Raw genomic sequence first — 227,517 nt, forward strand, 5'->3', positions numbered from 1 at the left:
CTCCCACATGAGGTCGACGATGAGCTTGAGCTCGTGCAGCACCTCGAAGTAGGCGATCTGCGGCTGGTAGCCCGCCTCGACGAGGGTCTCGAAACCGGCCTGCACGAGGTGACTCATGCCACCGCACAGCACGGCCTGCTCGCCGAAGAGGTCGGTCTCGGTCTCCTCGGTGAAGGTCGTCTTGATGACGCCGGCACGGGTGCCGCCGATGGCCTTCGCGTACGAGAGGGCGGTCGCCCAGGCGGTGCCCGACGCGTCGCGCTCGACCGCGATGATGTCGGGGATGCCTCGTCCGGCGACGAACTCGCGGCGCACCGTGTGGCCGGGAGCCTTCGGTGCGACGAGGATCACGTCGACGCCCTCGGGAGCGTCGATGTAGCCGAAGCGGATGTTGAAGCCGTGCGCGAAGGCGAGGGTCTTACCCGCAGCGAGGTTCGGAGCGATCGACTCGCTGTAGATGGTGCGCTGGTGCTGGTCCGGCGCGAGGATCATGATGAGGTCGGCCCACTCGGTCGCCTCGGCCACGGTCTTGACCGCGAAGCCGGCCTCCTCCGCCTTCGGCGCGGACTTCGAGCCCTCCTTGAGGGCGATCGCGACCTCGACGCCTGAGTCGCGCAGGTTCTGCGCGTGGGCGTGGCCCTGCGAGCCGTAGCCGACGATCGCGACCTTCTTGCCCTGGATGATGGACAGGTCGGCATCAGCGTCGTAGAAGATCTCGGTGCTCACTGGTTCTTTCTCCTTGATTGGGGTTCGTGTACGTGTGTGGTGTCTCAGCCGCGCAGGACGCGCTCGGTGATGCTCTTGCCGCCGCGGCCGATGGCGAGAAGACCGGACTGCGCGATCTCCTTGATGCCGAAGGGCTCGAGGGCCCGCAGCAGAGCCTCGACCTTGCCGCGGTCGCCGGTGACCTCGACGACGAGGGCGTCGGAGGCGTAATCGACCACGGAGGCGCGGAAGAGGTTCACGACCTCGATCACGTTCGATCGGGTGGTGTTGTCGGTGCGCACCTTGATGAGCATGTGCTCGCGCTGCACGGATGTGGAGAAGTCGAGCTCCACGATCTTGATCACGTTGATCAGCTTGTTCAGCTGCTTCGTCACCTGCTCGAGAGGCAGGTCGTCGAGGTCGACCACCACCGTGATGCGCGAGATGTTCGGCACCTCGGTGACGCCCACCGCGAGCGAGTGGATGTTGAAGCCCCGTCGGGCGAAGAGCCCGGCGACTCGCGTCAGCAGACCGGGGGTGTCCTCCACGAGAAGGCTCAGTACGTGCGTCGTCATGGTCAGTCCTCCTCGTCGAATGCGGGCGCGTGGTCACGCGCGTACTGGACGTAGCTGTTGCTGACGCCCTGCGGCACCATCGGCCACACCATGGAATCCGCGCTCACGACGAAGTCGATCACGACGGGACGGTCGTTCGTCTCGAGCGCGAGCTTGATGGCGGCGTCGACCTCCTCCTCCTTCTCCACGCGGATCGCGAGGCAGCCGTATGCTTCGGCGAGCTTCACGAAGTCGGGGATGCGGATGGTGCCGTGGCCCGTGTTCAGGTCGGTGTTCGAGTGACGCCCGTCGTAGAAGAGGGTCTGCCACTGGCGCACCATGCCCAGAGAGGAGTTGTTGATGACCGCGACCTTGATCGGGATGTTGTTGATCGCGCAGGTGGCGAGCTCCTGATTGGTCATCTGGAAGCAGCCGTCGCCGTCGATCGCCCACACGTGACGATCGGGCTCGGCCACCTTCGCTCCCATGGCGGCAGGGACCGAGTAGCCCATGGTGCCCGCTCCCCCCGAGTTCAGCCAGGCGTTCGGACGCTCGTACTTGATGAACTGCGCGGCCCACATCTGGTGCTGACCGACACCTGCGGCGTAGATGCCCTCGGGTCCGGTGAGCTCGCCGATGCGCTGGATCACGTACTGCGGCGCGAGCAGGCCGTCGGTGGTCGGCGCGTACCCGAGCGGGAATTCGGTGCGCAGGCCGTCGAGGTACGACCACCACTCCTCGGTGTCGGGAGCGGTGCCACCCGCAGCGCTGCGGAACGCGCTCTCGAGATCGACGAGCACGTCGCGCACGTCGCCGACGATCGGGACGTCGGCCGTGCGGATCTTGGAGATCTCGGCGGGATCGATGTCGACGTGCACGACCTTGGCGTTCGGCGCGAACAGCGACGCCTTGCCGGTCACGCGGTCGTCGAAGCGCGCGCCGAGCGAGACCAGCAGATCGGCCTCCTGCAGCGCGAGCACGGCCGGGACCGTGCCGTGCATGCCGGGCATGCCGAGATGCTGCGGGTGCGAGTCGGGGAACGCGCCGCGTGCCATGAGGGTCGTCACGACCGGCGCGCCTGTCGTCTCGGCGAGGGCCAGCAGCTCGGCCGAGGCGCGACCGCGGATCACTCCGCCGCCGACGTACAGCACGGGCTTCTTGGCCTCCGCGAGCAGGGCCGCGGCGGCCTGGATCTGCTTGCCGTGCGCCTTCGTCACGGGACGGTAGCCGGGAAGGTCGATCTTCGGCGGCCACACGAACGGCGCGACGGCCTGCTGTGCGTCCTTCGTGATGTCCACCAGCACGGGGCCGGGACGACCGGTCGAGGCGATCTCGTATGCGGCGGCGATCGCGCCGGGGATGTCCGCGGCGTCCTTCACCAGGAACGAGTGCTTCGTGATCGGCATCGTGATGCCCACGATGTCGGCTTCCTGGAACGCGTCCGTGCCCATGAGCGTGGAGAACACCTGACCGGTGATCGCGAGCAGCGGCACCGAGTCCATGTAGGCGTCGGCGATCGCGGTGACGAGGTTCGTCGCTCCCGGTCCGGAGGTCGCGATGCACACGCCCACCTTGCCCGACGACGAGGCGTAACCCTCGGCAGCGTGACCGGCGCCCTGCTCGTGGCGGACCAGGATGTGGCGCAGCTGCGCGGCATCCATCAGCGGGTCGTAGACGGGCAGGATCGCGCCGCCGGGGAGGCCGAACACGTCGGTGATGCCGAGGAGTTCGAGCGAGCGGACGACGGCTTCCGCACCCGTGATCTCGGGAGCGGACGACTTGGGTGCGGGTGGCCTCGGCACGGCCGAGACGGAGTCAGCAGTCATGACTTTCCTTCTGGTGGTCTGTGGGCGACGTCGGATGCCGGCGGGGCGGTCGACGCGGATCAGCCGGTCGTCGCGCCTTCGGCAGCGGACCGCACGAGACGCGAGTACTTGGCAAGGACGCCACGGGTATAGCGCGGGGGAAGCGGCTCCCAGCCGGAACGGCGGGAGGCGAGCTCTGCCTCGTCGACGAGTAGGTCGAGAGAGCGAGCTGCGATATCGACCCGTATCAGATCACCATCGCGCACGAAGGCGATGGGACCTGCGTCCACCGCTTCGGGTGCTATGTGGCCGATGCACAGGCCGGTTGTGCCGCCTGAGAATCGTCCGTCAGTCAAGAGTAGTACATCTTTTCCGAGCCCCGCGCCCTTGATGGCCGCGGTGATCGCGAGCATCTCGCGCATGCCCGGTCCGCCCTTGGGGCCCTCGTAGCGGATGACGATGACCGTGCCCGGCTCGATGGAACCCTCCGCGACGGCATCCATCGCCGCGCGCTCGCGCTCGAACACGCGCGCCGGCCCCTCGAAGACGGCGGCGTCGAAGCCGGCGGTCTTGACGACCGCACCCTCGGGCGCGAGCGACCCGTGCAGGATCGTGAGTCCGCCGGTCGCGTGGATCGGGTTGTCGAAGGTGTGGATGACCTCGCCGTCGATCGGCTGCGGGTCGAGCTCGGCCAGGTTCTCGGCGAGCGTCTTGCCGGTCACGGTGAGCGCGTCGCCGTGCAACAGGCCCTCGTCGAGCATCGCCTTCATGATGACGGGGATGCCACCGTGCCGGTCCACATCGTTCATGACGTACTTGCCGAACGGCTTCATGTCGGCCACATGCGGCACCCTGTCGCCGATGCGGTTGAAGTCGTGCAGGCTCAGTTCGACGTCCGCCTCGCGGGCGATCGCGAGCAGGTGAAGGACCACGTTGGTCGACCCGCCGAGGGCCATCGCGAGCGCGATCGCGTTCTCGAACGCCTCCCTGGTCAGGATGTCGCGGGTCGTGATGCCCTGGCGGAGCAGATTCACGACGGCCTCGCCCGACCGGTGCGCGAAGTAGTCGCGACGGCGGTCGGCGGCGGGCGGAGCCGCGGAGCCCGGCAGGCTCAGGCCGAGGGCCTCGGCGACGGACGCCATGGTGTTCGCGGTGTACATACCGCCGCAGGCGCCCTCGCCCGGAGCGATGGCGCACTCGATGCGCTTGAGGTCCTCCTCGCTCATGAGACCGGCTCGGCAGGCGCCGACGGCCTCGAACGAGTCGATGATCGTGACGTCCTTCTCCGTGCCGTCCGAGAGCTTCACCCAGCCGGGCGCGATCGAGCCTGCGTACAGGAAGACGCTCGACAGGTCGAGGCGGGCGCTCGCCATGAGCATTCCGGGGATGGACTTGTCGCAGCCCGCCAGCAGCACCGAGCCGTCGAGGCGCTCGGCCATCATGACGGTCTCGACGGAGTCGGCGATGACCTCGCGCGACACGAGCGAGAAGTGCATGCCCTCGTGGCCCATCGAGATGCCGTCGGAGACGGAGATGGTGCCGAACTGCAGCGGATAGCCGCCTCCGGAGTGCACGCCCTCCTTCGCGCCCTGCGCGAGCCGGTCGAGGCTCAGGTTGCAGGGGGTGATCTCGTTCCAGCTCGAGGCGATGCCGATCTGGGGCTTGTCCCAGTCCGCGTCACCCATGCCGACGGCGCGGAGCATTCCACGGGAGGTCGTCGCCTCGATGCCGTCGGTGACGACGCGACTGCGGGGCTTGATGTCGATGGACTCGTGAGGGGCGGTGTCAGGCGAGGACATGACGGAAGTCTATTCCCGACGGGCGCCCCGCTCGTCCGCCAGCGCCGCCAGAAGAAGCGCGATCTCCTGTGGGCTCTCCACACGCAGCGCCGCCGCGGTCTCCCCCGGCCCGACCCGCACGCCGAGGTCGTCGCCCTCGAGCACGCGCATCGCGTCCTCGTCGGTCACGTCGTCGCCGGCGAAGAGGATCGCGGTCGCCGCGAAGTGGGCGCGGAGCGCCGCCATCGCGGCATCCTTCCCCTCCGTCCGCGATGAGAACTCCAGCACGCGGTGACCGGAGCGACGACGCCAGTGCGGGAAGCGCGCGGCGACCAGCTCGTCGATCTCGGCGAATACCGCCTGCTCGACCTCGCGCGTGGCCGTGCGCGTGTGCACGCCCATCCCGAACGTCTTCGGCTCGAGCTCCGCCCCCTCGTATCGGTCGATGATCGGGCGGGCGGCGGCCCAGAGCTCCTCACGGTCGCCGTCGCCCGTCGCGGGGCCGTCAGCGTCCGCGTCGCCGAGGCCCGGATACCAGTACTGCGCACCATGGGAACCGGCCAGTGCGATGAGCGAGTCATCGGTGTGCTCGGTGATGACCCGCAGGTCGTGCATGCTGCGCCCGGAGACGTAGGCGACCACCGTGTCGGGGAGCTCGGCCAGACGCGCGACCTGCGCCGCGACCTCGGGCAGCGCTCGCGCGGCCATCGGGTCGGGAACCAGCGGAGACGCCGTCCCGTCGAAGTCGAGGGCCACCACGAGCCGCGGTGTCGCCGCGATGGCGCTCAGGGCGGGGTCTGACGATCCGGGGGTCCAGCTGCGGGTCACGGGAGAGTCTCCAATCGACGGGTTCCCTCCAGTATGGCCGTCCGGGTCAGCGCGACCTGACCTCGGAGAGAGCCCGGAGGAACGCGTCCGACCACGCGGTGACGTCGTTCTCGAGCACCCGGCGGCGCAGCGAGCGCATCCGCCTGGACTGCTCGGCGGGCGACATCTCGACGGCCTCCATGATCGCGTCCTTGAGCCCGGCGATGTCGTGGGGATTCACTCGCACGGCCTGGCGCAGCTCGTCAGCGGCTCCGGTGAACTCGCTGAGCACCAGCACTCCCCTGTTGTCGGCACGGGTAGCCACGTACTCCTTAGCGACGAGGTTCATCCCATCCCTGAGAGCCGTCACGAGCATCACGTCGGCGGCGAGATACAGCGCGACCATCTCCTCGCGCGGATATCCCTGGTGCAGGTAGCGGATCGCCGTGTGGCCCATCGTGTCGTTGTCGCCGTTGATGCGACCGACGGCGAGCTCGATCTCGTCGCGCAGATGCACGTACGCGTCGACGCGCTCGCGGCTCGGGCTCGCGACCTGCACGAGGGTGACGTCCTCTACGTTCAGGCGTCCGTCCTCCAGCAGCTCCCCGTATGCCTTGATGCGGTGACGGATGCCCTTGGTGTAGTCGAGGCGATCGACCCCGAGCAGGATCTTCGACGGGTTGCCGAGGCTCTCCCTGATCTCCTGCGCTCGCGCCCTGATGTCGGGGCGCGCGGCGAGCTCGGTGTACGGCGCGGTGTCGATGGAGATCGGGAACGCCCGAGCGACCGCGGACCTGGTGCCGCCGTCGACCGTCGGCACCGCGACGTTCGAGCCCTTGACCTCGTACTTGAGACGGCGGCGCACCGCGGTGAGGAAGTAGGTCGCGTCCTGAGCGCGCTGGAACCCGATGACGTCGGCCCCGAGCAGACCGGTGAGCACCTGGTCGCGCCACGGCAGCTGGGCGTAGAGGCCGTGCGCGGGGAACGGGATGTGGTGGAAGTACCCGATCGTCACGTCAGGCCGCAGATCGCGCACCATCTGCGGCACGAGCTGCAGCTGATAGTCGTGCACCCACACGGTCCCGTCCTGGGCGGCGATGGATGCGGCCGCCTCCGCGAAGCGGCGGTTCACCCGCACGTACGCATCCCACCATTCCCGGTGGTACTGCGGCGGCGCGATCACGTCGTGGTAGAGCGGCCAGATGGTGTCGTTCGCGAAGCCCTCGTAGTAATCGGCGACCTCGTCCGCGCTCAGCGACACGGGCACGAGATCGATGCCGTTGATCTCGAACGGCTCGAGCTCGGTGTCGGGCTGACCGGGCCAGCCGACCCAGGCTCCGCGGGCGCTGCGCATCATCGGCTCGAGGGCTGCGACCAGACCGCCGGGCGACGTCCGCCATTCCTCCGCGCCGTCCGGACCGACGATGCGGTCGACGGGGAGGCGATTAGCGACGACGACGAAATCTGCGGGCATGGGGAAGGCTCCTGACGATCCGGTGCGGTGCTCCTCAGGCTACAGAGGCTCAGACCGAGGCTACGCGAGGTCCCGTGCGACTCAGGCGCCAGTTGACAAGCGCCGCGGCGAACGCTACCCCGGCCGCGGCGATCGGGAGCGCGAGCGCGGCTCCCGTCCCGACGTTCTCGGCGAGCTCCCCCGCGACGGCTGCGCCGATCGACTGCCCGACGACGACCGCGGATCCGAGCATCGTCATGACGGTCGCCGAGCGACCCAGCGGGCTGCGGGCGGCTCCGAGGCTGTACTGCGTCACGAGCGTCGGCCCGATGCCGACTCCCATGATGCCCAGGGCCACCATCATCGTGGCCGGCGTGTCGACGAGGAGCAGCAGCAGGGTTCCGCCGAGCAGGATCCCCGAGAAGACGAACCAGCGCCCGCGCAGCGCGAACCGCGCGGGGAGCCAGGCGACGCCGAGCGCGAGGAGCGCCGAGCCGACGCCCATCACGCCGTAGAGCAGACCTGCCTCCTCCGACGCGCCCCGGTCGGCCATGAACGAGGTGAGCGACGTCAGCATGGTGCCGAAGAACATCCCGACGCCCAGGATGCCGAGCACCACCACGAGCAACCGTGGGTGGAAGAGCTCGGATGCCGAGGACGGCGCCCTCCCGTCGTCGCCGCGGTGGATCGACACGGACCTGGCGCTCGGATGCAGCGCGAATCCTCCGACGAACACCACGGTGAGCAGGGCCGCTCCGACAAGCGGCGCCCAGGGCGCGATCACGGACGCGAGGATGCCGACGAGGAACGGCCCGAACACGAACACGGTCTCATCCGCCGCGGATTCATACGCCATGGTTCCCGACAGCGTGCGCGGACGCACCGACTCCGGCATCCGCTCGGTGATCATCGTCACCAGGCGGGAGCGCGACATCGGAGCCACCTGCGGGGCGGTCGCGCCGATGCCGAAGGCGGCGACCAGAACGAGGGTGTCGGCTGCCTCGCCGTAGACGACCAGGGTGAACACGACGAGCATCGCGCCGTTGGCGATCGCGAGAGCGAACAGCACGAAGCGCTGGCCGAAGCGATCGGCGGCCGCGCCGAGCAACGGCCCGAAGCAGGCGGTGCCGAGTCCGACCGCTGCGGAGGTGAGACCACCCAGCGAAAGAGACCCGCGCGCCGAGACGACGACCGTGAGCACCCCGACGACCATCATCGCGAACGGCAGACGCGCGATGAACGCGATGAGGAAGTAGGAGATGCCCGCCGTGCGGATGAGGCTGGGGGCGGGAGGCGTTGCCGTGGCGACGGAGGATGTCGAGGGGGAGGCGTGTGTCATGGCTCTCGCGCGTCCGCGGACGCGGGGTCGGGTGCCGCCGCTGTCCGCCGGGGAGCCGGCGGCCGGTAGATACACGGGTTGCGGCCGCGGACCAGCCGCGACCCCGTCATTCTACCGCGTGGCGGCTCACACTCGCTGGGAACGACGACTGACAGCATCCCGCCGGGTTGTCAAGACTGGGCGGACGGGCCACCCTGCCGGGTAGCGTGAGGGACATGAACTACCTCACCAGCACCGGACTCCTCGGCGCGATCATGTCGGGCGCCTCCCTGCTCCGCGGTTCCCGCGAGACGCCGATCACCTGGCGCGCCGCGCTCGCGTGGGTGAGCTGGGGCATCACGTTCGCCCTCGCGATCGGCGCCGTCATCGACACCCGGCGCGCCAAGCAGGGCAAGCCCGTCTCCAAGGACTCTCCCGTCTACGCCAAGCAGCAGAAAGAGCGGGAGAAGAAGGAGAAGAACCTCTCCAAGGAGCTCAAGCGCTCGCGCTGAGTCCCCCTCCCGCGGCGGCCTCGCGTCACCGGGTGAGGATGAGCGCCTCGCCCTGGCCGCCGCCTCCGCAGAGCCCGACGGCAGCGATGCCCCTGCCGCGCCTGGTCAGCTCATGCACGACGTGGACGACCAGACGGTTGCCCGATGCTCCGATCGGGTGCCCGATCGCGATGCCCCCTCCGTGGACGTTCACTATCGCGCTGTCGAGGCCGAGCTCGGACTGCGACCGCGCGACGACGGCTCCGAACGCCTCGTTGATCTCCACGAGGTCCAGGTCGGCGGGAGCGATGCCCTGCTTCTCGCAGGCCTGTTCGATGGCGCGAGCCGGCTGCGCGTGCAATGAGTTGTCCTGCCCGGCCGTCTGTCCGCTCGCGCCGACAGCGGCGAGCACTTCCCAGCCTTTCGCAACCGCCGTGCCGCGCGTGGTCACCACGACGGCGGAGGCGCCGTCGGAGATCTGCGACGAGTTCCCGGCCGTCAGCGAACCGTCTTCGGCGAACGCCGCACGGAGTCCCGCGAGCGACTCGACCGTGGTGTCCGGGCGCACACCCTCGTCCCTCGACACCACGACGGGCGCGCCTTTGCGCTGCGGCACCTCGACGGGCACGATCTCCGCGTCGAAGACGCCGTCCTGCTGGCCGGCCGCCGCACGCTGATGCGAGAGCGCGGCGACGGTGTCCTGCGCCTCCCGCGTAACCTCGTAGCGCTCGTTATGACGCTCGGTCGACGCCCCCATGCTCTCGCGGTCGAAGGCGTCGGTGAGGCCGTCGTAGGCCATGTGGTCGAGCACCTCGACCGACCCGTACGCCCACCCGTCGCGCGACCCCATCAGCAGGTGCGGGGCGCGCGTCATCGACTCCATGCCCGCGGCGACGACCACCTCGGCGTCGCCGGTGCGGATCATCCGGGCCGCATCGATGACCGCGGTGAGCCCCGACAGGCACACCTTGTTCACGGAGTGCGCGGGGACGTCCCAGCCGATGCCAGCGCCGATCGCGGCCTGGCGCGCAGCGTTCTGCCCTGACCCGGCGGCGAGCACCTGCCCGACGATCACGGCGTCGACGTCCGCCGCATCCACCCCTCCTCGTTCCAGGGCGCCGCGGATCGCGAACGCGCCGAGCTCCGGGGCGGTGAAACGGGCGAGTTGCCCTTTGAGGCGGCCCTGCGGGGTGCGCGCTGCGGCGACGATCACGACGTCGTGATCGCTCCCGGTCCTGGGTGCGTCGGGTGCGGTGTGGTGTGTCATGTCGGCATCCTTCCGATGTCTGCGGTCGCCTCGCGGTCAGTGTGCGAGTGCGGGGGCGATGATGAGCGGTGGCTCGGTGGCGTCGATCACCTGCTGGACGGTGACTCCCGGCGCTGTCTCGACGAGCACGAGACCCTCTTCGGTCACGTCGATCACGGCGATGTCGGTGATGATCCGGTCGACCACCGCGCGACCGGTGAGTGGGAGGCTGCAGGCGTTCACGATCTTCGCGGCCCCGTCCTTCGCGAGGTGCTCCATGAGCACGATCACCCGGGCGGCCCCGTGCACGAGGTCCATGGCGCCGCCCGGTCCCTTGACCATCTTGCCCGGGATCATCCAGTTCGCGAGGTCGCCGCTCGCCGACACCTGCATCGCTCCGAGGATCGCGGCGTCGATCTTCCCGCCGCGGATCATCCCGAAGCTCGTCGCCGAATCGAAGAACGCGGCGCCTGCGAGCACGGTCACGGTCTCCTTGCCGGCGTTGATGAGGTCGGGGTCGACGGCATCCTCGGTCGGATAGGGGCCGACCCCGAGGATGCCGTTCTCGGACTGCAGCACGACCGTGACGTCGCGCGGCACATGGTTCGGCACGAGAGTCGGCAGCCCGATGCCGAGGTTCACGTAGGAGCCGTCCTCGAGCTCGGCCGCAGCGCGCGCGGCCATCTCGTCACGCGTGAGCGCCATGTCAGGCTCCTTCCGTGGCGACGGTGCGCCGTTCGATGCGCTTGGGGATGTCGGTGCCGACCTCGACGACCCGGTGCACGAAGACACCGGGGAGGTGGATGCTGTCCGGGTCGAGTTCGCCCGGCTCGACGAGGCGCTCGACCTGCGCGATGCAGACGCGCCCGGCCATGGCGGCCAGCGGATTGAAGTTGCGGGCGGCCTTGTTGAAGATCAGATTGCCGTGGCGGTCGCCCGCGAGAGCATGCACGAGGGAGAAGTCGGTCGCGATCGCCTCCTCGAGGACGTACTCGCGGGGCGTGCCGGCCACGTCGAACGTCCGCACGTCCTTCGCCGGCGACGCCACATCGACGGTTCCGTCGGGGTGGTATCGGCGCGGGAGTCCTCCCTCGGCGACCTGCGTGCCGACTCCGGTCTGCGTGTAGAAGGCGGCGATGCCGGAGCCGCCTGCGCGCAGCTTCTCGGCGAGGGTGCCCTGCGGGGTGAGCTCGAGTTCGAGTTCGCCGGAGAGGAACTGCCGCTCGAACTCCTTGTTCTCCCCCACGTACGACGAGGTCATCTTTCGGATGCGCTGGGCGCGCAGGAGGATGCCGAGCCCCCAGTCGTCGACGCCGCAGTTGTTGCTGACGATGCTGAGCCCCGTCGTGCCCTGCGCGAGCAGCGCCTCGATGAGGGCGATCGGATTGCCGGAAAGTCCGAACCCGCCGACAGCGAGCGAAGCTCCGTCGGGGATGTCGGCGACGGCGTCCGCGGCGGACGTCCACTGCTTGTCGATCACGTGTGCTCCTTCGAAGACGTGCTTTCATCCAGCGTGCGCTCTCCGTGAGCCTCGGAGAAAGCGCGCTCTTGCGATGTGGCCGCTCTCTCACCTAGCGTCCACATTATGGAACGACAGATCCGCACCGTCCCCGGAGCGCAGGCGATCGCCCGCGCCGCCTCGCTGCTGCGGCTGGTGACCGCCGGCGGCACGGACGGAGCGACCCTGCAGTCGCTCGCGCAGGCGGCCGACCTCTCTCGGTCCACCGCGCACCGCTTGCTGACCGCGCTGCGCGCCGAGGGCCTGGTGGACCGCTCCGACGACACCGGACGCTGGATGCCGGGCCCTGAGCTCTTTCTGATGGGCACCGTCGCGGCGACCCGCTACGACGTCACGGCTTTGGCTCGCGACATCGTGCGCTCGCTCGCCGTCAAGACCGAGGAGAGCGCGTTCCTGTCGGTGCGACGGGCGGATGAGACTGTCTGCCTGCTGCGCGAGGAGGGCTCGTTCCCCATCCGGTCGTTCGTGCTCAGCGAAGGCGTGCGATTCCCGTTGGGCGTCGCCAGCGCCGGACTGGCCATCCTCGCCTTCCTCCCCGACCACGATGTGGATGCCTACCTCGACCGCCACCCCGAACTCGCGGAAGGGTGGGGTCGCACGCACGGTGAGGCTGCGCTGCGCACCCGCCTCGTCGAGACCAAGGAGCGCGGCTACTCCGTGAACCCCGGGCTCATCGTCGAGGGCAGCTGGGGCCTGGGGGCCGCGGTCTTCGATCGCCAGGGTCGCCCGGAATGGGCCCTCAGCCTCACCGGCGTGGAGTTCCGGTTCGGCCCCGATCGCACGCCCGAGCTCGGTCGGATACTGCTCGCGCACGCCCATCAGCTGTCAGCGCGGATCGCCGGCGCTCGTCGCTGACCCCTTTTACATACCATTGGGTATATACTTGATGGTATGAATCGTCAGGACGTCATCCCCTCGCTCGTCCTCTCCTCCTACGCACTCGCGCGGATCGCCGCGCAGGACGCCGGGAACGAGGCGCCGGCCGCGCAATGGCGCGTCCTGAGTCTGCTCGAGCAGAACGGAGCGAAGCGGGTCGGCGAGCTCGCTGAGGCGGCGCGGACCACGCAGCCCGGTATGACGCGGCTGCTCGGCACTCTGGAGCGGGAGGGCCTCGTGCTGCGCTCCCCCGTTCCCGAGGACTCCCGGGCGACCGCGGTCGCGATCACTCCGGAGGGGTCCCACTCCCTGCACGCGTGGCGGAAGGAGTTCCGCGACACCCTGGCACCGCGATTCACCGATCTCGACGATGACGACTGGCGCGCTCTGACCCGGGCCGCCGAGATCCTCGCCGCGCACACCACAAATGACTCGACAGGAGCAAAGCAGTGAGCAGCAGTACCACCACCTCCGTGTGGAAGCAGCCGGCACAGGTCTGGGCGGTCGCCTTCGCCTGCGTCGTCGCCTTCATGGGCATCGGGCTCGTCGATCCGATCCTCCCGGCGATCGCGGAGTCGCTGCAGGCGAGCCCGTTCGAGACCGAGCTGCTCTTTACGAGCTACCTCGCTGTGACGGGCGTCGCGATGCTCGTCACCAGCTGGATCTCGAGCCGCATCGGCGCCAAGCGCACGCTGCTCATCGGCCTCGCCCTGATCGTGGTGTTCGCGCTGCTCTGCGCACTGAGCGGCAGCGTCGACGCCGTGATCGGCTTCCGCGCGGGATGGGGACTCGGCAACGCGCTCTTCATCTCCACCGCATTGGCGACGATCGTGGGCGCCGCGTCCGGAGGCAGTGCCGCGGCGATCGTGCTCTACGAGGCCGCGCTCGGTCTGGGCATCGCCATCGGTCCGCTGCTCGGCGGCATCCTCGGCGAGCAGAGCTGGCGCGCCCCGTTCTTCGGTGTCGTGGTGCTCATGGCCATCGCGTTCGTGGCGGTCCTCGTGCTGCTGCGCGGACCGCAGGAAAAGCGCACACCCGTTCCCTTCTCCGCCCCGTTCACCGCACTGCGGCGTCCGGCCCTCGCGATCCTCGCCGTCGCCGCCCTGTTCTACAACATCGGCTTCTTCATCCTGCTCGCCTTCTCGCCGTTCCCCCTCGGCTTCGGTGCGATGGGCATCGGGTTCACGTTCTTCGGCTGGGGCGTCGCTCTGGCTGTGACGAGCGTCTGGGTCGCGCCCTTCCTCATGCGCCGGATGCCGCGCACCCGCGTCATCCTCCTGGTGCTCCCGCTCCTCGCGGTCGACCTCGTCGTGGCCGGACTGCTGGTCTCGTCCGCCGCCGCGCTCGTGACATGCATCGTCATCGGCGGTCTGCTGCTCGGGATCATGAACACCGTGCTGACCGAGGCGGTCATGGAGGCCACCGATCTGCCCCGCTCCGTCGCCTCCTCTGCGTACTCGGCCGTGCGGTTCCTCGGCGGCGCCATGGCGCCGCCGCTCGCCGCAGCCCTGTGGCACGCACTCAACGCCACCGTGCCGTATCTCGTGGCCGCCGCCGCGGTCCTGATCGCGGCCCTGACCGTGTTCCTGGGGCGCAAGGCGCTCGCCCATATCGACGACGAGCCGGCGGACGCCGAGACCGAGAACGCTGCGGCGATCCTCATCGGCGACGCGGCGTGACCGGAGGGCCCCACCGTCTCGATACGGTGGGGCCATGACCGATCTCCCCGAGCGCAGCATCCTCGTCCAGCAGCACCTTGCCCGCGCGGGCGTCGAGGCGGAGATCCGGGTGCTGCCGGACTCCGCTCGGACGGCCAGGGCGGCAGCCGACGCCATCGGCTGCGAGGTCGCGGCGATCGCGAACAGCCTGGTGCTGGAGGCCGACGGCGCGCCGATCCTCGTGATGACGAGCGGCGGCCATCCCGTCGACCTCGACGTGCTCGCCCGGTCGATCGGGGCGGTCGACGTGTCGATGGCTCCGCCCGCCGTCGTGCGCGGGGCCACCGGACAGGCGATCGGCGGCGTCGCGCCCGTCGGGCACCCGTCTCCCCTGCGCACGTTCATCGACGAGGCGCTGCGCGATCACGACGTCATCTGGGCGGCGGCCGGTCACCCGCACACCGTGATGCCGTTGACGTTCGATACCCTGACGCACCTGACAGGCGGCACCGTCATCGCCGTGGTGTGAGCGACTGAGGGCTCGGAGCGCCGTGGACGCGAAAAAGCCCCGGAATCTGGCGAGAGATTCCGGGGCTGATCCGTGCACCCCCAGGGACTTGAACCCTGAACCCACTGATTAAGAGTCAGTTGCTCTGCCGATTGAGCTAGAGGTGCGTGGCCCGGTTTCCCCGGCCGAGGAATTACATTACCAGCCGAGCAGCGCTGGGCGAAATCGGGACGTGGGCATCTCGAACCCGCGCGTGTCGTCGCATGTCGTCGTTGCCGCTCTCCCCGAAACGTCGCCGGTTATCCTTGAGGCGTGACCGCCTCCCCCGCTGCCGCCGACCTGTCCCGCGACCTCCAGCTCGCACTCCGGCTGGCCGACGCCGCCGACGCGCAGTCCCTGCCCCGCTTCGACTCCGCCGACCTGCAGGTGTCGCGGAAGGCGGACAGCTCGCACGTGACCGATGCCGACCTCGCCACCGAGCGGGCGATCCGCGCCGTCCTGTCGACCGAGCGCCCGGAAGACGGCGTCTTCGGCGAGGAGTTCGGCGCCGAGGGCGACACTCACCGTCAGTGGATCATCGACCCGATCGACGGCACCGCGAACTTCCTCCGGGGCGTGCCGCTCTGGGGCACCATGATCGCGCTCGCGATCGACGGCGTGCCGCAGGTCGGCGTGGTGAGCATGCCGGCACTCGGACGACGGTGGTGGGGTGCTGCGGGCCTCGGCGCGTGGACCGCGACAGATCACGACCCCCGGCGCCTCGAGGTGTCGGCGGTCGATTCGCTCGATGACGCGAGCGTGAGCTTTCAGAGCATCGCCCAGTGGACGCGTGCCGGCCATCGCGACCAGCTTCTCCGCCTCGCAGACCGCGTGTGGCGCGACCGCGCCTACGGCGACATCTACGCCTACATGCTCCTCGCCGAAGGCCGCATCGACATGGTCGCCGAGTTCGACGTGAAGGAGTACGACATCGCGGCGGCCGTGCCGATCGTCCGCGAAGCCGGCGGACGCATGACCGGCTTCGACGGTGCGGAGACGATCTCAGACCTGTCGACACTCGCCACCAACGGCGTCCTCCACGACGCGTTCCTCGAACTCCTGCACGACTGACCCGGAAGCCAGCGATGAAGCCCCGCACCTCCGCCGCCGCGTTCGGCGCCCTCGCTCTCGCGCTCGCCCTCACGGCGTGCGGAGCAACGCCCGACGCGGAGGCCTCGCCCACGCCCGAGGCTGCGAAGCCGACGCCGATCGCGACGCCCGAGCCCGCCTCGTCGCCGACCCCGACCGCTGACGCTGCGGAACCGGCCTGCGACACGATCATCTCGCCGGGCACCGTCGACGCCCTCTCCTCGCAGGGCTGGACGTTCGAGGAGAAGGAGTTCGTGATCGGCGACGTGCCGCTCCCCGACGGTCTGCTGTGCTTCTGGGCGGACTACAGCGTCGCATCCGACCACGGCCAGCTGTACGGGTGGTCGCAGATCACCCCGGACGACGCCTCGCGCGCGCAGACCGCGCTGCTCGGAGAGGGCTGGACGCGCGAAGACGGCGCCGACGGCATCTACCTGACCGAGGACCCGCAGTTCTCGATGGGCACCGACGAAGACGGCTACGGCATGACGTACCTGTTCGGTGACGGCTGGGTGAAGTTCGCCGATACCCGGCAGGGATTGATCCTCATCGACTGGGCCGGCTGAAGAGCACATTCCGCGCACCGGTGATTACACCGGGCGAAGAGGAAGCGTGCCGTCCTGCGCCGCCGGTATACCAGCGGCTCCTCGGCGTGTGAGAGTGAGAGCATCTCCACTCAGCGATCACCCGATCGCGCCTAGTGACACGGGCTCCCGTGGTGACCGAGCAGAAGGAGCGGCGATGGGCAAGTTCGTCTACGAAGGCGGACCGAAGGTCGAGATCGAGGACCGCGCCCTCACGCACATCCAGCTGGTCATGACCGCGAAGCTCCGCCGAGGCGAGCCTTTCCCCTTCTCGTGGCGCGAGGACTCCAGCGTCGGCGGGGGCCGGACGACGGTCTGGATCCACTCCGGGAGCTCGATCGTCTTCAAGTACTTCGGCAGCCGCTCCCCTTCTGTCAACCGTGCCTGGATCGAAGCGCTCGCCTACACGGCGAACACTCCGACAGGGATGTATCTCGTGCCCGAGCCCGCGGAGACCGCGGCGATCGACAAGGTCGGTGAGTCCGCGGCGGGCGTCGCGGTGTAACCTCGCTCGCATGAGCGCGGCACCCTCCCTCTCCGAGATCGCGGCCGAGCTCTACACTCAGCCACTCGGCGAGTTCATCGCAGCCCGCAACGCGCGAGCCGCCGATGCGTCCGACAAGGCGATGGCCGCCGGCATCCGCGCCCTGTGCAAGCCGTCGGTCGCTGCGTGGGTGGTCAACGTCTTCGCCCGCGAGCGCGCCTCTCAGCTCGGTGAAGCGCTTCAGCTCGCGGCGGAGTTGCGCGAGGCACAGGAGGATCTCGACGCGAAAGCGCTCGCGCAGCTGGGACGCGACCGTCGAGCACTGACCGCGCGGCTCGCGGCAGCCGCTGCGGACCTCGCGGAGTCAAGGGGAGAGCGGATCACGGCGTCGACGCGGGATGCCGTGCAGCAGACGATCTCCGCGGCGTTCTTCGACCCGGATGCTGCCGCCGCCGTGGCCTCGGGCCGGCTGGTGCGGGAGCTCGAGCCCACCGGAACCTTCGCCGACGCGATGGACTCGATCGTCGGTGGGGGCACTCCCTCCGCACCGACCGAACCGCCGGCGCCGCCCGATGAGCTGAAAGCCCGCCGCGCTCGGCGTGACGCGGAGCGCGCCCTGCGCGAGGCCGAACAGACACGCGATCGCGCTGCGCGAGATGCCGCCAAGGCCGAACGCGTCGCGAAGGACGCCGCGAGCCGTGCCGGGGAACTCACTTCGCGAGTGGCCGAGCTTGAGAAGGAACTCGACAGCGCCCGCAGGGAAGCGAAGCGCGCTGAGACCGATGCAGCGGACGCGCGCGAACGCCGCGCAGAGGCGTCGCGGGCTGCCGACGAGACCGAGGATGCCGTGACAGCGGCGCGCAGCGCTCTCGAGAAGCTCGAACGCGCCCGCTGACCCCTCCTCCACCGTTGCGCACCGCCCCGACACGACGAAGCCCCGCCTCCGCGACTGCGGTGACGGGGCTTCGTCTGTGACAGCGACCTGGTGGAGCTGGGGGGAATCGAACCCCCGTCCAACGCTGAGTCTCCACGCCTTCTCCGGGCGCAGTCTGTGGAAGCGTTCTGCTCGGCTCCGACCTTTGTCACAGACACCCAAGTCGACGAGCCCAGCCTGGGAAGAGTCCCACGTGACGTCCAGACGCCGTCACGCAGCAAGATTCCTAGATGACGCCAGAATCCATGCCGGAATCACACATGGTCTGACGGACTATCGGGCTCGCTTAGGCAGCGAGGGCGAAGTCGTTGCGCTTGGTTTCGGCAACTATTGTTTTGCAGAGAGCGTTTCCGAGATAACTCTGCATCCTCGGCCCGCTTCTCGTGGATTCACAGGCGCTGTCGAAACCGATCAGCCCCGTGGTCCTTCTCTCGAAGGAGCCGCTGTCACTCTGTGGATTTTTCATCTCGGGAAGCGAAGTCCCCGAGCATCACAGACTACAACGTCGGAGCGGTCTCTGCCATTCCGCCCCCTCCGACCGCTGGCGTAGAGTCGCCGTCATGAGCGAAGTCACCATCACCGTCCGCGGAGAACACGAGACGCGCATCGCACCTGAACGAGCGACCATCCAGGTCAGCGTGCGCGCGGACGGCCCGGATCGCGTAGTCGTCGTCGACCGCGTGATGCGCCTGACCGAGCCGGTGCGCGACTCGATCACGAGCAGGGCGGATGCCGGAGCGGTGGTCGACTGGACGAGCAAGCGACTCTCCGTGCGGGCCGAGCGCCCCTGGAACACAGAGGGCAAGCGCCTCGCGCCCGTGTACTACGCGAGCATCGACCTCACCGCCACGTTCACAGACGCGTCGGACCTGTCGGAATGGGTCTCCGAGGTCTCGCTCTCAGACGGTGTCGAGCTCGGCTGGGTGGACTGGCATCTCACTCCCGCGACTCGCACGGAGAGCGAGCGCATCGTGGCCGCCGAGGCCGTGAGCGTCGCGGTGATGCGGGCCGAGGCGTACGCCGGAGCGCTGGGCCTGGCCGAGGTCACGCCGCGCGAGATCGCCGACGTCGGCCTGATGTCGAGTGGGCAGCCGTCGCCGGGCGCACCGATGATGATGAAGGCGGCCCGAGGGGCCGCCTTCGCCGCGGAGGCGCCCGCAATGGAGTACGAGCCCGAAGACATCGTCATCTCGGCGACGGTCGAGGCGCGCTTCCTGGCACGCTGAACCTCCGCCCGGTGGGACCGTCGCGTCACGCGTCCGTCGCGAACGGCTCCAGATCGGCGGCGAGGCGCTCCGACACCCGCGCGTGCACGAGGGTTCCGTCCTCCCGATGGTCGACCGAGAACAGCATTCCCGTCTCGTGGATCGCCGCGACGAGATCGCCACGGTCGTACGGGACGACCGCGTGCACCTCGACCGCGGGCTTCGGCAGAGCCTCCTCGATCGCCGCGCGCAGCTCATCGATCCCTTCGCCCGACCGCGACGACACGAAGTGCGCCTTCGGCTCGAGTCCCCGCAGCACCAGGCGCTCGTCGGGCGCGATGAGGTCGGCCTTGTTGAAGACGACCAGCTCAGGCAGGTCTCTGACTCCGACGTCGCCCATCACGTCGCGCACGGTCTGCAGCTGGCCGGCCGGATCGGGGTGCGAACCGTCGACCACGTGCAGCACGACGTCGGCGTCACCCACCTCCTCCAGCGTCGACCGGAAGGCCTCGACCAGCTGATGCGGCAGGTTTCGCACGAACCCCACGGTGTCGGTCAGCGTGTACACGCGGCCGTCGGAGGTCTCGGACCGGCGCACGGTCGCGTCGAGGGTCGCGAACAAGGCGTTCTCGACGAGCACGCCCGCGCTCGTGAGCGCGTTCAGGAGGCTCGACTTGCCGGCGTTCGTGTATCCGGCGATCGCCACGGACGGGATCGTGTTGCGCTTGCGCTCGGCGCGCTTCGCCTCGCGAGCAGGGCCGAAATCGCGGATCTGCCGGCGCAGCAGAGCCATCTTCGTGCGGATGCGGCGACGATCGAGCTCGATCTTCGTCTCACCCGGACCGCGGGATCCCATACCGGCACCTCCGGCGCCGACCTGGCCACCCGCCTGACGGCTCATGGACTCACCCCACCCACGAAGACGCGGCAGCAGGTACTCGAGCTGGGCGAGCTCGACCTGAGCCTTGCCCTCGCGGCTCTTCGCGTGCTGGCTGAAGATGTCGAGGATGACGGTCGTGCGGTCGATCACCTTGACCTTCACCACGTCCTCGAGCGCGCGACGCTGGCTCGGCGCGAGTTCCGTGTCGGCGATGACGGTGTCGGCCCCGACGGCCGCGACGATGTCTTTGAGCTCCTGTGCCTTGCCACGCCCGAGGTAGGTGGCGGCGTCGGGATGCGGGCGACGCTGCAGCACACCGTCGAGCACGACGGCACCGGCCGTCTCTGCGAGCGCCGCGAGTTCGCGCAGCGAGTTCTCGGCATCCTCCTGCGCACCCTGCGGATACACGCCGGCGAGCACGACGTTCTCGAGTCGGAGCTGCCGGTACTCGACCTCGGTGACGTCCTCGAGTTCCGTGGAGAGCCCCGCGACGCGGCGAAGCGCGTGGCGATCCTCGAGATCCCACTGATCGCCGTCCGACGTCGCGTGTGCGGCCGTCTCCCGGTCCTGCAGCGCCTGTGCTGCTCCGAAGACTCGCGGCTCAGTGCGCCGCTCGGCGTTCGCGAGCACGCGGTCGAGCGCGTCGTCGCCGGTCGAGTGTGTCGTGGTATCCGTCATCCGTCCCTGTTCTCTGGGTTTGGTTGCGAGCCTTAACCTTAGCCCGCGCTGTCCGCTACGCTCACGGTATGGGGTCCGACCATTACTTCACTGCGGCCCCGGCGAGTCCCGAGAACCTGCGCACGATCCGTGTATCGCTCGCAGGCCGCGAGCTGGACGTCACCACAGCGGGTGGCGTCTTCAGCCCGGATCGGCTGGACGCCGGAACTGCGGTCCTGCTCGCCAACATGCCTCCGGTGCCGCCGGGAGGTCACCTTCTCGACCTCGGCAGCGGTTGGGGTCCGATCTCCCTGTCGATGGCGCTCGCTTCGCCTCACGCGACCGTCTGGGCGGTCGACGTCAATGAGCGTGGCCTCGACCTGGTCCGCCGCAATGCGGCGGCGTTAGGCCTCACCAATGTCAACGCCCGTCGCCCCGAAGATGTTCCCGGCGACGTGATGTTCCGCTCGATCCGGTCGAACCCGCCGATCCGCGTGGGGAAGAACGAGCTGCACGGGCTGCTGGAGAAGTGGATCCCGCGCCTCGACGAGCGCAGCGATGCCTGGCTCGTCGTGCAGCGCAACCTGGGCGCGGATTCGCTGCAGCGCTGGATCGGGGCCACCTTCCACCCGGGGTTCAGTGTGTACCGCACCGCCACGGCCAAGGGTTACCGAGTGCTCAAGGTGCGTAAGCACGGGACTCCGCCCACAGAGCCCATCGCCCTACCCCTCGCCGAGGACTGATCCGCCCACGACGCATGCAGCGGGTCAAACCAGCTCGACCTCTCCGCTGAACACGAGCTGCGCTGGTCCGGACAGACCGACGTGTTCGCCGTCTTCGGCGGGGAACATCCGCACGCCAAGGACGCCTCCGGGGACCTCGACGCGCCAATGATCCGGGGCCTGCGGGCCCGCCCAGTGCCGGACCGCCAGCGCGGTCGCCGCGACCCCCGTGCCGCAGCTCAGCGTCTCGCCGACACCGCGCTCCGACACGCGCATGCGCACGTGCCCCACCCCGTCGCGCACGAGCGGCTCGGCGGGGACGACGAACTCGACGTTCGCACCGTGCGGCGGCGCGGGGTCGAGTTCGGGGGCGCGGTGGAGTTCGAGGGAGGCAAGCTCGGCGTCTTCCGCCAGAGCGACGACGACGTGAGGGTTGCCGACGTCGATGCCGAGTCCCGGACGCGTGACGGCGAGGCCGTCGGACTTCACGAGGGGGTCATCACCGGAGAGCCGCCACGCGCCCAGGTCGACCTGGTATCCGGTGTCGCTGCGGGTGATGTCTCGGACTCCCGCGCGGGTGCCGATCGGAAGGGTCGATCCGGGCTCGAGCGCCGCGAGGCCGGAGCGCAGGAGATAGTGGGCGAAGACGCGGATGCCGTTCCCGCACATCTCCGCGAGGGAGCCGTCTGCGTTACGGTAGTCCATGAACCACTCGGCGGCTGGCTCCTCGTCGAGAGACGCGCGCCCCTCCGGGATCGATGCGGAGCGCACGACTCGAAGGATGCCGTCCGCGCCGATGCCGAAGTGACGGTCGCAGAGCGCGGCGACCTGCTCAGCACTCAGGTCGAGCGTGCCGTCGGGGTCGGCGATGATGACGAAGTCGTTGCCCGTGCCGTGCCCCTTGGTGAATGCGACCATGCCACCAGTCTAGGGAGCGCGCCTATGCGTCGACGATCAGTCGTTTGCCGGTGTTGCTCACCGAGAACCGTTCGTATCCGAGGCTGTCGTAGAAGGCCAGCACCGGCTCGTTGCCCTCGCGGACCATGAGCTGGATCTTCGGGCACCCCATGGCGAGGAGCAGCCGCTCGGCCTCCGCGACGATGGCGCGGGCGACCCCGCGTTTGCGGTGGCTCAGCGCCGTCGCGAGGTAGTACAGCCATCCGCGGTGCCCGTCGTATCCCGCCATCACGGTTCCGACGATGCGCGGATCGGTGCCATCGGTGTCATCGAGGGCCACGAGGAAGAGCTCGGGCTGCACCTGGAGCTTCCGTTGGATGTCTCGGCGGGGGTCGTTCCATGGCCGGGTGAGGCCGGCCTCCTCCCAGAGAGCGACCACCGCTTCGGTGTCTCGTGGGTCGAACGCGCGGATTCTCCAGGCCATGCCTCGAGTCTAGGATCGTGCGATCTCAGTCCTTGACGACGCGATAGCGTCCGCAGAGGAACGCGCGGTTGCGGGCGACCTCCCGCAGCTCGAGGGTGAGCGCGCGGGGCAGCAGTGGAGCGCCGGAGCCGAGAGTCACCGGTGCGTACTGCACCCACACCTCGTCGAGAAGTCCGGCGTCGGCGAACTGCCCCGCGAGGTCTCCCCCGCCGACCACCCAGACGTCCTTCCCGCCGGCGGCCTCGACCATCTCCGCGTGCGCGACCGCGACGTCGCCCTGAGTGAAGCGGATGTCGCCCTGCTCGGGGCGGTCGAGGTCGCGGTGCGTGAACACCCACGTCGGCTGTGCATACCCCCACGTACCCTGCTCATGACGCATCACCCATTCGTACGTCGACGCACCCATCGCGATGGCGCCCATCCCCCGCTCGAACTCCTGGTACGCCATCGGGCCGTCCTGGTCGATGTCCTGCGAGAGCAGCCAGTCGAGGGAGTGGTCGTCGGTCGCGATGAAGCCGTCGACGCTCGACGCGGTGTAGAAGTGGGTGGTCATAGCGACAGGGTCGCATGGGCGTCGGACATTCGTCTTCCAAGACCCGGCACGGTCAGTCCGACACGATCGATCGCGCCTTGATGGGCGCATCGTGCCATTCGAGATCGGCGTACCGCTTGAACCACGAGACCTGTCGACGCGCATATCGACGCGTGAGCGCCTGTGTCTGCTCGATCGCCTCGCGTTCGGAGAGCTGGCCGTCGAGTTGCGCGAGGGCTTGGGCATACCCGATCGCTCGGCGAGCGGTGACACCGCGCTCCAGCCCGCGCGAGCGGAGGCCGGCGACCTCCTCGACGAGACCCGCTCGCCACATCCGCTCCACGCGCTCGTCGAGACGCTCGACCAGGTGCGACCTGTCGACGTGCAAGCCGACGATTCGGGTGTCGGGGTGCCAGAGCACAGGCTCGGACGGGAGTGCGGCCCCATGGGTCTCACTCCCCTGCTCGAGCACCTCGAGCGCTCGCATCACTCGTCGCGCGTTCCTGGCGTCGATGCGACCCGCCGTGGCAGGGTCGAGTCGCCGCAGCCGGGCGAGCAGCGCGTCGAGACCGCTGTCATCGAGTTCTCGTTGGAGTCGCTCGCGGACAGCGGTGTCGCGGGGCGGGAACGCGAAGTCGAAGACCACGCTCGAGACGTACAGACCGGATCCGCCGACGAGGATCGCGTCGCCTCCACGGGAGTGGATGTCAACCGCCGCGGCGCGGGCGAGCGGCTGGTACCAGGCCACGGCCGCTTCCTCGTCGACATCGCGCACGTCGAGCAGGTGGTGCGGGATGCCGCGACGCTCGTCGACCGTCAGCTTCGCCGTGCCGATGTCCATGCCTCGATAGAGCTGCATGGCATCGGCGTTGATGATCTCCGCGTGATTGCCGCGCGCACGCAGAGTTTCGGCGAGGTCGAGGGCGAGATCGCTCTTACCCGTGCCGGTGGCGCCGACGATCACCCACAGCTTCGGCGCGCCTGACGCCGAGGCGAGACTGTCTGCGGTCACACGCCGACGCGAAGCGTGGGGAGGCCGAGCGACACCGCTCGCGTCCCGCCGGTCGAGGCCGGAGCGGGCACCGCGCAGGATTCCGCCTGGGCTCGATCCCACGCGTCGCCACCGCGGGTGCGACGGATGCGCAGGGGCGCGCCGGTCGGATCGTCGGCGAGCAGGTGGAACGGCGCGGCATGGCTGATGGTCACGGTCACGACGTCGCCGGGACGCGGCAGATCGGAGCCGGGCGCGACCTCGAAGTGAACGAGGCGGTTGTCCTGCCCTCGTCCGGTGAGGCGGTGCGTCTCGGCATCCTTCTTGCCCTCGCCCGTCGAGACCAGCACCTCGACCTCGCGCCCGACCTGCTTCTGATTCTCCTCGAGGGAGATGCGCTCCTGCAGGGCGATCAGGCGGTTGTAGCGCTCCTGCACGACGGCCTTCGGCACCTGATCCGCCATCGTGGCCGCCGGAGTGCCCTCCCGTATGGAGTACTGGAAGGTGAAGGCGCTGGCGAAACGCGACTGCTCGACGACCCGCATGGTGTCTTCGAAGTCCTCGTCGGTTTCGCCGGGGAATCCGACGATGATGTCGGTCGTGATCGCGGCGTGCGGGATCCGGTCGCGAACGCGCTCGAGGATGCCGAGGAACTTCTCGCTCCGGTAGGAACGGCGCATGGCCTTGAGGATGCGGTCGCTCCCGGACTGCAGCGGCATGTGCAGCTGAGGCATCACGTTCGGAGTCTCGGCCATGGCATCGATCACGTCGTCGGTGAAGGCCGCGGGGTGGGGGCTCGTGAAGCGCACGCGCTCGAGTCCCTCGATCTCCCCGGTCGCACGGAGGAGCTTGCCGAAGGCCTGTCGATCACCGAATTCGACACCGTAGGAGTTCACGTTCTGTCCGAGCAGCGTGACCTCGATCGCGCCGTCCTCGACGAGTAGCCGGATCTCGTTCAGAATGTCGCCGGGTCGGCGATCCTTCTCCTTGCCCCGCAGGCTCGGCACGATGCAGAACGTGCAGGTGTTGTTGCAGCCGACGGAGATCGAGACCCATCCGCTGTGTGCGGAGTCGCGCTTGGTCGGGAGCGTCGACGGGAAGATCTCGAGCGACTCGAGGATCTCCAGCTCCGCCTCTCCGTTGTGACGCGCGCGCTCCAGCAGTCCGGGGAGCGAGCCCATGTTGTGGGTGCCGAAGACGACGTCGACCCAAGGGGCTTTATCGAGCACTGCCTGCTTGTCCATCTGGGCGAGGCACCCGCCGACGGCGATCTGCATGCCGTCCTTGCGCCGCTTGACGGCGGCGAGCTGTCCGAGTGTGCCGTACAGCTTGCCCGCGGCATTGACGCGCACCGCGCACGTGTTGATGATCACGACGTCGGCTTCGTCGCCGGCCTCTGCCCGGACATAACCGGCGCTCTCGAGCGACCCGGAGAGACGCTCCGAGTCGTGCACGTTCATCTGACAGCCGAAGGTGCGCACCTCGTAGGAGCGCTGTCTGCCGTCGTGGTCGATCGCCGCCGACGACGAGGAGATGATCGTCGGCTCGCTGCGCGGGATAGTCATGATGAACCCATTCTACGAGCGTGTTGAGAGGACGCCCGCGGCCCTCGATGGAACAGAGGTGGAGGGCGACAAGCCGATCGTCGTCGACACAACCCGCTCGTCGTCGACATAACCGCCCGTGGTCGAGTCAGTCCGATCGTCGAGTCAGTCCGAGTCGACGAACCGCACTCCGCTCGACCCGCGACCGGACGCTTCCGCCAGTGCTGTCTTCGCCGCGTTCATCGCAACCCCGCCGTTGTAGCCACGCCGCGCGAGCTGCCCGACGAGACGGCGGAGCGCCGTGTCGGGATCGAGCCTGGCGAGAGACCTCGCCTTGGTCCGCGCGAACTCTAGGGCGCGCTCCGCGTCGTCATCTGGCAGCTCTTCAAGAGCGGCGTCGATGATCTCGAGAGGAATGCCGCGCTGAGCGAGCGCGCGGGTGAGTGCCACGCGACCCTGTCCCTTCCGCTCAACTCCCCCTGCGACGAGTTGCTCGGCGAGAAGCGCATCGTCCAGGTAGCCCCGTCGCTCGAACTCCGAGATGACATCGTCGATCTCATGCGCGCCAAGACGTCGTCCGTTGCTCTCATAGCCGCGCAGCACAAGACGTGCCTCGGACACCGACAGCGATCGTGAGCGGAGCTTGCGCACGAGGAGCTCCTCCGCAGCTGCACGCGTCTCCTCATCACTCTGCGGAGACCTCGCACCCGCTCGGTCATCGTCGAGTGCGTCGCTCGACGAGCCTGGCACGGTATTGAGCGGACGTAGGCGAGGATTTCGCCGTGCCGCACCGCGAGCAGGATGGCGGTCGCTCGGAGAGCCGCTTGACTCCTCATCGCCGGTATGCGGGAGGTCGTCGCCGGCCCAGGTCGACCGCCAAAGTCCCGTGTCTCCTGTGCGCCGGGGCACGACGGCTTCCGCCGCGCGCCGATCATCATCGGACCCGTCGGCGTCCGTGGCGCCTCGATGCGGCGCGTTCTCAGCCACGCGGGGGCTCGGGTCGGCCGATGGAGCCGAACTGGAAGTGCCCCGCCGTCCGCCGAAAAGCGGGGTCACGGGAGCGAGCCGCTCGGGCTCGCCCCCGCGATCACTCATCGCACGCTCCGGTCACCGGAACACTCGTCCCTCGACCGTCGGTCTGCCTGCGCATGGCTCTTACGCGGGGCGGCGCTCGGCGAGCTCGTCACCGGGAGCCGCAGCAGCCGGTCCGCCGATCCCGAGCTTCTGCTTGATCTGTGTCTCGATCGTGAGAGCGATGTCGGGGTTCTTGATCAGGAACGTGCGGGCGTTCTCCTTGCCCTGTCCGAGCTGATCTCCGTCGTAGGTGTACCACGAGCCCGACTTCTTCACGATGCCGTGGTCGACGCCGAAATCAATGAGGCTGCCCTCGCGGGAGATGCCGACGCCGTAGAGGATGTCGAACTCCGCCTGCTTGAACGGAGGAGCCATCTTGTTCTTGACGACCTTGACCCTGGTGCGGTTTCCGACAGCGTCGGTGCCGTCCTTGAGGGTCTCGATGCGACGGATGTCCATGCGCACCGACGCGTAGAACTTGAGCGCCTTTCCACCGGCCGTGGTCTCCGGCGATCCGAAGAACACACCGATCTTCTCGCGCAGCTGGTTGATGAAGATCATCGTCGTGTTGGTCTGGTTGAGACCACCGGTCAGCTTGCGGAGCGCCTGCGACATCAGGCGAGCCTGGAGGCCGACGTGCGAGTCTCCCATCTCACCCTCGATCTCGGCACGGGGCACGAGGGCTGCGACGGAGTCGATCACGATCAGGTCGATCGCGCCGGAGCGCACGAGCATGTCGGCGATCTCGAGCGCCTGCTCACCCGTGTCGGGCTGCGAGACGAGAAGCGCATCGATGTCGACGCCGAGCTTGGCGGCGTAGTCGGGGTCGAGCGCGTGCTCCGCGTCGATGAACGCCGCGATGCCGCCGGAGCGCTGGGCGTTGGCGATCGCGTGCAGGGTGAGCGTGGTCTTACCCGAGGACTCGGGTCCGTAGATCTCCACGATGCGGCCACGCGGGAGTCCGCCGACGCCGAGAGCGACGTCGAGAGCGATCGATCCGGTCGGGATCACGGCGACGGGTGCGCGCTCGTCGCTGCCCAGCCGCATGACCGAGCCCTTTCCGAACTGGCGGTCGATCTGGGCGAGTGCGGTCTCGAGGGACTTCTCGCGGTCTGCGGGTGATGGCATGACGTGCTCCTTATGCTCGCGTGGTGCCGCCTGTAGGCTGTCGCGGTCGTCCCGGGATCGGGACGAACTCTCCGACAAGGCGTATGGCTCTTCGGCCTGTTCTCACCGTACGAGGGGCCACCGACATTGCGTCGCGTGAGCCAGCGAACGGGGAGAACGCGTTCTCCGAACCACTTGTGCAGAACGTTACGCCGGTTTCGAACACATCTTCGACGACACGCCGAGGCCAGCCGGGCGAATCTCGAAGCGAGCCGCCACCGCCGCTGATCTCAGCGCTTGCGCGGCTCCAGCCGCCCCGCGCCGTGGCGGCGCTCCAGAGGCACATCCGTCTCGGCGCACAGCGCGAGCCAGATCTCGCGCGGAGGAACACCCGCGTCCAACGCGGCCTCGGCCGTGCGCCCGGACAGCTGCGTCAGCACGAGATCACTCACCAGCGACGACGAGCGTCCGCCGAATTCAGCCTCCACGGCGCGAAGGAACTCGCTGCGACGCATGAAGAGTCAAAAGACCCGGCGTCAGTGGAGCGAAAGCTCGGGCTCGACGGCTGCCACCAGGTCATCCGGAACGACGTCTGGGAACACCTGGATGCCCTCGAGAACCGAGATGCGGTCGCCGACCTCGCGCATGATCGTCGAGATCGGGACATCGAGCGCGTCCGCGACCGACGCGAGGATCTCACTCGATGCTTCCTTCTGACCGCGCTCGACCTCACTGAGATACCCGAGGGCGACGGATGCCTTGCTTGCGACCTGGCGGAGCGTCCGCCCCTTCTGAAGACGGAAGTCCCTCAGAACATCGCCGATTTCCTGCCGTACGAGAATCATCGGAACCTCCTCCCAGATCGCCTACTCGAGGTCTCCCCCGATGGAATCGTCAGTCTAGTCGTATCGACTGTCACAGAATCTACCCTTGCACGCTGTGCTTTCGGTGTGAGCACATTCATGACAACGGGCACGTCGGCCTCGCTATTCCCACGTCAGTCGATGGAGGAGCGACAGTACGGCGTTCGCCGAGCTGGCGCGGATCCTCGCGCGATCGCCGTCGAACCGGAACGACTCGCTCACCGAGCACTCCGGGGTGACGACCGCGACGTGCACAGTGCCGACGGGCTGTCCGTCGGGCGAGTTCGGCCCCGCGATGCCCGTCGTCGCGATCCCGACGTCGGCTGGTTGCCCGACGGCGACGGTGCGCCGCACCCCGTCGGCCATCTGCAGTGCCACGCGGGGGTGCACCGGTCCGTGCGCCGCCAGCAGCGCCTCGTCGACGCCCAGCAGCGAATGCTTGACCGGAGTCGCATAGGCCACGACGGCGCCCCAGAGCACTGCCGAGGCGCCGGGGACGCTCACGAGTTCCGCAGCGACGGCGCCGCCCGTCAAGGACTCAGCCACGCCCAGCGTCCATCCGCGTCGGGTGAGGGCATCGACGGCGTCGGAAGCTCTCGTCACACCGGCCGCCTGGACCCTCTGACCTGCGCCACGATGTAGTCGATCCCGCTCGCCACCGTGAGGATCAGGACGATGATCATCAGTACTGCCGTGACGACCACCCACGGCCAGAGACCGATCACCACGTGCAACGGGAGCAGTGCCCAGCCGAGCGCGACACCCTGCACAGCCGTCTTGAGCTTGCCCATCCACGCCGCTGCGACCACGTGCTCCTTCGCGACCATCAACCGGTGGATGGTGATTCCCCACTCGCGCACGAGGATCACGACGACGACCCACCAGTTGAGCTCGGCGAGGATCGCGAGACCGATGAACCCTGCTCCGGTCAGCAGCTTGTCGGCGATCGGATCCCACAGCTTGCCGAAGTCGCTGACGATGTCATAGCGCCGGGCGAGGTAGCCGTCGACCCAGTCGGTGGAGATGGCGAAGACGAAGAGCACCCCGGCGATCCAGCGCACGGTCAGATCGGCCAGGCCGTATGTGCCGCCCAGCAGAAGCAGCACGAAGAACACGATCGCGAGCGGGATGCGGGCGACCGTTATCGCGTTGGGCAGCTGCCGAGGAATCGTCATCAGTCGCGTCCTGTCAGGCCCCAGGCGTCTTCGTCACCCTCAGCCTCGACGACGGGCAGACCTTCGAACTGCGCCTCCACCGGGTCCCGCGGAGCAGAGGGGCCCGGTGCGGCGGCCGCTGCCGCGGGCGCCGCACCGGCGGGAGCCGGAACGTCTTCGCCGCGGAGCTTCGCCATGACCTGCGGAAGCTGCTCGGGCGTCGCGAGCACGTCACGTGCCTTGGATCCCTCGGACGGGCCGACGATCTCCCTTGACTCCAGCAGATCCATCAGGCGGCCCGCCTTCGCGAAGCCGACGCGCAGCTTGCGCTGCAGCATGGACGTCGAGCCGAACTGCGACGACACGATGAGCTCGGCCGCAGCGAGGAGGAGTTCGAGGTCGTCTCCGATGTCCTCGTCGACCTCCTTCTTCTTGCTCGGCTCCATGGCCTCCTGCACGTCCGGCCGATACTCGGGACGAGCCTGCCGCGTGACGTGCTTGACGACCGCGTCGATCTCCTTCTCGTCGACCCACGCGCCCTGCAGACGGAAGGGCTTGGACGACCCCATGGGCGAGAACAGAGCGTCACCCTGACCGATGAGCTTGTCGGCACCGGGGCTGTCGAGGATCACGCGGCTGTCTGTGACGCTGGTGACGGCGAAGGCGAGACGCGATGGGACGTTGGCCTTGATCAGACCCGTCACGACGTCGACGCTCGGGCGTTGCGTGGCGAGGACGAGGTGGATGCCGGACGCACGGGCGAGCTGCGTGATGCGGACGATCGAGTCCTCGACATCGCGCGGAGCGACCATCATGAGGTCGGCGAGCTCGTCGACGACCACCAGCAGATACGGGTACGGCTTGAGCACGCGCTCGCTGCCGACGGGCACCTCGACCTCGCCGGCCCGGACGGCCCTGTTGAAGTCGTCGATGTGGCGGAACCCGAACGACGCGAGGTCGTCGTACCGCATGTCCATCTCCTTCACGACCCACTGCAGCGCCTCGGCGGCCTTCTTCGGGTTCGTGATGATCGGCGTGATGAGGTGCGGAACGCCTGCGTAGCTGGTGAGTTCGACGCGCTTGGGGTCGATCAGCACCATCCGCACGTCCGAGGGACGCGCGCGCATGAGGAGGCTGGTGATCATCGAGTTCACGAAGCTCGACTTACCGGAGCCGGTCGAACCGGCGACGAGGAGGTGGGGCATCTTCGCGAGGTTGGCGACCACGAAGTTGCCGCCCACGTCCTTGCCGACACCGATCGTCAGCGGGTGCGTGCTCTTGTGCGCCGCCTGCGAACGGAGCACGTCCCCCAGCGCCACCGTCTCGCGGTCGGTGTTCGGGATCTCGATGCCGATCGCGCTCTTACCCGGAATCGGCGAGAGGATGCGCACGTCGTTGGATGCCACGGCGTACGCGAAGTTGTTGCTGAGCTGCAGGATCTTCTCGACCTTGACGCCGTGTCCGACCTCGACCTCGTACTGGGTGACCGTCGGACCGCGCGAGAAGCCCGTGACCTTCGCGTCCACGTTGAACTGCGAGAGCACGCTCGTGATCTGCTCGACGATACGATCGTTCGCCTCCGAGCGGGCGACCGAGGGCGGACCCTCCGCGAGGACTCCTGGGGACGGGAGGATGTACGGCGCGACCGGAGCCTGCGGGCCGCCGTCGCCCGGGCCGTCGGTGCCGAACCCGTCGAGCCCCGGGAGCTCGGGCATCTCGCCCGTATCCGACTCGTCGTCGAGGAGCGCCGTGGTCTGCTGCTCCGCGAGTGCGTCGGTCACCGGGCGCACATCGGACAAGACCTCGGTCGCCGCGTCGTACGGGTTGGCGACCGTGACGGCCTGGTCGTAGGCGGGAGTCGCCTCCTGGGTCCCGAGGAGCGCCGTGATGTCGTCGGAGCCGAGCGTCCCCTCGTCGGGATCCTCCTCGCGACCGGTCTTGTTGCGACGCCACCAGGGCAGCACGTCGGGGTCGTCGACCTTGTCCGCGTCGTCGATCGCCGCGGCATCCTTCGCCGGCTTCTCGGCGCGCTCGGCGTCGAACATCCAGGCGTAGAGGTCGCCGAGGCGCTGGCCGATGCGGTTCGGCGGCGTCTTCGTGAGGATCAGGATGCTGAGCGCCACGAGCAGCGACAGCACGAGGTACGCGGGGATGTCGGTCAGATAGGTGAGCGGCTGTCCGATCAGCCACCCGAGGAGTCCACCGGATTCGCTGAGCGCCGGCATCCCTTGGTTCGGATGCGGTCGCGGACCGGCCACGTGGAGAATGCCCGACAGCGCGAGCACGAACATCCCGAAGCCGATTCCGATGCGCCCGTTGTCGTGGACGGACGAGGGGTGACGGAAGAGCCAACCGGCCAGCAGCAGGAGCAGGACCGGCATGATGAACGCGACCCGCCCCACGAAGAGGCCGACGGAGTACGCGCTGATGTTCGCGGCGACCTCGCTGCCGATGAAGAACCACTCGTTCACCGCGCCGGCGATCGCCAGCAGCACCAGGAGGAACGGGAAGCCGTCGCGACGGTCGTCCTTCTCGAGCGTCTCCGGCCCGAAGGCACGGAAGAGGCCACCTACGCCGTGTGCGAGACCGCCCCACGCGCGCACCATCACGGGAGGCTTGTCGAGGTCGTCGATGTACTTCTTCGGCGCAGCCTGAGCCTTCGGAGCGGCCTGGCGCTTCGGGCGCGACGACGCGCCGCTCGAAGCGCGCTCAGTCTTGGTGGTACTCCTGGCCATGCTTCCACGGTACGGCCAACCTCCGACGATGCCGCGTAATGACGCGGCACTCACGGCATCCGCCACTGACCGATCAGACCGTCGCCCTGACCATCGTCTCGCGGGATCCGGTCGACTCCACGACCGAGAACCCCTCCGCGCGGTAGAGGTTGCGGGCGAAGTTCTCGCGTTCGACGCTCAGGCTGATCCGCGCATGACCCTGTGCGCCGGCTAGCTCCACGAGCCCGCGCAGCAGGGACCGGCCCACCCCGCGGGCCCGCCAGAGCGGGTGCACCCCGATGATGAGCTCGGGCACCGCGACGCCGACGAACCCGAGGCCTGGCTCGTTCTGCGGGAGCATGCGGTACCAGGCGGCTCCGATGGGCACGTCGTCGGGATCGATCGCCACGAGGCCCTCGTCGGCCGTGCGCTTCCATCCGACCAGGTAGCGGCGATGCTCAGCGGAGGCGAGCACCTCGTGTCGAGGTCGCAGCCCGCCCGCGCGCCAGTTCGCCGCCTCGACGAGCATGTCGCCGAGGAACTTCGCATCGGTCTGAACGGCCCTGCGGGACGTGAAGGCCCTGTACATGTCCGGAGCATAGGGCGCGCGTGTTACGCCGGGATGTCGGCCACCCGTGAGTGCGAGCGGACCGCCGTCACGCCTCGATGACGAGCGGCACGATCATCGGACGACGACGGAGCTTCTGGTTGACCCACCGGCCGATCGTGCGGCGCACGACCTGCGACAGCGCGTGCGTGTCGCGGACGCCGTTGCCCGATGCCTCCTTGAGAGCGGCGACGATCTTCGGGGAGACGTCGTCGAAGACGGAGTCGTCCTCGGCGATACCGCGGGCATGGATCTCGGGTCCCGAGATGATGCGCCCGGTAGCTGCATCCACGACGACGATGACCGACACGAAACCCTCCTCGCCGAGTATGCGGCGGTCCTTGAGGTCTGCATCGGTGATCTCGCCGACCGTCGAGCCGTCGACGTACACGAAGCCGAGGTCGAGCTGACCCGCGACGCGCGCGTCGCCGTCCTTCAGGTCGATCACGGTGCCGTTCGACGCGATGATCGTCCGCTCCGCGGCGATCCCGGTGTCCTGGGCGAGCTTCGCGTTCGCCATGAGGTGGCGGTACTCGCCGTGCACGGGCAGGACGTTTTTCGGCTTCAGGATGTTGTAGCAGTAGAGCAGCTCGCCGGCGGCCGCGTGGCCGGATACGTGCACGCGGGCGTTGGCCTTGTGCACGACGTTCGCGCCGAGCTTCGTGAGTCCGTCGATCACGCGGTACACGGCGTTCTCGTTGCCGGGGATCAGGCTCGAGGCGAGGATGACCGTGTCGCCCTCGCTGATCTCGATCGCGTGGTCGAGATTCGCCATGCGGCTGAGCACGGCCATCGGCTCGCCCTGCGACCCGGTCGACATGTAGACGATGCGGTCGTCGGGAAGGTCCCGCGCCTTCTTGAAGTCGATGAGCACGCCGTCCGGCACCTTGAGGTATCCGAGCTGTTCGGCGATCGTCATGTTGCGCACCATGCTGCGGCCGAGGAAGGCGACGCGGCGGCCGTGCGCGTGAGCCGCGTCGATGACCTGCTGCACACGGTGCACGTGGCTGGAGAAGCTCGCGACGATCACGCGACGAGGGGCCTTCGCGATCACCTGGTCGAGCACCGGGCCGATCGACCGCTCGGTCGGGGTGAAGCCGGGCACGTCGGCGTTCGTGGAGTCGACGAGGAACAGGTCGACGCCCTCCTCCCCCAGACGCGAGAACGCACGGAGGTCCGTGATGCGACCGTCGAGCGGCAGCTGGTCCATCTTGAAGTCGCCGGTGGCGAGCACCATGCCGGCCGGTGTGCGGATCGCGACGGCGAGAGCATCCGGAATCGAGTGATTCACGGCGACGAACTCGAGGTCGAACGGACCGACCTGCTCGCGCTGCCCCTCAGTGACCGTCAGCGTGAAGGCTTTGATGCGGTGCTCCTTGAGCTTCGCCTCGACCAGCGCGAGGGTCAGGCCCGAGCCGATCAGCGGGATGTCGCTCTTGAGGCGCAACAGGTACGGCACAGCGCCGATGTGGTCTTCGTGACCGTGCGTGAGCACGACGCCGACGATGTCGTCGAGCCTGTCCTTGATCGGCTCGAAGTCGGGCAGGATCAGGTCGACGCCCGGCTGGTGCTCCTCCGGGAACAGCACTCCGCAGTCGACGATCAGGATCTTGCCGTCGAACTCGAAGATGGTCATGTTGCGGCCGACCTCGCCGAGTCCGCCGAGCGGGGTGACGCGCAGCGTGCCCCGTTCGAGGTCGGTGGGATCTGCGATCGGGATGGACATGCGCTCTCCTCAGTCGGACGCTTCCCGCGTCCGGTCGTTCATGATGTCGCGGCGCACCGCGACCGGTGTCAGCGTGTCGTGCCGTGCACCTTCGGCAGGGCGCCGCCCGCAGCCGCGTTGCGGTCGGGGCGGAAGTTCGAGAAGTCGGCACCGGGAACGTCCTTGACGAGGTCGAGCTCGTCCTCGATCAGAGCGGCCTCCCACTCCTCCGGTCCGACGAGGGGCAGACGCACGCGCGGGCTCGAGATGCGGCCGAGCCCGTGCAGGATGTACTTCGCCGCGACCGTGCCCGGCACGTGCGTCATGACCGCGCGGACGAGCGGCTCGAGGCGCTTGTGCTCGGCGGTCGCGGCCGCGAGGTCGCCGCGGTTGACGGCGTCCACGATGGTGCGGTACGGCGTCGCGGCGATGTTCGCCGTCACGCCGATCATGCCCGTCGCGCCGATCGCCAGGTGCGGCAGCACGTTCGCGTCGTCTCCGGAGAAGTACATGAGGTCGGTCTGGTTGAGCACGCGGCTCACCTCTGAGAAGTCGCCCTTGGCGTCCTTCACCGCGAGGATGTTGGGGTGCTTCGCGAGACGGAGGATCGTCTCGTACTTGATCGGCACGCCGGTGCGGCCGGGGATGTCGTAGAGGATCACCGGCAGATCGGTGGCGTCTGCGACGAGGCGGAAGTGCGTGAGGATGCCGGCCTGAGTCGGCTTGTTGTAGTACGGCGTGACGATCATGATGCCGTCGGCGCCGGCCTTCTCGCTGGCCTTGTAGAGCTCGATCGCGTGGGCGGTCTCGTTCGAGCCACCACCCGTGATGATCTTCGCGCGACCGGCCGAGACGGACTTGCCGACCTCGACGAGCTTGAGCTTCTCGGGGTCCGTCAGGGTCGAGGTCTCGCCGGTCGTTCCCGTCACGACGATGCCGTCCGCGCCGGCGGTGATCACGTCATCGATGTGCTTCTCGACGGCGGGCCAGTCGACTTCGCCGTCGGCGGTCATGGGCGTGACCAGCGCGACGAGAACCTGTCCGAAGGGGTTGCCCGAGTGCGTCATGATCCCAGCGTATCGGTCGGCCGGCGTTCACGCCGACGCTGCGGGCCGGATGACGTCACCTCGACGCACGTCGAGCGGATCGCTCAGCAGGATGCCGGCGAGTTCGCCTACCGTGGCCTCGCTCGCGCGCTTCCGGAACATCTCGATGCCCTTGATGCTCGTCTTTCCCACGGCCGCTCCCTCTCGCGCGACGTCGATGACGTCGTCGACCCGGAGGATGCCGCTGCGCACGGTCCCCGTGGCGATCCGACCGCGCCCCGTGATGGTGAACACGTCCTCCACCACGAACTCCGTCGCGGTCACGGCCGTCGAGAGGTCGCCGGCGGGGCGCACGGCGGCTCCGTCGGCCGTCATCGCTGCGAGACGCGTAGCCTCCGCCTCGTTGTAGCGCCGCAGCATCTCGTTCGCGTCCTGCGTCTCGCGTTTCCTGCCGAACAGCCAACCCATGACTCCGATCCTACGGAGACGCCTAGGCTCTGACGCATGAGCTGGATCACGCACGAGTCCTCGACGGTCTACGAGAACCCCTGGATCTCGGTACGAGAGGATCGGGTGACCGGCCCCGGCGGCGACGGGATCTACGGAGTGGTGACGATGCGCAATCCGGCGGTGTTCGTCGTCGCGGTCGACGAGCAGGACCGCGTGTGCCTCGTCACGCTCGAGCGCTACACCACCGGCATCTCCATCGAGGTGCCGGCCGGCGGCAGCGACGGCGAGGACCCGCTCGTCGCCGCACAGCGCGAGTTGGCGGAGGAGACCGGGTTCGAGGCGGCCGATTGGATTCCGATCGGCACGATGAACGCGCTCAACGGCATCGCCGCGGCACCCGAGCACGTCTTCCTCGCGCGCGACCTTCGCCCGATGCCAGTCGCCGACACCCGCACGCAGACGGAGGAGGGCATCGACGCGGTCGCCTGGGTCCCGTTCGCGGAGGTGCTGGACATGATCGCCGACGGTCGCATCACCGATGGCGAGACCGTCGCTGCGATCGCCATGGCCGGCATTCGCCTCGGGCGGTTCCGCTGAGGCGGGCGGGCGTCAGACGCGGCCTCGGCGAGCGATGCGCGCCGTCAGGGAGTTCGGAAGCACGCGCGTCAACAGCACAAGGGCCTTGTAGCGGAACGACGGGATCGACACCGGCCTGCCCGATGCCGCGTCACGCAGACCCTCGCGCACGACGGTTCGTGCATCAAGCCACATGAACGCCGGCACGCCTTCCTGCCCCGGGGGCAGCCCCATGCGCTCGTGGAAAGAGGTGTGCGTGAACCCAGGGCACACCGCGGTCACACTCACGCCGTCGGCGGCGTACTCGGTGTTCGCCCAGCGGCTGAAGCCGATGAGCCAGCTCTTGCATGCGGAGTACGTCGAGCGGGAGATGAACCCGGCGACCGAGGCCACGTTGACGATGCGTCCGCCGCGGCCCCGCATCGTCTGCAGCGCAGCGTGCATGAGGCGCATCGACGCCTCGACGTGCACGCGCAGGTGCCGCACCTCGTCGTCGATGTCGTTGTCGGCGAACTGCAGAGGCAAGCCGAATCCGGCGTTGTTCACCAGCAGGTCGACCGGGTCGTCGACATCGCGCAGTCGCGCCGCGACGCGGCCGACCCCTGCCTCGTCGGCGAGATCGGCGACCAGCACCTCGACTGCGACGCCGTGCTCGCTGCGCAGATCGGCTGCGAGCACTTCGAGCGCTTCGGCCGAGCGCGCCACGAGCACGAGGTCGGCGCGGCGACGCGCGAGCTGACGGGCGAACTCCTCACCCAGGCCGGCACTCGCACCGGTGATCAGCGCGGTGGGCATCAGCGCTCGTAACCCAGGAAGCGGTAGCGGATGCCGGTGCGGGAGGTCTGCCACTCCCCTTCGTCGACGACGCGCCACCCCGCGGTCGACGGCGCGAAAGCATCTCCGTCGACCTCGAGATCGAGCTCCGTCACCTCGAGACGGTCGGCGTCACCGATCACCTGGCGGAAGATCTCGGCACCGCCGATGATCCAGACGCGGTCGTGACCGCGGACGGCGTCCGTCATCGTCGCCGCGCGATGCGCACCCTCCGCCGACCAGTCCTGCTGGCGGGTGATGACCACGTTCTCGCGGCCGGGCAGCGGTCGGAAGCGCTCCGGGAGCGAATCCCACGTCTTGCGCCCCATGATCACGGGGGCACCCATCGTCACGCTCTTGAAGTGTGCGAGATCTTCGGGCACGTTCCACGGCATTCCGCCCTCGGCTCCGATGACACCGCCCGCTGCCTGCGCCCAGACCAGCCCGACCCAGGTCATACCGCCACCGCCGCGCGGATCGGGGCGTGGTGCTGGTAGTCCTCGACGACGAAGTCGTCGTACTCGTAGTCGAACACCGATTCCGGACTGCGCGCGAACCGCAGAGTCGGATACGGGAAGGGTTCCCGAGTCAGCTGCTCGCGCACCTGCTCGAGGTGGTTGTCGTAGATGTGGCAGTCGCCGCCGGTCCAGACGAAGTCCCCCGGCTCGAGACCCACCTGCTGCGCGATCATCATCGTCAGCAGCGCGTACGAGGCGATGTTGAACGGCACCCCGAGGAACAGATCGGCGCTGCGCTGATACAGCTGGCAGGACAAGCGTCCGTCCGCCACGTAGAACTGGAAGAGCGCATGGCACGGGGCCAGCGCCATGTCGGGGATGTCGGCCGGATTCCAGGCCGACACGATCAGACGGCGGGAGTCCGGCGTCTGACGGATCTGCTCGATCACCTGGGACAGCTGATCGATGCTCTCACCGTCGGGAGTCGGCCAGGAGCGCCACTGCACGCCGTAGACCGGACCGAGGTCGCCCTCGGCATCCGCCCACTCGTCCCAGATGGTCACGCCGTGATCCTGCAGCCAGCGCACGTTGGAATCGCCGCGGAGGAACCACAGCAGCTCGTACGCGATGGACTTGAAGTGCACGCGCTTCGTGGTGATGAGCGGGAAGCCCTGCGAGAGGTCGAATCGGATCTGTCGACCGAACACGCTCGTGGTGCCCGTCCCCGTGCGATCGGACTTGTGCGTGCCGTGCTCCAGCACGTCGCGGAGCAGGTCTTCATACGGCGTCGGGACGGCTGCGCTCATGTCAGCCAGACTACCCGCCGCCGGCGACATCGGAGCGGTCCGTCACGGTCGGAAACATCGCGTCCACCCCGCCCGCAGCAGGTTTACGCTCGACCCATGTCACCCGGCCTCGCGCTCGCCATCGCGGGAGCACTCGTCGTCCTCGCGATCGTCGCGGGGCTGGCGATCCGTGCGCGAGACGGCCGCCGCAGCGCAGCCGGCGGCCTCCGTTTCGACCCCGCCGACGGAGGGACCCCGCTCGCAGAGCGTGCCACCCTGGTGCAGTTCAGCACCGAGTTCTGCACCCGCTGCCCGCAGGTGCGGCGTCTGCTGACGTCCTACGCGGATCGGGACGACTCCGTCGCCCACGTCGAGGTCGACCTGACGCATCGCCCCGACCTGTCGTCCCGATACCGGGTGCTGCAAACCCCCACGACCTTCGTCGTCGACCGATCGGGCGCCGTCCGCGCACGATTCCACGGCGTGCCGCGCCCGGCCGCCCTCACCGAGGCATTGGCTGCCCTCTGACGCGGCAGAATTGGAGCAGAGATGAGCACCTCCGTCGGCATCGACCCCCGCGGACCGCGCTTCGCCGCCACGATCACGACGGCACTGCTGCTCGTGGCGACGTTCCTCGGGCTCGTCGGCACCTCGCCCGACGCCGCATCCGCGACGCTGGCGCAGCGCGCGCTCGACCCCGGCTTCCTGCTCGCGGCCGTCCTCGCTGCGCTGTTCCTCTGGAGCGTCGTCTCGCCCTCGACCGCACCCTGGGGCGTGCTCTTCCGCCGATTCGTGAAGCCGCGACTGAGCCCGCCGTCGGAGCTCGAGGACCCTCGACCTCCGCGCTTCGCCCAGGGCGTCGGCCTGTTCGTGGTCTCGGTGGGCCTCGCCCTCCACCTGCTCGGGATCCCGTGGGCCCTGCCCATCGCCACCGCGGCGGCGTTCATCGCTGCCTTCCTCAACGCGGTGTTCTCCCTGTGCCTCGGAGGCCAGCTCTACCTGCTTCTCCGGCGCGCCGGTCTTCTCGGCCGCACGGCCGCCACCACCTGAGCCGGTTCCCTCCCGCCTACCTGCTCGATAGGCTGACCGGACACGCGACCCGCACACCGAGCATCGCGAGAACCGGAGGAATCATGCCCGTCACCAGCGAAGCCACCACCACCTGGACCGGATCCCTCGCGGAGGGCTCGGGCACCGTCGCGTTCTCGTCGTCGAACCTCGGCACCTTCCCGATCGACTGGAAGGCCCGCAGCGAGGGCAGCGACACGACGACGACGCCCGAAGAGCTCATCGCCGCGGCCCATGCCTCGTGCTTCAGCATGGCCCTCTCCCACGCCCTGTCGGAGAACGGCACCCCGCCGGAGCGTGTGAACACCAGCGCATCCGTGACCTTCAAGCCCGGCGTGGGCATCACCGGCAGCCACATCAACGTCAATGCCGTCGTGCCCGGTCTCACGCCCGAAGCGTTCCAGGAGATCGCGGAGGGCGCGAAGACTGGCTGCCCGGTCTCGCAGGCCCTCGCGGGCATCGACATCACTCTCGAGGCGACACTCGCCTGATGGCCGACCTCAGCGGCGGGCGAGCCTGATCGCCGATCGGATGCTCGCCCGCGCATCCTTGCGATGTCCCGACGCATCCTGCACGACGCCGAGCCGGTATCGCGCCCGCCAGTCGTCCGGAGCCGCATCCGCCTCCGCCTCGTAGCGGGCGATCAGCGGCGCCGCGTCCTCGGCGCGGAGCCGTCCGCTCGGGGTCAGCTCGGTCTCCGCCTCCGGCATCCCGCCCTCGGCGTCCAACGCGCGGCCGAGACGGTCCGCCGCGAAGCCGAACTGCATCTCGCGCACCAGCGCCCAGGCGCCGAGCGGCGCGAGCACGAGGAGCGCGATGCCCATGCCGATCGACACGCCGGTGCCGACGGCGAAGAACATGACCGCGAGCCACACGGACACCGCGAGATACACCAACAGCGACGCGGCCATGAGTCCGACCCCGATGCGCGACATCACGAGCGGATGCCGATGTCGATCATGCTCTCGAGTCCGACCACGACACCGGTGGCCTGCGCCGCGTAGGGCACAGCGAGCCGGATGCCCGGCGCGTACGCCAGCGCGGGCTCGACGGTGTCGTGCACGAACGAGAGCGACTCCCCCGGACCCGACAGGATGACCTCCTGCTTGGCGATGACCCCGGGTCGACGCAGCGAATGGACGGGGACCGTCCCGACCTGCTGACCCCGCGCTCGCTGGTCGGCGTGCGGGGCGCTGACGGGCCCCCTGTCGGCGCGCGCCGCCGCGATGAGCTCGGCCGTGCGCACGGCGGTACCGCTGGGCGAGTCCACCTTGCGCTCGTGATGCGCCTCGACGATCTCGGCCGAGGGGAAGAACGGCGCCGCCGCGGCGGCGAGAGCCGAGCCGAGGACCGAGCCGAGCGAGAAGTTCGGGATGAACACGACGCCGTTCTCCGCGGCGTCCACGAGTGGGCGCACCAGCGCGATCCGCTCGGCCGACCAGCCCGACGTCGCGACGAGCACGTTGATGCCGCGCTCGACCGCCGCGCGCACGACGTCGATGCTCACCTGCGGGGTCGTGGCATCGACGACGAGGTCGGCACCATCGATCTCGGCCAGGTCGCTCGACGACGTCAGCACACGGCTCACCTCGAACCCGTCCAGCTCGTCGATCACCGCGTGGATGATGGAGCCGAGCTTCCCGGTGCCGCCGACGAGAGCTACCTGCGTGGTCATGATCCGAGTCTATTTCGCGGACGGACGCCTGCCCGGCGGCTGGCCGTGCAACGTCGTATCAGACCGGCATCGTGTCGGGTATACCCGTACGGAGTTCGACGGGAAGATGCCCCGTGTCGTTATGGGTGAGCAGCGTCCAGGGGCGTCCCTGCTTCTGCGCGATCACGGTCAGGCCGCAATGTGCCTGATTCAGGGTCATCCACCGCCACTCGGGAGCCCCGAGCACCTCCCTGACGAACCAGGAGATCACGAAGTTGTGGGTGATGAGCACCTCGTGCACGTCACCGGGTTTGCGCACGAGGAACTCGTTCACGGCATCCGCCATCTGTGCGCGCCCGGCCTCGATCTCGGCATCCGTGATCGAGCCGAAGAAGGGCTCGAAGACCGCGGGGGTCTCGTCGGTCATCCCGGTCGGCACGCAGTCGAACAGCAGCGCGGTCGGCTCCGGATCGACCGATGGAAGGCGGGCGGCGATGGCACGAGCCGTCTCGTTGGCTCGCAGCAGCGGGGAATGCCACACGGCGTCGAGCGGAAGACCCGAGAGGCGGTCGGCGATGAGCTCGGCCTGACGGGCTCCGCGCGGAGAGAGCGGGCCGTCGGCGAGACCGTGCTCGGCATCCTGATGTTCGCCGTGCCTGACCAGGTATATGTAGTGCGTCACAAACTCGCTCGCTTCATCGACAGCATCCGTCGGGATCTCCCCCAGCCTATGTCAGGTCTGTGAGAGTGACGGGAGGACGCTCAGTTGCCCGCGCGAGTCAGGTCAGCGACCTGCACGCGAGACAGACTCACGCCGGCACCCTGCATCAGCTCGTCGACGTGCTCGGTCGCGAACGTGTTGACGATCGGAGCGGCGACAGTCCGCTGCGCTAGCAGCCAGGCGACGGACACGGCGGCGACCGGCACGTCGAGTTCGGCGGCGACCTGGTCGAGAGCCTTGAGGATCTTCGTGCCGCGCCGGTTCAGGTGTCCGCGCAGCTGCTCGCCGCGCACGCCTCTCGAGGTCAGCGCCTTGCTCCGGTGTCGGCCGGAGAGGAAGCCGTGCTCGAGCGCGTGCGACGGGGTGACGGCGAGGTTCTGGGCTCCGGCCACGAGTCGCAGGTCGCCCTCGAACGGCTGACGTCGCACGAGGTTGTACGGCGAGTCGATCACCTGGATGCGCGGGTAACCCGCCGAGGCGAGGATGCGCGCCTCGACGAGACGCTCCGGCGCGAGCCCGAAGGCGCCGAGCGCACCGATCTTGCCCGCCTCGGTGAGCCATTCCACCGTGGCGAGCGTGTCTTCCAGGTTGGTCGTGCGATCCAGGGTCGCGTCGAGGTAGAGCACGTCGATGCGCTCCACACCCAGGCGGGTGAGCGAGCCTTCGACGGCGCGGACGAGATTGACCGACCCGAGCCCCGGGTTGTCGGCGTGAGCGCCGATCCGCACACTGAGCAGAGTGCGGTCGCGACGTCCGCGAGAGCGCAGCCACTGTCCGATGATGTGCTCGCTGCGGCCGCCTGAGAACCCGTCAGCGGTGTGGATGGCATTGCCGCCGAACTCCACGTACCGGTCCAGGATGCCGTGGCTGGTCTCGAGGTCGACGTTCCAGCCGAACTCCGCCGCGCCGAGCATGAGCGGGAAGGTGTCGAAACCGGTCTCACCGAGCGGCACCCTGATCGACTCGCCGATGCCGGGGCCGACGATCGGGATGGGAGCGGAGGGGTGTTCCGCGTCGTGCGGGGCGCGCTCTGCGGAGGCGCCTGCGCCTACGCTGAACAACCGCATCTTCCTCACCCCCGCGTCGATCGAACGTTCCGATCTCCGTCACTGCCTGGTCTGCACCCCCCGGTGCGTACTTCGAGGGTATGCGATGACCGCGAACCCGCCGGCCAATACGGCGAACGGCGAGGGAACTTCCCATAACGGTTTGGTCACGCCACGGAACGACGGAACCCGGGCCCGTCGCGAAGACGGACCCGGGTTCGATGTCGCAGCGGCGATGCTTACTCGGCCACGGCCTCCTCGGCGGGAGCAGCGCCCTCGGAAGGCGCGTCGTCGAGCACGGGCTCGAGCGAGAGCTTGCCGCGATCGTCGATCTTCGTGATCTTCACGAGGATCTTCTGGCCGACGGAGAGCACGTCCTCGACGTTCTCGACGCGCTTGCCACCGGCGAGCTTACGCACCTCGGTGACGTGGAGCAGGCCGTCCTTGCCGGGAAGCAGCGAGACGAAGGCGCCGAACGTGGCGATCTTCACGACGGTTCCGAGGAACTGCTCGCCGACCTCGGGGTTCGTCGGGTTGGCGATCGCGTTGACCTGGGCACGGGCTGCCTCGGCCGACGGGCCGTCGGTCGCGCCGATGTAGACGGTGCCGTCCTCCTCGATGGAGATCTGCGCACCGGTCTCGTCCTGGATCGCATTGATCGTCTTGCCCTTCGGGCCGATCAGCTCGCCGATCTTGTCGACCGGGATCTGCACGCTGATGACGCGAGGCGCGGTGGGCGCCATCTCATCGGGAGCGTCGATCGCGGCGTTCAGGACGTTGAGGATGGTCAGACGCGCGTCACGGGCCTGGGTCAGCGCGCCGGCGAGCACCGACGACGGGATGCCGTCGAGCTTCGTGTCGAGCTGGATGGCCGTGACGAACTCGCTGGTACCGGCGACCTTGAAGTCCATGTCGCCGAGCGCGTCCTCCGCGCCCAGGATGTCGGTGAGCGCCGCGTAGCGGGTCTCACCGTCGACCTCGTCGGACACCAGACCCATCGCGATACCGGCGACGGGTGCGCGCAGCGGCACACCCGCGTTCAGCAGCGACAGGGTCGACGCGCAGACCGAGCCCATCGACGTCGAGCCGTTCGAGCTCAGCGCCTCGGAGACCTGACGGATCGCGTAGGGGAACTCCTCGCGGCTCGGCAGCACCGGCACGAGCGCGCGCTCGGCCAGGAAGCCGTGCCCGATCTCGCGACGCTTCGGCGAACCCACACGGCCGGTCTCGCCGGTCGAGTAGGGCGGGAAGTTGTAGTGGTGCATGTAGCGCTTGCTCGTCGTGGGCGACAGCGAGTCGATCTGCTGCTCCATCTTGAGCATGTTCAGCGTGGTGATGCCCAGGATCTGGGTCTCGCCGCGCTGGAAGATCGCCGATCCGTGGACGCGCGGGATGACCTGCACCTCGGCGTCGAGCGGACGGATGTCGGCGAGGCCGCGGCCGTCGATGCGCGATCCCTCGGTGAGGATGCGACCGCGGACGATCTTCTTCGTGACGGACTTGTACGCCGCGGAGAACTCGAGCGGAGCCGCGGCGGGCAGGTCGCCGGCCTCGGTCGCCTCGATGAGCTCGGCCTTGACCCGATCCTTGATCGCGTCGTCGGCGGTCTGGCGCTCGGCCTTGTCGGCGATCTGGTACACGCCGACCAGTTCGTCGTACGAGCGGCCGGCGACGAAGTCGTAGACCTCCTGGCTGTAGGCCGGGAAGACCGGGTAGACGCCCGGCTCCTTCGACGCCGTGGCGGCGAGCTCGGCCTGAGCCTTGACGAGCTGGGCGATGAACGGCTTCGCGGCCTCGAGGCCCTCGGCGACGACGTCCTCGCTCGGCTTGGTGGCACCGGCCTTGATGAGGTTCCAGCTGTTCTCGGTGGCCTCGGCCTCGACCATCATGATCGCGACGTCTTCGGTGCCGTCGGCCTTGGTGACGACGCGACCCGCGACGACGAGGTCGAACACGGCCTCGTCGACCTGCGCGGCGGTCGGGAACGCGACCCACTGGTCGGCGTGCTCGCCGTGACCGGGGATGAACGCGAGGCGTACACCAGCGACCGGGCCGGAGAACGGCAGACCGGAGATCTGCGTCGACGCGGAGGCCGCGTTGATCGCCAGGGCGTCGTAGAACTCGCCCGGTGCGATCGAGAGCACGGTGATGACGATCTGGACCTCGTTGCGCAGACCGTCGACGAACGACGGACGCAGCGGACGGTCGATCAGACGGCAGACGAGGATCGCCTCGGTGGAGGGACGGCCCTCGCGGCGGAAGAACGAGCCGGGGATCTTGCCTGCGGCGTAGGAGCGCTCCTCGACGTCGACGGTCAGCGGGAAGAAGTCGAAGCCTTCACGCGGGTGCTTGCCGGCGCTGGTGGCCGAGAGGAGCATGGTCTCGCCGTCGAGGTACGCGGCGACGGCGCCCTGAGCCTGCTGCGCGAGGCGGCCGGTCTCGAAGCGGACGGTGCGGGTGCCGAAGCGGCCGTTGTCGAGAACGGCCTCGGTGGCGGTGATTTCAGGACCTTCCAAGAGGTCTCTCCTTCTTTGTTTAGACTCGCGGATCCGTGTGATCCGCGAGCGTGTTCGTGAAGGAGCGGAATCGTCGGGGTTCGGGCGCGCGGGCACTCCCGCGAACATCGCCTGCGCTGGCCACCAGTAGAAAGCCACCCGACGACACCCGCCGAGGAACCCACCACAGGGGACCAGCTTCTCCGCCGATCGCTCCATGAGTCGATGTGAAATTGTTGTGGCGACAGACGTCGACCGCTCACAGCCTATCAGCGCACCCCCAGATCGCCCGCGGAACACGATCCGCCCGTCGCCTGCCGCAGACCGGCCACCCGCCGGTCATCGGCCGTTCACATGCCGGACGCCGGGCGGTGGGGCGCGTGAGCTGTGGTGTGGGGATGCGCATGTCAGTGATCGGCTGCGGGTACCTCGGTGCCGTGCACGCCGCAGCCATGGCCTCGATCGGACACGACGTGATCGGCATCGACGTCGATGCGGGAAGGATCGACGCTCTGCGCCGCGGATCGGCGCCGTTCTTCGAGCCGCGCCTCGACGAGCTGCTGCAGGAGGGAACCGCGTCCGGCCGGCTCCGCTTCAGCACGGACATCTCGGATGTCGAGGGAGCGGCCGTGCACTTCGTCGCCGTCGGAACCCCGCAGGTGCCCGACGGGCATGCCGCGGATCTCCGCTTCGTCGACGCGGCCGTGGCGTCGCTCGTCCCCCACCTGCGCCCCGGTGACGTCGTGGCAGGCAAGTCGACCGTGCCCGTCGGAACGGCTGCGCGCCTGTCGGGTCCGATCGACGCCCGCGGAGCCACGCTCGTCTGGAACCCGGAATTCCTCCGGGAGGGATGGGCCGTGCACGACACGGTCACGCCGGATCGCCTGGTCGTCGGGATCCCGGCCGGCGAGGCGGGCGCGAGTGCCGCCGAACTGCTGCGCGAGGTGTACGCGCCGGCGATCGAGGCGGGCTCACCCCTCCTCATCACCGACCTCGCCACCGCCGAACTCGTGAAGGGCGCCGCGAACGCGTTCCTCGCGACGAAGATCTCGTTCATCAACGCGATGGCCGAGATCGCCGAGGCCGCCGGGGCGGATGTCGCTCTGCTCGCCGACGCCCTCGGCCACGACTCCCGCATCGGGCGCCGATACCTCGGCTCGGGCATCGGCTTCGGCGGCGGGTGTCTGCCGAAGGACATCCGTGCCTTCGCCGCGCGGGCTGAGGAGCTCGGTCGCGGCGAGGCGGTGGGGTTCCTCCGCGAAGTGGACGGCATCAACATGCGCCGGAGGGACCGTGCCGTGCGGATGGTGATCGACGCCCTCGGCGGTCTCGTGTTCGGACGCCGCATCGCAGTGCTCGGCGCGGCCTTCAAGCCGTTCAGCGACGACATCCGCGACTCCCCCGCACTCGATGTCGCGGTGCGGCTGCGCGGACTCGGTGCCGACATCGTCGTGACCGACCCCGCCGCGCTCGAGAACGCCGCCGCAGCACACCCCCAGCTCGGCTATGCCGCCGACCGCGACGACGCGCTCCGCGACGCCGACGCGGTCGTCGTCGTCACGGAATGGGATCTGTACCGACGTGAGCTCACGCCGGAGCACGCGGGCTCGCTCGTCGCCGGCCGCGTCATCGTCGACGGCCGCAACTGCCTGGATGCCGCGGCCTGGCGCGCGGCCGGCTGGGCGTACCACGGCATGGGCCGACGCTGACCCGGCCGCTTCCGACGGGCGGTCAGACGATCGGGACGCCGCGCTGCGCGGCGGAACGGCCGAGGTACACGTAGTCGTCGTGCTTCGCGACCCGGCCATCCCCTGCCGCACGCCCGTGCAGGCGGCGCCAGACCCAGGGCAGCGCGTGCCTGCGCCACCACAGACCGGCGCCGATCGACTCGTTCTCGTGGAGCGAGGCGTCGAGAGCGCCGAGCGCGTCCGCGTGCGGGACGCCGAGCACCTCGCCCGCCCGGTATGCGAGGAAGCGGTGCCCTCGGCTGCTCAGGTGCACGAGATCCTCGCCCCAGTTCGGCCGGTCGGGCAGCGTCGGGTGCATGTCTGTGTCGATGAGGATCGCCCCGGTGCGTGCGGCGATCCCCGCGAGCGCCGTGGCGAAGGCCGCGAAGCGTCTCGCGTAGATCTGAGCGGCGCGTCGACGCGGGAGGAACGGCGTGACGAGGAGCACATCCGCCCCGCTGGTGCGCAATGCCACGACAGCCTGTTCGAGCTGGGCGGCGATCAGCCGCACGTCGACGGTACGACCGACCAGATCGTTCGCCCCCACGAGGATCGACACCAGGTCGGGGCGCAGCGCGAGCGCTCGGTCGAGTTGGGGGCCGCAGACGTCGCGCACGCGCTTCGACCGGATGGCCAGGTTCGCGTAGTGGAGGCCTCCCCGAGCAGCAAGCAGGAGGGCGAGTCGGTCGGCCCAGCCCCGAAGCGAACCGTCGGGCGCGGGATCGCACAGCCCTTCGGTGAGTGAGTCGCCCAGGGCCACGTAGCGGTTCCAGCGCGGGCTCGGCACGACGACGGACGGCTCGGGCCGGGACGCGCGACGAGCGCGCAGAGCGGTGTCGACTGCCCGCAGGCCGATCGCATCGTCGAAGTGACCGAGGAGCTGATCGCAGACGCTTCCCCAGCTGCGCCTCTGCACCGCTTCCCATCCCGCCTCTCCGAGGGCGCGGCGTTTGCGCTGATCGCCCACGAGATCCTGCACGCGCATGGTCAGGTCGGCGAGATCACCGGGGCGGTAGAGCCATCCGTCGATCCCCATGCGCACGAGGTCGAGCGGGCCTCCGCGTCCTGTGGCGACGACGGGCACCCCGCTCGCGTGCGCCTCCTGGAGCGTCTGCCCGAACGTCTCGCTCTCGCCCGGGTGGACGAACACGTCGAACGAGGCCATCGCTGCGGCGAGCGCGTCACCGCTCAGGTGCCCGAGGAAGAGAGCTCGCGGCATCAGGGTCTCGAGCTTCGCACGACTCGGACCATCGCCGACGATCACGACCCTGGTGCCGGGGATGCCGTCGAGCACCGCCAGGTCCTCGACCTGTTTCTCCGGCGCGAGCCGGCCGACGTAGCCGATCACGACCTCTGCTCCCCAGGTGGCGCGTAGCTCCTCCGAACGCCGCGACGGGTGGAACCGCTCTGCGTCGACCCCTCGGCCCCAGCGTCGCACCCTGTCGATGCCGAGCGCAGCCAGCTGGTGGACGGACTCCGCCGAGGGGGCGAGCGTGAGAGTGGCCCTGCGGTGCAGTCGAGCGATGTGGGCCTGTGCGATCCCGGTGGTCGCCGGGATGCCGTAGCGCTCGGTGTACGCGGCTACGTCGGTCTGGTACGCGGCGACCGCTGCGACATCGAGACGCTCTGCGGCGAGCGCGCCCCGCCATCCGAGCGCGAACGGCGAGGCGAGGTGCACCACATCGGGTTCGAAACGACGAAGGGATGCCGCCACCCGGTGCGCCGGTGAGGTGCCCACCCGCACGTTGCGGTAGCCGGGGAGCGGGAGGCTCGGGATGGCATGCACGGGAGCGCCGGAGATCTCGGTGGGGATGCCCGCGGCATCCGGAGCGAGAACGTGGGCCTCGTGCCCCGTGCGCTCGAGGTGCTTCAGGATCTGCAGCACGGATCCGGTGACACCGTTCATGTGCGGAAGGAAGGACTCTGTCACGATCGCGACTCTCACCCCCTCAGAATGCCGCTGCGAGAACCCCCACGATCGCGGATACGGCGGCGCGCACCAGAAGTTCACCGGATGCTGGATCGCTGGTCACCGGCTATCCGCGCTTTGGTTCCCGTTCACCTCCGCCGCGCAGGGTGAAGCCGTGCCGATCGACCTGCTCACCGGGCCCTGGGCTCTCGCGACCATGAGCCTGCTCGTGCTCGGCGACTCCTTCTTCGTGGTGATACCGGGCGAGATCGCGGTGACCGCGCTCGGTGCGATCGCGTCGACGGCCGGGTCGCCGCCGCTCTGGTCCGTGATCGTCTGCGCGGGAGTAGCGGCGTTCCTCGGCGATACGGCCTGCTACCTGATCGGCCGGACGGTGGGGACGGAGCGATGGCGGTGGATGCGGGCATCCCGTGTGCAGCGGGCGCTCGCCTGGGCCCGGCGTCGACTCGACACCGGGACGGCGAGCGTGCTGTTCACCGCCCGGTTCGTCCCCTTCGCGCGACTCGCCGTGAATCTGGTCGCCGGGGCGTCGCGCATCCACCCCGCGCGGTATCTGAGCCTCGCGGCCGTCGCAGCGCTCGGCTGGGGGGCCTACCAGGCGTCGGTCGGAGCGGTCGTGGCGCTCATCCTCCCCGGCGGTCCCATCATCGCCGTGATCGCTTCGGTCGCCGTCGCCCTGGCCCTGGGCGCCGTGATCGATGTCGTCACGACGCGGGTCCGCAGGTGACCGACAGGTCGAACGAGCGGTGCCCTAGGCTGGCGGTCATGAGCACCGAAGAAGGCGCGTCCTCGACCGAGGACATGAAGCGCAAGTTCAAGGAAGCGCTCGAGAAGAAGAACGCGCACCACCGCCAGGGTGAGGCTCACCTGGACGGCGACTCGGCCGTCCACGGCACGCACGCCCCGCAGACCCGGCGCGAGTTCCGACGCAAGAGCGGCTGATCGCACGGATGCGGGAGCCGACGCACGTCGACTCCCGCATCCCCTTCGGGCCTCTGTCAGTTCTGCGCGGCCCTGGCGCGTGCGCGCTCCTGCTTCGCCGACATCTCGTCGAGTGCGGAGTCCTTTAGGCCCTGCGCGTCGACGGCCGTGCGCTCGTCGGCCATACCGTGGTCATCGACGCCGTCGAGGACCGACTCATCGAACGGCAGCTCACCGCTGAGGACTCGGCGAGCGCGCTCCCGATCGATCTCGCGGGTCCACGTGCCGATGAGCAGCGTCGCGACGGCGTTGCCGGTGAAGTTGGTCAGGGCGCGTCCCTCCGACATGAACCGGTCGATGCCGACGATCACTCCGACGCCGTCGACGAGGTCGGGGCGGTACGCCTGCAGACCGCCCGCGAGCGTCGCGAGCCCGGCACCGGTGACGCCCGCTGCTCCCTTGCTCGCGATGATCATGAACACGAGCAGACCGATCTGCTCGCCGATCGACATCGGCTGCCCCATGCCCGTGGCGATGAAGAGCGACGCCATGGTCAGGTAGATCGCGGTGCCGTCGAGGTTGAAGGAGTACCCGGTCGGGACCGTGATGCCGACGACCGGCTTGGAGACGCCGACGTGCTCCATCTTCGCGATGAGTCGAGGCAGGGCGGACTCCGACGACGAGGTGCCGACGATCAGGAGGTACTCACGAGCCAGGTACTTGATGAGACTGAAGATGTTGACCCGCGTCACCGCGAACAGCAGCACGCCCAGCACCACGACGATGAACACGATGCAGGTGATGTAGAAGGCGATCATCAGCACGCCGAGGCTCCAGATGGCCGCGATGCCGGTCTTGCCCACGACGGCCGCGATGGCTCCGAACGCACCGAGCGGCGCGAGCCACAGGATCATGCCGAGGATGCGGAAGACGAGCTTCTGCAGGTTCTTGACGGCGTCCATGATCGGGGCGCCCTTCTCCCCCAGTCCCTGCAGGGCGAACCCGACGAGCAGCGCGATGAACAGCACCTGCAGCACGCTCTCCCCGGTGAACGCGGAGAAGAAGGTGGCCGGGATGATGCCGAGCACGAACTCCGTGGTCGTCTTCGCCTCGGTCTCGGTCGCGTCGTAGGTCGCCGATGCCATGTCGAGACCGGCGCCCGGGTGGATGATGTTGCCGACGACCAGGCCGATCGCGAGGGCGAAGGTCGACATCACCATGAAGTACAGCAGCGCGAGTCCGCCGATCTTGCCGACGGTCGCCGCCTTGGCGATGGATCCGACGCCGACCACGATCGTGCAGAAGATGATCGGCGCGATCATCATCTTGATGAGCGACACGAAACCCTTGCCGATCGGCTCGAGGCTCTGACCGACCTCGGGCCAGATGAGGCCGACCGCGGCTCCGAGCACGACCGCGCTGATCACCGACACGTACAGCCAGGTGTGCCGGTCCCACGACTGCTTGCCTCGCCGCCAATGGAATCCGGGAAGGGTGAACCCCGTCGTGATGGCCATGGCATCCTCCTTGATCATGAACGTCGTCGTCCGTCTGCGCCGGCGTCGTCGCCCGCGGTGTGTTCACACTCCCCGACTTCCGGCGCCACGGATATTTGTGGTCGTATTGGTCACTACCGAGATCCCGTCACCGCGATCACCGACGATCGGAAGGACCCGATGCGACACGCACACGGCACCCGCAGCACCGCCTCGGCGGTGTTCCTCGTCGTCCTCGCGGCGGCCGTGCTGATCGGCGCCCTCGTCGCCGTGTTCCTCGTGGTCGAGGCGCAGCGCGCGACGCACGCCGAGGCCGATCGGGTGACGGCGGCGACCGCGGTGACGCTTGCGACGTCACCCGTCGTCGCCGAAGCATTGGCAACGGGCGACACGGATGCCGCGACGCGTGCTCTCGAGCCGTACGCACTCGACGTGATCGCCGCGGCGGACCTCGATTTCGTGACGATCATGACACCGGACGGTGTACGGGTGACCCACCCCGATATCGACCAGCTCGGCGAGCGCTACCTCGGTACCATCCCCGCCGCACCCTCGCAGCTGACGGAGGTGTTCACGGGTACGCTCGGCCCGTCGGTCCGCACCATCGTGCCCGTCCTCACCGCCGACGACGAGCTGATCGGCTGGGTGTCGGCCGGCGTGACGATCGAGTCGATCTCCGACACCCTCCTTCGGCGGCTGCCGCTCTCCCTCGTCATCACCATCGGACTCGTCGCGCTGGGGGCGCTGGGGGCCTGGATCGCTCGGAGGACGACACGACGCATCGCCGGCGACCTACCCCCGGGGCAGCTGCGCGACGCGGTCTCGTCGTACGAGTCGCTGCGGACGCTCGGAGACGCGCTCCGCGCACAGACCCACGAGCACGGGAACCGCATGCACACCGCGGTCGCACTGCTCGAACTCGGGCGCAGCGAGGAGGCGATCGAGATCCTCACCGAGACCTCCCGCCAGAGTCAGTCGCTCGTCGACCAGGTCACCGCACGCCGCGCCGGCGACCCCACCGTCGGCGCCCTGCTGCTCGGAAAGGCGTCGCAGGCGAAGGAGCGGGGAATCGACTGGCGGATCCGCATCGAACCGGACACTCCGGCGTCGCCGCTCTCGGCCGTCGACAGCGTCGCCGTGCTCGGCAATCTCGTCGACAACGCGATGGATGCCGTGGCCGACGCCGCCGAGCGCTGGGTCGAGGTGGTGCTGCGGCCCTCCGAGGACGGCGGGATCGTGCTGGAGGTGTCGGACAGCGGCCCCGGGATCCCCGATGACCTCCGCGACCGTGTCTTCGAACAGGGGTTCTCGACCAAGCCGGCCGGCGCCGAGGGGCGCGGGGTCGGACTCGCGCTGGTGAGAGCCGTGGTCGTCGACGCCGGCGGCACCGTCGAGCTGCGGTCCGACCCGACCACCTTCTGCGTTACGCTGCCGCCGAAGAGACGGAGGATCCGATGATCCGCACCCTGGTCGTCGACGACGACGCCCTGACGCTCGAGCTGCACCGCACCTACCTCGAACGCATCGACGGCTTCGTGGTGGGCGCGGAGTGCTCGGGGGCACGGGCGGCCCTCACTGCCGTTCTGGGGGCGGAGGACTCCGACCGCTTCGATCTCGTGCTGCTCGACGTGACGATGCCCGACGGATCGGGCATCGACGTGCTCCGCACGCTGCGCGCCCGGGCCGCGGCGATCGACGTCATCGCGATCACCGGTGTGCGCGACGCCGAGACCGTGCGGCAGATGGCCGCCCTCGGCGTGTACCAGTACCTCGTCAAACCGTTCCCGTTCGCGGTTTTCCGCGAACGCCTCACGGCCTACCGCGAGCATCGGGCGCGAGCGGCCGAGACCGACGGGGAGACCACCCAGGCCGAGATCGACGCGCTGCTCGGACGAGCGACCGGAACCATCGCCCTGCCGAAGGGGCTGTCGGCCGCAACCCTGGAGGCCGTCACGCATGAGGTGCGCGCGGCAGGACCGCTCTCGGCCAGCGAGGCAGCCGACCGGTTGGGCATGTCACGCGTGTCTGTGCGCCGCTACCTCGAACACCTGGTGGTGGAGGGGGCCGTCACCAGAGCGGCCCGCTACGGCGCGCGGGGCAGGCCCGAGACCGAGTATTCCTGGCAGCGCCCGGGCCCTGGTCGCTGAGCCCGGTCTCCTCGGCACAGCGCTCCTGTCAGCGCGGCAGACGCCCCTCGTGCAGCACGCCATCGGGATCGAGGCGCGTCCGAACGGCCCGGAGCCGATCGATCGCCGCGGAAGGTCCGCAGAGGTCGAGCGTCTGGCCGGGTCCGAGGAACGTCGGGACCGTCTGCGGAGCGAGCGCCGGCGCGAGCACCTGCTCGATCCCCGCGATGCTCGCATCTCCCGGTTCGCGCGGCGCGCCCGGGAACACCGGGATCAGCGCGTGCAGCAGCCACTCGGCTCCCTGCAGCGAGGCGAATCCATCCCGACGTGGCGCATCGAGGGCTCCGCCGAGCATGCGCACCCCTACGCCGACGACCGGCCAGCTCTCCGGCAGCTCCCGGAAGCGGAGGAGCTCGTCGATCAGGGCGTCGTCGAGCGAGCGCAGAGCTGCCGAGGCGCCGCGCCCCGGCGTCGGATCGGTCGGTTCGCCCGACGAGGCCGCGAGGGTGGCCGGGGATGTCGGGCCGGTGATGTCCTGACGCACGGTCCCGGCTCGACGCACCCCGTCGAGCAGGTCATCCGCCGCCCCGTCCGCCGAGAGCGCCTGCACCGTCACGAAGCTGCGCCCGCGGATCGCCTCCGGCAGCTCCGGGGCGTCGGGCATTCGCATCGAATCGACGAAGACGTTGAGCGACGCCGGTGCGGCGCCTGAGAGATCGCGCACCGCGCGCAGAACCGCTGGGGCGTCGGAGGAATCGAACGTGAGCCCCGCTCCCCAGATCGCCGGCGTGCGCACGAGGTCGATCTCGATCTCGGTCACGATCCCGGCGACGCCGCCGGCGCCCCGGAGCGCCCACATCGTCTCGGCGTCCGATTCATCGTCGACGCGTTCGTGGGCGCCGTCGGTCCGCAGGATCCACGCGGCGCGGAGATTGTCGGACCCGAGCCCGGCGGTGCGGCTGAACCATGAGTGACCTCCGCCCAGCGTGTAGCCCGCGACGCTGACCACCGGGCTCGTGCCGGCGGGAGCCGCCCACCCCGTGCCCTCGAGGGCAGCGACGACCGCTCCCCAGCGCACACCGCTGCCGACCCGCACGATCCCCGCGTCGAGGTCGACGGCGAGCGAGTCGAATGCGGACATCCGCACGATGACGGCGCCGGCGAGATCGCCCGACGCGCCGTGACCGCTGGGCTGCACGGCGAGGGGCGACCCGCTGTCGCGCGCGAGCGCGAGGAGCCGCCGGAGGTCGTCGACGTCATCAGGGATCGCCACCGCGGCGGGACGCTGCTCGACCGCGAGGTTCCACGGCAGTCGCGCCGATGCGTACGCACGGTCGTCGGGGAGGATCAGCTGCCCGCTCAGTGATGCGCGCGCGGACTCCCATGCAGAGGAGAGGGCCATGTGGTCACCGTACGACGCCCGTCGGACATTGTCGATGGCCTCATGGCCCTCTGCTCGGCGCCTCCGAGACGCCGACTGGTCACTCCCCCGCGAGACCGCCCAGCATATGGCCGAACGAGCGCCCCTCGCCGAGGTAGGTCGCCGGGTCGAAGGGGTCGGAGACGGTGGCCGCGTCGCGCTGCGCCATCGCATCGGCGAGCTCCTTCGCCCCCTTCTCCACGCGGCGCGCGAGCGGTGCGACGTCGTCCCCGGCGCCTCCCCAGTCGCTCGATGCCGCGAAGACGCCCGTCGATACGGCATCCGCGTGCAGGTAGGCGAAGAGCGGGCGGATCGCGTAGTCGATCGCGAGCGAATGACGAGCCGTCCCGGCGTTCGCACCGATCAGCACCGGCTTCCCGGTGAGCGAATCAGGATCGAGCACGTCGATGAACGACTTGAACAGCCCCGAGTAGCTCGTCGAGAAGATCGGCGTGACCGCGATGAGCGCGTCGGCGGAGACCACCGTGTTGATCGCCGTCTCGAGCGCGGGCGGGGCGAAGCCCGTCAGCAGGTTGTTCGTGATGTCGTGCGCGTAGTCGCGCAGTTCGATCACGTCGACCGTGGCGGCGATGTCGCGCGCGGCGAGCGCCTTGACCGTCTCCGCGGCCAGCCTGTCGGCGAGCATCCGCGTCGACGACGGGTTCGACAGCCCCGCCGAGACCACGGCGATGCGGCGGGTGGTCATCTCAGGCTCCCTTCCGGGCCAGGCCGAACGCGGATCCGGCGGGTGCCGGCGTGTCCTCGTAGGGCGAGTCGCCGGTGAGGTTGTCGCCGCGGTTGGCACCTGGACGCGCCTGGCGTGTGGGTCCGTCGCCGTAGACGGCCTTCACACGGGCCGCGTGGGTCGGGGCGTCCGGAACCGTCTCCGGGCGATCCTTCGCGAGCTCCTTGCGGAGCACCGGCACGACCTCCGAGCCGAGGATGTCGAGCTGCTCGAGAACCGTCTTCAGCGGCAGACCCGCGTGGTCGATGAGGAACAGCTGGCGCTGGTAATCGCCGAAGTGCTCGCGCATGCCGGCGTAGCGGTCGATCACCTGCTGCGGCGACCCCACGGTGAGCGGAGTCATCTCGGTGAAGTCCTCCATGCTGGGGCCGTGACCGTACACCGGGGCGTTGTCGAAGTACGGGCGGAACTGCGACACCGCATCCTGGGACTTCGCGGCCATGAACACCTGACCGCCGAGACCGACGATCGCCTGCTCCGGCGTGCCGTGCCCGTAGTGCGCATAGCGCTGGCGGTAGAGCTCGATCAGCCGCTGATAGTGCTCCTTCGGCCAGAAGATGTTGTTCGCGAAGAAGCCGTCACCGTAGTAGGCGGCCTGCTCGGCGATTTCGGGTGTGCGGATCGAGCCGTGCCAGACGAAGGGAGCGATGCCGTCGAGCGGGCGCGGCGTCGAGGTGAAGCCCTGCAGCGGGGTGCGGAACTTGCCCTCCCAGTCCACCACGTCCTCACGCCACAGCTTGTGCAGCAGCGCGTAGTTCTCGATCGCGAGCGGGAGTCCCTGACGGATGTCCTTGCCGAACCAGGGATAGACGGGTCCGGTGTTGCCGCGCCCGAGCATGAGATCCATGCGACCGTCGGAGACGTGCTGCAGCATCCCGTACTCCTCAGCGATGCGCACGGGGTCGTTCGTCGTGATGAGCGTCGTCGAGGTCGACACGATCAGTCGCTCGGTCTGCGCGGCGAGCGCCGCGAGGAACGTGGTCGGGCTCGAGGACCAGAACGGCGGGTTGTGGTGCTCTCCGATCGCGAAGACGTCGAGGCCGACCTCTTCGCTGTGCTTGGCGATCGCGAGGGTCGCCTTGATGCGCTCCTGCTCGCTGGGCGTGACTCCGGTCGTCGGGTCGCGGGTGATGTCGCTGACCGACATGATGCCGAACTGCATCTGCGCGCCTGTCTGCTCGCTCATGATTGCTCCGTCTTCTCCGAATCGGGTGCCCTGCATCCGGTTCTATTCATTTGAATGTATCTGAGTCAACGCGATCGGACCAACTTTATTCCCGGCGGTAGCCTCAGAGCATGAACAGTGCCGGAGCCGACCCGAACCCCGTCACCGCGACGGCACCGAAGCCGCGCCGACGCGTCCCGTTCTGGGACAACGCGCGCTACGCGTGCATCGTGCTGGTCGTGCTCGGGCATGCGGTACAGCGCCTCACCTACGACTCAGACATCGCGCTGGCCGCCTACCTGGCGCTGTACGCCTTCCACATGCCCGCGTTCGCGATCATCTCCGGCTACTTCTCGAAATCGGGCTCCCCCACCAGGGTGCAGATGGCGCGGGTGATCACCGACATCCTCGTGCCGTACGTGATCTTCGAGTTCCTCTGGACGCTGACGAAGTGGGTTGTCGAGGGGCAGGCGGAGCCGAACTTCACCAAGCCGTCGTGGACGCTGTGGTTCCTGCTCGCGCTGGGTATCTTCCGCCTCGTGCTCCCCTACCTCGCGCTGCTCCGGTGGCCACTCGCCTGGACCGTCGCGATCTCCCTGGGCGTCGGTTATCTTCCCAACGTCGACAGCACGTTCTCCCTGTCGCGAACGCTCGGGCTGCTGCCGTTCTTCACGCTGGGATGGTGGCTGCGCGAGCGCGACGTCGTCGCCCGGCTGCGGCTGCTCGATGCGCGCCCGTGGTGGCTCCGTGTCGGCGCCGTCGGAGTGCTCGCCGCCGCGGGATTCACCGCCTGGCACTGGGTCGAGCTCTGGGAGCGGATCGACCTGCGGCACTGGCTCTTCTACGAGGACGCCTACGCCGACCTCGGCGGCGAGCAGTGGTGGGCCGGAGGTGTCCGCCTGGCCCTGATGCTGCTCGCGCTCGTGTTGAGCGCGGCCTTCTTCGTCCTGGTCCCGCGCGGAACCTACTGGTGGACTCCCTTCGGGCAGTACACGATGTACGTCTACCTGCTGCACTCGTTCGCTCTCTACCCCTTTCGCGAAACCGGGGTGCTGCGTGACCTGGACCCGACCTGGCTCTGGCTACCGCTGGTCACTCTGCTGTCGGTCGCTCTCGCCCTCGCGCTCGCGACGAAGCCCGTGCGGTGGCTGTTCCGCCCGCTCGTCGAGCCGCGGCCGAACTGGCTGTTCGCCGATCCGCACCTCGCCGGCAAGCAGGGACACCGGAGCGATCCCACCGGGTCGCGTCGACCGCGACCGATCTCGGGCGCTCCTCGGTGACGCGCGCGGCGTCGCTCAGGGACCGCCTCGTCGACGAGGTCGAGGCGAGCGGCTTCGGAGCCCACGGCCTTCACGTTCGGGTCGGCGACAGCGCCGCGGAGCACCGCTGGACTGTCGACGAGCGCGAAGAGATCCACTCGGTCGCGAAGGGCGTGAGCGCGCTCGCGGTGGGAATGGCGGATGCGGAAGGTGTGCTGTCCCTCGACGAGCCGATCTCCCGATTGGCCGGCGACGCGACGCTCGGACGCGATGTCGACGGCGTCACCCTCCGCCGCCTGCTCTCGATGTCGAGCGGCATCGATCTCCCGTGGACGCCGACGATGATGACGGACTGGCCCGATCTCGCCGCAGAGTTCCTGAGCCGCGATTCGCGCGGCCGGACATTCCAGTACTCCAACGCCAGCACCTACACGGCGATGCGCCTGCTGGAGCGAGCGGTCGGCGATGTCGAGGACTATATCCGGCCGCGCCTCTTCGCTCCCCTGGGACTCGACGATGTCGAATGGCGGCGCTGCCCGCTCGGATTCGTCCTCGCCGGCGAGGGCCTTGCACTCCGGACCGAGGAGATGTCCCGCATCGGCCGCCTGCTCCGCGATCGGGGCGTCTGGAACGGGGAGCGCATCGTGCCAGGAGCCGTCGTCGACGCCATGCACTCGGACTGGGTGTCGGCCGGCACGAACGAGGGGTACGAGCGCTACGGCCTCGGAGCATGGGACGGCCCAGGCCCTGCGTGGCGGCTGCACGGAGCATACGGCCAGCTCGTCATCCTGCACGGAGACACGGTCGTCACGGTCTCCGCCGACGACCACTTCCGGGCGGACGCCTTCGCCGCGGCAGCCGTGCGCCTCATCGCGGGCTGACGACTCGGCTCAGTCGAACAGTGGCGCTCCGACGTAGGATCCCTGCTCCGCACCAGCGGGGATCGCCCAGAGCCCGGAACCCACGTGCCGGATGTACTCGTTCAGGCGATCGGTCGAGAGCTTCCGCTGCAGGGCGATGAACTGCGCGGGATCGCGCTGGTACGACAGGAAGAAGAGGCCGGCGTCGAGGCGACCGAGATCGTTGTTGCCGTCGACGTAGTTGAAGCCGCGACGGAGGATGCGGACGCCGTCGTTCTGCTCCGGATTCGCCAGCCGCACATGCGAGTTGGCGTCGATGCGCGCTGAAGCGAAGTCCGGGGCGGTGAACTCGTCGCCGCCGGACAGCGGCGCGCCGCGTCCCTTGTCGCGGCCGATGATCGTGTCCTGCTCCGCCAGGCGCACCCGATCCCACGTCTCGATGAGCATCGCGATCTTTCGCGCGACGAGGTACGACCCGCCCGCCATCCACGCCGGCTCGTCGGATGCCGCGACCCAGACGCTCTTCGCGAGAGCCCTCTCGTCGTCGGCGAGGATGTTGGCGGTGCCGTCTTTGAAGCCGAAGAGATTGCGCGGAGTCGCCTGGTCAGCCGTCGTGCGCGAGGTCTTGCCGAAGCCGAGCTGCGACCAGCGGAGCTTCGCGCGCCCGAAGGCGATGCGACTGAGGTTGCGGATCGCGTGCACCGCGACCTGCGGGTCGTCGGCGCACGCCTGGATGCAGAGATCGCCGTTCGACAGCTGCGGGACGAGGTCGTCACCCAGGAACGCGGGAAGCCGTTCCAGCGAGGCGGGACGCTGTGCGGCGATGCCGTACCGGTCGCCGTCCTCGTTCTCGAACAGGCTGGGGCCGAAGCCGATCGTGATGGTGAGACCGGCGGCCGGGAGTCCGAGCGCCTCCCCCGTGTCGTCCGGTGGCACCTCGGCGTCGCCGCCGACCGCTCCCGTCGCGCTCACCTCGAGGCCCTGCGTCAGCCGGGACGCCGCATAGCTCCAGTCCTGCAGGAGCGTCACGAGGTCGTCGCGGTCGGTGCGCGGCATCATGTCGAATGCCGCGAAGTGGAGGTGCTCCTGCACGGGTGTGGTTATGCCGGCCTGGTGCGCGCCGAAGAACGAGTAGGCGTGCTCGGCGTCTTCCGCGACCCGGGCGCGCCCGAGCGCCACGCCGCCTGTCAGGCCGGCGCCGAGACCGACCGCGAGCGATGCGGCCCCGCCGCCGAGTGCGAGTCCGAGGAGCCCCCTGCGGCTCAGCCCCGACGGGACGGATGCCGCCGCAGACGCGTTCCCAGCGTCTGCGGCGACCTCATCAGTGCTGTCGTCCACCTGCGTGATCGTACCCGTCGGTCAGTCGAGGATCGTGCCGGTGAGCTGCGAGAGCGGCTCGGCCAGGGCGTTGATCAGGTCGGTGAACTCCCGCTTGTCGTCGTCGGTCAGCTCGGAGTATCCGACGAAGCCATCATCGAGCGACCCGTGCGCGGCGAGCGAGGCCTCGAGAGCGGCGTAGCCGTCTTCGATCTCGCCGACGAGAGCTTCGCCGTCGTCACCCTGCGCCGCGGCGAAGTCCTGCACGAGCGAGAACGCCATCTTCGACCCCTCGACGTTGGCGGCGAAGTCGTAGAGATCGGTCCCCGACCACCAGTCCTCCTCGCCGGAGATCTTGCCGGTCGCGACCTCGTCGAGCAGCGCGATCGCCCCGTTCGAGATGCCGCCGATGCCCTGGTCCTCGAGAGCGGTCGCGAAGTCGTCGGAGTGGACGTAGTCGTACAGCTCCTGCACGTCGGCGAGCAGCTGGTCGCCGTAGCCGGCGCGCTCCTCGGGGGTCGACGGCGCCCAGTCCTGCCAGGCCGGCGTCTCGCCGTCGGCGTTCAGCGCGTCCTGCGCCGGGACCCAGAGGTCCTTCTCGATGCGGTGGAAGCCCGTCCAGTCGAGCCCCTCGGCGACGGCATCCACCTCCCGGTAATCGATGCGGGGATCGAGAGTGCCCAGCGCCTCGGCGACCGGCTCGATGCGCTCGTAGAAGGCGCGGGTCTGCGGGAACTCGGTGCGGGCCGTCTCGTCGTCGCCCGACTCGTAGGCGGTGACGAGCTCCTCGACGGCGGGCACCAGCTGGCCGACCTGGTCCTTCACGAAGGCGGCGTACAGGTCGACGGCCTGCTGCTTCTGCTCGGAGTCCTCGCCGGCGACCGCCACCCGGTCTCCGGTCACCGTGAACTCGGCCTTCCCGACACCGTCGCCGATCATCCCCGGCTTGCAGAGAGTGAAGTACTTTCCCGGCTGCGCGACGACCGTCAAGGTGCGTGAAGCAGCGGGGGCGATGTTCTCGACCTCGCCGACGATGCGCAGCCCGTCCTCGGCGAGCAGGTAGAACTCGGACGTCTGGGCGCTGTCGTTCTTGACGTCGAAGGTGAGAGTGCCGCTCTTCGCGGTCGAGCCGGAGACGGCGCATCCGGAGTCGGTCGATGCGACGTCGAACGCGGCTCCCGCGGCGGCGTCGCTCTTCGCGACGCATCCGCTCAGCACGAGGACGGCCGCGCCGGCGGCCGCGACGGATGCCAGAACTCGGCGAGAGGTGGTCATACTGCTCCTTGATCGGTGAGGGACTCCGCCGGTGCATCCGCGGCGGACGACGGTGTCGAATGTGGGGTGGAAGACCGACGGGAGCGCAGCCCGCGGACGAAGAGGAAGCCGACGACGGCGAGGTAGACGACCCACGCCGTGACCTGGAGCCAGGTCATGCGCGGCATGAAACCGACCGTCGCCTGGAGGATCGTGGCGAGCGTGCCGCCCGGCGCGATGGCCGCGCTCACGTCGAAGGCCCATCCGAACGGGAACGCCGCCCAGCCGGTCGCGACAGCACCGGTGACCGAGTCGACGGGCGCCAGCGCCGTGAAGGGGCCCGGCAGCGCTCCGGCTTCCTGCAGATCCATGGCCGCGTAGGCCAGCACGCCGGCGGCGACGATCACGAGGAAGCCGCTCGTCCAGGTGAAGAACCGACGCAGGTCGAGGCGCACGGCACCTCGCGCCAGCAGCCAGCCGATCGCGACGGCCGCCACGAGACCGAGCACGGCGCCGAGGAGTGCCGTGGGCGCGTCGCCGAAAGACTGGACCATCGACCAGAGCAGCAGCGTCGTCTCGATACCCTCACGGGCGACGGAGACGAAGCCGATCGCGACGAGAGCCCAGACACCGCCCTGGGTGAGCGCCCGATCGAGTCCGCCTTCGAGGGTGGCCTTCATCGTGCGCCCGGCCTTCTGCATCCAGAAGATCATCCAGGTGACCATGCCGACGGCGAGCAGCGACATGAGGCCGCCGATGAGCTCCTGCGCCTCGAAGGTCAAGGAGTATGCACCGAAGGTGAGGATGGCGCCGATCCCCAGAGCGAGCGCGACGGCGAGCCCCACTCCCGCCCACATCCGGGGCAGCGCGTCCGAACGTCCGAGCCTGCGGAGGTAGGCGACGAGGATGCCGACGACGAGTGCGGCCTCGAGGCCTTCTCGGAGGCCGATGAGAAAGGTGGCGAGCACGGAACGGGGACTCTCTGACGGAACCAAGGTAAGGCATCCCTTACCCAGAAGGAGACCTTAGCATCACGTCTGCGATTGTTTCGACCGGGCGCCTCGAGAACGGTTCGGGGTAATGCGGCGCAACACTCGTCCGCACGGCCGTCACGGCGATTTACGCTCGGGGCATGGCTGATCTCTCGCTCCCCATCCTCGATCTCTCCCAGCTCGACGCCGGCCCCGAGGCAGCAGCACGGTTCCGCGACGAGCTGCGTGCCGCCACTCACGACGTCGGGTTCTTCTACCTCACGGGAACGGGCATCTCCGCCGAGCTCGAGGCACGTCTGCACCAGGCCGCCCTCGACTTCTTCGCCCTGCCCGAAGACGACAAGCTGGCGATCGAGAACGTCAAGAGCCCGCACTTCCGCGGCTACACGCGCATCGGCGGCGAGCGCACACAGGGGAAGGTCGACTGGCGCGAGCAGATCGACATCGGACCGGAGCGCGAGCCCGTCGAGGGCGGGCCGGCGTTCAACCGCCTGACGGGTCCGAACCTCTGGCCGGCGGCGCAGCCGGAGCTGAAGGAGGTCGTCACGGAGTGGCATGACACCCTGACGGAGATCGCCCGCAAGCTGCTGCGCGCGTGGGCGCTCACCCTCGGCGCCGAGGAGACGTACTTCGACGAGTCGTTCCGCGACCCGTCCACCCTGATCAAGATCGTCCGGTATCCGGGCACGAACGAGCCGGAGCCCCAGCAGGGTGTCGGCGCGCATAAGGACTCGGGCGTGCTCACGCTGCTCTGGGTCGAACCAGGCAAGGGCGGGCTCCAGGTCGAGCGCGACGGCGAGTGGGTGTCGGCGCCGCCCGTGCCCGGCGCCTTCGTCGTCAACATCGGCGAGCTGCTGGAGTACGCGACCGGCGGGTACCTCAAGGCCACCAACCACCGTGTGATCTCGCCGAGGGCTCCCGAGGAGCGCATCTCGATCCCGTTCTTCTTCAACCCGGCCCTGGACCAGCAGCTGCCGCTCCTCGAGCTGCCGGCCGACCTCGCCGCCGAGGCGACCGGCATCACCGAGGACCCGAGCAACCCGATCCACGCGACCTACGGCGAGAACGCGATGAAGTCGCGTCTGCGGGCGCACCCCGACGTGGCGGCGATCCACCACCCCGACCTCGTGCAGGCGCAGGCCTGAGGCCGGCGGTCAATCGGTCGCGACCGGCCGCGTCCCGTCGGCGCGGCGCCCACCGAGCTCGACGATCTCCCTGAGCGCCCGGAGATGGCCGGTGAAGGCCGCCTCACCGAGTGCCGTCGAGCGGATCCAGGTGCGGGGGCGGCTTCCGACCTGACCCTTGCGTGTCTGGACGTACCCGACATCCACCAGGTGAGCGATTGCCTTGCTCAGCGCGGAGTCGTTGGCTTCGATGAGTTCCGCGAGCGTCGTGAAGTCGATCTCCACGCCCTCACCCAGCGAAGCCAGGACCGAGAACCGGGTCGGGGTCGAGAAGTTGTCGTCCAGCCGTATGCGTGGGTGACCGGCGCGGTCATCAGCGTCCACCACGGTGCTCCGCTCGCTCGGGAAGCATCGAGACGATCACGCTGGCGATCGCGACCAGCACGCCGGAGGCGATGCCTGCGCGCGGGTCGATCGGCTCGCCGGCCGACACGTTCCAGGCGACGCCCAGAAGCATCGCGACGCCGACCCCGAAGTCGACGTAGTGAGGGACCCTCCATACCGCTCCGAGAGCGGCCAGACCCCAGTCCTGTCCCATCCCCGCGCAGCCGATGACCACGAGCACCCCGGCGACGATCGCGACCATGCTGGTCACGAGGGGGTCGTCGACGGCCCCCGCGACGACGCCGGTGGCGATGAGGAGGCCGAGCGCGAGCGTGGTCAGCCGCGCGGACCTCGTGAACGGCGGGCGCTCGGGCCGGTGATCACCGGCGACGACGCGGGCGGAACGCAACTGAGCGACACCTAGACCGCCCAGCACCAGGCAGGCTGCCCACAGAGGCACGGCCGCGAGCAGGAAGGGCGGGCGAGGAGCGAACAGCACTTGCACGGCGAACGACGAGAGCACTCCGAACACGCAGATGACGATCACGGCGACGAGGAGTGCACGATGTCGTGGCACACGGCGCTGCACCCCGTCGCGTTCCGTCGCTCCGGATGAGATCTGGGAGACGACCACCATGACGAGGACGAAGGTCGGCGCGGCGATCGGCCGGTCCGTCGGCTGGGGCAGAATGCTCGCCGTGAGGAAGAGCGCGATCACCGCAGCGGTGGCGATCGTCATCCATCCCTGTACCCGCGAGCCTCCGCGTCGATCACGGCGCGCGCGCACCGCATCCGCCTCCTGCAGATACAGGCGGGCGATGTCAGCGGAGGGCGGGTCGAGCGGCGCGAGACCGCGCATCGGCTTCTGCTCCACGACGCTCCCCCGTTCCGAGTCGTCCTACTTTCCTAATGGAAAGTCAGCGAGAGGTCAACGTCGCCCGCCCCCGGGCATGACGAAGGCCGCCCCACACCTGGGGCGGCCTTCTCAAGAATGTTCTGCGCGATTGAACGCTGGGTCCGTGGTGCCTTATCGGCGAAGACCAAGGCGTGCGATCAGCGAGCGGTACCGCTCGATGTCGACGCTCTGGAGGTAGCCGAGCAGACGACGGCGCTGACCCACGAGCAGGAACAGACCACGACGCGAGTGGTGGTCGTGCTTGTGCTCCTTCAGGTGCTCGGTGAGGTCCTTGATGCGCTGCGTCAGCATCGCGGCCTGCACCTCGGGGGATCCGGTGTCACCGGGGTGCGTCGCGTACTCTTCGATGATCGCCTTCTTGACGTCTGCTTCCAGTGCCATAGATTCGATCCCCTCTCTGCTTGTTGCGCGGCGCCCGACGCCTGATGCGCGAGCTCTCTTTATCCGCGGCCGATCGAACGGCAACCTGATGAGTCTACCAGGCGCAGAGCCGCGAGGAGACCATGCGCGGTTCCACCTTGGCATGGACCGGATACGCTCGAACGATGCATGACAGGCACCCCGCGTGAGCGGCGCTCGCGGCCATCTGATCGACCTCAGCCCGCTGAAGGCGAGCCCGGCGTTCGCCCGGATGTGGATAGGATCCTCCCTCTCAGGGATCGGCGGCCAGCTCACCATCGTCACGGTGATGCTGCACGTGTTCGAGCTCACCGAGAGCACCTTCGCGGTGTCGATGATCGCCGTCGCCGGCCTCGCGCCGATGGTGCTCGCCGGCCTGTACGGCGGGATGCTCGCCGACGCCTTCGATCGCCGCAGGGTCGCACTGATCGCGGCCACCGTGACGTTCCTCTCCACGGCTCTCCTGGCGGCCCTCACCTGGGCCGGCGCCGAGACGATCTGGTGGCTGTACGTGCTGAGCATCGTCAACTCGGCCGCGAACTCGGTCGGCATGGCGACGCGCACGGCGATCGTGCCTCGTCTCATCCCCCGTGAGCTGCTGGCCGCCGCATCCGCCCTCAACGGCGTGGCCTTCGGACTGACCGTCATGGCCGGCCCCGCGCTCGCCGGACTGCTCGTCGCTCTCACCGGCTACGGCTGGACGTACACGATCGACGTCGTGCTCATGCTCTCGATGTTCCTCGGCCTGTGGACTCTTCCCGCTCTTCGCCCCGAGGCGGAGATCGTCCGACCGGGACTCGCCTCGCTCGTCGACGGATGGCGGTTCCTCCGCCGAGCCAGCAACATCCGCATGCAGTACGTCGTCGACATCATCGCGATGACCTTCGGGCAGCCGCTCGCGCTTTTCCCCGCCCTCGGGACGGTCATCCTCGGCGGCGGCGCCGTGACCACCGGCATCCTCACCGCGTCCGTCGCGGTCGGCACCTTCGCGTCGAGTCTGTTCTCAGGCAGGGTCGTGCAGTACCGGTGGCACGGCCGTGGCATCGCGAGAGCCGTCGAGGTCTACGGCGCGGCGATCCTCCTGTTCGGCGTCGTGCTGCTGATCGGGGCCCTCACCGGCAGTGCGACCGAGAGCACGCCCGCGATCGCCCTGATCGCCGCCGCCTGCATCGCATTGGCGCTCTCCGGAGCCTCTGACAATGTCAGCTCGATCTACCGGAACACCATGATGCAGGCGGCCGTCCCCGACAGCATGCGGGGCCGCCTTCAGGGCGTCTTCATCGTCGTGGTGGCGGGCGGGCCGAGGGTCGGAGCCCTCTACGCGGGCGTGCTCGCCTCGCTCACCACGCTCTGGTTCCCGCCGCTGCTCGGCGGATTCCTCGTGATCGCACTCGTCGCGATCCTCGCCGGCCGCAACCGGCGATTCCACGCCTACGACGCGGAGAGCCCCGCACCCTGAGGGATGCGGGGCTCTCGAAGAGCTGCGATCAGTCCTGCTGCAGGGCGGCCTGCAGGTCGAGGTTGATCGTGACGTCCTTGCCGACGAGCACGCCACCGGTCTCGAGCGCGGCGTTCCAGGTCAGGCCGAAGTCCTCGCGGTTGATGACAGCCTTGGCCGATGCGCCGGCCTTGTAGTTGCCCCACGGATCGGAGCCGAAGCCACCGAAGTCGACCTCGAAGGTGACGGGCTTGGTGATGCCGCGGATCGTGAGGTCGCCGTCGACGAACAGGTCGCCGTTCTCGGCGCGGGCGCCGGTCGAGACGAAGTCCATGGTCGGGAAGTTCTCGGTGTCGAAGAAGTCGGCCGAGCGGAGGTGCTGGTCACGACCCTCGTCCTTGGTGTCGACGGACGTGACGTCCACGCTCGCCTGCACGGTGGTCTCGAGGGGGTTCTCGGGTGCGACGAGCGTGGCGCTCTTCACGCCGAAGGTGCCGCGCACCTTCGAGATCATCATGTGGCGGACGCTGAACGTGACCTCGCTGTGCGCGGGGTCGAGGATGTAGGTGCCGGGACGGTAGCCGGGGATGTCGATGGTCATGTGGTGCTCCTCTGAAGACGTCAGCCGCATCTGCGACCGTGATCGTGGACCGCTCGCGCGGCATCACGTGTCACAACTTACATGCAATTGCATGTATTCCCCGAACGGCGAAAATTCTCCGGAACGACGAAAGGCGCCGGCCCCGGATGGGGACGACGCCTTTCGCACTCGCGGGTCGGATCAGCCGACGGCGACGAGATCGATGATGAAGATCAGGGTCTTGCCGGACAGGAAGTGCCCGCCGCCCGCAGGGCCGTAGGCGAGATGCGGCGGGATGACGAGCTCGCGTCGGCCGCCGACCTTCATGCCGGGAATGCCGTCCTGCCAGCCCTGGATGAGTCCGCGCAGCGGGAACTGGATGGTCTCACCACGACCCCAGGAGGAGTCGAACTCCTCGCCGGATTCGAACTCCACCCCGGCGTAGTGGACGGTCACGGTGTCGCCGGGCTTGGCCTCGGCTCCGTCGCCCTCGATGAGGTCGCGGATGACGAGCTCGGAGGGGGCGGGTCCGGTGGGAGCGTCGAACTCAGGCTTTGTGCGATCAGTCATGCCTCCATCCAACCCGAGCCCTCGCGCAGGGGTCAACGAGCACGCACCTGCTCACAGCGAACACGTCACGAATCGACTCCGGAGAAGCTCTTGACACCCGCGGATGCCGGGTGCACCCTGTTTGTAGACCAACTCAACGCCCGGGAGACATGCAGGCATCGCCGCAGCACCGGGCGTTGAGTCTGTCCGGGGCGGGTCAGTAGGCCAGCAATGCCGCCCTGGCCGCGCGGGTGCGCACGAGCAGCGCCTGCTCGTCGGCGGGAGCCATCGGGTCGCGACCCGTGATCGCCCGCTGGCGCACGGCGGCCAACATCGTCGCATCCTTGATGAACTCGCGCATGAGCGGTCGACGGTCGCCGCGCAGCTGCGCCGCCCAGCGGAGTCCGGTCTTGCGCCCCGCGGGAGTCGCCAGCATCGTGACCTCCTCCGGCGTGAACCATCCCGCCGCCGCGTAGTCGCTCAGTCGCGCCTTGGTGAGACGCGCCTCCTCTCGGCGCAGCGCGACGATGCCGAGGATGAAGCCGACGAACAGCGGCACCTGCAGCACGAAGTACAGCAGGAAGAAGTTGGCGAACGACGAGCCGTTCCAGAGCCCGTGGAGGAAGATCGCCCCGAGCATCCCGAGCAGGCCGAAGCCGAGGGCAGCGCCGGCCGATGCGTGCCGCCGGGCAGCGAGGCCGATCGCGAGGCCCGTGAGGGAGGTGAACATGGCGTGGGCGAACGGCGACATGATCGCGCGCATGATGAACGTGACCGTCAGCTGACCGCTGCCGCCTTCGATGAGGCTGATGGCGAAGTACTGGATGTTCTCGGTGAACGCGAATCCGGCGCCGACGAGCGCGCCGTAGACGACTCCGTCGACCGGCCCGTCGAAGGACCGACGCGCGATCAGGAAGATCAGGAACACCCCGACGCCCTTCCACAGCTCCTCGACGATCGGCGCCTGGATCACCGCGCTCGCGACCTCGCCGCGCGGCCCGAGCACGACAGAGAGCCCGAGATCGACCAGGAGCGTCAAGCCGACCGCCGCGACGGCTCCCCACGCGACGGCGAAGAAGACGAGCGTCTTGGGTTCGGGCTCCCACCGGTCGATCATCCGCACGACGAAGAACACGACCGCCAGCGGCACCAGGGCGAGCACGAGCCCGACGACGGAGGCGAGCGGACCGAGGAACAGGCCGAAGTACGCGATGAGACCGAGCAGCAGCAGACCGAGGAACCCGAAGAGGATGCCGAGGGCCACCCCGCTGGCGCGCCGACGGCTCGGCAGCGCGGGCAGCCCCTGGGCGGGGGACGGCGCGACCGGAGCGGGCGGCGAGTAGGGCGTCGGCTGGGCGAGCACGGAGGCGTAGGAGGGACGCTGACCGAACGCGGCCGGCGCGTAGTTCGACTGGGCGTACTGCTGAGCGCCGTACTGCTGGGGATATCCCTGGGGAGCGGGAGGCTGCTGCTGCGGATACCCCTGGGGAGCCGGAGGCTGCTGCTGCGGATACCCCTGGGGAGCCGGAGGCTGCTGTTGCGGATACCCCTGCGCGGGCGGCGGCGTGTACGGCGACGGCTGGGAGGGTCCTCCGGAACTCATGCCCACAGCATATTGGTAACAAGCAACCGCGGTCCGGTCTGGCGACTTCCTCCAGCGACCGACGGGCGTCACCGGATACCGTAGAGGCATGCGGTTCGCTCATCTGCGCCGTGCCGACTCCCCTGCCGCGAATCTCGCGGTGGTGGACGGCACCGACGCCATCCTCGTCTCCGACCTCCTCGCCGATGCACCGGCGACCCTGCAGCAGCTGATCGAGGGCGGAACCGCCCTGCTCGACGCGCTCGGATCGGCCCTCGCGGAAGGCGCCGCGCCGCGGCATCCGCTCGGCGACTGGGAGTTCGCCTCCGCCGTCATCGCGCCGCCGGCGGTCCTCGCCGTGGGGCTCAATTACGCCGCTCACTCGAGCGAGCTCGGTCTCAAGACCGATGCGGCGCCGACGGTGTTCACGCTCTGGCCGAACTCCCTGGCCGGTCACGGGCAGACCACCTCCTGGCCGCGCTCTCTCAGCGAAGCCGTCGACTACGAGGCCGAGCTCGGCGTGCTCATCGGCACACCCGCCAAAGACGTCTCCGAGGCCGACGCGCTCTCGCACGTGTGGGGGTACACCGTCGTCAACGACATCACCGCGCGGAACATCCAGTTCTCCGAGGCGCAGTGGTCGCGCTGCAAGTCTTTCGACGGATTCACGCCGACCGGACCGTTCGCCGTCACGGCCGACGAGGTCGCCGACCCCCAGGATCTCCACATCTGGGCGGTCGTCGACGGCGACACGGTGCAGGACGCGAGCACCGGACAGATGGTCCGCTCGGTCGCGAAGCTGATCGCCCACCTCTCGCAGTCGCTCACCCTGCTGCCCGGCACGCTCATCTCGACCGGCAGCCCGGGCGGAGCAGGATACTCGCGCGACCCGCAGATCTTCCTCCGCGACCGCTCCACGGTGACGGTCGGCATCGACGGACTCGGCGAGCTCACGACGCACTGCCGCGTGATCGACTGACTCGCCCGCGACGACGCGGAACGACGACGGCCCCGGCGCGAACGCCGGGGCCGTCGTCTGTGTCGGGTCAGATCTCGACGAGGTCGTCCGGCGTGATCACGGGGATCGCGGCGGTCACCGCTTCCAGCCCCGAGAGGCGCGCGGGCGACAGCTGCTTCGTCACCTCGTCGCGCGACATCAGCCCGGCCTCGACCACGAGGTCGGCGACGTTGCGGTTGGTCAGCAGAGCCGTCTTCGCGAGCGCGGCAGCCGCCGCGTAGCCGATGAAGGGCGTCAGAGCCGTGATGACACCCACCGACGCGCCGACCATCGCGCCCAGGCGGTCGCGGTTGGCGGTGATGCCGTCGACGCAGTTCACCCGCAGGGTCCACATCGCCTGCCGCATCCAGGTGATGGACTGGAAGATCGAGTGCGCGATCACCGGCTCGAACGCGTTCAGCTGCAGCTGTCCGGCCTCCGCCGCCATCGTGACCGTCATGTCGGCGCCGGCGACGGCGAAGGCGACCTGGTTCACGACCTCGGGGATGACGGGGTTGACCTTGCCGGGCATGATGCTGGAACCCGCCTGCATCGCGGGGAGGTTGATCTCACCCAGACCCGCCTGCGGGCCCGACGAGAGCAGACGGAGGTCGTTGCAGATCTTCGACAGCTTCATCGCGTTGCGCTTGAGCGTCGACGAGAACGACATGAACGAGCCCGTGTCGCTCGTGGCCTCGACGAGGTCGCCGGCCGTCACGAGATCGAGCTCGGTGATCTCGCGCAGGTGCTTCAGCACGGCGGGCGCGTAATCGACGTGCGTCGTGATGCCGGTGCCGATCGCCGTGGCGCCCATGTTGATCTCGAACATCAGCGAGGCGTTCTCGGTCAGGCGCGCGTGGTCGTAGCCGAGGGTGCTGGCGAAGCCGTGGAACTCCTGGCCGAGCGTCATCGGCACGGCATCCTGCAGCTGCGTGCGACCGACCTTGAGCACGTCGTGGAACTCCTGCGACTTGTGCAGGAACGACACCCGCAGCAGGTCGAGCTCCTCGAGCAGCGAGCGGAGCGTGAGCGAGAGACCGATCTTCACCGCGGTCGGGTACACGTCGTTGGTCGACTGGCTGCGGTTGGTGTGGTCGATCGGCGAGAGGTACGAGTAGTCGCCCTTCTCGCGACCTGCCATCTCGAGCGCGATGTTGGTGATCACCTCGTTCGCGTTCATGTTCGTGGAGGTGCCCGCCCCGCCCTGGATGACGCCGACCGTGAACTGGTCGTGGAACTCGCCGTCGATGACCCGCTGCGCCGCTCGGTCGATCAGGTCGGCACGCTCGGCGTCGAGCACACCGATCTCCCGGTTCGCCCGCGCGCTCGCCTGCTTCACCATGGCGAGAGCGACGACGAGGTCGGGGTACACCGAGATCGGGCGCTTCGTGATCGGGAAATTCGCGTCGGCGCGGGCCGTGTGGATCCCCCAGTACGCGTCGACGGGGATCTCCATGCTTCCCAGGGAATCGGTCTCGGTGCGGGTCAGAGCGGGCGCGGCAGAAGCCATGTCACATCCTTGTGGGTAGTGGCGAGTGTGGAAGCGGGGGATGCCTCCAAGTCTACGCCCGCGCGCATGCGTCGCCGGGGATACGGCGGCGCGTCAGCGCTTGCGGGAGAACGCCTCGAGGCGTTGCTCAGGCGTCAGTGCCGCCATCTCCTGCAGCCACGCCTCCGAGAAGTAGTCGCCGGTCGCGGCATCCGTGACCGGCACGACCGTATGGGTGATCGTGTCCGGATGGACGTGCACGAGTTGGAACGCCTGCGCGGCATCCATCCCGTTGACGTCCGGTGCCGGCTTCGCGACGTTCATGGTGTAGCAGGTGGCCGATGACACGCTCACCGGCACCCCCGCGAATGTCCCGTGCGACGAGTAGTGCAGGTGACCGGCGAGGATGCCGCGCACATCCGTCCCCCGGATCACCTGGGCGAGTTCCTCCTGGCGGCGCAGCTCCAGGATGTCGAACAGGGGTAGGTGGCTGGGAAGCGGCGGATGGTGCATCGCGAGCAGCGTGCCGTGCGGTGCGGGGTCACGGAGGACGTCCGCCAGCCACTCCAGCTGCGCGTCGTCGAGATCGCCGTGGTGCCAGCCCGGAACGGACGAGTCGAGTGCGACGAGCCGCAGACCGTCAAGGTCCCACACCCCGGTGACGGGCTCCTGCGTCGGCGCGAGATCGAGCAGTCCCTCGCGGAGGGCAGGGCGCTCGTCGTGATTGCCCGCGACCCAGACGACGGCGGTGCCGAGTGCCGCCGCGACGGGTTCGACCGCCGCGCGGAGCCGGCGGTAGGCGTCCGGTTCCCCCAGGTCGGCGAGATCACCCGTGACCACGATCGCGGAGGGATTCGGATGCACGGCCTGGATCGCCTCGAGCGTGCGCGCGAACGTGGCCTCGACGTCGTACCGTCCGCCCAGTCGCCGCCCACCCGCGAGGAAGTGCGGGTCGCTGACGTGGACGATCACGTGGGAGGCGGGGCGGTGCCGGCCGAAGACGTACTCGCTTGCGGAGGGCGCTGACATGGGTCCAGCCTAGGTGCGGCCCGGGACACGAGGACAGCACGCATACCACTTCAGCTGTAGTGATCTCGATAGAGTGCTGTCATGGCGAAGAACGAGACGAGGCGTCGGGCCATCGCCGATGCAGGGCTGCGCATCCTCGCGGCACAGGGCTCGCGCGGCCTCACGCACCGCGCGGTCGACCAGGAGGCGGAGATCCCCGTGGGCACCACGTCGAACTATTTCCGCAGCCGCGAAGCGCTGATCGAGGGACTGGTCGAGCGCATCGGCGAACGCCTCGCTCCCACCGACGACGACCTCGCGCGCCGCGCCGAGGCCACCCCCAGCCCCGCGCTCTTCGCCGACTATCTGCGAGACATCGTCCGCCGGCTGAGCGACGACCGCGAGGTCACCCTCGCCCTGTTCGAGCTGCGCCTCGAGAGCAGCCGTCGCCCTGAGCTGGCTGCCGTGCTCGCGGCGTGGCAACGCGCCGGATTCGACGGGGATGTGGCCTTCAACAGCGCTGCGGGATTGCCGGGCGGTCGGCGCGAGATCGCACTGTTCCACTACGCGATCGACGGCCTGCTGCTCGATCGCCTCACGACCCCCATCGATCCCGACACGTCGACCGACGACATCATCGACGACCTCGTCGCGGGGCTCCTGCGCTGATCGCGACGACCGCGCCTCGGCTCGGTGGAGTCAGTGCCCGACGACGATGATGAGGATGCCGACGACGACCGCCGCCGCGCACAGCGCGAAGCAGGCGTAGGCGCCGACGAGGGAGACCCGCTTCTGCGCGTCCGTGAGGGGGCTCTTCCGCGCAGCCTTGGCAGCCTGCTTCGCCGCGCGCTTGAGCTCCTTCTCGGTGACGACGGTGATCGCGTCGGTGAACTCGGCGGGACTCACCACGGGGGCATGACCGCTGCGCACCAGCAGGCGGAGGCCGAGCGCGTAGAACGTGACGACGGCGCACGCACCCAGAAGCGCGGCAGCGAAGACCTGCAGGAACGCGCTCCAGTCGATGTCGACGCTCATCGCGACTCCTCCCCGGTCGTGTCATCCGCTCGCTCGGCGACCACCGGCGCCTTCTCAGAGGTCTCCCCCGCACTGCGCTTGCTCTTGGCGCCGGCCTTCGCATCGGCCTTCGCCTTGGCATCCGCCTTGGACTTCGCCTTCGCCTTCTCGCGGGCATCTGCGCGGGCCTTGGCCTCGGCCTTCGCCTGGGCGATGCGCTGTTGCCGGCGGGTGGGCGGGGGCGTGTCGGGAAGCTCGACCGCGAGGCCCGACTCCGCCACATCGCTCATCGCGTTCGCAGAGGTCACCGCGTCGCGACGCGAGCGCAGGAAGAGACCGACGATGACGGCGAGTGCGAGCACGGCGTCGATCGCGATGCCCCACGTGCCGAGCCAGTTCACGAGCAGAGCCGCGACGGCACCCACGGCACCCGCCGCGGGAAGCGTGAGCAGCCAGCCGATCGCGATGCGTCCGGCTGTCCGCCAGCGCACGGTGGAGCCGCGGCGACCGAGACCGGAGCCGATCACCGACCCGGAGGCGACCTGGGTGGTCGACAGCGCGAAGCCGAAGGCGCTCGAGGCGAGGATGGTCGCCGCGGTCGAGCTCTCGGCCGAGAATCCCTGCGCCGGCTTGACCTCGGTGAGGCCCTTTCCGAGCGTTCGGATGATGCGCCATCCGCCGAGGTAGGTGCCGAGGGCGATCGTCACGGCGCACGCGATGATGACCCAGAGATACGGGTCGGCCTGCTCGCTGTTCTGCCACCCGACGGCGATGAGGGCCAGGGTGATGACACCCATCGTCTTCTGCGCGTCATTCGTGCCGTGCGCGAGTGCGACCAACGACGAAGTGAAGATCTGACCCCAGCGGAAGCCGTCTCGCCCGTCGGGCTTGCCGTCGTACCGACGCGTGATCGAGTAGGCGATCTTGGTCGCGGCGAACGCGATGATCCCCGCGGTGAGCGGAGCGATGACGGCGGGCAGGATGATCTTCGACAACACCATGCCGAAGTCGATCCCGGCCACCCCGACGCCGACGAGTGTCGCGCCGATGAGTCCGCCGAACAGGGCGTGCGACGAGCTGGAGGGAAGGCCGAGCAGCCAGGTGAGCATGTTCCAGGTGATCGCGCCGATGAGCCCGGCGAAGATCATGGGCAGGAACAGCTCCCCCTGCATGCTGTCTTCTCGGATGATGCCGTGCGACACCGTCTTGGAGACCTCGGTCGACAGGAACGCGCCGACGAGGTTCAGTACCGCGGCCAGCAGCACGGCGGTCTTGGGCTTCAGAGCACCCGTGGCGATGGGCGTCGCCATCGCATTCGCGGTGTCGTGGAACCCGTTGGTGAAGTCGAAGAAGAGTGCCAGCGCGATCACCAGCACGACGATGAGGACTGCGGTTTCCACCGTTCTCTTTCGGTCGTCGGGAAGAGGGAGTGTCGACGGGATCGACGTGATGAACGAAGAGTTCACCGTGGGTTTGACTTCCGTTAACCGGCCCCGGTAGATCCTCCCACCCACTCGGGTGCCGGTCAACTCGACCTGGACTAGCGTGGAGAGGGTGACTGATGCTCCCATCGCCGCCCGCCGTTCCACGCTCCGCACCCATCACGGGGACACGTTCGACGATCCGTACGAGTGGCTGCGCGATAAGGAATCCACCGAGGTGATCGCGCATCTCGAGCGCGAGAACGAGTACACGCAGCAGGAGCTGGCGCACCTCGCCGACCTCCGCGAGACGCTGTTCCAGGAGATCAAGGGACGAGTTCAGGAGACCGACCTCTCCGTGCCCACCCGACGCGGGGACTGGTGGTATTACAGTCGCAGCGAGGAGGGCGCTCAGTACGGCATCCACTGCCGCACCGCCGCCGTCGCGGACGACTGGACTCCCCCCGTGCTCGAGCCCGGCGTCCCCGTACCGGGCGAGGTCGTGCTGCTCGACGGCAACGTCGAGGCCGAAGGTCACGAGTTCTTCTCGCTCGGCGCGTTCGACACCTCGGACGATGCGACGATGCTGCTCTGGTCGACAGACTTCGAAGGCGACGAGCTGTACACGGTGCACGTGCGCGACCTCAGGACGGGCCGGGTGCTGCCCGACGAGATCCCCGATACGGGCAGCGCGTTCTTCACCCCCGACGGCACCGGCATCGTCTACACGACGCGCGACGACGCGTGGCGACCGGACACCCTCTGGCTGCACCGCCTCGGAACCCCGCTCGCAGAGGATGTCCGGCTGTTCCACGAGCCGGACGAGAAGTTCTGGCTGGGGGCAGGCATCACGCGCAGCCGCCGCTATCTCGTCATCGCCGTCGGATCGAGCATCACCAGTGAGGAGCACGTCGTCGATCTGACGGGCGACCTCACCGCGCCGCCCCGCGTGATCTGGCCACGACGGGAGGGGGTGGAGTACTCCCTCGATCACGCCGTCGTCGACGGCGAGGATCGGCTGTACATCCTCCACAACGACGGCGCGCTGGACTTCGAGCTCGTCTCGGTGGATGCCGACGACCCACAGGGCCAGCGGCGGGTCGTCGTGCCGCACGAGCCCGGGCGTCGCCTGCTCGGGATGGGCGCCTTCCGCGACTTCGCCACGATCGAATACCGCAGTGAGGGGCTCGAGCGCGTCGGCCTGCTCGACTACGCCACCGACGCGATCGAGGATGTGACCTTCGACGAGCCACTGTACTCGGCGGGCGTGAGCGGGAACCCGGAGTGGCACTCCCCCTTCCTCCGACTCGGGTACACCTCGTTCGTGACCCCGTCGACCGTCTACGAGCTCGAACTGGCCACGCGCGAGCTGGTGTTGCGCAAGCAGGTCGCAGTGCTGGGCGGGTACGACCCGCAGGACTACGATCAGCGCCGCGCCTGGGCCACGGCATCCGACGGCACCCTGGTGCCGATCTCGCTCGTGTGGAAGCGCTCGTTCGGGGAACCCGGCGATACGCCCCGCCCGTTGCACCTGTACGGATACGGCTCGTACGAGCACTCCATCGATCCCGGTTTCTCGGTCGCGCGACTGTCTGAGCTCGACCGCGGCATGGTGTTCGCGGTCGCCCACGTGCGCGGCGGCGGCGAGATGGGCCGGCAGTGGTACGAAGACGGCAAGCTGCTGCAGAAGCGGAACACCTTCACGGATTTCGTGGCGTGCGCCGAGCAGCTCGTCGCCGACGGCGTCACCGCCCCGTCACTGCTCGTCGCGGAGGGCGGCAGCGCGGGTGGTCTGCTCATGGGCGCGATCACCAACCTCGCGCCGGAACTGTTCGCGGGCGTGCTCGCGGCGGTGCCGTTCGTGGACGCGCTGACGACGATCCTCGACCCGTCGCTCCCCCTCACCGTCATCGAGTGGGACGAGTGGGGCGATCCTCTGCACGACACGGACGTCTACGAGTACATGAAGTCGTACACGCCCTACGAGAACATCGGCGACGGATCGACATACCCCCACATCCTGGCCGTCACATCGCTCAACGACTCCCGCGTGGCGTACGTCGAGCCGGCCAAATGGGTCGCGGCCCTGCGCGCAGCCGGCGCCCGCGATGTGCTGCTCAAGTGCGAGATGGTCGCCGGGCACGGCGGAGTCAGCGGGCGCTACAACTCCTGGAAGGAGCGCGCCTTCGAGCTCGCGTGGATCCTCGACAGGGTCGGTCTCGCCTAGCCCCAGGGACTGCACCGCGCCGCGCGTCCTGCCTGAGATCAGGAGACTCCCCCGAGATCAGGAGCTTCGTGCGCACAAGCTCCTGATCTCGAGCGGACGTCCTGATCTCGGTCGCAGTCCACCCCTTCTGCACGGGCTGCCGTTCGGACGCTCTGCTCACAGGACGTGCGTTTCCGGCATCCACTGGTTTCTCCCGTGCTCCAGGGTGGACGGATGACACTGGCGACCTGGCTCCGTGCACATGGCGGTGCCGCCCACACCTCCGAGCTCTCTGCCGCCGGATTCGGCAAGAAGGCGATCGCCGAGGAGGTGCGATCAGGACGGATGCTGCGCCGGCGCCGCTCCTGGATCGCCTTGCCGGACGCAGATCCCGCCATCCTGGCCGCGATCAGCGCAGGCGGCCGACTGACGTGCGTGAGCGCCGCACGTCACTTGGGGCTCTGGGTGCCGCCGTCCGACGGCGCGGTGCACGTCGCCGTGTCACCGACCGCGGCGCGGTTCGACGCCTCCGGCCTTCGGGTGCACTGGACGCGCGGTCCGGTGCCGACGTCCCCACGCGCGCTCGTCGATCCTCTCGTGACCGTGCTGAGGCATGTGGCGCACTGTCAGGAGAGGGTCGACGCTCTGGCTATCTGGGAGTCCGCGATCAGGAAGGGCCTCGCCGATTCCGCAGAACTCACGCGTGTGCGTTGGCGGAGCACCCCCGCCACGGAGCTGGCGTCGGTCTCATCGAGTCTGTCGGATTCGGGGCTCGAGACGCACTTCGTCCACCTCATGCGCGGCCACGGCGTCCGCGTCCGGCAGCAGGTCTTGATCGACGGTCGTCGCGTCGACGGTCTGATCGGCGACTGCCTCATCGTGCAGCTCGACGGCTTCGCCCACCACAGCTCGGCGATCGATCGACGCCGCGACATCGAGGCGGACGCACGCTTGCGACTGCGCGGCTACACCGTGCTGCGGTTCGACTACGTGCAGATACTGTTCCACCCGGGAGAGGTCGCGGAAGTCGTTCTCATGGCGATGGCCCAGGGCCTGCATCGCGCCGCGCAGCCTGCCCGAGATCAGGAGATTCGCCCCAGATCAGGAGCGACTCGCCGGCATCGTCCTGATCTCGGGAGAAACTCCTGATCTGGGAACGACGGCTCAGCCGAAGAGCGCGGCGGCCTCGTCGTAGCGGCTGCGCGGAACCGTGTTCAGCTCGCCGAGAGCCTCGGCAAAGGGGACGCGCACGATATCGGTGCCCTGCATGGCCACCATCTGCCCCCAGGCGCCGTCGACGATCGCGTCGGCGGCGTGCAGGCCGAGACGGGTCGCGAGCACGCGGTCGAACGCGGACGGCGAGCCGCCGCGCTGGATGTGGCCGAGGATCGTGGCTCGTGTCTCGATGCCGGTGATGCGCTCGATCTCCGGGGCGAGCTGGTCGCCGATCCCGCCGAGGCGAGGGCGGTTGAAGGCGTCGAGGCCCTTGTCGCTGTATGCCTCGTCCATGCCCTGCAGCTTGAAGCCCTCGGAGACGACGACGAGCGGAGCGCGTCCGCGGTCATGGGCGCTGGTGACGAGGGCCGTGATCTCCTCCAGGGTCTGCGGCACCTCGGGGATGAGGATCGCGTGCGCACCCGCCGCCATGCCGGCGTGGAGCGCGATCCATCCGACGTGTCGCCCCATGACCTCGGCGACCATGCACCGCTGGTGCGAGTCGCCGGTCGTGCGGAGGCGGTCCATCGCGTCCGTGGCGATGTTGACGGCGGTGTCGAAGCCGAAGGAGTAGTCGGTGGCTCGCAGGTCGTTGTCGATCGTCTTCGGCACGCCGATGACGTTGATGCCGTCCTTCGCGAGGCGGTCGGCCGCGGCGAGGGTGCCCTCGCCGCCGATCGCGATGATGCCGTCGATCTTGTGCCCGTAGAGCGTCTTGGCGATGTTCTCGGCGCCCCCGCGCTCACCCTCGTAGGGGTTCGTGCGGCTCGTGCCGAGGATCGTCCCGCCGACCTTCGACAGCCCCTTCACCTCGTGGCGGGTGAGCGGGAAGAAGTCGCCGTCGACCACGCCGCGCCAGCCGTCGCGGATGCCGACGAACTCGAGGTCGTAGGTGGTGGTGCCCTTGAGCACGATGCCGCGGATGACCGCGTTGAGTCCGGGGCAGTCGCCGCCGCTCGTCAGGATGCCGATCTTCATGCTTGCCTCAGACGGGTTCGGGAAAAGGGGAAAAGGCGACGCTGCCTGCGATCGACACTAGCGGCACGGGGTGACCGCGCGCCATTCCGACCGCCGAAAACCGGCGATCTTGCCGCCGAATCGCGACGATTCGCGAGAAGTTCACCGATCACCCGCCGAAGACGAGAAATCGGCGTCAAGAATCGTGATTCTTGACGCCGATCTCGATACGTCCTCAGGCTCCGCCGAGCGCCTGTCGCAGCAGATGCGTGAGGGCTCCGAGCTGCACGGGCTCCGCTGCAGACTCGTCCGTCGCCTCACCGTCGAGGGCACGCGCCGCGAGCCCCTGCTTCTGGTCGATGAGCTCGGCGATCTTGGTATCGACGGTGTGCGCGGCGATGATGCGCCATGCGGTGACGGGCTCGCCCTGGCCGATGCGGTGGACGCGGTCGATCGCCTGCGTCTGCTCCGCTGCCGTCCACGATAGCTCGGCGAGCACGACGTTCGACGCCGCCTGCAGGTTCAGACCCACACCGGCCGCCGTGAGCGAGCAGACCGCGATGCCGACCTCGGGATCGCCGTTGAAGTCGTCGATCGCCTGCTGTCGGGTCGTCGTGGTCTGATCTCCGCGGATCGACACCGAGCGGATGCCGGCGGCGGCGAAGTGCGCCTCCGCCTGGTCCATGACGTCGATGTGCTTGGCGAAGAAGACGACCTTGCCGACCGAGCGCTGGAGCTGAGCGGCGTAGTCGGCGGCGAGCTGCGCCTTGGCCTGACCGATGCGCCGCACCATGGTGAAGACGTTGTCACCGCCCGTGCCTGCCGCCTTCGACTCCTCGAGCTCGTTCTGGGCGACCAGACGCACGATGTCATCGTCGATCTCGCCCGGCGCGAGGCCGCGGTCGCCCCGCGCCTCGATGATGCGGCGGTAGCGAGCGGCGAGCCGCTCCCCCAGCTCGCGCTCGGCCTGACGGATGCTGCGACCGAACTCGTCGTCGAGCTGCACCGGCAGATCGGCGATCAGCTTGTCGGGGAGGTCGGCCGCGACGTCCTTCTTCTTGCGGCGCACGATGCCCATCGAGATCACGGCATCCCGCGCCTCGGGATAGAAGGCCTTGTCCGCGGGAGTGAATCCGGTCGCGTCGAGCTTCTCCATCAGCTCGGGTCCCGGCTTCTCGCCCGTGGTCCAGCCGAGGAACCGCCAGATCGCGTCGAAGTCCTCGACGTCGTTGATGAGCGGGGTACCGGTGAGCGCGAGCAGCAGGGGCTTTCCGCCGGGCGTCCGTTCGCGCACCCTCGACGCGAGCGAGAGCACGTTCTGAGACCGCTGCGAGGAGAGGTTCTTGATGAAGTGTGCCTCGTCGACCACCATGCCGCGCAGGCCGATCGACGCCAGCCACGACATGTGCCGGTCGAGGATCTCGTAGTTGACGATGAACACGTCGGCGAAGGCGTCGATGTCGTCGCCGTCGCCCTGGATCACGGTGGCACGACGCTGCGGCGTCCACCGCTCGACCTCGCGCGCCCAGTTCATCTTCACGACGTTCGGGACCACGACGAGCAGGGGGTACGCGTTCGCGACGGAAGCTGCGAGTACCGACTGCGCGGTCTTGCCGAGGCCGGGCTCATCGGCGAGCAGGAAGCTGCGGTGGCCGGCGCGCACTGCTTCGAGGAAGCGCGACTGGTGCACCATCACCTCGAGGCCCTTGGGCGAGATGTGGTCGAACTCCGGCGCGGGCGGCAGGTCCATGCTGGCCGCGGACCCACCGGCGCCGGTCTCGAAAGCCTTGTAGAGCGGTCCCATCAGCTCCCAGCCGTCCAGACGACGGCGCGGGGTGGTCGTGGCACGCGGCGTGAGGTCGGGCGCGAGGAACGGATTGGCGAGCTGGCGTGCCTCCACCGAGGGCGGCGTGACCTGACGCTCCGCGATCGCCGCGGGAACGACCGGCATCTGCACGGGAGCGATGTCGGCGATGATGAGCTCCTCGGGAGCGAGCTCAGCACCCGACTCCAGCAGCCAGTCCCGCCGCATGCGCTTGGCGACGGGCGACGTGGCCTGGTCGGCTTCGAGCAGCTGGATGAGCGACGTGTCTCGCGCCGCGGTCTTGGCGAGGATCGTCGCCACGCCGTCGAGACGCTTCAGCAGCTCCGCACGCGCGGCGTCGGTGATCTCGACGTCCGCCTTGACGCGAGCGCGCTCCTCGCGCACCAGGAAGGCGATGACCTGGAACTTCACCCGGTTCGTCGGTCCGAGTTTCCCTCGCTGCGACTTCGCCTCGATCTCGCGCACCTTACGCGCGAGGATCGGGATGAGGGGTGCCTCATCGTCGCGCCGGGATGTCTTCTTGCGCCGCGGGGCGGCGGTTGCCGTGGTCGGCATGCTCCTCCTGAGCGTGAAGGCCGCTGCATCCTCGTGATGCGACGACCGTTCTCGATGTCCGCGTGTGGCGTGAGCCAGGACCATACGAACAGTGTTTCCGATCGAGACCGATGCGCGAATGACGCGCGAGGATCGGTGACGATCGCGATCAGTCTATGCCATTCGACTGCCTCGGCGCTGTGAGCGCCGCGCGGATCCACCAGCCGCGTCAGTCGCGACCCGGGCCGAGAACCCGCTCGGCCTCGACGACGTCGTCAGCCATCTGCTGTGTGAGCTTCTCGATGCCCTCGAACGCGACCATCCCGCGCAGCCGCTCCACGAACTCCACGGTGACGTCATGGCCGTAGAGGTCGAGGTCGGTCTCGCCGATCACGTGGGCTTCGACCTGACGCTGGAGCACATCGTCGAACGTCGGGTTGGTGCCGACCGAGATCGCGGCGCGGTGACGGATGCCGGTGTCGTGGTCGACGAGCCAGCCGGCATACACGCCGTCCGCCGGAACGAACGAATCAACCGTCGCCGACAGGTTCGCGGTCGGATAGCCCAGTTCGCGCCCCCGCTTGAGCCCGTGCACGACCTCGCCACGCACGTCGACGTTGCGATCGAGCACGCGGGCCGCGGTCGCGACGTCACCCGCGATGAGCAGTTCGCGGATCCAGGTCGACGACACCCGGCGATGCGATCCGTCGAGGTAGACGTCATCCACCACCTCTACGCTGAATCCGTACTGCGGAGCGAGCTCGCGCAGCAGCGCCGGGGTGCCGGCTCCGCCACGTCCGAACCGGAAGTCCTCGCCGACCAGTACGGTCGAGACGTGCAGCGCTGCGACGAGGATGTCGGCGATGAACTCCTCCGCCGTGCGCGCCGCAAGCGCCTCGTCGAAAGTCAGGACGAGGGTCGCGTCGAGGTCGAGTTCCGCGAGCAGTTCGAGCTTGCGCTCCACCGTGACGACGTTCTCAGGGCAGCGGTCGGGCCGAAGGACGGCCAGCGGGTTCCGATCGAAAGTAACGGCGACGGCATCCACGCCGGATGCGGCGGCCGCCTCTTTCAGACGGCGGATCACCGCGCGGTGCCCCGCGTGCACGCCGTCGAACTTGCCGATCGCGACCGCCGACGGACCGAATCCCCGCGGCACGTCTCGAGGATCACGGAAGACGATCACGCGACGGCCCCGGTCGACGCGGACTCCGTCACGACCGGCGCGGGGCGGTGCGTGCGCAACCACCAGATGCCGAAGACCGGGAGGACCAGCGGGATGAATAGATACCCGCGTCCGAACATCGACCAGACCGTATCGTGCGGGAACAGATCGGGCAGGAAGATGCTGAGCGCACCGACCACCAGCACCCCGGTCAGCTCGAACACGATCGCCACCCACGCCACCGTGTACCAGCCGGGCCGACGGGCGAAGATGAGGGCGAGCGTCGCGAGGACGTAGACCACCGCGGCCAGCGCCGAGAGCGAGTACGCCAGGGGGGCGTCGTCGAACTGCCGGACGATCTGCACGAAGCTGCGACCGGTCGCGGCCAGCGCCATCACGGCGTAGACGATCACGAGGACACGGCCGATGCCGGTCATGCGGGTGGAGGGGACAGAGGTGCTCATAGCTCCCTCCATTCTAGGCGCGGTCGTCCGACCCCGGATGTCGCCCGAACGCGCGCTCAGGCCACTTGAATGGTCCAGATCGCGTGCATGCGCCAGACCATGATCGCGACGGCGATCCCGGCCACACCGAGGATCACGGTGCTCCACCTGCTGCGCTCCATCAGCGCCCACAGCACCGCGCCGATCGGGAGCAGCACGGCCGAGACGAGGTACACCCAGTACTCGAGGAGGTCCCCGGTCGGAGGGTTGCCGACGAACGGCGCCACGATCGCGACGACCACCTGCACGACGAGCAGCAGCTCGACGAGCGCGAGGCTGCCGACGGAGTAGTCGCTGGGTCGTCGACCGGCGAGACCGAGCGCGACGCAGAAGACGCCGGCTGCGGCGGCCGCCACGATCTGGACGATGGTCAGCCACAGGATCATCGGGTCGCCTCGGGCATGTTCATCTCGCTCTTGAGGTCGACCCCGCGCGCGCCGACGATGCCGACGAGCACGCCCTCCGCATCGATGGCCGCCGCAATGGATCCGGCGAGACGCGACGCCTGCCCGACGAGACGCTTGCCGTGGCGGAGGTCGCGGGCCTCGTCCGCCGAGACGGCGAGCGGAGTCAGCACCCGTGCGGCCGCCGCAGCCGGAGTCAGCGGCACGGCGTCGGCGAGGTCGTCGAGGCCTGTGGCATCCGTCACGTCGAAGTCCCCGACCCTGGTGCGTCGCAGCGCCGTGAGGTGGCCGCCGACGCCCAGCGCTGCGCCGAGGTCGCGCGCGAGCGAGCGGATGTACGTGCCGGAGGAGCAGTCGACGACCACGTCGAGCTCGAGGTACCCGTCGCCTGCGCGACGGCCGATCTCTTCGAAGCGCGACACGGTCACCTCGCGGGCTGCCAGCACCACGTCCTCTCCCGAGCGGACGCGGTCGTACGCACGGCGTCCGTCGACCTTGATGGCCGACACCGAACTGGGCACCTGCGAGATCGTGCCCGTGAGAGCGGCGATGCCGTCGGCGAGCTGCGAATCCGTCAGCGCACTCACGGCGGCCGCATCCGCCTCTGTGAGCACGTCGCCCTCCGCGTCGTCCGTCGTCGTCGTCGAGCCCAGCCGGATCGTCGCCTCATACGTCTTGTCGGCCCCGACGATGTACGTGAGCAGACGGGTCGCCCCTTCGACGCCGATCACGAGCAGACCGGTCGCCATCGGGTCGAGCGTCCCGGCGTGGCCCACCTTGCGGGTGCCGAAAGCGCGTCGGACGCGCGCGACCACGTCGTGACTGGTCAGCCCGGAGGGCTTGTCGACGAGAAGGATGCCGGGCGAGACCATCCCCCCAGCCTACGACGCGCGCCGTCGTCACCCGTGCCACGTGCCGGTATCAGGTCGCATAGGCTGTCGAGGTGTCCTCGACTCCGCGCTCCATCCCCATGGAGACGCAGCCGTTGATCGAATGGTATCGAGAGTCCGCACGCGATCTGCCGTGGCGACGCGCGGCCTTCCACGACGATTTCGGCGCATGGGGAACGCTCGTGAGCGAGTTCATGCTCCAGCAGACGCCGGTCACCAGGGTGATCCCTCACCTGGATGCGTGGCTCGCGAGGTGGCCCACCCCGCGTGCGCTCGCTGCGGCGACCCCTGCGGAGGTGCTGCAGCAATGGTCGAACCTCGGCTATCCGCGTCGAGCGCTCTGGCTGCACCGCGCGGCGATCGAGATCACGGAGCGACACGACGGGGTCGTGCCCCGTGATGTCGACGCGCTGCTCGGCCTGTCAGGCATCGGCGACTACACGGCGCGCGCCGTCGCGGTCTTCTCCTACGGCGACCGACACCCGGTGGTCGACACGAACACGCGCCGCGTCATCGCGCGCGCGGTGCTGGGTCAGGCGCAGCCGGGATCCCCCTCCCGGCGCGACCTGGAGGCGATGGAGGCGATGCTGCCCGATTCCGACGTCGACGCCGCGGTGTTCAACGCCGCGGCGATGGAGCTGGGAGCGACTGTCTGCGTCGCCCGGAACCCGCGGTGCGAGCAGTGCCCTCTGCGGGACTCCTGCGCGTGGGTCGCCGCAGGCCGACCGGATACGGGCGACACGAGGCGCCGTCAGGCCTCCTTCGAAGGCTCCGACCGTCAGGCCAGGGGGAAGGTCCTGCGCGCTCTCCGCGACGCCGCACCTCAGGGTGTACCCCTCGTAGCGCTGCTGGCCGATTGGCCGGACGCTCAGCAACGCGACCGCGCGATCGACTCCCTCATCGTCGACGGTCTGGCCGAGGCCGACGGCGAAGCACTCTCCCTCCCCCGTTGACGCTCAGCCGTGACGCGCGCTGCGAAGAGCGAGCAGCATGAGCTCGACTCGCGTGCGAACTCCCAGCTTCGCGAAGATGCGCCCGAGGTGCACCTCGACCGTCCGCACCGAGACCGTGAACGACGAGGCGATCTCTCTGTTCGAGGCGCCGCCGACGACCGCCAGTGCGAGCTGGAGCTCACGGTGGGTGAGCATGGGCGCCCACCGCCGACGTATGGCCTCGACCGCGTCACCCAGTTCGTCGCCGTACTCCGCCGTCTGATCGAGCAGTCGGATGCGCTCGGCGACCTGCTCCGCCCACGCGAGCGCTCCCGACTCCTCGAACAGCGCCAACGCGGCTTCCAGATGCCGCCTGCCTGCCCGGGGATCATCGTGGATGACCGCCCGCACACCGAACGCAGCCGACACCCGCGCCCGCTCGAAGGGCGACCGGATGCCGCCGGCTGCGTCCTCCAGCCGCGACCCCTCCGACGCCCAGGCGGCCTGGGGAATCGTCGATGCGCGAAGCCGCAGAGTCCGGGCGAGGGTCATCTCCGGAGGCTCGACGCGATGCCTCGGGATCGTTTCGACATCCACGCCGCCCGGAGCGATCTCGTCGATGCCCGGCACGGCGAGGACGGGTTGCGGCGCACCGCGCTCGATCCAGAGCCGCAAGAGGGCCACCGCCTCGTCGGACCGCCCGTCGAGGTGCGCCCGGACGGTCCGATCGACGAGGTGGTCGACTCTCGTCGGCGACGGGAGTGCGGCTGTCAGCGAGCGAGAGATCGGGCCGATCTCACCTATGACGGCCAGATCCAGTCGCCGCGCGAGTATCACGCCGAGGCCGGCGAACGGGATCGCCACCGGCAGCTTCAGCGCCGCCGCGGCGAGATGCTCTCTGGCGGCACCGAGGTCGCCCCGCCAGGTCATCAGCAGCCCCTCCGCGACTGCTCGATGCGCCTCGACGAGGGGGCTCCGCTCGAATCCCGCTATGAACGGATCTCGGGCATCCGCCTGGTGATAGTCTCCGGCAGCGAGAATGCGCAGGCCCGCGTCCACGTCGCCTGCGACAGCGGCGCGCAGTGCGCCATACACCACCCCGGTGAGCGGACCGGCACCCCGCGCGTCGTCTGCCTCGCTCTCGCCGAGGAGCAGCCACGTCATCGACACGACCGGATCGCGCAGCTCCCGCTCGGCGCCGACCTTCGCAGCGGCGAGACGCAGCTGATCGAGCCATTCGCGCGCGCGCCCACGGTCACCGCGCTCGGCGCACAGAGCTGCCGCGAAGGCGGCGGCCCTGGCATACGCGTACCAGTCCGCCGTGGTGTCGGTCCGAGGGCGAAGATCGACGGGAGCGACAGCGGGAACGACCCCGCGCAGATGGGTCTCCGCGGCCAGCAGAACCGCGGCGCCGCGCAATGCCGCGTGCTCCGATCCGACGCGGAACAGCTCGGAGAGCCGTGCGGCGGCTTCCGCCGCATATCCGGAGCCCATCGCCGAGACACCCGCGATCAGGAGAGCCTGATCGCGGACGGCGCCGGTGGAGTGCTGCGCCGCGAGCGCGGCGAATCGCAACGAGGGCAGCGACTCGTCGTCGGCGCGCAGCTGACGCGCGGCGCGAAGAAGCTCGACTGCGGCCCCGGCATCTCGAGCAGAAGACCCGGAGGCCCGATGCCAGGCGGAGGCCGCGGCATCCTCGTGCTCCGATCGCCGGGCGAGTCTCCTGTGGGCCGCCATGACCTCTTCGGCCGTACTCGTGCCGAGTATCCATGCCGCCGAGCGCTCGTCGACTCGGGCACCGAGCACCCTGCCTCCGCAGAGAGATGCGGTGCACGGCGATCCGGCATCCAGTGCCTGCTCGAGGAGGGCCCTCTTCTCCCGGAGAGCCGGCGCGAAGTCGGAGAATGCGGTCTCGATCGCCGGGACCAGAGGCAGGGGTGATGGCAAGGGCCGGAGACCGCGGCGTTGCGTGACGTCGAGCACGCCGGCCACTTGCACGACCGCCTCCCGATCGCCGTCCAGCCGCCGGAGAAGGCCGGCGACGACGTCGGGAGCGCATCCGAGTTCGCGGGCGAGCAGATCCTCGAGGACGCAGGCGACGCCCGAGGCCTCTGCCTCCGCTCCGCCACGCGCGCTGTACACCGCTCTTCGCCCCCCGGTCCGGACGAGCGTGCGCTCGTCAAGCCGACGGTAGCAACCGGTTTTCCGGTCTCAAGCGAGATGCTGATACATCACGAACGCGTGTCGTCGTCCTCACGCACGTAGGGGTCTGCATCGCCCGCGTGCGATGCAGACGACGCGAGCTTGGCGACCTCCGCGTCCCGCTCCTGAGCCTCACGGAGGAGGGCGGAGATGTGGTCGGCGCTCTCCGGCAGGGCGTCCGGGATGAACTCGAGGGTCGGCACCAACCGGGTGCTGAGCTGTCGACCGACCTCGCTGCGCAGCATCCCGGTCGCCGAGGTGAGGGCCGCGCCGCTCGCGACGCGCTCCTCTTCCGTCCCGAGCACCGTGTAGAACACCGATGCGTGCTGCAGGTCGCCGCTCACACGCACGTCGGTGATCGTCACGAAGCCGAGACGCGGGTCACGCAGCCCCTTCTCCAGACGCTCGGCGAGGATGACGCGGATGCGATCCGCGAGTCGGGCCTGTCGTTCACCAGCCATGTGATCCTTCTCCTCCTGGGAAGTCTTCGGGCGCCCTTCGTCTCGCTCCGCTCGCTCAGGAGCCGGCATGAAGGACGCCCGAAGATATCGAGCCCGATCAGCCGCGAGGCTTCTCGACCATCTCGGTGGTCTCGATCTCGTCGCCGATCTGGATGTCGTTGTACTTGCCGAGGCCGATACCGGCCTCATAGTCCGTACGCACCTCGGTGACATCGTCCTTGAAACGACGCAGCGACTCGATGGCGAGACCATCGGCGATGACGACGCCGTCGCGGATGACGCGGGCCTTGGCGTTGCGCGTGATCGTTCCCGAACGCACGATGACACCGGCGATGTTGCCGAACTTCGAGGAGCGGAACACCTCGCGGATCTCGGCGACGCCCGACTGGACCTCTTCGTACTCCGGCTTGAGCATGCCCTTGAGCGAGCTCTCGATCTCATCGATCGCGTTGTAGATCACCGAGTAGAAGCGGATGTCCACGCCCTCGCGCTGAGCGCGCTCACGCGCCTTGGTGTCGGGGCGGACGTTGAAGCCCACGATGATCGCGTTGTCGATCGTCGCGAGGTTCACGTCAGACTCGGTGATCGCGCCGACGCCGCGGTGGATGATCCGCAGCTGCACGGAGTCGTCGACCTCGATCTTGAGGAGCGACTCCTCCAGCGCCTCGACGGCACCGGACACGTCGCCCTTGATGATGAGGTTGAGCGACTCGACCTTGCCCTCTTCCAGTGCGCGGGTGAAGTCCTCGAGCGAGATGCGCTTGCGGGCCTTGGCCAGCTGGGCGTTGCGCTCGACCGCCTCTCGCTTCTCAGCGATCTGGCGGGCTGTGCGGTCCTCCTCGGTGACGATGAAGACGTCACCGGCGCGGGGCACGGAGTTCAGACCCTGCACCTGCACCGGGCGCGACGGGTAGGCCTCGAGGACCTGCTCGCCGTTCTCGTCGGCCATCGCCCGCACGCGTCCGTACGCGGTACCCGCGACGATCGCGTCGCCGACCCGGAGCGTTCCGGACTGGATCAGCACGGTCGCGACCGAACCGCGGCCCTTGTCGAGCTTCGCCTCGATGGCGACACCGCGAGCGGCCTTGTTCGGGTTGGCGGTCAGGTCGAGACCGGCGTCCGCCGTGAGCAGCACGGCGTCCAGGAGCTCCTGGATGCCGGTGCCCGCACGAGCCGAGACGTCGACGAACATGACGTCGCCGCCGTACTCCTCGGCGACGAGGCCGTACTCGGTGAGCTGCTGGCGCACCTTGGCCGGGTTGGCCTCGGGCTTGTCGATCTTGTTCACCGCGACCACGATCGGCACGTTCGCCGCCTGGGCGTGGTTCAGCGCCTCCACCGTCTGCGGCATGATGCCGTCGTCAGCGGCGACCACGAGGATCGCGAGGTCGGTGACCTGCGCACCACGGGCACGCATGGCGGTGAACGCCTCGTGACCCGGGGTGTCGATGAAGGTGATCGCACGCTCGATGCCCTCGTGCTCGGTCCACACCTGGTAGGCGCCGATGTGCTGGGTGATGCCGCCGGCCTCGCCCTCGATGACGTTGGTCTGACGGATGGCATCGAGCAGTCGGGTCTTACCGTGGTCGACGTGACCCATGACGGTGACGACCGGGGGACGGATCTCGAGGTCGTCTTCGCTCTCCGCCTCCAGCTCGGCCTCGAGGTCGAGACCGAAGCCCTCGAGGAGCTCCTTGTCCTCATCCTCGGGCGAGACCATCTGGATCTTGTAGCCGAGCTCCTCGCCGAGCACCTCGAACGTCGCCTCGTCCAGCGACTCGGTGGCCGTGGCCATCTCGCCGAGGTTGAAGAGGATCGTCACGAGCGTGCCGGGCTGGACCGTGTAGCCGGTCAGCGTCTCGATCTTGTCGGCGAAGTCCGCGATCGACGCGCCGCGGCGCATGCGGATGGTCTCCCCGTTACCGCGGGTGACGTTGACGCCACCGACGACGGGAGCGCTCCGCATCTCGAATTCCTGCCGCTTCGCCCGCCGCGACTTGCGCTGCTTGCTCTTGCCGCCGCCCTTGCCGAAGGCGCCGGCGGTACCACCGCCGGGGCCACGGCCGCGACCGCCACCACCGGGACGACCGGCGAAGCCGCCGCCACCGGGACGTGCGCCGGGGCCACCGGGGCCGCCTGCGCCGCCCGGACGACCGGGACCGCCCGGACGCTGCTGGAACGGAGCGCCGGGACGACCGCCCTGACCGCCGCGGGGTGCGCCGGGACGCGGCGAACCGGGACGCGGGGCACCGGGGCGGGGTGCGCCGGGGCGCGGGGCCTGCGGGCGCGGGATGTTTCCGGGCGTGGGGCGCTGGCCCATACCCTGCGCCGAGGCGAAGGGGTTGTTGCCCGGACGGGGGCCGGCGGGACGCTGGCCCATGCCCTGCGCGGACGAGAACGGGTTGTTGCCGGGGCGGGGCGCGCCGGGCTTGGGCGCGCCGTCGGACGGCTTCGGCGCGGCGGGGCCCGGCTTGGCAGCCGGTGCAGGGGCCGGGGTCGCCGCAGGAGCCTCAGCCGGCGCGGCCGGTGCAGCGGCGACCGGGGCTTCGGGGGCCGGAGCCGGCTTGGGGCCGGGCTTCGGACCGGGGGTCGGTGCGGCGGACTTCGCCGCAGCCGGCTTCGCCGCGGGCTTGGCTGCGGGTGCCGCCTCGGCCGAGGGCTTCAGAGAGGGGTCGGCCTCGATCGCGGCGCGCAGCTTGCGCGCCACCGGCGGTTCGATGGTCGAAGAGGGGCTCTTGACGAACTCCCCGAGTTCCTTGAGCTTCGCAAGTGCGACCTTGCTGTCGACGCCGAATTCAGCGGCGATCTCATGTACGCGTGGTTTACCAGCCACAATTCTCCTGTCTGGGGTCGGTCTGCCCAGACAGGGCAGACCACTAGTCGCGGACGGGTCTCATTTCGAGCCGTTCACTTTGTTTCCATAGCTGTTCAGCCTTTGTTTCTCGATGGTCTGCGTGTCCAGGTGGCCGGACACGCGCAGTGCTCGTCCGAAAGCACGTCGCCGGAGTGCGGCATCCATGCATTCCTGCGTCGGATGCACCCACGCGCCTCGCCCCGGCAGCACAGCACGCTCATCGATGACGAGGGTGTCGTTCTGGGACACCACCCTGAGAAGGGCGGAGCGGGGAGCACGCGTGCGGCAACCGACGCACGTTCGTACGGCTTCCATCTTACACCTGTGTTCCCGCCCTGATCGCGCCGAGGGCGCGAGTCGGGCGTGCAGCCGGGGTCAATCCAGGACGCTGTCCGGCTGGATGTCGATCTTCGCGCCGGTAAGCTTGGCGGCGAGTCGGGCGTTCTGCCCCTCCTTGCCGATCGCGAGCGACAGCTGGTAGTCGGGGACGAGCGCGCGGACGGCCTTCGTGCCCGCGTCGAGGATGAACGAGCTCGTCACCTTGGCCGGCGACAGCGCGTTCGCGACGAAGGCTGCGAGCTCGGGGCTGTAGTCGACGATGTCGATCTTCTCCCCCGCCAGCTCCTCGGTGACGGCGCGGACGCGGCGTCCCAGCTCGCCGATGCAGGCGCCCTTCGCGTTGATGGACGGGTCGTTCGCCTTGACGGCGATCTTCGTGCGGTGGCCGGCCTCGCGGGCGAGCGAGACGATCTCGACGAGTCCTGCGGCGATCTCGGGCACCTCGAGCGCGAAGAGCTTGCGGACGAGACCCGGGTGGGTGCGCGAGACCGTGATCTGCGGGCCCTTGAGGCCCTTCGCGACGCTCGTGACGTACACGCGCAGACGCGAACCGTGGGCGTACTCCTCGCCGGGCACCTGCTCCTCGGGCGGGAGGATGGCCTCGACCGAGCCGAGGTCGACGTGGATCATGCGGGGATTCGGTCCCTGCTGGATCACACCGGCGACGATGTCGCCCTCCTTGCCGCGGAACTCACCGAGGACGGCGTCGTCGGCGATGTCGCGGAGGCGCTGGCTGATGACCTGCTTGGCGGCGAAGGCGGCGATGCGTCCGAAGTCGTCCGGCGTGGTCTCCTCCTCGCCGATGACCGCACCCTCGTCGTCTTTGACGACCTGCAGCACGGCGACGTGGCCCGTGCGACGGTCGAGTTCGACCCGCACGCCCTCGGGCGTCGCCCCGTCAGCGGAGACATGCTTGGCGTAGGCGGTCAGGATGGCCTGCTCGATGATCGCGACGAGTTCGTCGAAGGGGATCGCCTTCTCCTTCTCGATCCCACGCAGCAGGCTCAGTTCGATATCCATGACGGCTCCCTATTCAGCTCTCGTCGCGCCGGTTCGCACGCGCGACATCCGTACCACGATACCCTGACCCCACCACCCCGTGCCACGGCGGCGACCGCGCCGGCGTGGTGCACGATGCGCAGGAGGATCAGTGAGCACGTACGACACCATCGTGATCGGGGCCGGGATGTCCGGCGTGACGACGGCGCGGATGCTGACCGACGACGGCCGCCGCGTGCTGGTGCTCGAGGCTCGGGACCGCATCGGCGGACGGATGCACACGGACCGCTCCGCGGGCTTCCCCGTCGATCTGGGCGCCTCCTGGATCCACGGCATCGACGACTCGCCTCTCTGGGACCTCGTCCAGGCCCTCGACATCCCCACCGTCGAGTGCACCGTGGGGAGCTTTCAGGTCGGCGGGCGGCCGATCGAGAACTTCACCGATGACGGCGCGCCGATGGATGACGCGGCTACCGCGCAGTGGATCTCCGACGTCGAGCAGGCCGACCGACTTCTCGTCCAGGAGATCGCCGCCTCGTCGTCGGGCGACACCTATCTCGACGTCACGGAGCGGGCGCTGGATCGCTCCGGCTTCACCCCGCAGCGCATCGACGAGGTGCGGGAGTTCTTCCGTCACCGGGTCGAGGAGCAGTGCGGCGCGTGGATCGGCGACCTCGACGCGCACGGTCTCGACGAGGACGGGATCGACGGCGACGAGGTCATCTTCCCCCGTGGGTACGACGAACTGCCCCGCCGCATCGCAGCCGGGCTCGACGTGCGGCTCGACACCGCGGTGACACGCGTCTCCCGCACGCCCGACGGAGCCGTCGTGGCGACCGCGCACGGCGAAGAATACGAAGCGCACTCGGTGGTCGTGACCGTGCCCCTCGGAGTCCTCAAGGCGGGCACGATCGAGTTCGTCCCCGCCCTGCCCGAGGAGATCGCCGGACCGATCGACCGCCTCGGAATGGGCGTCTTCAACAAGATCTTCCTGCAGTTCCCCGGGAGGTTCTGGGGCGAGGACAGCTACGTGCTGCGCGCCCTCGGCGAGGCCGGGGAGCACTGGCACTCCTGGTACGACGTCTCGGCGATCAGCGGCATCCCCACGCTCCTCACCTTCGCGGCCGGGCCGCTCGGCAGGCGGATGCAGGACCTCTCCGACGACGAGATCGTGGCCGACGCCCTCGGCGCACTGCGACGCCTGTACCCGGATGCCGCGGAGCCGACCGCGCAGTGGATCACCCGGTGGGGGCAGAATCCCTTCTCCGTGGGGTCGTACTCGCACCTCGCGGTCGGATCGTCGCACCACGACCACGACGAGCTCGCGGGCCCCGCGGACGGTGTGCTGCACTTCGCCGGTGAGGCGACCTGGGGCGAGGAGCCGGCGACCGTCGGCGCGGCGTTCTACTCCGGGCACCGGGCGGCCGAGCGGGTCCTCGGGGCAGCGGTCGACCTCGCCGCCTTCGCGGAGCGGATCAGGGCTCGGGAGCGGTCGACAGCGAGTTGATCGCCCCGATCAGGCGGAACAGGTTGCCGACCTGACGCTGATCGAGGTGCAGAGCGAGACGCGGCAGCTGCAGCACGTCGTCGTCGGCCACCTCCGGTGAGCGTGGCGATGTCCGCTCGATGCGCCCGCGTGACAGCATCCCGCCGAAGCGATCGTTGAGGTCGTCGATCTCGGCATCCGTCGGCTCAGCGCGCAACCGGAGAACGAGAGTGTCGCCGATCCACCGCAGCGAGTCGTAGTTGCGCCAGAATCCCGCGATCTCGGCGACGGCGGCATCGACGGAGTCGGTGACGACGACGCGGTCGAAGTCGCCCTGGGAGATGACGCCGGTCGGCTCGAGAGTCTCGTCGATGAAGCGGCGCAGGCCGTCCCAGAACGTGCCGCCCTTCTCGTCGAGCAGCACGATCGGGGTCGGCTCCGCCTTCCCGGTCTGCTGCAGGGTCAGGAGCTCGAACATCTCGTCCAGCGTGCCGAAACCCCCTGGCAGGCAGATGAACCCGCTGGACTCCTTGATGAGCATGAGCTTGCGCGTGAAGAAGTACTTCATCGCCACGACGTGGTCGCTCCCCGCCACGAGGATGTTCGCCTTCTCCTCGAAGGGCAGCCGGATCGACACCCCGAGCGACAGCGCCGGACCCGCGCCCTCCGCCGCCGCCTGCATGATCCCCGGGCCGGCTCCCGTGACGACCATCCATCCGTCTTCGGCGAGCGCCGCCGCGACATCCCGGGCCTGCACGTACAGCGGGTCGTCGTGTCGTGTTCGTGCCGAGCCGAACACCGTGACCTTGGGCACCCCGCGGAACGGGGCGAACAGACGGAACGCGTCACGCATCTCCGCGAGCGCGGCGGACGCGATCTTGAGGTCGAGTCGCTCGGTGTCGTCCTCACCCAGCTGGATCGCCGTGCGCATCATCCGCATGACGAGTCGACGATCGGTGAGAACCCCCGCCTCGTCGAGCACCGAGTTGATCTCGGCGCTCAGCGCGTCCGGCAGTCGGTCGTCGGTCATGGCATCGACTCTCAGCGCGTCGTGAGGCTGTTCACCGCGTCGGCGATCGAGACCGTGTCGCGGTCGCCCGAGCGGCGGTCCCAGAGCTCGACCTGGCCGTCGGCGGCGCCGCGTCCGACGATCACGATCTTCGGGACGCCGACGAGCTCGGCATCGCCGAACTTCACGCCGGGTGACACCTTGGGGCGATCGTCGTAGAGGACGTCGAGCCCCGCGGACTCGAGCTGGGCCGAGATGTCGGCGGCGACGTCGAACGCGACCTGGTCCCTGCCGGCGGCGACGACCTGCACGTCGAACGGGGCGACGGACGCCGGCCAGATGAGGCCCTTGTCGTCGTTGTTCAGCTCGGCGATGATCGCGAGGATGCGGGTGACGCCGATGCCGTACGACCCCATGGTGACCGTGACGAGCTTGCCGTTCTCGTCGAGCACCTTGAGGCCCAGCGCCTCGGCGTACTTGCGACCGAGCTGGAAGACGTGACCGATCTCCATGCCCCGCGCGAGCTCGACGGGGCCCGAGCCGTCGGGCGCGGGGTCGCCCGCGCGCACGTTCGCGATCTCGATGATGCCGTCGGCCTCGAAGTCGCGGCCGGCGACGACCGAGTGCGCGTGCTTCTGGTCGATGTTCGCGCCGGTGATCCAGCTCGTACCCTCGCTCACTCGCGGGTCGACGAGGTAGCGGATGCCGGTGGCTGACTCCTCGCCGAGCACGGCACCCGTCTCGGACCAAGGTCCGATGTACCCCTTGACGAGCAGCGGGTTGTTCTCGAAGTCGTCCGTCGTCGCCGTCTCCACCTCCGCGGGAGCGAAGGCCACCTCGGCGCGCTTCTCGTCGACCTCCCTGTCGCCGGGGATGCCGACGACGACGAGTTCACGGGTGCCATCGAGGTGGGTGAGCGCGAGCACGACGTTCTTCAGCGTGTCGGCCGCGGTGTACTCGCCGTCGAGATGGGCGTTCGCGTGCGCCACCAGCGTCTCGATCGTCGGCGTGTCGGGCGAGTCGAAGACCACGGGAGCCGCGTCCGCGTCGAACGGGACGGGTGCGGGCACGGGGGTGGTGAACGCCTCGACGTTGGCGGCGTAGCCACCGGCACTGCGCACGAACGTGTCCTCGCCGACGGGGGTCGGGTGGAGGAACTCCTCGCTGCGGGAACCGCCCATGGCGCCGGCATCCGCCTGCACGATGGCGTACTCGAGACCGAGGCGCTGGAAGATGCGCTCGTATGCGTCGCGCTGGGCCTGGTAGCTGGCATCCAGTCCGGCATCCGAGGAGTCGAAGGAGTAGGCGTCCTTCATCGTGAACTCGCGTCCGCGCAGCAGCCCGGCGCGGGGCCGGGCCTCGTCGCGGTACTTGTCCTGGATCTGGTAGATCGTGAGCGGCAGGTCCTTGTACGACGAGTAGAGGTCCTTCACCAGGAGGGTGAAGGCCTCCTCGTGCGTGGGTGCGAGCAGGTAGTCGCCGCCCTTGCGGTCCTGGAGGCGGAAGAGCAGGTCGCCGTACTCCTCCCAGCGACCGGTCGCCTCGTACGCCTCGCGCGGCATGAGCGCCGGGAAGTGGACCTCCTGCGCACCGGCAGCGGCCATCTCCTCGCGGACGACCTTCTCGATCCGCGCCTTCACACGGAGTCCGAGCGGCAGCCACGCGAAGATGCCCGCCGCCTGCGGGCGGATGTATCCCGCGCGGATCAGCAGTTTGTGGCTCGCGACCTCTGCGCCTGCAGGGTCTTCGCGGAGCGTACGGAGGAAGAAGTTGGAGAGACGAGTGACCACGGGCCAAGTCTAGTGACCGGCGGCCACTCGTCCTCCCCGGGGTCAGTTGAGGGCGGGAAGGCCCTGGGGGATAACGCCGCCCGCGTAGAGGCTCGCGGCGAGCTCCTGCACGGAGGTCAGCGCGACGCGCTGCGGCAGGGGTCCGTAGGAGATGCGGGCGACCCCGAGCTTCTCGTACTCCGAAGCGGCGAGCGCTCCGGGAAGGCCGATCACGCTGACCTTGCCCTCGCCGATGCCCTCGACGAGCTGACGGGTGACGGCCGCGTCGAGCATCCCGGGGACGAACACCGCGGTCGCACCGGCGTCGAGGAAGGCCTTGCCCCGCTGGATGGCGTCGGCGACGCTCTCGGCGACCGGACGGTGCCCGGCGCGCACGAAGGCATCGGTGCGGGCGTTGAGCGCGAACGGCACGCCCTCGGCCTCCGCCGCCTTGACGATCGACTCGACGACCGCGACGGACTCGTCGAACGGCTTGAGCCGGTCCTCGACGTTCGCGCCGACGACGCCCGCCTGGATCGCGAGTCGGGTGGTCTCCCCCGCATCCTCGTAGCCGTCGTCCAGGTCGGCCGTGACGGGAACGGAGACGGATGCCGCGATGCGCCCGACCATGTCGATCATGACGTCACGCGGGGTGGTGCCGTCCTCGTATCCGAACGACGCGGCGATCCCGTGACCGGCGGTCGCGATCGCTTTCGTCTCCGGGAGGGCGGCGACAGCCCGGGCGGAGACGACGTCCCACACGTTCACGACGCGCAGGATCTCGGGGGCTTCGTACAGTCCGATGAGGGTTTTGGCCTTGTCAGCAGTGGTCATGCCTCCACGCTAACGGTGCCCCGGGGGTGCGGGGCAGGATGCGCGGTCGTGCATGCCCCGTTTGCTGGCGCTGTGCCCGATGGATACCGGTACTCCGATACACGACTCCCCGTGCCGAGATTTTCGGCGTGATCTGGGCCTCGAATGTCGGTGGTGCGTGATGGGATCGAGTCATGGCAGCCCTCCTCGACGCGACCCGCGAGCAGATCGACGCGCTCGACGCCGTCACCGACACGCTGGTCTCGGTCGAGCACACGATCGCCTCGCTGCTCGCCGCACGCGACGGGCTGCTCGCGCTGGGCAATAGGATCGCTCTCGAGACCGCGGCGGCAGCGCGGACCGATGACGGTTCGGCCTACCTCGGCCACGACGGTGCGGACCTCGCAGTGCGCGCCGTGGCGGCGGAGTTCGGCGCAGCGCTGCGCGTGAGCGATCGCACGGTGCAACGGCGGATGGCGGATGCAGACCTCCTCGTCACTCTCTTTCCGGCCGTGTGGCGAGCGCAAGGAGCGGGTGACATCTCCCCTGCTCACGCCCGGGCGATCGTCGACGCCGGGATGCACCTCGAGGACGAGGCGGAGCGAGAGGCGTACACCACCGAGATCCTGGAGTACGCGGCAGAGGAATCACCCAACCGGGTGCGGCGCCAGGCACGACGGATCGCGGAGCGCCATCAGCGACGCACGATCGACGAGCGACACCGCGCAGCGCGCGCCGACCGGGCCGTGTGGGTGAAGGATCTCGGCGACGGGATGGCGGAACTCGGGCTGCGCGGACCCTCTGCGCTGGTGCACGGAGCGTTCGATCGGCTCACCAACATGGCGAAGACCGCGCGCGAGGAGGTCCCGGTCCCCTGTGAGCATGGGGCGGTTCCGAGCGGGGCTGGCGCGTCGCAGGAGCGGATGCTCGAGGTCGCTCCCGATACGAGGACGCTCGCGCAGGCCCGGAGCGATCTGGCCCTGGACCTTCTTCTTTCTGGAGCGCCGTCCGGACACAGCGCCCCTGACGGCGCCCTGGCCGCGATCAGAGGATCCGTATCCATCACCGTGCCGGTCCTGACGCTGATGGGCATCACCACGACCCCCGCCGAGATCGACGGTCACGCTCCGATCGACGCGGATACCGCCCGGCAGCTCGCGGGCTCCGCACCCGGTTGGGATCGCGTGCTCACGCATCCCGTGACGGACGCCGTGGTGGCCGTCGATCGCTACCGTCCCTCAGCCGACCTGAAGCGCCTCGTGCGCGCTCGAGATCAGCGATGCCGCTTTCCCTGCTGCGGTTTCCCCGCCCGAGACTGCGATCTCGATCACATCCGGGACCATGCGCTCGGCGGCGAGACCTCGTCCGACAATCTCTCGGCGCTGTGCCGACGCCACCACGTGCTGAAGCATCACAGCCCGTGGCACGTGGAGAATCTGGGCGGCGGCTTCCATGCGTGGACGAGCCCCGCGGGGCGTGTGTACGTCGATACTCCCCCGGAGACGAACGTCACGCCGGCTCCGAGAGACGCCGACCCTCCGTTCTGACCTGGTGATCCCGAGCTGTTGAGCAACCCGCAGTTCACGATCCGCCGTAGAGGCGTTCGCGCCACACCTCCACGTCGAGGTCGCCCTGACCGGGAAAGCCTGTCGGGTCCTCCGCCTAGGGTGGGGGCATGCCTCAGCGCCGCTCTCACGTCGCCCCCTCCGCCGCGCAGACCGATCTCGCCTCGGCGCTGGCGGCTCTGCGGGAATCGCTCGACGCTCCCACGGACTTCCCCCGCGAGGTCCTCGCCGAGGCGGAAGCGGCGACCGCGCCGACGCCGGCACTCGATCTGCGCGACATTTCTTTCGCCACGCTTGACCCAGAGGGATCCCGCGACCTCGACCAGGCGTTCCACCTCGAGCGTCGCGGCTCCGGCTACATCGTGCGATACGCGATCGCAGACGTTCCGGGCTTCGTGATGCCGGGCGGCGCGGTGGACGCGGAAGCACGTCGCCGCGGCCAGACGCTGTACGCGGCGGACGGATCCATTCCGCTGCATCCGCGGGTGCTGAGCGAGGACCGCGCGTCACTCCTCCCCGGCGTGGATAGACCCGCCCTCGTGTGGACCTTCGACCTCGACTCAGCGGGACTCGTCGACGGCTTCCGACTGGAACGCGCGCTGATCCGCTCGCGCGTGCAGCTCGACTACGCGACGACTCAAGCTGCGATCGATCGCGGGGAGGGCGGGCCCGTCGACCTCCTCCCCGAGATCGGCGGGCTGCGCATCGAGCAGGAGCGACTGCGCGGGGGCGCGAGCCTCAACCTCCCCGACGAGGAGGTCGTCCGCACCGCCGATGGCGGTTACGCCATCGAACGACGCCATCCGCTGCCCGTCGAGGAGTGGAACGCGCAGCTCTCACTCATGACAGGCATGGCCGCGGCATCCCTCATGCTCGACGCGAAGATCGGCATCCTGCGCACGATGCCGCAGCCAGACGAACAGGCGTTCGCGACGTTCCGCCTGCAGACGGAGGCACTCGGGCGACCGTGGACGACGGGTCGCTACGGCGACTACCTGCGTGAACTGGATCGTGCCGATCCCCTTACGCTTCCGGTCCTCCAGGCCGCTGCGACGCTGTTCCGGGGCGCGGGCTACGTGACATTCGACGGCGCGGTGCCCGCCCAGACAGAGCAGGCCGCGATCGCCGCCCCCTACGCACATGCCACCGCTCCCCTGCGTCGGCTCGTCGACCGCTGGTCGCTCGCCATCTGTCTGGCAGTCTCCGAGGGATCCGAGGTCCCGGCATGGGTGCGGGAGTCGTTGGCCGGAATCCCGGACCTCATGCAGGAGTCAGGGCAGCGCGCGTCGAAGCTCGACTCCCAGACGGTCAACTGCGTCGAAGCGGCGCTGCTGACACCGCTCGTCGGCTCGACGATCGACGCGACGGTGGTGGAGGCCCGGGGCGAGCGCGGCACGGTGCAGATCGCGGACCCGGCCGTCACGGCATCTGCACCGCTTCCGCCCGGCACGGTGGCCGGCGCCGTCGTCCGGCTCCGCGTGATCAGCGCCGACATCGCGACCGGCTCCGTCGAGGTCGCGCTCTGACGTACGTTCGGCGGATGGGCGCGTGCAGGACGGCTTCGTGCGCTGAGCCTCAGGCGGCGACGGCGGTGGTCGTCATCACGAGGAGCTGCGGGTCGGACAGGTCGAGCGAGACCGAGATGCTCGCGAACTCAGCGAGAGATCGCACGTGGGTGCCTCCGCACAGGATGTCCGCCGTCCCCTCGGGGAGCTCGCAGTGCCAGGTGCGCCGGTCGACGATCGTCGGTTCGTCGGGGATGACGCTGCTGGCAGCGCCGGATGTGACCCACTGGGCGAGGCGAGCGTTGATCGCGGCCTCCCGGTCGCCGAGAGTGGCGGAGAAGGTCTCGGTGTCGAAGCCTGCGCGGCGCAGGCTCTTGCCGAGTCGGTACTCGTCGACCGCGCCGTCTTCGCCGATGCGGCTCGTCTGGTTGGCCCTGCCCTCGAAGTCGGGGTTGCCGAGAGCATCCGTCCCCGGCTCCTTCCGCCAGAGATCGGCGAGAGCGAGATCGAGGGCGAGCGATGCGAGATGGCACGCCGTGTGCCCGCGGCTCAGCCCGGCGCGGCGCGCCTCATCGACCGTGAGATCGACGCGCGCCCCCTCGGCGAGCCACTCCGGGGCATCGCCCTCGAGACGGTGCCCGACGAGCCACGTCCAGCCCTCAGCGCCGCGCTTCACCGGGATGTCGGTGCCGACGGCGAACGCGCCCTCGACGGAAACCGCGGCCATCACCGCTTCGGTCACCCGCGCGGCTCGGCCGTCCAGCCTGATCTCGCCGCTGTCTCCGGGCTGATCGGGCCACGTGTGGTCGACGGGATGGAACGGCGTCTCATCGACGACCACCACAGCCCCGGCGGGTGAGGCCTGGATGCGCTGAACCGTTCCGGCGCCCTCGACCGCGCCGCCCGCGAACGTGACTCGCGTAGCGGGGACGACTGCCGTCACGCCGTCACGACCTGCGCGGTGCCGAGCGGTGCCTCGGGACCCATCTCGGCGGCGATACGGTTCGCCTCCTCGATGAGCGTCGCTACGATGTCGGCCTCCGGCACGGTCTTGATGACCTCGCCCTTGACGAAGATCTGTCCCTTGCCGTTGCCCGATGCGACGCCGAGGTCGGCCTCCCGCGCCTCACCCGGTCCGTTGACGACGCAGCCCATGACTGCGACACGCAGCGGCACGGTCATGTCCTTAAGTCCCTCGGTCACGTCTTCTGCGAGCGTGTAGACATCGACCTGCGCGCGGCCGCACGACGGGCACGACACGATCTCCAGCTTGCGCTCACGCAGGTTCAGCGACTGCAGGATCTGGTGACCGACCTTGACCTCTTCTGCAGGCGGTGCCGACAGGGAGACGCGGATCGTGTCGCCGATCCCCTCGCCCAGCAGGATTCCGAAGGCCGTGGCGCTCTTGATCGTGCCCTGGAACGCGGGTCCGGCCTCGGTGACGCCGAGGTGGAGCGGCCAGTCGCCCCGCTCGGCGAGCTGACGGTACGCCTTCACCATGACGATCGGGTCGTTGTGCTTGACCGAGATCTTGAAGTCGTGGAAGTCATGCTCCTCGAACAGCGACGCCTCCCAGACAGCGCTCTCGACGAGAGCCTCGGGAGTGGCCTTGCCATACTTCTCGAGCAGACGCCGGTCGAGCGATCCGGCGTTGACGCCGATGCGCAGCGACACGCCGGCATCCTTCGCGGCCTTGGCGATCTCGCCGACCTGGTCGTCGAACTTCCGGATGTTGCCGGGGTTGACGCGCACAGCAGCGCATCCCGCGTCGATGGCCTGGAAGACGTACTTCGGCTGGAAATGGATGTCGGCGATGACCGGGATCTGGCTCTTCTTCGCGATGATGTGCAGCACGTCGGCGTCGTCCTGCGACGGCACGGCCACGCGCACGATCTCGCAGCCGGATGCCGTGAGCTCGGCGATCTGCTGCAGCGTCCCGTTGATGTCCGTGGTCTTCGTCGTGGTCATCGACTGGACGCTCACTGGGGCGTCGCCGCCGACGAGCACCTTGCCCACCTTGATCTGGCGCGACTTGCGACGAGGAGCGAGGACTTCAGGGACCTTCGGCATCCCGAGATTGACTGCTGGCACACCCCCAGCCTACGCCGCCTGGATGCACGCGGGCTGGATGCCGCACGCACGTCATGCGCCGGATCTGGACGGCACCGGTGTGGTAGTTTCGCCCCTATGCTCGCGAACGTCACCTGGTGGCCCGCCTCCTAGGCGGTGTGTTCGCGTTCCCACGAATCCAGACCGCCTCCGGGGCGGTCTTTTCGTTGAGCCGAGCCGGAGCCACGCACAGGAGACCCCGATGACCCTCACCCGCCTCGCCGAGCTCACCGCCGACCCGGAGGCGTCGTTCGTCCTGATCGCGCGCGACGGCGCCGACACCGTCGAGCTGCTCACCGGTCAGGTCGTCGACGTCGACCTGCTGGCCGACATCCCGCTCACGATCGACGGTGCCCCCCGCGAGGTCTTCTCGCTCGTCCCCTACCGTCAGGTGCGCGAGCGCGGTTTCGTCGCGCAGGACGACGGCGCCCCGCTGCGGTGCATCGTCGTCGACGAGCACGTGCATCTGCCCACGGCGGAGGTGCTGTCATCTCTGCCGAACGAGGCCGTGCCGCTGCGCGACGGCGGCTTCGACATCAGCGACGAGCGCTACGCCGAGATCGTGAAGACCGTGATCGCCGAGGAGATCGGGCGCGGCGAGGGCGCCAACTTCGTCATCCGTCGTGATTACACCGCCGAGATCGACGTCGACGACCGCACCGCTGCGCTCACCTGGTTCCGCGCCCTTCTCACCCACGAGCGCGGCGCGTACTGGACATTCGCCGTCGTGACGCCCGGCCGCATCGCGGTGGGCGCCAGCCCCGAGGCGCACGTGGTCGCCCGCGAGGGCATCGTCACCATGAATCCGATCTCCGGCACGTTCCGCCACCCCGCCGGTGGCGCCACCCGCGAGACGCTGACCGACTTCCTCTCCTCGACGAAGGAGACGGAGGAGCTGTTCATGGTGGTGGACGAGGAGCTCAAGATGATGAGCGCCGTGTGCTCCGACGGGGGCCGCATCACCGGCCCGCACCTCAAGGAGATGTCGCGGCTCACGCATACCGAGTACATGCTGCGCGGACGCAGCCGCCTCGACCCCCGCGACATCCTGCGCGAGACGATGTTCGCGCCCACGGTCACCGGTTCGCCGATGCAGAACGCCTGCGCCGTCATCCGTCGGCACGAGACCAAGCCGCGCGGCTACTACTCGGGCGTCGCCGCGCTCTTCACCCCGAACGCCGACGGCGGTCACGACCTCGACGCCCCCATCCTGATCCGCACGGTGTACGTCCGGGACGGCGCGCTCAGCGTGCCGGTCGGCGCGACACTGGTGCGCCACTCCGACCCGCACGGCGAGGTGTCGGAGACGCACGGGAAGGCCGCGGGCGTGCTCGGTGCGATCGGGGCGATCGATCGCGACACCGCCGCCGAGGCACGCGAGGATGCGGACGAGCCCGGTGCGAGACGCGCACTTTCCGACGACCCGACGATCGCCGCCCTGCTGTCCTCTCGCAACGCGCGGCTCGCGGACTTCTGGATGAATCCGCAGGGCGAGGACTTCACCGGTCCGTTCAGCGGACGCAGCGCGCTGGTCGTCGATGCCGAGGACCGGTTCACGACCATGCTCGCCCACCAGCTGCGGCACCTCGGCCTGGAGGTGTCGATCGCGCCGTGGAGCTCTGTCGACGATGCTGCCGTCGACGCCGCCGACCTCGTCGTCGCCGGTCCGGGGCCGGGCGACCCCCGCGACGGCGACAGCCCGCGCATCGCCCGGATGCGTGAGGTGGTCGCGCGCCGGCTCGACGCGCACCGTCCGCTGCTGGCGGTGTGCCTGAGCCACCAGATCCTCGCCGATCGACTGGGCATCGACCTCGCCCCGCTCGCCGCACCGCATCAGGGACTTCAGAAGTCCGTCCCGGTCTTCGGAGAGGATGCGTCGATCGGGTTCTACAACACCTTCACGGCGCGCGTACAGCCCGGCACGACGACCGTGGCGGACGCCGAGGTCTCGGCCGATCCGCAGAGCGGCGACGTCTACGCGCTGCGCGGCGACGGCTTCGCGTCGGTGCAGGGGCACCTCGAGTCGATCCTGTCGCGTGACGGTATCCGCACGCTGCACCGCCTGGTCGAGCACGCCGTCGCCTGACGGCGGCGCGTCTGCGCTCAGCCGCCGAGCAGCTTGACCGGGTTGAAGAGGTCGGCCACGAGCAGCAGCGCGCCCATGGCGATCAGGAGTGTCGCGACCACCACCGTGAGCGGCACGAGCCGTGTCGCGTCCACGGGGGCGGGCGGGGGTCGGCGGAAGAGGCGGGCCCAGGCCCGACGGATGCCGTCCCACAGCGCGACCACGATGTGACCGCCGTCGAGCGGGAGCAGCGGGATCAGGTTGAACACGAACAGCGCGACGTTCAGCGAGCCCAGCAGGCCGAGCAGCACGGAGAAGCGGTTGAGGATCGGTGCGTCCGTCGCCGCCACCTCGCCGGCGATACGGCCGACCCCGACGACGCTGAGCGGGCCGTTGGGATCGCGTTCGCCACCGGTGACGAGCGAGACGCCGACGTCCCACAGCCTGACCGGAAGGGTGAGGATCATCGAACCGACGCGCGCAACCGTGTCGCCCGCCATCTGAGGACCGGCGAGAAGCGGCTGCTGCACGAATCCCATCTGGGCGGCCATACCGACGTAGCCGACCTCCTTGACCACGGGCTTCCCGGCGTCGTCGAGCAGAGGCTGTCCGCTGGCATCCGTCAGGTTGCGCTCCGCCTCGACGGGTGTGATGCTCAGCGTCTCGTCCGCACCGTCGCGGCGCACGACGAGCTCGAGGGTCTCTCCCGGAGCCGCCTGCACGATCGCGGTCGCCTCGGCGAACGTCGAGACGGGCCGGCCATCGATCGAGACGAGTACGTCGCCCGGCTTGATGCCCGCCTCGGCTGCTGGGGTCGCCGGGTCATCCGGCGCGCACTCCGTCGCGGTGGATCCCGCGGGGAGCACGCACTCGTTGACCGAGGCGATAGTCGTCGTGCCCTGCTGCACGCCGATGCCGGCGACGAGGATCGTGAAGATGACGACCGCGAGCAGGAGGTTCATGAGCGGACCGCCGAGCATGACGATCACGCGCTTCCACACCGGCAGCCGGTAGAAGACGCGGTCCTCCGCGCCCTCGGCGATGGTCTCGTCGTTGGCGGAGCGGGCGTCCTGCACCAGCGTGCGGAAGACGCCCTTGGCCGGACCGGCAGTGGAGGATGCCGGATACATGCCGGACATCGAGATGAAGCCGCCGAGCGGGAGCAGCTTGAAGCCGTACTCCGTCTCGCCGACCTGCTTGGACCACAGCCGCGGGCCGAAGCCGATCATGTACTGGCCGACGCGCACACCGAACAGCTTCGCCGGAACGAGGTGTCCGATCTCGTGCAGGCCGATCGAGAGCCCGAGGCCGATCAGCATGAACACGATGCCGGCCAGATAGAGCAGTGCTTCCACTCCCCCACGCTACTGCCGCACACCTAGGAATCCGCCCACACATCGCCGGTCCGATCCGGCGTCGCGAGAGCGGTTCCGACTAGTGTTGAACTGTGACGACCCGGCAGCTGCGATTCCTCCGCGCTGCCGCGGCCACCTCGGTCGCCACGTTCCTGGCCGCGGTCTCGCACACCGTGGCCGGCGGTGCGGCACCGCATCCGCTGCTGATCGTCGCCGTCGCCGCGCTGCTGATGCCCCCGGCCGCACTGCTGGTGGGCATCCGTCCGTCGCTGACACGCCTCACGGCGACCGTTCTCTTGAGCCAGGCGGTGTTCCACTCGGTTTTCCAGGCGCTCGGTGCGCCGACCGCCGACGCCGCCGTGCTCGGGCATGCACATCATCTCGATCTCGCGTCGCTGGCGCCCGTCGCCGCGGTCACCGCGCCCGATGCGCTGATGCTCGTCGCGCACGTTGTCGCCGCGGTGCTCACCACCGCCCTGCTCTGGCGCGGCGAATCCGTCGTGCGCCGGATCGTGCGGTGGGTGCACGCACGCCTGCGACTCGCTGTCACGACGACGCCCACGATTCATCGCCTTCCGGCGCGACCAGTCGCTGATACGCCGTTCGCCGTGTCCGACGCGTCGATGCTGCCGCTCTCCCGTCGCGGGCCACCGCTGAACGCCTGATACCCGCTTTCCTTCGCTTCGCCCTCTGCTGAGGCGACCCCTTTCCGCGGTCGCGCGCGTCCGTCGTGCCCGCACACGAACAATCAGGAGTATCCGCATGCGTTCTTCGATCACGCCCTCTTCGTCCACCACCCGTCCCCGCGTTCCGCGCCGAATCCTCGCCGCCGGCGTCGCCGCGGGAGCCGTCCTCGCGATCGCCGTGCCCGCGATGGCCAGCGCACACGTCACCGTCAGTCCCGACGAGCTCGCGGCTGGAGACCACGGCGTGCTCACCTTCGCGTTCTCGCACGGGTGCGAGGAGTCGCCGACCACGTCGCTCCGCATCACGATGCCCGACGGCCTCGCCTCGGTCGCTCCGACCGTCGACAGCGACTGGACCATCGACGTCGAGCGTGGAGACGACGGCCTCGTGAGCGCCGTCACGTACACCGCGGTCGCACCGGTGCCCAACGGGCTCCGCGGAGCCGTCAGTATGGGGATCGGCCTCGACGAGGACAGCCCCGAGGCCCTCGCCTTCCCCGTCGTGCAGACCTGCGAGACCGGGAGCACGGAGTGGACGCAACTCGCCGAGGACGGCGAGGATCCACACAGCCTCGATGCACCGGCGCCGGTCGTGCACGTGGGCCCCGCGAGCGGCGATCACACCGACCATGGCGCGGCGACCGGCGAGGATGCTGCGCCGGATGCCGATGCCGGTGACGCCGCGGCATCCGACCCGACCGGCATCGTCCTCGGTTCGGCCGGACTCGTCGCGGGACTCGCCGCGCTCGTCGTCTCGGTGCTGGCGTACCGCCGCAAGGCCTGATCCGCCACCGGGCTTGATCCGTCCGGTGCGTCCCCTCGGCAGCATCCGCGAGGGGGCGCACCGCCGCATGCGCCCACCGCGCCGCGCCAGGGCTCGGCGTGCGAGCCGTGCGATCATGGAATCGACATGTCGATTGAACAACAACCGAGCCTGCCGCCCGTGCTCCGCCCCGCGAACCCGCCCCGGCGCGAGCTGTCCGAACTCGCCGCCCGTTTCGCCGAGGAGGTGCATGGCGACCCGGGCGGTGTGACCCTGACCGGGATCACACTGGCCACCGCCGACCTCCGTCCCGGCGAGGCCTTCGTCGCGATCCGCGGCGTGAACCGTCACGGCGCCGAGTTCGCCGAGGCCGCCGCGGAAAAGGGCGCGGTCGCAATCATCACCGACGCGGCCGGCGCCGAGATCTCTGCAGCATCCGGCCTCCCCGTGCTCGTGGTCGCCGACCCGCGAGCCATCCTCGGTGATCTCAGCGCTTGGGTCTACGGCACCGGTGCCGGCGACCCGCTCCCCCTTCTGTTCGGCACCACGGGGACCAACGGCAAGACGAGCGTCTCGCACCTGCTGGAGGGCATCCTCGACCAGCTCGGCGTCGTCACGGGTCTGTCGTCGACGGCCGAGCGGCACATCGCCGGCGAGGTCATCGTCTCCCGGCTCACGACCCCAGAGGCATCCGAGATGCACGCCCTCCTGGCGCTCATGCGCGAACGGGACGTGGAGGCCGTCGCCGTCGAGGTCAGCGCGCAGGCCCTCTCACGGCACCGCGTCGACGGCATCCGCTTCGACGTCGCCGGGTTCACCAACCTCAGCCACGACCACCTCGACGACTACGCCGACATGGAGGAGTACTTCGAGGCGAAGCTGCCCCTCTTCCGTCCCGACCGCGCCGTGCGCGGCGTGGTCTGCATCGACTCCCCGTCGGGAGTCACGGTCGTCGAGCGTGCGGAGATCCCCGTCGTCACCGTCGGAACCCCGGCGATCGCCGCCGACCCCGAGTCGTCGTCGGGCGCGGACTGGGTCGTGTCCGTGGATGACGAGCGCGCCTCCGGCACGACGTTCACGATGACGGGGCCTGCGGGCACACTCACGACGACGGTGCCGGTGATCGGTCCGCACATGGCCGCGAACGCGGCGCTGGCGATCGTCATGCTGCTCGAGGGCGGATACGCCTGGGACCGCATCGTCGCCGCTCTCGATCGCGACGGCGGCATCCGGGCGCACCTTCCCGGGCGCACCCAGCTCATCTCCGGCGACCGGGGTCCGGCCGTCTTCGTCGACTTCGGACACTCGCCGGACGCGTTCGAGAAGACGCTCGCCGCCGTGCGCCGTGTCACTCCCGGCAGGGTGCTGATGCTGTTCGGCGCCGACGGCGACCGGGACGCGAGCAAGCGTTACGACATGGCCCGCACCGCCGTCGAAGGCAGCGACATCCTCGTCGTGACCGATCACCACCCCCGCTTCGAGGACCCCGACGCGATCCGGGCCACCCTGGTCGCGGGCGCGCGGGCTGCGCGACCGGATGCGGAGATCCACGAGTACTCGCCGCCCGAGCGCGCCATCGAGGCGGCCGTGGCGATGGTGGGCGAGGGCGACGCGATCCTCTGGGCGGGACCTGGGCATCAGGACTACCGCGACATCCGCGGCGTCCGCACTCCGTACTCGGCCCGCGAACTCGCGCGACGCGCCCTCAAGGCCGCCGGCTGGCCGGTACCGGACTCTGCGTGGCCGGTGCCGTACCCCGCGGAGGACTGACTCCGCCTCGGGGCCGAACGGTCAGGCGCGCGCGATCAGCGCATCGGCCGTGCGGCGCGCCCACGATTCCGCGTCGGCGAGCGTCTCGACCGTGAGCGACGACGGGGGCTCGTGCGCGTCGACGACACAGGAGATCGTGTCGACGATGCCGAGGAACGTCAGCCGTCCCTCGTGGAACGCCGTCACGGCCTGCTCGTTCGCCGCGTTGTAGACGGCCGGGAACGTCGCGCCCGCGCGGCCGACGGCCTTCGCGAGATCGACCGAGGGGAACGCCACGTCGTCGAGCGGCTCGAAGGTCCACGACGCTGCCTTCGTCCAGTCGAGCGGGCGGCCGACGCCCCCGACGCGGTTCGGCCAGTCGAGACCGAGCGAGATCGGCAGCCGCATGTCGGGCGGCGACGCCTGGGCGATGGTCGATCCGTCGATGAACTCGACCATGGAGTGCACGATCGACTGCGGGTGCACGACGACCTCGATGTCGTCGTAGGCGATGTCAAAGAGCAGGTGCGCCTCGATGACCTCGAGACCCTTGTTCACGAGCGTGGCGGAGTTCGTCGTCACCATGCGGCCCATGTCCCACGTGGGGTGGGCGAGGGCTTCCTGCGGGGTGACCTCCGTCATCTCCGCGCGAGAGCGGCCGCGGAACGGACCCCCGGATGCCGTGACGACGAGCCGTCGGACCTCGTCGTGCGTACCGCTGCGCAGCGCTTGCGCGATCGCGGAGTGCTCGGAGTCGACCGGGACGATCTGATCGCGTGCGGCGGCGGCGGCGAGCACGAGCTCCCCACCGACGATCAGCGACTCCTTGTTCGCGAGCGCCAGCGTTCGTCCCGCTTCGAGCGCCGCGAGGGTGGGGCCGAGTCCGATCGAGCCGGTGATCGCGTTGAGGACCACGTCGGCCTCGACATCGCGCGCGAGCTGCTCGGCCTCGGTCGCCCCGAGAGCCGTGTTTTCAACCTGGAAGCGCGCCGCCTGTTCGGCCATCAATTCGGAGTTCGATCCCGCCGCGAGACCGACCAGCTCGAAGCGTCGCGGGTTGGCGCGGATGACGTCGAGCGCCTGCGTGCCGATGGAACCCGTGGAGCCGAGGACGATGATGCGACGCATGCAGCCAGCATATGGCACCGCCGCGGCCCGCCCCGGGTTACGGAGCCTGCTCGAGCGGGGTGGTCGCGAGGATGTCGACGACGAAGACGAGCGTCTCGTTCTGCAGGGCATTGCCCTCGGACGCGCCGTAGCCGTCCTTCGGGGGCATCGCCACGACGACCTGCGATCCGACCGTCTGGCCCTCGAGAGCCATCTTGAAGCCGGTCACGACTCCGGTCGTCGGGAATTGGGCCGGCTCGGCGTCTCGGCTCCAACTCGAGTCGAACTCGCTGCCGTCCGACCACTTCACCCCGCGGTACTGCACGGTGACGAGGTCGCCCTCGCCGACGGTCGCGCCGTCGCCCTTCTTGAGCACGGCGACCTCGGTCTCGGTCGGCGCGTCACCGTCGGGGATCGTGATGGTCGGAGCGCCGGCGTCGTCGAGTTCGACCGTCGGGAAGCCGTCGGTGGGCTTCTGGTCGGCGCCGGAGGCGACGGTCGGCAGCTCGTCGATGGTCTCGACGTACAGCACGCTCGCGTTCGCGCCCTGCTGAGCTGCGGGGAGAGTCAGCACCACGCTGGAGCCAACGGGCAGGCACTCCGCTGCGACCGTGAAGACGGTCGACTGCGTGGGGTCGACCATCTGCTGGGGCTGCTGCACGGCGAGAAGAGCGCCGAGCACGCCGTCGGGGCCGCGCTCGGAGGTGCTCAGCACCTCGTTGGTCGCGGCGTCGACCAGCTGGTAGCGCAGCGACACGAGATCGCCCGGGTGCACCTCGTCGCCGTCTCCCTCGGAGATCACGGTGCGCTGAGCCTCGGTGAACTCGGTGCCGGAGGGTACGGTGACCTTCGCATCGGCGCCCGATCCCTCGACCGTGACGGCGTCCGAACCGGCGCCCGAGGCGAGGTCCGCGAGGCACGAGCTGTCGGGCGCGGACGTCGGGTCGGCCGTGGAGTCGGGTTCCGCGTTGCCGGCGCAGCCTGCCAGAAGCAGGGTCGCCGCGGCGACGGTGGACAGGACGATGAGCGGACGCTTGCGCACAGTGAGACCTCGAGATCGCGGGCGGGACACCTCATCATGCCCCATCGCCCTTTGTCCGCGCTGGGAGGCGCGCCTGTAGCTTCATTCCCGACGAGGCATGGATCCGGAGGTAACCTGCTCTGATGACGTCAGAGCAGTCCGTCGAGCCCGATTCCTCGCCCGCGGAGTCGGAGCAACCCCGCCACGCAGGTTTCACGTACGCTCTCGGCCGCAGCCTGATCAGTCCGCTCGCCCGGGTCGTCTACCGTCCTCGCATCGAGGGCCGCGAGAACGTGCCGCGCACGGGCGCCGTCATCTTCGCGAGCAACCATCTGTCGTTCATCGACTCCATCGCGATCCCCGTCGCCGCTCCTCGTCCGGTGCACTTCCTCGCGAAATCGAGCTACTTCGAGGGAACGGGCCTGAAGGGGTGGCTCAGCAAGACCTTCTTCGAGTCGATCGGCGCGATCCCCGTGCGTCGCGGCGCTGGGCAGGCTGCCCTCGATGCTCTCGACCTGCAGCGCCAGCTGCTCGACGACGGCCTCGCCGTCGCGCTGTACCCCGAGGGCACCCGCTCGACGGACGGTCGCCTCTATAAGGGACGGACGGGCGTCGCGTTCCTCGCCCTGCAGACCGGTGCTCCCGTCGTCCCCGTCGGATTGATCGGCACGGACAAGGTCATGCCCGTCGGCGCCAAGCTCCCCACGCTCAAGGAGCGGATCACCGTGCGCTTCGGCGCCCCGCTCGACCTCTCGCCGCACGGCCCTGCCTCGAGCGGCCGCGCTCGTCGCCTGGCGACCGACGAGATCATGGCCGCGATCCACGCGCTCTCCGGTCAGGAGCTCGCCGGTGCCTACAACGAGGCTCCGGCGCAGAACACGATCGAGAAGATCAAGCAGGTCCTCCCCCACGAGCGCCGCTGACGCTCGCGGCGGTCGGCAGCACGCCTGCGTTCGGCCTCATGCCTGCGCGGTGACCGATGCCTCATGCCGCACAGGGAAGTTCATCGAGTTCGCGATGAAGCACCACTCCCTGGCCTGAGCGTGCGCCCGCTCGGCCGCCTCGATCATCGACGCGTCTGCGACGACGACCTCGGGCCGCAGCATGACCTCGACGAATGCACCGCCTCCCGCGCCGTTCTCCCGCATGAGGCCCGATGCCGTATCGCGATACGACACGACGACGACTCCTGCGGTGACGCACGCGTGCAGGTACGACAGCAGATGGCATTCGGACAGCGAGGCGAGCAGGAGGTCCTCCGGGTTCCATCGCGACGAGTCGCCCCGGAACGGCTTGTCCGAAGAGGCGAGGATGTCGGGCTTGCCCTCGACCTCGAGGGTGACGTCGCGCCGGTAGTCGCGATAGCCGCTGGTGCCGGTCCCGGTGTTCCCGGTCCAGGTGGAGGTGAGAGCGTAGCGGTGCTCGCCGAGAGCCACGGATCGATCTGCCATGGCCTCAGTCTGCCAGCGTAGTCCGACATCGGGCGCCGACCGGCGATCGGAGCGCAGATGCGGCGACGATATCCTTGAGGGGTGCCCGAGACTCTCACCGTTCAGGATTCCGTGGAACTAGCCGTCGTCGAGCGCAGTGGATTCGTCGAGTCCCGCCATGCGGGCGCCGCGGTCGTGCTCTCCCCCGACGGCGAGGTCGTCGCCCGGTACGGCGACGCGGACGCTCTGATCCTCCCCCGATCGAGCCTCAAGCCGCTGCAGGCCGTCGCGTGCATCACGGCCGGCGCCGTCCTCGAGGGCGAGCAGCTCGCGCTGTCGACGGCGAGCCACGTCGGCACCGACCGGCACGCGGCAGTGGTGCGGGACATCCTCACCGAGGGCGGGCTCACCGAGGACGACCTGGAGTGTCCCGTCGCCTGGCCGACGGACACGGCCACTCGCGACGCGATGGTGCGCGAGCACGACCAGCAGGCGCGCATCCGCATGAACTGCTCAGGCAAGCACGCGGCGATGCTGCGCGCCTGCGTCGCCACGGGCTGGCCGACGAAGGGGTATCTCGACCCGTCCCACCCGCTGCAGGTGCACATCCACGAGGTCGTCGAACGTCTCACGGGCGAGAAGATCGCACACACCTCGATCGACGGATGCGGTGCACCCGTGCACGCGCTCACGCTCACCGGCCTCGCCCGCGCCATCCATCGCATCGGCAGCGCCTCGGATCGCTCGCCCTTCGCTCTGCACCGCGTCGCCGGCTCACTGGTCCGTGCGGTGCGGGAGCACCCCTGGACGATCGAGGGTCCGGGACGACCCGACACGATCGCCATCGAGACCCTCGGCGTCTTCACCAAAGGCGGCGCAGAAGGCGTCATGGTCATGGTCGCGCCGGACAACACCACCGTGGCGCTGAAGATGCTCGACGGCTCGGCACGAGCGTCGACCCTCGTGGCGGCCACCCTGCTGCAGCGCGCCGGCGCCCTCACGGACGCCGATCTCGCGAAACTCGACTCGTCGCTGACGCTGAGCGTTCTCGGCGGCGGCGTCGAGGTGGGCTCGATCCGCGTGTCACCCGCCATCTGAGCCCAGGGCGTCCCGCTCCGCCAGAGGGAGGTCCCGCACGACTCGTCACAAGACCAGCGCATCGAGGACGAGACGTCGCGGGCGCTCGGCCCCGATCACCGACCACACCCTTCCGGCATGGACGAGAGCGTAGGGCGGTAGATCCCGTACACCGACGAGGTGGCGCAGCTCGGGAGCGTTCTCGGCCCGCACGAGGATCTCCCCCTCTTCGCGCAGCCGATGCCACAGCATCCTCTGACGCTGCCAGACGTCGGCCTCGTCGACGAGGATCCACGGTATGCCCTCCCTACCCATCTCGCTGGCGGAAGCAACGTCCTCGGCGCGCACCACCCTCGCGTCGGGGAAGGACAGGTGCAGAGTCTCCACGACCGCTGCGGCACCGGCGGTGACGACCGCGGTCAGGGGCCGAGACGGCGCCCACGAGCGCACGCTCCGCGCCATCCGTCGCCGCGACGATGCATGAAGCGGTTGCTCCGGTGTCCACGCCACCTGCACCTCGCGACCGTCGATGAGCGCTCGGCCCGGCGGACGATCACGCTCGAAGGTCGACGCGTCGCCACCGGCCGCGACGTGATCGGCGCGACTCGGCAGCTGCAGCACCACGCGACGCGGCAGCAACTCGAGGACGCGTGTCGCAGGGCCTCCCCACCGCGATGCGCTGAGGGCGACGCTCGTTCCGGCGTCCCCCCGCAGCAGCCGCTCCCACATCTGCAGGAACGCGACGGCGTACTCCGACGGCAGTGCGCCGTGCACCGCATCGATGTCGTCGCAGAGGATCAACGAGGGACGGGCAGAGGGACTCTCGACGAGTCCGGTCACGGCGTCCCATGCCCCCTCGGGATCCGCCGGCACCCAGGTGACGTCAGCGCACTGGCGAGCGAGCGCTCGCAGCACCGCGGTGCGTCCAGAGCCGCTCTGTCCGATCACGGCCACGCCTCGCTCGACGCCCGGACGGAGCAGCTCGAGAGGCTGGGCTTGATGCGCGGGCACGTCGGCGCGGCCGAGCACGATCGCGCCCGCGGGCACCTCCGCCTCGATCTCAGCCAGCGGGACCACCGCCGGGAGCGCCGGCAGCCACGGGCTGCGGGAAGGTGTCGCGGTACGCCAGGAATCCCCGATGCGGGCGATGTCGTCGCTCGTCGTCTGCGCGACGCGCAACGGCACGGGAATGTCATCGCTCGGCCGTCTCACGAACGCGAGTCCCCGCGCGTCCGGTCCGCCGGTGATGCGGGCGGCGTCGTCGGTGCCGATCACGGCCCGGCTGTCCGCGGCCTCGCTGACGCGAAGGCTCACCCGCAGCGGGCAGTTCGCAGCCAGTGCGTCACGAACGACCCCTGTCGCGCGCTGGGTGCCGAGCACGAGATGCATGCCGAGGGCGCGGCCCCGGGCAGCGATGTCGGTGAAGACGGCGGCGAGCTCCGGGTGCTCCTGCAGCAGGGCCGCGTACTCGTCGATCACGATGACGAGACGCGGCATCTGCACGTCGCGTATGTCTCGGGCTCCGGCGTGAGCGAGCACCTCCTCACGTCGTCGCAGCTCGGCGGTGAGGCTGGCGACGCCGCGGACGGCTCCCCGCCCGTCCAGATCGGTGATCACCGCGGCGACCTGGGGCAGCGTGCGCAACGAATCGAAGGCTGTGCCTCCCTTGAAGTCGGCCAGCACGAACACCATCTCGTCTGGACCATGACGCGCGGCGATCGCCGTCACCCATGTGATGAGAAGCTCGCTCTTGCCCGACCCGGTCGTTCCCGTGACGACGGCGTGCGGCCCGTCCTCGACGAGGTCGACGACCACTCCACCCCTGCGATCCAGCCCGATCACGGCAGGAAGTCCGTGAAGTGCGCGGATCTGCTCGAGATCTGCGAAAGCCACCGCCTCGGGGATCTCCTCCCCCGGTCCGTCGTCGACGATGAGGGAGCTTCCGATCGCGGCAGCCTGCTCGACCGAAAGATACTCGGGCGCCATACCGATGACCCCGTCCGGGGTGCGCAGTGATGCCCGACCCCACCCGTCGAGGTCGACCACCGCCGCCACTCCGTCGGGCACGGGCTCGTCCGAGGCGAGCATCCACACCACGGCATCCGCGTCCGGGCGTCCGTCAGTCGCAGCGATGATGCCGAGGCGGAATGCGCCGCGCCCCGCCGAGGTCGCCTGCGGAAGGGTCGCGAGGCCCACCCTGGCGACGGCCTCGCCGACCACGGCCAGCTGCGCGGTCCCGAAGCGCAAGGACAATTGCACGACGAGTGCCCGAACCATGGCAGCCGCGATGACCAGATCGCCGCGAACTGCGAGTCCGGCGCCGATCGGCACGGCGACCGGCACGTGGTCGATCACAGCGCATCGACGGCGGAACTCCCTGGCCCGCTCTCCGTCGTCTCCCGAGGCGCGAAGAGAGCTGGGTCGAGTGCCGGCACCGACGACGATCGTCGTGGACGCATGGAGCGTCGCCGATGTCCGCAGCGGTGGGGTGAGCACGGCTGCCGCGACATCGGGCTCACGGTGCCAGCGTCGCGTGCGCTCGTCGGCCTGCCTTTCGGCGAGCTCCTCCTCCGCCCGGTGCCACCCGTTCTCCCAGACGGCCTCGGCCTGCGCCGTCGCCTTCCGTCGTGACCGCCGGCCCTCGATGAGGGAGGCGCCGATCATGAGCGGCCCCAGAGCAGCGAAGCAGAGTGAGTACACCGATCCTGTGACGAGCCAGAGCACGACGCCGGCCCCGACGGGCACCAGCGCAGCCAGGAACGGGATCGACTGCTTGGGCGGCGTCGTCGGCGAGGCGGGAAGCGAGATGGGCAGTGAGTCCATCACTCCAGTGGACACCCTGTGAGACGCCGATCCGGCCCTGTCCACAGGGGACGACCCGCTATTCGGAGATGTTCGATTCCGTGGAGGAGGAGTCGTCGTCGACCTGGACGATGACGAGCGTCACGTTGTCGCGTCCGCCGTTCTCCAGGGCCGCGCTCAGCATCGCATCGACGGCCGCGGCGGGGTCGGCGTTCTCCCGCAGGAAATGCTGGATGCCATAATCCGTGAGTTCCTTGGTGAGTCCATCCGAGCAGATCACGAAGCGGTCGCCGGCGCGAACGTCCACCGTGACGTAGTCGGGTGGAGTCAGCTCGCTCGCGCCCACCGCTCGCGTGATGACGTTGCTGTAGGGATGCCCCTCGGCCTCCTCGGGGCTGATCTTCCCCGCGGCGATGAGTTCCTGGACGACCGAGTGGTCGGTCGTCACCTGGATCAGGCGGTCGTCACGAAGGAGGTAGACGCGCGAGTCGCCGATGTTCAATGCGACCCAGCGCGGCTGCTCGTCGTCGAGCTCCAGGAAGACGCCGGTCAGCGTCGTGCCTGTCCCTTCATCCGTGGCCTCGGGATGATCAGCGATGTCGCCGACGGCGAGCTCCAGCGCCCGTTCGATCTCGTCGCGCTGCACGTGACCGGCGGTGACCATCGCCTCGAGCCGCCTGATGGTGCTCTGACTCGCGATCTCGCCGCCGGCGTGTCCGCCCATGCCGTCCGCGACGATGAAGAGCGGATACTGCGCGAAGAAGGCGTCCTGGTTCGTCTCACGGCGGCGTCCGACATCTGTGACGCCGGCCCACGACACCACCAGAGGGTGCCGCGAAACAGTGACGCTGTGCGTCTTCGTCGTCGTCTCAGCCACTCGTCGCCTCCGAAATGCCTCTGGGTCGGGCCGCCCCAGGGTACTCACACATCGTAGTGGACGCCGCTACGCCCAGACGCGCACCCCGGGAGCCTTGAGAAGCGCGGCCACGACACTGGAACGTGAGCATGCCTCCACGCTATCGTCTCCCGCCGACCATCACGCCATCCCCGGGATGCGGAAGAGCCTCCGACCGGGGGTCGGAGGCTCTTCGTGCACTGCGGCGCGGGATCAGGCCGGCGGCTGAGTGGGGTTAGTCGGCGGTGCGGGAGGCGCAGCCGGAGGTGCGGGAGGCGTGGTCGGCGGTGCCGGAGGCACCTGCGGAGCCGCGGGCGGCGCCGAAGGGGCGGCAGGCGGGACGTCGGGGTTCGACGGCGCCGCAGGCGGTGCGTAGCCGGGCTGCGCCGGCGGGGTGTAACCGGGCTGCTGCGGCGGGGCGTAGCCGGGCTGAGCGGGCGGAGCATAACCCTGCTGCGGCTGCCCGTAACCCTGCTGCGGCTGTCCATAGCCGGGACCTGCGACGGCGCTCGGCTGCGTCGGAACGCCGTCCCACACCGTCCTGTCGCCGAAGAAGCCGTTGCCCGCCCAGGGCGCAGGTGCGATGTTCGGGTTCCAGCGCGACTTGTCGAACGCGTTGATGCCGAGCCACACGATGCCGAGGAGTACCCAGAGGATCACCCAGACAGCGTCCTTCTGCAGCTTGAGTCCGATGCGCCAGGCCGCGAGTGCGAGGACCACGGCGAGAGCGATACCCGTGAGGAAGTTGAGGTACGGGATGAGCGACAGGCCGATCGCGATCAGGACGACCCACGGCGACAGGTCTCCGAGCTTCGCGAAGACCATGTAGTTGTAGACCGGTACCCACGCGCGCCACTTGCCCTGCACGCCCGCCTTGTCGAAGATCTTCATCAGGAAGAACGCGACGAGGACGTACCCCACGATCGCGATGAGGAAGCCCACGAGCGCCAGGATGCCGAGGACGGCGGCAGCACCGGTGTCGTAATAGTAATCGTCGTACATGATCCCCTCCGAAATGGGACTGATCGGGCGCTGGCCGCGCCGCGTCACCCACCATATCGGTGTGCTGATATTACGAGCAACGACACACGCGGGGAGGAATCCCCAGGTGTCCACGCGCGTCATTCCGCGACGACGAGCTCCAGCGTTCCCCGATCCGATCCGTCGCGGAGCACGACTCCACGCGACTCCGCCCACGTGCGGAGCGCACCCAGCGAGCGGATGCGAGGTCGATCCTCCGCGAGGTCGCGCACGAGCATCCCCTTCGACTTCTTGTTGAAGTGGTTCAGTGCCCTGCCGTGCTCGGTCACGACGCGCACGTAAGCCGAGTCGACCTCGGCCGGGACCGGACCGAGCGCGACATACGCCTCACTGCGCAGATCGAGGACGAAGTCGGGCTGTTCGGCCGCGATCGCACCGCTCGTCGCCGCCGCCCAGTGCCGTCGAAGCGGCGGGATACCGGGGAGCGCGGTGCCGGCGGCGAGACGATAGGCGGGGATGCGATCGAGCGCGCCGACCGGTCCGAAAGGCGCCGAGTGGATCCACACGTGGGCGGCGAGCCAGCGTCGGGACGCGGGCGGCAGCGAGGTCGGGGCGAGCGCATCGTAGAGCACGCCGGTATAGCGGTCGACGGCAGGCATGGTCGGAGCGGTCTGGATCTCGCGGTTGTGCACGATATCCCCGGCCTGCTTGTCGCTGAGCTTGAGGACGCGCTGGGCCTCGGCGGGGTCGCCGGCGAGGTCGACGAGGGCATCGACCACCATACGACGCGCCTCGTGGAGTCCGGGAAGGACGAGACCTCCCAGATCGAGCGGTGCACCGGAGCCACCCGGGTGCTTGGTCTCCGAGGGTGGGAGCAGGATCTTCAAGGCGCCTCCGCGGGCACAGACGAGTCCGCCCCGGCACCGATGAGGATGCCGAGGCGGACGCGTGGAGTGTTGCTGATCAGGAGATGAGGGCGGCGTTGCCTGCCACGATCGTCAGGTCGTTCCCCTCCATGGAGAGGAATCCGTCCTGCGCGTTGGCGAGCACCTTCGACCCGTCGGTCTGGGTGATCCGGACCTGGCCCTCGGCGAGGATCGCCAGCACCGGCTCGTGGCCGGACATGAAGCCGATCTCGCCCTCGACGGTCTTGGCGACCACGAGGCTCGCCTCCCCCGTCCAGACCTCCGCGTCCGCGGAGACGAGGCTGACATGGAGCGCCATGGTCAGCCGTTCTCCTTCTGGATCTTCGCCCACTGCTCCTCGACGTCGGAGATGCCGCCGACGTTGAAGAAGGCCTGCTCGGCCACGTGGTCGAAGTCACCGCGGGTGATCGCGTCGAACGACTCGATCGTGTCCTTCAGCGGCACGGTCGAACCCTCGACACCCGTGAACTTCTTCGCCATGTAGGTGTTCTGCGACAGGAACTGCTGGATGCGACGCGCACGCGACACGACGATCTTGTCTTCCTCGGAGAGCTCGTCGACACCGAGGATGGCGATGATCTCCTGCAGCTCCTTGTTCTTCTGGAGGATCTGCTTGACCGTGGTGGCGACGCGGTAGTGGTCCTCGCCCAAGTAGCGAGGGTCCATGATGCGCGACGTCGAGGTCAGCGGGTCGATGGCCGGGTACAGACCCTTCGACGCGATCTCGCGTGAGAGCTCGGTCGTCGCATCGAGGTGCGCGAAGGTCGTGGCCGGAGCCGGGTCGGTGTAGTCGTCGGCCGGCACGTAGATCGCCTGCAGCGAGGTGATCGAGTGACCGCGCGTCGAGGTGATGCGCTCCTGGAGAAGGCCCATCTCGTCGGCGAGGTTCGGCTGGTAGCCCACGGCGGAAGGCATACGGCCCAGAAGGGTCGACACCTCGGAACCGGCCTGCGTGAAGCGGAAGATGTTGTCGATGAAGAGCAGCACGTCCTGCTTCTGCACGTCGCGGAAGTACTCCGCCATCGTCAGGGCCGACAGAGCGACGCGCAGACGCGTCCCCGGCGGCTCGTCCATCTGACCGAAGACAAGGGCCGTCTTGTCGAAGACACCCGCCTCCTCCATCTCGTGGATGAGGTCGTTGCCCTCACGGGTGCGCTCACCGACACCGGCGAACACCGACACACCACCGTGGTCCTGCGCGACGCGCTGGATCATCTCCTGGATGAGGACGGTCTTGCCGACACCGGCTCCACCGAACAGACCGATCTTTCCACCCTGCACGTACGGGGTGAGGAGGTCGATCGACTTGATGCCGGTCTCGAACATGGTGGTCTTCGACTCGAGCTGGTCGAAGTTCGGCGCCTTGCGGTGGATCGGCCAGCGCTCCGTGACCTCGATGGTCTCACCGGGCTCGCCGTTGAGGACCTCGCCGATCACGTTGAAGACCTTGCCCTTGGTGATGTCACCGACGGGGACCGAGATGGCCTCGCCCGTGTCGCGGACCTCCTGGCCGCGGACGATGCCGTCCGTCGGCTTCAGGGCGATCGCGCGCACCAGGTCGTCGCCGAGGTGCTGAGCGACCTCGAGCGTGATCTCGGTCGACTCCTCACCGAGCGAGATCGTGGTCTTGAGGGCGTTGTAGATGTCGGGGATCGAGTCGTGCGGGAACTCGATGTCGACAACCGGACCGTTGACGCGTGCGACGCGCCCGACGACCGCGGTCGCCGGCTGGTCAGCCGTGGCGGTGGTGGTCATTTTCGTCTCTTTCCTGATGGTCTTAGCTCGAGGCGAGTGCGTCGGCGCCGCCGACGATCTCCGCGATCTGCTGCGTGATCTCCGCCTGGCGCGCGTTGTTGCGCAGACGGGTGTAGTCGGTGATGAGCTTGTCGGCGTTGTCGCTGGCGGACTTCATCGCCTTCTGCGTCGCGGCCTGCTTGGCGGCGGACGACTGCAGGAGGGCGTTGAAGACGCGGCTCTGGATGTACACCGGCAGGATCGCGTCGAGAACGGTCTCGGCATCCGGCTCGAACTCGTAGAGCGGGTAGACGGTGCTGCCCGCCTCCGAGTCGTCGGCCTCCGTGATCTCCAGCGGCAGGAGACGGACGGACTCCGGCGACTGCGTCATCATGCTGACGAAGCGGTTGTACACGAGGTGGATCTCGTCGACGCCGCCCTCGTCCGCACCGCGCGAGAAGGCCTCGAGCAGCGTGGCCGAGATCTCCTCCGCAGTGTGGAACGACGGGGTGTCGGTGTCACCCGTCCACTCCGCAGCCGCTTCGATGCGACGGAACTGGAAGTACCCGACGGCCTTGCGGCCGATGAGGTAGAACACCGGCTCCTTGCCCTGCTCCCGCAGAAGCGCGGCCACCTCGAGACCCTCACGGAGGATCTGCGAGTTGAAGGCTCCGGCGAGACCGCGATCCGACGAGAAGATCACGACCGCGGAGCGGCGGATGTTCTCGGGCTCACGGGTGAGCGGGTGGTCGACGTTCGAGTGCGTCGCGACGGCCGACACGGCCCTCGTCACGGCCCGCGCGAAGGGGCTGGACGCCTTGACGCGTGCCATCGCCTTCTGGATGCGCGAAGCCGCGATGAGTTCCATCGCCTTCGTGATCTTCTTGGTCGTCTGAGCAGAAGAGATCTTCTGCTTGTAGACCCTGAGTTGAGCGCCCATGAATCAGTTCCTCACGCGATTACGCGCGACGACCCTTGACGATCTTCTCCTGGTTGACGTCCTCGGCCTCGGCCGCGGCGTGCTCCTCGTGGCCGGGGGCGCCGATGGCGTTGCCCTTGCCGCCCTGGAACTCCAGGATGAAGGCGTCCGTCTGCTTCTCGAGCTCCGCGACCGTGGCGTCGTCGAGGACGTTGGTCTCGCGCAGCGTGTCGAGCACCGAGGTGTTGCGACGCAGGTAGTCCAGGAGCTCGCGCTCGAACCGCAGCACGTCCTCGACCTCGATCGAGTCGAGCTTGCCGTTGGTACCGGCCCAGATCGATACGACCTGCTCCTCGACGGGGTACGGCGAGTACTGCGGCTGCTTGAGCAGCTCGGTCAGACGCGCACCGCGCGAGAGCTGACGACGCGACGCGGCGTCGAGGTCGGAGGCGAACATCGCGAAGGCCTCGAGCGAGCGGTACTGCGCCAGCTCCAGCTTCAAGGTTCCGGAGACCTTCTTGATCGACTTGACCTGGGCGTCACCGCCGACTCGCGAGACCGAGATACCCACGTCGACCGCCGGACGCTGGTTGGCGTTGAAGAGGTCGGACTGCAGGAAGATCTGGCCGTCGGTGATCGAGATCACGTTGGTCGGGATGTACGCCGAGACGTCGTTCGCCTTGGTCTCGATGATGGGAAGGCCCGTCATGGAACCGGCACCGAGCTCGTCGGAGAGCTTCGCGCACCGCTCGAGCAGGCGCGAGTGCAGGTAGAAGACGTCACCCGGGTAGGCCTCGCGGCCCGGCGGACGACGCAGGAGCAGCGACACGGCACGGTACGCCTCGGCCTGCTTCGACAGGTCGTCGAAGATGATGAGGACGTGCTTGCCGCCGTACATCCAGTGCTGGCCGATGGCCGAGCCGGTGTAGGGGGCGAGGTACTTGAAGCCGGCGGGGTCGGACGCCGGAGCTGCGACGATCGTGGTGTACTCCAGAGCGCCGGCCTCTTCGAGCGCGCCCTTCACCGAAGCGATGGTCGAGCCCTTCTGTCCGATGGCGACGTAGATGCAGCGGACCTGCTTGTTGACGTCGCCCGACTCCCAGTTGGCCTTCTGGTTGATGATCGTGTCGATCGCGATGGCCGTCTTGCCGGTCTGGCGGTCGCCGATGATGAGCTGACGCTGGCCGCGGCCGACGGGGATCATCGCGTCGATGGCCTTGATGCCGGTCTGCATCGGCTCGTGCACCGACTTGCGCTGCATGACGCCGGGGGCCTGGAGCTCGAGCTCGCGGACGCCCTCCGTCGCGATCGCGCCGAGGCCGTCGATCGGGTTGCCGAGCGGGTCGACCACGCGGCCGAGGTAGCCGTCACCGACGGGGACCGAGAGGACCTCGCCCGTGCGGGTGACTTCCTGACCCGCCTCGATGCCGGTGAAGTCGCCGAGGACGACGACGCCGATCTCGTGCTCGTCGAGGTTCAGCGCGAGACCCTTGGTGCCGTCGGCGAAGGTCACGAGCTCGTTCGCCATGACGCCGGGCAGTCCCTCGACGTGGGCGATGCCGTCGGCCGCGTCGATGACGGTGCCGACCTCGGTCGCCGCAGCCCCGGTGGGCTCGTATGCCGCGGCGAAGTCCTTCAGCGCGTCACGGATGACGTCGGGGCTGATCGATAGTTCTGCCATTGTCTTCCCTTTGTATCTGGGTGCGCGGTTCCCCGCGCGAAGTCGTGTTAGCCGGCGAGCTTCTGGCGAAGATCGGCGAGACGGGCGGAGATGCTGCCGTCGATGACGTCATCGGCGATCTGCACGCGCAGGCCTCCGACGACGGCGGGGTCGATGACCTCGTTGAGCGCCACGGTTCCTTCGTAGCGACGCGAGAGCGCGTCACTCAGCCGTGTGCGCTGAGCCTCGGTGAGCGACTTCGCGGTGTACACCGTGGCGACGACGCGGTCGCCCTGGCTGGCCACGATGCGCATCGCCCTGGAGAGCAGCTGGCGCACACGGCGCTCGCGGGGCTGGCGCACCAGAGACGAGACGATCAACGCCGTGGAGGCGCTGGTCGCTCCGCCTGCGAGCAGACGGTCGATCAGCGAACCCTTCGCGTCTTCTCCCCCGAGCCGGCTGCCGAGCGCGAGCTCGAGCTCCGGGTTCGCGGCCACCACGCGGGTGAAGCCGAAGAGCTCCCCCTCGATGTCGGCCTTGGGGTCTGCGAGTGCTGCGGCGCGGATGGCGAGTTCCTCGATGCCGTCCGTCAGCTCGGAGGCCGACGACCAGCGCTCGGCGACAGCCGCCTTCAGAACGCTCTGCGTGTTCTGCGAGAACCCGCCGAACACCGCTGCGACGACGTTCTGTCGCGCCACGGCCGCGGCCGCGGGGTCGGCGAGCGCGCCGCTCAGCTGGGACGACTCGGCCACGGCGCGGGCGGCTGCGAACAGCTCCTGCGCCGTGTCGAGGGTGACGTCCGTCGCTGCGGCAAGCGCCTGAGTGGATGCCGCGAGTGCCTGAGTGGTCGCGCTGCCCATTACTGAGCCGCCTTCTCGGATGCTTCGAGATCGGCGAGGAAGCGGTCTACGACAGCCGTCGCACGTGCGTCGTCGGAGAGGGTCTCTCCGACCACGCCGCCGGCGAGGTCGATCGCGAGCGTGCCCACCTCGCTGCGGAGCGACACGAGAGCGGTCTGACGCTCGGCCTCGATCTGCGAGTGCGCTGCGGCGGTGAGGCGAGCGGCCTCGGCCGCGGCGGTCTCCTTGGCCTCGGCGACGATCTTCTTGCCGTCCTCGCGGGCGGCCTCGCGGATCTCACCGGCCTCGGTGCGAGCCTCGGCGAGCTGACGCGTGTACTCCTCGAGCGCGGCCTCAGCCTGCTTCTGAGCCTCGTCGGCCTTCGCGATGTTGCCCTCGATCGCGGCGGAGCGCTTGTCGAGCATCGCCGTGAAGCGGGGAAGGGCGACCTTCCACACGACGACGAGGATGACGATGAACCACAGGCCCGACCAGATGATGTCGTACCACGCGGGGATCAGCGGGTTGTGCGCCGCCTCACCCTCAGCCGCGAGGTTCGTGACAAGAGCGTTCAGCATCCTGTCTCCTTCAGAAGTCGGTTCGGATTACGGGAAGGGGATGAATCCGACGGCGATGCCGACGAACGCAAGCGCCTCGGTGAAGGCGATACCGATCCACATGAGGACCTGCAGGCGACCGGCCAGCTCGGGCTGACGGGCGACGCCCTCGATGGTCTTGCCGACGACGATGCCCACACCGATGGCCGGGCCGATGGCTGCGAGGCCGTAGCCGACCGCCGCGATGTGACCGTTGATTTCAGCGAGAACCGTAGTAGCGTCCACGGGTTTTTCCTTTCGTTGGGTGGGAAGGCAGTTTTGCCGACCCGCTCAGTGCTCTTCTGCGACCGCGAGCTGGATGTAGACCGCGGTGAGGACGGTGAAGACGTATGCCTGCAGGACGGCGACCAGGATCTCGAAGAGGGTGAAGGCGCCGCCGAAGGCGAGGGTTCCGATACCGAGGGCGGCCCAACCGCCGCCAGCGGTGAAGAAGAAGAACTGGGTGGCCGCGAAGCACAGCACCAGCAGCATGTGACCGACGACCATGTTCATCAGGAGTCGGAGCATCAGGGTGACCGGACGGATGATGAACGTCGAGAGGAACTCGATCGGGGTCACGATGAAGTAGACCGGCCACGGGACGCCCGAGGGGAACAGCGCGTTCTTGAAGAAGCCGCCGGGGCTCTTCTTGATGCCGGCGTAGATGAAGGTGACGTAGCTGACGAGGGCGAGCGTCAGCGGCACGGCCGCGATGCTGGTACCCGCGATGTTCAGGAATGGGATGATGCCCGTGATGTTCATGAACAGGGTCATGAAGAAGATCGTGGTGAGGATCGGCAGGAAGCGGTTGCCGTCCTTGCGGCCGAGCAGGTCGTGCGCGATGCCGCCGCGGACGAAGTCCAGCCCCATCTCGACGACGCTCTGGAAGCGACCCGGGACGACCTTCATGCGGCGCGTCCCGAGGACGAGCAGCAGGACGACGACGATCACCGAGAGCAGCTGCACCAGGTGGATCCGGTGCACGGGGATCCCCGCGACGGTGAAGAGGATCTCCGGGAAGAACTCGTCGATCGAAGGTCCGTGGAACTCGCCGTCGGAGGCAAGTCGGGGCATCAGGGTCGCAGCAAGATTAAACAGCGCGGGCTCCAGCTTCGGGGCACCGGATCGGACCGGGGCGACGATGGTCGGTGTGCTTCTGCGCAAGCGCTCGCGGGCGAGCGGCGGGCACGACTCAACACTATCAGAATAAAGGGTGTCCTAAGACCGCGCGGAGTCCTCTGCGGGCCCATCCTCCGAGCTCTCGTTCCGCACGCGGTGGTGACGGCCGGGAGCGCGGTCCTCGGGCACGACGGTCGGGAGCTCGACCCCGGGCGCGCGGTCGGACGGCGCTTCCGTCGGGAGGGACGCATCGCTCACGTTGGGGAGCCGCATGCGGGTCAGCACGACGACATCGATTCCCAGCGAGACGATCACCCCGGCGACGATCGACAGGAAGAACACCATCGGGTGGATCCACGGCTGACCGCTCAGCACGATCATGATCACGACGAACAGGCCGAGCTTGAGCAGCCATCCGCCGAGCACGATCGCGAAGAAGAACTGCACGTAGAGCGGGTCGCCGAACCAGCGGTTGGCGATCAGGATGCTGAGTGCCGTGATGCCGAGGAACAGCATCGCGAGCACGACGCCGAGCAGGCCGCTGACGAGCCCCTCTCCCCCGCCGACGACGAGGCCGACGAGGCCCGCGACGACAGCGAGCGCCACCATCGCGACGGCGGACCAGACGAGGGTCCTGCGCAGGATCGGGTTGCTGGACACGGGGTTCGGGCTCATCAGGACTCCAGGGAGGTCGGGTCGGGCTCGGGGGCTGTCGCCGGCTTCGTGCGACGAGAGGGCATGAGGGTGATGACGAGGCAGGCCGCGATGCCCACGACGCCGAAGGCGACGCCGGGGAGGTACTGCCCCGGCCAGTCCTCGCGAGCGCCGACGTACATCAGGAGGACCGCGAACGAGATGACCGCCGTCCACGCGTAGAAGATGAGGACGGCGTCGCGGTCGCGGTGCCCGAGATCCAGCATCCGGTGGTGCAGGTGCTTGCGATCGGGTGAGAACGGGCTCTTGCCGGCGTTCATGCGGCGGAGCACGGCGAGGCCGAAGTCGAGCAGCGGCAGCAGCACCACCAGCAGCGGCAGCAGGATCGGGATGAACGCCCCGAGCAGCTGGGAACGCCCCAATCGTTCGAGGTCGAGCGCCGACGGCTCCAGCTGACCGGTCACCGCGACGGCCGACGTCGCCATGAGCAGTCCGAGCACGAGTGCGCCGGAATCACCCATGAAGATCTTGGCCGGGCTCCAGTTGAACGGCAGGAACCCGATGCAGGCGCCTATCAGGACAGCTGCGAGGAACGACGCGAGGTTGAAGTAGCTCGACGCTCCGGTGTCACGGGTGAGGATGTACGAGTAGGCGAAGAAGACGCCGTTCGCGATGAGGCAGACGCCGGCGACGAGGCCGTCGAGTCCGTCGATGAAGTTGACGGCGTTCATGACGATCACGATCGCGAACATCGTGATCGTGATGCTGAGCCAGCTCGAGAACACGATGAGGTCGCCGAACGGCAGGGAGAGGATCTGCAGGCCGCCACCCACCGTGATGATCCCGGCGGCGAGGAACTGCGCGCCGAGCTTGATCATCCAGTCCAGGTCCCAGAGGTCGTCGACGACGCCGATGATCGCGATGAGAAGGGCGGCGGCGAGCACCGACCACATCGTCTGCGGCGGCATCCAGATCGTCGCGAAGAACGGGTTGAACGCCGAGATGCCCATGGCGGCGGCGATGCCGAGGAAGATCGCGACTCCGCCGAGCCGCGGCTTCGGCGTGGTGTGCACGTCGCGCTCGCGGATCTCCGGGTACAGCTTGAACCGCAGGCTCACCCTCAGGACCACCCACGTGAGCGCGAACGTGATCGCGGCGGTGATGAGGACCGTGAAGAGGTACTGCTTCACGAATCCCCGTCCGCTTCGTCGCTCGGCTCGGGCTCGAGCAGATCGCCGAGCACCTCTTCGAGCCGCTCCCGGCTGACCGCACCCTGGCGGAGGATGCGCGCGCGACCGGTCGCCTGCTCCATGCCGCGGGGCACGAGCGAGGTGGCGTCGACGATCGTGGAGGCGATGCCCTCGCGACTGATGCCGTCGGCGAGGTACACGGCGACGCTGTCGCCCAGCATCCGCTCGGCGTCGTAGGCAGAGATCGCGGCGTCGCGCCCGGTGAGGTTGGCGCTCGACACCGCGAGCGGTCCCGTCTCGGCCAGCAGCTCGAGTGCGACGCGACCCTCCGGCATCCGCACGGCGACGGTGCCCTCGGTCTCGCCGAGATCCCAGACGAGGGACGGCTGCGCGGGCAGGACGATGGTGAGACCGCCCGGCCAGAACTCGTCGACGAGTCGCTGGACCGGCTCCGGCACCGACTCGGCGAGGGCGACGAGGGTGTCCTTCGAGCCGATCAGCACGGGCGGCGGCTGGTTGCGGCCCCGCCCCTTGGCGTCGAGGAGCCGCTGCACGGCTGCGGGCGAGAAGGCGTCGGCGGCGACGCCGTAGACGGTGTCGGTGGGCATGACGATCAGCTCGCCCCTGGCGATGGCCTGGCGCGCGTGACGCATGCCGGCGAGGAGCTCGGACTCGTCGCCGCAGTCGAAGATGGTGGACATGACCCTCCGATTCTAGACGGCGGGCGCCTGTGCGACCGGTGACGACGCCGTCACGGCCGCAGGGCGGTGGTCGCCCTGTCGCGCAGCGTGAGATCGCGGTGGGTGGCCGCCGCGCGCCAGCCGTCACGGGTGAGGATGCTGCGGATCTCCTCGCCCTGCAGCTCGCCGTGCTCGATCACCAGCAGACCGCCGGGGCGCAGCAGCTCGAGTGCGCGGATGCTGAGCACGCGCACGATGTCGAGGCCGTCCTCGCCGCCGTACAGCGCCATGGCCGGATCGAACAGGCGCACTTCAGGGTCGCGGGGCACCGCGGCGTCCGGAACGTACGGCGGGTTCGAGATGACGACCGATGCCGTGCCGTCGAGGTCGCGGAACGCCTCGCCCAGGTCCTCGTTCACGAGGGTCAGGTTCGCCGCCCCGCTCGTGTTGCGCTCGGCCCAGGGGAAGGCCTCGGGCGAGAGTTCGGTCGCGAAGATCCGCGAGTGCGGCACCTCGGAGGCCATGGCGAGGGCGATCGCGCCGGAACCCGTGCCGAGATCGATGCCGATAGGGTCCGGCTCCGGGGCCGCGAGCAACGCGTCGATCGCGAACTGCACCACGGTCTCGGTCTCCGGCCGCGGCACGAAGACCCCCGGACCGACGGCCAGCTCGAGATGGCGGAAGGGCGCGGTTCCGGTGATGTGCTGCAGCGGCTCCCGTCCCTCCCGACGGGTCACGAGCGCGTCGAGCGTCACGGCATCCGCTTCCGACACGACATCGCCCAGAACGGTCGCCGCCTGCACCTCCCCGCGACGGACGCCGAGGACATGCCCGGCCAGGAGCTCGGCGTCGACCAGCGGATCGGGGACGCCCGCGGCGGCGAGCCGCGCCGCGGCGGCGCGCACGAGAGCGGCGAGAGAGGTGTCGGGCATGCCCTCCAGCGTAGAGCGCCGCACCCGTCACATTGACTCCCCGCACCGGTCACTCGCCTAGGCTGGAGCCCAGTCACCCGCACAGGAAGGCGCACTCATGCCCGGCATCCACTCCGACATCACCACGGCGTTCGGCAACACCCCGCTGGTCCGCCTCAACCGGGTGACCGAGGGCCTCGACGCCACGGTGCTCGCGAAGCTCGAGTTCTACAACCCTGCCTCGAGCGTCAAGGACCGCCTGGGGATCGCGATCGTCGACGCCGCGGAGGCGTCAGGCGAGCTGAAGCCCGGCGGGACCATCGTCGAGGCGACGAGCGGTAACACCGGCATCGCCCTCGCGATGGTCGGTGCCGCACGCGGCTACAAGGTCATCCTCACGATGCCCGCGTCGATGTCGAAGGAGCGCCGGATGCTGCTGAAGGCATTCGGCGCCGAGCTCGTGCTCACCGATCCCACCAAGGGCATGACCCACGCGGTCGCCGAAGCCGAGGCGATCGCGGCGAAGACCCCGGGGGCTGTGCTCGCCAAGCAGTTCGCGAACGAGGCGAACCCGGCGATCCACCGCAAGACCACCGCGGAGGAGATCCTGCGCGACACCGACGGGCACGTCGACTACTTCGTGGCCGGCATCGGCACCGGCGGCACCATCACCGGCGTCGGCCAGGTGCTCAAGGAGCGCGTCCCCGGCGTCAAGGTCGTCGCCGTGGAGCCGAAGGACTCGCCGATCCTCACCGAGGGCCACCCCGGGCCCCACAAGATCCAGGGCATCGGCCCGAACTTCGTGCCGCCGATCCTCGACCGCGAGGTGCTCGACGAGGTCATCGACGTGACCTTCGACGACGCGATCCGCGTCGCCCGCGAGACCGCGGCCGGCGAGGGCATCCTCGTGGGCATGTCGAGCGGCGCCGCGATCTGGGCCGCTCTCGAGATCGCGAAGCGTCCGGAGGCCGCCGGCAAGACCATCGTGGTGATCATCCCATCGTTCGGCGAGCGATACCTGTCGACGGCTCTGTACGAGCACCTGCGCGAGGCCTGATCCACCCGATGAACGTCATCGGTCGAGTGCGCGAGGACGTCGCCGCCGCGCGTCTGCGCGACCCCGCGGCGCGGAGCGCCGTCGAGGTCGCGCTGCTCTACCCCGGACTGCACGCGATCTGGGCGCACCGGGTCTGGCACGCGCTGTGGCGCCGTCGTCTTCGGCTGCTGGCCCGTACCGGATCCCAGATCTCCCGGTGGCTCACGGGCATCGAGATCCACCCCGGAGCACGCATCGGACGACGGTTCTTCATCGACCACGGCATGGGCGTCGTGATCGGCGAGACGGCCGAGATCGGCGACGACGTCATGCTGTACCACGGCGTCACGCTCGGGGGCCGGACGCGCGATTCGGGCAAGCGCCACCCGACCCTCGGCGACGGCGTCGCCGTCGGAGCGGGGGCGAAGATCCTCGGTCCGGTGACGATCGGAGCGCATTCGGTGGTGGGCGCGAACGCCGTCGTCACCCGCGATGCGCCGGCCGACAGCATCCTTGTCGGCGTTCCGGCGAAGCCCCGGGGTCGCCCCGTCGGAGAGGACACGCGGGCGCTGCTGACGGCACCCGAATACTCGATCTGATCGGGCGGAGTCAGCGGCGGCGCTCGGCGTCGGGCTTCTTCAGGAAGAGTCGGGGCAGAAGCACGCTGCCCAGGGCGGTGACGATCCACACGATCAGTGCCCCGAGCAGCCATCCGGACGCGTCGACGATGCGGAGGCCGCCGAACGGCAGCAACACGACCACCACGAGGGCGACGAGCGTCGAGATGATCCCCATGCCGCCGACCAGGGCGGGCGCATGGCGGTGGGCGAGACGGCTCGCGATCGGGGCGAGGATGCTCTGCACGACGGCGAAGACGACGATGCAGACGACGAAACCCCACCACCTGTCCCATTGGATACGGAACCCGTCGAGCAGGAGGTCGGCGACGATCAGCCCCAGAGCTGCTGAGACCAGATACATCGCTGCGCGGAACAGGAACGCGATCACGGCCCGAGCCTAGCGCTCGGCCCGCGCGGGGTCAGCCCTCCGAGCCCACGGCGGCGATCCGGGCCTCTTCGTCGGCCTGGATCGCGCTCTCGATGATCGGCTCGAGGGCACCGTCCATGACCTGATCGAGGTTGTACGCCTTGAATCCGGTGCGATGGTCGGCGATCCGGTTCTCAGGGAAGTTGTATGTGCGAATGCGCTCCGAGCGGTCCATGCCCCGGATCTGCGACTTGCGCGCGTCGGAGGCCGCGGCATCCAGCTCCTCCTGCTGCTTCGCGAGGAGCCGCGCACGGAGTACGCGCATGGCGGCCTCGCGGTTCTGCAGCTGCGATTTCTCGTTCTGCATGGAGACGACGATCCCGGTAGGCACGTGCGTGATGCGCACCGCGGAGTCGGTCGTGTTCACCGACTGACCGCCCGGCCCCGATGACCGGAACACGTCGATCTTCAGGTCGTTCTGGTTGATCTCGATCTCATCGGGTTCGTCGACCTCGGGGAAGACGAGCACACCGGTGGTCGAGGTGTGGATGCGGCCCTGCGACTCCGTCGCCGGCACGCGCTGCACCCGGTGCACTCCGCCCTCGTACTTGAGGTGCGCCCACACACCCTGCGCCGGGTCCGACGACGAGCCCTTGATCGCGACCTGGACATCCTTGTAGCCGCCGAGGTCGGACTCGTTGCGCTCGAGAAGCTCCGTCTTCCAGCCCTTCGACGCGGCGTACTGCACGTACATGCGCAGCAGATCGGCTGCGAACAGCGCTGACTCGGCACCGCCCTCCCCCGCCTTGATCTCCATGATCACGTCGCGGGCGTCGTCGGGATCGCGCGGTATCAGCAGACGACGCAGCTTCTCCTGCGCGGTCTGCACTCCCTGCTCGAGGACCGGCACCTCGTCGGCGAACGCCTCGTCCTCCCGCGCGAGCTCGCGTGCGGCCTCCAGATCGTCGGATGCCGCGACCCACGCCTCATGCGCCGCGACGATGCGCGACAGCTCGGCGTAGCGCCGGTTAACACGCTTGGCACGCGCGGCGTCGGCGTGCACCGCCGGGTCGGATAGCTCCTCCTGCACCCGGCGGTGCTCGTCGATCAGAGTCTGGACGGACTCGAACACGACCGGCTCGCTCAGCGGATGTTGTTGTCGTGCCCGTGGCCGCCGGCGGGCAGCGTCGGGATCGACTTCTGCATCTGCACGAGGAACTCCACGTTCGAGTGGGTCTCCTTCAGCTTGCCGAGCACGACCTCGAGGGCCTGCTGCTGGTCGAGGCCGGCGAGGGCGCGACGCAGCTTCCAGGTGATCTTGACCTCGTCGGCCGACAGCAGCATCTCCTCGCGGCGGGTGCTCGACGCGTTGACGTCGACCGCCGGGAAGATCCGCTTGTCGGCGAGCTGACGCGAGAGGCGCAGCTCGCTGTTGCCCGTGCCCTTGAACTCCTCGAAGATGACCTCGTCCATCTTGGATCCGGTCTCGACGAGGGCCGTGGCGAGGATCGTGAGCGATCCGCCGTTCTCGATGTTGCGCGCAGCGCCGAAGAAGCGCTTGGGCGGGTACAGTGCCGACGCGTCGACGCCGCCCGTGAGCACACGGCCCGATGCCGGCGCGGCGAGGTTGTAGGCACGGCCGAGACGCGTGATCGAGTCGAGCAGCACGACGACGTCGCGACCCAGCTCGACGAGGCGCTTGGCGCGCTCGATCGCGAGCTCCGCGACCGTCGTGTGGTCCTCCGCGGGACGGTCGAACGTCGACGCGATGACCTCGCCCTTGACCGAGCGCTGCATGTCGGTGACCTCTTCGGGGCGCTCGTCGACGAGCACGACCATGAGGTGCACCTCGGGGTTGTTCTGCGCGATCGCGTTGGCGATCTGCTGCAGGACGATCGTCTTGCCGGCCTTCGGCGGCGCGACGATCAGACCGCGCTGGCCCTTTCCGATCGGCGCGACGAGGTCGATGATCCGCTGCGTGAGCTTCTCCGGCGCCGTCTCGAGGCGCAGGCGCTCCTGCGGGTACAGCGGGGTGAGCTTGCCGAACTCGACGCGCGTGGCGGCGTCGTCGACCGACAGACCGTTGATCGAGTCGACCTTCACCAGGGCGTTGTACTTCTGACGGCCCTGCTGCTCTCCCTCTCGCGGCTGCTTGATGGAGCCGACGATCGCATCGCCCTTGCGGAGGTTGTACTTCTTCACCTGGCCGAGCGAGACGTAGACGTCGCTCGGTCCGGCGAGGTAGCCGGTGGTGCGCACGAACGCATAGTTGTCGAGCACGTCGAGGATGCCGGCGACCGGGATCAGGACGTCGTCCTCGCCGATCTCGGTCTCGAACTCGTCGGTCGGCGCTCCGCCGCGGCGCTTGTTGCGCTGACGGTTGCGGCCGTTGCCGCCCTGCTCGTCGTCGGCCGGAGCGCTCTGCTGCTGCTCCTGCTGGCCGTTGCCGTTCTGGCCGCGTCCGCGGTTGCGGCTGCGGTTGCGGCTACGGCTGCGGCCGCCCTGCTCGTCGCCGCCCTCGGTGTTGTCGGACGTGGAGTCGCCGGACGGCTGCGCGTCGGCCGGAGCGGACTCGGCCGGCTTCTCATCGGCCGGAGCGGCGTCGACGTCGGCGGCGGCGGGCTTCTTGGCGGTGCGACGACCGCGGCCCTTCTTGGGCTCCTCGGCCTGCGCGGGTGCGTCGACCGGGTCAGCGGCCTCGGCGGGCTTGTCGTCGGTCGCCGGTGCGACGGGAGCCTCGGCGGACTCGGCCGCGGGCTCGGCGTCGGCCTTCTTCGCACGGCTGCGGCGCGGGGCCTTCGCCTTCGGCGCCTCCGCCTCGGCGGCGGGTGCCTGGTCGGATGCCGGCGCGGCCGGGGTGTCGGATGCCGACGCCGCGGGGGCGTCGGACGCCGGAGCCGCGTCTGCGCTCTCGGCGGCCTTCTCGGCCTTCGCCGCCGCGCTGGCGGTGGTCGCCCGGCGCGGGGCGCGCTTGCGGGCAGGCGCCGCGGGCGCCTCGGCCGCGGTGTCGGATGCCGCGGCGGACGCCGGGGCTTCGGCGGCCGGAGCCGCCTGGTCGTTCTGGGTCTCGGAGAAGTTCTCCACGAGTGCTCCCTCTTTGGTCTCGAAGACATGAGCGGTACACGCGCAACGGGTGCTGCGCGCGATCGCACGGGCTGACGCTCGGCGCCGGCCGACCTCAGCACTGTGATCCCGGAGCGACGACCTCTCGAGAGAGACGGCGTACTGGGAAGATCAGTGCATCAGGGGTTCACGTGCGGTTCTTGCAGAGTTGCAATGGGGCCAGATTCACGAAACTACGTGGAGCCCTCCGCTCGGTTCCCCACTGTACCACCACGCACGTCGACGGCGAGCAGCAGCGCCTCCCACGGGGTGTCGGTGGTCGACGCGGCCAGTTCCGCGGCATCCTGACGGCTCCCAGGTCCGTCCGCGAGCACGAGCACGCTCGGCCCCGCCCCCGAGACCACCGCGGCGAAGCCCGCTGCACGCAGCGCCTGCACGAGCCGCTGCGTCTCGGGCATCGCCTCGGCGCGATAGTCCTGGTGGAGGCGATCCGCCGTGGCGTCGAGCAACAGCTCAGGGCTCTGCATGAGCGCCGCGATCAGCAGCGCCGACCGCGACACGTTGAACACGGCATCCGCCGTCGACACCTGCGGCGGCTGCAGCGACCGCGCCTTCGACGTCGACATCGTGTACGACGGGACGAGCACGAGAGGCGAGACACCGCGGTGCACGAGCAGCTTCTTGTGCTGGGGGCCCCGCTCGCCCATCCACGCGATCGTGAGCCCGCCGAACAGGGCGGGAGCGACATTGTCGGGGTGTCCCTCGATCTCGGTCGCGAGGCGCAGCATGTCGGCGTCCTCGATCTCGACGTCGCCCTCGAGCAGCCCCTTGGCCGCAAGGATTCCGGCGGTCACCGCGGCTCCGGACGAGCCGAGTCCTCGGCCGTGCGGCACACCGTTCTCGGCGACGATGCGGAGCCCGGGCATGTCGCGGCTGACGTCGGCGTAGACGTGGGCGATCGTGCGCACGATGAGGTTCGACGCGTCGCGGGGGATGTCCTCCGCTCCGGATCCGGACACCTCGATCTCGAGCTCGCCCGCGGGCAGCTCCGTGACCAGGAGGGTGTCGTACACGCTCAGGGCGAGGCCGAGGGTGTCGAAGCCGGGGCCGAGGTTCGCGCTGGTCGCGGGGACCGTCACCTCGACGGTGCGCCCGAGGCCCATCGTCACTCGCCCTCGACGCGGAGCACTGAGACCACACGCTCGACGACCGCGCTCTCGGCGAGGGCGTCGACGGTCGCGCTCAGCGCCTGCTCGGTCGCGCGGTGAGTGCCGATGACCAGGCGGGCCGTGGGCTCGGCCTCGCCCTCGACGGTCTGGACCACGGTGGCGACGGAGACGCCGCCGTCGCTGAGGATCCCGGCGACCGTGGCGAGCACGCCGGGCGCATCGGAGACCTCGAGCGTGATCTGATACCGCGTGGTGACGTGCCCGATGGGGACGATCGGAAGGTTCGCCCGCGTCGACTCCCCCACGCCGACACCGCCGGCGATGTGGCGGCGCGCCGCCGAGACCACGTCGCCGAGCACCGCCGAGGCCGTCTGCACGCCGCCGGCGCCCGCGCCGTAGAACATGAGCGACCCGGCGGCCTCCGCCTCGACGAACACCGCGTTGTTCGCGCCGTGCACCGAGGCGAGCGGGTGCGAATGCGGGACGAGCGCCGGGTACACGCGCACCGAGATCGACTCGGCGCCCTCGGCCCCGAGGCGCTCGCACACGGCGAGCAGCTTGATCACGAAGCCGGCGGAGCGGGCCTCCTCGATCATCGATGCGGTGATCGAGGTGATTCCCTCGCGGTGCACCGCGTCGAGCGGGACGGCGGTGTGGAACGCGAGGCTCGCGAGGATCGCGGCCTTCTGCGCGGCGTCGTAGCCCTCCACGTCTGCCGTCGGGTCGGCCTCGGCGTACCCGAGGCGCTGCGCGTCGGCGAGGACGTCCGCGAAGTCGGCCCCTTCGGTCTCCATGCGGTCGAGGATGTAGTTGGTCGTGCCGTTGACGATGCCCATGATGCGCACCACCCGGTCGCCGGCGAGCGAGTCGCGCAGCGGGCGGATGATCGGGATCGCGCCCGCGGCTGCGGCCTCGTAGTAGACCGAGGCGCCGACGCGGTCGGCCGCCTCGAAGAGCTCGGGGCCGTGCGTGGCGAGCAGCGCCTTGTTCGCCGTGACGACGTCTGCCCCGGATCCGATCGCCTGCAGGATGCTCGTGCGCGCCGGCTCGATGCCGCCGATCAGCTCGATCACGATGTCGGCGCCGACGACCAGCGATTCTGCGTCGGTCGTGAACAGCTCCCTCGGCAGCTCGACGTCGCGGGGGGCGTCGACGTCGCGCACGGCGATGCCCGCGAGCTCGAGCGCGGCGCCCGCGCGGTCGGCGAGTTCGTCGCCGTGCCGCAGCAGAAGGGCGGCGACCTGGGAGCCGACCGCGCCGGCGCCCAGCAGCGCCACCCGAAGTCGTCGGTACTCAGTCGTCATTGCTTCTCCTTCGGAGGGTGGATCGGTGGTGCTGTGCGTGAATCCGGCGTCGAGGCCGCTCACAGACGCTCGGCGTCCGCCGAGGGGATCCCGGCGTCGCGGGACAGGATGTCGGCGATGCTCTCGCCGCGGACGATGACCGTCGACCGTCCGTCGCGCACAGCGACGATCGGCGGGCGCGGCACGTGGTTGTAGTTGCTGGCGAGCGATGCGCAGTACGCGCCCGTGGAGGGCACGGCGAGGAGGTCGCCCGGCGCGACGTCATCCGGCAGGTACTCGTGCTCGACGACGATGTCGCCGGATTCGCAGTGCTTGCCGACCACGCGGCTGAGCTGCGGGGCGCCGATGCCGGAACGAGACGCCAGGCGCGCCGAGAACTGCGCGCCGTAGAGCGCGGGGCGCGCGTTGTCGCTCATCCCGCCGTCGACGCTGAGGTAGCGGCGGACCATGCCGGAGCCGAGCTCGACGTCCTTCGTCGTGCCGACCTCGTAGAGGGTGACGCCCGCGGCCCCGACGATCGCGCGACCGGGCTCGAACGACAGGGCGGGCATGGGGATGCCGCGCGCCGCGCACCCCTCGGCCACAGCCGAGACGATCTCGGCGGCGAGGGTCTCGATGGGTGTCGGGTCGTCGACGCGGGTGTAGGCGATGCCGAAGCCGCCGCCGAGGTTGAGCGAGGGCACCGGCCCGCCCTCGAGCAGCGACGCGTGCAGTTCGAGGACGCGCGAGGCGGACTCGCGGAAACCGGCGACCCCGAAGATCTGCGAGCCGATGTGGCAGTGCAGACCGGCGAAGTCGAGCCCGTCGATTTCGCGGATGCGCGCGACGGCCTCCTCGGCCTCGGCGAGGGGGAACCCGAACTTCTGATCCTCGTGCGCTGTCGCGAGGAACTCGTGCGTCTCGGCGTGCACACCGCTGATGACGCGCACGAGCACGCGCTGCACCGAGTCGGTGCGGGCGACGATCGCCGCCAGCCGCTCGATCTCGATCGCGCTGTCGACGATGATCGTGCCGATCCCGACTTCGACCGCGCGCTCCAGCTCCGCCACCGACTTGTTGTTGCCGTGGAAGCCGAGCGAGGCGGGGGCGACGCCCGCCGCCAGAGCGACCTCTAGCTCCCCTCCCGTGCAGACGTCGATGCAGAGTCCCTCGTCGACCACCCAGCGCGCTACGGAAGTGCAGAGGAAGGCCTTGCCCGCGTAGTACACCTGCGCGGTCGTGCCGTTCTCGCCCGCCGCTCTGTCGAAGGCTGAGCGGAACGCGCGTGCGCGGTCGCGCACCTGGTCTTCGTCGATCACGAGCAGCGGGGTGCCGTAGGTCTGCGCCAGCGACGTCGCGGGGATGCCGGCGAGGGTCAGGACGCCGTCGCCGTCGCGCGCGGCCGACGCCGGCCAGACCGCCGTCGCGAGGTCGTTGACGTCGTCAGGGACGACGAGCCATTCCGGAGCGGGCGAGTCGGCAGGGGAAAGCAAGGATCACCAATCGTGGGGCGGGTCTCGGGCCGGAGCGGGCACGGCGAGTTGACCCCGATTCTAGGGCACCGCCCATGCCGCATCCGTCATGGTGACCCTCCGCGTCAACCCCTTGGGACCCCCGCGCCGCGCCTCGTAGGGTGAGGGCGTGATGAGTTCAGAGACCTCCGCCTCAGACGACGCCCGACCGGGGTTCATCCAGCGCGTGAGCACGGCCACGATCCGGTGGGCGCTCCAGCGCCGGGCCGTGCGGTCGTTTCTGCTCTACTCGGAACGACGGGGTCCGATGCTGGCCGACAGCGTAACCTATCGCGCCCTCTTCAGCGTCTTCGCCGCCGTGCTGCTCGGGTTCTCGATCGCCGCGCTGTGGCTCGCGGGCAACCCCGACGCGTGGCGCGCCATCATCGACGCGGTGCAGTCGGTGGTGCCCGGCCTCATCGGAGAGGGCGGCGTGATCGATCCGTCCGACCTCCGCGAACCCATCTCGCTGTCCGTCGCCGGCATCATCTCGTCCGTCGCTCTGCTGGGGTCGGCACTCGCCGCCGTGGGATCCCTGCGCACGGCGATCCGCGTCATCTCGGGCACCTCGCACGACGACGTCCTGTTCATCTGGGTGATGCTGCGCAACCTGCTGCTCGCCATCGGCGTCGGCGGCCTCTTCGCCGCAGCGGCGGCCGTGACGTTCGTGAGCCGCATCGGCATCTCCTGGATCAGCGGACTCCTCGGGATCGCCGACGACTCCGCAGCCGCGACCTGGAGCATCCGCATCGCATCCCTGCTGATCGTCTTCGCGCTCGACACCGTGCTCATCGCCGGCGTCTTCCGCATCCTCTCCGGAGTGAAGGCCCCGGCGAAGTCGCTCTGGACGGGCGCGATCGTCGGCGGCATCGGGCTCGTCGTTCTGCAGGAGCTCTCCAGCCTGTTCGTAGGCGGCGCGACGAGCAACCCCCTGCTCGCGTCCTTCGCCTCGCTGCTCGCGCTGCTCATCTGGCTCAACCTCTCGACGCAGGTGATCCTGGTCGCGAGCGCCTTCATCGTGGCCTCGGAGGAGGAGCGGCACGATCGGGTGCGCGCTCGCTTCGGCGCGACCACGTTCCCGCAGCGACGCGTGCAGCGGGCCGAGGTCGATGTCGCGATCGCCACGGCCGAACTGCGCAGCGCGCAGGAGGCCGAGCGCGAAGCGCGGTAGCCTGCGGATTCGTCGTCGAGCGCCGATCAGCCCTGCGGGCAGACGCCCTTCTCGAGCAGAGCCGGGTCGGTGGCGATGCCGCCATTCACGTCCACGTCGATGACCGCCTCCGTGCCATCGATCTCGAGACCGGTGATCGTGACTCCTGCCGGGAGCTGATCGGCGATGCAGATGCGCTGAGTCCGCGTGAGGTCGGCGCCGAGCGAACCCAGCGACGAGCCGACCTGGTCGGCGTCGACCTGCAGTCCGCCGACCGAGAGGCCGACGGGAGTCAGCTCCAGGTCACCCTCGGCCGCTCCCGGCGTCACGGTGAGCGAGACCGGGATCGCGACGCCGAGCACGGTCACCGACCCGGAAACGGTCGCGTTCGGCGCGTCGAGGGCCACCGAGTCGACGGGCAGGTCGGTACGCCCGATCAGCGCCGTGAACTGGGACTCGTCGATGCGGATGGTCCCCTCGGCACCGGCGAGGTCGCCGCCGCGCAGCGGGACGCCCGACGCTGTGACGTCTGCCGCGCCCGTGATGCCCTCGAGCGTGACCGAGTCGGTCGACAGGTGCAGGGCGTCGAGGCGCCCGGCGATCAGCTGCGGGAGCAGGATGCCGTCTGCCTCGACGTCGAGCTGCTGGTCGGCGGGGAGGTCGAGCTGGTCGATCACGATGGAGCGCACGACGCCGGGAAGGATGGCGCGGGTGAGCAGCTCGGCCGCGACGACGAGCAGAGCGAGCACGACGACGACGATGACCAGCACCCACGGCCAGCGACGGCGTCGGCGTCGCGGTGCGGAGACCCCGTCCGCGCCGTCCGCTCCGCCGGGGATCACGAGCGTCGGATGCTGCGCGTCGGGGTCCGGGTACGGCAGGGTGCGGTTGTCGTCGCTCATGGATTCATCCTGTCGCATTCGGCGCGGCGCCGAAGAACGTCACATGCGCTCTGGCGCGGAGACGCCGAGCAGCTGAAGGCCGTTGCGGAGCACCTGGCCGGTCGCATCGTTGAGCCAGAGACGCGTGCGGTGCACGCTCTCGATCGGGGCGTCTCCGAGAGGGATCACGCGGCAGTTGTCGTACCAGCGGTGGTAGAGACCGGCCAGTTCCTCGAGATAGCGGGCCACCCGGTGCGGTTCTCGCACCTCGGCGGCGAACGCCACGATGCGGGGGAACTCCTGCAGCGCGCCGAGCAGAGCCGCCTCGGTCTCGTGCGTCAGGGTCTCCGGAGCGAACTCCGAGCGGTCGACGCCGGAGTCGGCCGCATTGCGACCGACGTTGTGGGTGCGCGCATGCGCGTACTGCACGTAGAACACCGGGTTGTCGTTGCTCCGCTTCTGCAGCAGCTCAGGGTCGAGGGCCAGCGGGGAGTCGGCGGGCGAGCGCTCGAGCGAGTAGCGCAGAGCATCCGTGCCGAGCCACTCGCGCAGGTCGTCCATCTCGATGATGTTGCCGGCGCGCTTGCTGAGGCGGGCGCCGCCGATCGAGACGAGCTGGCCGATCAGCACTTCGACGTTCTTCTCGGGGTCCTCCCCCGCTGCGCCGGCGATCGCCTTGAGGCGGTGCACGTAGCCGTGGTGGTCGGCTCCCAGCAGATAGAGCTTGTACTCGAAGCCGCGGTCACCCTTGTTGAGGTAGTACGCCGCGTCCGCGGCGAAGTAGGTGTACTCGCCGTTGGAGCGGCGGATCACGCGATCCTTGTCGTCGCCGAAGTCGGTCGTGCGCACCCAGACGGCGCCGTCCTCATCGAAGACGTGCCCCTGTTCGCGCAGGCGGTCCACCGCGCGGTCCACGAAGCTCAGCCCGCTGTCGTCTTTGGCGTGCAGCACGCGCTCGGAGAACCAGACGTCGAACTCGACGTTGAACTTCGCGAGCGACTCCTTCTGCTCGGCGAGCTGGAACTCGTAGGCGAGCTCGCGCGCCACGAGCACCTGGTCGTCGTCGGGGAGCTCGAGCAGGTCGGGGCGCGCCGCCAGCACGCGCGTGGCGAGGTCGCCGATGTAGCTCCCCGCGTATCCGCCCTCGGGGGCCGGCTCGCCCTTCGCGGCGGCGAGCACGGAGTGCGCGAAACGCTCCATCTGCACGCCTGCGTCGTTGATGTAGTACTCGCGGGCGACCGTCGCGCCCGAGGCCTCGAGCACGCGAGCGATCGCGTCGCCGAGCGCCGCCCAGCGCGTGTGCCCGATGTGAAGAGGGCCGGTCGGGTTCGCGCTGACGAACTCGATGTTGATGCTCTGCCCTGCCGCGGAGTCGTTGGTGCCGTACGCGGACCCGGCGTCGACGATCACCTTCGCCAGCGCGCCTGCGGCGGCGGCACCGAGGCGGATGTTGATGAAGCCGGGGCCGGCGACCTCGGCGCTGTCGACGCCCTCGACGCCGCCGAGTCCGTCGGCGATCTGCTGGGCGAGCTCGCGCGGGTTGGTGCCCAGCTGCTTGGCGAGGCGCATCGCGATGTTGGATGCCCAGTCGCCGTGCTCGCGGTTGCGCGGACGCTCGAAGACGATGTCGGCGGCGGCGACCGGGAGCGGCTCGCCCGGACGTCGTTCCTCGGCGATCGGTGCGAGGACGGCGAGGAGGGCTTGGGCGAGCGTTTCAGGAGTCATAGACCTCCCAGTTTACGGCGCGTCGCAGCGTCGAATTTGCGCTGGCCGGAACGTGATCTACAGTCATGCCATGCAACCCGCCTCCGCCCGTCGCCGCCTGCCCGTCGCAGGGGTCGTCATCGCCGTGATCCTGGCTGCGGTAGCGGTCGCTCTCGGCGTGTGGCGGCCGTGGACGGGAACCCCCTCGACGGAGCCCTCCGGCGCCGCCGCCGCGGGCGACGACGCCGTCGCGATCGCCCCGGCTCCGCTCGCGCTGCCCGAGCACCCGACCGTGCTCGTGTTCGGGGACTCCTGGACGTACGGATCCGCCGCGAACGTCCCCACCGAGGGCTACGCCTACGTGCTCGCCGACCTGCTCGACGGCGAGACCATCGTCAACGGAGTGCGCGGGAGCGGATACCTGAGGCCCGGCATCGACGGACCGGCTTTCGGCGAGCGCATCGCGGCCCTCGATCCCGCGCTCGACCCCGACCTCGTCATCCTGCAGGGGTCGATCAACGATCGTGACCTCGTGCCCGCGGGCTACGCCGAAGCGGTGAACGCGGCGTGGGACGCGATGAGCGCGAAATACCCCGAGGCGACGATCGTCATCCTCGGCCCCGCACCGCACGAGCTGCCGGTCGGCGCCGGGACCGCGCGCATCGACGCCGACCTGTCGGAGTTCGCCGCCGCACGCGGCTGGTGGTACATCTCCCCCGTCGCGCAGAACTGGATCACCGATCAGAACTACCTCTCCGTCATCGACGTCGAAGTCGGGCGCAAGCATCCGTCCACCGACGGGCACCGGTACCTCGCCGAGAAGGTGGCTGCGGCGCTGGCCGAACTCGGCGACGCGCCCGTGACGGAGGCCGGGTCGGAGCCCACCGCCGACGAGTGATATCGTCGTTCGGTACGCCTCCGTAGCTCAGTGGATAGAGCGCCGGTTTCCGGTACCGTAGGTCGCAGGTTCGACTCCTGTCGGGGGCACGGAATCATGCAGAAGACCCCGCACTCGTGGCGGGGTCTTCTGCTTCCCCTGGGCGACGGTCCTCCTTCCGGGATCAACCGTGGACTCGGTCTCCGCTGAATCGCTCACGCCGTATGAGGGTCGCGGATTGTCCCAGGCATCCGCCGATGTGTGAACCCCCTCGGCGCGCGCTCCCCGACCGCGTGGACTGGCGTTTCGCGACGACCTCGAGGAGACGGCATGGGAACGCATTCGCGGAAGCGACGCAGGAACGCGGATCGGCACCCGCGGCGTCCGCTCGCGCAGCAGGTGGTCGTCATCACCGGTGGTGGCCGCGGGATCGGGCGCGCCACCGCGATTCGGCTCGCGAAGGCCGGCGCGTCCGTCGTCGTCCTCGGCCGCGGCGAAGCGCGACTCACCGAGACCGTCGAACTCATCTCCGCGAGCGGCGGAACCGCCCGGCACATCGTGTGCGACGTGTCGGATGCCGCCGCGGTCCAGGCGGCGGCCGATCAGGCCGAGGCCTGGTTCGGACGCATCGACACCTGGGTCAACAACGCCGGAGTGCTGCTCTACGGCCGGTTCGAGGAGACCACTCCCGACGAGTTCCGCCGCATCATGGAGATCGACTACCTGGGTCAGATCCATGGCGCGCAGGCCGCGCTTCCGGCGCTCCGTCGAGCCGGCGGGGGCACGCTGATCAGTGTCTCCTCGGTCGAGGGGCGCACGACGTTGCCGTTGCACAGCGCCTATGCGGCGAGCAAGCGGGCCGTGGACGGCGCGATGCAGGGGCTCCGGCGGGAACGGATCGATCAGCGCGACCCGATCTCGGTGACGGTCGTCCGCCCTGCCGTGATCGACACGCCGCTGTATGCCAGCGCCGCCTCGCATCTGCGCCATCGCCCAGCAGGACCGCCGCCCTTCTACGGGTCGGAGGTGGTGGCGGCGTGCATCGCCTATGCGGCGGAGCATCCCGTCGACGAGATCTACGCGGGCGGAGGCGGTCGGATGCTCGCGCTGGCCCAAACCGTCGCCCCCGGCCTGCTCGATGCGGTGCTCGGACGATGGGGAGTGCGGATGATGCACACCCGCGAGGCGTCCTCTCCGCGACAGGGGAACCTCGCCGTCCCCGATCACCACGACGACCCGGGCGCACTCCCCCGTCGCGGACGGCGCTGGAGCATCTACACCTGGCTCGTGCGGCATCCGCGAGCTCGCCGCCGGATGCTCACCGCTTCCGCCATCACTGCGGCCGCACTGCTCGGGTCCGGAACGGCGCACAGCTCCCCCGCCCCCGATCGCCGCAGCAGAAAGGCAGACCGATGAAAGCCATGACCTACCGCGGACCGTACAAGATCCGCGTCGACGAGAAGCCGGAACCGCGCATCCAGCATCCGAACGACGCGATCGTCCGCGTCACTCGTGCCGCGGTGTGCGGCTCCGATCTCCATCTGTTCCACGGCATGATGCCCGACACCCGTATCGGTCACACTTTCGGCCACGAGATCGTGGGGATCGTCGAGGAGGTGGGATCGTCGGTCGAGACACTGAACCGCGGCGATCGCGTGATGGTGCCGTTCAACATCTACTGCGGTTCGTGCTTCTTCTGCAGCCGCGGCCTCTTCTCGAACTGCCACAACGTCAACCCGAACGCCACGGCCGTGGGCGGCATCTACGGCTACTCGCACACCACCGGCGGATACGACGGCGGTCAGGCCGAGTTCGTGCGCGTCCCGTTCGCCGACGTCGGACCATCGGTCATCCCCGACTGGCTCAGCTCGGAAGACGCCCTCATGCTCACCGACGCGTTCTCGACGGGATACTTCGGCGCGCAGCTCGGCGACATCGCCGCCGGAGACACCGTCGTCGTGTTCGGCGCCGGACCCGTCGGTCTCGCCGCCGCCCGGTCGGCGTGGTTCCTCGGTGCGGGGCGAGTCATCGTTGTCGACCACATCGACTATCGGTTGGAAAAGGCGCGCACTTTCGCCTTCGCCGAGACGATCCACCTGTCGGAGGTCGCCGACGTCGTGCTCGCGCTCAAGAAGGCGACGGGATATCTGGGAGCGGACGTGGTCATCGACGCGGTCGGCGCCGAGTCCGACGGCAGCGTCGTGCAGCACGTCACAGGCGCGAAGCTCAAGATGCAGGGCGGATCTCCGGTCGCGGTGAACTGGGCCATCGACTCGGCACGCAAGGGCGGCACGGTCTCGGTGATCGGCGCGTATGGTCCGCTGGGTTCCGCCGTGCGACTCGGCGACGTCGTCAACAAGGGACTCACCCTGCGCGCGAATCAGGCCCCCGTCAAGCGTCAGTGGCCGCGGCTGCTCGAGCACATCCAGCAGGGTCTCGTCTCGCCGAGCGAACTCCTCACTCACCGTTTCCCCCTCGAGCACATCGCCGAGGCGTATCACGTGTTCTCGTCCAAGCTCGACGACTGCATCAAACCGCTCCTCGTCGTCGGAGAGGAATGATCATGCCCTACGAAGCATCCCGCCCCGTGGCCATCCCGTCCGAGGAGGAGTTGCGCGCGCGCATCCCCGGCTGGGGCGCCGACCTCGCGCCCGAGCACCGCCGCACCTGGCAGGAGCGCGACGATATCGGCGACACCGGCGCGCACTGGACCTTCCCCGACCGGCAGGGCGACGACCCTCGACGAGAGCGCTCGATCGAGCACGGCATCCTGCCGCCGGTCTACGGCACGGCTCAGCCCCTGCACGGACTCGCCGGCGCCATCAGACGTCTCGCTTACGACCGTCTCAGCGAGACCAAGAACACCCGATGGATGCTGCTCGTGCTCGGCGATCGGGTCGATGCCGTTGCGGCCCACCTCCAGTCCTTCGCCTCACGGCATCCGGACGATCCGGTGACGCAGACGGGGGTCACCGCCGAACCCGGGCATCATCCCGTACGCTCGCGGTTCGGCCGCGGACGCCTCGACCTCCGGCATACCTGGATGGATCCGATCCTCGTCGTCGGCCCGTGGGTCGCGGCGGCCGCGCTGACGTTCTCGCTCGTCCGCCGCCTGATCCGACGCTGACCGAGCCTTCGTCCGGCGAGCTCAGCCGCGCGGGCGGTGCTCCTGACGAGCGAGGGCGTCGGCCGCTCGCACGAGCGCGAGATGCGAGAACGCCTGCGGTGTGTTGCCCAACTGGCGCCCGGCGACCGGGTCGTACTCCTCAGACAGCATCCCGACATCGTTCGCGAGCCGGCACAGGCGCTGCATGAGCGCCTCCGCCTCGTCGACGCGTCCGGTGCACGCGTACTGCTCGACGAGCCAGAACGAGCAGGCCAGGAAAGCGCCTTCGGTGCCGGAGAGCCCGTCGACGCCGGTGGTGGTCCGGTAGCGGTGCACGAGTCCGTCATGCATGAGCGTCTGCTCGATGCGCTGCACCGTCGCCAGCATGCGCGAATCGTCGGGGCTGCAGTAACCCACCTGCGGGAGCAGCAGCAGCGAGGCGTCGACCTCGTCGGTCTCGTAGTGCTGCACGAAGTGTCCATCCACGACCCCTCGGGTGTCGATCTCGTCGCGCATGCGGTCGCGCAGCTCGCGCCACCGCACGACGGGGCCGTCGAGCCCGTCCTCCTCGACCGCGCGGACCGCCCGGTCGAACGCGGCCCAGACCATCACCCGCGAGTGCGTGAAGAACCGCGGCTCTCCCCTGATCTCCCACAGCCCCTGATCACGACGTTCGATCTGCTCGGAGGCGAAGCGCAGCAGCTGCCGTTCGAGCGCCCACGAGAACGACGACTCAGGAACGCCGGCGGCGCGCGCCGCCGACAGGGTCACGATGACTTCGCCCACGACGTCCGCCTGGTACTGGGTGGACGCACCGTTGCCGAGACGCACGGGGCGCGACCCCTCGAACCCCGGGAGGTGGTCGAGCTCACGCTCGGTGATGTCACGCTCGCCCGCCGGCCCGTACATGATCTGCAGGTCGCCGGGGTCCCCCGCGACGGCTCGCAGCAGCCAGGTGCGCCAGGCGTCGGCCAGGTGCAGGAACCCGTGATCGACGAGGGCCTCCAGCGTGAGAGCCGCATCGCGCAGCCACACGTAGCGGTAGTCCCAGTTGCGCTCGCCGCCGATCTCCTCGGGGAGTCCCATGGTCGCCGCAGCCGCGATGCCGCCGGTCTCGTGATTCGACAGCGCGCGGAGGATCAGCAGCGACCGAACGACCTCGTCGCGATGCGGGCCGTCGTGAGTGATCTGTTCCGCCCATTCCCGCCACCACTCGACGGTCTCCGCGTGCGCCCGCTCGACGTCGAGCGGCTCGGGCACCTCGCGGTAGGAGGGGAACCAGGTGAGGTGCAGATCGCGCGTCTCGCCCGCCCGCACGGCGACCTCGCCGCGGTGCTCGTGGTCGACCGATGCGAGCGCGGCTCCGCGCACCGCCACCGCGTCCGGCCCCGCCATGGCGACGAGACAGGGAGCCTCCGGCGTCCCGGTCTGGCGCAGCCACGGCATCGCCCTGGCGTAGTCGAACCTCAGGGTCAGGTGCTGTGTGAACGACATCTCCCCCGAGATACCCACCACCCGACGCACCAGATCGGTGCGCACGATCGCGGCGTCCGGCTCGGGGCCGACGGGCATGAAGTCATGCACCTCGGCCACGGCGCCTCCGAGCTGCCAGCGCGTCACGAGGACGAACGTGTCGCCGTCGTAACCGCGGGTGCTGACGGCATCCGCGTCCGTCGGCCGCAGTTCCCAGCGCCCGTGCGTCTCGTCGCCGAGCAGCGCGGCGAAGACCGAGGGCGAGTCGAGCCGGGGCAGACAGAGCCAGTCGATGCTCCCCCTGCTCGAGACGAGGGCAGTCGTCCGACAGTTGCTGAGCAGGGCGTAGTCCTCGATCCGTTCCGGCACGGACCGTAGTGTGTCACGATTCCCGGCCGCGGGGCCACGGGGTGGCGCGGAACACAGCGGATGCATACCCTCGTCGGCATGACCGGTTCGCCATGCACCCTGCTCATCCTCGGCGCGTCGGGTGATCTCACCTCACGCCTGCTCCTGCCTTCCCTCGGGTCCCTCCTCACGCGGGAGCCGGGTCGCACCGTGACCGTGCGCGGGGCCGGCGTCGAGGACTGGGACGCTGCACGCTGGCAGAAGACGGTTCAGGATGCCGTGGGCTCGCCCGTCGATGACGGGACCGTGACCGTCGGGGACTACACCGCTCTGGATGTGACCGATCCGGCGGCGATCGGCGCTCTCGTGAAGACCCTTTCGCCCCGCACCGTGCTGTACTTCGCGCTCCCGCCGGCCGTGACGCGCAGAGCCATCGATGCGCTGCGCGGCGCGGAGCTGCCCGATGACACCGTGCTCGCGATGGAGAAGCCGTTCGGCGACGACGCCGTGAGCGCCAGGTCGCTCAACGAGGCTCTCGTGGCGCTCGTCCCCGAGAACCGCATCTTCCGCGTCGACCATTTCCTCGGACGCTCGATGCTGCTGAACCTGCTCGGCCTGCGCCTCGCGAACCGCATGTGGGATCCGGTGTGGTCGGCGGAGCACATCGACTCGGTGCTCATCCGCTTCGACGAGAGCCTCGCCCTCGAGAACCGGGCAAGGTACTACGACCACGCCGGCGCGATGATCGACATGATCCAGAGCCATCTGCTGCAGGTGCTCGGGCTCATGGCCATGGAGCCGCCGGCGACGCTGGGCGAGCGCGACCTGCGCGACGCGAAGGCCGCCGCGCTGCGTGCGACGCATGTGTGGCGCAACGACCCGGCGAGCGCCTCGTTCCGCGCCAGGTACACCGCGGGACGGGTCGGCGACCGCGACATCCCCTCCTATGCCGACGAAGAGGGCGTTGACCCGTCGCTCGGCACCGAGACGCTCGCCGAGGTCGTCTTCGAGGTCGCGAATGAGCGGTGGGCGGGCGTGCCGTTCGTGCTGCGGTCCGGCAAGGCACTGCCCGCGAAGCGCTCCGAGGTCGTTGTCACGTTCCGGCCCGTGCGGCATCTGCCGGACGGTCTTCGCAACGCACCGCGCGACGGCGGCCGGCTCACCTTCGCCCTCGGCCCCGACCGCATGACCCTGGGCGTGCACGTGACGAGCGGCGACGAGCCGTTCGATCTGCGCGAGGAGGATCTCGTGGCCGAGCTCGGACAGGGCCAGCAGCGGTCGTACGAGGAGGTCCTCGACGAGCTGCTCGACGGCGACGTGACGCTGTCGGTCCGCGACGACGAGGCCGAGGAGTGCTGGCGCATCCTGCAGCCGATCCGTGACGCCTGGCGGGACGGCGCCGTGCCGCTGCAGGAGTACGCGGCGGGGACGGATGGGCCCGAGGGGTGGCCGAGCGCCGACGGGTTCGCCCCGCGCGACGCGACGGCGGCCGCCGGCACCGAGACGGCGGCCGCCGTCACCCCGGCGGACGACACGCTCGCCTGACCCGACGCGCCCGCGCGACGCGCATCGCGCGCATCGCCTCGGGAAGAATGGAGACCATGTCCTCGAACCCGCGCCGACGACTGCTGGCCTCGATGCGCCGGATCCTGCACACCGATCCGTCGGCCGTGGCCTACACCGAGGCCATGCCTGTGATCGACGAGCGCACCGTGCCGCGCGTCCTCGACCTCGCGACCCGCATCGGCGAGTCGATGTTCGCGGTCGGCGCCTCGGCGCACGAGGTCACGCTCGCGATCATCCGCGTGTGCGAGGCATACGGGCTGCGGGGCGTACAGGTCGACGTGACCTACAACTCGATCACCGTCTCGTTCCATCTGAGCGGCGAGGTCTGGCCGGAGACCCTGGTGCGGGTCGTGCGGGTGGCCGCTCCCGACCACGCGAAACTGCAGCGAGTGCAGGCGCTCGTCGCCGACATCGACGACGGTCTCGACCTGGAATCGGCGAGGTCGACGTTCCGCGCCATCCGACGGCTGCCGTTCCGCTACCAGCAGGCGGTCGTCATCGTGGCGCGGGCGATGCTGGCCGTGGGCGTCAGCATCCTGCTCGGCGCATCGCCGCTCATCGTCGGTCTGACCTTCATCGCCGCCCTGTGTGCGGCGATCACGCAGGCGTCACTCGCCCGCATCCGCGTCCCGCTGTTCTTCAGCCAGATCGCCGGAGGCTTCGTCACGACCGTCGTGGCGGTGGGCGTGTCGGCTCTGGGGGCGGCCGGGATCGAGCCGTTCGTCGGCATCCGCCCCTCGATCATCGTCGCCTCGGGCATCGTGCTCATGCTCGCCGGCCTCACGGTCGTCGGCGCCGCGCAGGACGCGATCGACGGGTTCGCGCTCACGGCGGGCGGCCGCATCCTCGACCTGACGATGCAGACGCTGGGCGTGGTGATCGGCATCCTCGTCGGCCTCGAGCTGGGCGGCCTGCTCGGCTTCACGATGGACCTGCCGGACGACCCCGCGCCCTTCGGACCTCTGCCGGCGGTGTTCGCGGGGGCGATCATCATCGCGGTGGCGGTGGCGGTGTTCAACGGCGCCGGCCTGCGGATCATCCTCGTGAGCGCGCTTCTCAGCGCGATCACGATCGCGGGCTACACGCTCGCGACCGCCGGCAACGTGCACCCCGCCGCAGCCAGCGCGGTCGGGGCACTGCTGGCGAGCTTCGTGGGCGTGCTCATCGCCCACAACCTGCATGTCCCATCCGTCGCCGTGACCACGGCGGCGATCGTCCCCCTCGTGCCCGGTGTCGCGGTGTTCCAGGGGCTGCTGGAGATGGTGCACGCCGGCGGCACGACATCCGGGGTGATGGGCGCGGGCGGATCGCTCATCGACGCGGCCGTGATCGGCATCGGGCTCGCGTCCGGCGCATCGCTCGGCCTCTATCTGGGAACGCCCGTGCGGGCCACGTTGAGCAGCGTCACGAAGACGCGCGCGAGGGTGCGCCGCTGATCCTGTTGTGAATCCGATGGGAGTCTCTACGCGAAATAGGTTGTGCACAATTGAGTTGTGTACGGTGGTTCCATGGCCGTGACCGATGAGATGGTGTGCTTCTCGCTCTACTCCGCCGCCCGCGCGACGACGCAGGCGTATCGAGCACTGCTGGCACCGTGGGGTCTCACCTACCCTCAGTACCTCGTGCTCGCGATCCTCTGGCACGAGGGCGAGCAGAGCATCGGCGCGCTGGGAGAGGCGATGCAGCTGGACTCCGGCACGCTGTCGCCCCTCGTCCGTCGACTCGAGCAGGCCGGCTACGTCACTCGCGCCCGCAGCACGCACGACGAGCGCGTCGTGCTCGTGCGCCTCACCGACGCCGGACTCGCGCTCCGCACCGAGGTCGCGCCTGCCCGCGCCACCGTCGCCGAGCTTGCCGGCATGGCGGACGCCGAGCACCGCCAGCACCTCATTGCCGAGCTCCGCGAGCTCACGGCCCTCCTCCAGGGCATGAACGATCGCGAAGACGCACGCGCGGCGGCGCGCGACTGACGCTCGCCGCCAGACCCCCGAGATCCCACAACAGGAAGGAGTCCACACGATGGACGCTCTCTACACCGCCGAGGCACTCGCCACCGGAGCAGGACGCGACGGTCGCGTCGTGACGCAGGAGGGCGCACTCGCCCTCGACCTCGCCGTCCCGAAGGCGATGGGAGGAAGCGGCGCCGGCGCCAACCCCGAGCAGCTGTTCGCCGCGGGCTACGCGGCATGCTTCCACTCCGCGCTGCAGTCCGTCGCCCGCGCGCAGAAGGTCGCCATCGCGGACTCGTCGGTGGGCTCCCGTGTGCACATCGGATCGAACGGGCAGGGCGGATTCGGCCTCGCGGTCGAGCTGGAGGTCGTCATCCCCGGACTCCCCCACGATGAGGCGCAGGCCCTCGCCGATGCCGCCCACCAGGTCTGCCCCTACTCGAACGCCACGCGCGGCAACATCGACGTCGCGATCACCGTCTCGGACGACTGACCCCGTCGACCGCTCCACACCCACCTGTCCCACGAGGAGGAAACCCATGCGCGCACTCATCCACCAGACGTTCGGCGAACCCGAAGACGTCCTCGCCGTCGAGGAGCGACCGATTCCGGACCCCGGTCCGGGGCAGGTGCGACTGCGCATCGTGCTCTCGCCGATCCACAACCACGACCTGTGGACGATCCGCGGCACCTACGGCTTCGTGCCCGACCTCCCCGCGGCCTCGGGCACCGAGGCGCTCGGCGTCGTCGACGCACTGGGCGAGGGCGTCGAGCACCTCACGGTCGGGCAGCGCGTCGCGACCGGCGGCACGTTCGGCGCCTGGGCGGAGTACGTGGTCGCGAACGCCGCCGGACTCATCCCCGTGCCGGATGCCCTGAGCGACGAGAGCGCGTCGCAGCTGGTTTCGATGCCCTTCAGCACCATCAGCCTGCTGCAGTTCCTCGGCGCGAAGGAGGGCGACTGGATCGTGCAGAACGCCGCGAACGGCGCGGTCGGACGGATGCTGGCTCAGCTGGGTGCCGCGCGCGGCGTGAACGTGATCGGCCTCGTCCGCCGCGCGGCCGGCGTCGAGGAGCTACGCGAGCAGGGCATCGAGCGGATCGTGGCGACCGACACGGAGGACTGGCGCGAGGAGGTCGAGCGGATCACCGGTGGAGCGCACATCGCGTTCGGCATCGATTCGGTCGGCGGCTCGTCCGCCGGCGACGTGCTCTCGCTCCTCGGAGAGAGCGGGACGCTGGTGGCTTTCGGCGCCATGCAGTCGCCGGTCATGGAGATCGCCTCCTCCGACGTCATCTTCAAACAGGCGACCGTCAAGGGCTTCTGGGGCAGCAAGGTCATTCAGACGATGGATGCCGAGACCCGCACCGCCCTGTTCGGCGAGCTCATCCGGCGGGTCACCGACGGCACTCTGACCCTCCCCGTGGCCGGCGTCTTCGACGCGGCCGACATCGCCGAGGCCGTCCGCGCGAGCGGCTCCGCCGGGCGCGTGGGCAAGGTGCTGCTGCGCTTCTGAACCCTTGACCCGGTGAGGCGCAGGAGTTACTTGACAGTGGTAATTAATTAGCCCTACGCTGACGGTGCTGCCCGATTCGATCGACCACACCGGAGTGCGATGAGCGACACCCTGCGCCTCACCTGGGACACCCCGGCCTCTCGCTGGGACGAAGCCACTCCCCTCGGCAACGGCCGCATCGGCGCGATGGCCTTCGGCGGCTCCGGGCGCTACCAGCTCAACGACTCCACGGCGTGGTCAGGCACCCCGGACGGGCCGGCTCGCGCGCTCGACGAAGTCATCGCTCGCGGGGCCGGACCCGAGCGCCTGGCCGAGGTGCGCGCCGCCCTCGACGCCGGCGACGTCCGGCTGGCCGAGGATCTCCTCATGGCGTTCGAGGGGCCGTACTCGCAGGAGTTCCTCCCGCTCGCCGATCTCCGAGTCGACGTGCTCGGCGCGGAACCCGTCGCGCCCGCCCGAGTGCTCGACATCGACGAGGCGTGCCTGCTCGAGACGCTGTCCACTTCGCGCGGGCACGTGCGCCGACGCTCATGGGCGTCCGCCCCCGCTCAGGCGCTGCTGATCGAGCTGACGTCCGACGAGGCGTTCGACGTCGACCTGGCGCTGTCGACGCCGCTGCACGGAGGAGGCGTCGGGCAGTCCGGCCCCCTCGCACTCGATGTGGAGCTACCCGTCGACGGCGCACCGCTGCACGAGGTCTCGGTCGAACCCGGGCACCGCTACGCCGACGATGACGCGGATCCCGAGTCCTACGACGCCTTCGCCGCGATCGTCGCGGCCATCGACACAGACGGCGAGATCGACGGCGCCCCCGGGCGCCTCGCCGTGCGCAGAGCCCGTCGACTGCTGATCGCCCTGTCCACATCGTCGCGCGCCGAGTCGTGGTGGGCCGACGCCGACGGGGACTGGCGGACCGCCTCACGCGAGGCGATCCGGGATCGCGCCCGGGAACGAGCGGATGCCGCGGTTCGCCGAGCCGCAGCCGATCTGCTCGCAGAGCACATCGCCGATCGGCGACGTGTCACCCGGGCGCGATTCGCGATCGGCAGTCGACGTGAGGGGACCTGGAGCGTGGATCGCGACGTCCTGCGCGGCGACGATCCCGCCCTACGCGCGACCGTCGCCGCGGAGTACGGCATGTATCTGCTCGCCTCGAGCTCGCGCGCCGGCAGTCCGGCCGCGAACCTGCAAGGCATCTGGAACGCCGAGCTGCGCCCCGCGTGGTCGTCGAACTACACCATCAACATCAACACCGAGATGAACTACTGGGCGGCACCCGTGCTGCACGCCCCCGACGTCTTCGAGCCGCTGCTCGCCCTCGTCGAGCATCTGGCGGCCACGGGAGGCGACGTCGCCCGACGCCTGTACGGTGCCCGCGGATGGGTCGCGCACCACAACAGCGATGTCTGGGGCTGGACCCTCCCCGTCGGCAACGGCCGCGGCGCGGCGAGCTGGGCGATCTGGATGATGGGCGGCGTCTGGCTCACCCACAACCTCTGGGACGCGTACGAGTTCAGCGGTGATCGCGACCTGCTGCGCGCTCGGATCTGGCCGTTGCTGCGCGGCGCGGCGGAGTTCTGCCTCGATTGGCTCGTCGAAGGCGACGACGGGCTGCTGCGCACCGCGCCGTCGACGTCCCCCGAGAACTCCTATGTCGGCGACGACGGTGCCCCCACTCCCCTCGGGCTCACCGCCGCCTGCGACCTGGCACTGATCGGCGCGCTCCTCAGCCGGACCCTCCGCGCGATCGAAGACCTCGGTCTGGACGATGCGCTCGAAGCCGAGATCCGCGACGCGCTCGGCCGCCTCGCCCCCCTTTCTGTCGGCACCGACGGGCGACTGCTCGAATGGGGTGCCGAGGTGCGGGAGCACGAGCCGCTGCACCGCCACCTCTCCCCCGTCGTCGGGCTGTATCCGCTCGACGACATCACCCCCGAGGCGACCCCGGAGCTGTTCGATGCCGCCGTGCGGTTCCTCGACGCCCGCGGACCCGGCGCGATGGGATGGTCCTGGGCGTGGAAGATCGCGCTGCGGGCACGTGCCGGTCAGGGCGACGTCGCGGCATCCCTCCTCGAAGAGGCGCTGACCCCGTTCGACGGAGACTCCTCGCGGCACGGCCCTGTCGACGGCTCCGAATGGGGCGGGCTGCTGCCGAACCTCTTCAGCACGCATCCCCCCTTTCAGATCGACGGCAACCTGGGCTTCCCCGCCGGCATCGCCGAGTTGCTCGTGCAGAGCCACACCGGCGAGGTGCACCTGCTCCCCGCTCTGCCGTCGACCTGGCCCGACGGCGACGTGCAGGGCATCGCCGTCCGCTCAGGGCTCGTGCTCGACCTCACCTGGTCGGACGGACGCGTCACGGCGGCCGCTCTCCGCAACGCCGGCGCCGAGGACCGGACGGCCCGCGTGCGCGTCGGCGACCGATCGATGCCGCTCACCGTCCCGGCGGGAGGGACGACCGCCGTCCCGCTCGCCCCCGCGGCCGATATGGAGCGCACGGAGGACGCGCATGCACGGTGAGATCACGACGCTCGACGCGCCGACCACGCAGACCGAGCCCGACGACTTCGACGCCTTCTGGGCCGACACGATCGCGGAGACCCGAAGCCTGCCCCTCGACGTGACCGTGACCCCGCACCCGACCCGGCTCACGCAGATCGACGTGTACGAGGTGCGCTTCCGCGGGTTCGCCGGCACACCCATCCGCGCGTGGTTGCGCGTGCCGCACGGTGCGGACGCGCCGCTGCCGGGCATGGTGCAGTTCTTCGGCTACGGCAACGGCCGAGGCCATGCCCTGCGCGACCTGCGCTGGGCGGCCGCCGGCTACGCGCACCTCGTCGTCGACGCGCGAGGACAGGGCCACGGCGACACCGACGACGACCATGCGGACGGCGGCCCGTCCGCCGGCGGCTTCCTCACCCGCGGCCTCCGCTCTCCACACGAGTACTACTACCGCCGGGTGTACGCGGATGCGGTGCGCGCCGTGGAGGCGCTGCGCTCCCTCGATCTCGTCGATCCCGCGCGCGTCGGCGTCGTCGGCGCGAGTCAGGGCGGAGGGATCGCGCTGGCGATGGCCGGCCTGGTGCCCGATCTCGCCGTCGCCGTCATCCAGGCGCCCTTCCTCTGCGAGCTCGACCGCGCTGCCACGCTCAGTCGGGAGCACCCGTACTCCCTACTGACGCAGTACCTCGCCGATCGGCGCGGTGACGCAACGACCGCGCTCGACACCCTGCGGTACTTCGACGGCGTCAATCACGCCAAGCGCGCCAACGCTCCGGCTCTGCTGAGCACGGGGATGCTCGACGGCATCGCCCCGCCTGAGACGGTCCTCCCCGCGTTCAGCGCGTACGGGGGCGAGAAGACCGTGGTGCTGTGGCCCTACAACGGCCACGAGGCCGGTGGCGACCTCGACGAGGAGAACGCGCTCGACTTCGCGGCTCAACACCTCGCCGTCGGCGCTCCCCTGCCTGCCGCTGCGGATTCGCTACGATAGCCGACACCGACCGAAGGATCTGATGGATCACGACACCGCCGCGCGCACCACTCTCATCCGCTCGGCGTCCGATGCCGGTTCGCGGGTCTTCGAGACGATCCTCACGCGCAGCCCCATCAGCCGCATCGACATCGCCCGGCAGACGGGCCTCTCCCAGGCCGCCGTGACCAAGGCCGTCGCGCCGCTGGTCGCCGCCGGGCTCGTCGACTCTCCGCCGGCCTCGCATCGAGACGGCACCCCTGGGCGCCCGGTGAGCCCCGTGTCGATCGTCGTCGAATCGATGGTCATGATCGGCGTGAAGGTCAACGTCGACGAGGTCATCGCCGTGGCCACCGACCTCGCCACGACGATCCTCGCGAGCGAGCGTCGCGCACTCCCCGACGACGAGCCGCATACCGTGCTCGACGCCATCGTCGACGTCGTCGCCGCCCTCGAGAGCGAGCTGGGCGACACCGTCTCTGCGATCGCCGGTATCGGCGTCTCGGTGTCCGGCGACGTCGACACCGCGACCGGTATGGTGCGGGAGTCGAACATCATGGGCTGGGCCGATGTGCCCTTCGCCGACCTCCTCGCTCAGAGACTGCCCTGGCCCGTCACCCTCGAGAACGACGTGCACGCCCTCACGATCGGCGAGCACTGGTTCGGGGTGGGCCTCGGCACGGCTTCCTTCGCCATCGTCACGATCGGTCGCGGCATCGGCAGCGGACTGCATCTGAACGGCGAAGTGGTCTGCGGCGCGTTCGGCGTCGCGGGCGAGATCGGACACCTGCCGCTCGCCGACCCCGCTCTCGTGTGCCCGTGCGGCCGACGCGGCTGCGTCGAGGCCGCCGCGTCTACGCCCGCGATCGAGTCGGCCGTCTCGGCGGCGCTCGGTCGCCCCGTCTCGATCGCCGAGGCCGTCGAGCTCGCCCACGCCGGCGAGCCCGAGGCGGATGCGGCGTTCCGCGAGGCCGCCCGCCTGATCGGCACCGCGATCGCCACGCTCGTGAACCTCACCGGCCCCGAAGTGGTCATCATCGGCGGCGAGGGCGTGTCGGACTTCGACCTCTTCGAGAAGACCCTGCGCGACGCCTTCGAGACGCACGCGTTCGGCGCCGCCGTGCGCTGCCGCATCGTCACGCGGCCGCACACCTTCGAGGACTGGGCCCGCGGCGCGGCGGCGGCTGCCATCCAGTCGCTCGTGCGCTGAGTACCCGCTTCCCGACGCTGTCGCCGGCGCCCTGCCCGCACAAGCAGGATGCGCGGGACGGATGATCCGTCCCGCGCATCCGCCGAGCGCTCAGAGCGCGTCGTACAGCTTCTGCTGCAGTTCCAGATAGCGGTCGACACCGAGCCCCGACAGGTCGTCGAGGTACGACTGCCACGCCCCGTCGTCGTCGATGTCGCGCTGGCCGGTCACGAACTCCGCCTGAGCCTGCGTGATGTAGGTCGCGATGTTCGTCTGCAGCTCGGCGATCTCCGCCGAGGTGTCGGGGTCGGGCCACAGCTTGTTGTCGGGGAACAGCAGGTCCTCGTCGGGCGCGTACGGCTCATACAGCTGCGTGGCCTCGAGAAGACGACGCTCGTAGCCGTCGGGAGAGTAGATGTCCTCCGGCACGACCTGCGAGTTGCGGTACTCGAGCGAGTCCCAGTACTGCCCCATCGAGCGCCAGGCCGCGTTCGACGTCTCGTCGTAGGTCAGCGGCTTGAAGGTGGGCTCGAGCTCCGGGTCCAGAGCGACGTCGCCCTCTTCCGCGGGAACCCAGGCCTCGCCCTCGGGTCCCATCGCACCGAGGCGATCGCCTTCATCGGTCACCAGGTAGTCGATGACCTTGATCGCCTTGATGCGCTCCTCCTCGGTCGACTTGTTCGTGAGCGCGAACATGCCGAGCGGGCTGACCTGCGAACGGTAGGTGGCATACTGCGTGCCGTCCGGGCCCTTCACCGGAGGGACGGCGTCGTAGTGCGTGTCGCGGCCGTCGGGCGAGTTCGCCGTGACGATCTCATACGGGTGCAGCACGGCGGCGGCGCCGAGGATCTCGGCATCCGCATTGTCGCCGAGAGCGCGCAGCGCCTCGCCGTTCTGCGTGAAGGAGGCCGTGTCGACCAAGCCCTCGTCCGCGAGCGAGGCGATGTACTGCAGTCCGGCACGCCAGCCGTCGGAGGTCGCCGAGAGCTCGACCTTGCCGTCGTCCATCACCATCGGCGGCGGGCTCGACGGGCTGCCGTACGGCGCGTAGGCGAACGCGTTCATGAAGTAGTTGATGACGGGCTCACCCGACGAGGCGCTGAGCGCGATCTCGTCGGCCTTGCCGTTGCCGTTCGGGTCGTCGTTCTTGAAGGCCCGCAGCACCTCGCGGAGCTCTTCCGTGGTCGTCGGCTGCTCGAGTCCGAGCTTATCGAGCCAGGTGGTGTTCATCCACAGCTTCGAGGGATAGCTGCAGTGGAAGCACTCGGTGAACTGGGTGATCGCGTAGATGTGACCGTCGGGCGCGGTGACCGACTGCTCCCAGTCGGGCTTCTCCTCGAAGCGCTTCTTGAGGTTCGGCGCGTACTCGTCGATGAGGTCCTCGAGCGGCACGAGCACGCCCTGCTGGCCGTACTTGAGCACCTCGCTGCGGGAGAAGGCGTCGACCCACGGCACGAGGAAGTACGCGTCGGGGTAGTCGCCGCTCGCGAGCGAGACCTGGCGCTTCTCGCCCGCGACACTGCCGTCGTAGGTCGTGGTCTGCCAGTCGAAGTCGATGTCGAACTTCTTCTCGAGCAGCTGGGTGAACTCGTTGTCCTCGAGCGAGCCGTTGTCGCCCTGCGGGCCGAACGCGACGAGTGCGCCGTCGTCGTCGCTCGGCGACGTGCAGGCGGCGAGCGCCAGCCCCGTCGCGACGACGGTGACGGCGGCGATCGCGCCCCGTGTGATGCGGTGTGTCATTTCCGGAATCTCCTTTGACCGGTTCCAGGTGCGGGTGTGTGTGGTGGGTTCGAGGGGGTGGCGTCAGCCCTTGACGGCGCCGATCATGATGCCCTTGCTGAAGTACTTGGCGACGAAGGGATAGGCGACGAGCATCGGGATGGTCGCGATGACGACGGTCGAGTACCGCAGCAGGTCGGCGAGCTCGCGCCGCCGCAGCTGTTCGGCGACGTCACCGCCGCCGCCGGCGTCGTTGAGGATGAGCAGGCCGCGCAGCACGAGCTGGAGCGGCTGCAGGTCGGCGTCGCGCAGGTAGAGCAGCGCGTCGAAGTACGAGTTCCACTGCATGATCGCGTACATGAGGGCGATCACGGCGAGCAGAGGTTTGGCGAGCGGCACGACGATCGTCCACAGGATGCGGAGCTCGGACGCTCCGTCGAGCTGCGCGGCTTCGTACACCTCGTCGGGGACGGAGGAGCGGAAGTAGACGATCGCGATGATGACCTGCCAGACGCCGATGGCGTTGGGGAGCAGCATCGACCAGCGCGTGTCCAGCAGCCCGAGGGACTGCACGACGAGGTACATCGGGATCACGCCGCCGGTGAAGAGCATCGTGAAGACGACTCCCCCGGTGATCACCTTGCGGCCGAAGAGCTGAGCGCGGGAGAGCGGGTACGCGATGGCGACCGTGCCCACCACGCTGATGAGCGTGCCGACGACCGTGTAGAAGACGGAGTTGCCGAAGCCGCGCAGGATGGCCGGGTTGCCGAGTGCTTCGGCATAGCCGCGGAAGGTGAAGTCGACGGGCCAGAACAGCACGCGCCCCGACGAGACGGCCTGAGGGCTCGACAGCGAGCTGGCGATGATGTTCAGCAGCGGGAGCAGGACCACGAGCAGGAAGACGGACAGCAGGATGTACGCGGCGACGACGAAAACGCGGTCCGCTCTCGTCTCTTTGACCTTGACGCCGCGCGCGAGCGGGTCGCGCTTCGGCCGGCGCTTCCTGTTCTCGGCGACGACGACCTCCTCGGTGAGGAGCGCTTCGGTGTTGATCGTGGTCACCACAGTCCGTTCCCCGTCACTCGCTTGGACACCGTGTTCACCACGAGCAGCAGCACGAGGCTGATGACGGCGTTGAAGAGTCCGATGGTCGCCCCGAGACTGAAGTTCGCATTGAGGATGCCCGTCTTGTACACGTACGTCGGGATGATCTCGGAGGTGGACAGGTTGAGCGCGTTCTGCAGGAGGAACGCCTTCTCGAACCCGATCGCCATGATGTTGCCCACTCCGAGGATCAGGATGATGGATGCCGTGGGCAGCAGCGCCGGGATGTCGACGTTCCAGATCTTCTGCAGCCGGGAGGCGCCGTCGATCTTCGCCGCCTCGTAGAGCGAGGTGTCGACCGAGGCGAGCGCGGCGAGATAGATGACGGCGGAGTATCCGGTCGTCGTCCAGATGTCGGTGGCGACGTAGATGTGGCGGAAGAAGTCCGCGTCGGCGAGGAGATCGACCTGACCGGCGCCGAAGAAGCTGAAGGTCCGCCCCAGCAGCCCGACGCGTGGCGAGAGCAGCAGGATCGTCATCGACACCACGACCACCGTGGAGATGAAGTACGGCGCGTAGGTGACCAGCTGCACCGTGCGACTGAAGAACTTCAGCCGGACCTCGTTCAGCGCGAGAGCGAGGATGATCGGCAGCGGGAAGCTCGCGATGAGCGTGTAGCCGGCGAGGAGGAACGTGTTGCCGACGAGCCTGGGGAAGACAGGGTTGCGGAACAGGTTCGCGAAGTTGTCGAAACCCACCCAGGGGCTCCCCCAGACGCCGTCGATCGGGTTGTAGTTCTTGAACGCGATGACCGCGTTGGCCATCGGCACGTAGCGGAAGACGATGAACCAGATCACGGGCACGAGGAGCAGCAGGTAGAGCTGCCAGTATCGTCGCAGGCTGCGGCGGAATCGCGCGCGTCTCGAGGTTCGTCGGACGGTCGGGGCGACCGCCGTCGGTGGTGCGTGCTCAGCACTGAGCTTCATGTTCGCCCTCCCGGGGCAGGATTACTTTACGTCGTAATAAAATCACGACCTTGCGCAAATGGCAACGACGATTTTCGCATCGGGTGATTTTGACGCGAACCTTGCATCCGGTGCGTCGACGTGGTTTATTGACGATGTCAAGTAACTATCGGAGGGTCTATCCCATGACTTCCCGTGCCGACGCCGTCGTCGCACTCCGCGCCGCAGGCGCCTCCCTCGTCATCCAGATCGCCGCGCCGATCCCGCGCATCCTCCATTGGGGCGCCGACCTCGGCGAGGTGCATCCGGCGACCGCATCAGCCCTCGAACTGACGGCGGGTCCGGCTCAGCTCAACAACTCCCCCGACACTCCCCGCACCTTCTCCGCGCTGCCGACCGAGTTCGAGGGCTGGTCGGGTACGCCCGCGATCGCCGGGAACGCTCAGGGGCGGGCGACCACCCCGCGTCCGCACCTCGTCGCCCACGACATCGAGGCGAGCGATCCGACGGGCGGGGGGCGTATCGCCCTCGAGTTCGAAGACGCCGTGACCGGCCTGCGCACGACTCTCCGCTACCACCTCGACGAGCACGGCGTCCTCGCGGTGGACACCACGATCGTGCGTGACGTCGGGCTCAGTCCTCGAGTAGCGGACGCCGCGTACACTCTCGACGGCGTCCTCGCGCTGCTGCCGCTTCCGGAAAGGGCGGCCGAGATCCTGGACTTCTCCGGCAAGTGGTGCCGCGAGCGCTCCCCGCAGCGGACACCCTTCGCGTTCGGGACCCACCTCCGCTCCGCCCACCGGGGCAAGCCGGGACACGACTCCCCCTTTCTCCTCGCCGCGGGCACGCCGGGATTCGGCTTCCGGCACGGCGAGGCGTGGGCCGTGCATCTGGCGTGGTCCGGCGAGCAGCGCTACCTCGCCGAGAGACTGACAGAGGGCGCCGGCGCGTTCTCCTCCGTCATCGGCGCGGGCGAAGAGCTGCACTCCGGAGAGGTGATCCTCGCGGACGGCGACCGCTACGACGCGCCGACCGCTCTCTTCCTCTGGTCGGACGCCGGGCTCGACGGGCTCGCCGACCGCCTGCATCGCCGACTGCGCTCGCGCGCCTCGCACCCGCGCTCACCTCGGCCCCTCGTGCTCAACACGTGGGAGGCCGTCTACTTCGACCACGACCTCGACCGCCTCACCGCGCTCGTCGAAAGGGCGGCCGAGGTCGGCGTCGAGCGGATCGTGCTCGACGACGGCTGGTTCCGCGGGCGCCGTGAGGCGGACGCCGGGCTCGGCGACTGGTACGTCGACGAGGGCGTCTGGCCGGATGGACTCAGTCCGCTGGTCGACCTCGTGCGCTCCCATGGCATGCAGTTCGGGCTGTGGTTCGAACCCGAGATGATCAACCTCGACTCCGACCTCGCCCGCTCCCACCCCGACTGGGTGCTGGGTCCGGCCGAGGGCCTCGGCCCGGCATCCCGCTCGCAGTACGTACTCGACATCGCCCGTCCCGAGGCCTACGAGTACCTGCTCGAGCGCATCGACGCCCTCGTGCGCGAGCATGGGATCGACTACCTGAAGTGGGATCACAACCGCGACCTGCTCGAAGCGGTGAGTCGTTCGGACGACGGCGACCGCCCGAGCGTCCGCCGCCAGACCGTCGCGCTCTACCGCCTGCTGGACGAGCTGCGCCGACGGCATCCGACCCTCGAGATCGAGACCTGCTCCGGAGGGGGCGGGCGCATCGACCTCGGCATCCTCGAGCGCACCGACCGCGTCTGGGCCTCGGATTGCAACGACCCCGTCGAGCGCGGGCGCATCGAGCGCTGGACGCGCTTGGTCGTGCCGCCGGAGCTGCTCGGCTCGCATCTCGGCGCCGCGCGGTCTCACACGACGGCGCGGACCACCGACCTTGCTTTCCGACTGACCACGGCGCTCACCGCGCACGCGGGCATCGAACAGGACCTCACCTCCGTCGACGCGGCGGAGCTCGCCGTGATCACCCGCTGGGCCGAGCTGTACCGGGAGTTCCGCCCGCTGCTGCACACCGGCCGGGTCGTGAACGCCGACCTGACCGACGATGCCACCGCGCTCACCGGGTTCGTCGCGCAGGACGGCGAGACGGCGCTCTACACCTGGAGTCGGTTCGCCACGTCATCCGCCGGCCAGGCCGGACGGGTGCGTCTACCCGGCCTCGACCGCGATGCGCACTACACCGTCCGGATCCGCGAGGACCTCGGCGCCGCGAGCCGCCATCAGGGCGATGACCCCGCCTGGGCCGCCGAGGCCGTGGCGCATCCCGTGCGCCTTCCCGGCAGCGTGCTCGCCGTGGTCGGCATCCCCCTCCCGACCCTGAATCCGCAGCAGTCGATGCTGATCGATATCCGTCGTATCGACGACTGACCCCGGCTTCCCCTTCCCCAATCCCGACAGAGCAGTCGAACGAGAGGAACACCATGAAGACCCATCGACAGCGCCGGCGAACGGCCGCGCTCACGGCGGCGATCGCCGTGACCGCGCTGGCCGTCGGCCTTGCACCCGGCGCCTCCTGGGCCGAGACGACGACACCGTCGCCCGAGCCCACGGAGACGGCGGCGCCCACCGAGACGCCCGACCCGACGGATGCCCCGAACGCACCGGAGACGACCCCCGATCCCTCGCCGTCGGTCACGCCCACGGAGACGGCGCCCGCCGACCCCTCGGCCGGCAGGTCGGCCGGTCAGGCCGCACCCCGGTCGGACACCGGGGTCACCGCGCTCTCTGCATCCGGTCCCTACATGGGCTGGAGCAGCTACAGCATGCAGGTCTACGAGGGTGGTCAGTGGATCACCGCCGATCAGATCATGGCGCAGTCCGACGCCATGCACGACAAGCTCCAGAAGTTCGGCTACGAGTACATCAACATCGACGCCGGATGGAACGGCGGTCAAGACGAGTACGGCCGTCCGATCCCCAGCACGACGCTGTACCCCGACGGTCTGGACGCCGTGATCGATCACATCCACGACAACGGGCAGAAAGTGGGCCTGTACCTGATTCCCGGCATGAGCCTGGAAACGGCGCAGAAGGCCCTCCCGATCTACAACGCCCCCGGCTGCACGACCGAGAATCTGCTCAAGCAGCCCCTCCAGCAGGGCGACTACTGGGGCTTCGGCTACCGGCTCGACTTCGACAACCCGTGCACGACGAAGTACATCGACTCGATCGCCGACCTGCTCGGCGAATGGGGCGTCGACTTCATCAAGTTCGACAGCGTGACCCCGGGCTCAGGCGTCAGCGACCTGTCGATGGATGCGCGTGAAGAGGTCGCGGCGTGGTCGCAGGCGCTCGCCCGCAACGACATCTGGTTCGAGCTCTCGTGGGCCGTCGACATCGACTACGCCGACTACTGGAAGCAGTACGCCGACGGCTGGCGGGTCGACTGGGATGTCGAGTGCTACTGCGGCGACGAGGCGCTGACCACGTGGGAGAACGTGGCGCGGCTCTTCCCACGGCTGTCCGACTGGTGGCGGCACGGCGGACCCGCCGGCTGGAACGATCTCGACTCGCTGAACGTCGGCAACGGGAAGATGGACGGCCTCACGAAGGACGAGCGTCGCACCGCGGCCACGCTGTGGGCGACCGCAGCCGCTCCGTTCTACCTCGGAAACGATCTGACGAACCTCGACGAGTACGGCCTCGAACTGGTGACGAATCCCGAGGTCATCGCCGTCAACCAGGCCGGCGTGCCAGCGCGTCCCGTCTCCACCGCGACGAAGCACCAGGTCTGGTACGCGCTGAACGCGGACGGCACGTACACCGTGGCGCTCTACAACCTCGGACGAGCGGATGCCGACATCACCGTCGACTTCGCCGACATCGGCCTCGACGGTTCGGCGAAGGTCCGCGACCTGTGGTCGAAGAAGAACCTCGGCACGGTCGACGGCAGCTTCACGGCCGAGAGCGTGCCGATCCACGGTGCTCGACTGCTCAGGGTCACCCCGGCCAAGCAGTCCGTGCTGACGGTCAACGACGACGCGCTGCGGGTGGCCTACGCGGGCGACTGGACGCGCAACGGCGGCGCCGAGCTGCCGGCGACCTCGCAGCCGTTCACGGTCGCCGTCACCGACACTCCGGGCGCCGGAACACCGAATCCGCCCGCGACCGGGGTCACGGTGACGCTCAACGACGACGACTCGCGTATCGCCTACAGCGGATCGTGGGGCGACAGCAACAACCGCGGTCTCGGCGACCACGGCGACGACGTCCACTACGCCGAGGCGAACGGCGCCGCGTTCCAGTACACGTTCCAAGGCACCGGCATCCAATACGTCACCGAGAAGCACGAATCGCAGGGCGACGTCGAGGTGTACCTCGACGGGCAACTCGTCGACACCGTGAGCACGTACCTGGATCCGGCCGACGGTCGTCTGTCGCAGCAGGTCGTGTACAGCGTGTCCGACCTGCCGAGCGGCAGCCACACGCTGCGCGTCGTGAAGAAGTCCGGCTCCTTCATGCTCCTCGACAAGCTCGTCGTCACTCTCGACAGCCAGCTGAGCACGACGTCGGGCGCCTTCAACAAGGCGGCTCCGGCCGATGTCTCGGTCGATCTGCTGCGCGACCCGAGTGCTCTGAGCTCGATCAGCGCCGGCGGTACGGCGCTCGAGCGCGACGTCGACTACACGGTCAACGGGAGCACGGTGACGCTCGCCTCGGCGTATCTCGCCACGCTTCCGGTCGGAGACGCCGTGCTCGACTTCGCCTTCGCGGGCGACCACCTCGACGACGTGCACTCCACGACGACCGACGGCGACAGGGTGTCGTTCACCTTCCGCGGGACGGCGGTGTCGTGGATCGCGCCGAAGGGCCCGGATCAGGGCACGGTCGACGTGTACCTCGACGGCTCCAAGGTCGAGACGGTCGACACGCACAGCGCGACGCGTCTCACATCGCAGGAGCTGTTCACTGCGACGGGGCTGAAGGACAAGGAGCACACCATCGAGATCGTGAAGACCTCGGGTGAGGTGCTGCGCACCGACGTCTTCGCCTACACGGTGAAGAAGGTCGGCTGATCGGACGGGGGCGGATCCGCCATCGTGGATCCGCCCCCGTATCCGGTCACCTCGATGTCCGACCCCCGGAGCACACTCGGGTCATGGAGATCACACTCACGCAACCGGCGGGGCTCGTCGTCAGCCCCGCGTTCAGCCATGTCGCGGTCGTGCCGTCGGGCGCGACCACGATCTACGTCGGCGGTCAGAACGGCGTCGACGAGAACGGCGCCGTCGTATCCGACGACGCCGGAGAGCAGGCGCTCCGCGCCGTCGAGAATGCGCGCACCGCCCTCATCTCCCAGGGTGCCTCGCTCGACGACGTCATCAGCTGGACGATCTACCTCCGTCAGGATGCCGATCTGCGTGCCGCATACGGCGCTGTCGCCGCGATGCTCGCACGCGACGGGGCGCCGCCGCTCGTCAGCGCGGCCCTCGTCGCGGGGCTCGCCGTCCCGGGCGCGATCATCGAGGTGAGCGCGATCGCGGCCGTGATGCGCGAGTGACGCCGGGTCCGTCGCCGGGGCGGCGGGGTCCTCAAATGCGACCGCGGACGGGCGTGCGCTCGACGCCGTCCCCGCCCTCGGGCATCGCCATCTCCGCGCGGACGCCGAGCAGACGCACCTCGCGACCGGCGTCCAGGGTCGCGCCCAGAGCGAGCGCGGCGTCGATCACGTCCTGCCGCCGCGTCGTGGAGGCGGTCAGCTTGCGGCCGAAGGTCTTCGTCTCGAACGGCGCGTAACGCACCTTCAGATGCACCCGGACGACGGGGCGGCCCTCGGCGGCACAGTCGTCGAAGGCCTGGCCGGCGAGTTCGGCGAGCGCGGCCTCGACCTCGGCCCCCATCGTGAGGTTCTGCTGGAACGTGGTCTCCCGGCTGTGGCTGCGCGCCACCCACGGGGTGTCGTCGACCACGGCCGGCCCGATCCCCGAGCCGAGTCCGTGATACCAGACGCCCATCCGCGGCCCGAACTCCGCGACGAGCTCGGACTCGTCGGCGTCGGCGAGCTCGCGCACGGTGTCGATGCCGTGCGCGGCCAGTCGCTTCTGCACCTTGGGACCGACACCCCACAGCTCCCGGGTCCCGCGCTCGCCCATCACGGCGAACCAGTTGTCCTCCGTGAGGCGGAACACTCCGCGGGGTTTGCCGAACTCGGTGGCGATCTTCGCGCGCACCTTGTTGTCGCCGATGCCGACCGAGCAGTGCAGCCTCGTGGCCTCGAGGACCGCCGCCTGTGCCTCCCGCGCGACCCGCTCCGGGTCGTCCGTCTTGATGCCGAGGAAGCACTCGTCCCAGCCGACCACCTCCAGCACGACACCGGGGAGCCCACGCAGCGTCTGCATCACCTGCGTCGAGGCCGACTCGTAGGCCTCGTGGTCGACGGGCAGGAACACCGCATCGTCCGGCGCCTTGCGTGCGGCGATCTTCAAGGGCATCCCCGACCCGATACCGAAGGCGCGGGCCTCGTACGATGCCGTCGACACCACGGCTCTCTCCGTCGGGTCGCCGCGTCCGCCGACGATCACGGGCACACCTGCGAGCTCGGGACGCCGCAGCACCTCGACGGCGGCGATGAACTGGTCCATGTCCACGTGCAGCACCCAGTCGGCCATGAGACGAGTGTGGCCGCATGCCGCGGGGATGTCATCCCCCTTGCCGTGATCCGAGAGCGGCGTCAGCCGATCGCGACGGCGATGGCCGTCGCGATCACCGCGAGCAGCGGAAGGGTGCCCTGCATGGCGGCCGCGCGGGCCTTGGTGCGGTCGGAGAGCACGAGCACGAGGGCTGCCGCGACCATCATCCCGGTGCCGGCGAAGACGAGCGTCAGCCCGACGGTCGGCGCACCCACGATCACGAGACCGATGCCGAGCAGCGTCGTCAGGGCGAGGAAGAGGTTGTAGAACCCCTGATTGAAGGCGAGCTGCTTCATTGTGATGGCGTCGGCCTCACTCGGCACGCCGAAGATCTTGCGGGTCTCGGGCTCGGTCCACTTCAGCGACTCGAGCGCGAAGATGAAGACGTGGAAGGCGGCGGCAGCGGCTGCCAGGACGAGACCGACGATGAGCATGACTCGATCGTATCGAGCGGCCGCCTGTCAGACGAGGAAGATCGGCAGCAGGCCGGGATTGTGCGCGTGCACGAGCACCCCGAAGACGACCGCGTCGAACAGCAGGTGCACCGTGACCACGTACGCGAGCGAATGCGTGCGCAGGAAGATGAAGCCCTGCAGAAGGGCGAACGGGATCGTGAGCACCGGTCCCCAGGCCCGATACCCGAGCTCCCACAGGAACGACACGAAGACGATCGCCTGCAGCACGTTCGCGAGCGCATCGGGGAAGTGTCGGCGCAGCAGCGCGAAGACGGTGCAGATGAAGAACAGCTCGTCCCAGATGCCGACGGCGCCGACGCCGACGAACAGCCGGGCGATGAGGTCGGGGGTGTCGACCACGGGCCAGTTCTGATAGACGCCGCTCGTGATGAAGTAGAAGGGCAGGATGAGCCAGCCGAGCACGAGCACGGCCACGAGCCAGCCCCACTGCAGCCGACCCCAGCGCGTGCCCGAACGCCAGGGGAAGCTGATGGCGCGATCGCGGAACACGAAGCGCGAGACGAGGTACGGCACGGCCACGGCACCACCCAGCGCGAGGATGAAGCGAAGCATCGCGAGGTTGTCGAGCTCGGCGGCGAGCGGGATCACGCTGACGATCAGCATCCCGAGTGCGATCAGCGAAAGGTCACGCGTGAGCGACGGCTCACGGCGCACGCCGATCACGCGGGCGGATTCCTGACGCGAACCCACGCTGACGACCTGGTCGGGTACACGAGGTCGACTGCGCTCCACGAGCCACGCCGACAGGATGCCGAGGGCGAGGAGCACCCAGCCGAGCCACGGCGTCTCGAGCACGAAGAACGCGGGCGCGGCGAGGCAGACCAGCACCGCAGGGGCGATGCCCGGCCACACCCCCGCGTCGCTCCTCATCTGCGTCACGCGCCGCGGGGCTTCCGGCGGTACGCGAGGTCGCGGATGTCGCGGCCCTTCGCGATCCCCTTCCGCTCGAAGGCTGTCATGACGCGACCCTCGAAGCGCTCGGCCCACTCCCCCTCGAACGCGCGCTCGAAGTCGGGCTCGGCGTCGAGGACCTCTCGCATCTGCAGCGCGTAATCCTCCCAATCGGTGGCCAGTCGCAGCAGACCGCCGTCGCGCAGAGCGCGCGCCGCCGTCGCCCCGAACCCGGGCCGGATGAGGCGGCGCTTGGTGTGCTTCTTCTTGTGCCAGGGGTCGGAGAAGAACACCCAGACCTCGGCGGCGGCCCCCTCGGGGAGGTACGACGCGAGGACCTCGGGGGCGTTGGCCTCGACCACGCGCAGGTTCCTGGCGCCCTCGCGATCGGCGTCGAGCATCGTGCGCGCGAGACCGGCGCGGAACACCTCGACCGCGAGGAAGTCGTCCTCAGGACGGGAAGCGGCGGCCGCGACGATCGCGTGCCCCTGTCCGGACCCGATCTCGACGTACAGGTCGGCGTCGCGTCCGAACTCCTCGGCGGGGTCGAGTCGCGCCTCGGGGTGCACGGAGGTCCACGCGACGTCGCGAGGGACGTCGAGCAGGTAGTGCGGACCGAGCTCCTCGAAGGCGCGCTCCTGCGCATCAGACATCCGACCGCTGCGGCGCACGAAGGACACCGGTTCGTCACGGAAGGTACGGGGTTCGGGCATGACTCCAGGGTAGTCGGCGGCTCCCGTGGCGACCGACCGCGCTCAGCCGGCCGGCGCCGTCACGAAATCGATGAGCTCTTCGACGCGACCGAGCAGGGCAGGCTCGAGGTCGCGGTAGGTGTGCACCTTCGACAGGATGTGCTGCCATGCGCGCGCTGTGTCGGCCTGGGTCTCGTGCGGCCAACCGAAGGCTCGGCAGATGCCCGTCTTCCAGTCGGTGCCGCGCGGGATCTCCGGCCAGGCCCTGATCCCCAGCGCCCGCGGGGTGACGCATTGCCACACGTCCACGAACGGGTGGCCGACGATCTTCACATGGCGTCCGTGCGGACCCCGCGCGACGGCATCGGCGATCCGCGACTCCTTCGATCCGGGGACGAGGTGATCGACGAGCACGCCGTAGCGTCGGGTGGCGCTCGGCGGCTCTTCCGCGAGCAGCTCGTCGAGGAGATCGACACCCTGCAGGTACTCGACCACGACGCCCTCGACCCGCAGGTCAGCGCCCCACACCTTCTCGACGAGCTCCGCGTCATGGCGCCCCTCGACGAGGATGCGGCTCGGAAGGGCGATCCGCGCTCGCTGGTCGGCGACCGCGAAGGAGCCGGATGCCGTGCGCTTCGCGCCCTGCTGCTTCGCCGCCGGCGGCGTCAGCCGCACGGCCGCGCCGTCGATGAGGAATCCGCCGCCGAGCGGGAAGAGGCGTCTGCGCCCGACGCGGTCCTCGAGCTCGACGGTGCCCGCCTGCACCCGCGTGACCGCGCCGACGTAGCCGTCTGAGGCGACCTCGACCACGAGATCGATCTCCGCGGCGACGTCCGGAACGGGCTTCCTGCCCCGCTCTCTCCAGCCCGTCGCGAGCACGTCGGATCCGTACCTGTCGTCCATGCCTTCCAGCGTATGTGTCTCCGCTGATGGCGAACGCCCATCCGCTCTCGGATGCTGTCGCGTGTCGGACTCAGTGCATAGACTCGTGCCATGGGGCTCGGCTGCCGGTCGGAGGGAAGACGATGAAGACACGGATTCTCGCGCTGGCTGCCGCCGCACTGACGTCTGCGCTCGTCCTGCTCTCCGCCCCCGCCGCTCTCGCGACCGATCCCGTCACCCTCGACCCGGGATTCGTCACCGACGACGCCGGCGTGCTCGATCAGACCGAGAAGCAGGCCGTCGAAGACCGGCTCGAGCAGCTCAGCGAGGAATCGTCGGTGGAGCTCTTCGTGGTGTTCGTGGACGATTTCACGGCTCCCGCCGACAGCATCCAGTGGGCCGACACCGTTGCGGACGACAACGGACTCGGATCCGACCAGTACCTGCTCGCGGTCGCGGTGGAAGGTCGGAACTACTACATCTCCGCGGCGTCCGACGGCCCACTGAGCGGGGGGAAGCTCGACGCCATCGAAGACGAGATCCTCCCGCAGATGCGCGACGAGGACTGGAGCGGCGCCATCATGACCGCCGCCGACGAGATCCAGGGCGACGGCGGAGCAGGTGCCCTGCGGGCAACGCTCATCGTGGTCGGCGTCGTCATGCTCGGACTCCTCGTCTGGCTCGTGATCGCTCTCGTGCGCCGAGCGCGTCGCAACGCCGCGATCCGGGCCCGCGGCGCGATGCCCGAACGACCCGATCCGAACGATCCCTTCTCGACCCTGACGGACGAGCAGGTGCAGACGCAGGCCGGCGCCGCGCTCGTGCGCGCCGACGATGCCATCACGTCGAGCCGCGAGGAGCTCGGCTTCGCCGTGGCGCAGTTCGGCGAAGCCGCCACCGCCGAGTTCAGCGGCGCGGTCGAGACGGCGAAGGCGAAGATGTCCGAGGCGTTCGACCTGAAGCAGAAGCTCGACGACGAGATCGAGGACACGATCCACGACCGTCGCGCCTGGCACATCCGCATCATCCAGCTGTGCGACGAGATCGACGACGTGCTCGAAGACAACGCCGAGGCTTTCGACGCACTCCGCGAGCTGGAGCAGAACGCGCCGCGGGAGCTCGAGCGCGTGCGGGGCGAGCGGGCGGCCATCGACCCGGTCCTGGCCGGGGCCGGAGCCGCGCTGGCGAGCCTCGCCGCGACCTACGACCAGCAGGCGCTCAGCACCGTGACCGACAACCCGGCGCAGGCCGCCGAGCGCGCGGCGCTCGCGGACCGCTCCATCGCCGGTGCCGCGCAGGCGATCGCCGACGGCCGCACCGGAGAGGCCGCGTTCGCGATCCGGACGGCCGAGCAGTCGGTCGCGCAGGCTGCGCAGCTGGTCAAGGCCATCACCGACCTGGGCGCCGACCTCGGACGCATCGAGTCGCAGGCGCAGGCCCTGATGGCCGAGCTGCAGAGCGACATCCTCGCGGCGCAGCAGCTGCCCGACTCCACCGGGACGATCGCGGGCGTCGCCGCTGCGACGGCACAGCAGCTGCAGCAGGCACAGGCGAGCACCAGCAGCTCCGGGCGGAACCCCCAGCGGATGCTCGAAGCGCTCACCGTGGCCAACGCACAGATCGACGCCGCCATCGCACAGGGCACGCAGGCCGTCGAGCGCGCCCGACGCGTGCAGCAGATGATGGAGCAGACCCTGGCACAGGCCGAGTCCGAGATCCGCGCCGCGCGCGAGTACATCGAGACCCGCCGCGGCACGGTGGGTTCCACCGCACGCACCCGGCTTTCACAGGCCGAGTCGACGCTCACCCAGGCGCTGAACCTCCGGTCATCGAACCCCGAGGCCGCGCTCACCGAGGCGGGCCGCGCTCTCGACCTCGCGCGCCAGGCGACCGCATCCGCGCAGGCCGATGTCGCCGCGATGACCCCGATTCGCTACGAGAGCGACGACTGGGGTGGGGGCATCTTCGGCGGGGGCGGAGTCAGCAGGGGCGGCGGTTCCGGCCTCGGCGGCGACATCCTCGGCGGCATCATCGGCGGTCTGCTCTCGGGAGGGGGCGGCGGCGGAGGAGGCTCTTCGCGACGCAGCAGCTGGCGTTCCAGCGGCAGCGGCGGTTTCCGCAGCTCCGGCTTCGGCGGGGGCGGCCGATCGAGTGGCCGCAGCGGCCGTTCGGGAGGTCGACGCTTCTGAACCGCAGACACCCCGACACCCAGACCTCGACTACGACCCTCTGAAAGGAACACGCATGACCAAGCAGTCCATCTTCGGACGTATCTCGACCCTCGTCCGGGCGAACATCAACTCCCTCCTCGACTCCGCCGAGGACCCGCAGAAGATGATCGACCAGCTCGTCCGCGACTACACCAACAGCATCGCGGACGCGGAGTCGGCCATCGCCGAGACCATCGGCAACCTCCGCCTCCTCGAGCGCGACCACGAGGAAGACGTCCAGGCCGCGACCGAGTGGGGAAACAAGGCTCTCGCCGCCAGCCGCAAGGCCGACGAGATGCGCGCGAGCGGAAACGCCGCCGACGCCGACAAGTTCGACAGCCTCGCGAAGATCGCGCTGCAGCGCCAGATCAGCGCGGAGCGCGAGGCGACCGGCGCCGAGCCGCAGATCGCCGCGCAGACCGAGATCGTCGACAAGCTCAAGTCGGGCCTCAACGGCATGAAGGAGAAGCTCGTCGACCTGAAGAACAAGCGCAGCGAGCTGCTCGCCCGCGCCAAGGTCGCCGAGGCGCAGACCAAGGTGCAGGACGCCGTGTCGTCGATCAACGTCCTCGACCCGACCAGCGAGCTGGGCCGCTTCGAAGACAAGGTGCGCCGCCAGGAGGCGCTCGCTCAGGGCAAGGCCGAGCTCGCCGCGTCGAGCCTCGACGCCCAGTTCGAGAGCCTGGAAGACCTCGGTGAGCTCACGGAGGTCGAGGCCCGCCTCGCCGAGCTGAAGGCCGGCGGCTCCACCGCGTCGCGCCAGGCCATCGAAGGCTCCTGACCCACTCCGCGGATGCCCCGGACGACCACGTCCGGGGCATCCGCACTTCCCCGGGAGGGAATCATGGTGCGTTTCCTCGTCGTGCCGCAGTGGCAGGGTTCACCGGCGGCTCGCGCGATGCTGCTCGTCGACGGAGCCTCCGCGATCGCCGGCGACCTCCCACGCGCAGCGACGACCGTACTCGACGTGCCGGTCGAGGCTGGCGAGGCGCTCGGCACCGGTGTTCGGCGTCTCAGCGCGCTGCGACGCACTCGCGAGCTGGTCGCCGAGAGCATGACCACCGACACGGTCGTGATCGGCGGCGACTGCAGCGTCACGGTGGCCGCGCTCGACGCTCTGCCCGGCGGAACCGGTGATCTGGCCGTCGTGTGGTGCGATGCGCACGGCGACCTGCACTCCCCCGAGACCTCGCCCTCCGGGGCGTTCTCGGGCATGGCGCTCCGCGCCGTCCTGGGTGAGGGCGAGCCGCAGCTCGCACTCTCCCCCGGCATCCCTCGAGACCGCGTCGTCGCGGTCGGGATGCGCAACCTCGACGACGCTGAGATCCCCGTGCTCGACGGTCTCCGCAGGCTCTCGGTGAACGACCTCGACCATCGGGACGCGCTCGCCGACGCCGTCGCCGCGACCGGCGCCTCGCGTGTCTGGGTGCACATCGACGTCGACGTTCTCGACCCCTCGGAGATGTCGGGCGTCACCGACGCGGCGCCCTTCGGCGTCGCGCCGGGCATACTGAGCGCGTCGATCCGCGCGCTGCGCGAGCGCGTGCCGCTGGCGGGCGCCACGATCGCGGGTTTCGCTCCGCGCTCTCCCGCCGACGCCGTCGACGACCTCGGCGCGTTGCTGCGACTCGTCGGAGCGGTCGCATGACCTCCGACTGGCGGCCGGCCGCCGAGCGGGCGCTGGAGAGAGGGCGACGCCTCGATCGTCGCATCCCCTCCTTCTTGCTGCGCTCACCGATCAGCCGACTCGGCTACGGGTGGGGCACCGCCGTCGGATGGGTGTGGGGATCGCTGTGGAGCACGGGGCCGGTCGAGCGCCGCGCCGGCCTGTGGGTGTTCCGCGGTATGCCGCGATGGACGTACAACCGCGGCGGCGTGTGCGTCGGCGGGTGCTTCCTCACCGGCGACACGCGGCCGAGCGAGGCGGTGCTGCGTCACGAGGCCGTGCACAAGGCGCAATGGCTCCGCTACGGATTCCTCATGCCGGTACTGTATCTGTTCGCGGGCCGCGACCCGCTGCGCAATCGCTTCGAGATCGAGGCCGGACTGGAAGACGGCAACTACGTCAGGCGTACGCGCTGACGGGTCACGCGCCCCGGACGCGGGGACGTGTCAGCGGTCGGAGGGCAGCAGGCCGAAGCGCTCGGGCGCGTGGATGCGGTGCACGTCGACCTCGAGCGTGCCCGTGAGGTGCTCGACGATGTCGGCGGTGCCGAGGTAGCCGCCGAGGAGCGTGATGTTCGTCTCGTCCTCGTCGTCACACAGCATCTCGTCGGCCCACGCGCAGGTCGCGCGAGCGAGAGCCTGGCCGGGCGCGCAGGACCGGCCCGTGCCGGGAGCGCCGGAGCGCCGGTCGCGGGCGAGCCAGGTGACGGTCATGCGCCCGGGGGCGTCGATCACGCCGATGTCCGATGCCTGCGCGACCTCGATGAAGATGCGTCCGGAGGCGCACAGCGGCAGGGTCGCGAGGAAGGCCTCCAGCTCGGCGAGGGAGTTCTCGTCGGCGGTCACGAGGTGGTGCGCACGACGGCGAGCGGCGCGACGTTCGGCGCGCGTGCTGCGGGTGTCGAGGGAAGCACTCATGATGCTTCGATCGTACACCAAGTGAAGGCTTGCCTAACCTTCTTCGCCGACCTCTTCGACGAGAGTCGATCGAAGGGCCGCGAGCTCGGCATCCGTCATGCCGTTCGCCCGCAGGTAGCCGGCGGCCGACCCCCACCGCTCGTCGACGACCGCGAGGAGGGTGCGCATGACCTCGGCGGGTGACTGCGTCGCCAGCGCCACGGCGTGCACGGCTTCCGGGTGCTGATCGCGCAGGTACGCCGCGATCCGGCGGGACCGCTCGGCCGGCAGCTGAGACTCCGTCAGGGCGTAGTCGTCGATGACCGCCTCCCGATCGGCACCCACCGCGGAGAGCGCGAGCGCGACCGTGACCCCCGTGCGATCCTTCCCGACCGTGCAGTGGACGAGCGTCGGCTCCCCCTCGGCGATGACGCGAATGGCCGCGACCAGCCGATCGCCGCTCTCCTCGAGCAGGTGCAGGTACAGGTCGTCGAGGCTCGTGTCGCTCTCGAAGAACGACCGGACCGATCCGAGGAACAGAGGCAGGTGCGTCGTCTCCGGACCTTCGATCCCGCTGGGCTCCGCGGCGACCTCCTCGCCGTCGCGCAGATCGACGATGCGGCTGACCCGATGCCGAAGGGCATCGGCTCCCGAGGTCGTCGCACCGGACAGCTGACCGGAGCGCAGCAGGATGCCGGAGCGGATGCGGCCACCGTCGGCCGGCATGCCGCCCACATCACGGACGTTCGTGACGCCGTCGATGTCGAGGATCGTCATGCCTGTGCCTGAGGCGTGCGCGGCGGCACCGGATAGCGCCCGGCGATCACGACACGGTTGAAGGCGTTGATCGAGATGCACGCCCAGCTCAGCGCCGCGTACTCCTTCTCGGTGAAGATGGCGCCGACGCGGTTGTACACGTCGTCGGAGATGCCGTCCTCGGAGATGAAGGTGAACGCCTCGGCGAGCTCGAGGGCCGCCTGCTCCCGATCGGTGAAGACGTCGCTCTCGCGCCAGGTCGCGATCTGCATCATCGTGTCGGCGTCGATTCCGGCGGCCGTGGCGCGGTCGACGTGAACGCGGGTGCAATACGCGCAGCCGTTGAGCTGCGAGCAGTGGATCATCACGATCTCTTTGAGGCGGTCGTCGATGCCGTTCGCCGCACAGATCTGACCGACGGTCTTCGCGAAGGCATCCAGAGCCTGATAGGCCGTCGGCTCGGTCTTGGAGAGGTGCACCCGCGTCTCGGTCATACGTTCATGATATTCCGCGGCGGCGAGGAGACAGCTGGAAACCAGACGAGACAAGAAATGCAGAATGACAACCTAAATGCCTTCTAGATAGACTTTACGTAGAGCCTCGCTGGTGTCGTACATCGCATTTTGATCTCTCATTTCCTCGACACCTGTCGGACAGAGCAGAATAACGTCGTGGCGACCGACATCAGCGAGTTCAGCTATCTCCCCGCGCAGGCCGATTCCCTGAGCGTTCCGGTACCCGAGGTCGAGCGGCTCGTACTCCCCCTCCCCGACGGGCGCCGGGTGAGCGGACTCCGCTACGGCGCCGAGCCGCCCCGCGTCACCTTCCTGCACGGCGCGGGCCTCAACGCGCATACGTGGGACACCACGGTTCTCGCACTCGGACAGCCGTCGCTCGTGATCGATCTCGCCGGACACGGCGACTCCGCGTGGCGCGACGACCTCGATTACACGCCGCGAACCCTTGCCGTCGACATCGCGTCCGCCCTCGACGCCTGGACCGACCGGGCGCAGCTCGTCGTCGGACAGTCGCTCGGCGGGCTCACCGGAGCCGCTCTCGCTGCCGCTCGCCCCGACCTCGTCGCCGCACTGGTCGTCGTCGACATCACCCCGGGCATCGACACCTCGGCGGGCCCCGCAGCTCTGCGGGAGTTCTACGCCGGGCCCACGGATTTCGCGACCCGCGACGAACTCGTCGACCGAGCCATGGCTTTCGGCTTCGGCGGCACCCGCCCCGACACCGAGCGCGGCGTCTTCCTCAACACCCGGGTCCGCGACGACGGCCGCATCGAGTGGAAGCACCACTTCGCCCATCTCGCGGCTCAGGCCCTCGACGCCCACGACCCCGGCGAGGCGACGGCGCCGTCTGTACTCAGCGCCGCGGGCTGGGACGACCTCGCGCGCACCGATGCTCCGGTCACGCTCGTGAGAGCGGAGCGCGGATTCGTCACCGCGGCGGACGCCGACGACTTCTTCCGACGTCTCCCCCGCGCGACCGTGATCGCGCTCGACGCCACGCACAACGTCCAGGAGACCGCGCCGCGAGAACTCGCCGGCATCGTCGCCGATCGCCTCCCACCCGAATTGTGACGTTCCGTTCCCGATCCGACCCCGACCCCTCCGACTCGTCCCTAGGCTCGATCCATCGGCACACAGCAACTGCCGCACCGAGAGGAATCCCACCCATGTTCCGACGTACCAGGCGACTCGCGCTGATCTCCGCGATGGCGGCGAGCGCCGTCATCCTGAGCGCCTGCACCGGCACCGCCGAACCCGAGAGCACGACGCCGGTCGGCGAGCCCGATCCCGACGCGACGCTGCAGGTCGGACTCGTCCTCGAACCGACCAACCTCGACATCCGCCGCACGAGCGGAGCGGCGATCGAGCAGATCCTCATCGACAACATCTACGAGGGCCTCGTGAGCCGAGACGAGGAGAACCAGATCGTCCCTCGTCTCGCCTCCGACTACGAGGTGTCCGACGACGGCCTGACCTACACGTTCACGCTGAACGAGGGCATCACCTTCCACAACGGCACGACGCTCACGTCGGCAGACGTCGTCTCCTCCTACGAGGCCGTGCGCACCGACACGACGCTGCAGGGCAATGCCGACTTCGCCTCCGTGGCGTCGATCACGGCACCGGACCCGGCCACCGTGCAGATCGTCCTCGCCGAGCCGAATCAGAACTTCCTGTTCTCACTGACCGGTCCCGCCGGCCTCGTGTTCCAGACGGGAGACACGACCGACCTCAAGACCGCCGAGAACGGCACCGGCCCGTTCACGCTCTCGCGGTGGAACAAGGGCAGCACGATCACGTTCGCGCGCTACGACGCGTACTGGGGCGAGCCGGCCGGCGTGGCCGAGGTCGAGTTCCAATACATCCCCGACTTCACGGCCGGCGTGAACACCGCGCTCGACGGCGGCGTGCAGGTGCTCACGGCCGTCGACCCGAACCTCGCGCCTCAGCTCGAGGATTCAGGTGACTTCACCCTCACCACCGGTCGCACGACCGACAAGGCGACGCTGGCGTTCAACAACGCCAAGGCACCGCTCGACGACGTGCGCGTGCGCGAGGCGCTCCGGTTGGCGATCGACCACGAGGGTCTCGTCGAGGCGGTCGGCGCCGGCTCCACCCTGTACGGTCCGATCCCCGAGCTCGACCCCGGCTACGAGGACCTCTCCGACGTGATCTCGTACGACCCCGAGAAGGCGAAGGATCTGCTGAAGGAGGCCGGTCAGGAAGACCTGGAGCTGACGCTCACGATTCCCAGCTTCTACGGCACGACCGTGCCCAAGGTGCTGATCTCCGACTTCCAGAAGGTCGGCGTCACGCTGAAGGTCGACTCCGTCGAGTTCCCGACCTGGTTGGAAGACGTCTACACGAACCATGACTACGACCTCAGCTTCGTGCTGCACGTCGAGCCTCGGGACTTCGGCAACTTCGCCGACCCCGAGTACTACTTCGGGTACGACAACGCCGAGGTGCGAGACCTGTACTCGAAGGCCCTCGCCGAGGTCGATCCCGACGAGTCGGCGAAGCTGCTCGCGGAGGCGGCGCGCATCGTGTCGGAGGACCATGCGGCGGACTGGCTCTACAACGGCGCCACGATCACGGCGATCAGCCCGCTCGTGCAGGGGTTCCCCCAGGACTCCATCAACTCACGCATCGATCTCGCCGGCGTCACCGTCGCCGCCGAGAAGTGACGGCGACGCGCACTCCGTGATCCGCTACACGCTCGTCCGAGGGGCCCTGCTCGTCGCAGGGCTCCTCGTGTCGAGCGTCATCATCTTCCTCACGCTCCGCGTGTTCCCCGGTGACGTCGCGCAGCTGATCGCCGGAACCCAGGCCTCACCCGCCGAGGTGGAGGCGCTGCGCGAGTCGCTCGGGCTCAACCGTCCGCTCCCCGCGCAGTATGCGGAGTGGATCGGCGGTCTCTTCCGCGGCGACCTCGGGACGTCCCTGCTCTCGGGAGCCTCGGTCGGCGAAGAGCTCGCGCAGAAGGCGCAGGTGACGGTGCCGCTCGGCATCCTGTCGCTGCTCATCGCCGTGCTGATCGCCGTCCCCTTCGGCATCCTCTCGGCCCTGCGACGCGGTCGACGGGCCGGGACCGCGCTCAGCGTGGGCGCCCAGGCCCTCGCGGCGGTTCCCGTGGTCTGGGCCGGCATGATGCTGATCGTCGTGTTCTCCGTGTGGCTCGGATGGCTGCCGCCGCAGGGCTTCCCGCGCACCGGCTGGACGACACCGGGCAAGGCCATCGAGGCGCTGCTGCTCCCTGCGCTGACGATCGGCATCGTGGAGGGTGCCATGCTCATGCGCTTCGTCCGCAGCGCCACCCTCCAGGCCGCCGGCCAGGACTTCGTGCGAACGGCCGCCGCGAAGGGCCTGACCCGCACGCGAGCGCTCGTCTCGCACGGCATCCCGGCCGTGGGGCTCTCGATCGTGACGGTGCTCGGCCTGCAGGTGGCAGGGATCATCGTGGGCTCGGTCGTCATCGAGCAGCTGTTCACCCTCCCGGGCATCGGTCGCATGCTCGTCACCGACGTCGGCACGCGCGACCTCATCAAGGTGCAGAGCGAGCTGCTGGTCCTCACCGGATTCGTGCTCGTCGTCGGATTCGTGGTCGACCTCGTGCACCGCGCCATCGATCCGCGGCAGAGGGAGGCCTGATGTCGGACTGGTCCGCCCGGCTCTGGCGCAGCGCCACGGGACGCTTCGGGGTGATCGTGGTCGCGCTGATCGCCGTCACCGCCGTCGTCTCGCTCTTCTGGACGCCGTTCGATCCCCAGGACTCCGATCTGCGGTCGCGCTGGGCGACGCCGAGCTGGCCGCATCTGCTCGGCACCGACGACACCGGTCGCGACATCCTCAGCCTGCTGATGGCGGGGGCGCGCACCACGGTCTTCGTGAGCGTCGGCGCCGGGCTCGTGGCGACCGTGGTCGGCATCGCCCTCGCGGCGCTGGGCGCTCTCACGTCCCGCTGGCTGAGGGAGGCGGTGGCCGTGCTCGTCGACATTCTCATCGCCTTCCCCGTGCTGCTCATCGCCATGATGATCTCCTCGGTCTGGGGCGGCTCCCTCTGGGTCGTCATCTGGTCGGTCGGTATCGGTTTCGGCGTCAACATCGCCCGTGTCACTCGCCCCGAGCTGCGCCGCGTGCAGCAGAGCGACTTCATCCTCGCGGCGCGGGCCTCCGGGCTCACAACCGGTCAGAGCCTCGTCCGGCACCTGCTGCCGAACGTCGCGCCGGTCTTCATCGTCCAGCTCTCGTGGTCGATGGCCGTCGCGGTGCTCGCGGAAGCGGGTCTGTCGTACCTGGGCTTCGGAGCCTCGGTCGTCGAGCCCAGCTGGGGTCTGCTGCTCTCCGATCTGCAGCGCTACATCGGCGTGCATCCGCTCTCGGTGGTCTGGCCGGGACTCGCGATCACGATCACGGTGCTCGCGCTCAACCTCCTCGGCGACGGTCTGCGCGAGGCCACCGACCCGACCCTGCGGCATCGAGCGGCCGAGACGCACACTCCGGCGGTGGTCGCATGAGCCTCGAGGTCGAGGATCTCGTCATCGAGATCGATGGACGCCGGGTGGTCGACGGCGTGTCCTTCGCGGTACCGGACGGCGCACGAGTCGGCCTGATCGGCGAGTCCGGTTCGGGCAAGTCGCTCACCGCCCTGGCCGTCCTCGGGCTGCTCCCCGAGGGCGCGACCGCGAGCGGCAGCGTCCGGTGGAACGGCACGGAGCTGATCGGGATGCCGGATCGCGAGCTCGCACGTCTGCGCGGCGACGAGATCGGCATCGTCTTCCAGGAGCCCCGCACCGCGCTGAATCCGATCAGGACCGTCGGCAGACAGATCGCCGAGTCGATCCGCATCCACGAGGGCATAGGTCGGAGGGAGGCGCGCGAGCGCGCGGTGCAGGAGGCGGCCCGGGTGCACCTGCCCGACCCCGCGTCCATCACAGGCCGCTACCCGCACCAGCTCTCCGGCGGACAGCGACAGCGCGTCGCCATCGCCATGGCGCTCGCGTGCCGGCCGCGCCTGCTCATCGCAGACGAGCCGACCACGGCGCTCGACGTGACCATCCAGGCCGAGATCCTGACGCTGCTGCTGTCGCTCGTGACCGACCAGGGCATGTCGCTGGTGTTCATCACCCACGATCTCGCCGTCCTCGCGCAGGTGGCGACGCACGGCGTCGTGCTGGAGCACGGGCGCGTCGTCGAACAGGCGCCGGTCGCCACGCTGCTCAGCGCACCGACCTCGCCGATCACCCAGGGGCTGGTGCGAGACGCCACAACGACCCTGTGGCGTCCGAACGGAGGAGCCGGATGAGTCTGATCGAGGCACGCGGTCTGAGCCGCGACTTCGCGGTCCCCAAGCGCTCCGCCTTCGAGCGGACGCGCAGGCAGACGGCGCTGGCACCCACCGATCTCGACATCGCCGAAGGGTCGTCGGTCGGGATCATCGGCGAGTCGGGATCGGGCAAGTCGACGCTCGTGCGGCTGCTGCTCGGCCTGGACACACCGACCGCCGGCACCGTCGAGGTCGGCGGCAGGCGCGTCGACGCCGCGGCATCCGCGCGCTCGCTCCACTGGCTGCGTCGCGAGACCGGCCTGGTGTTCCAGGATCCGTACGCCTCCCTCGATCCTCGGATGACGGCGGGGCAGATCATCCGCGAGCCACTGTGGGCCCTGGGGATCGAGGGCGATCACGCGGCGCGGGCACGGGAGGTGCTCGTGCAGGTGGGGCTGGAGCCCGAGATGGCCGACCGGTACCCGCACGAGTTCTCCGGCGGTCAGCGCCAGCGCATCGCGCTCGCCCGTGCCATCGTGCACCGACCGCGGATACTCGTCGGCGACGAACCGCTCTCAGCCCTCGACGTCACGGTACGGGCGCAGATCCTCGAGTTGCTGGTCGAGCTGCGCCGGACGACCGACCTCACGCTGCTGCTCGTCTCGCACGACATCGGCGTGGTGCAGAACCTCTGCGACACCGTCGTCGTCATGAAGGGCGGCCGCATCGTCGAGCGCGGCGCCACCGCCGACGTGCTGCTGCGGCCCGCCCAGGACTACACCCGCGCCCTGCTGGCGGCGATCCCGGTCATCCCGCACGCCGAGCCCTGAACCCGGCATGCCACGGGGTCAGCGCGAGGCTGCTCCTCCGAAGAGCCGTCGACGCTTCGCCGGCTTCAGCGCCCGACGCATGTAGACCGTGCCGAGGTCTCGGCCGAACTTGTGGCCGACCCGACCCATGCGGCCCGCCTCGACGAACCCGAGGCGCTCGTGCAACCTGATGGACGCCTCGGCCTTGCTGTCGCTGATGACCGCCACCATCTCGCGGATGCCCAGCTGCTCGCACGCGTCGATGAGCGCCTGCAGCAGCGCCTTCCCCAGCCCTTTGCCGCCCGCGCCCGGACCGAGGTAGATCGAGTCCTCGACCGTGTACCGGTAGGCGTTCTTCCCCGCCCACGGCTGCGCAAGCGCGTAGCCGAGCACGACCCCAGACGGCGACACCGCGACGAGGAAGGGCAGGCCGAGCCTGCCGAGGAGCGCGAACTTCTCGCGCCAGTACGGGATGCTGCTGCGGCGCTCGTCGAGCGTCACCACGGAGTTGCTCACGAAGTGGTTGTAGATCTCACGCACGTGACCCAGATCGGCCGGGCGAGCGGGACGGATGCTGTACGAGAAGACGTCCGGCGCCTGCTGCGGGCGCAGATGGCGCGGCAGGACACGACGGCGGTCCCCCGGCTCGAACTGCATGCGATCAGCTTAGGGGCCGCTCCCCCTCGACGCGCCAGTCGACCGGATCGGCGCCGAGCTCCTCGAGCAGCGCATTCGCGCGCGAGAACGGCCGGGACCCGAAGAAGCCGCGGCTCGCCGACAACGGCGATGGGTGCGCGGAGGCGATGACGGGGGTGTCGCCGAGGAGCGGCTGCAGATTCGCGGCATCCTTCCCCCAGAGGATCGCGACGAGCGGCTGGTCGCGCGCGACGAGAGCGCGGATCGCCAGCTCGGTGACCTTCTCCCAGCCCCAGCCGCGATGCGAAGCGGCCTCGCCCGGCCGCACCGTGAGCACCCTGTTGAGCAGCAGCACCCCCTGGTCGCTCCAGGCCGTGAGGTCGCCGTGCGGCGCCGGCGGGATTCCGAGGTCGCTCTCGCGCTCGCGATAGATGTTCGCGAGGCTCCGCGGCAGCGGGCGCACGTGCCGCTCGACCGCGAACGACAGGCCGATCGGGTGCCCGGGTGTCGGGTACGGGTCCTGGCCGGTGATGAGCACCCTCACCTCGCTGAGCGGACGCTGGAACGCCCGGAGCACATCGCCACCCGAGGGGAGGTAACCGCGCCCCTCCGCCTGCTCGCCGCGCAGCCGCTGACCCAGCGCGGTGATCGTGTCCTGCTCGGGCGCAAGGGCCTTCGCCCAGCCTGCATCGATGGCGCCGTCGGCCGAAAGCTCGGCGAGGCTGCGCGCGGTCACGATTCGTCGACCGCGCGCACGCGGAGCGGCCCGCGGGCCAGCAGATGATTGGCCGACTGCGCGACCGGCCGCATCGTGATGAGGTCCAGGTTCACGTGACCGGGTGCGTCGAGGGCGTAGGCGATGACGTCGGCGACGTCTTCGGCGAGGAGCGGCTGCTCGACGCCCGAATACACGGCCTCCGCGGCCGCGTTGTCGCCGCCGAGGCGATTGAGCGTGAACTCCTCGGTGTGCACGAGTCCGGGCGCGACCTCGGAGACACGGATCGGCTCGCCGTTGAGCTCGAGGCGCAGCGCGTGCACGAGCATCGACTCCGCGGCCTTAGCGGCGTTGTAGCCGGCGCCGCCCGGATACGCCACCTGCGCGGCGGTCGAGGTCACGAAGAGCGTGTCGGCGTGTCCGTCGGCGGCCGCCGCTCGGCGCAGGAGCGGCAGGAGCCCTGCGACCAGACGCTGGCTCGACAGCACGTTCGCGTCATACATCCACTGCCAGTCGGCGACGGATCCGTCCTCGACGCGGTCGGTGCCGCGGGCACCGCCCGCGATCTGAACGAGGGCGTGCACCGGGCCGGTGGCGTCGAGCTCCTCCACCAGGGCCGTCACCGCGTCCCCGTCCGTGAGATCGCACGCGATCGCGGAAGCGCCCGTTTCTGCCACGAGCGTCGCGAGCCGGTTCTCGCGGCGGGCCACGCCGACGACATCCCACCCCCGCGACCGCAGCGCGCGCACCGTGGCCTCCCCGATTCCCGAGCTCGCCCCTGTGACCACTGCACGCCTGTTCGCCATGCCCTCCACCGTACGATGTTCCGAGCGATGGGACGCGGGAAAACGCGGGCGCAGACTGTTACGTCACATGTCCCGGTTCTTGTTGACATCGAGCGATATTCCGTACTGTCGCTGCAAGGCATCAGCCGCACCGACCTTCCGACCGTTCCAGGGGGAACACATGTCCGCACCCGAGACCTGGCGTTTCGAAACCAAGCAGATCCACTCCGGCGCAGCGCCCGATCCGGTCACCAAGGCTCGTGCGACGCCGATCTACCAGACCACGTCGTACGTGTTCGACAGCGCGGACCACGCGGCGAACCTCTTCGCGCTCGCGGAGTTCGGCAACATCTACACCCGCATCCAGAACCCGACCCAGGACGTCCTGGAGCAGCGCCTCGCGGCCCTCGAAGGGGGCACCGGCGCCCTCGTGCTCTCCAGCGGCCAGGCGGCGTCGACGTTCGCGGTGCTGAACATCGCCCAGGCCGGCGACCACATCGTCTCCTCCAGCTCGATCTACGGCGGCACGTACAACCTCTTCAAGTACACGCTCGCGAAGCTCGGCATCGAGGTCACCTTCGTCGAGAACCAGGACGACCCCGAGGAGTGGCGTCGCGCGGTCCGGCCGAACACGAAGCTGTTCTTCGCCGAGACGATCGGCAACCCGCAGATCAACATCCTCGACATCCGCACCGTCGCCGACGTGGCCCACGAGGCTGGCGTGCCGCTGATCGTCGACAACACGATCGCCACCCCGTACCTGATCCGTCCCTTCGAGCACGGCGCCGACATCGTCGTGCACTCGGTGACGAAGTTCCTCGGTGGACACGGCACCACCATCGGCGGCGTCATCATCGACGGCGGCACGTTCGAGTGGTCGAAGAACGTCGAGAAGTTCCCCGGCCTCACGGAGCCTGACCCCTCGTACCACGGTGCGAGCTACACCACCGCGGTCGGAGACCCGCTCGCGTACATCATCAAGGCCCGAGTGCAGCTGCTGCGCGATCTCGGCTCGTCGATCGCTCCGCAGAGCGCATGGAACCTCATCCAGGGCATCGAGACGCTGTCTCTGCGCATCGAGCGCCACGTGCAGAACGCCCAGGAGATCGCCGAGTGGCTCGACGGCCGCGACGACGTCGCGAGCGTCAACTACTCCGGCCTGCCCTCCTCGCCCTGGTACGCAGCGGCGAACCGGTACGCGCCGAAGGGTGTCGGAGCCGTGCTGTCGTTCGAGCTCAAGGGGGGTGTCGAGGCGGGTCGCGAGTTCGTGAACAGCCTGTCGCTCTTCAGCCACCTCGCCAACATCGGCGACGTGCGCTCGCTCGTCATCCACCCGGCCTCGACCACGCACGCGCAGCTGACCCCCGAGCAGCAGCTCACCGCCGGCGTCACGCCCGGCCTGGTGCGCCTGTCGGTCGGCATCGAGAACATCGACGACCTCAAGGCCGACCTCGATCAGGCCCTGGCGGCAGCCCGTCGGGTGTCGGAGGCGGCTCGCGCCTGACCTCGCGTGCTCGACAGAAGCGCCCCGGGCCTCTCCCGGGGCGCTTCTGCGTTCGGCCGGCGCACAGCAGTGAACGTCGAGAATGGAGATCCCCGCCCGGAGGAGCACCATGACCGACGTCACAGCGCCGACCGTCGTCTGCTCTCGGCGGCGGACAGCCGCCCGGATCATCGCCGTCACGGCGGCGGCGGCGCTGCTCGCGACCGTCGCGGTGTGGATTCCGGGCGTCGTCGGCACCGCGGCATCCGTCGTCCTCCCGTGGCTGGGACTCGTGCTCGCGTCACTCGTCGTGTTCGCGTTCGTGCGCGCCCGCCGGACGCTGCTGCTCCTGCTCGTCCCCGTTCTCGTCTGGCTGCTCGCCCTCGCGCCGTCGGCTCCCGGATTCGCTGCGACGGCCGACGGGCCCACCCTGACCGTCGGGAGTCAGAACGTGCGTGCGCACTCGGGCGGCGCTGCATCGTCGGCGAAGCAGGTCGCCGCCTCGTCGCCCGACGTCATCGCGCTCATCGAGCTCGACGGAGACAGTCTCGATGCAGCCCGTTCGGCGCTCGACGAGCGGTACCCGCACTCGTACGCCGTCGGGACCGTCGGGGTGTGGAGCCGCTACCCGCTGACGAGCGCGGACGCGCTCACCCTGGGCCTCGACTGGAAGCGCGCCTTGCGCGTGACGGTGCAGACGCCGGACGCCGAGGTCGCCGTGTACGTGCTGCACGCCGACTCTGTCCGCCCAGGTCAGCAGCAGGGCCGCGACACCATGCTCGCGAATCTCGCCGACGCGGTCTCCGAAGACGGCGCACCCTCCGTCGTCGCGGTCGGCGACTTCAACGCGGCGTCGGCGGACCCTGCTCTGGGTGCCCTGCGCGCGCACCTCGACTGGGTCAGGCCGACCGACGGCACCCTCGGCTTCACCTGGCCGGCAGCGTTGCCCCTCACCCGCATCGACCAGGTGTTCGCGCGGGGCCTCGACGTCGTGTCGTCGGGCACGGTGCGGGCGGGCGAGAGCGACCATCTGGCCACCGTGACCACATTCGGCCTCTGACGATCCTCCCGCGTCGAGCGCGGTCCGCGCGACGACGCTCCCGGGTGACGTAACGTTCCGTCGACGCCGGGCCCGTCACTGGAGAATGGAGTCATGGACTGGCAGACGACCTCCGAAGACACGGTGCCCTCCGCACCCGTGACGGAGGCCGACGTCCGGCTGCTCCGCGCGCGACCGCCCGCGACCGGCGCCTGGCGCGACGGAGACCCCCTCGGCGGTCGCCGCTTCGCCTCCTTCGGCGCGTTCCGCACCGAGAGCGGGGCCGAGCTGCCCGGCATCCGCCTGGCCTTCGAGTCGTGGGGAGAGCTCAACGCCGCCCGAGACAATGCGATCCTCGTGCTGCACGCGCTGACGGGCGACAGTCACGTGCGCGGCGAAGCCGGCGCCGGCCATCCGACCGCGGGGTGGTGGGAGGACGTCGTCGGCCCCGGCGCGCCGCTCGACACCGACCGCTGGTTCGTCATCGCCCCCAACATGCTGGGCGGATGCCAGGGGTCGACCGGCCCCGCGAGCATCGGTCCGCGCGGCATCGAGTGGGCGTCGCGCTTTCCGTATCTGACGATCCGCGACCAGGTCGCGGCCCAGGTGCGCCTTGCAGACGCGCTGGGGATCGACGCATGGGCCGCGGTGATCGGCGGATCGATGGGCGGTATGCACGCTCTCGAGTGGGCTGCCACCCACCCCGAGCGCGTGGAGCGGCTCGCGGTGCTGTCATCGCCCCCGGTGACCACTGCCGACCAGATCGCGCTGAACACGGTTCAGCTGGAGACGATCCGCATGGACCCGCGTTACCTGAGCGGCGAGTACTACGACCTCTCCGATGGCGACGGGCCCCACCGGGGGCTCGCGCTCGCCCGGCGCATGGCTCTGCTGAACTACCGGAGCCCGATCGAGCTGAATCAGCGGTTCCAGCGCTCGTGGCAGTCCGACGTCTCACCGCTGGGGCACGGCGGGCGGTTCGCCGTCGAGTCGTACCTCGACTTCCACGGCAACAAGTTCACGCGGCGGTTCGACGCGAACAGCTACATCACGCTCGTCGAGGCCATGAACTCGCACGACGTGGGTCGTGATCGCGGCGGCGTCGAAGCGGCGCTCGCGGCCGTGACGGCGCGCACACTGGTGCTCGGCATCGACAGCGACCGCCTGTTCCCCGTCGACGGACAGCACCGTATCGCCCGCGGCATCCCGAACACGCTCGACGGGGATGAGGCCGTCGTCCTCGTGAGCGACTTCGGTCACGACGGCTTCCTCATCGAGACGCAGGCCGTGGGAACGCACCTGCGCCGTCTGCTCGCGGCGTGACGCTCGCAGTCGCCGTCACCCTCCGCCGAGCGTCCAGGGCAGTGCCGTCGTGTCGAGGCGCAGGTCGTCCCAGGCGAAGACCGCACCGCCCTCCCCCGGAAGAACGCGCGTCGAGAACTGCCGCACTGCGCCTGCCGTGGCGAGCGCCTGGTCGACGGAGTCGGCCGCGCTCAGGTGGTGCAGGGTCATCCACGTGGGCGGGAAAAGTGTCCACTCCCCCGTCGCATGACGCGCGAGTGCCTGACCGGGAGTCACCCATTGCGCGTCGACGACCTCGTCGGCGGAGAGCCGCAGCTCACCATCCGGCGCTTCTGCGAGGAAGAACCAGGTCCTGATCCGCACGGGCGCCTCGGGCGGCGGCTGCCACAGCGAGAGGGCGACGGCCTCTCCGGCGACGAGACCGACCTCCTCCCGCGTCTCCCGGATACCCGCGCGACGCGCCTGGTCGACCTCGTCGTCGCCGGGTAGACGGTCGCGCTCCTCGACCTTGCCGCCCGGGAAGACCCAGGCACCGGCGAAGGATCCGCGGCCGGGGCGGCGCATGAGGAGTACCTCGGGCCCGCCGGCGATACGGTCGGCGGGCGCTCCCGGTCGCAGCAGCACGACGGTGCCCGCGACGGGAAGGTCATCGAGATCGGTCATCCCGTCACTCTACGGGCGGGGTCGCGAACGGGTGGCGCCACCGCTTCAGGAGCCGGGCGCCCGCTCAGGCGACCAGCGCGGGGCGTCGCGCCTCGGCGCGGTACGCGACGAGCGCGATGAGCAGTCCGGCCACGGCCAGGACTGCTCCCGTCCACGACGGTGCGGTGAATCCCCACCCCGCGGCGATCACGACGCCGCCGAGGAAGGCGCCGAGGCTGTTGCCGATGTTGAGCGCGGAGTGGTTGATCGCGGCGGCGATCGACTGGTTGTCGCCCGCGACATCCATGAGCCGCGTCTGGATCGTCGGGCTGAGCGCCGCCGACACCAGGCCGACGACGAGCACGAGCGCAGCGAGAGAGACGATCCAGAACGACAACAGCGCGAGCAGCGCGAACACGCCCGCCATCACCGCGAGACCCCACAGCAGCGTGCGGCGCAGATCGATGTCGGCGAGGTGCCCGCCCACGAGATTGCCGACGGTCATGCCGACGCCCATCAGCACGAGCACGATCGGCACCACCCACTCCGGCGATTCGGCGACCTCCGTCACGAGCGGGGCGATGTAGCTGTACACGGCGAAGAACCCGCCGAAGCCGATCGCGCCGATGCCGAGCGTGAACCACACCTGGGGGATGCGGAAGACGCCGAGTTCCTGGCGCATGGTGCGTCCGGGCGTACCCGGGTGCTCCGGCACGAACAGCAGGATGCACACCGTCGCGATCGCGAAGACCAGGGCGACGACGCCGAACGCCGCGCGCCACCCCCACTGCTGCCCGAGGAAGGTGCCGAGCGGCACGCCCACCACGTTCGCCACGGTCAGACCCGTGAGGATGAACGCCACACCCTTGGCCCGGTTGCCCGGGCCCATGACATCGGCGGCGATGAGCGCGCCGATTCCGAAGTACGCGCCGTGCGGGAGCCCGGCGAGGAACCGGGAGACGCCCACGAGCTCGAAGGTCGGCAGAACCACCGTGAGCGCGTTGAAGACGGTCAGTGCTATCGCCAGGGCGATGATCACGCGGTGCCGGGGGAACCGCGCGACGAAGCCGGCGATGGTCGGAGCCCCCACCACGACGCCCAGGGCGTACAGCGAGATCAGCCAGCCGGCCTGGCTCAGCGCGTCTTCGGGGCTCGATGCCCAGAGCGTCGGGAGCAGTTCGGCGGCGATGTTCGGGAGCAGGCCCATGACGACGAACTCGGTCATGCCGATGCCGAAGCTGCCGATGGCGAGGGAGAGGAGCGCCCACTTCGCCGCACCCCTCGATTCAGTCGAGGGATTCACCGGTTCAGCTTAGCGGCTGCGAGAGGGAGCGAAGGCCCCGGGAGTGGTGCCGAGCACCCGGCGGAAGTGACGGTTCAGGTGCGATTGGTCGTGGAATCCCGAACGAGCCGCCGCTGTCGCGGGCGGAACCCCGTCGACGAGGAGGCGACGGGCGAGGTCGATACGTCGGCTTACGACGTACTGGTGCGGAGCGAGGCCGTATGTCTGCGAGAACACGCGGATGAGGTGACTGGGGTGCACTCCGAACGCGGCCGCGACCTCTGCGAGCGTGAACGTCTCGGCGAAGCGGTCGTCGAGCTCCGCGCGCAGTCTCCGAGCGAGCGGGGAGTCGTTCCGCTCCGTGCTCGGCGTACCCAGTTGCGCGAGCACGAGTCGCCGCACCGACAGCATCCAGTGCTCGGCGGCCAGAAGATCACCCGGAGCGGCGAGGGCCCCGTGGACGCGGCGGATCGCCGCCAGCACCGCCGGATCGGCGAGAGTCGGCTGCGCGACGGAGAGCGACTGCGCCCTGGTCGGCAGCCAGTCGCCGTCGAGGTAGACGACGCGTTTCCGATAGGGACGACCGGCGACCGCCGAGCGTCCGTCGTGCGGGATTCCGGGCGGCAGCAGAGTCAGGGCGCGCGGCGCGGCGATGTGCGAGGAGCGGTGAAGGCCGTACGAGACCGCTCCCTCGTCGACGAGCATCACCGCCCAGCCGTCGTGCGCGTGCATCGGATAGGCGTGCTGGAACGTCGCGTGATAGACCTCCCGAATGCCCGGAACCGCCGGGTGCCACGCTCGGACGTCGTCCACGCAACAAACGTACAAGACGGCGCGGCGACGGACTCGGGATGCTGGAGGAATGACCGATCCCTCCGCGACCTCCGTCGACCACGATGCCGCCGTCCGTTTCGACACCAAGATCGTGGTGCTGCTCGACGACCGGCTCACCGCATGGCAGGAGCTGAACGTGACCGCCTTCCTGACCTCGGGCATCACCGTGAGCGCCCGTGACCTCACGGGCGAGCCGTATCGGGACGCCGACGGCGTCGAGTATCTGCCGATGCTGCGGCAGCCCGTGGTGGTCATGACGGCGCCGACCGACCTCCTGCGCATCGCGAGGGCCAAGGCCTCGTCCCGCGACGATATGGCCGTCGCGGTGTACACCCGCCAGCTGTTCGACACGGGCCACGATGCCGCGAACCGTGCCGCGGTCGCCGCGGTCGGATCCGACGAGCTCGATCTGGTCGGCATCGCCCTGCGCGGTCCGCGCAACGCCGTGGACCGCATCACGAAGGGTGCGCGACTCCACGACTGACGACGGATCGCCGCTCAGCCGTCCGCGTCGTCCATGGCCGCCTCGAGCCGCTCGATCTTCGCATCGAGCTCACCGGAATACCCGGGCCGGATGTCGGCCTTCAGCACGAGTGAGACTCGAGACCCGAACGGCATGACGGCCTCGGTCGCCCGCTTGACCACGTCCATGACGGTGTCCCAGTCCGGGCCCTCGATCTCGGTGAACATGCTCGTGGTGCGGTGGGGCAGCCCGGATTCGCGGACGACTCGCACCGCGGCGGCGACCGCGTCGTGCACGGAGGCGTCGGACCGGGTCGATCCGTCGGCGGGGTCGCCGCTCGGGGCGACGGAGAAGGCGATCAGCATGGGTTCACTCCCTGATGGTGGACGGTCTGTGAGCGGGCACACGCACGAGGGCGCGGATGCCGACGGCGAGCAGGATGACGAGAAGCAGGTTGCGCAGGGTGAGCACGAGCACGGGCAGCAGTTCGGCGCGCAGCAGGGCGTCGTAGTTCAGCGGATACACGAGGCAGGTGAGCGCGCACAGTGCGAGCACGATCACGGCGGGAGCCGTCGCCCTGGCACGGTCGAGGATCAGCCAGAGCAGCACGGGGGCGATCAGCCAGGTCTGGAACTGCGGCGAGCCGACCTTGTTGAGGACGATCAGCGTCGTCACGAGCGACAGCGCCAGGGGCGGCAGGAGGCGGGAGAGGGATGCACCACGCGTCGCCTTGATCGATCCGACCAGCAGGATGACCGCTGCGATCACCACCATGAGCGGTGTCAGCACCGCGCCGACGGCATCCGCACCTGGCGCGGCGATCTGGAACGTGAGGATCTCGAAGCTGTACTCGATGCGCGCCGTACCGGCGACCGCGAGCCACAGGAACGGCGTCGCGGCCACCGCCTCGATCTGCAGCCCGCGCCCCGCCTGCTCCGTGACGAAGCCGAAGATCTCCGAATCGGCGCCCAGCAGAAAAAGCACGCCGACGACCGCTGCGGAGACGCCTGCCGCCGTGAGCAGCATCCGCATGCGGGTGGTCGCGGCGACGATCGCCGCTGCGAGGAGCGCCCCCGGCCAGATCTTGATCCAGGCGCCGATCGTGAGCAGCGCGGCGGCGGCGGGGCGGCGCGACAGCCAGAGGCCGCCGATCACGGCGATCGGCACCGTGATCGCGTCGATCCGGTACAGCGCGATCGGGCCGAGCAGCAGGAGCGCCGCGACCCAGAACCACGCTCCGGTACGGCGCGCGCGCGAGGGTGACCGTCCGACCAGCACGGCGAAGGCGATCGCATCGAGCACGGTGACGAGCGCCGCCCACGCCACCAGATAGGCGGCCGACGTCCCCACCGCTCCGACGAGCGGAGCCGCGAGCAGCTTCGCGGCGATCATCGGCAACAGCGCGAGCTGCGGATACACCCACGTCTCGGTGACCCCGACGATCGGTCCGCCCGAGAGCGCCGCCGAGGCCCACGGCTCGTACACGAGCACGACGTCGCCCATCGGCTGGCTCGGGTACAGCCAGCCGGTGACGGCGGTCACGGCGTGCGCGGCGAGGAACGCCGTCCAGAGCAGCACGGCCTGCGCTGACCCCCCTCGGCTCATGCCAGGAGTTCCGCGATGACGCCGGGCAGGGCGTGCGCGACGTCGAGTGCGACTATGGGATGCCCCGGCGCACCGTCGTGGACTCCTGCGGCCCGTCGCGCGGCCTGACCGTGGAGCCATGCCCCGGCTGCCGCGATGTCGGCGATGTGGGCGTCCGGATTCGCGGCGAGGAGAGCACCGAGGACTCCGCCCAGGACATCGCCCGTACCTGCCGTGGACAGCCATCCCGTACCCGCCTCGACGGCGACGGCTGGTCCGTCGGGACGGGCGATGAGCGTGCGCGCGCCCTTCAGCAGCACGACAGCGCCGACGGCCTCGGCCACGGCCGTCGCGACGCCCTCCCGGTCGGCATCCTCGTCGACGCCCAGACGCTCCTGCAGGCGGGCGAACTCTCGACCGTGCGGCGTGAGCAGCATCGGCGCACGCATCGCGGATGCCGTCGCGACGTCGGCCGCGAGATCCAGCGCACCCGCGTCGACGACGACCGCGTCCTCCCCCGCGAGGATCTGTCGCAGCTCGTGCCCTTCCTCCACTGTGCGGGACGCGGCATCCGTCCCCGACCCGATGACCCATGCCCCCACTCGCGCCCCGACCGCGTGCGGACTGACCACGGTCTCGGGCCGCCGGGCCAGCACGGCGTCGGCCGCTCGACCCTCGCCGATGTAGCGCACGAATCCGGCCCCCGTACGCCACGCGGCCTCGACCCCCAGCACCGCAGCGCCGGGGTAGGCGGGAGACCCGGTGCGCAGACCGACCACTCCCCGTGTGTACTTGTCGTCATCGGGGCCGGGCACCCGCAGGAATCGAGCGGTGTCGCTGCGGGACCATTCACGGGCTTCGGACATGACTCCACGTTAGTGCGGCGACCCGCGCCCGCCTCCGAGCGCCGTAGCGTTGTGGGGTGAGCATCCTCTTCTCCCCCGTGACCTTCCGTTCCGTCACCGTCCGCAACCGCCTCTGGGTCTCGCCGATGTGCATGTACAGCGCCGTCGACGGCGTCGTGCAGGAATGGCATCGTTCGCACCTCGCCCAGTTCGCCTCCGGCGGTGCGGGACTCGTCATCGCCGAGGCGACGGCCGTCGTCCCCGAGGGTCGCATCTCTCCGCGGGATGCCGGGCTCTGGACCGATGAGCAGCGCGATGCGTGGGCGCCGATCGTCGACGCGATCCACGCGCGCGGCGCTGCGGCGGGCGTGCAGCTCGCCCATGCGGGCCGCAAGGCCTCGACCTGGTGGCCGTGGGCCGCCGAACGCGGCTCCGTGCCGGTCGACGAGGGCGGCTGGGTCACGACCGCGCCCTCACCGATCGCCTTCGACGGCTACGCCGCGCCGATCGAGCTCGACGAGTCCGGCGTCGACGCGGTCGTCGACGGCTTCGTCGCTGCGGCTCGTCGCGCGGTCGACGCGGGCTTCGATGTGCTCGAACTGCACGGCGCGCACGGGTACCTCCTGCACCAGTTCCTCTCCCCGCTCTCGAACGAGCGCACCGACGACTACGGAGGATCACTCGAGAACCGGGCAGGCCTGCTGCTGCGGACCATCGACGCCGTGCGCATCGAGGTGGGAGACGGCGTGCCGCTCTTCGTGCGCATCTCCGCCACGGACCACGCCGACGGCGGCTTCACGCCGGACGAGGCCGCGACGGTCGCGGCCTGGGCGACCGAGCACGGCGCCGACCTGATCGACGTGTCCAGCGGCGGGCTCGTCGCGCACCAGCAGATCACCGTGCACCCCGGGTACCAGGTGCCGCTCGCCGAGACCGTTCGGCAGGGCGGGCGCATCCCCGTATCGGCGGTCGGTCTCATCACCGCGGCGGAGCAGGCCGAGCAGGTACTCGCCGAGGGCTCAGCCGATGCGATCTTCGCCGGACGCGAGTGGCTGCGCGACCCGCACTTCGGTCTGCGGGCGGCGCATGAGCTCGGCGCCGATGTCGCCTGGCCTCCGCAGTACGAGCGGGCGCGCTGGCGCTGAGGCACCGTCCCCGTGAGAGCGGCCCTCCGGATCGGATGATCCGGAGGGCCGCCGTCGGTGCATCTCAGTGCCCGCGTACGCGCCGCGTGGCGTCCTGCACCTCTCCGACGAGCTCCTCCAGGATGTCCTCGAGGAAGAGCACGGCCGTCGTGCGCCCCTGAGCGTCGCGCACCTTCGCGAGGTGACGGCCGGCTCGGCGCATCACGGCGAGCGCGTCCTCGAGATCGGTGTCCTCCTGCACGGGCACCATGTGGTGGATCCGCTTGGCGGGAAGCGGCTCGAACAGCTTCGCCTCGGCATCCGGACCGTCCGACGCGCGCAGGATGTCCTTCAGGTGCACGTACCCGACCGGCGCGTCCTCCTCGTCGACGATCACGTACCGGGAGAACCCGTAGCGGGCGACGGCCTTCTCGATGTCGTCCGGCGTGGTCGTCTGCGGCAGCGTCACGAGATCGCCGAGCGGCACCGCGACGTCCCTGGCCTTCTTGTCGGTGAACTCCACCGCCGCGGCGACCGCGCCGGCGGCGTCCATGAGCACGCCTTCGCGCCGGGACTGGTCGACGATCGTCGCGACCTCGTCGAGCGTGAAGGTCGACGCGGCCTCGTTCTTCGGCTCGACGCGGAACAGACGCAGCACGCCGTTCGCCGCGGCGTTCAGCACCCAGATCACGGGCATGAACGCCTTCGACACCCACACGAGCGGCGGGGCCAGCAGCAGCACCGCCCGGTCGGGAACCGAGAACGCGAGGTTCTTCGGCACCATCTCGCCGAACACGACGTGCAGGAAGGAGACGATCAGGAGCGCGATCGCGAACGACACCGTGTCGACGACGGCATCCGACCATCCGATCGCGTGCAGCGGAGCGGCGAGCAGATGGTGGATAGCCGGCTCCGACACGTTCAGGATCAGCAGCGAGCAGATCGTGATGCCGAGCTGCGAGGTCGCCAGCATGAGCGTGGCGTGCTCCATGGCGTACAGCGCGGTCTTCGCGGAGCGGGAGCCCTGCTCGGCACGCGGCTCGATCTGCGAGCGCCGGGCGGAGATCACGGCGAACTCCGCGCCGACGAAGAAGGCGTTGGCGACGAGGAGCACCACGAGCCATGCGAGTCCTGCCCAGTCGCTCATCGAGTCACCTCACCCTCGCCGTCGGTCGTGCCGGGCACGTAGCGGATGCGGTCGACGCGGCGTCCGTCCATCCTCACGACGTGCAGCGTGCCGGTGTCGAGCGGGACCTCGTCTCCGACGACCGGCACCCTCTCGAGGACGCTCATCACGTAGCCGCCGACGGTGTCATAGACATCGCCCTCGGGGACGTCGACGCCGGCGCGGCGCCGGAGCTCGTCCGGTCGCAGCTCGCCCGGGAACGTGATGCCGTCGCGGCCGGTGATGACGCCCGCGCGCGTGCGGTCGTGCTCGTCCGAGACCTCGCCGACGATCTCCTCGACGAGATCCTCCAGAGTGACGAGGCCCGCTGTGCCTCCGTACTCGTCGACGACGACCGCGAGCTGGTAGCCGCGGGCCCGGAGCTCGGCGACGAGTCCGTCGACGTGCGCCGTCTCCGGCACCCGCAGCGGCTCGGTGGCCAGCGCGCCGGCGGGCACCTCGGCCCGGCGATCGCGGGGCACTGAGATGGCCGCCTTCAGGTGCACGACGCCGGTGATGTCGTCGAGATCCTCGCCGTAGACGGGGAAACGGCTGTGGCCCGTCCGACGCGCCATCCTCAGCACCTCGTCGGCCGGGTCGGCGGCGTCGATCGCGTGCATGCTCGGCCGCGCCGTCATCACGTCGGCCGCGGTGAGGCGGGAGAAGGTCAGCGTGCGGTCGAGCAGGGTCGCCGTGTCGGCTTCGAGCACGCCGGCGCTGGCCGAACGGCGCACGAGCGAGGAGAGCTCCTCCGCGGTGCGCGCGCCGGAGAGTTCCTCCTTCGGCTCGATGCCCATGCCGCGCAGCACGCCGTTCGCCGAGCCGTTGAGCACGACGACCGCCGGCTTGAAGACCGTGGTGAAGGCGACCTGGAACGGCACGACGAGCTTGGCCGTCTGCCTCGGCAGCGCGAGGGCGAAGTTCTTGGGCACGAGCTCGCCGAGGATCATCGACAGCGCGGTGGCGACCAGCATCGCGACGACCGTGGCGATCGGCGCCACGGTCGCCTCGGGGAAGCTCCAGGCGAGGAGCGTCGGCCGCAGCATGTTCGAGATCGCCGGCTCCATCGTGTACCCGGTCAGCAGGGTCGTCAGGGTGATGCCGAGCTGCGCGGCCGACAGATGCGTGGAGGTGTGCCGCAGCGCGCCGATCGTCATGGCCAGACGGCTCTCACCCCGAGCCTGACGGGCCTCGAGCTCGGCACGGTCGAGGTTGACCAGTGCGAACTCGCTCGCGACGAACAGTCCGGTACCGATCGTGAGGAGGAGCCCCACGCCCAGCAGGATGTAATCCATCACAGGTTCCCCTCACGAATGAGAGGCGGGCGGTGGGGCGAGGTACTGCAACTGGGAGGGTCGTCCATAGTGAGCAGAATCATACGGGATCCAGCTCATCGACGGGCTGTCACCAGCTGACGGGAAGAGCCTTGCCCTCCTCGTATCCGGCCGCCGACTGCAGGCCGACGAGCGCCCTCTCATGGAACTCGGGCACCGACGATGCGCCGGCATACGTGAAGGAGGAGCGAACTCCCGACGTGATCATGTCGAGCAGGTCCTCGACGCCCGGGCGCAGCGGGTCGAGGTAGATCTTCGACGAGGAGATGCCCTCGGCGAACAGCTCCTTGCGCGCCCGCTCGTAGGCGTCGAGACGCCCGAAGCGCGCCTGCACCGCCTTGGTCGACGCCATGCCCCACGATTCCTTGAACACGCGACCCTCGGCGTCCGACTGCAGCTCGCCCGGCGCCTCGATCGTGCCGGCGAACCACGAGCCGATCATGACGGATGCCGCGCCGGCGGCGAGCGCGAGCGCGACGTCGCGCGGGTAGCGCACTCCCCCGTCCGCCCACACGTGCGCGCCGAGTCCGCGAGCGGCCTCTGCCGTCTCCAGCACCGCCGAGAACTGCGGGCGACCGACGGCGGTCATCATGCGCGTCGTGCACATCGCCCCCGGCCCGACGCCGACCTTGAGGATGGATGCGCCCGCATCGACGAGGTCGCGGACGCCGTCGGCGGTGACGATGTTGCCCGCCACGATCGGGATGCCGAGGTCGAGGTCGGCCACGGCACGCAGCGCGTGCAGCATCCCCTCCTGGTGGCCGTGCGCGGTGTCGACGACGAGCACGTCGACACCCGCTGCGGCGAGCGCGCGCGCCTTGGCCGCGACATCGCCGTTGATCCCCACGGCGGCGGCGACCGCGAGGCGGCCGTCCGTGTCGACGGCGGGGCCGTACAGGGTCGAGCGCAGTGCGCTGCGCGCGCTCAGGGTGCCGACCAGGTGTCCGTGCCTGGTCACGGTGACCATCTCGACGTCCGCCTCGGTGATCACGTCGAAGGCGTGCCGACCGGAGCCGATGTCGTCGGCGTCGATCGACGGCGTGCCTGCGTGCACGAGGTCTCCGAGCTGCGCGTCGGGCAGTGCGGTCGCGAGCCGGGCTGCCGGGAGGATGCCGAGGATCCGGTCCGCGTCGTACGGCGCGTCGCCTCTCGCGACGACGACCCCGTGTCCTGGAGCCGCGGGGAACAGGCGCAGCGCGTCCGAGACGGATGCCTCCGGCGGCAGGACGACGGGAGTGTCCCACAGCACCGGCTGCGCCTTCACGTCGCGGATGGCCGCGTCGAGCTCCTGCAGGGGCAGATCCTGCGGGAGCACGCCGAGACCGCCGCGCCGCGCGAGCACCGCAGCGAGCCGGGGACCGGTGACCGAGTTCATGTTCGACGCCACGAGCGGCAGCGTCGCCGGCGTCCCGTCCAGCGGCGCGAGATCGACCTGGAGGCGGCTCGTGACGGCCGAACGACGCGGCACGAGGAAGACGTCCGAGTAGGTCAGATCGACTGAGGGGGATGCACCGGAGAACTCCATGAGTCCACGGTATCCGGATCGGTCGGACGCGGGGCCCTTGCCTGGACGATCCTCCGCGGAAACACGTTAGGCTTGATGGTCGAGAGTGTGCGGGCCCGGACGCATCCTGACGTCCTGATGCGCACACGTGGAATTCAGCGATGAAAGAGGGCGATCGAGCGTGTCGAACCAGGTGACCGGCGTCAGCGGCGACGGGGGGTTCGGAGCCAATTCCTGGCTCGTGGAAGAGCTCTACGAGCAGTTCAAGGTCAACCGCGACTCCGTCGACAAGGAGTGGTGGCCGATCCTGGAGAAGTACCACTCGGATGCCGGGTCCGGCACGGCGCCCGCGACGCCCGAGGCTGCGCCGACGACACACCCGGTGACGGCACCCATCCCCGTGATCGGCGCTCAGCCCGTCGCGCGGACGACTGCGAAGCCCGCAGCGGCGGCGCCGATCCCCGCTCAGGCCCCGAAGCCGGCGACCAAGGATGCCGAGGACGCGGCGGAAGAGGACAAGGTCACTCCGCTCCGCGGACTGCCCAAGACCCTCGCCGCCAACATGGACGAGTCCCTGACCGTCCCGACCGCGACCAGCGTCCGCACCATCCCCGCCAAGCTGATGATCGACAACCGCATCGTCATCAACAACCACATGGCGCGCACGCGCGGCGGCAAGATCAGCTTCACCCACCTCATCGGCTGGGCGCTCATCCGCACCCTCGACGAGTTCCGCAGCCAGAACGTCTTCTACGCCGAGATCGACGGCAAGCCCTCTGTCGTCGCACCTGCGCACGTGAACCTCGGCATCGCGATCGACCTGCCCAAGCCTGACGGCACCCGCGCCCTCATGGTCCCGAGCATCAAGCGCGCCGACACCATGACCTTCTCCGAGTACCTCACCGCCTACGAGGACCTCGTCACCCGGGCTCGCAACAACAAGCTGACCGCGACCGATTTCCAGGGCACCACGGTCTCGCTCACCAACCCCGGCGGGATCGGCACGGTTCACTCGGTGCCGCGTCTCATGAAGGGCCAGGGCTGCATCATCGGCGCCGGCGCCCTCGAATACCCGGCGGAGTTCCAGGGTGCCAGCCCGAAGACGCTCAACGAGCTCGCGATCGGCAAGACGATCACACTCACCAGCACGTACGACCACCGCGTCATCCAGGGTGCCGGCTCCGGCGAGTTCCTGAAGAAGGTGCACGAGCTCCTGATCGGACAGCGCGGCTTCTACGACGACATCTTCGCCGCACTCCGCATCCCGTACTCCCCCATCCGCTGGAACCCCGACATCGCCGTCGACCTCGCCGAGCGCGTCGACAAGCAGTCCCGGGTGCAGGAGCTCATCAACTCCTACCGCGTGCGCGGTCACCTGATGGCCGACATCGACCCGCTCGAGTACGTGCAGCGCTCGCACCCCGACCTCGAGATCGAGAGCCACGGACTCACCTTCTGGGACCTCGACCGCGAGTTCGTCACCGGAGGCTTCGGCGGACGCCGCGTCGCCAAGCTCCGCGACATCCTCGGCGTGCTCCGCGACTCGTACTGCCGCACCCTCGGCATCGAGTACATGCACATCCAGGACCCGGAGCAGCGCCGGTGGTTCCAGGAGAAGGTCGAGGTCAAGTACCAGAAGCCCGGCCACGACGAGCAGCTGCGCGTGCTGCGCAAGCTGAACGAGGCCGAGGCCTTCGAGACGTTCCTGCAGACGAAGTTCGTCGGCCAGAAGCGCTTCTCGCTCGAGGGCGGCGAGTCGCTGGTTCCGCTGCTCGACGAGATCCTCCAGGGGGCGGCGACGGCCGGCCTCGAGGGCGCCGCGATCGGCATGGCCCACCGCGGACGCCTCAACGTGCTGACGAACATCGCCGGGAAGACCTACGGTCAGGTCTTCCAGGAGTTCGAGGGTACCCAGACCCCCGGCAACCAGCGCGGGTCGGGCGACGTCAAGTACCACCTCGGCACCGAAGGCACCTTCGTCGCCGACGACGGATCCGAGCTCCCCGTCTACCTCGCCGCCAACCCCTCGCACCTCGAGACCGTCGACGGCGTTCTCGAGGGCATCGTGCGTGCCAAGCAGGACCGCAAGCCGATCGGCACCTTCACCTGGCTGCCGATCCTCGTGCACGGCGACGCGGCGTTCGCCGGCCAGGGCGTGGTCGTCGAGACGCTGCAGATGTCGCAGCTTCGCGGATACCGTACGGGCGGCACCGTCCACGTCGTCGTGAACAACCAGGTCGGCTTCACGACGCTCCCGAACGACTCGCGCACCTCGGTGTACGCCACCGATGTCGCCAAGACCATCCAGGCGCCCGTCCTGCATGTGAACGGTGACGACCCCGAGGCCGTCATCCACGTCGCGCAGCTCGCCTTCGAGTACCGCGAGCGGTTCCACCGCGACGTCGTGATCGACCTCGTCTGCTACCGCCGCCGCGGTCACAACGAGGGCGACGACCCCTCGATGACGCAGCCGCTCATGACCGACCTCATCCAGGCCAAGCGCTCGGTGCGCAAGCTCTACACCGAATCCCTCGTCGGCCGCGGCGACATCACCGAGGAGGAGTACGACCAGGCGAAGGCGGACTTCCAGAACCGGCTCGAGATCGCGTTCGCCGAGACCCACGCCGCCGAGACCGGCGCGACCCCGGTCGTGTCGGAGCAGGCGCCGGTCGAGGAACAGGTCGGTGAGCCCGAGGTGACCGGCGTCTCCAACGAGGTCATCCAGCTCATCGGCGACGCGTTCGTCAACAAGCCCGAGGGCTTCACGGTGCACCCCAAGCTGCAGCAGCAGCTCGAGAAGCGCCTCGACATGAGCCGCAACGGCAACATCGACTGGGGTTTCGGCGAGCTGCTGGCGTTCGGCTCGCTGCTCGTCGAGGGCACGCCCGTGCGCCTCGCCGGCCAGGACTCGCGACGCGGCACCTTCGTGCAGCGCCACGCGACACTGCACGACCGCGCGAACGGCCAGGAGTGGCTGCCGCTGTCGAACCTCTCCGACTCGCAGGGGCGCTTCTTCGTCTACGACTCGCTGCTCAGCGAGTACGCCGCGCTCGGGTTCGAGTACGGGTACTCGGTCGAGGCCCCGGAGGCGCTGGTGCTGTGGGAGGCGCAGTTCGGCGATTTCGTCAACGGCGCCCAGTCGGTCATCGATGAGTACATCTCCGCCGCGGAGCAGAAGTGGGGTCAGCAGTCCAGCGTCACGCTGCTGCTCCCCCACGGCTACGAGGGTCAGGGACCCGATCACTCGTCCGCGCGGATGGAGCGCTTCCTGCAGCTCTGCGCCCAGGACAACATGATCGTCGCTCGTCCGTCGACGCCCGCGTCGTACTTCCACCTGCTGCGCCGCCAGGCCTACGCGCGCCCCCGCAAGCCGCTCATCGTCTTCACCCCGAAGGCCATGCTGCGTCTGCGCGGTGCGACCAGCCCGGTCGAGGCATTCACGAAGGGCCGTTTCGAGCCCGTGATCGACGACGGTCGCGACCTCGATCGCAACGCCGTCAAGCGCGTGCTCGTGCACTCGGGCAAGGTGCACTGGGATCTGCGTTCCGAGCTGGAGAAGAACCCGAATCCTGAGATCGCGCTCGTTCGGCTCGAGCAGCTCTATCCGACGCCGATCGACGCCCTCAAGACCGTCACCGACTCCTACCCGAACGCCGAGCTGGTGTGGGTGCAGGAGGAGCCGGAGAACCAGGGCGCCTGGCCGTTCCTGGCCCTGGCCTTCGCCGACGTGCCAGGCGACCGCTCGTTCCGCCCGATCGCACGCGCCGCGTCCGCATCGCCGGCGACCGGGTCGTCGAAGGTGCATGCCGCCGAGCAGGCGAAGCTGCTCCGCGAGGCTCTGACGATCGCCTGATCCGACACCGTTCCGGGCAGAAGCAGGAAGGGCGCCGCGACCTCGGTCGCGGCGCCCTTCCTCGCGCGGGACGGTGTCAGTACCAGATGTCGAGGCCCGGGGCTGGAGTGCTGGTGAACGCGCGATCGATCGCGGCCACGGCATCCGCATCCGCCTCGATGCGGCCTGCTCCGTGCAGTGCGGAGGCACGCACCCCACCGGCATAGAGCGAGGAGAGCGCCGAGACATCGAGCTCCACATCCGCAGCGCCCGTGTTCGCCTGCTCGACCTGGGCGCCCCCGTCGGCGCCGATCCGGAGTCGCCACTCGCCGTCGGCGAAACCGAGCGAATCGCGCACGCGGAGCACGAGGTCGAGAGGCGCCGCGTAGCGGCGCGCGGTCAGACAGGCAGCGAGGTCGAGGATCCGCAGCCACCCGTGATCGTGCAGCGTCTGCGTGACGCCGCGCTGATCGTGCACGAGCCACGGCAGAGGGTCGTCGACCGGACGCAGCTCGGCTTCGACGCCGTCGACGAGATCGTGCTGCAGCGCGAACCTCCAGAGCGCCGCCGTCGCTTCGGCGGTCTCGGCCACGAGGAGGCGCACCGAGAGGGTGTGCCGCCAGGCGGTGCCGGATCCCTCCTCAGCCAGCGTGTACGCCATGACCCCGCGGACCTCCTCCGATGCGTCTCGGTAACGCACGCCACGCACCTTGTCGCGGTCCGTGTCGCTCGGCGACAGCCCCGCCATCCCGCCCCATCGGGCGGACCACCCGGGGATCTGACCGGGGCGCCCGGTGCGGGCCCGTTCGTGGACCGCGCCCAGCTCATCCGCCAGTGCGCCCCGGTCGATGTACTCGAGGCGCCCGGGTGCCGCAGGCGCGGCCCAGCCCGCGCGGCGCGCATCGACGCGGTAGCGCATCACGGGAACGGCAGAGCCGAAGCCGTAGCGGCCGTAGATGGTGGCCTCCGACACCGTGAGTCCCGCGAGCGGCACGCCGGCTTCGGCGGCGGCACGGAGCTCCCCCTCGAGGAGTGCGCGGGCGATGCCGCGGCGACGGTGGGTCGCCGAGACGGTGACCCCGCTGATCGCCCACATCGGCAGCTCACCTCCACCGGGGAGCGTCATGGGCGTGACCCAGGAGTCGATGGTGGCCACGGGTCGACCGTCCGGCACGGCGGAGTCGTACACGCCGGTGTTCCGGCGGGACTCGAAGGTGGGCCGTCCGAACTCGAGCGCTTCGGCGGTCGACTCCGGGCCGAGGAAACCGCGCGACACGGCACGCTGGAACGCCTCGGCTGCAGCCGGATCGCTCACGTCGATCACGCGGTACTCGAGTCCTTGCGCAGACAGGCGTGCTGCGGATGCGGAGTCGGCAGGGATGTCGCGGGCGTCGATGATCGTCATGCCCCCAGCCTATGGGCGGCGACAGACGTCGACGGATGCGCAGACCGCGCCCGCGGTCGATGTGCTGAGGGCGCCGCGGTCAGTGCTGAGCGGCCTGCACCTCGCGAAGACGCGCGAACACCTGGTCGCGCAGCTCCTCGGGCGCCGTCTCCCTGCACGCCCTGGCGACGACCTCGGTGAGGGTCTTCGCCACGAGCGCCTCGTCCCGGCAGGACGGGCAGTTCTCGAGATGCTCGCGGATCTCCGAATGCTCGGTCTTGCACACCTCGTTGCGGAGGTACTCCTCCAGATCCTGGCGGGCCTTGTCGCAGCCGCAGTCGCTCATTTCCTGCTCCTCGTGTCGGCCGCGGAGATTCCCCGCTCCGCGGCATAGTCCGCCAGCAGCTCGCGAAGCATTCGCCTGCCCCGATGCAGGCGGCTCATCACGGTGCCGATGGGCGTCTTCATGATGTCGGCGATCTCCTGGTAGGCGAAGCCCTCGACGTCCGCGAGATACACCGCCAGACGGAAGTCCTCCGGCACCGCCTGCAGGGCGTCCTTCACGACCGATGCCGGCATGTGGTCGATCGCCTCGGCCTCCGCCGACCTGCTGTGCGATGCGGTCGTCGACTCCGCGCCGCCCAGCTGCCAGTCCTCGAGCTCGTCGATGGTCCCCTGGAACGGCTCCCGCTGCTTCTTGCGGTAGATGTTGATGTAGGTGTTCGTGAGGATCCGGTACAGCCAGGCCTTGAGATTCGTGCCCTGCGCGAACGTCGACCAGGAGCCGTACGCCTTCACGAACGTCTCCTGCACGAGGTCGGCCGCATCGGCGGGATTGCGCGTCATGCGCATCGCCGCCGCGTAGAGCTGGTCCATGAAGGGCAGCGCCTGCTCCTCGAACTCGCGTCGAGGGTCGCCGACCGTGTCTACCGTCTCGGTGTCATCCATCACCGGCCAGTCTAGGCCGCCGAGGCGCACCGAACCGCGTTCGAGCGTGGCGAGCATTCTCTCTCCTCCTGGGCGAGTCCGCGCCTATCGGTGAGACGAGGACTCGTTGTCACTAAGGTGGGAACCGATGAGCGCCAACAGGTATTCCCCGTCCCCGGCCCAGGGCTCCTACGCCGCGCCGACGACCGCCGATCCCGTGCGCGCCACGCTCACCATCCCCGGCTCCAAGTCGCTGACGAACCGCGAGCTCATCATCGCAGCGATCGCCGACGGACCCGGTCGCCTCATCGCCCCGCTGCACTCCGACGATTCACGCCGGATGGTCGACGCACTGCGCGCTCTGGGCGTCGGGGTCGAGGAGGTCGACGGGGACGGCGAGTTCGGCCCCGACCTCGTGGTGACGCCGGCGAAGCTCCGCGGCGGCACCACGATCGACTGCGGTCAGGCGGGCACCGTCATGCGCTTCATCTCGCCGCTAGCGGGCCTGGCCGAGCAGGACGTGCATCTCACCGCGCACGAGACCGCCCTGCACCGCCCGATGGGCGGCCTCATCAGCGCCCTGCGCGACCTGGGTGTCGACATCGATGACGAGGGCACCTGGGCGCTGCCCTTCACGATCCGCGGTCACGGTCGCATCCGAGGCGGACGCGTCGAGATCGATGCCTCCGCGTCCAGTCAGTTCGTCTCCGGCCTTCTTCTCGCCGCACCGCGCTTCGACGTCGGCCTGCACCTCGTGCACACCGGCGAGCACCTGCCGAGCCTCCCCCACATCGACATGACGATCGAGGCGCTGAGCCGCCGCGGCATCCGCATCGAGCGGCCGGCGACCGGAGAATGGCTCGTGGAGGCCGGGGTGCCCCGCGCGAAGGAGATCGCGATCGAACCCGATCTCTCCAACGCCGCCCCTTTCCTGGCGGCGGCGCTCGTCACGGGCGGAGCCGTCTCGATCACGGGATGGCCCGTGCACTCGACGCAGCCCGGCGCCCTGCTGCCCGAGATCCTGCAGGCCATGGGCGCCCACGTCAGCCGCCACGGCGGTGCGCTGACGGTCAAGGCGGGAACCGAGATCCGCGGTCTCGATCTCGATCTCTCCGCCGCGAGCGAGCTGACGCCGACCCTCGTCGGCCTCGCGGCGTTCGCCTCCGGCCCGACGACGATCCGCGGCATCGGCCACATCCGCCTGCACGAGACCGATCGCATCGCCGCTCTGATCCGCAATCTGCGCGCGCTCGGCGGCGAGGCGGAGGAGCTTCCGGACGGCTTGCGGATCATCCCCCGCGAGCTGCGCAGCGGCGTATGGATGGCGCACCACGACCACCGCATGGCGACGACGGGAGCGCTGGTCGGGCTGCGGACCGCCGGCGTCGAGGTCGACGACATCGGCACCACGGCCAAGACCCTGCCGGAGTTCACCCTCCTCTGGGACAGGATGCTGCGAGGCGCGGCCGCGTGAGCTGGCTCGACGACTCCGACGACCTCGACGACGAGTACGAGGAGTACGACGAGAGCGACATCCGCACCCGTCCCAACCCGAAGGCCAACCGCCCCCGTACGAAGCGACGGCCCGCGCACGACGATGCGCAGATCGGCCGCGTGCTGGGCGTCGACCGAGGCCGGTACACCGTGATGATCGGCGAGGACACCCTCGAGGAGCGGACGATCACGGCCGCGAGGGCGCGCGAGCTGCGTCGCACGCCCATTGTGACGGGTGACCTGGCGCGCGTCGTGGGCGACACCTCCGGCGACGAGGGCACCCTGGGCAGGATCGTGGGCATCGTCGACCGCACGTCGCTGCTGCGCCGCAGCGCCGACGACACCGACCAGGTCGAGCGGGTCATCGTCGCCAACGCCGATCAGATGCTCGTCGTCGTCGCGGCGGCCGACCCCGAGCCGCGAGAGCGCCTCGTGGACCGCTATCTCGTCGCTGCGCTGGATGCCGGCATCCGCCCCCTCCTCGTCGTCACCAAGACCGATCTCGCCGACCCGACGGCCTTTCTCTCCCACTTCGAGGGCCTCGACCTGCGCGTCTTCACGAGCGCCCGCGACGGAATGCCGGTCGAGGAGATCGGCGAAGCCCTCATCGGTCACTCGACCGTGTTCGTCGGCCACTCCGGGGTGGGCAAGTCGACGCTCGTGAACGCGCTCGTGCCGAGCGCTCTCCGCGCGACAGGTCACGTCAACCAGGTCACGGGCCGCGGCCGGCACACCTCCTCGTCGACGGTGTCGCTGCGCTACGAGAGCGCCGCCGGTCGGGGCTGGGTCATCGACACCCCCGGTGTCCGCTCCTTCGGTCTCGGACACGTCGACCCCGAGAACATCCTCGCCGCCTTCACCGAGCTGGCCGCGATCGCCGAACAGTGCCCGCGAGGCTGCACGCACCTGCCCGACGCGCCGGACTGCGCCTTGATCGAGGCGGCGGAACGCGGTGAGCTGAGCGAGACGGGCATGGCGCGTCTCGACTCGCTGCAGCGGCTGCTGCAGACCTTCGCCGACAAGGCGGAGCAGGGTCCCGGCCGCTAGGCTGAATGCGTGACTGAGCGCCTCGACATCGGATCCGCAGCCCCCGACTTCACCCTCCTCGATCAGGACGGAGACAGGGTCTCTCTGGCCGACCTCCGCGGACGGAAGACAGTCCTCTACTTCTACCCGGCGGCGATGACGCCGGGCTGCACCACCCAGGCATGCGACTTCCGGGACAGCATCTCCTCCCTCGAGGGAGCCGGGTACCGCGTCGTCGGCATCTCGCGGGACGAGCCGTCGAAGCTCCGGGCGTTCCGGGAGCGCGACGGTCTCGCATTCACGCTTCTCAGCGACCCCGATCACGCGGTGCACGCCGCCTACGGCGCGTGGGGCGAGAAGATGAACTACGGCAAGGTCGTCGAGGGCGTCATCCGCTCGACCTTCGTGCTCGACGAGGAGGGCACGATCACCCTCGCCCAGTACAACGTCAAAGCCACCGGGCACGTGACACGGCTGCGCAAGCAGCTCGGTATCGACGCCTGAGCGTCATTCCGTCGGACGCGGATTCTCGGCTCGTGCGCTCGCGACGAGCAGCGCGAACCCGAGCGCTCCGGGTATGCCCACCGCGAGCGTGAAGAGCCACTGCACCGGCTGGATCGTGAGCGACGCGAGCGCGAGCGCGACGGCGAGGACCTGGAAGACGATCCCGCCGGAGCGCGCCCAGGAGCGTCCGGCGTTCGCCCCGACCGCGAACGCGATGAGAGCGCCCGCGCCGAGGAGGGTCAGCACGATCAGGGCGAGCGCGGTCGGCAGCGACGCGGCATCCCCTGCGCCGAGGCCCACCAGTTCGATGAGCGCGAAGACAACCAACGCCAGACCCTCCAGAGCGAGGATGACGGCGGCGGCGCGAGCCAGGGCTGGTGAGCGCACGATGTCTCCTGAGAATCGAATGAGAAGCGAAGAAACCCTTGATTTCGCCGGTTTCATGTAACAGAATAGACAGCGTCATGTGCTCCCACAGCGGCGTGGGGCGGGCTTCGTGCCCGCATCACAGAATGCGGGCATCCGTCCGTATCTCAACAGGGTAGCTGAACCCGAACTGCTACCCGAAATCCGAGACGTCGCGCTGCGACGCCTCACAAGTCCCACACCGAGGAGCCCCCATGGATTGGCGCGACAAGGCCGCCTGCTTGACTGTCGACCCCGAGCTTTTCTTCCCGGTCGGCAACACCGGCCCGGCCGTCGACCAGATCGAGAAGGCGAAGACCGTCTGCGCCACCTGCACGGTCACCGAGATCTGCCTGCAGTACGCGCTCGAGACCAGCCAGGACTCCGGCGTCTGGGGCGGCCTCTCCGAGGACGAGCGCCGAGCCCTCAAGCGTCGCGCAGCGCGCGCCCGCCGCGCCTCCTGATCCGCGTCGCGCCCCGCGCGCGATGAGAAACGGCCCGAGACATCGTCTCGGGCCGTTCTCACGATCGGGGTCAGGCGGTGAGCCACCGGAGGGGGATGTCGATCACGACCTCCGTCCCCTCCCCTTCGCTCCCTCGCCACTCGATGGAGCCACCCAGCTCGCCCTGGATCAGAGTGCGGATGATCTGCGTGCCCAGGCCCTGGCCGATGCGTCCCTCCGGGAGGCCGTGACCGGTGTCGCGCACCGTGACGCGCAGATTCTCCTCCGTGCGGGCCGCGTCGATCTCGACGATGCCCTCCTGCCCGGCGAGGCCGTGCTCGACCGCGTTGGTCACGACCTCCGTGAGAGCGAGGGCGAGCGGCGTCGCGTACTCGCTGGGCAGCACGCCGAACCGGCCGGTCGACCGCGTGCGGGCCCGGGTGTTGGGTGCGGACGCGACCTCCGCGACGAGCTTGAGCACGCGATGGAAGACCTCGTCGAAGTCGACCTTCTGCGTGAGACCCTGCGCGAGTGTGTCGTGCACGACCGCGATCGCATCGACACGACGCATCGCCTGCGTGAGCGCGTCCCGCGCTTCGTCGGAGTGGGTGCGGCGCGCTTGGATGCGCAGCAGCGAGGCCACCGTCTGCAGGTTGTTCTTGACCCGGTGGTGGATCTCGCGGATCGTGGCGTCCTTCGTGATGAGCTCCTGCTCCTGATGGCGAAGCTCCGAGACGTCACGGCAGAGCACGATCGCACCGATGCGGGTGCCGTGGTCCTTGAGCGGTATGGCGCGCAACGAGACCGTGACGCCGCGCGCCTCGATGTCGGTGCGCCACGGCGCCCGTCCGGTGACGACGACCGGCAGCGACTCGTCCACCTGTCGGGAGGGCGGGACGAGGCGGGTGGTGACCTCTGCCAGCGACTCCCCCTCCAGCTCGTCGTCGAAGCCCATGCGGTTGAACGCCGAGAGGGCGTTCGGACTGGCGAACGTCGTGATGCCGTCGACGTCGATGCGGATGAGCCCGTCCGACGCCCGCGGCGCGCCGCGTCGAGGCGATGTGGGCGCCGCGAGATCGGGGAAGCTGCCGTCGGCGATCATGCGGAAGAGGTCGTTGGCGCACTCGTCGAAGGTGATCTGCTGCCGAGAGGGCGTCCGAGCCTCACCGAGGTTCGTGTGCCGTGTGACGACGCCGATGACGGACGCCGCGCGCCCCGCATCCTTGCGTTCGATGACGATGGGCACAGCGCGCACGCGCGTGGGCGTCTCCTCGAACCAGTCCGGTGACGATGAGTCGACGATCTCCGCGGAGTCGAAAGCCCCCTGCACCTGCGTCCGCCACTGCGGGCGCACCCGTTCTCCGACGATGTCGCGGTAGAACAGGGTCGCGGCACCACTCGGGCGCGCGTGGGCGACCGCGATGAAGGAGCCGTCGTCGGTCTGCACCCAGACCACGATGTCGGCGGAGGCGAGATCCGCGAGCAGCTGCCCGTCGCCGGCGAGGCGATGCAGCCACTCCACGTCGTTGTCGGTCAGAAGCCCCTGGGCATGGGCGAGATCACTGAGGGTTGACACCCTCCCAGCCTAGAGCGCACCGGCTCAGAGGATGGCCAGCGAGGTCGTGCGCCAGCGGCGATCGAGTCCTTCGAGGCGCGCGGCCACGGCGCGCGTACGTCCGGGCCCGGCGACGACGATGACGGCCTCGACGATGCCGTCGACGGGCTCGGAGATGCGGATCGAGAGGATCTCGAACGTCGGACGCGCCGGAGGCACGCCGCGAGCACTGCGGGCACGAGCCGAGAGATTCGCCCTGGTGACGAGGCTGCGGTACGCCTCTTCGCTGAACCAGCGTGCGAGCTGGTCGGCCTCCCTCACTCCGGCGAGCACCTCGAGCACGCCGCGGGTGATGCTGCGCAGCAACGGGCGGGGGTCGGGCAGCTCGGCACGGGGCGTCGGTTGCGGGCCGAAGTACTCGTGAAGCGACATCTGACAGCACTCTCCATCCGGGAAACTGCCGTCAGTAGAGCACGTGCACGGGCCCCCTCCCGGGGGCCTTCTCGAACAATGTGGATAACTCGTACGCGGCCGACGCGGTCGCCTACGGTAGTGCGAGTGCACTGGGATCGCCTGTTCGAAGACCTCGAGGGTCAACTCGCCTCGGAGTGGGAGAGCGAACGGGCGGCTCTGGATGCCGAATCGGAGCGGCTGCGGATCTCGCGCCTCACGCTCAGGGATCGATTGCGGGTCCTGTGCAGCGTCGGCGCACCGACCGTCATCGACGTCGCCTCCGGGACTCGCGTGCGAGTGCGATTGCAGGCGCTCGGCGCGGACTGGATCGCCGCCGTGATGGTCGAGGCCGAGGGAGTTCGACGGTCCCCGACCACGAGGATCATCCCGTTGTCCGCGATCCGCTCCCTCGGTGTCGATCACGGCCTGCTCCTCGCGAGCCTCGACGGTGCGGATGCCGACGCCGCCGCACTCCGCGAGCGCATGTCACTCGGGTTCGTCCTGCGCGATCTCGCTCGAAGAAGGATCGCCGTGCGGGTCTTCCGCGCGGACGGCTCCGAGCTGCAGGGGACGATCGACCGAGCGAGCGCCGACCACCTGGATCTCGCACTGCACGACGCAGGCACCGCCCGGACCATCGCCGCCGTGCGGGACTTCCGTGTCGTCCCCTTCGCCGCGCTGGACTCGGTGCAGATCGTCGGCGATCACGTGCCGTGAGTGCGAGAGATGCCCCATACCTCAGGAAAACTCGCTTCGTTCGCCTGCCGCCACAGCGCCATGCGGCGCGCTTCTTCGGACTGCTCGGCGAGATACTCGGCCAGACTCGACTCCTCGACGCGCCAGCGCGCCGGAGATCCGAGACGCGAGCCGCGGAGGCGCCCCTGATAGACGAGCTCGATCACCTCGTCGATCTCGATCGAGAGCAGCTCGGCCACCTGCGCCGGCGCCAGGAAGCGCGCGGAAGCAGAAGTCGAGTCAGGCATGCTCCCATTCTCCACCGCCCCCGAGCGTGCGCTGTGAACACCGCGGCGCTGTGGATAACTCCGAATCGGCCCCTCACGGATCTGTGAGCATGGCCCGCATGAGAACACCTTCACGACCCCGTCGCGCGTTCTGGGGCGACGTCCGCTTCCTCCTCGGTCTCGGCATGATCGCCGCATCGATCGGCGGTGTCTGGCTGGTGGTCTCCTCGGCCGGCGCGACGACGCCGGTCCTTCAGGCGACGCGCACGATCGCCGAAGGCGAGGCGGTCGGATCGGACGACTTCCAGGTCGTCGAGGTGAACCTGGGCGCGCTCGGCGATCGCTACCTCGCGCCGGAGGATCTGGGCGGCGGTTCTGTGGCCTCCCGCACACTCACCGCCGACGAGCTCGTCCCGGCGTCGGCCCTCGCGGATGCCGACAGCAGACGGACGACCACGATCGTGATCCAGACGGGCACCGCGGTGCCGGGCGAGGTAGCGGCCGGCAGCACGGTCGAGCTCTGGCAGTCCCGGGCCGCGGAGGACGGCGTCGAGGCGCAAGCGCCGAGCATCCTCGTCGAGGCGGCGACCGTCGCGTCGTTCGTCGAGAAGCAGGGCGTGCTCGCGTCCGATGAGGCGGGGGTCGAGCTCGTCATCGATCGGTCGGACGTGGCGGCCGTCCTGGCGGCTATCGCCGGCGGGGCCGGCCTGTCGATCGTGCCGATCGGCGTCACCCGATGACCTCCGTCGTCGTCGCGATCCCCGAGCCCCGCGCCTCAGAGCTCGTGGCGGAGCTGGAGCTCGAAGGCATCGCGGCCGTCGTCGCCGCCTCCGACGCTCCCCTCCCCTTCCCCGCGGGCTGCCGGGTGGTGCTCGTGCCGGCGGCGCGCGAAGTGCTCACGCCGCACTTCGTGGCGGCGTGCGATCGGGCCGGAGTACGCATTCTGCCTCTCGGCGGCCGTGACAGTCGCGTCCTGAGCCGCTACGGTCTGGCAGCCGCGCTTCCGAGCACGGCCAGCGGCTGGGAAGTCGTCGGCGCTCTCGAGACCGACGCGCCGCCGGTCGCCTCTCCGCCCGGCGCCGCCGCGACGTCGCATCGGCTCACAGTCGTCTGGGGCCCGCAGGGCGCGCCGGGTCGCACGACGATCGCCATCCAACTGGCCGTCGAGATGACCCGTCGCGGACGCCGGACGGCCCTCATCGACGCGGACACGGTGGCGCCCTCCATCGCGCTCCTGCTCGGGCTCGGGGACGAATCGCCGGGAATCGCCGCGGCGTGCCGCCGGGCCGAGGCGGGTGCCCTCGACGATGCGGAGCTCACGCGGCTGGCGACCTCTCTGCCGGCGAGCGGCGGCGCTGTCGACGTGCTCTCCGGCATCAGCCGCCCCGCCCGCTGGGCTGAGCTGACATCGAGTCGTCTACGGACGGCGCTCACGGCGAGTCGAGCCTGGGCGGAAGAGAGCATCGTCGACGTGTCAGGGGCCTTCGACGCCGATGACGAAGCGACTTTCGACGTCACCGGTCCCCGCCGTCACGCTGCCACGGCCGCAGCGCTGGACGAGGCCGACGTCGTCATCGCCGTCGCCGCGGGCGACCCGCTCGGCATAAGCCGCTTCGTGCGCGATCACGCGGAGCTGAGGCGACTCGCGCCGAGGGCGAGGATCCACGTCGTCGTCAACCGTGTGCGCCCAGGGCCGCTCGGCATCGATGCACGCGGACAGATCCGCACGACGCTCGACCGCTTCGCCGGCATAACCGACGTCACGTTCCTCCCCTTCGACCAGCGGGCGGCGGACGCCGCTCTGCTGCACGCACGTCCGATCGCCGACGTCGCCCCGCGTTCGGCTCTCGCCGCCGCGGTCAGACGCCTCGCCGTCGAGGTCCTTCCCCTCGCGGGACCGCTTACTGACGATAGCTCGCGAGGAAGTTCCCGAGTCGCTCGACGGCTTCTGCGAGGACGCGCGGCTCCGGGAGAGTGACGATGCGCAGGTGATCGGGAGTGGCCCAGTTGAAGCCGGTCCCCTGCACGAGCAGGATGTGCTCGGCCACGAGCAGGTCGTAGACGAGCTTCGCGTCGTCACGGATCTCATGCACGTTCGGATCGAGGCGCGGGAACGCGTACAACGCACCCTGCGGCTTGACGCACGAGACTCCGGGGATAGCCTCGAGCCCCTGCCACGAGATATCGCGCTGCTCGTGCAGGCGGCCCGTCGGCGCGATCAGCGCGTCGATCGACTGCACGCCGCTGAGCGCCGCCTGCAGGGCGTGTTGAGCCGGCACGTTGGGGCACAGACGGGTGGATGCGAGCAGGTTGATGCCTTCGAGGAATCCCTTGGCGTGCGCCTGCGGCCCGGTGATGACCAGCCAGCCGGAGCGATAGCCGGCGACCCGATAGGTCTTGGAGAGACCGTTGAACGTCAAGCACAGCAGGTCGGGAGCGACCGTCGCGGTCGGGATGTGGACGGCGCCGTCGAAGAGGATGCGGTCGTAGATCTCATCGGAGAGCAAGAGCAGCTCGTGCTCACGCGCGATCTGCACCATTCCCTCGAGGATCTCGCGCGAATAGACGACCCCCGTGGGGTTGTTCGGGTTGATGATCACCATCGCCTTGGTGCGCGGCGTGATCTTCGAGCGGATGTCCTCGAGGTCGGGCTGCCACCCGTCGTTCTCGTCGCAGAGGTAGTGCACCGGGGTTCCGCCGGCGAGGCTCGTCATCGCCGTCCAGAGCGGATAGTCCGGCGCCGGGATCAGCACTTCGTCGCCTTCGTCGAGAAGGGCCTGCATGGTCATCGTGATGAGCTCGGAGACTCCGTTGCCGAGGAACACGTCCTCCGGGTCGATCCGCGGGAAGCCCTCGATCTCCTCGTAGCGGCTAACGACCGCGCGGCGTGCGGAGACGATGCCCTTGCTGTCGCTGTAGCCGTGAGCCGTCGGAAGCGCCGCGAGCATGTCGTGGACGATCTGGTGCGGTGCCTCGAAGCCGAAGATCGCAGGGTTGCCCGTGTTGAGCTTGAGAATCCGATGACCCTCCGCTTCGAGCCGCGCCGCCTCGACGAGCGTGTTCCCACGGATCTCGTACAGGACGTTCTTGAGCTTCGACGACTGGTCGAAGTGGCGCGTTGGTGTCATCGGCCAAGCCTACAGCGACGAGAGAAGGGCCAATCCCCGCGGACTGGCCCTCCTCGTCGCGGCGGTCTCCGCCGCGTGCTACTTCTTCTTCTTCGCCTGCGCGCGACGCTCCTCGCGGTTGCCCGCGGGCTGCGCGGGCGCGGCATCCGTCCGCTGACCGAAGGCGCCGCGCGGCGCCTCCTGGGCGGCTGCCTGCTGCTGCGGCGCCTGCGAACGCGCGGCTGCCTGGCGGAGACGATCGGTGGCGGCCTGCTGCACCTGTCCGCGGTCGTTGCGCACTTCGACCTCACCGGCATCGTTCGCGGCGGAGTACTCCAGGCGCTGCTCGGCAGCTCCGTCCGCGAGTCCCTTGGCCTCGACCTCGGCGGTCTCGGAATCGCCCGCCCGGCGCACCTCCACCTCGAGGTTGTACAGGTAGCCGACCGACTCCTCCTTGATCTGCCCCATCATCGACTGGAACATCGCGTAGCCCTCGCGCTGATATTCGATCAGCGGGTCGCGCTGCGCCATCGCGCGGAGACCGATGCCGTCCTTGAGATAGTCCATCTCGTACAGGTGGTCGCGCCAGCGGCGGTCCAGCACCTGCAGCACGACGCGTCGCTCGAGTTCGCGGGTCGCGGCCTCGCCGAGCGACTCCTCGCGCGCTTCGTAAGCGATCTTCGCATCCGACAGCAGTTCGCGCGTGAGCCCGTCCGCCGTGATGCCGCCCTTGCGTCCGGCCGCCTCCGAAACGACCTCGTCGATCGTCACGCTGACCGGGTAGAGCGTCTTGAGCTCGGTCCAGAGGGCGTCGAAATCCCAGCTCTCGTTGTGGCCCTCGCCGGTGTGATCGCGGACGACGCCGCTGATCGCATCCTCGATGAAGTGCTGCACGCGATCGGCGATGTCATCGCCCTGGAGGATGTGCCGGCGGTCGGCGTAGATCGCCTCGCGCTGACGGTTGAGGACGTCGTCGTACTTGAGGACGTTCTTGCGCATCTCGGCGTTGCGGGCCTCGACCTGCGACTGCGCGCTGCGGATGGCTCGCGACACGAGTCCGGACTCGATCGGCACGTCGTCGGGGAAGTTCGTCCGAGAGAGGATCGCCTCGGCTGCTCCCGACTGGAAGAGACGCATGAGGTCGTCGGTGAGGCTCAGGTAGAAGCGGCTCTCACCGGGGTCTCCCTGACGGCCGGAGCGGCCGCGGAGCTGGTTGTCGATGCGACGCGACTCGTGTCGCTCGGTGCCGAGCACATAGAGGCCGCCGGCCTCGATGACCTTCTCGGCCTCCTCTGCGACGACGGCCTTCATCGCCTCGTAGGTCTCGTCCCACGCGACCTCGTACTCCTCGGGCGTCTCGACGGGATCGAGGCCCTTGCCCTTGAGCTCCTGCACGGCGAGGAACTCCGCGTTGCCGCCCAGCATGATGTCGGTTCCACGACCGGCCATGTTCGTGGCGACCGTGACGGCCCCGAGGCGCCCCGCGCGCGCGACGATCTCGGCCTCGCGAGCGTGGTTCTTCGCGTTCAGCACCTCGTGCTTGACGCCCTTCTTCGCGAGCAGGCGCGACAGATACTCGCTCTTCTCGACGCTCACGGTTCCCACGAGCACGGGCTGCCCCTGCGCGTGGCGCTCGGCGATGTCCTCGACGACCTGGGCGAACTTGGCCGTCTCGTTCTTGTAGACGAGGTCCGACTGATCCTTGCGGATCATGGGCTTGTTCGTCGGGATCGGGATGACGCCGAGCTTGTACGTCGACATGAACTCGGCCGCCTCGGTCTCGGCGGTACCCGTCATGCCCGCGAGCTTGTCGTACAGGCGGAAGTAGTTCTGCAGCGTCACTGTTGCGAGGGTCTGGTTCTCGGCCTTGACCGGCACGCCCTCCTTGGCCTCGATGGCCTGGTGGATGCCCTCGTTGTAGCGACGGCCCACGAGGATGCGGCCGGTGTGCTCGTCGACGATCATGACCTCGTCGTTCATCACGACGTAGTCGGTGTCCTTCTTGAACAGCGCCAGCGCTTTGATCGAGTTGTTCAGGAACGAGATCAGCGGCGTGTTCGCCGACTCGTACAGGTTGTCGATGCCGAGGTAGTCCTCGACCTTCTCGATGCCGGGCTCGAGCACGCCGACGGTGCGCTTCTTCTCGTCGACCTCGTAGTCCTCACCGGCCTCGAGAGTGCGTGCGATCTTCGCGAACTCGGCGAACCAGCGGTTGGCCTCGCCGGACGACGGACCGGAGATGATGAGCGGCGTCCTCGCCTCGTCGATGAGGATCGAGTCGACCTCGTCGACGATCGCGAAGAAGTGCTCACGCTGGACGAGGTCCTCCTTGCGCCACGCCATGTTGTCGCGCAGGTAGTCGAACCCGAACTCGTTGTTCGTCCCGTACGTGATGTCGCATGCGTACTGCTCGCGCCGCACAGCGGGGGTCTGGCCGGAGACGATGATGCCGGTGGTCATCCCCAGCGCGCGATAGACGCGGCCCATGAGCTCCGCCTGGTAGCTCGCGAGGAAGTCGTTCACGGTGATCACGTGCACGCCCTTGCCGGCGATGGCATTGAGGTAGGCCGGGAAGGTGGCGACCAGTGTCTTCCCCTCACCGGTCTTCATCTCGGCGATGTTGCCCAGGTGCAGGGCGGCGCCGCCCATGATCTGGACGTCGTACGCGCGCATGCCGAGCGTACGACGAGCGGCTTCGCGCACCGCCGCGAAGGCCTCGGGCATGAGCTGATCGAGCGTCTCGCCCTTCTCGTACCGGGCGCGGAGCTCGGTCGTCTCGTTGCGCAGCTCGTCGTCGGTGAGCTTGGAGATGTCCTCTTCCAGCGCGTTCACGGCTTTCACCACCTGGTTCAGGCGGCGGATGACCCGCCCCTCGCCGGCGCGCAGCAGCTTCTCAAGAGGATTGGCCACAGATGTCATCTCCCTGTCGATGGGCCCTCGCGGCACCGCGCATCGGGCGCGCGCAAGGCATACGTTGTCATGTTACCGGCCCGTGACCTGCACGTCGCCTGCATGGTGCGCGTGCGGCGCGTTTCCCGGTATGTATATTGGTCGCGAGTCCAGGAGGTCCCATGTCGGTGCGTCAGAGCCTGCTCGCGATCCTCGCGCAGGGGCCGTGCTACGGCTATCAGCTGCGCCACGAGTTCGCGCGTCGCACCGGTGCCGTGTGGCCGCTGAACGTCGGACAGATCTACAACACGCTCGAACGCCTCGAGCGCGACGGCCTGGTCAGTCGGGACGAAGCCGATGCGCAGGGCCACGTCTACTGGGAGATCACGCCGGCCGGCGCTGCCGAGGTCGCGCTCTGGCTCTCCGGTCCGGTCGAGCGGGCCCTCGCCCCGCGCGACGAACTCGCGATCAAGGTCGCACTCGCGGCGACGCTTCCCGGCGCCGACGCCGTCTCCGTGATCCAGACCGAGCACGCCGCCGTCGAAACACGTCTGGCGGAGCTGCGCCGGGTCCGCGCGTCTCGCAACGACTGCGGACCCGAAGACCTCGCGCACTCGCTCGTGCTGGACTCGATGATCTTCGCCGCCGAGGCCGAGTCACGGTGGCTCGAGCACGCCGGCGCTCGTCTCGCCGCGCACCCTGAGCACTCTCTCGCGCTCGCGCTCGACGTCGATCGCCCGAAACGCGGACGCCCGGGGCGTGTCGAGAGGGATGCCCTCGTCTGATCGCCGTTCGCCTGAAGCGGATGCACAGCCATCGGAGATCCCCGGGAAACTAGGATCTGAGTCATGGCTGGAATATGGGGCAGACGCAAGCGCGAACAGGAAGAACTCGCCGCACAGGATGCCGATCTGGCACGTCGTGCCGAGCAGGCCCTCGTCGCGGCCGACGAGCGCATCCGCACGACCTCGGACGAGCTGGTGTTCGCCGAGGCCGAGCTCGGCGATTCGCTCACGAGCGACCTCCGCACGGCCCTCGCGGCGGTGCGCACGCACCTGCGCGAGGCGTTCCAGCTGCATCAGCTGAACCACGACGAGATCCCCGACACGCCGGAAGAGCTGCGCACACGCAATGCCCGCATCGTGCAGCTCTGCGACTGGGCGCAGGATCTGCTCGACGAGAAGACCGGCGATCTCGCGGAATCGGTCGCCAAGGTGCGGCGGGCTCCCGAGATCATCGCCCAGGTGCGTGCGGAGGCTGCTGCGCTGAGCGAACGCATCCCGCAGACGAACGCGACCGTCGCCCGGCTCTCGAGCCGATACTCCGAGTCGGCGATGCACCAGATCACCGCGAGCGCCGCCGAGGCGGAGCAGCTCATCGCGTTCGCCACGCACGGCGCCGACGTCTCGGAGCGCCGCCGTGAGGCGAAGCAGAACGAGGAGGCCACCCTCGCCCTGGAGACCGCGACGGAGGCGACCCGCCGCGCCTCGGCCCTGCTCGACGCCGTGGAGGACTTCGAGATCGAGGCGCTCCGCGCCGAGTCGACTCTCGCAGAGGTCGTCGCCGACTCCCGGTCCGACCTGATCGCCGCGCGCACCGCTCCGCAGGTCCCGGCCGTCGCCGACGCCGTGAGCGATCTGCAGAAAGCGCTCAGCGCGCTCTCTCCGGCCGGCTCCCCCGGCGACCCGTTCGCGGAGCTCTCGCAGTTGCGGGCGGCGAACACCGCGCTCGACGAGGCGATCGCCACCGCCCGTCACCGCGCGGAGCACCCGCTCCCCAGCATCCAGCAGGTGCAGCACGCGATCGACGACGCCGACCGACAGCTCGGCGTCGCCCGCGGCCTCATCGCGGGGCATCGCGGCTGGATCGGCGCCGACGCCCGCACCCGCCTCGCCGAGGCGGAACGTCTGCGCGTCGACCTCTCGGACCTGCTGCCCGCGGAGGAGACGAGAGAGCAGGCTCTCGCCGCGGCACGTCGGGTGGCGCACCTCGCTTCCGAGGCGCTTCAACTCGCCCAGCGCGACATCGACTCCTCCCGCCCACAGGATCAGTGGGGCGGCAACGGCTGGGGCGGCGGTGGCGGCTGGGGTGGCGGTCGCCGTGGCGGTGGCGGTGGCGACATCGCCTCCGGCATCCTCGGCGGTCTCGTGATCGGCGGCCTGCTCGACGGCATATTCGACTGATCTCCCGCTCCGCTAACACGAAAGACGGCCCGCTCCTTCCGGAGCGGGCCGTCTTCGTGTGTTCCAGACTTACGAGGCGAGAGCCTCGGCGGGCGGTGCGGACGTCTCGAGCGCGATCACGCCGTAGTCCCAACCCTTGCGTCGATAGACGACGCTGGGGTGATCGGTGCGCGCGTCGACGAAGAGGAAGAAGTCGTGGCCGACGAGTTCCATCCGATCGACCGCCTCCTCGACGGTCATCCACTCGGGATCGAAGCTCTTGGTGCGGATCACGACCGGCGAGTAGACCTCGTCCTCGTCGCTCTGCACGGGGATGCTGCCCGTGGCGACGGCCCGGAGCACGTCAGCCGAGGCGGGCTGCACGTCGATACCCTCGAGCGCGCCGCTCTCCTTCTCGAAATGAGGTCCGCGCGGGTGCTGACGGCCGTCGACGCGCTTCTCCTTCGCTCGACGCAGCTGTTCCGCCATCTTGTCGACAGCGAGGTCGAACGCGACGAACTTGTCGCCGTCGGTGGCTTCGGCGCGGACGACGGGTCCCTTGCCGATCAGCGTCAGCTCGACGGTCTCATCGGGAACGCGTCCGTTGCGATACACACGATGGGTGACTTTCACGTCCAGGCGTTGCGCTCGCGCTGCGAACGTCTGGATCTTGGCGATCTTCTCCTCGACAACGGTTCGGAAGCGATCGGTGATACCCACTCCGACGCCGACGATGCTCGTTTCCATTGCTGCCTCCTTGTCCCGGTCCACCCGGCCAAGGGCGGACCGTGGTCGCCTTGTGACCCCCCACCGTAGTCCGGTCCGGAGCGGATGTCACGGGTCACTTCCGCCGTGTCTCCGATGAATCGCGTGTGAATGCGCCATGCCCTCCGTGGAGAGGTGTGGCCGCCAGTGCGACCGCAGCCACCACGTCGAATCCTGCGCGGTCGAGCACGAGCGACGCCTCGTCGAGGGTCGCGCCGGTGGTGATGACGTCGTCGACCAGGACGACGCTGACGCCCGCGCCGCGAAGGCGCGCGCGCACGCTTCCCTCCGCATTCCGGGCACGCGCAGAGGCGTCGAGCCCGCGCTGATCCCGCCGAGCGCGAGCAGCGGACAAAGCCCGCAACGGGCGCACCCCCGCGCGGCGGATCAGCAACTCGGGCACGCGGTAGCCGCGACGCCGGAACGCTTCCCCGGAGGTCGGGACCGGCACCACCGACACGGCCGATCCAGCGAAGGACGACAGAACGACGGCGAGCGCGACGCCCAGCGGACGTGCGAGCAGGGTCTCGCCATCATCCTTCATCCGTCGGATGCAGCGAGCGGCGACCCCCTCGTAGGTGAGCGCCGCACGCACCACGCGTCCCTGCGGCGTGCGCACATCCACGGGCGAAGCCTGAAGCCGCCCCCTGCACGGGTCGCACAGGAGCGTGCCCGGCTCGTCGCAACCGGGGCACGTCGCGGACAGGAGGAGGGCGAGCGCCTCCCGTCCGAGGACGCGGATGCCGGACGCGGAGACGGTGGGATCAGTCATCCGCCGATCATGTCGCAGCCTGCAGGGCGTCATCGACTCCGACTCCGCAGCCGGTCGCGACCTGTGGAGGAACCCATCTCATGCCGCCTGTGTGCAGAGGCGGCGGAAACGCCATCCCGAACTCAGTGACCGGCCCGAGTGGCGAGCAGCTGCACTCCCGTCGTCGCCTGGCTCCACGCCGACCCGCTGCGGGCGAAGACCGCGCCGTCGGAGCTCCAGATCCGCACGCCGGAGGCGGAACGCGAGCCCGCGATCGTCGTCGCTCCCGCGGGCGCGGACTCGACGGTTCCCGTTCCGCCGACGATCTGCGTCAGGACGATCCGGTCGTCGGTGTCGGCGAGCAGGGCGAGACGATCGGGGCCGAGCCAGACCAGGCCGGATGCCGTGCCCTGCAGCTGCGTGATCTCCTCGGTCGGCCCGAGAGCCGTCGGCACGCCGTTCTCGTCCCTGATGATCGCCGAGACGACGACCCACCGCTCGCCACCGATCGCGATCACCGCCGCGATGCGGGCACCGTCGGCCGAGACGCGGATGGCCGAGACCTCCGACGCCCCGGGCCACGCGTCGGCGATCGGGTTCTGCGCGACGTCCACGCTGATGGCTTGCAGCGCGGATGGCGCGTTCACGGGAACGGACCACGTGTAGTCGAAAGGATCCATCGAAGGACGGATGAGCGACGACCGCTGATCGAGTTCGTCGAAGTTCCCGTTTCCGCCGATGTAGACGTGTCCGTCGCCCAGCTGCACGGCCGCGTGCGACCCGTCGAGCGCGACGTCGACCGCGGTGATCGGCTGGGTGACCGCCAGGATCTCCTCCGAGACCCCGGGAAGCGGCGCCACCTCCCCACCGACCAGGTTGCCGAACGTGCCGTCCTTGAGAACGAGGCTCCCCCCGTCCGGAGGGTCCTCGACGAGCTTGACGACACCGGCGTCGAGAGTGCGTCCGTCGATGCTGAAACGCACCTGACTCACCTGCACCCCTGCCGCGAGGAACGTCTCCTGCAGCTGCGTGCGCATGCGGGCGAGGGTGACCTGATCCAGGCCGGCGGCCGCGCCGTTCAACGCCACGTCGGCGACCTGGTCGGAGTCGATCGGCACGGCGTCGCGTGCGAGCTGCACACCCGCGGGGAAGGCGTTCTGCACCGCCGGATCGAGCCACGGGCTCGGCGCGCCGCCGATCAGGGCCTGCGCGATGGTCGTCGCGATGGTGGCGCGCCGCGGGAACCACCGCACGTCGGGAACGAGACGCTCCCAGGTCGGGTCGAAGAACTGCAGCGCGTAGTCGTCATAGACCCGAGAGAAACGGGATTCGTCGAGGACGACTCCGTCCGGCGCCTCGGAGATGCGCCACTGCCCGTCGGTCCGCACGACGACGAACGACGAGGTGGAGGCTCCGAACGCTTCGGAGTAGGCACCGGTGCCGTCGACGCTCGCCAACTGATCGAATGTCACGCGGACGTCGGCCGTGTCGCCCTCCTCGAGTTCGGCGTCGTCCTCCACCGTCGAGCTGAACGACCGCGTCGCGGCACTGACGTCGATCGAGACTCCGGTGCTCGGCAGCCACTCCGCCGCCATCTCCGGCGTCATGAAGCTCCGGGCCGTCGCCCAGTTGTCGGCCGGCGTGATGGCCGCCTCCACGAAACCCTCGACGATCTCCGCCGGCCCGGCGCCCTCGACCGGCCCGGACGCGAGGGGGAGGAAGTCGGGATCCTCGGGCGAGGTACCGAGCGCGAGCCCCGGCTGGACATCGCCGGTCGTGGGGAGACCGCTGCACGCCGAGAGCGCGAGGGCCGTGGCGGCGAGCGCGATGGCGAGGAGATTGCGCCGTCGAACCGATCTCATTCGATGCTCCCTCGGTCGAACAGCTCGGCGGGAAGATCGGCGAGGTGGATGGGCTGCGTCGCATCCCCCATTCCGGCGGAGGGCTCCTGGGGTTCGACGGGGATGGGAGACGGGCCGTCGAGCACCTCACCGCGCGGGATCGTCAGGACGAAGTTCGTACCGACGCCGAGCTCCGACCAGACGGCGAGCGTCCCGCCGTGCAACGTGGCATCACCGAGGGCGATCGAGAGACCGAGACCGGTGCCGCCGATCGTCCGCTGCCGCGACGGGTCGGCGCGCCAGAAGCGGTCGAAGACGCGCTCGGCATCCGCGGGATCCATCCCGAGTCCGAAGTCGCGCACGCCGGCCGCCACCGCGTGCTGGTTGCTGTCGACGGTCACGATGATCGGGCGTCCCTCGCCGTGCTCGATCGCGTTGCCGATCAGGTTGCGCAGCACACGGCGCACGCGGCGCGGATCCATGTCCACCGGTGAGTAGCCGCCGGGGGCGACGAGCCGCAGCTCGCTGCCTCGGCCGTCCGCGAGCGGCTGCATCTGCTCGATGATGTCCTCGGCGAGGTGGGCGAGACTCGTGGCCTCCAGCTCCAGCTGCACGGATCCCGCGTCGTACCGACTGATCTCGAGGAGGTCCGACAGGAGAGTCTCGAAGCGCTGCACCTGCGTGTGCAGGAGTTCGGTGGTCCGCGCGGTGGTCGGATCGAACTCCTCGCGCTGGTCGTTGAGCATGTCGGCCGCGAGGCGGATCGTCGTGAGAGGAGTCCGCAGCTCGTGCGACACGTCGGACACGAACCGCTGCTGCACGAGCGACAGCTCGCCGAGCTCCTTGATCTGCGCCTCGATGCTGTCGGCCATCGCGTTGAACGATCGACCGAGCGTCGCGATCTCGTCCTCGCCGTGCACGTCGATCCGCACCCCGAGGTCACCGGACGCGAGACGGGCGCTCGTCTCCGCGGCCTCGACGATCGGCGTCGAGACCAGACGCAGAACGATCGAGGAGATGACCGCGACGATCGCCACCAGACCGATTCCGGCGATCCACAGCGTGCGCTGCACGAAGGTGAGGGTGCTGTCGGCGTCGGCGAAGTCGTACGCGAAGTAGATGGCGAAGGGGCCGGCTTCCGGCACCTGCAGCTGCTGTCCCACGATCACACCCGGCACCGTGCGTCCGCCGAGATCGATCGCCGCCGACTGCCAGGACTGCCAGTCGTCGAACTCGATGACCCGGTTGCGCAGGGCGGGGCTGATGAAGTTCGCGCTGAGACCGGCGGTGAAGCCGTTGAGCGGTCCGGCGACATCGTCCATCACGCGGAAGCCGGCGAGACCCTCGGCCGTGGAGTTGCGACCGAGATCCTCCTGCACGCTGTCCCAGAGTTCCTGGAGAGCGGCCGGATTGTCGCCGAGCGCGGCCGAGTCGAGCGTCGCCTGCG

General features: G+C 69.4%; 215 protein-coding genes, 2 tRNA genes and 1 other RNA gene (2 of these 218 cut by a window edge). 82 read left to right on the top strand and 136 right to left on the bottom strand.

Annotation, left to right across the window (positions count from 1 at the left end; all coding sequences use genetic code 11):
- The 7 genes in view from ilvC to M3195_RS05185 are tightly spaced (at most 59 nt apart) and all read right to left on the bottom strand, a layout consistent with a single transcriptional unit that may run on beyond the window.
- Window positions 1–726, bottom strand: the 5' portion of a protein-coding gene (gene ilvC, locus M3195_RS05155; RefSeq protein ID WP_251585485.1) for a ketol-acid reductoisomerase. It extends 303 nt beyond the left edge of the window; 726 of the gene's 1,029 nt are visible here — the first part of the coding sequence; the start codon lies at window positions 724–726; its stop codon lies beyond the left edge, outside the window.
- Between the two features lie 44 nt (window positions 727–770).
- A complete protein-coding gene (gene ilvN / locus M3195_RS05160) occupies window positions 771–1,280 on the bottom strand; it encodes an acetolactate synthase small subunit (RefSeq protein ID WP_251585486.1) in 510 nt (169 codons plus the stop codon).
- Window positions 1,281–1,282: 2 nt separating this feature from the next.
- Window positions 1,283–3,085: an acetolactate synthase large subunit gene (locus M3195_RS05165; protein ID WP_251585487.1), complete on the bottom strand. Its 1,803-nt coding sequence runs from the start codon at window positions 3,083–3,085 to the stop codon at window positions 1,283–1,285.
- A 59-nt stretch (window positions 3,086–3,144) separates the two neighbouring features.
- Window positions 3,145–4,863: a dihydroxy-acid dehydratase gene (ilvD, locus tag M3195_RS05170; protein ID WP_251585488.1), complete on the bottom strand. Its 1,719-nt coding sequence runs from the start codon at window positions 4,861–4,863 to the stop codon at window positions 3,145–3,147.
- A gap of 9 nt (window positions 4,864–4,872) precedes the next feature.
- Window positions 4,873–5,670 carry a trehalose-phosphatase gene (gene otsB / locus M3195_RS05175; protein ID WP_251585489.1) on the bottom strand — a complete coding sequence of 266 codons (798 nt, stop codon included), beginning with the start codon at window positions 5,668–5,670 and terminating at the stop codon, window positions 4,873–4,875.
- Window positions 5,671–5,716: 46 nt separating this feature from the next.
- Entirely contained in the window at window positions 5,717–7,123 is a 1,407-nt protein-coding gene (locus M3195_RS05180) for an alpha,alpha-trehalose-phosphate synthase (UDP-forming) (protein ID WP_251585490.1), read from the bottom strand.
- Window positions 7,124–7,172: 49 nt separating this feature from the next.
- Window positions 7,173–8,441, bottom strand: a complete 1,269-nt coding sequence (locus M3195_RS05185) for an MFS transporter (protein ID WP_251585491.1) — start codon at window positions 8,439–8,441, stop codon at window positions 7,173–7,175.
- Between the two features lie 215 nt (window positions 8,442–8,656).
- Here M3195_RS05185 and M3195_RS05190 point away from each other — a divergent pair, with 215 nt between their 5' ends.
- The gene (locus M3195_RS05190) at window positions 8,657–8,932 is read left to right on the top strand and encodes a hypothetical protein (protein WP_096715909.1); all 276 of its coding nucleotides are present in this window, start codon (window positions 8,657–8,659) and stop codon (window positions 8,930–8,932) included.
- 25 nt (window positions 8,933–8,957) lie between these two features.
- On the opposite strand, the gene M3195_RS05195 is transcribed toward M3195_RS05190, so the two are convergent.
- From M3195_RS05195 to M3195_RS05205, 3 genes are read right to left on the bottom strand one after another with little or no spacing between them, the layout of a single operon-like run.
- Complete coding sequence (locus tag M3195_RS05195; RefSeq protein WP_251585492.1) at window positions 8,958–10,178, bottom strand: acetyl-CoA C-acetyltransferase; 1,221 nt, start codon at window positions 10,176–10,178, stop codon at window positions 8,958–8,960.
- A 36-nt stretch (window positions 10,179–10,214) separates the two neighbouring features.
- Entirely contained in the window at window positions 10,215–10,862 is a 648-nt protein-coding gene (locus M3195_RS05200) for a 3-oxoacid CoA-transferase subunit B (protein ID WP_251585493.1), read from the bottom strand.
- A gap of 1 nt (window position 10,863) precedes the next feature.
- Window positions 10,864–11,637: a CoA transferase subunit A gene (locus M3195_RS05205; RefSeq protein WP_251585494.1), complete on the bottom strand. Its 774-nt coding sequence runs from the start codon at window positions 11,635–11,637 to the stop codon at window positions 10,864–10,866.
- A 105-nt stretch (window positions 11,638–11,742) separates the two neighbouring features.
- Here M3195_RS05205 and M3195_RS05210 point away from each other — a divergent pair, with 105 nt between their 5' ends.
- The 4 genes from M3195_RS05210 to M3195_RS05225 are packed head-to-tail and all read left to right on the top strand — an operon-like array spanning window position 11,743 to window position 14,739.
- Complete coding sequence (locus tag M3195_RS05210) at window positions 11,743–12,531, top strand: IclR family transcriptional regulator (protein WP_251585495.1); 789 nt, start codon at window positions 11,743–11,745, stop codon at window positions 12,529–12,531.
- 36 nt (window positions 12,532–12,567) lie between these two features.
- Window positions 12,568–13,005 (top strand): MarR family winged helix-turn-helix transcriptional regulator, encoded by a 438-nt coding sequence (locus M3195_RS05215; RefSeq protein ID WP_251585496.1) that lies wholly within the window; start codon window positions 12,568–12,570, stop codon window positions 13,003–13,005.
- Window positions 13,002–14,231, top strand: a complete 1,230-nt coding sequence (locus M3195_RS05220) for an MFS transporter (protein ID WP_251585497.1) — start codon at window positions 13,002–13,004, stop codon at window positions 14,229–14,231. The genes M3195_RS05215 and M3195_RS05220 overlap by 4 nt, the downstream gene beginning before the upstream one ends.
- Before the next feature lie 34 nt (window positions 14,232–14,265).
- Window positions 14,266–14,739 carry a YbaK/EbsC family protein gene (locus M3195_RS05225; protein WP_251585498.1) on the top strand — a complete coding sequence of 158 codons (474 nt, stop codon included), beginning with the start codon at window positions 14,266–14,268 and terminating at the stop codon, window positions 14,737–14,739.
- Window positions 14,740–14,812: 73 nt separating this feature from the next.
- Here the strand turns inward: M3195_RS05225 and M3195_RS05230 are convergent.
- Window positions 14,813–14,885 (bottom strand) — tRNA-Lys (locus M3195_RS05230).
- Window positions 14,886–15,030: 145 nt separating this feature from the next.
- On the opposite strand from M3195_RS05230, the gene hisN reads away from it, so the two are divergent.
- The 4 genes from hisN (at window position 15,031) to M3195_RS05250 (ending at window position 17,809) form a co-directional block, all read left to right on the top strand.
- On the top strand, window positions 15,031–15,828 hold the full coding sequence (gene hisN / locus M3195_RS05235; RefSeq protein WP_251585499.1) for a histidinol-phosphatase: 798 nt from the start codon (window positions 15,031–15,033) through the stop codon (window positions 15,826–15,828).
- Between the two features lie 14 nt (window positions 15,829–15,842).
- Window positions 15,843–16,412, top strand: a complete 570-nt coding sequence (locus M3195_RS05240) for a hypothetical protein (protein ID WP_251585500.1) — start codon at window positions 15,843–15,845, stop codon at window positions 16,410–16,412.
- A 175-nt stretch (window positions 16,413–16,587) separates the two neighbouring features.
- Window positions 16,588–16,935: a DUF7882 family protein gene (locus tag M3195_RS05245; RefSeq protein ID WP_251585501.1), complete on the top strand. Its 348-nt coding sequence runs from the start codon at window positions 16,588–16,590 to the stop codon at window positions 16,933–16,935.
- A gap of 10 nt (window positions 16,936–16,945) precedes the next feature.
- Window positions 16,946–17,809: a transposase gene (locus M3195_RS05250; protein ID WP_251585502.1), complete on the top strand. Its 864-nt coding sequence runs from the start codon at window positions 16,946–16,948 to the stop codon at window positions 17,807–17,809.
- 88 nt (window positions 17,810–17,897) lie between these two features.
- Here M3195_RS05250 and ssrA read toward each other — a convergent pair.
- Window positions 17,898–18,267, bottom strand: a transfer-messenger RNA (tmRNA) gene (gene ssrA / locus M3195_RS05255).
- A 141-nt stretch (window positions 18,268–18,408) separates the two neighbouring features.
- Between ssrA and M3195_RS05260 the strand changes: the two genes are divergently transcribed.
- Window positions 18,409–19,074: an SIMPL domain-containing protein gene (locus M3195_RS05260; RefSeq protein ID WP_251585503.1), complete on the top strand. Its 666-nt coding sequence runs from the start codon at window positions 18,409–18,411 to the stop codon at window positions 19,072–19,074.
- 25 nt (window positions 19,075–19,099) lie between these two features.
- Here the strand turns inward: M3195_RS05260 and hflX are convergent, their stop codons facing one another.
- Window positions 19,100–20,611, bottom strand: coding sequence for a GTPase HflX (gene hflX / locus M3195_RS05265; RefSeq protein ID WP_251585504.1), 1,512 nt, complete (start codon window positions 20,609–20,611; stop codon window positions 19,100–19,102).
- 68 nt (window positions 20,612–20,679) lie between these two features.
- Here hflX and M3195_RS05270 point away from each other — a divergent pair, with 68 nt between their 5' ends.
- Window positions 20,680–21,333: a class I SAM-dependent methyltransferase gene (locus M3195_RS05270; protein WP_251585505.1), complete on the top strand. Its 654-nt coding sequence runs from the start codon at window positions 20,680–20,682 to the stop codon at window positions 21,331–21,333.
- A gap of 24 nt (window positions 21,334–21,357) precedes the next feature.
- Here M3195_RS05270 and dapF read toward each other — a convergent pair whose 3' ends face one another.
- From dapF to M3195_RS05350, 16 genes are all read right to left on the bottom strand, one after another.
- Window positions 21,358–22,230: a diaminopimelate epimerase gene (dapF, locus tag M3195_RS05275; protein WP_251585506.1), complete on the bottom strand. Its 873-nt coding sequence runs from the start codon at window positions 22,228–22,230 to the stop codon at window positions 21,358–21,360.
- Window positions 22,231–22,252: 22 nt separating this feature from the next.
- The gene (locus M3195_RS05280) at window positions 22,253–22,693 is read right to left on the bottom strand and encodes a GNAT family acetyltransferase (RefSeq protein ID WP_251585507.1); all 441 of its coding nucleotides are present in this window, start codon (window positions 22,691–22,693) and stop codon (window positions 22,253–22,255) included.
- A 25-nt stretch (window positions 22,694–22,718) separates the two neighbouring features.
- On the bottom strand, window positions 22,719–23,246 hold the full coding sequence (locus M3195_RS05285; RefSeq protein ID WP_251585508.1) for a dihydrofolate reductase family protein: 528 nt from the start codon (window positions 23,244–23,246) through the stop codon (window positions 22,719–22,721).
- Window positions 23,247–23,298: 52 nt separating this feature from the next.
- On the bottom strand, window positions 23,299–24,237 hold the full coding sequence (gene miaA / locus M3195_RS05290; RefSeq protein ID WP_251585509.1) for a tRNA (adenosine(37)-N6)-dimethylallyltransferase MiaA: 939 nt from the start codon (window positions 24,235–24,237) through the stop codon (window positions 23,299–23,301).
- Window positions 24,234–25,781, bottom strand: a complete 1,548-nt coding sequence (gene miaB, locus M3195_RS05295) for a tRNA (N6-isopentenyl adenosine(37)-C2)-methylthiotransferase MiaB (RefSeq protein ID WP_251585510.1) — start codon at window positions 25,779–25,781, stop codon at window positions 24,234–24,236. Before miaB ends, miaA begins: the two co-directional genes overlap by 4 nt.
- Window positions 25,782–25,925: 144 nt before the next feature.
- Window positions 25,926–26,411, bottom strand: a complete 486-nt coding sequence (locus M3195_RS17070; RefSeq protein WP_251585511.1) for a regulatory protein RecX — start codon at window positions 26,409–26,411, stop codon at window positions 25,926–25,928.
- Between the two features lie 504 nt (window positions 26,412–26,915).
- A complete protein-coding gene (gene recA, locus M3195_RS05305) occupies window positions 26,916–27,962 on the bottom strand; it encodes a recombinase RecA (protein ID WP_096715854.1) in 1,047 nt (348 codons plus the stop codon).
- Window positions 27,963–28,231: 269 nt separating this feature from the next.
- The gene (locus M3195_RS05310; RefSeq protein WP_251585512.1) at window positions 28,232–28,456 is read right to left on the bottom strand and encodes a DUF3046 domain-containing protein; all 225 of its coding nucleotides are present in this window, start codon (window positions 28,454–28,456) and stop codon (window positions 28,232–28,234) included.
- A gap of 21 nt (window positions 28,457–28,477) precedes the next feature.
- On the bottom strand, window positions 28,478–28,786 hold the full coding sequence (locus M3195_RS05315) for a helix-turn-helix domain-containing protein (RefSeq protein WP_144877397.1): 309 nt from the start codon (window positions 28,784–28,786) through the stop codon (window positions 28,478–28,480).
- A gap of 141 nt (window positions 28,787–28,927) precedes the next feature.
- Complete coding sequence (locus M3195_RS05320; protein WP_251585513.1) at window positions 28,928–29,407, bottom strand: CinA family protein; 480 nt, start codon at window positions 29,405–29,407, stop codon at window positions 28,928–28,930.
- Window positions 29,404–29,979, bottom strand: a complete 576-nt coding sequence (gene pgsA, locus M3195_RS05325; RefSeq protein WP_251585514.1) for a CDP-diacylglycerol--glycerol-3-phosphate 3-phosphatidyltransferase — start codon at window positions 29,977–29,979, stop codon at window positions 29,404–29,406. The genes M3195_RS05320 and pgsA overlap by 4 nt, the downstream gene beginning before the upstream one ends.
- Window positions 29,979–32,693, bottom strand: coding sequence for a DNA translocase FtsK (locus M3195_RS05330; protein ID WP_251585515.1), 2,715 nt, complete (start codon window positions 32,691–32,693; stop codon window positions 29,979–29,981). The genes pgsA and M3195_RS05330 overlap by 1 nt, the downstream gene beginning before the upstream one ends.
- 73 nt (window positions 32,694–32,766) lie before the next feature.
- Window positions 32,767–33,261: a GNAT family N-acetyltransferase gene (locus M3195_RS05335; protein WP_251585516.1), complete on the bottom strand. Its 495-nt coding sequence runs from the start codon at window positions 33,259–33,261 to the stop codon at window positions 32,767–32,769.
- A 67-nt stretch (window positions 33,262–33,328) separates the two neighbouring features.
- Entirely contained in the window at window positions 33,329–35,005 is a 1,677-nt protein-coding gene (locus M3195_RS05340; protein ID WP_251585517.1) for a ribonuclease J, read from the bottom strand.
- Window positions 35,006–35,073: 68 nt separating this feature from the next.
- Window positions 35,074–36,051, bottom strand: coding sequence for a 4-hydroxy-tetrahydrodipicolinate synthase (gene dapA / locus M3195_RS05345; RefSeq protein ID WP_251585518.1), 978 nt, complete (start codon window positions 36,049–36,051; stop codon window positions 35,074–35,076).
- A gap of 27 nt (window positions 36,052–36,078) precedes the next feature.
- Window positions 36,079–36,498 (bottom strand): EF-Tu/IF-2/RF-3 family GTPase, encoded by a 420-nt coding sequence (locus M3195_RS05350; protein WP_251585519.1) that lies wholly within the window; start codon window positions 36,496–36,498, stop codon window positions 36,079–36,081.
- Between the two features lie 36 nt (window positions 36,499–36,534).
- On the opposite strand from M3195_RS05350, the gene M3195_RS05355 reads away from it, so the two are divergent.
- Window positions 36,535–37,077 (top strand): NUDIX domain-containing protein, encoded by a 543-nt coding sequence (locus M3195_RS05355; protein WP_251585520.1) that lies wholly within the window; start codon window positions 36,535–36,537, stop codon window positions 37,075–37,077.
- A gap of 12 nt (window positions 37,078–37,089) precedes the next feature.
- On the opposite strand, the gene M3195_RS05360 is transcribed toward M3195_RS05355, so the two are convergent.
- The 3 genes from M3195_RS05360 to M3195_RS05370 are packed head-to-tail and all read right to left on the bottom strand — an operon-like array spanning window position 37,090 to window position 39,133.
- A complete protein-coding gene (locus M3195_RS05360) occupies window positions 37,090–37,851 on the bottom strand; it encodes an SDR family NAD(P)-dependent oxidoreductase (RefSeq protein WP_251585521.1) in 762 nt (253 codons plus the stop codon).
- Window positions 37,851–38,327, bottom strand: coding sequence for a dihydrofolate reductase (locus M3195_RS05365; protein WP_251585522.1), 477 nt, complete (start codon window positions 38,325–38,327; stop codon window positions 37,851–37,853). Before M3195_RS05365 ends, M3195_RS05360 begins: the two co-directional genes overlap by 1 nt.
- Complete coding sequence (locus M3195_RS05370) at window positions 38,324–39,133, bottom strand: thymidylate synthase (RefSeq protein WP_251585523.1); 810 nt, start codon at window positions 39,131–39,133, stop codon at window positions 38,324–38,326. The genes M3195_RS05365 and M3195_RS05370 overlap by 4 nt, the downstream gene beginning before the upstream one ends.
- A gap of 96 nt (window positions 39,134–39,229) precedes the next feature.
- On the opposite strand from M3195_RS05370, the gene M3195_RS05375 reads away from it, so the two are divergent.
- The 3 genes from M3195_RS05375 to M3195_RS05385 all read left to right on the top strand — a co-directional run bounded on the left by M3195_RS05375 (window position 39,230) and on the right by M3195_RS05385 (window position 40,671).
- Window positions 39,230–39,640, top strand: coding sequence for a thioredoxin family protein (locus tag M3195_RS05375; protein WP_251585524.1), 411 nt, complete (start codon window positions 39,230–39,232; stop codon window positions 39,638–39,640).
- 21 nt (window positions 39,641–39,661) lie between these two features.
- Window positions 39,662–40,162 carry a DUF4395 domain-containing protein gene (locus M3195_RS05380; RefSeq protein ID WP_251585525.1) on the top strand — a complete coding sequence of 167 codons (501 nt, stop codon included), beginning with the start codon at window positions 39,662–39,664 and terminating at the stop codon, window positions 40,160–40,162.
- 83 nt (window positions 40,163–40,245) lie between these two features.
- Window positions 40,246–40,671 carry an OsmC family peroxiredoxin gene (locus M3195_RS05385; RefSeq protein WP_251585526.1) on the top strand — a complete coding sequence of 142 codons (426 nt, stop codon included), beginning with the start codon at window positions 40,246–40,248 and terminating at the stop codon, window positions 40,669–40,671.
- A 9-nt stretch (window positions 40,672–40,680) separates the two neighbouring features.
- Here the strand turns inward: M3195_RS05385 and M3195_RS05390 are convergent, their stop codons facing one another.
- The 5 genes from M3195_RS05390 to M3195_RS05410 all read right to left on the bottom strand — a co-directional run bounded on the left by M3195_RS05390 (window position 40,681) and on the right by M3195_RS05410 (window position 46,117).
- Complete coding sequence (locus M3195_RS05390; protein ID WP_251585527.1) at window positions 40,681–41,115, bottom strand: hypothetical protein; 435 nt, start codon at window positions 41,113–41,115, stop codon at window positions 40,681–40,683.
- On the bottom strand, window positions 41,115–41,855 hold the full coding sequence (dapB, locus tag M3195_RS05395; RefSeq protein WP_251585528.1) for a 4-hydroxy-tetrahydrodipicolinate reductase: 741 nt from the start codon (window positions 41,853–41,855) through the stop codon (window positions 41,115–41,117). Before dapB ends, M3195_RS05390 begins: the two co-directional genes overlap by 1 nt.
- Before the next feature lie 58 nt (window positions 41,856–41,913).
- Window positions 41,914–42,516 carry a histidine phosphatase family protein gene (locus tag M3195_RS05400; protein WP_251585529.1) on the bottom strand — a complete coding sequence of 201 codons (603 nt, stop codon included), beginning with the start codon at window positions 42,514–42,516 and terminating at the stop codon, window positions 41,914–41,916.
- A gap of 80 nt (window positions 42,517–42,596) precedes the next feature.
- Window positions 42,597–43,622 carry an aldo/keto reductase gene (locus M3195_RS05405; RefSeq protein WP_251585530.1) on the bottom strand — a complete coding sequence of 342 codons (1,026 nt, stop codon included), beginning with the start codon at window positions 43,620–43,622 and terminating at the stop codon, window positions 42,597–42,599.
- A 218-nt stretch (window positions 43,623–43,840) separates the two neighbouring features.
- Window positions 43,841–46,117, bottom strand: a complete 2,277-nt coding sequence (locus tag M3195_RS05410; RefSeq protein ID WP_251585531.1) for a polyribonucleotide nucleotidyltransferase — start codon at window positions 46,115–46,117, stop codon at window positions 43,841–43,843.
- A 377-nt stretch (window positions 46,118–46,494) separates the two neighbouring features.
- On the opposite strand from M3195_RS05410, the gene M3195_RS05415 reads away from it, so the two are divergent.
- Window positions 46,495–47,805, top strand: coding sequence for a UDP-glucose dehydrogenase family protein (locus tag M3195_RS05415; protein ID WP_251585532.1), 1,311 nt, complete (start codon window positions 46,495–46,497; stop codon window positions 47,803–47,805).
- A gap of 22 nt (window positions 47,806–47,827) precedes the next feature.
- On the opposite strand, the gene M3195_RS05420 is transcribed toward M3195_RS05415, so the two are convergent.
- Window positions 47,828–49,753 carry a GDSL-type esterase/lipase family protein gene (locus tag M3195_RS05420; protein WP_251585533.1) on the bottom strand — a complete coding sequence of 642 codons (1,926 nt, stop codon included), beginning with the start codon at window positions 49,751–49,753 and terminating at the stop codon, window positions 47,828–47,830.
- Window positions 49,754–49,907: 154 nt separating this feature from the next.
- Between M3195_RS05420 and M3195_RS05425 the strand changes: the two genes are divergently transcribed.
- Together M3195_RS05425 and M3195_RS05430 are read left to right on the top strand one after the other, a co-directional pair.
- Window positions 49,908–50,480 (top strand): DedA family protein, encoded by a 573-nt coding sequence (locus tag M3195_RS05425; RefSeq protein ID WP_251585534.1) that lies wholly within the window; start codon window positions 49,908–49,910, stop codon window positions 50,478–50,480.
- A gap of 38 nt (window positions 50,481–50,518) precedes the next feature.
- A complete protein-coding gene (locus M3195_RS05430; RefSeq protein WP_251585535.1) occupies window positions 50,519–50,695 on the top strand; it encodes a DUF5302 domain-containing protein in 177 nt (58 codons plus the stop codon).
- 56 nt (window positions 50,696–50,751) lie between these two features.
- Here the strand turns inward: M3195_RS05430 and M3195_RS05435 are convergent, their stop codons facing one another.
- On the bottom strand, window positions 50,752–52,191 hold the full coding sequence (locus M3195_RS05435) for a cation:dicarboxylate symporter family transporter (RefSeq protein ID WP_251585536.1): 1,440 nt from the start codon (window positions 52,189–52,191) through the stop codon (window positions 50,752–50,754).
- 159 nt (window positions 52,192–52,350) lie between these two features.
- On the opposite strand from M3195_RS05435, the gene M3195_RS05440 reads away from it, so the two are divergent.
- Window positions 52,351–53,628 carry a sensor histidine kinase gene (locus M3195_RS05440; RefSeq protein ID WP_251585537.1) on the top strand — a complete coding sequence of 426 codons (1,278 nt, stop codon included), beginning with the start codon at window positions 52,351–52,353 and terminating at the stop codon, window positions 53,626–53,628.
- A complete protein-coding gene (locus tag M3195_RS05445) occupies window positions 53,625–54,317 on the top strand; it encodes a response regulator (RefSeq protein WP_251585538.1) in 693 nt (230 codons plus the stop codon). The genes M3195_RS05440 and M3195_RS05445 overlap by 4 nt, the downstream gene beginning before the upstream one ends.
- A 28-nt stretch (window positions 54,318–54,345) precedes the next feature.
- Here the strand turns inward: M3195_RS05445 and M3195_RS05450 are convergent, their stop codons facing one another.
- The 3 genes from M3195_RS05450 to M3195_RS05460 form a co-directional block, all read right to left on the bottom strand.
- Window positions 54,346–55,698, bottom strand: coding sequence for an FAD-binding oxidoreductase (locus M3195_RS05450; protein ID WP_251585539.1), 1,353 nt, complete (start codon window positions 55,696–55,698; stop codon window positions 54,346–54,348).
- Between the two features lie 79 nt (window positions 55,699–55,777).
- Window positions 55,778–56,422 carry an FMN reductase gene (locus M3195_RS05455; protein ID WP_251585540.1) on the bottom strand — a complete coding sequence of 215 codons (645 nt, stop codon included), beginning with the start codon at window positions 56,420–56,422 and terminating at the stop codon, window positions 55,778–55,780.
- A gap of 1 nt (window position 56,423) precedes the next feature.
- Window positions 56,424–57,647 carry an LLM class flavin-dependent oxidoreductase gene (locus tag M3195_RS05460; protein ID WP_251585541.1) on the bottom strand — a complete coding sequence of 408 codons (1,224 nt, stop codon included), beginning with the start codon at window positions 57,645–57,647 and terminating at the stop codon, window positions 56,424–56,426.
- A gap of 110 nt (window positions 57,648–57,757) precedes the next feature.
- On the opposite strand from M3195_RS05460, the gene M3195_RS05465 reads away from it, so the two are divergent.
- Both M3195_RS05465 and M3195_RS05470 read left to right on the top strand, forming a co-directional pair.
- Window positions 57,758–58,906, top strand: coding sequence for an acyltransferase family protein (locus tag M3195_RS05465; protein ID WP_251585542.1), 1,149 nt, complete (start codon window positions 57,758–57,760; stop codon window positions 58,904–58,906).
- Window positions 58,903–59,766, top strand: a complete 864-nt coding sequence (locus M3195_RS05470; protein WP_251585543.1) for a serine hydrolase domain-containing protein — start codon at window positions 58,903–58,905, stop codon at window positions 59,764–59,766. Before M3195_RS05465 ends, M3195_RS05470 begins: the two co-directional genes overlap by 4 nt.
- A 9-nt stretch (window positions 59,767–59,775) precedes the next feature.
- On the opposite strand, the gene efeB is transcribed toward M3195_RS05470, so the two are convergent.
- Genes efeB through efeU form a run of 3 tightly spaced genes read right to left on the bottom strand, consistent with a single transcriptional unit; the run spans window position 59,776 to window position 63,284 of the window.
- Complete coding sequence (efeB, locus tag M3195_RS05475) at window positions 59,776–61,083, bottom strand: iron uptake transporter deferrochelatase/peroxidase subunit (protein ID WP_374209306.1); 1,308 nt, start codon at window positions 61,081–61,083, stop codon at window positions 59,776–59,778.
- Window positions 61,084–61,104: 21 nt separating this feature from the next.
- A complete protein-coding gene (gene efeO, locus M3195_RS05480) occupies window positions 61,105–62,337 on the bottom strand; it encodes an iron uptake system protein EfeO (RefSeq protein WP_251585544.1) in 1,233 nt (410 codons plus the stop codon).
- Window positions 62,334–63,284, bottom strand: a complete 951-nt coding sequence (gene efeU / locus M3195_RS05485) for an iron uptake transporter permease EfeU (protein ID WP_251585545.1) — start codon at window positions 63,282–63,284, stop codon at window positions 62,334–62,336. The genes efeO and efeU overlap by 4 nt, the downstream gene beginning before the upstream one ends.
- Before the next feature lie 164 nt (window positions 63,285–63,448).
- On the opposite strand from efeU, the gene M3195_RS05490 reads away from it, so the two are divergent.
- The gene (locus M3195_RS05490) at window positions 63,449–64,453 is read left to right on the top strand and encodes an isopenicillin N synthase family dioxygenase (protein ID WP_251585546.1); all 1,005 of its coding nucleotides are present in this window, start codon (window positions 63,449–63,451) and stop codon (window positions 64,451–64,453) included.
- Window positions 64,454–64,462: 9 nt separating this feature from the next.
- Here M3195_RS05490 and M3195_RS05495 read toward each other — a convergent pair whose 3' ends face one another.
- The 3 genes from M3195_RS05495 to rpsO form a co-directional block, all read right to left on the bottom strand.
- Complete coding sequence (locus M3195_RS05495) at window positions 64,463–64,816, bottom strand: transcriptional regulator (protein ID WP_251585547.1); 354 nt, start codon at window positions 64,814–64,816, stop codon at window positions 64,463–64,465.
- Window positions 64,806–65,690: a hypothetical protein gene (locus M3195_RS05500; RefSeq protein ID WP_251585548.1), complete on the bottom strand. Its 885-nt coding sequence runs from the start codon at window positions 65,688–65,690 to the stop codon at window positions 64,806–64,808. Before M3195_RS05500 ends, M3195_RS05495 begins: the two co-directional genes overlap by 11 nt.
- A 153-nt stretch (window positions 65,691–65,843) precedes the next feature.
- Complete coding sequence (gene rpsO / locus M3195_RS05505; protein WP_017203073.1) at window positions 65,844–66,113, bottom strand: 30S ribosomal protein S15; 270 nt, start codon at window positions 66,111–66,113, stop codon at window positions 65,844–65,846.
- A 184-nt stretch (window positions 66,114–66,297) separates the two neighbouring features.
- On the opposite strand from rpsO, the gene M3195_RS05510 reads away from it, so the two are divergent.
- A complete protein-coding gene (locus M3195_RS05510) occupies window positions 66,298–67,590 on the top strand; it encodes an MFS transporter (protein ID WP_251585549.1) in 1,293 nt (430 codons plus the stop codon).
- 28 nt (window positions 67,591–67,618) lie between these two features.
- Here the strand turns inward: M3195_RS05510 and M3195_RS05515 are convergent, their stop codons facing one another.
- The 3 genes from M3195_RS05515 to M3195_RS05525 all read right to left on the bottom strand — a co-directional run bounded on the left by M3195_RS05515 (window position 67,619) and on the right by M3195_RS05525 (window position 70,301).
- Window positions 67,619–68,170, bottom strand: a complete 552-nt coding sequence (locus tag M3195_RS05515) for a YceI family protein (RefSeq protein WP_251585550.1) — start codon at window positions 68,168–68,170, stop codon at window positions 67,619–67,621.
- Between the two features lie 180 nt (window positions 68,171–68,350).
- Window positions 68,351–68,719, bottom strand: coding sequence for an FKBP-type peptidyl-prolyl cis-trans isomerase (locus tag M3195_RS05520; protein ID WP_096715817.1), 369 nt, complete (start codon window positions 68,717–68,719; stop codon window positions 68,351–68,353).
- Between the two features lie 196 nt (window positions 68,720–68,915).
- Entirely contained in the window at window positions 68,916–70,301 is a 1,386-nt protein-coding gene (locus M3195_RS05525) for a PrsW family intramembrane metalloprotease (RefSeq protein ID WP_251585551.1), read from the bottom strand.
- 88 nt (window positions 70,302–70,389) lie between these two features.
- On the opposite strand from M3195_RS05525, the gene M3195_RS05530 reads away from it, so the two are divergent.
- Window positions 70,390–71,259 (top strand): fumarylacetoacetate hydrolase family protein, encoded by an 870-nt coding sequence (locus M3195_RS05530; RefSeq protein ID WP_251585552.1) that lies wholly within the window; start codon window positions 70,390–70,392, stop codon window positions 71,257–71,259.
- 67 nt (window positions 71,260–71,326) lie between these two features.
- On the opposite strand, the gene M3195_RS05535 is transcribed toward M3195_RS05530, so the two are convergent.
- Together M3195_RS05535 and M3195_RS05540 are read right to left on the bottom strand one after the other, a co-directional pair.
- Complete coding sequence (locus M3195_RS05535; protein ID WP_251585553.1) at window positions 71,327–72,787, bottom strand: aspartate ammonia-lyase; 1,461 nt, start codon at window positions 72,785–72,787, stop codon at window positions 71,327–71,329.
- Window positions 72,788–72,880: 93 nt separating this feature from the next.
- Window positions 72,881–73,795: a phosphodiesterase gene (locus M3195_RS05540; protein WP_251585554.1), complete on the bottom strand. Its 915-nt coding sequence runs from the start codon at window positions 73,793–73,795 to the stop codon at window positions 72,881–72,883.
- 81 nt (window positions 73,796–73,876) lie between these two features.
- Here M3195_RS05540 and M3195_RS05545 point away from each other — a divergent pair, with 81 nt between their 5' ends.
- Window positions 73,877–74,443, top strand: a complete 567-nt coding sequence (locus M3195_RS05545; RefSeq protein WP_251585555.1) for a TetR/AcrR family transcriptional regulator — start codon at window positions 73,877–73,879, stop codon at window positions 74,441–74,443.
- A gap of 30 nt (window positions 74,444–74,473) precedes the next feature.
- Here the strand turns inward: M3195_RS05545 and M3195_RS05550 are convergent, their stop codons facing one another.
- Window positions 74,474–74,809: a peptidase gene (locus M3195_RS05550; RefSeq protein WP_251585556.1), complete on the bottom strand. Its 336-nt coding sequence runs from the start codon at window positions 74,807–74,809 to the stop codon at window positions 74,474–74,476.
- Window positions 74,806–76,188 carry an inorganic phosphate transporter gene (locus M3195_RS05555; RefSeq protein WP_251585557.1) on the bottom strand — a complete coding sequence of 461 codons (1,383 nt, stop codon included), beginning with the start codon at window positions 76,186–76,188 and terminating at the stop codon, window positions 74,806–74,808. Before M3195_RS05555 ends, M3195_RS05550 begins: the two co-directional genes overlap by 4 nt.
- A gap of 154 nt (window positions 76,189–76,342) precedes the next feature.
- Between M3195_RS05555 and M3195_RS05560 the strand changes: the two genes are divergently transcribed.
- Entirely contained in the window at window positions 76,343–78,436 is a 2,094-nt protein-coding gene (locus M3195_RS05560; protein WP_251585558.1) for a S9 family peptidase, read from the top strand.
- 213 nt (window positions 78,437–78,649) lie between these two features.
- The gene (locus M3195_RS05565; protein WP_251585559.1) at window positions 78,650–79,564 is read left to right on the top strand and encodes an endonuclease domain-containing protein; all 915 of its coding nucleotides are present in this window, start codon (window positions 78,650–78,652) and stop codon (window positions 79,562–79,564) included.
- A gap of 15 nt (window positions 79,565–79,579) precedes the next feature.
- On the opposite strand, the gene M3195_RS05570 is transcribed toward M3195_RS05565, so the two are convergent.
- From M3195_RS05570 to truB, 6 genes are all read right to left on the bottom strand, one after another.
- Window positions 79,580–80,608, bottom strand: a complete 1,029-nt coding sequence (locus M3195_RS05570; protein ID WP_096714963.1) for an ATP-dependent 6-phosphofructokinase — start codon at window positions 80,606–80,608, stop codon at window positions 79,580–79,582.
- Between the two features lie 214 nt (window positions 80,609–80,822).
- Window positions 80,823–82,967, bottom strand: a complete 2,145-nt coding sequence (locus M3195_RS05575; RefSeq protein WP_251585560.1) for a DEAD/DEAH box helicase — start codon at window positions 82,965–82,967, stop codon at window positions 80,823–80,825.
- 208 nt (window positions 82,968–83,175) lie between these two features.
- On the bottom strand, window positions 83,176–84,129 hold the full coding sequence (locus tag M3195_RS05580; RefSeq protein WP_251585561.1) for a bifunctional riboflavin kinase/FAD synthetase: 954 nt from the start codon (window positions 84,127–84,129) through the stop codon (window positions 83,176–83,178).
- Window positions 84,126–84,545 carry a hypothetical protein gene (locus M3195_RS05585; RefSeq protein WP_374209311.1) on the bottom strand — a complete coding sequence of 140 codons (420 nt, stop codon included), beginning with the start codon at window positions 84,543–84,545 and terminating at the stop codon, window positions 84,126–84,128. Before M3195_RS05585 ends, M3195_RS05580 begins: the two co-directional genes overlap by 4 nt.
- Before the next feature lie 83 nt (window positions 84,546–84,628).
- Entirely contained in the window at window positions 84,629–84,997 is a 369-nt protein-coding gene (locus M3195_RS05590) for a hypothetical protein (RefSeq protein WP_251585563.1), read from the bottom strand.
- Window positions 84,994–85,887, bottom strand: a complete 894-nt coding sequence (truB, locus tag M3195_RS05595) for a tRNA pseudouridine(55) synthase TruB (protein WP_251585564.1) — start codon at window positions 85,885–85,887, stop codon at window positions 84,994–84,996. Before truB ends, M3195_RS05590 begins: the two co-directional genes overlap by 4 nt.
- A gap of 92 nt (window positions 85,888–85,979) precedes the next feature.
- On the opposite strand from truB, the gene M3195_RS05600 reads away from it, so the two are divergent.
- Window positions 85,980–86,858, top strand: a complete 879-nt coding sequence (locus tag M3195_RS05600) for an A/G-specific adenine glycosylase (protein ID WP_374209312.1) — start codon at window positions 85,980–85,982, stop codon at window positions 86,856–86,858.
- A 3-nt stretch (window positions 86,859–86,861) separates the two neighbouring features.
- Here the strand turns inward: M3195_RS05600 and M3195_RS17075 are convergent, their stop codons facing one another.
- The 5 genes from M3195_RS17075 to nusA all read right to left on the bottom strand — a co-directional run bounded on the left by M3195_RS17075 (window position 86,862) and on the right by nusA (window position 93,713).
- Window positions 86,862–88,979 carry a LuxR C-terminal-related transcriptional regulator gene (locus M3195_RS17075; RefSeq protein ID WP_251585565.1) on the bottom strand — a complete coding sequence of 706 codons (2,118 nt, stop codon included), beginning with the start codon at window positions 88,977–88,979 and terminating at the stop codon, window positions 86,862–86,864.
- An 89-nt stretch (window positions 88,980–89,068) separates the two neighbouring features.
- A complete protein-coding gene (gene rbfA, locus M3195_RS05610; protein WP_096714972.1) occupies window positions 89,069–89,500 on the bottom strand; it encodes a 30S ribosome-binding factor RbfA in 432 nt (143 codons plus the stop codon).
- Between the two features lie 97 nt (window positions 89,501–89,597).
- Window positions 89,598–92,333 carry a translation initiation factor IF-2 gene (gene infB, locus M3195_RS05615; protein WP_251585566.1) on the bottom strand — a complete coding sequence of 912 codons (2,736 nt, stop codon included), beginning with the start codon at window positions 92,331–92,333 and terminating at the stop codon, window positions 89,598–89,600.
- A 60-nt stretch (window positions 92,334–92,393) separates the two neighbouring features.
- Entirely contained in the window at window positions 92,394–92,669 is a 276-nt protein-coding gene (locus M3195_RS05620; RefSeq protein WP_285885485.1) for a YlxR family protein, read from the bottom strand.
- 60 nt (window positions 92,670–92,729) lie between these two features.
- Window positions 92,730–93,713 (bottom strand): transcription termination factor NusA, encoded by a 984-nt coding sequence (gene nusA / locus M3195_RS05625; protein ID WP_251585568.1) that lies wholly within the window; start codon window positions 93,711–93,713, stop codon window positions 92,730–92,732.
- Window positions 93,714–93,843: 130 nt separating this feature from the next.
- Here nusA and M3195_RS05630 point away from each other — a divergent pair, with 130 nt between their 5' ends.
- Window positions 93,844–95,199, top strand: coding sequence for a flavin monoamine oxidase family protein (locus M3195_RS05630; RefSeq protein WP_251585569.1), 1,356 nt, complete (start codon window positions 93,844–93,846; stop codon window positions 95,197–95,199).
- Here the strand turns inward: M3195_RS05630 and M3195_RS05635 are convergent.
- From M3195_RS05635 to M3195_RS05645, 3 genes are read right to left on the bottom strand one after another with little or no spacing between them, the layout of a single operon-like run.
- Entirely contained in the window at window positions 95,168–96,208 is a 1,041-nt protein-coding gene (locus M3195_RS05635; RefSeq protein WP_251585570.1) for an LOG family protein, read from the bottom strand. The genes M3195_RS05630 and M3195_RS05635 overlap by 32 nt on opposite strands.
- A gap of 11 nt (window positions 96,209–96,219) precedes the next feature.
- Window positions 96,220–97,977 (bottom strand): proline--tRNA ligase, encoded by a 1,758-nt coding sequence (locus M3195_RS05640; protein WP_251585571.1) that lies wholly within the window; start codon window positions 97,975–97,977, stop codon window positions 96,220–96,222.
- A 42-nt stretch (window positions 97,978–98,019) separates the two neighbouring features.
- Window positions 98,020–98,790, bottom strand: a complete 771-nt coding sequence (locus M3195_RS05645; protein ID WP_251585572.1) for an isocitrate lyase/PEP mutase family protein — start codon at window positions 98,788–98,790, stop codon at window positions 98,020–98,022.
- Window positions 98,791–98,963: 173 nt separating this feature from the next.
- Between M3195_RS05645 and M3195_RS05650 the strand changes: the two genes are divergently transcribed.
- Window positions 98,964–100,316 (top strand): HNH endonuclease signature motif containing protein, encoded by a 1,353-nt coding sequence (locus M3195_RS05650; RefSeq protein WP_251585573.1) that lies wholly within the window; start codon window positions 98,964–98,966, stop codon window positions 100,314–100,316.
- Between the two features lie 128 nt (window positions 100,317–100,444).
- Entirely contained in the window at window positions 100,445–101,860 is a 1,416-nt protein-coding gene (locus tag M3195_RS05655) for an RNB domain-containing ribonuclease (protein ID WP_251585574.1), read from the top strand.
- Window positions 101,861–101,909: 49 nt separating this feature from the next.
- Here M3195_RS05655 and M3195_RS05660 read toward each other — a convergent pair whose 3' ends face one another.
- Window positions 101,910–102,782, bottom strand: coding sequence for a hypothetical protein (locus M3195_RS05660; RefSeq protein WP_251585575.1), 873 nt, complete (start codon window positions 102,780–102,782; stop codon window positions 101,910–101,912).
- The gene (ispG, locus tag M3195_RS05665) at window positions 102,779–103,909 is read right to left on the bottom strand and encodes a flavodoxin-dependent (E)-4-hydroxy-3-methylbut-2-enyl-diphosphate synthase (RefSeq protein ID WP_251586420.1); all 1,131 of its coding nucleotides are present in this window, start codon (window positions 103,907–103,909) and stop codon (window positions 102,779–102,781) included. Before ispG ends, M3195_RS05660 begins: the two co-directional genes overlap by 4 nt.
- Window positions 103,910–104,150: 241 nt before the next feature.
- Between ispG and M3195_RS05670 the strand changes: the two genes are divergently transcribed.
- Window positions 104,151–106,034: a chorismate-binding protein gene (locus tag M3195_RS05670; RefSeq protein WP_251585576.1), complete on the top strand. Its 1,884-nt coding sequence runs from the start codon at window positions 104,151–104,153 to the stop codon at window positions 106,032–106,034.
- A 17-nt stretch (window positions 106,035–106,051) separates the two neighbouring features.
- Here M3195_RS05670 and M3195_RS05675 read toward each other — a convergent pair whose 3' ends face one another.
- Window positions 106,052–107,368: a M50 family metallopeptidase gene (locus M3195_RS05675; RefSeq protein WP_251585577.1), complete on the bottom strand. Its 1,317-nt coding sequence runs from the start codon at window positions 107,366–107,368 to the stop codon at window positions 106,052–106,054.
- A gap of 92 nt (window positions 107,369–107,460) precedes the next feature.
- Here M3195_RS05675 and M3195_RS05680 point away from each other — a divergent pair, with 92 nt between their 5' ends.
- The 3 genes from M3195_RS05680 (at window position 107,461) to M3195_RS05690 (ending at window position 110,587) form a co-directional block, all read left to right on the top strand.
- Complete coding sequence (locus tag M3195_RS05680; RefSeq protein WP_251585578.1) at window positions 107,461–108,033, top strand: hypothetical protein; 573 nt, start codon at window positions 107,461–107,463, stop codon at window positions 108,031–108,033.
- A 97-nt stretch (window positions 108,034–108,130) separates the two neighbouring features.
- The gene (locus tag M3195_RS05685) at window positions 108,131–108,838 is read left to right on the top strand and encodes a YcnI family copper-binding membrane protein (protein ID WP_251585579.1); all 708 of its coding nucleotides are present in this window, start codon (window positions 108,131–108,133) and stop codon (window positions 108,836–108,838) included.
- A gap of 126 nt (window positions 108,839–108,964) precedes the next feature.
- Window positions 108,965–110,587 carry a Mur ligase family protein gene (locus M3195_RS05690; protein WP_251585580.1) on the top strand — a complete coding sequence of 541 codons (1,623 nt, stop codon included), beginning with the start codon at window positions 108,965–108,967 and terminating at the stop codon, window positions 110,585–110,587.
- 21 nt (window positions 110,588–110,608) lie between these two features.
- Here M3195_RS05690 and dxr read toward each other — a convergent pair whose 3' ends face one another.
- Together dxr and M3195_RS05700 are read right to left on the bottom strand one after the other, a co-directional pair.
- Entirely contained in the window at window positions 110,609–111,694 is a 1,086-nt protein-coding gene (gene dxr / locus M3195_RS05695) for a 1-deoxy-D-xylulose-5-phosphate reductoisomerase (RefSeq protein WP_251585581.1), read from the bottom strand.
- Between the two features lie 37 nt (window positions 111,695–111,731).
- Window positions 111,732–112,715: an FKBP-type peptidyl-prolyl cis-trans isomerase gene (locus tag M3195_RS05700; RefSeq protein WP_251585582.1), complete on the bottom strand. Its 984-nt coding sequence runs from the start codon at window positions 112,713–112,715 to the stop codon at window positions 111,732–111,734.
- Between the two features lie 122 nt (window positions 112,716–112,837).
- Between M3195_RS05700 and M3195_RS05705 the strand changes: the two genes are divergently transcribed.
- The gene (locus tag M3195_RS05705) at window positions 112,838–113,617 is read left to right on the top strand and encodes a lysophospholipid acyltransferase family protein (RefSeq protein WP_251585583.1); all 780 of its coding nucleotides are present in this window, start codon (window positions 112,838–112,840) and stop codon (window positions 113,615–113,617) included.
- 36 nt (window positions 113,618–113,653) lie between these two features.
- On the opposite strand, the gene M3195_RS05710 is transcribed toward M3195_RS05705, so the two are convergent.
- Window positions 113,654–114,145 (bottom strand): OsmC family protein, encoded by a 492-nt coding sequence (locus M3195_RS05710; RefSeq protein ID WP_251585584.1) that lies wholly within the window; start codon window positions 114,143–114,145, stop codon window positions 113,654–113,656.
- 81 nt (window positions 114,146–114,226) lie between these two features.
- On the opposite strand from M3195_RS05710, the gene M3195_RS05715 reads away from it, so the two are divergent.
- Window positions 114,227–115,222 (top strand): asparaginase, encoded by a 996-nt coding sequence (locus M3195_RS05715; RefSeq protein ID WP_251585585.1) that lies wholly within the window; start codon window positions 114,227–114,229, stop codon window positions 115,220–115,222.
- A 45-nt stretch (window positions 115,223–115,267) separates the two neighbouring features.
- Here the strand turns inward: M3195_RS05715 and M3195_RS05720 are convergent, their stop codons facing one another.
- The 16 genes from M3195_RS05720 to prmC all read right to left on the bottom strand — a co-directional run bounded on the left by M3195_RS05720 (window position 115,268) and on the right by prmC (window position 131,128).
- Complete coding sequence (locus M3195_RS05720; RefSeq protein WP_251585586.1) at window positions 115,268–118,024, bottom strand: FtsK/SpoIIIE domain-containing protein; 2,757 nt, start codon at window positions 118,022–118,024, stop codon at window positions 115,268–115,270.
- Window positions 118,025–118,082: 58 nt separating this feature from the next.
- The gene (locus M3195_RS05725; protein ID WP_251585587.1) at window positions 118,083–118,880 is read right to left on the bottom strand and encodes a PP2C family protein-serine/threonine phosphatase; all 798 of its coding nucleotides are present in this window, start codon (window positions 118,878–118,880) and stop codon (window positions 118,083–118,085) included.
- A gap of 231 nt (window positions 118,881–119,111) precedes the next feature.
- Complete coding sequence (locus M3195_RS05730; protein ID WP_251586471.1) at window positions 119,112–119,900, bottom strand: large exoprotein; 789 nt, start codon at window positions 119,898–119,900, stop codon at window positions 119,112–119,114.
- 119 nt (window positions 119,901–120,019) lie between these two features.
- Window positions 120,020–120,766, bottom strand: a complete 747-nt coding sequence (locus M3195_RS05735) for a YaaA family protein (RefSeq protein ID WP_251585588.1) — start codon at window positions 120,764–120,766, stop codon at window positions 120,020–120,022.
- Window positions 120,767–120,842: 76 nt separating this feature from the next.
- Window positions 120,843–121,103, bottom strand: a complete 261-nt coding sequence (locus M3195_RS05740; protein WP_096714664.1) for a F0F1 ATP synthase subunit epsilon — start codon at window positions 121,101–121,103, stop codon at window positions 120,843–120,845.
- A gap of 2 nt (window positions 121,104–121,105) precedes the next feature.
- Window positions 121,106–122,560 (bottom strand): F0F1 ATP synthase subunit beta, encoded by a 1,455-nt coding sequence (gene atpD, locus M3195_RS05745; protein WP_251585589.1) that lies wholly within the window; start codon window positions 122,558–122,560, stop codon window positions 121,106–121,108.
- Window positions 122,561–122,582: 22 nt separating this feature from the next.
- Window positions 122,583–123,479 carry a F0F1 ATP synthase subunit gamma gene (locus M3195_RS05750; RefSeq protein ID WP_251585590.1) on the bottom strand — a complete coding sequence of 299 codons (897 nt, stop codon included), beginning with the start codon at window positions 123,477–123,479 and terminating at the stop codon, window positions 122,583–122,585.
- A 19-nt stretch (window positions 123,480–123,498) separates the two neighbouring features.
- Window positions 123,499–125,139, bottom strand: coding sequence for a F0F1 ATP synthase subunit alpha (atpA, locus tag M3195_RS05755; RefSeq protein ID WP_251585591.1), 1,641 nt, complete (start codon window positions 125,137–125,139; stop codon window positions 123,499–123,501).
- A gap of 47 nt (window positions 125,140–125,186) precedes the next feature.
- Window positions 125,187–125,978 (bottom strand): F0F1 ATP synthase subunit delta, encoded by a 792-nt coding sequence (locus tag M3195_RS05760; protein ID WP_251585592.1) that lies wholly within the window; start codon window positions 125,976–125,978, stop codon window positions 125,187–125,189.
- Window positions 125,978–126,535 (bottom strand): F0F1 ATP synthase subunit B, encoded by a 558-nt coding sequence (locus M3195_RS05765; RefSeq protein WP_096714669.1) that lies wholly within the window; start codon window positions 126,533–126,535, stop codon window positions 125,978–125,980. The genes M3195_RS05760 and M3195_RS05765 overlap by 1 nt, the downstream gene beginning before the upstream one ends.
- 27 nt (window positions 126,536–126,562) lie before the next feature.
- Window positions 126,563–126,799: an ATP synthase F0 subunit C gene (atpE, locus tag M3195_RS05770; RefSeq protein WP_067115091.1), complete on the bottom strand. Its 237-nt coding sequence runs from the start codon at window positions 126,797–126,799 to the stop codon at window positions 126,563–126,565.
- 45 nt (window positions 126,800–126,844) lie between these two features.
- A complete protein-coding gene (gene atpB / locus M3195_RS05775; RefSeq protein ID WP_096714670.1) occupies window positions 126,845–127,627 on the bottom strand; it encodes a F0F1 ATP synthase subunit A in 783 nt (260 codons plus the stop codon).
- Between the two features lie 144 nt (window positions 127,628–127,771).
- Window positions 127,772–128,347, bottom strand: a complete 576-nt coding sequence (locus tag M3195_RS05780; RefSeq protein WP_251585593.1) for a hypothetical protein — start codon at window positions 128,345–128,347, stop codon at window positions 127,772–127,774.
- Window positions 128,347–129,516 (bottom strand): glycosyltransferase family 4 protein, encoded by a 1,170-nt coding sequence (locus M3195_RS05785; protein ID WP_251585594.1) that lies wholly within the window; start codon window positions 129,514–129,516, stop codon window positions 128,347–128,349. The genes M3195_RS05780 and M3195_RS05785 overlap by 1 nt, the downstream gene beginning before the upstream one ends.
- Window positions 129,513–130,217: an L-threonylcarbamoyladenylate synthase gene (locus tag M3195_RS05790; RefSeq protein WP_251585595.1), complete on the bottom strand. Its 705-nt coding sequence runs from the start codon at window positions 130,215–130,217 to the stop codon at window positions 129,513–129,515. Before M3195_RS05790 ends, M3195_RS05785 begins: the two co-directional genes overlap by 4 nt.
- 50 nt (window positions 130,218–130,267) lie before the next feature.
- Entirely contained in the window at window positions 130,268–131,128 is an 861-nt protein-coding gene (gene prmC / locus M3195_RS05795) for a peptide chain release factor N(5)-glutamine methyltransferase (RefSeq protein WP_251585596.1), read from the bottom strand.
- A 97-nt stretch (window positions 131,129–131,225) separates the two neighbouring features.
- On the opposite strand from prmC, the gene cysK reads away from it, so the two are divergent.
- Together cysK and epsC are read left to right on the top strand one after the other, a co-directional pair.
- Window positions 131,226–132,164 (top strand): cysteine synthase A, encoded by a 939-nt coding sequence (gene cysK / locus M3195_RS05800; RefSeq protein ID WP_096714675.1) that lies wholly within the window; start codon window positions 131,226–131,228, stop codon window positions 132,162–132,164.
- An 8-nt stretch (window positions 132,165–132,172) separates the two neighbouring features.
- On the top strand, window positions 132,173–132,742 hold the full coding sequence (epsC, locus tag M3195_RS05805; RefSeq protein ID WP_251585597.1) for a serine O-acetyltransferase EpsC: 570 nt from the start codon (window positions 132,173–132,175) through the stop codon (window positions 132,740–132,742).
- Between the two features lie 10 nt (window positions 132,743–132,752).
- On the opposite strand, the gene M3195_RS05810 is transcribed toward epsC, so the two are convergent.
- The 6 genes from M3195_RS05810 to lysA form a co-directional block, all read right to left on the bottom strand.
- Window positions 132,753–133,151 carry a phage holin family protein gene (locus M3195_RS05810; protein ID WP_251585598.1) on the bottom strand — a complete coding sequence of 133 codons (399 nt, stop codon included), beginning with the start codon at window positions 133,149–133,151 and terminating at the stop codon, window positions 132,753–132,755.
- Between the two features lie 31 nt (window positions 133,152–133,182).
- Window positions 133,183–134,262, bottom strand: coding sequence for a peptide chain release factor 1 (gene prfA, locus M3195_RS05815; RefSeq protein ID WP_251585599.1), 1,080 nt, complete (start codon window positions 134,260–134,262; stop codon window positions 133,183–133,185).
- Between the two features lie 11 nt (window positions 134,263–134,273).
- Window positions 134,274–136,214, bottom strand: a complete 1,941-nt coding sequence (gene rho / locus M3195_RS05820; RefSeq protein ID WP_251585600.1) for a transcription termination factor Rho — start codon at window positions 136,212–136,214, stop codon at window positions 134,274–134,276.
- 212 nt (window positions 136,215–136,426) lie between these two features.
- The gene (gene thrB, locus M3195_RS05825; RefSeq protein ID WP_251586422.1) at window positions 136,427–137,356 is read right to left on the bottom strand and encodes a homoserine kinase; all 930 of its coding nucleotides are present in this window, start codon (window positions 137,354–137,356) and stop codon (window positions 136,427–136,429) included.
- Between the two features lie 2 nt (window positions 137,357–137,358).
- Complete coding sequence (locus M3195_RS05830; RefSeq protein WP_251585601.1) at window positions 137,359–138,666, bottom strand: homoserine dehydrogenase; 1,308 nt, start codon at window positions 138,664–138,666, stop codon at window positions 137,359–137,361.
- Between the two features lie 59 nt (window positions 138,667–138,725).
- On the bottom strand, window positions 138,726–140,138 hold the full coding sequence (lysA, locus tag M3195_RS05835; RefSeq protein WP_251585602.1) for a diaminopimelate decarboxylase: 1,413 nt from the start codon (window positions 140,136–140,138) through the stop codon (window positions 138,726–138,728).
- Window positions 140,139–140,289: 151 nt separating this feature from the next.
- Between lysA and M3195_RS05840 the strand changes: the two genes are divergently transcribed.
- Window positions 140,290–141,327: a YihY/virulence factor BrkB family protein gene (locus M3195_RS05840; RefSeq protein WP_251585603.1), complete on the top strand. Its 1,038-nt coding sequence runs from the start codon at window positions 140,290–140,292 to the stop codon at window positions 141,325–141,327.
- 26 nt (window positions 141,328–141,353) lie between these two features.
- Here M3195_RS05840 and M3195_RS05845 read toward each other — a convergent pair whose 3' ends face one another.
- Window positions 141,354–142,208 (bottom strand): DUF2993 domain-containing protein, encoded by an 855-nt coding sequence (locus tag M3195_RS05845; RefSeq protein ID WP_251585604.1) that lies wholly within the window; start codon window positions 142,206–142,208, stop codon window positions 141,354–141,356.
- 39 nt (window positions 142,209–142,247) lie between these two features.
- Window positions 142,248–143,912 carry an arginine--tRNA ligase gene (gene argS, locus M3195_RS05850; protein ID WP_251585605.1) on the bottom strand — a complete coding sequence of 555 codons (1,665 nt, stop codon included), beginning with the start codon at window positions 143,910–143,912 and terminating at the stop codon, window positions 142,248–142,250.
- Window positions 143,913–143,982: 70 nt separating this feature from the next.
- On the opposite strand from argS, the gene M3195_RS05855 reads away from it, so the two are divergent.
- From M3195_RS05855 to M3195_RS05875, 5 genes are all read left to right on the top strand, one after another.
- Window positions 143,983–144,789, top strand: a complete 807-nt coding sequence (locus M3195_RS05855) for an SGNH/GDSL hydrolase family protein (protein ID WP_251585606.1) — start codon at window positions 143,983–143,985, stop codon at window positions 144,787–144,789.
- Between the two features lie 16 nt (window positions 144,790–144,805).
- Window positions 144,806–144,878 (top strand) — tRNA-Arg (locus M3195_RS05860).
- A 220-nt stretch (window positions 144,879–145,098) separates the two neighbouring features.
- Complete coding sequence (locus tag M3195_RS05865) at window positions 145,099–146,184, top strand: SDR family oxidoreductase (protein ID WP_251585607.1); 1,086 nt, start codon at window positions 145,099–145,101, stop codon at window positions 146,182–146,184.
- The gene (locus M3195_RS05870; protein ID WP_251585608.1) at window positions 146,181–147,329 is read left to right on the top strand and encodes a zinc-dependent alcohol dehydrogenase; all 1,149 of its coding nucleotides are present in this window, start codon (window positions 146,181–146,183) and stop codon (window positions 147,327–147,329) included. Before M3195_RS05865 ends, M3195_RS05870 begins: the two co-directional genes overlap by 4 nt.
- 2 nt (window positions 147,330–147,331) lie before the next feature.
- On the top strand, window positions 147,332–147,895 hold the full coding sequence (locus M3195_RS05875) for a hypothetical protein (RefSeq protein WP_251585609.1): 564 nt from the start codon (window positions 147,332–147,334) through the stop codon (window positions 147,893–147,895).
- A 21-nt stretch (window positions 147,896–147,916) separates the two neighbouring features.
- Here M3195_RS05875 and M3195_RS05880 read toward each other — a convergent pair whose 3' ends face one another.
- Window positions 147,917–149,716: a glycoside hydrolase family 15 protein gene (locus M3195_RS05880; RefSeq protein ID WP_251585610.1), complete on the bottom strand. Its 1,800-nt coding sequence runs from the start codon at window positions 149,714–149,716 to the stop codon at window positions 147,917–147,919.
- 78 nt (window positions 149,717–149,794) lie between these two features.
- Here M3195_RS05880 and M3195_RS05885 point away from each other — a divergent pair, with 78 nt between their 5' ends.
- The 8 genes from M3195_RS05885 to M3195_RS05920 all read left to right on the top strand — a co-directional run bounded on the left by M3195_RS05885 (window position 149,795) and on the right by M3195_RS05920 (window position 159,409).
- Window positions 149,795–151,240 (top strand): glucose-6-phosphate dehydrogenase, encoded by a 1,446-nt coding sequence (locus tag M3195_RS05885; protein WP_251585611.1) that lies wholly within the window; start codon window positions 149,795–149,797, stop codon window positions 151,238–151,240.
- Between the two features lie 56 nt (window positions 151,241–151,296).
- Entirely contained in the window at window positions 151,297–152,697 is a 1,401-nt protein-coding gene (locus tag M3195_RS05890) for a threonine/serine exporter family protein (protein WP_251585612.1), read from the top strand.
- A 72-nt stretch (window positions 152,698–152,769) separates the two neighbouring features.
- Window positions 152,770–153,231 carry a MarR family winged helix-turn-helix transcriptional regulator gene (locus M3195_RS05895; RefSeq protein ID WP_251585613.1) on the top strand — a complete coding sequence of 154 codons (462 nt, stop codon included), beginning with the start codon at window positions 152,770–152,772 and terminating at the stop codon, window positions 153,229–153,231.
- A gap of 49 nt (window positions 153,232–153,280) precedes the next feature.
- Window positions 153,281–153,703, top strand: a complete 423-nt coding sequence (locus M3195_RS05900; RefSeq protein WP_251585614.1) for an organic hydroperoxide resistance protein — start codon at window positions 153,281–153,283, stop codon at window positions 153,701–153,703.
- Between the two features lie 46 nt (window positions 153,704–153,749).
- Entirely contained in the window at window positions 153,750–154,727 is a 978-nt protein-coding gene (locus M3195_RS05905; protein ID WP_251585615.1) for a zinc-binding dehydrogenase, read from the top strand.
- A 99-nt stretch (window positions 154,728–154,826) separates the two neighbouring features.
- Entirely contained in the window at window positions 154,827–157,247 is a 2,421-nt protein-coding gene (locus tag M3195_RS05910; protein WP_251585616.1) for a glycosyl hydrolase family 95 catalytic domain-containing protein, read from the top strand.
- Entirely contained in the window at window positions 157,237–158,220 is a 984-nt protein-coding gene (locus M3195_RS05915; protein ID WP_251585617.1) for an acetylxylan esterase, read from the top strand. Before M3195_RS05910 ends, M3195_RS05915 begins: the two co-directional genes overlap by 11 nt.
- A 22-nt stretch (window positions 158,221–158,242) precedes the next feature.
- Window positions 158,243–159,409, top strand: coding sequence for an ROK family transcriptional regulator (locus M3195_RS05920; protein WP_251585618.1), 1,167 nt, complete (start codon window positions 158,243–158,245; stop codon window positions 159,407–159,409).
- Between the two features lie 90 nt (window positions 159,410–159,499).
- Here M3195_RS05920 and M3195_RS05925 read toward each other — a convergent pair whose 3' ends face one another.
- The 3 genes from M3195_RS05925 to M3195_RS05935 all read right to left on the bottom strand — a co-directional run bounded on the left by M3195_RS05925 (window position 159,500) and on the right by M3195_RS05935 (window position 163,137).
- A complete protein-coding gene (locus M3195_RS05925) occupies window positions 159,500–161,128 on the bottom strand; it encodes an extracellular solute-binding protein (RefSeq protein ID WP_251585619.1) in 1,629 nt (542 codons plus the stop codon).
- Window positions 161,129–161,191: 63 nt separating this feature from the next.
- Window positions 161,192–162,169, bottom strand: a complete 978-nt coding sequence (locus M3195_RS17080) for a carbohydrate ABC transporter permease (protein ID WP_251585620.1) — start codon at window positions 162,167–162,169, stop codon at window positions 161,192–161,194.
- The gene (locus tag M3195_RS05935) at window positions 162,166–163,137 is read right to left on the bottom strand and encodes an ABC transporter permease (RefSeq protein ID WP_251585621.1); all 972 of its coding nucleotides are present in this window, start codon (window positions 163,135–163,137) and stop codon (window positions 162,166–162,168) included. Before M3195_RS05935 ends, M3195_RS17080 begins: the two co-directional genes overlap by 4 nt.
- Window positions 163,138–163,301: 164 nt before the next feature.
- Between M3195_RS05935 and M3195_RS05940 the strand changes: the two genes are divergently transcribed.
- The 3 genes from M3195_RS05940 to M3195_RS05950 all read left to right on the top strand — a co-directional run bounded on the left by M3195_RS05940 (window position 163,302) and on the right by M3195_RS05950 (window position 168,642).
- Entirely contained in the window at window positions 163,302–165,509 is a 2,208-nt protein-coding gene (locus M3195_RS05940) for an alpha-galactosidase (protein ID WP_251585622.1), read from the top strand.
- A gap of 53 nt (window positions 165,510–165,562) precedes the next feature.
- Window positions 165,563–168,157: a X2-like carbohydrate binding domain-containing protein gene (locus M3195_RS05945; RefSeq protein ID WP_251585623.1), complete on the top strand. Its 2,595-nt coding sequence runs from the start codon at window positions 165,563–165,565 to the stop codon at window positions 168,155–168,157.
- A gap of 83 nt (window positions 168,158–168,240) precedes the next feature.
- A complete protein-coding gene (locus M3195_RS05950) occupies window positions 168,241–168,642 on the top strand; it encodes a RidA family protein (RefSeq protein ID WP_251585624.1) in 402 nt (133 codons plus the stop codon).
- A gap of 31 nt (window positions 168,643–168,673) precedes the next feature.
- Here the strand turns inward: M3195_RS05950 and M3195_RS05955 are convergent, their stop codons facing one another.
- The 5 genes from M3195_RS05955 to M3195_RS05975 form a co-directional block, all read right to left on the bottom strand.
- A complete protein-coding gene (locus M3195_RS05955) occupies window positions 168,674–169,750 on the bottom strand; it encodes a DNA polymerase IV (protein ID WP_251585625.1) in 1,077 nt (358 codons plus the stop codon).
- A 62-nt stretch (window positions 169,751–169,812) separates the two neighbouring features.
- Entirely contained in the window at window positions 169,813–170,205 is a 393-nt protein-coding gene (locus tag M3195_RS05960; RefSeq protein WP_251585626.1) for a DUF1304 domain-containing protein, read from the bottom strand.
- Window positions 170,206–170,232: 27 nt separating this feature from the next.
- Window positions 170,233–171,117: a CPBP family intramembrane glutamic endopeptidase gene (locus M3195_RS05965; protein WP_251586424.1), complete on the bottom strand. Its 885-nt coding sequence runs from the start codon at window positions 171,115–171,117 to the stop codon at window positions 170,233–170,235.
- A 5-nt stretch (window positions 171,118–171,122) separates the two neighbouring features.
- Window positions 171,123–171,851: a tRNA (guanosine(46)-N7)-methyltransferase TrmB gene (trmB, locus tag M3195_RS05970; protein ID WP_251585627.1), complete on the bottom strand. Its 729-nt coding sequence runs from the start codon at window positions 171,849–171,851 to the stop codon at window positions 171,123–171,125.
- Window positions 171,852–171,893: 42 nt separating this feature from the next.
- A complete protein-coding gene (locus M3195_RS05975; RefSeq protein WP_251585628.1) occupies window positions 171,894–172,733 on the bottom strand; it encodes a DUF3097 domain-containing protein in 840 nt (279 codons plus the stop codon).
- A gap of 122 nt (window positions 172,734–172,855) precedes the next feature.
- Here M3195_RS05975 and M3195_RS05980 point away from each other — a divergent pair, with 122 nt between their 5' ends.
- The 4 genes from M3195_RS05980 to M3195_RS05995 all read left to right on the top strand — a co-directional run bounded on the left by M3195_RS05980 (window position 172,856) and on the right by M3195_RS05995 (window position 177,004).
- Window positions 172,856–174,901 (top strand): TPM domain-containing protein, encoded by a 2,046-nt coding sequence (locus tag M3195_RS05980; RefSeq protein ID WP_251585629.1) that lies wholly within the window; start codon window positions 172,856–172,858, stop codon window positions 174,899–174,901.
- A 55-nt stretch (window positions 174,902–174,956) separates the two neighbouring features.
- Complete coding sequence (locus M3195_RS05985) at window positions 174,957–175,703, top strand: PspA/IM30 family protein (RefSeq protein ID WP_096714705.1); 747 nt, start codon at window positions 174,957–174,959, stop codon at window positions 175,701–175,703.
- Window positions 175,704–175,766: 63 nt separating this feature from the next.
- Window positions 175,767–176,570 carry an arginase family protein gene (locus tag M3195_RS05990; RefSeq protein WP_251585630.1) on the top strand — a complete coding sequence of 268 codons (804 nt, stop codon included), beginning with the start codon at window positions 175,767–175,769 and terminating at the stop codon, window positions 176,568–176,570.
- Entirely contained in the window at window positions 176,567–177,004 is a 438-nt protein-coding gene (locus M3195_RS05995; RefSeq protein WP_251585631.1) for a Fe-S oxidoreductase, read from the top strand. Before M3195_RS05990 ends, M3195_RS05995 begins: the two co-directional genes overlap by 4 nt.
- Before the next feature lie 30 nt (window positions 177,005–177,034).
- Here M3195_RS05995 and M3195_RS06000 read toward each other — a convergent pair whose 3' ends face one another.
- Genes M3195_RS06000 through M3195_RS06010 form a run of 3 tightly spaced genes read right to left on the bottom strand, consistent with a single transcriptional unit; the run spans window position 177,035 to window position 178,734 of the window.
- Entirely contained in the window at window positions 177,035–177,505 is a 471-nt protein-coding gene (locus M3195_RS06000) for an SIP domain-containing protein (RefSeq protein ID WP_251585632.1), read from the bottom strand.
- A 33-nt stretch (window positions 177,506–177,538) separates the two neighbouring features.
- Window positions 177,539–178,261: a tyrosine-protein phosphatase gene (locus tag M3195_RS06005; RefSeq protein WP_251585633.1), complete on the bottom strand. Its 723-nt coding sequence runs from the start codon at window positions 178,259–178,261 to the stop codon at window positions 177,539–177,541.
- Window positions 178,258–178,734 carry a carboxymuconolactone decarboxylase family protein gene (locus M3195_RS06010; protein WP_251585634.1) on the bottom strand — a complete coding sequence of 159 codons (477 nt, stop codon included), beginning with the start codon at window positions 178,732–178,734 and terminating at the stop codon, window positions 178,258–178,260. The genes M3195_RS06005 and M3195_RS06010 overlap by 4 nt, the downstream gene beginning before the upstream one ends.
- Before the next feature lie 177 nt (window positions 178,735–178,911).
- On the opposite strand from M3195_RS06010, the gene M3195_RS06015 reads away from it, so the two are divergent.
- The 6 genes from M3195_RS06015 to M3195_RS06040 all read left to right on the top strand — a co-directional run bounded on the left by M3195_RS06015 (window position 178,912) and on the right by M3195_RS06040 (window position 184,854).
- On the top strand, window positions 178,912–179,829 hold the full coding sequence (locus M3195_RS06015; RefSeq protein ID WP_251585635.1) for an alpha/beta fold hydrolase: 918 nt from the start codon (window positions 178,912–178,914) through the stop codon (window positions 179,827–179,829).
- A 95-nt stretch (window positions 179,830–179,924) separates the two neighbouring features.
- Complete coding sequence (locus M3195_RS06020) at window positions 179,925–181,445, top strand: ABC transporter substrate-binding protein (RefSeq protein WP_251585636.1); 1,521 nt, start codon at window positions 179,925–179,927, stop codon at window positions 181,443–181,445.
- A gap of 16 nt (window positions 181,446–181,461) precedes the next feature.
- Window positions 181,462–182,409 (top strand): ABC transporter permease, encoded by a 948-nt coding sequence (locus M3195_RS06025; protein ID WP_251585637.1) that lies wholly within the window; start codon window positions 181,462–181,464, stop codon window positions 182,407–182,409.
- Entirely contained in the window at window positions 182,409–183,275 is an 867-nt protein-coding gene (locus M3195_RS06030) for an ABC transporter permease (RefSeq protein WP_251585638.1), read from the top strand. The genes M3195_RS06025 and M3195_RS06030 overlap by 1 nt, the downstream gene beginning before the upstream one ends.
- Window positions 183,272–184,063: an ATP-binding cassette domain-containing protein gene (locus tag M3195_RS06035; RefSeq protein WP_251585639.1), complete on the top strand. Its 792-nt coding sequence runs from the start codon at window positions 183,272–183,274 to the stop codon at window positions 184,061–184,063. The genes M3195_RS06030 and M3195_RS06035 overlap by 4 nt, the downstream gene beginning before the upstream one ends.
- Window positions 184,060–184,854 (top strand): ABC transporter ATP-binding protein, encoded by a 795-nt coding sequence (locus tag M3195_RS06040; protein WP_251585640.1) that lies wholly within the window; start codon window positions 184,060–184,062, stop codon window positions 184,852–184,854. The genes M3195_RS06035 and M3195_RS06040 overlap by 4 nt, the downstream gene beginning before the upstream one ends.
- A gap of 18 nt (window positions 184,855–184,872) precedes the next feature.
- On the opposite strand, the gene M3195_RS06045 is transcribed toward M3195_RS06040, so the two are convergent.
- The 3 genes from M3195_RS06045 to M3195_RS06055 are packed head-to-tail and all read right to left on the bottom strand — an operon-like array spanning window position 184,873 to window position 186,990.
- Window positions 184,873–185,490 carry a GNAT family N-acetyltransferase gene (locus tag M3195_RS06045; RefSeq protein ID WP_251585641.1) on the bottom strand — a complete coding sequence of 206 codons (618 nt, stop codon included), beginning with the start codon at window positions 185,488–185,490 and terminating at the stop codon, window positions 184,873–184,875.
- A 4-nt stretch (window positions 185,491–185,494) separates the two neighbouring features.
- Window positions 185,495–186,205 carry a uracil-DNA glycosylase gene (locus tag M3195_RS06050; protein WP_251585642.1) on the bottom strand — a complete coding sequence of 237 codons (711 nt, stop codon included), beginning with the start codon at window positions 186,203–186,205 and terminating at the stop codon, window positions 185,495–185,497.
- Window positions 186,202–186,990, bottom strand: a complete 789-nt coding sequence (locus tag M3195_RS06055) for an SDR family oxidoreductase (protein ID WP_251585643.1) — start codon at window positions 186,988–186,990, stop codon at window positions 186,202–186,204. Before M3195_RS06055 ends, M3195_RS06050 begins: the two co-directional genes overlap by 4 nt.
- 160 nt (window positions 186,991–187,150) lie before the next feature.
- On the opposite strand from M3195_RS06055, the gene M3195_RS06060 reads away from it, so the two are divergent.
- The 3 genes from M3195_RS06060 (at window position 187,151) to metX (ending at window position 190,814) form a co-directional block, all read left to right on the top strand.
- The gene (locus tag M3195_RS06060) at window positions 187,151–188,473 is read left to right on the top strand and encodes a bifunctional o-acetylhomoserine/o-acetylserine sulfhydrylase (RefSeq protein ID WP_251585644.1); all 1,323 of its coding nucleotides are present in this window, start codon (window positions 187,151–187,153) and stop codon (window positions 188,471–188,473) included.
- 109 nt (window positions 188,474–188,582) lie between these two features.
- The gene (locus M3195_RS06065; protein WP_251585645.1) at window positions 188,583–189,512 is read left to right on the top strand and encodes an endonuclease/exonuclease/phosphatase family protein; all 930 of its coding nucleotides are present in this window, start codon (window positions 188,583–188,585) and stop codon (window positions 189,510–189,512) included.
- Window positions 189,513–189,605: 93 nt separating this feature from the next.
- Window positions 189,606–190,814, top strand: a complete 1,209-nt coding sequence (metX, locus tag M3195_RS06070) for a homoserine O-acetyltransferase MetX (RefSeq protein ID WP_251585646.1) — start codon at window positions 189,606–189,608, stop codon at window positions 190,812–190,814.
- 15 nt (window positions 190,815–190,829) lie between these two features.
- On the opposite strand, the gene M3195_RS06075 is transcribed toward metX, so the two are convergent.
- The 3 genes from M3195_RS06075 to M3195_RS06085 form a co-directional block, all read right to left on the bottom strand.
- Window positions 190,830–191,456: an NUDIX hydrolase gene (locus M3195_RS06075; RefSeq protein WP_251585647.1), complete on the bottom strand. Its 627-nt coding sequence runs from the start codon at window positions 191,454–191,456 to the stop codon at window positions 190,830–190,832.
- A gap of 64 nt (window positions 191,457–191,520) precedes the next feature.
- Window positions 191,521–192,738, bottom strand: coding sequence for an MFS transporter (locus M3195_RS06080; protein WP_251585648.1), 1,218 nt, complete (start codon window positions 192,736–192,738; stop codon window positions 191,521–191,523).
- Window positions 192,739–192,747: 9 nt separating this feature from the next.
- On the bottom strand, window positions 192,748–193,530 hold the full coding sequence (locus tag M3195_RS06085) for a helix-turn-helix transcriptional regulator (RefSeq protein ID WP_251585649.1): 783 nt from the start codon (window positions 193,528–193,530) through the stop codon (window positions 192,748–192,750).
- A 49-nt stretch (window positions 193,531–193,579) separates the two neighbouring features.
- On the opposite strand from M3195_RS06085, the gene M3195_RS06090 reads away from it, so the two are divergent.
- Entirely contained in the window at window positions 193,580–194,035 is a 456-nt protein-coding gene (locus tag M3195_RS06090; RefSeq protein WP_251585650.1) for a DUF2000 domain-containing protein, read from the top strand.
- 14 nt (window positions 194,036–194,049) lie between these two features.
- Here M3195_RS06090 and M3195_RS06095 read toward each other — a convergent pair whose 3' ends face one another.
- From M3195_RS06095 to M3195_RS06105, 3 genes are read right to left on the bottom strand one after another with little or no spacing between them, the layout of a single operon-like run.
- Complete coding sequence (locus M3195_RS06095; RefSeq protein ID WP_251585651.1) at window positions 194,050–194,379, bottom strand: thiamine-binding protein; 330 nt, start codon at window positions 194,377–194,379, stop codon at window positions 194,050–194,052.
- A 4-nt stretch (window positions 194,380–194,383) separates the two neighbouring features.
- On the bottom strand, window positions 194,384–195,619 hold the full coding sequence (locus M3195_RS06100) for a hypothetical protein (protein WP_251585652.1): 1,236 nt from the start codon (window positions 195,617–195,619) through the stop codon (window positions 194,384–194,386).
- Complete coding sequence (locus M3195_RS06105; RefSeq protein ID WP_251585653.1) at window positions 195,616–196,464, bottom strand: ADP-dependent NAD(P)H-hydrate dehydratase; 849 nt, start codon at window positions 196,462–196,464, stop codon at window positions 195,616–195,618. The genes M3195_RS06100 and M3195_RS06105 overlap by 4 nt, the downstream gene beginning before the upstream one ends.
- A gap of 56 nt (window positions 196,465–196,520) precedes the next feature.
- On the opposite strand from M3195_RS06105, the gene M3195_RS06110 reads away from it, so the two are divergent.
- Entirely contained in the window at window positions 196,521–197,588 is a 1,068-nt protein-coding gene (locus M3195_RS06110) for an NADH:flavin oxidoreductase/NADH oxidase (RefSeq protein WP_251585654.1), read from the top strand.
- A gap of 64 nt (window positions 197,589–197,652) precedes the next feature.
- Here the strand turns inward: M3195_RS06110 and M3195_RS06115 are convergent, their stop codons facing one another.
- From M3195_RS06115 to M3195_RS06125, 3 genes are all read right to left on the bottom strand, one after another.
- Window positions 197,653–198,714, bottom strand: coding sequence for a hemolysin family protein (locus M3195_RS06115; protein ID WP_251585655.1), 1,062 nt, complete (start codon window positions 198,712–198,714; stop codon window positions 197,653–197,655).
- Window positions 198,711–200,027 (bottom strand): hemolysin family protein, encoded by a 1,317-nt coding sequence (locus tag M3195_RS06120; RefSeq protein WP_251585656.1) that lies wholly within the window; start codon window positions 200,025–200,027, stop codon window positions 198,711–198,713. The genes M3195_RS06115 and M3195_RS06120 overlap by 4 nt, the downstream gene beginning before the upstream one ends.
- Before the next feature lie 109 nt (window positions 200,028–200,136).
- A complete protein-coding gene (locus M3195_RS06125; RefSeq protein ID WP_251585657.1) occupies window positions 200,137–201,591 on the bottom strand; it encodes a GuaB1 family IMP dehydrogenase-related protein in 1,455 nt (484 codons plus the stop codon).
- Window positions 201,592–201,751: 160 nt separating this feature from the next.
- On the opposite strand from M3195_RS06125, the gene M3195_RS06130 reads away from it, so the two are divergent.
- A complete protein-coding gene (locus tag M3195_RS06130; protein WP_251585658.1) occupies window positions 201,752–205,423 on the top strand; it encodes a multifunctional oxoglutarate decarboxylase/oxoglutarate dehydrogenase thiamine pyrophosphate-binding subunit/dihydrolipoyllysine-residue succinyltransferase subunit in 3,672 nt (1,223 codons plus the stop codon).
- Window positions 205,424–205,499: 76 nt separating this feature from the next.
- On the opposite strand, the gene M3195_RS06135 is transcribed toward M3195_RS06130, so the two are convergent.
- The 3 genes from M3195_RS06135 to M3195_RS06145 form a co-directional block, all read right to left on the bottom strand.
- Window positions 205,500–206,807 (bottom strand): GNAT family N-acetyltransferase, encoded by a 1,308-nt coding sequence (locus M3195_RS06135; RefSeq protein ID WP_251585659.1) that lies wholly within the window; start codon window positions 206,805–206,807, stop codon window positions 205,500–205,502.
- Between the two features lie 79 nt (window positions 206,808–206,886).
- A complete protein-coding gene (locus M3195_RS06140) occupies window positions 206,887–207,132 on the bottom strand; it encodes a zf-HC2 domain-containing protein (protein WP_096714735.1) in 246 nt (81 codons plus the stop codon).
- The gene (locus tag M3195_RS06145) at window positions 207,129–207,791 is read right to left on the bottom strand and encodes a sigma-70 family RNA polymerase sigma factor (RefSeq protein WP_096714736.1); all 663 of its coding nucleotides are present in this window, start codon (window positions 207,789–207,791) and stop codon (window positions 207,129–207,131) included. The genes M3195_RS06140 and M3195_RS06145 overlap by 4 nt, the downstream gene beginning before the upstream one ends.
- A gap of 70 nt (window positions 207,792–207,861) precedes the next feature.
- Here M3195_RS06145 and aroA point away from each other — a divergent pair, with 70 nt between their 5' ends.
- From aroA to bcp, 3 genes are read left to right on the top strand one after another with little or no spacing between them, the layout of a single operon-like run.
- A complete protein-coding gene (gene aroA / locus M3195_RS06150; protein ID WP_251585660.1) occupies window positions 207,862–209,187 on the top strand; it encodes a 3-phosphoshikimate 1-carboxyvinyltransferase in 1,326 nt (441 codons plus the stop codon).
- Window positions 209,184–210,254 (top strand): ribosome small subunit-dependent GTPase A, encoded by a 1,071-nt coding sequence (rsgA, locus tag M3195_RS06155; protein ID WP_251585661.1) that lies wholly within the window; start codon window positions 209,184–209,186, stop codon window positions 210,252–210,254. Before aroA ends, rsgA begins: the two co-directional genes overlap by 4 nt.
- 9 nt (window positions 210,255–210,263) lie before the next feature.
- Window positions 210,264–210,737, top strand: coding sequence for a thioredoxin-dependent thiol peroxidase (gene bcp, locus M3195_RS06160; protein ID WP_251585662.1), 474 nt, complete (start codon window positions 210,264–210,266; stop codon window positions 210,735–210,737).
- 3 nt (window positions 210,738–210,740) lie between these two features.
- Here bcp and M3195_RS06165 read toward each other — a convergent pair whose 3' ends face one another.
- Complete coding sequence (locus M3195_RS06165; RefSeq protein ID WP_251585663.1) at window positions 210,741–211,124, bottom strand: hypothetical protein; 384 nt, start codon at window positions 211,122–211,124, stop codon at window positions 210,741–210,743.
- Window positions 211,125–211,357: 233 nt separating this feature from the next.
- Here M3195_RS06165 and M3195_RS06170 point away from each other — a divergent pair, with 233 nt between their 5' ends.
- Window positions 211,358–211,606 carry a WhiB family transcriptional regulator gene (locus M3195_RS06170; protein ID WP_017203224.1) on the top strand — a complete coding sequence of 83 codons (249 nt, stop codon included), beginning with the start codon at window positions 211,358–211,360 and terminating at the stop codon, window positions 211,604–211,606.
- Between the two features lie 70 nt (window positions 211,607–211,676).
- On the opposite strand, the gene M3195_RS06175 is transcribed toward M3195_RS06170, so the two are convergent.
- Window positions 211,677–213,161 (bottom strand): sensor histidine kinase, encoded by a 1,485-nt coding sequence (locus M3195_RS06175; protein ID WP_251585664.1) that lies wholly within the window; start codon window positions 213,159–213,161, stop codon window positions 211,677–211,679.
- Between the two features lie 24 nt (window positions 213,162–213,185).
- Window positions 213,186–213,572, bottom strand: a complete 387-nt coding sequence (locus M3195_RS06180; RefSeq protein ID WP_251585665.1) for an Rv3235 family protein — start codon at window positions 213,570–213,572, stop codon at window positions 213,186–213,188.
- 126 nt (window positions 213,573–213,698) lie between these two features.
- Here M3195_RS06180 and M3195_RS06185 point away from each other — a divergent pair, with 126 nt between their 5' ends.
- Entirely contained in the window at window positions 213,699–214,310 is a 612-nt protein-coding gene (locus M3195_RS06185) for a hypothetical protein (protein WP_251585666.1), read from the top strand.
- On the opposite strand, the gene M3195_RS06190 is transcribed toward M3195_RS06185, so the two are convergent.
- Window positions 214,298–214,576: a helix-turn-helix domain-containing protein gene (locus tag M3195_RS06190; protein WP_251585667.1), complete on the bottom strand. Its 279-nt coding sequence runs from the start codon at window positions 214,574–214,576 to the stop codon at window positions 214,298–214,300. The genes M3195_RS06185 and M3195_RS06190 overlap by 13 nt on opposite strands.
- Before the next feature lie 98 nt (window positions 214,577–214,674).
- Between M3195_RS06190 and M3195_RS06195 the strand changes: the two genes are divergently transcribed.
- Complete coding sequence (locus M3195_RS06195) at window positions 214,675–215,295, top strand: SAF domain-containing protein (protein ID WP_251585668.1); 621 nt, start codon at window positions 214,675–214,677, stop codon at window positions 215,293–215,295.
- On the top strand, window positions 215,292–216,533 hold the full coding sequence (locus M3195_RS06200; protein ID WP_251585669.1) for an AAA family ATPase: 1,242 nt from the start codon (window positions 215,292–215,294) through the stop codon (window positions 216,531–216,533). Before M3195_RS06195 ends, M3195_RS06200 begins: the two co-directional genes overlap by 4 nt.
- Here the strand turns inward: M3195_RS06200 and M3195_RS06205 are convergent.
- Both M3195_RS06205 and secA read right to left on the bottom strand, forming a co-directional pair.
- Window positions 216,457–217,683, bottom strand: coding sequence for a pyridoxal phosphate-dependent aminotransferase (locus M3195_RS06205; RefSeq protein ID WP_251585671.1), 1,227 nt, complete (start codon window positions 217,681–217,683; stop codon window positions 216,457–216,459). The genes M3195_RS06200 and M3195_RS06205 overlap by 77 nt on opposite strands.
- A gap of 78 nt (window positions 217,684–217,761) precedes the next feature.
- Window positions 217,762–220,572, bottom strand: a complete 2,811-nt coding sequence (gene secA / locus M3195_RS06210) for a preprotein translocase subunit SecA (RefSeq protein WP_251585673.1) — start codon at window positions 220,570–220,572, stop codon at window positions 217,762–217,764.
- 161 nt (window positions 220,573–220,733) lie between these two features.
- Between secA and M3195_RS06215 the strand changes: the two genes are divergently transcribed.
- Window positions 220,734–221,336, top strand: a complete 603-nt coding sequence (locus M3195_RS06215) for a PadR family transcriptional regulator (RefSeq protein WP_251585675.1) — start codon at window positions 220,734–220,736, stop codon at window positions 221,334–221,336.
- A gap of 63 nt (window positions 221,337–221,399) precedes the next feature.
- Window positions 221,400–222,734: a hypothetical protein gene (locus M3195_RS06220; RefSeq protein ID WP_251585677.1), complete on the top strand. Its 1,335-nt coding sequence runs from the start codon at window positions 221,400–221,402 to the stop codon at window positions 222,732–222,734.
- A gap of 69 nt (window positions 222,735–222,803) precedes the next feature.
- On the opposite strand, the gene hpf is transcribed toward M3195_RS06220, so the two are convergent.
- The 4 genes from hpf to mtrB form a co-directional block, all read right to left on the bottom strand.
- Complete coding sequence (gene hpf / locus M3195_RS06225) at window positions 222,804–223,460, bottom strand: ribosome hibernation-promoting factor, HPF/YfiA family (RefSeq protein WP_251585679.1); 657 nt, start codon at window positions 223,458–223,460, stop codon at window positions 222,804–222,806.
- 94 nt (window positions 223,461–223,554) lie between these two features.
- Window positions 223,555–224,250 (bottom strand): ComF family protein, encoded by a 696-nt coding sequence (locus M3195_RS06230; RefSeq protein ID WP_251585681.1) that lies wholly within the window; start codon window positions 224,248–224,250, stop codon window positions 223,555–223,557.
- 122 nt (window positions 224,251–224,372) lie between these two features.
- Window positions 224,373–226,091 carry an LpqB family beta-propeller domain-containing protein gene (locus tag M3195_RS06235; RefSeq protein WP_251585683.1) on the bottom strand — a complete coding sequence of 573 codons (1,719 nt, stop codon included), beginning with the start codon at window positions 226,089–226,091 and terminating at the stop codon, window positions 224,373–224,375.
- Window positions 226,088–227,517, bottom strand: the 3' portion of a protein-coding gene (mtrB, locus tag M3195_RS06240; protein ID WP_251585685.1) for an MtrAB system histidine kinase MtrB. Its footprint extends 244 nt past the window's final position; the window shows 1,430 of its 1,674 coding nt (coding positions 245–1,674); its start codon lies off the right edge, out of view — the gene reads right to left on this strand; the stop codon is at window positions 226,088–226,090. The genes M3195_RS06235 and mtrB overlap by 4 nt, the downstream gene beginning before the upstream one ends.

Source organism: Microbacterium hydrocarbonoxydans (genome assembly GCF_023715885.1).
GTDB classification, from domain to species: Bacteria; Actinomycetota; Actinomycetes; order Actinomycetales; family Microbacteriaceae; genus Microbacterium; species Microbacterium hydrocarbonoxydans_C.

Bases quoted from the DNA above. Each gene is read 5' to 3' on its own strand.
- M3195_RS05330 (WP_251585515.1), bottom strand. From the start codon at position 32,693: ATGGCCAGGAGTACCACCAAGACTGAGCGCGCTTCGAGCGGCGCGTCG.
- M3195_RS05920 (WP_251585618.1), top strand. From the start codon at position 158,243: ATGGATCACGACACCGCCGCGCGCACCACTCTCATCCGCTCGGCGTCC.
- M3195_RS05945 (WP_251585623.1), top strand. From the start codon at position 165,563: ATGAAGACCCATCGACAGCGCCGGCGAACGGCCGCGCTCACGGCGGCG.
- M3195_RS05515 (WP_251585550.1), bottom strand. From the start codon at position 68,170: ATGACCATCGACATCCCCGGCTACCGTCCCGGCACCTACATCCTCGAC.
- M3195_RS06180 (WP_251585665.1), bottom strand. From the start codon at position 213,572: ATGTCGCTTCACGAGTACTTCGGCCCGCAACCGACGCCCCGTGCCGAG.
- M3195_RS05380 (WP_251585525.1), top strand. From the start codon at position 39,662: ATGAGCACCTCCGTCGGCATCGACCCCCGCGGACCGCGCTTCGCCGCC.
- M3195_RS05590 (WP_251585563.1), bottom strand. From the start codon at position 84,997: ATGATCCTGTGGCTGACCATCGTCCAGATCGTGGCGGCCGCCGCAGCC.
- M3195_RS05200 (WP_251585493.1), bottom strand. From the start codon at position 10,862: ATGGCGCTCACGCGTGACGAGATGGCCGCGCGCGCTGCGGCCGAGCTC.
- M3195_RS05870 (WP_251585608.1), top strand. From the start codon at position 146,181: ATGAAAGCCATGACCTACCGCGGACCGTACAAGATCCGCGTCGACGAG.
- M3195_RS06135 (WP_251585659.1), bottom strand. From the start codon at position 206,807: ATGACGATCATCGACGCCCGCGACATCCCTGCCGACTCCGCATCCGCA.
- thrB (WP_251586422.1), bottom strand. From the start codon at position 137,356: ATGGGCCTCGGGCGCACCGTCGAGGTGACGGTCCCCGCGACCAGCGCG.
- M3195_RS06230 (WP_251585681.1), bottom strand. From the start codon at position 224,250: ATGACTGATCCCACCGTCTCCGCGTCCGGCATCCGCGTCCTCGGACGG.
- M3195_RS05195 (WP_251585492.1), bottom strand. From the start codon at position 10,178: ATGACACACCACACCGCACCCGACGCACCCAGGACCGGGAGCGATCAC.
- M3195_RS06100 (WP_251585652.1), bottom strand. From the start codon at position 195,619: ATGAGCCGAGGGGGGTCAGCGCAGGCCGTGCTGCTCTGGACGGCGTTC.
- M3195_RS05885 (WP_251585611.1), top strand. From the start codon at position 149,795: ATGACCGGTTCGCCATGCACCCTGCTCATCCTCGGCGCGTCGGGTGAT.
- M3195_RS05285 (WP_251585508.1), bottom strand. From the start codon at position 23,246: ATGACCACCCACTTCTACACCGCGTCGAGCGTCGACGGCTTCATCGCG.
- M3195_RS05375 (WP_251585524.1), top strand. From the start codon at position 39,230: ATGTCACCCGGCCTCGCGCTCGCCATCGCGGGAGCACTCGTCGTCCTC.
- M3195_RS05245 (WP_251585501.1), top strand. From the start codon at position 16,588: ATGGGCAAGTTCGTCTACGAAGGCGGACCGAAGGTCGAGATCGAGGAC.
- M3195_RS05705 (WP_251585583.1), top strand. From the start codon at position 112,838: ATGACGTCAGAGCAGTCCGTCGAGCCCGATTCCTCGCCCGCGGAGTCG.
- M3195_RS05385 (WP_251585526.1), top strand. From the start codon at position 40,246: ATGCCCGTCACCAGCGAAGCCACCACCACCTGGACCGGATCCCTCGCG.
- M3195_RS06045 (WP_251585641.1), bottom strand. From the start codon at position 185,490: ATGCAGTTCGAGCCGGGGGACCGCCGTCGTGTCCTGCCGCGCCATCTG.
- M3195_RS05185 (WP_251585491.1), bottom strand. From the start codon at position 8,441: ATGACACACGCCTCCCCCTCGACATCCTCCGTCGCCACGGCAACGCCT.
- epsC (WP_251585597.1), top strand. From the start codon at position 132,173: ATGAACGTCATCGGTCGAGTGCGCGAGGACGTCGCCGCCGCGCGTCTG.
- M3195_RS05370 (WP_251585523.1), bottom strand. From the start codon at position 39,133: ATGAGCGCAGCCGTCCCGACGCCGTATGAAGACCTGCTCCGCGACGTG.
- M3195_RS05190 (WP_096715909.1), top strand. From the start codon at position 8,657: ATGAACTACCTCACCAGCACCGGACTCCTCGGCGCGATCATGTCGGGC.
- M3195_RS05790 (WP_251585595.1), bottom strand. From the start codon at position 130,217: ATGTCCACCATCTTCGACTGCGGCGACGAGTCCGAGCTCCTCGCCGGC.
- M3195_RS05855 (WP_251585606.1), top strand. From the start codon at position 143,983: ATGCAACCCGCCTCCGCCCGTCGCCGCCTGCCCGTCGCAGGGGTCGTC.
- M3195_RS05270 (WP_251585505.1), top strand. From the start codon at position 20,680: ATGGGGTCCGACCATTACTTCACTGCGGCCCCGGCGAGTCCCGAGAAC.
- M3195_RS05540 (WP_251585554.1), bottom strand. From the start codon at position 73,795: ATGTCAGCGCCCTCCGCAAGCGAGTACGTCTTCGGCCGGCACCGCCCC.
- M3195_RS06075 (WP_251585647.1), bottom strand. From the start codon at position 191,456: ATGACCGATCTCGATGACCTTCCCGTCGCGGGCACCGTCGTGCTGCTG.
- atpB (WP_096714670.1), bottom strand. From the start codon at position 127,627: ATGCCCCGACTTGCCTCCGACGGCGAGTTCCACGGACCTTCGATCGAC.
- M3195_RS05965 (WP_251586424.1), bottom strand. From the start codon at position 171,117: ATGAGGAGCGACGCGGGGGTGTGGCCGGGCATCGCCCCTGCGGTGCTG.
- M3195_RS05750 (WP_251585590.1), bottom strand. From the start codon at position 123,479: ATGGGCGCTCAACTCAGGGTCTACAAGCAGAAGATCTCTTCTGCTCAG.
- M3195_RS06060 (WP_251585644.1), top strand. From the start codon at position 187,151: ATGTCCGCACCCGAGACCTGGCGTTTCGAAACCAAGCAGATCCACTCC.
- M3195_RS06145 (WP_096714736.1), bottom strand. From the start codon at position 207,791: ATGCTCGCCACGCTCGAACGCGGTTCGGTGCGCCTCGGCGGCCTAGAC.
- M3195_RS05865 (WP_251585607.1), top strand. From the start codon at position 145,099: ATGGGAACGCATTCGCGGAAGCGACGCAGGAACGCGGATCGGCACCCG.
- hpf (WP_251585679.1), bottom strand. From the start codon at position 223,460: ATGGAAACGAGCATCGTCGGCGTCGGAGTGGGTATCACCGATCGCTTC.
- M3195_RS05565 (WP_251585559.1), top strand. From the start codon at position 78,650: ATGACACTGGCGACCTGGCTCCGTGCACATGGCGGTGCCGCCCACACC.
- dxr (WP_251585581.1), bottom strand. From the start codon at position 111,694: ATGCGTCGCATCATCGTCCTCGGCTCCACGGGTTCCATCGGCACGCAG.
- dapA (WP_251585518.1), bottom strand. From the start codon at position 36,051: ATGACGCACTCGGGCAACCCCTTCGGACAGGTTCTCGTCGCGCTGGTC.
- M3195_RS05710 (WP_251585584.1), bottom strand. From the start codon at position 114,145: ATGGCAGATCGATCCGTGGCTCTCGGCGAGCACCGCTACGCTCTCACC.
- trmB (WP_251585627.1), bottom strand. From the start codon at position 171,851: ATGCCCGAACCCCGTACCTTCCGTGACGAACCGGTGTCCTTCGTGCGC.
- M3195_RS05520 (WP_096715817.1), bottom strand. From the start codon at position 68,719: ATGACTGATCGCACAAAGCCTGAGTTCGACGCTCCCACCGGACCCGCC.
- hflX (WP_251585504.1), bottom strand. From the start codon at position 20,611: ATGACGGATACCACGACACACTCGACCGGCGACGACGCGCTCGACCGC.
- M3195_RS06010 (WP_251585634.1), bottom strand. From the start codon at position 178,734: ATGACCGAGACGCGGGTGCACCTCTCCAAGACCGAGCCGACGGCCTAT.
- M3195_RS05360 (WP_251585521.1), bottom strand. From the start codon at position 37,851: ATGCCCACCGCGCTGATCACCGGTGCGAGTGCCGGCCTGGGTGAGGAG.
- cysK (WP_096714675.1), top strand. From the start codon at position 131,226: ATGCCCGGCATCCACTCCGACATCACCACGGCGTTCGGCAACACCCCG.
- M3195_RS05445 (WP_251585538.1), top strand. From the start codon at position 53,625: ATGATCCGCACCCTGGTCGTCGACGACGACGCCCTGACGCTCGAGCTG.
- M3195_RS05455 (WP_251585540.1), bottom strand. From the start codon at position 56,422: ATGACCACCCGCCGCATCGCCGTGGTCTCGGCGGGGCTGTCGAACCCG.
- M3195_RS06055 (WP_251585643.1), bottom strand. From the start codon at position 186,990: ATGGCGAACAGGCGTGCAGTGGTCACAGGGGCGAGCTCGGGAATCGGG.
- M3195_RS05415 (WP_251585532.1), top strand. From the start codon at position 46,495: ATGCGCATGTCAGTGATCGGCTGCGGGTACCTCGGTGCCGTGCACGCC.
- M3195_RS06220 (WP_251585677.1), top strand. From the start codon at position 221,400: ATGGCTGGAATATGGGGCAGACGCAAGCGCGAACAGGAAGAACTCGCC.
- M3195_RS05900 (WP_251585614.1), top strand. From the start codon at position 153,281: ATGGACGCTCTCTACACCGCCGAGGCACTCGCCACCGGAGCAGGACGC.
- M3195_RS06040 (WP_251585640.1), top strand. From the start codon at position 184,060: ATGAGTCTGATCGAGGCACGCGGTCTGAGCCGCGACTTCGCGGTCCCC.
- M3195_RS05960 (WP_251585626.1), bottom strand. From the start codon at position 170,205: ATGCTCATCGTCGGTCTCGTCCTGGCAGCCGCTGCCGCCGCCTTCCAC.
- ilvD (WP_251585488.1), bottom strand. From the start codon at position 4,863: ATGTCCTCGCCTGACACCGCCCCTCACGAGTCCATCGACATCAAGCCC.
- atpA (WP_251585591.1), bottom strand. From the start codon at position 125,139: ATGGCAGAACTATCGATCAGCCCCGACGTCATCCGTGACGCGCTGAAG.
- M3195_RS05525 (WP_251585551.1), bottom strand. From the start codon at position 70,301: ATGAGTTCCGGAGGACCCTCCCAGCCGTCGCCGTACACGCCGCCGCCC.
- M3195_RS06030 (WP_251585638.1), top strand. From the start codon at position 182,409: ATGTCGGACTGGTCCGCCCGGCTCTGGCGCAGCGCCACGGGACGCTTC.
- M3195_RS05210 (WP_251585495.1), top strand. From the start codon at position 11,743: ATGGAACGACAGATCCGCACCGTCCCCGGAGCGCAGGCGATCGCCCGC.
- aroA (WP_251585660.1), top strand. From the start codon at position 207,862: ATGAGCGCCAACAGGTATTCCCCGTCCCCGGCCCAGGGCTCCTACGCC.
- M3195_RS05645 (WP_251585572.1), bottom strand. From the start codon at position 98,790: ATGACCACTGCTGACAAGGCCAAAACCCTCATCGGACTGTACGAAGCC.
- M3195_RS05550 (WP_251585556.1), bottom strand. From the start codon at position 74,809: ATGAGCGTCGACATCGACTGGAGCGCGTTCCTGCAGGTCTTCGCTGCC.
- M3195_RS05355 (WP_251585520.1), top strand. From the start codon at position 36,535: ATGAGCTGGATCACGCACGAGTCCTCGACGGTCTACGAGAACCCCTGG.
- M3195_RS06235 (WP_251585683.1), bottom strand. From the start codon at position 226,091: ATGAGATCGGTTCGACGGCGCAATCTCCTCGCCATCGCGCTCGCCGCC.
- M3195_RS06115 (WP_251585655.1), bottom strand. From the start codon at position 198,714: ATGAGCGACTGGGCAGGACTCGCATGGCTCGTGGTGCTCCTCGTCGCC.
- M3195_RS05430 (WP_251585535.1), top strand. From the start codon at position 50,519: ATGAGCACCGAAGAAGGCGCGTCCTCGACCGAGGACATGAAGCGCAAG.
- M3195_RS05165 (WP_251585487.1), bottom strand. From the start codon at position 3,085: ATGACTGCTGACTCCGTCTCGGCCGTGCCGAGGCCACCCGCACCCAAG.
- M3195_RS05940 (WP_251585622.1), top strand. From the start codon at position 163,302: ATGACTTCCCGTGCCGACGCCGTCGTCGCACTCCGCGCCGCAGGCGCC.
- M3195_RS06200 (WP_251585669.1), top strand. From the start codon at position 215,292: ATGACCTCCGTCGTCGTCGCGATCCCCGAGCCCCGCGCCTCAGAGCTC.
- M3195_RS05980 (WP_251585629.1), top strand. From the start codon at position 172,856: ATGAAGACACGGATTCTCGCGCTGGCTGCCGCCGCACTGACGTCTGCG.
- prmC (WP_251585596.1), bottom strand. From the start codon at position 131,128: ATGCCCGACACCTCTCTCGCCGCTCTCGTGCGCGCCGCCGCGGCGCGG.
- M3195_RS05975 (WP_251585628.1), bottom strand. From the start codon at position 172,733: ATGGACGACAGGTACGGATCCGACGTGCTCGCGACGGGCTGGAGAGAG.
- M3195_RS05450 (WP_251585539.1), bottom strand. From the start codon at position 55,698: ATGGCCCTCTCCTCTGCATGGGAGTCCGCGCGCGCATCACTGAGCGGG.
- ispG (WP_251586420.1), bottom strand. From the start codon at position 103,909: ATGCCGAAGGTCCCTGAAGTCCTCGCTCCTCGTCGCAAGTCGCGCCAG.
- M3195_RS06195 (WP_251585668.1), top strand. From the start codon at position 214,675: ATGAGAACACCTTCACGACCCCGTCGCGCGTTCTGGGGCGACGTCCGC.
- pgsA (WP_251585514.1), bottom strand. From the start codon at position 29,979: ATGACGATTCCTCGGCAGCTGCCCAACGCGATAACGGTCGCCCGCATC.
- M3195_RS05760 (WP_251585592.1), bottom strand. From the start codon at position 125,978: ATGGGCAGCGCGACCACTCAGGCACTCGCGGCATCCACTCAGGCGCTT.
- M3195_RS05690 (WP_251585580.1), top strand. From the start codon at position 108,965: ATGTCGATTGAACAACAACCGAGCCTGCCGCCCGTGCTCCGCCCCGCG.
- M3195_RS06095 (WP_251585651.1), bottom strand. From the start codon at position 194,379: ATGCTGATCGCCTTCTCCGTCGCCCCGAGCGGCGACCCCGCCGACGGA.
- recA (WP_096715854.1), bottom strand. From the start codon at position 27,962: ATGCCATCACCCGCAGACCGCGAGAAGTCCCTCGAGACCGCACTCGCC.
- M3195_RS05995 (WP_251585631.1), top strand. From the start codon at position 176,567: ATGACCTCCGACTGGCGGCCGGCCGCCGAGCGGGCGCTGGAGAGAGGG.
- M3195_RS05575 (WP_251585560.1), bottom strand. From the start codon at position 82,967: ATGCCGACCACGGCAACCGCCGCCCCGCGGCGCAAGAAGACATCCCGG.
- M3195_RS05765 (WP_096714669.1), bottom strand. From the start codon at position 126,535: ATGCTGAACGCTCTTGTCACGAACCTCGCGGCTGAGGGTGAGGCGGCG.
- M3195_RS06035 (WP_251585639.1), top strand. From the start codon at position 183,272: ATGAGCCTCGAGGTCGAGGATCTCGTCATCGAGATCGATGGACGCCGG.
- M3195_RS06215 (WP_251585675.1), top strand. From the start codon at position 220,734: ATGTCGGTGCGTCAGAGCCTGCTCGCGATCCTCGCGCAGGGGCCGTGC.
- ilvN (WP_251585486.1), bottom strand. From the start codon at position 1,280: ATGACGACGCACGTACTGAGCCTTCTCGTGGAGGACACCCCCGGTCTG.
- M3195_RS05635 (WP_251585570.1), bottom strand. From the start codon at position 96,208: ATGACCGACGACCGACTGCCGGACGCGCTGAGCGCCGAGATCAACTCG.
- M3195_RS06105 (WP_251585653.1), bottom strand. From the start codon at position 196,464: ATGTCCGAAGCCCGTGAATGGTCCCGCAGCGACACCGCTCGATTCCTG.
- M3195_RS05535 (WP_251585553.1), bottom strand. From the start codon at position 72,787: ATGGCTTCTGCCGCGCCCGCTCTGACCCGCACCGAGACCGATTCCCTG.
- M3195_RS05650 (WP_251585573.1), top strand. From the start codon at position 98,964: ATGGCAGCCCTCCTCGACGCGACCCGCGAGCAGATCGACGCGCTCGAC.
- M3195_RS05780 (WP_251585593.1), bottom strand. From the start codon at position 128,347: ATGAGCCCGAACCCCGTGTCCAGCAACCCGATCCTGCGCAGGACCCTC.
- M3195_RS05390 (WP_251585527.1), bottom strand. From the start codon at position 41,115: ATGTCGCGCATCGGGGTCGGACTCATGGCCGCGTCGCTGTTGGTGTAT.
- M3195_RS05310 (WP_251585512.1), bottom strand. From the start codon at position 28,456: ATGCGTCGCAGCGAGTTCCTTCGCGCCGTGGAGGCTGAATTCGGCGGA.
- M3195_RS06170 (WP_017203224.1), top strand. From the start codon at position 211,358: ATGGATTGGCGCGACAAGGCCGCCTGCTTGACTGTCGACCCCGAGCTT.
- M3195_RS06005 (WP_251585633.1), bottom strand. From the start codon at position 178,261: ATGACGATCCTCGACATCGACGGCGTCACGAACGTCCGTGATGTGGGC.
- nusA (WP_251585568.1), bottom strand. From the start codon at position 93,713: ATGGATATCGAACTGAGCCTGCTGCGTGGGATCGAGAAGGAGAAGGCG.
- M3195_RS05620 (WP_285885485.1), bottom strand. From the start codon at position 92,669: ATGGAAGCCGTACGAACGTGCGTCGGTTGCCGCACGCGTGCTCCCCGC.
- M3195_RS05730 (WP_251586471.1), bottom strand. From the start codon at position 119,900: ATGTACGACGATTACTATTACGACACCGGTGCTGCCGCCGTCCTCGGC.
- M3195_RS05830 (WP_251585601.1), bottom strand. From the start codon at position 138,666: ATGACGACTGAGTACCGACGACTTCGGGTGGCGCTGCTGGGCGCCGGC.
- dapF (WP_251585506.1), bottom strand. From the start codon at position 22,230: ATGGTCGCATTCACCAAGGGGCACGGCACGGGCAACGACTTCGTCATC.
- M3195_RS05530 (WP_251585552.1), top strand. From the start codon at position 70,390: ATGCGGTTCGCTCATCTGCGCCGTGCCGACTCCCCTGCCGCGAATCTC.
- M3195_RS06090 (WP_251585650.1), top strand. From the start codon at position 193,580: ATGACCGATCCCTCCGCGACCTCCGTCGACCACGATGCCGCCGTCCGT.
- M3195_RS05950 (WP_251585624.1), top strand. From the start codon at position 168,241: ATGGAGATCACACTCACGCAACCGGCGGGGCTCGTCGTCAGCCCCGCG.
- M3195_RS05840 (WP_251585603.1), top strand. From the start codon at position 140,290: ATGAGTTCAGAGACCTCCGCCTCAGACGACGCCCGACCGGGGTTCATC.
- M3195_RS05655 (WP_251585574.1), top strand. From the start codon at position 100,445: ATGCCTCAGCGCCGCTCTCACGTCGCCCCCTCCGCCGCGCAGACCGAT.
- M3195_RS06000 (WP_251585632.1), bottom strand. From the start codon at position 177,505: ATGAGTGCTTCCCTCGACACCCGCAGCACGCGCGCCGAACGTCGCGCC.
- truB (WP_251585564.1), bottom strand. From the start codon at position 85,887: ATGGTCTCGCCCGGCATCCTTCTCGTCGACAAGCCCTCCGGGCTGACC.
- M3195_RS05740 (WP_096714664.1), bottom strand. From the start codon at position 121,103: ATGGCGCTCCATGTCAGCCTCGTCTCCGCGGACGCGGAGGTCTGGACG.
- M3195_RS05570 (WP_096714963.1), bottom strand. From the start codon at position 80,608: ATGAAGATCGGCATCCTGACGAGCGGCGGCGACTGCCCCGGACTCAAC.
- M3195_RS05240 (WP_251585500.1), top strand. From the start codon at position 15,843: ATGAAGCCCCGCACCTCCGCCGCCGCGTTCGGCGCCCTCGCTCTCGCG.
- M3195_RS05180 (WP_251585490.1), bottom strand. From the start codon at position 7,123: ATGCCCGCAGATTTCGTCGTCGTCGCTAATCGCCTCCCCGTCGACCGC.
- M3195_RS05335 (WP_251585516.1), bottom strand. From the start codon at position 33,261: ATGTACAGGGCCTTCACGTCCCGCAGGGCCGTTCAGACCGATGCGAAG.
- M3195_RS05465 (WP_251585542.1), top strand. From the start codon at position 57,758: ATGAACAGTGCCGGAGCCGACCCGAACCCCGTCACCGCGACGGCACCG.
- M3195_RS05365 (WP_251585522.1), bottom strand. From the start codon at position 38,327: ATGACCTGGGTCGGGCTGGTCTGGGCGCAGGCAGCGGGCGGTGTCATC.
- M3195_RS05315 (WP_144877397.1), bottom strand. From the start codon at position 28,786: ATGATTCTCGTACGGCAGGAAATCGGCGATGTTCTGAGGGACTTCCGT.
- M3195_RS05670 (WP_251585576.1), top strand. From the start codon at position 104,151: ATGACCCTCACCCGCCTCGCCGAGCTCACCGCCGACCCGGAGGCGTCG.
- M3195_RS06190 (WP_251585667.1), bottom strand. From the start codon at position 214,576: ATGCCTGACTCGACTTCTGCTTCCGCGCGCTTCCTGGCGCCGGCGCAG.
- atpD (WP_251585589.1), bottom strand. From the start codon at position 122,560: ATGACCACCACCGCCACGGCTGACCAGCCGGCGACCGCGGTCGTCGGG.
- M3195_RS05875 (WP_251585609.1), top strand. From the start codon at position 147,332: ATGCCCTACGAAGCATCCCGCCCCGTGGCCATCCCGTCCGAGGAGGAG.
- M3195_RS05545 (WP_251585555.1), top strand. From the start codon at position 73,877: ATGGCGAAGAACGAGACGAGGCGTCGGGCCATCGCCGATGCAGGGCTG.
- M3195_RS05440 (WP_251585537.1), top strand. From the start codon at position 52,351: ATGCGACACGCACACGGCACCCGCAGCACCGCCTCGGCGGTGTTCCTC.
- M3195_RS05490 (WP_251585546.1), top strand. From the start codon at position 63,449: ATGGCTGATCTCTCGCTCCCCATCCTCGATCTCTCCCAGCTCGACGCC.
- M3195_RS05280 (WP_251585507.1), bottom strand. From the start codon at position 22,693: ATGGCCTGGAGAATCCGCGCGTTCGACCCACGAGACACCGAAGCGGTG.
- metX (WP_251585646.1), top strand. From the start codon at position 189,606: ATGGACTGGCAGACGACCTCCGAAGACACGGTGCCCTCCGCACCCGTG.
- M3195_RS05350 (WP_251585519.1), bottom strand. From the start codon at position 36,498: ATGGGTTGGCTGTTCGGCAGGAAACGCGAGACGCAGGACGCGAACGAG.
- M3195_RS06020 (WP_251585636.1), top strand. From the start codon at position 179,925: ATGTTCCGACGTACCAGGCGACTCGCGCTGATCTCCGCGATGGCGGCG.
- M3195_RS06065 (WP_251585645.1), top strand. From the start codon at position 188,583: ATGACCGACGTCACAGCGCCGACCGTCGTCTGCTCTCGGCGGCGGACA.
- M3195_RS05260 (WP_251585503.1), top strand. From the start codon at position 18,409: ATGAGCGAAGTCACCATCACCGTCCGCGGAGAACACGAGACGCGCATC.
- M3195_RS05985 (WP_096714705.1), top strand. From the start codon at position 174,957: ATGACCAAGCAGTCCATCTTCGGACGTATCTCGACCCTCGTCCGGGCG.
- M3195_RS05905 (WP_251585615.1), top strand. From the start codon at position 153,750: ATGCGCGCACTCATCCACCAGACGTTCGGCGAACCCGAAGACGTCCTC.
- efeO (WP_251585544.1), bottom strand. From the start codon at position 62,337: ATGACCACCTCTCGCCGAGTTCTGGCATCCGTCGCGGCCGCCGGCGCG.
- M3195_RS05895 (WP_251585613.1), top strand. From the start codon at position 152,770: ATGGCCGTGACCGATGAGATGGTGTGCTTCTCGCTCTACTCCGCCGCC.
- M3195_RS05460 (WP_251585541.1), bottom strand. From the start codon at position 57,647: ATGAGCGAGCAGACAGGCGCGCAGATGCAGTTCGGCATCATGTCGGTC.
- M3195_RS05990 (WP_251585630.1), top strand. From the start codon at position 175,767: ATGGTGCGTTTCCTCGTCGTGCCGCAGTGGCAGGGTTCACCGGCGGCT.
- rbfA (WP_096714972.1), bottom strand. From the start codon at position 89,500: ATGGCTGGTGAACGACAGGCCCGACTCGCGGATCGCATCCGCGTCATC.
- argS (WP_251585605.1), bottom strand. From the start codon at position 143,912: ATGACTCCTGAAACGCTCGCCCAAGCCCTCCTCGCCGTCCTCGCACCG.
- M3195_RS05215 (WP_251585496.1), top strand. From the start codon at position 12,568: ATGAATCGTCAGGACGTCATCCCCTCGCTCGTCCTCTCCTCCTACGCA.
- M3195_RS05405 (WP_251585530.1), bottom strand. From the start codon at position 43,622: ATGCGGTTGTTCAGCGTAGGCGCAGGCGCCTCCGCAGAGCGCGCCCCG.
- M3195_RS05340 (WP_251585517.1), bottom strand. From the start codon at position 35,005: ATGTCCATCCCGATCGCAGATCCCACCGACCTCGAACGGGGCACGCTG.
- M3195_RS05890 (WP_251585612.1), top strand. From the start codon at position 151,297: ATGTCCTCGAACCCGCGCCGACGACTGCTGGCCTCGATGCGCCGGATC.
- M3195_RS06120 (WP_251585656.1), bottom strand. From the start codon at position 200,027: ATGGATTACATCCTGCTGGGCGTGGGGCTCCTCCTCACGATCGGTACC.
- M3195_RS05685 (WP_251585579.1), top strand. From the start codon at position 108,131: ATGCGTTCTTCGATCACGCCCTCTTCGTCCACCACCCGTCCCCGCGTT.
- M3195_RS06140 (WP_096714735.1), bottom strand. From the start codon at position 207,132: ATGAGCGACTGCGGCTGCGACAAGGCCCGCCAGGATCTGGAGGAGTAC.
- M3195_RS05935 (WP_251585621.1), bottom strand. From the start codon at position 163,137: ATGAAGCTCAGTGCTGAGCACGCACCACCGACGGCGGTCGCCCCGACC.
- M3195_RS05955 (WP_251585625.1), bottom strand. From the start codon at position 169,750: ATGGCCGACTGGGTGCTGCACGTGGACATGGACCAGTTCATCGCCGCC.
- M3195_RS05925 (WP_251585619.1), bottom strand. From the start codon at position 161,128: ATGACACACCGCATCACACGGGGCGCGATCGCCGCCGTCACCGTCGTC.
- M3195_RS06205 (WP_251585671.1), bottom strand. From the start codon at position 217,683: ATGACACCAACGCGCCACTTCGACCAGTCGTCGAAGCTCAAGAACGTC.
- M3195_RS05250 (WP_251585502.1), top strand. From the start codon at position 16,946: ATGAGCGCGGCACCCTCCCTCTCCGAGATCGCGGCCGAGCTCTACACT.
- M3195_RS06125 (WP_251585657.1), bottom strand. From the start codon at position 201,591: ATGGAGTTCTCCGGTGCATCCCCCTCAGTCGATCTGACCTACTCGGAC.
- dapB (WP_251585528.1), bottom strand. From the start codon at position 41,855: ATGACCACGCAGGTAGCTCTCGTCGGCGGCACCGGGAAGCTCGGCTCC.
- M3195_RS05435 (WP_251585536.1), bottom strand. From the start codon at position 52,191: ATGGCCATCACGACGGGGTTCACCCTTCCCGGATTCCATTGGCGGCGA.
- M3195_RS05910 (WP_251585616.1), top strand. From the start codon at position 154,827: ATGAGCGACACCCTGCGCCTCACCTGGGACACCCCGGCCTCTCGCTGG.
- M3195_RS05845 (WP_251585604.1), bottom strand. From the start codon at position 142,208: ATGAGCGACGACAACCGCACCCTGCCGTACCCGGACCCCGACGCGCAG.
- rpsO (WP_017203073.1), bottom strand. From the start codon at position 66,113: ATGGCACTGGAAGCAGACGTCAAGAAGGCGATCATCGAAGAGTACGCG.
- M3195_RS05585 (WP_374209311.1), bottom strand. From the start codon at position 84,545: ATGACCGGCATCGGCCGTGTCCTCGTGATCGTCTACGCCGTGATGGCG.
- M3195_RS05720 (WP_251585586.1), bottom strand. From the start codon at position 118,024: ATGGACTCACTGCCCATCTCGCTTCCCGCCTCGCCGACGACGCCGCCC.
- miaB (WP_251585510.1), bottom strand. From the start codon at position 25,781: ATGACTATCCCGCGCAGCGAGCCGACGATCATCTCCTCGTCGTCGGCG.
- M3195_RS05225 (WP_251585498.1), top strand. From the start codon at position 14,266: ATGACCGATCTCCCCGAGCGCAGCATCCTCGTCCAGCAGCACCTTGCC.
- M3195_RS05915 (WP_251585617.1), top strand. From the start codon at position 157,237: ATGCACGGTGAGATCACGACGCTCGACGCGCCGACCACGCAGACCGAG.